This is a genomic window from Parahoeflea alexandrii (genome assembly GCF_027214025.1).
Taxonomy (GTDB): domain Bacteria; phylum Pseudomonadota; class Alphaproteobacteria; order Rhizobiales; family Rhizobiaceae; genus Hoeflea; species Hoeflea alexandrii_A.
Genome location: NZ_JAPWHB010000007.1, coordinates 56,614 through 239,632, shown reverse-complemented (window position 1 = coordinate 239,632; position 183,019 = coordinate 56,614). Strand labels below are relative to the sequence as shown.

The following is a 183,019-nucleotide window of genomic DNA, read 5'->3' as shown; positions in this document are numbered from 1 at the left end:
GAGGAAAGCGGCAATGCCGTGGACCGCGCCGTGAACGCCATGCGCACCATCGCAGAGAAGATTTCCATCGTTCAGGAGATCGCGCGCCAGACCGACCTGCTCGCGCTGAACGCAGCCGTCGAAGCGGCACGCGCCGGCGAGCATGGCAAGGGCTTTGCGGTCGTGGCTTCTGAAGTGCGCAAGCTTGCCGAGCGCAGCCAGGCGGCAGCGGCCGAAATCTCGGGCCTCTCGGGGGAAACCGTCACTGTCGCCACCCAGGCCGGCGAAATGCTGACCCGCCTCGTTCCCGATATCCGCAAGACCGCGGAACTGGTTGCCGAGATCTCGGCCGCCTGCCGCGAACAGGATATCGGCTCCTCGCAGATCAACGAGGCGATCCAGCAGCTCGACAAGGTGACCCAGCAGAACGCTGGCGCATCTGAGGAGATGTCGGCGACGTCCGAAGAGCTCGCGGCCCAGGCCGAAGAGCTTCAGGCATCCATCGCCTTCTTCAAGGTCGATACTGCCGCCGGCTCAACTGACAACAGCCAGGTCCAACAGCTCAAGAAAACCGCTGCCCGGATGGCTACGCCATCACCCGCCAAGAAGACAGCTCAGCCTAACAAGACCGCCCCAAAGAAGTCTTCTGGTTTCAGCATCGACATGGCGATGGGCGGACCTGACGGGGAAGATGCGAATTTCAAGGAGAGCGCATGATGGCCAATCCGGAGTCTGAAGCTCAATATGTAACGTTCAGCCTTGCAGACGAATGCTTTGCCGTTCCGGTTGAAGTCGTCCGGGAGATCCTCGATCACGAGGATCCCTTCCGGATCCCCAATGGCCCCGATTACCTGCTTGGCCTGAGGGACGTGCGCGGACAGGGAGTGCCGGTCATTGACCTTCGCCTGCGTCTTGGCATGACCGCAACCCAGAAAACGCCGCACACGCGTATTCTGGTGATCGATGTCCCGCTGGAAGGCCGGGCGTTAACGCTCGGCCTGCTGGCCGACCGCGTGTTCGAGGTGACCGCATTCCGGTGCGACGCCATCGAGGGCGCTCCGGATATAGGCGTCCGGTGGCCATCTGATTACATCGCAGGCGTCGTCCGGCGCACCTCCGGCTTCGTGGTCATTGTCAATCTCGCCACTCTGTTCACGACCGGAGATGTCCGTTCGCTCGGCTCCCTGTCACAAGTGCGGGTGGAACCAGCATGAGCGCCGCCGCATTGCAGGAACGGCCAGCCACCCGCAGCCATCGCTCCGCATCCGCGGGCGCGTCGGGCTCTGATGCTCTCAGTACTCGCAACTTCGATCTGCTGTCCCGCTACATTTATGACTACAGCGGAATCAAGATGCCGGTGACCAAGAAGACGATGCTGGAGGGGCGACTGCGGCGTCGATTGCGGGTAACCGACATGACCAGCCTCGATCAGTATTGCGACTATCTGTTCAAGCATGACGGTATCGAGACAGAAGCCATTCACCTCATCGACGCGGTGACGACCAACAAGACCGACTTCTTCCGCGAGCCGAAGCATTTTGACCATCTGAGTACGGATGCGCTTCCAGATCTGGTCTCGAAGGGGCATCGTCACCTTAGGTTCTGGAGCTCCGCCTGCTCTATTGGCGCAGAGCCCTATACGCTGGCGATGGTCTTGGAGGATTTCATTCAAGCCAAGTCCGGGCTGGACTACTCGATCCTTGCAACAGATCTATCGACCGATGTGCTGCAGACGGCTCGTCGCGGCGTGTTTCCCACCGCCATGCTGGACCCGGTCGATGGCGACCGGCGGCGACGCTATGTGATGGAGCCAGTCGATCGCCATCGCGGCGAGGTTCGCATCCACCCCGCGCTCCGCAGCAAGGTAGGATTTTCTCGTCTCAACCTCATGGATTCGGCCTATTCGATCGGTGAACCCATGCATGTGATCTTCTGCCGGAACGTACTCATCTATTTCGACAAGCCGACCCAACATAAGGTGCTGTCCCGTCTCTGCGCCAGGCTCGCCAAGGACGGCTACCTCTATGTTGGACACTCAGAGACCATTACCGGCTTCGATCTGCCCGTGAAGCAGGTGGCCAATACCGTTTTCCAGAAGATCTGAGCACGCAGATGGCGAAGAAGATACGCGTATTGATCGTGGATGACTCGGCAAGCGTCCGGCAGGCATTGACGCAGGTTCTGGAAGCGGACGGCGATATCGAGGTGATGGGCGTGGCGTCTGACCCCTTCGTCGCAGCACGCCGCATCCAGGAGGAAGTGCCCGATGTCGTGACCCTAGACGTGGAAATGCCGAAAATGGACGGCATCACGTTCCTGCGCAAGCTGATGTCCCAGCATCCCATCCCGGTGGTCATGTGTTCCTCGCTGACGGAGGAAGGCTCGCAAACATTGATGCAGGCGCTGGAGGCCGGCGCCGTCGACATCATTCTCAAGCCCAAGATTGGTGCAGCCGACCACCTGTCTGAATCCGGAGCGATGATCCGCGAAACGGTCAAGGGCGCTGCGGCGGCGCGGGTGAAGGGGGTAAGCCGACGACCACCGCTTGCAGGGGCAACCCAGGCCAAGCTTACCGCCGACGCGGTCTTGCCTCCGCCTACCGGCCGGGCCATGGCCAAGACCACGGAAATGGTGGTGTGCGTCGGCGCTTCCACCGGCGGCACAGAGGCCCTACGCGAACTCCTGGTAGCACTTCCGGCCAACGCGCCCGGGATCGTCATTGTCCAGCACATGCCCGAGAGATTTACCTCGGCCTTCGCATCACGGCTCAACACCTTGTGTCAGGTCGAGGTCAAGGAGGCCGCACACGGCGATCCTGTCTTGCGCGGCCATGTGCTGATTGCGCCTGGTGGCCACCACATGATGCTCGAACGCCAGGGTGCCCGCTACATCGTGGCAGTCAAGGACGGGCCGCTGGTCTCGCGCCATCGTCCTTCGGTCGATGTCCTGTTTCGGTCCGCCGCGCGATCGGCCGGCGCCAACGCCGCGGGCGTGATCATGACGGGAATGGGCGACGACGGGGCTCGCGGCATGGACGAGATGCACAAGGCCGGAGCCTTCACGCTTGCACAGGATGAGGCGACATCGGTGGTCTTTGGCATGCCAAAGGAAGCGATTGCCAGAGGCGGCGTGGACCGGGTTGTACCACTCGAACAGATCGCACGCGAAATTCTGGCGGCCAATCGCCGGCATCTCGGCTGAGCCCGCGCGGGTTTTCTCCGTCCAGACCAACTTTTAAAACATCAACGAGGCTCAGCATGAACACCAGCAGATTGCACAAGGCAGACGAGATTTCTGCGCCAATCAACGTAATCGGTGAAAAACTTGAAGACGCTCTCGCGCAGATCGAGCAACGCTTTCTGGACGGAGGAACCGTTCTGGTTTCCGTGCTTGACGTGTTCACTGGGCTTTTGAAATCTCTGGAAGACATTACCAATGCGCTTCGGGAAGATGAGGCAGAGCAAGCGACCAGGGAGTTGATGCGTACCGGCGAACTGATTGCCGCTCTCCCCGCTCAACAACTCGCCAGACGCGAGCGGTTTGAGAGCATCATGAGATACGGCAAATCGCTGGCTTCAGAGGTGCTGGTGATGGAAGACACACTGCGCTATCTGCGCGCCTTCGCCATGACAGCCAAGATAACCGGCGCCGGCATTGCCGATTTCGCGGGCTTTGCCGAGGAGATCGTCGAGCGCATCCAGTTTGCCACTCGCGAGGTACAGGCCTTTGCCGAGTGCATTCATTCCCTGCAGCACATGGTCCATAGCGCACACGCCGGGGGGGAGGTGCTTGCAGCCCACGAACACGCGATACCTGCCATCGCCCAGGATCTGGTGCGAAATGCAAATGCGATCCAGACACAACGCAAGACGCTTGCGGACATCGCTGATCAGGTAAAGGACCTTGCCCTCAAGGTGCAGGGGCGCCTGGCGAGCACACTCTCGTCGCTGCAGATCGGTGACGTCACACGGCAACGGATCGAACATTGCCAGGCCGCCTTCGTGATCTCCAACGACTACCTTTCGCGCGATGAGGCAGCAAACCTGTCGCCCGAGGACCGGGACCGCATTCGGATGCTGATCACAAGGCTGGTGCGCGACCAACTCGCCGCAATCGCAGCGGAGTTTCAGGTCCAATGCGGGACGATCGTGAAGAACATCGGGGCATTTTCGAACGATGCCACTCTTCTCATACAGTTGCAGCAATCCATGTTGCCTGCGCGGGCGGACACATCCGAACGGTCTTCCATGGGCCTTGTGCAAAACAGTCTGGAACTTGCCCGCGATGCCGTAGCGGGTATCGAACAATCCGCAGGCGAAGCGGCTCGGCTGAGTGGTAGCGCCGGCGATATGGTCAAGGGACTGGTGGAGAGTGTGAGAACCATACAGCTCGTTCGCACCGATATTCAGTACATGGCGCTCAACACCTATTTGCGCTGTACCCAGTTGGGCGAAGAAAGCCGCGCCATCAATGTCGTCACCAACGAACTGCGCTCGTTTTCAGCCAAGCTTGACGAGGTAACGGACCGTGCGCTTGACGATCTGAACCAGCTTAATCAACAGGCGATCGCACTGAGCCATGGCCAAACAGGCAATGACACAGATGGCGGCCCCGACCTTGTTGGCCGGATAGAGATCGCGCTTTCCCATGTTACCCAGGCAGACCAGACACTCGAAGCGCAAGTCGACAATCTGTGCAGCCGCGGCCAGGATGTGACCATCAAGGTGGCGGCGGCCACAGCTGGCCTCGACTTCCATCAGGACGTGTCCGCCATTCTCGGTGATTGCCGGTCGCTCGCCGCCGGGGCGCTGACCTATGAGCCGCATTGCGATGGACTGGAAGACGTGCTGGATGGGTTGTCGGCGGATATCTTTCGCACCTATACGATGAAGTCCGAGCGCGATGTTCACGCCGCGATTTTCGGCTGGCCGACCGCGAGCGAGGCCAAGACCGAGCCGACCTTGGCGCCAGAGGTTTCGGATGATGATCTGTTCGATGATGCGCTGTTCTGAACCAGGCCAAGGCCAGTCACGGAAAGACTGAAGTCTCGATCAGGCAACGAGCCGATGCGGCTCGCTTCTTTGTGGAGGCCTGGCGCAGGTCTGTTGCAGCCGAAGCAGGATTTCCTGGCCGAGAAGCTGCGCGTTCTCCTGCGCGCGCTCAAGGTTGCTGACCTTCCTTGGATCCATGGTGTAGAGCGTCTCGCCGCAACTGAAGACGTCGCGAAAGGCCGCACGCTCGATGATCGGCGTGGAAATCAAATGAACCCGCTTTTCCTGCAGCAAGGCTTTGACGCCCTGGAGCGCCCGCGTTGTGATGATCGGGTTGACGCGCGTGAGAACCACAGAATGGGGAATTCGGATCCCTGCCTTCTCGTCGAGATAGTGCAGTAGATCGATAACATTGGCGGCACCTTGCGCATCCATAGCTGAACCCTGCGCAGGGATCAGCACATAGCTGGAATAGCCCAGTGCCTGGGCGAGAAGCGGACTTCTGGCTCCGGGCAGGTCGAGAAGAACAAAATCCGCCGAATGGCGATGCGCGCGGATGTGACGCTCCAGATTGGCCGAAGACACATAAGGGACGACTTCGAGATTGTCAGGACAGTTGGCGCCGAGTTGCTCGTGCCAGCGCGAGATCCAGTGCTGTGGATCAACATCCAGCACCACGACACGCAATCCCAGGCGCGCGAGTTCCGTGGCCACCAGCAGAACCGCGGTGGTCTTGCCGGCGCCGCCTTTGGTGTTGGCGAAAGTCACGATTGCCATATCCGTTTCCGTTCGAGCTTGGGAGCACTTTTCAATCAATATGCGCCTGACAAATATTGACCAATCATGGTTAACCAATGGTGAATTTCGGGGGGCCATCAATTGTATTCCTCAAGTACCATGGCGGCGTAAATGTGTCCGGATTGCAGGCTTGCAAGCCGGCTGGACGGCACTGCAACGTTGACTGAGAAACGATGAAAATGTGGGATCTGGCGGCATGAGCAGATCTGCAGGTGATCCTCTCTATCGTCGCCATCGTTTTCCAGCGGAAGTGATTGCCCATGCATTATGGCTCTATTTCCGGTTTCCGCTCAGCCTGCGCATGGTCGAGGTTGTTTTGGCAGCTTGAGGGATCATCGTCTCTCACCAGATCGTGAGACTGTGGGCGGAGAAATTCGGCAGGCAGTTCGCCAATGATATTCGGAGGCGATCAGCCGGCAGGCTCGGTGACAAATGATACCTCGACGAGGTCGTCATCACCATTGGCGGGAAGAAACACTGGTTGTGGCGCGCCGTCGATCAGCATGGCTTCGTCCTCGACGTTCTGGTCCAAAACCGCCGGGATGAAGCCCTGGAGCGAGATCGCCATCTTCAGGTAGCCTGATCGCAGACCTCGTGCCCTACCTTGACCCGAGGCCGATAAGTGTACAGCGCCCAACAAGCTGACAAAGCCTGAAGCACTTGTCCAACAGTTGGCCCCCGCGGCCATACATGCCTCCCATATACTTACATTCTCATAGCCTTACCGTTGTCTTTCATGCCTTTGAAGCTCGACTACTGTCCAATCGAGCGCCCTCGCCGGCGAGTGTGCCCGGCAGCAGGAAAAACTGAGGGCGTCTCGAAAAATCGGGGCTAATCACCCGTCCATCCGTATTCAGGTTCAGGTGACATCTCCTCATTTAACTTTACGATGTCCGACCACGCGAACAGAACCATGCCGTTTATGGTCAATCAGCCCGCCAACCGCTGATCGCTTTTACTTCAAGATACTCCTCCAAGCCCCAATACCCCCCCTCGCGGCCATTGCCGGATTGTTTGAAACCTCCAAATGGACTGGCAGAGGCACGATTGGAACCATTGAGCTGAACCATTCCGGCGCGCAGTCGGCGGGCAACGCGTTCAGCGCGCTCCAGATCCAGCGACTGCACATAGGACGAAAGCCCGTAGGGCGTGTCGTTTGCGATTTCTATTGCATGTTCCTCATCATCAAATGGAATCATGACCAGTACAGGTCCAAATACCTCCTCGCGCGCTATTGTCATTTGATTGTCAACATCGGCAAACACTGTAGGACGAACATAGTAACCGCGATTGAACCCTTCCGGTCGTCCGGCCCCTCCAGCCACGACGCGTGCGCCTTCCCCGATCGCCGTTGCGATCAAATCCTGAACCTTGCCAAACTGCGTACCGGAGGCGAGTGGACCAATGTGACGCCCGGCTTCACTAGGATCCCCGACCTTTGTTGCGTCCGCAACTTCGGCGGCAATGGTGACTGCCCGCTCATACGCCGAACGCTCGACAAGCATCCGGGTCGGGGCATTGCAGGACTGGCCAGTGTTGAGAAAACAGGCACGCACTCCGCGCTTGACCGCATCACCCAGCGCTTCGTCATCAAACACGATATTGGGCGACTTGCCGCCGAGCTCCAGTGAAACTCGCTTGACAGTTTCAGCCGCGGCCTTTTGAACCGCGATGCCAGCGCGTGCCGAACCGGTGAACGAAATCATGTCGATATCCGGATGACGGGACATCGCCTCTCCGACCACCGGTCCAAGCCCGTTTACCAGATTGAAAACGCCTGCCGGGAAGCCCGCGTCATCAATCATTTCGGCCAGCAACATTGACGAGAACGGAGCAATTTCCGAAGGCTTGAGGACAATGGTGCAACCGGCGAGCAATGCCGGGATCACCTTCAACGCCACCTGGTTCATCGGCCAGTTCCACGGCGTAATGAGACCGCACACCCCGATCGGTTCATGGATGATGCGTTCCTGCGGATTGCGGTCGTCAAGAACATGTTCGAACTCGAACGTCTTGGCCACCCTGAGGAATGACTTGATGTGACCAAGTCCTGCCATCGCCTGCGCGTCCCGGGCAAGGGAAATCGGCGCGCCCATCTCCTTCGAAATGATCTCCGCCATTTCATCAATGCGCGCCTCGTAGATCTCGCGGAGTTTTTGCATTAGTTCCAGCCGGTATTCCAGCGCGGTGCGGCCCCAGTCTATAAAGGCACGGCGCGCTGATGCGACCGCCTTGTCGACATCCTCACCGGAGCCTAGGGAAATTGCTCCGAACGGCTGCTCGTCGGCCGGATTGATGACCTCGAACAGCTCTCCTTTTGCTGGAATGCACCATTGGCCGTTGATATAGAAATCCGGTTTCGTCAGCATTCATCCATTCCTTCACTCGGTGTTGAGGTTTACGTCGCGGCTCAGGCAATCAAACCTTCAAGGGCGTCATCCTCGTCGCCAAGCCAGAGCGACAGGGCCAGCAATCGCTTGAAATAGCCGCTGACCGGTGTCTCGTTCGCCATTCCTATGGCTCCGTGCATCTGGATGCTCTCCTGCGAGACAAACCACGCGGCCCGCACAATCACATAGCGCGCCCTGGCCAAAGCCCTGTCTCTTTGCTCCGGGCTTTCCTGGTCAACGGCTGTGGCCGCCAGAGCCGCCATGGTTTCCGCCTTGGCCTGTTGGATTGTCATGTCAACATAGCGGTGGCGAAGCGCCTGATGGGCTGAAAGCGGCTGGCCGAACTGACGCCGCACGCCGAGATACTCCGCCGTGGCATTGATCATATAGGCCATTGCGCCCACTGCTTCGGCGCATTGTGCAGCCGTGAGCCTGTCTACAATACCGCGGAGCAGGCTCTCGGCTTGCTCACCCACGGCCACTATCGCATCCTCGTCAATGACAAGGCCGCTAAAGGACGCGTCCGCAGCCGGCATGGAGTCTATCAGGGTGCAAGGTTGCAGGAGCGGGGAAAAACTTGCCCGATCCAGCATGATGATGACGAGATGTCCCGCCTCATTCCTGGCCGGCAGCACAAGCCAGTCGGCCTCCTGAGCGAAGGCGATCATCCGCTTGGCCCCGTCAAGCCGCCATTGCCCCTCGCCCGCGCCAGAGAGCACGGTCTGGAAGTCCCGCAGAACCGGCAATGCATCCACTTCATGCAATGCGATTGTCGCCACTTGACGGCCTTCGACCAGCGCTTCAAGCAGCGCCGTCACCCGCCCGGCGGGTTGATCGAGTTCTGCAAGAGACGGGGCGATTGCCGCAGAGGAAACGGCGTAAGGGCTTACCACGCCCGACCCGGCCAGCAACCGGCAGACAAGTGCGGCCGTGCGCGCGCCGCCATATCCGCCGTACCGCTCCGGCATCACCGCCGCAAACAACCCGAGTTCAGCAAGCATCGGCCACAGTTCTTCGCGCCAATGGCCACCGGATTGTCCGGCAAGCGCACGCGACAGCATGTCAGCCAGCATCTCCAGCGTGTCGTCCGGCTCGAACAGGAGCGGCAAGGCGGTCTTCGTCGGAACGGGAATGCTGTTCATCCGAATATGCCTTTCGCCGCTATATTGCGCTGGATTTCATTCGAACCGGCGTAAATGGTGGTCTTGCGCATGTTGCAATAATTCTCGGCCGCGAAATAATGTCCGGCGTTCGAGGCTATGCCCTGTGGATTGAAGGGCATAGCTTTCGAGCCCAGTGCGCGTACCTGGAGCTCCGAAATCGCCTGCTGAATCTCCGAACTGATGATTTTCAGCACCGGAGCCTGCAGCGGGTTTTCACGCCCCGCCTCAACTTCCCGCAGAAAGCGTAGGTTGGTCAGATCGATTGCGGCAAGCTCGGCCTCCAGGGCCGTCAACCGCTGCCGGAAGGACTGATGTTCCAGCAAAGGCCGGCCATGGCGCAGGCTTGTCGCCGCCATCTCCCGCAACCTTGTCAATTCCCGCTTGCAAAACCCCATGCCGCCAAAATTGAGACGCTCATGTTCAAGCAGGTACTTTGCATAGGTCCAGCCCATGCCTTCTTCGCCAACCCGGTTTTCAACCGGAACCTCGACGCCTTCGAACCAGACTTCATTGATTTCGTGCTTGCCATCAAGTGTGATGATCGGGCGTATCTCGATTCCCGGCGTGCTGAGATCAACCAACAGAAAGCTGATGCCGTTCTGGCGTTTGGTTTCGTTCGACGTGCGCACCAGACAAAAGATCCAGTCGGCATCGTGTGCCGACGTCGTCCATATCTTCTGACCGTCGACGACATAATGATCGCCCTTGAGCACTGCCCTGGTTTTGAGCGAGGCAAGATCCGAGCCCGAGCCGGGTTCTGAATATCCCTGACACCAGAAGTCATCGAGCCTGGCGATTCGCGGCAGGAAATGATCGCGCTGCCGCTGGTCACCATATTTCATCAGCACCGGCGCAACCATTTTCAGGCCGAAGGGTACAAGTTCCGGTGCGCCGGCAATCGCGCATTCTTCTTCGAAGATGTAGCGCTCGACGGAGGTGAACCCCGGCCCGCCGAATTCCTTCGGCCAGCAGTAGGCGCTCCAGCCGCGCTCGTGCAAAATCCGAGTCCATTGCTCGATTTCGCCGCGGTTGGCGTGGTGTCCACACTTGAGCCGTGCCGCAATTTCACCGGGCAGGTTCTCCGCAACGAAATCCCGCACCTGATTGCGGAATTTCATCTCGCGTGCGCTGAAAAGGCCGCTCTCCGGGTATCCCAATACATCCATCATGATCAGCGGCCTGTGAATTGTGGCGCGCGTTTTTCTATGAAGTGGGCAACACCTTCCTTGAAATCCTCACTCAGGACGCTTTGCGCCATTTCCTTGTTGGCCGAGATTGTAGCCTCGGCGAGCGTCTGGAACGGCACCTCATACAACTGGCGCTTGATGACAGCCATGGCACGAGGCGAAACCAGATTTGCCAGGTCGCGCGCATAAGTCATGGTGGCCTGTTCGAGCTCCTCTGGAAGGTGGATCTGATTAACCAACCCCATACGGAATGCCTCGGGAGCATAGAACTTCCTCGCGGAAAGCAGCAGCTCCAGCGCATTGGCGTGACCGACAATGTGCGGCAACATCCAGCTCAATCCATGTTCCGCGATAAGCCCGCGACGTGCAAAAGACGTGGAGAATACCGCATTATCTGCCGCAAACCTGATGTCGCAGTAAAGCGCATGTACCAATCCGATGCCCGCGGTTGCCCCGTTGAGCATGGCAATGACCGGCTTTTCAATTGCCGGATAGAATGAGTAGCGCGTCTGCCAATCCGGCCGTCGATTCATGTCGAACGGGCGCATCCATTCTTCGGCGCGAATATCCTCGGGATCGAGGTTGGCCAGTTCGTCAATGTCAGCGCCGGCGCAAAAAGCGCGACCTTCGCCAGTCAGCACGATGACGCGCACGTCGTCATTTATTTCCGCGGCTTCCATTGCCAACCGGACTTCGCGCTCCATCGTCGCGGTCCATGCGTTCATTCGCTCGGGTCTGTTCAGGATAATCCGGGCGATCCGGTCCTCGATTTCATATTTGATGTGCTCGTATGCCACGATTCAATCCTCAATGTTCTCCAGCAAGACACCATTCGCCCATTGGCCGCGCTCGCGGCCCAGATAGGCCTTGGTTGCAGGACGGTCCTGCAGCCAGCCGACCCAACGCCCGAAAACCTGCCGCATCCGTTCGCTTTCGACGCCGAGCTGGGTCATCGCCACGCCACCATTGACGGATTCACGGTACTCGGCGATCAGCCCGTCACGGAGGATGAAGCGCGACATGCCGTCGATCACGACCTTGTTGCCCTTGAATCTCTCCATACGGGAGGAAAAGCTCGACAGCGACCAGGCGTATCCCATGTTGCCGTCGATAACGCCGTCAAACATTTCCCATCGATAGTCATCTCCGGCATCACGATGAAACAGGTTCTGCATCATGTGGGCGATACTTTCTCGTCCGCGATGTTCGCCGTAGATGTAGTCATAATAGACCCCGTCCGGCGTGAAGCACTGCGCGAACCGCTCCCCGTCTCCGCTCTCCGCGGCGATGGTGAATCTGGCAAGTAGCTTGTTGAATTCATTACTGTTCATTGCAGTATTAATACTCCGAGTTCATGGCGCGCAGGCGCATGCGATCGACCTTGCCGGTGGCGTTTCGTGGAAGACTGTCGATAATGCGGACTTCGCGGGGGACCTTGTAGCGAGCCAGGTTGGCGGTCCATTCGGCGATCATGGTTTCCGGATTGACCTGCATTCCCGCTTCGGCAACGACATAGGCAACAATCCTCTCGCCGAGCTTCTCATGTGGTTCACCGATTGCCGCCACCTCCAGGACGCCGGCCATACGGTGTGCCAGTTCTTCGATTTCGCGCGGGTAGACATTGTAGCCGCCCGATATGATCATCTCTTTCTTGCGGTCGACCACGAAGAGGAACCCGTCTTCATCGATAATGCCGATATCGCCGGTGTGAAGCCACCCATCGCGAAAGGCTGCATCCGTCAGATCAGGCCGACGGAAATAGCCCTTCGCGAGGCCTGGGGAGGAAACCAATATTTCGCCCTTCTGACCGGGCGGCAGATCGCAAAAATGTTCATCCACGATCCGAAGCCTGACGCCCCAATAAGGTTGTCCGGAAGATCCGGACTTGCGCTTCGCTCCGAACAACCGGGCGCCACAAATGGATGGGCTGGCCTCCGTCATCCCGTAACCTTCAGAGATTGGGACCGAAAACCGCTCCTCGAAACGCGCATGAACCTCCTCGGGAAGAGCCTGACCGCCAGACACGCAGCCACGCCAGCATGACAAATCAAGCCCGTCGGGAAGGGGCGCCTTGGCGAGCATCCAGTACATTGTCGGGACGCCCATGAAGACCGTCACCCGGTCGCGGTCGATTGCCCTGAGCGTTTCCTCAGGATCAAACCGCGCCGACAATGAAATTGAAGCGCCGACCAGAAGAAACGCCGTGTGAAGGCATGTGTGGCCAAACACATGACTGAGCGGCAGCACTCCATAGCCGCGATCTTCCGGCGTCAGGCGCAGTAGATCAAGCGCGAAAGCCTGCGCATTCCAGAACAGGTTGTAGTGCGTCAGCTCAACGCCCTTCGGCAGTCCCGTGGATCCAGAAGAATACAGGATCACAGCAGTATCGTCCGGCCTGCAAGGTGGACAATCGACCGCGCCGGCAGTGGTCGAAACCAGCGGCTTGCCAGCTCCAGCTATGTCATAGATCAGACCGCATGCCGGATTCTGGTCGGCTCTTGACCCCCGGTCACAGCTGATCACTGCCACCGGTTCGCTGTCACGAAGTATGGCGTTGATCTCCGCATCTGCGAGCAGCGGATTGAGCGGCACCGGCACGGCGCCGGCTCTGAGAGCACCCTGATAGGCGATCACCCATTCGACGCTGTTTGGCAGGACAATGGCAACGCGGTCTCCGGCCCTCACGCCATCGCTCATCAGACGCAGCGCGCACCCGGAAACCAGCTGATCGAGCATTGCATAGGTAACATGCCTGTCACCTTCCACCAGGGCCACCGCATCGGGCCGAAGGATGGCGTGGTGGCGAACGGAATTGCCGATGCTGACCATTCAACGTCCCTCCGTCGGCTTGCCAGTACGCCCGCGAACAGCCCGCCGCACAAGATCCGACAGCCAAGGCACCAGCCCACGCGGGAGGAAGATGACTACTATGACCAGTCCGACCCCGTAGATGATCAAGCGGTATGAATCGGCGATGCGGAGGATTTCCGGAAGCGCCACGGTGAGACCCGCACCCACAAGCGGCCCAGCCAGCGTTCCACTACCGCCGAGAATAACCGCAAGTATGGCATTCAAGGAGTGGTCCACCGAAAATGGCGCGGGGCTCAGGAAGCTCATATAATGGGCGTAAAGGGAGCCGGCGAACCCGGCCAGCGAAGCACTGAAGACAAAAGAGAATAACTTGTAACGCCAGCAGGCGACGCCGGCCGCTTCGGCCATGGTTTCATTCTGGCGAATTGCCTGCAACACGAGGCCTACGCGCGAACGGAGAAGTGCGGCTATGATCAGCATCACCAGCCCAAGAGCTGCGAGCACCAGATAGTAGTAGTTCACCCGGCTTAGGAACGAAATCTCGATATCAGCAATCCGGATCGACTCCGGCGCCGGGATTCCAGCAATGCCGCCTTCGCCGCCGGTCACGGGGATCCAATTAACCAGCACGATGAAGATCACCATGTTCAGCGCCAGGGTAACGATGGCGAAATAGTGCCCCTTGACCCGAAGTGACGGATAGCCGGCAATCAGCGAAGCGGCGGCGGTGATCAGCGGGCTGACTATCATGCAGATCCAGACAGGCCAGCCGGCGTTCAAATTCAGCAACGCCGAGGAATAGGCGCCGATTCCCATGAATCCGGCCTGTGCGATGGAAACATATCCCGTGTAACCCTGGATGACATTGGCACCCTGGGCCACGATCATCCAGATAATCGCAAGAATGGCCAGGTGAATGAAGTAGTTCGATGTCAGCAAATAGGGGAAAGCAATTCCACCAAACGCGACCGCTGCAATAAGAACCAGCCGGATCATCGGTTCGACCTCCGTCGCATGAGACCTTCAGGCTTGATGAGCAAGACACCGATCATCAAAAGGAAAGCAATAACGTCCTTGTAGGCGGACGAGACGAACGCCGATGCGAAAGCTTCCGACACGCCAAGCACCAGGCCGCCAATGATCGCTCCGGGAATGGAACCAAGGCCGCCAAGAATGAGAACGGCGAAGCCTTTGACCACCAGTCCGCCGCTCACACCCGGGGCCACCGCGAACAGGGCTCCGACCAGCACGCCGGCCGCGACACCCAGGGCGGAACTCAGTCCGAAAACAAACATCGACACTGTATTGACATTGATGCCCATCAAAATCGCAGCCGGACGGTTCTGGGCGACCGCGCGCACCGCCATGCCCATCCAGGTCCTGTTGATCAGGATCGTCATTGCGACCACAAGAAACGCCGCGATGCCGAGAATATAGACACGCAATTCCGGCAAGGTGACTCCGCCGATGTTGAAGACGCGGTCAAAGCCGGTGGGGATGATCACCTGGTCGACGCCAAAGACGAGCAGATTGGCCTTCTCGATGATCAACGTGAGCCCAAGCGCAATTATGAAGGCGTTGATCGGCGGTGCGTTGCGCACCGGATGGTAGGCCACACGCTCCAGCACCACGCCGAGCAGCGCGCCGACCGCCATGGCCACAGCCATGGCTGGAAAGAGACCAATCCCAAACTGCTGTATGAAGAAGAACGTGAGATAACCCCCAAACATCGCCACGCTGCCATGAGCGAAATGCGCGATGCCGAGAATGCCGAAGATAATTGTCAGCCCAAGGGCGACCAGCGTATAGATACTGCCTATCACCAAGCCGTTGAAAAGCTGCTGGATCAGATCCACTAACATTGCGAACTCCGGAGTGTGGGTGTGCGAAATGGATCGCACACCCGTATTTAGCGCACGGCTAAAGCCGACCTGTTACTTGGTGATCGTTTGGAAGTAGGCCGAATAGGCGGCGGAGTCCGACGGAAGCTTGGTCACGAAGTCCCACTTGTCGTTGTGGAACTGAAACGCACCATTCGAAATGTAGGCCTGCCCCTTGGGGTCGAACATCTTGCCGTCGACCGGCAGGTATTCGAGAACGGTCTCTTCCGGCACAGCGAGATTGCGGAGCGCCTTCTTCACGTCATCGAGCTCGACCGTGCCGGCGGCTTCCAAGGCGTCACGCAGGACATAGACCTGGTCATAGGCAAACGCGCTGTTCGGGGTCGGGTAGGCATCCCACCGCTCCTCGTAGGCTTTCGCATATGCCTTGGCGGTATCACCCAGCGCATCAGCATTGAATTCGATGGCGATCAGATCCCAGACGCCTTCCAGGGCTTCGCTGCTTGCTACGCTGAGAAACTGTTCTGCGCTGCCGCCGGAAAAGCCATACCGCGGCGCTGTGATGCCGAGTTCATAAGCCTGGCGGTAGGCGAAGGCCACTTGCTCGACATAGCCTGAGATGAAATAGCCATCCGGCTCGAGCCCGCGCAGCTTGGTCAACTGGGCGCTCATGTCGCGATCCTGACCGCCGAAGGTCTCCAGCGCCACGACTTCACCACCTTCGGCTTCGAAGGCTTCGATTAATGCGTCACGATACTGGGTGAAAAGTGCGACATCGCGGGTCGCGAGAACACCGAGGCGCTTGACCCCCTTGCTGGCGATGAAGCGGCCGGCGGCAGCGCCGGAATAGTCACCCGGAGGACGGGTCCGGAATACGTTGTCATTGCCGGCAGCCGTGATGGCGCGCGCACCAGCGGTGCCCACGAGCATGATGACATCCTCGCGTCCAATGATCGATGCCACCGCACCTGTCGACGCCGAGCAGCAATAGCCCATCAGGAACTTGACGCCATCGCGGTCAATCAGCTTGCGAGCTACATTTGTCGCTTCGGTCGGATCAGCCTTGTCGTCATACTCGATGGTTTTGAGCTTGTAGGTATCCTCACCCACATGCACGCCACCGCCGGCGTTGATCTGCTCGATGGCGAGATTGATTGCGCGCCTTTGCGGTTCGCCATAAACAGCACCTCCACCCGACAGGGCATCACTGACTCCAACCGTCAGTGTTTTCTCTGCCGCGGTCGCCATCTGCGGCAACAGCGCCAGCGCGGTCGTTACGGCAAGCATGCATAATCTGTTCATTTGGGTCTCCTCCTCAAGTTGAACATTTCGTCTTCAGGCACCAAGATAGGCGCGCTGCACTCTGGGATCGCTTGACATCTCCGCGGATGTCCCGGCCGCAACCACTTCGCCTGCCTCAAGCACATATGCGCGATCGGCGACGCGAAGCGCCATGGAGACCGCCTGCTCGACAAGCAGCACGGTGACACCAAGCGCCTTGATTTTCACGAGCGTGTCTTCGATCTCGTCGACCACTTTCGGGGCGATGCCGAGCGAAGGCTCGTCAAAGATGCAAAGCTGCGGCTTGGCCATCAGTGCCCGGGAGATGGCCACCATTTCCTGTTCACCGCCGGAAAGGGTTCCCGCCATCTGGGATGCGCGTTCGCGCAAACGCGGAAACAGGGTCATCACCTCTTCGATTTCCGCGGAGATGTCTTCTTTCCGGCGGCGATAGGCACCGAGGCGAAGGTTCTCCATTACGGTCATTTCCGGAAACATCTGCCTGCCTTCCGGGCACATGGCAATGCCGCGGCGCGCAACCTCATGCCCGGCCATACCGGTGATGTCCGCGCCTTCGAAAACAATGTTGCCGGCGGTGGGCTTGATCAGGCCGCAAACAGCCTTGAGCAGACTGGATTTGCCCGCACCGTTCGGGCCGATCAAGGCGACGCATTCGCCCTCTCCGACTTCAAGGGAAACGCCATGAACGACTTCAGCGCCGCCATAGGCAATTCGCAGGTTAGTGACGGTCAGCATCGCGATGTCCCAAATAAGCTTCGATCACTGCAGGATCATTCCGGATTTCCGCCGGGGTCCCGTCGGCGATTTTCTGACCGAAATTCAGCACGACAATGCGGTCGCACACATCCATGATCAGCCCCATGTGGTGCTCAATCACCATGACGCTGATCCCCTTAGACGGCAGGATCCGGATAACGTCAGCCAATGCCTGCCGTTCGCTCGAAACCATACCGGCCGCCGGCTCGTCGAGCAGGATCACCTTGGGTGCCGCGGCGACCATCACCGCAATCATTAGCAACCGTTGATCGGCGGCGGACAGGGTCGAAGCAATCTGCTCCGGCCGCTGGTCAAGCCGCACCGCTTCAAGCGCCGACATCGCATTCGCAATCATGGTGTTGTTTTCGCTGCGCGCAGCAGGTGTGCGCAGCACCGCAGACAAGGGGGAAACGGTCCGGCGCGAATGGCAGCCGAGCAACACATTGTCGAGCACGGAGAATTCCGGAAAAATCTGTGTCGCCTGGTAAGTACGGACCATGCCGCGGGATACGATCGCGTCGACGGACATCTGTCCGGTATCAACGCCTTCCAGCAAGATCTGCCCCGAAGACGGGCGCACCGCCCCTGAAAGAACGTTGACACAGGTTGACTTGCCCGATCCGTTCGGCCCGATCAGACCAAGAATTTCACCCGACCTTATGTCAAACGTGACGCTCTTGAGGGCCTGAACACCGCCGTAATTCTTGTCGACCGCGAGCGCACTGACCAGAGGCTTATTGCCTTTGTCACCCGAGCCCAATGGCCTCTCTCTCAAACCTGAAGTGGCCACCCTCGCCCTCCTCCTCGTATGGCGTGAATTCACGTCAAAACGTCAACTCCCCGACGCATGATCGGCACATTCATACATATCAAACGTTATGTCAACTCTTGATTAGGTTTATCGACTTCAAAGTCGAAATTTTTATTTCAAAGTAGCATGCGTCGCGGCACGATGAATTTATTCGTTTATATTCAATGCGTTAGGTTTCCCGAAATTCCGATCCACCACGCCTTCAGGCACTACGCGGCAAACCCGATGCCGAAACATCAGGCCGGAGAAACCTTGCGCAATTAACGTGCGAGTAATGTCAGCGTGAGTTTTCGGATCGCCCGGCAAGACCGAACAAAGCCGTCAAACCTGGCGGCACCGGCTGAGCGGAAAGCCCGCTGCGGGTAAAATCACCGATTGCCGTGGCAATTTCGTCGACCTGCCAGGACCCGCCGGGCCGGTACCATTTGGTCACCCAGTTGGCCGTGCCAAAGACACAGAAAGCTGCGAACTTCGGTTCACAAGGCACAATCGTGCCTTCCTTCACGCCTTGACCGATCATATCGATTACTTCGGCCTGGAACCGGTCGCGACATTCGATGACATACGCAAGTTGCTGGGGTTTGAGGGACTTCTCTTCAAGGATAATGACGCTGTAGCTCTCTTCGGAGATCATCGAGCGGACATAATCCGACATCGTCCGGCAGACTCTCTCCAGCGCATTGAACGACATCTCACGGCAGACAGAATCCAGCGCCTGTTCCGATGCCGCCAGGTGGCATTGATAAAGCAAATCCTGCTTGTTCTTCACATAATAGTAGAGCGTCGGCTTGCTGATTCCCAATGCGTCGGCAATGTCGGTCAGGGAGGTCCCATGATAGCCATTCGTTCGGAATGCAAATGCGGCCTGCCTCAAGAGGGCGTCCTTCTTGAGTTCCCGCTGCTCGGCTGCCGTCGGCACCGCCTTTTTCCATGACGTCATGGCACCCTCCCCGATATGTCATTTGCGAGTAGTGTCATATCTGTTCGAACCTGGAGACGAAACGTCAAACATGCAAATCGCTGTCTCTGCATATACGCGAGCGCTTTTCGTTTGAGTACCCCCAAGCTGAGGTTTAGTATGAGGTGTCGATTTCTACACAGAAGTGAGCCAGGCATGGAGTTGACCCTTGGAGTTGGATCAACAGACGCCGATGAATTCATACGCTCTGCGGGCCTAATCAGAGAATGCTCGTGAAGTTCCAAGAACCTCATCGCATATGCAGGTAATTTGAAAATTTGGCTGCCGGCATTCTGCCGATTAAGTGCAGCGGTACCGTAAAGTTAAAGGGCTACGGTCAAAGCTGGCATGCACCGCTTCCTCTCACGCAGTTTGCGGGCGAGCGATCTCGTTTCATATTTGCATGGCTGCGGTTCTCAGCTCACGATGATGGTCGGACGCAACATAGTGGCGTGGACTGTGGAAGAGCTTGGAGACTGAATCATGGATGGAGACGAAACGCTGGAGATGTCGGGCATGATGGCGCGTTTGGCTGCGCCGTAGGATTGGAGCCTATCGATGATCATAACGCGTGGCGCATGACCCTGTCTTCTCGGAAGCTTTCGCATCAGACGTTTGGCGGCCCTGGTCTTGCGGCGGCCCTGCACCCGTACATCCGGAACGAAGCCATCCTGATCGGCGGCCCGCCACAGCCAATACTCCTCGCCGCCAGTGGAGATGACGACCTCATCAAGGTACCATTTCTCGGCAAGCTTTCCAGCTGAACGCCGCCGGATTTCATTGGCAAGTAGCAACCGAATTTCTCGGCCCAAAGGCCAACTGTCTGGTGCGGGACAGTCATCCCGTGCGCCGCCGGTAAGTCTTCGACCATCCGCAAGCTGAGCGGGAAACAAAGATAAAGCCAGACGGCAGACAATCACTTCAGCTGGGAGCCGGTGGTGGCGATAAAGGGGACCACGTACGGTTTGAGTCATGCCGCAAAATCGCACAGGCCAATCGCCGCGGGGTTAACGTTACGATGCCGCCCAGAGAAGGCTATGAGTTGAGAATATCATTCGCACAATTGGCAAGAGGACGCACCAACTGGCCGATTTCATCAGCTTTCTTGTTGCTTGCTGTGCCGTCGTCAACGCGTTTTCTGACCCCTTGTGCAATACATGCCAATCGGAACAGACCGAAAGCCAGGTAGAACGGCCAGTTGTCGATGCCGCTGATGCCGGTGCGTCTGCAATAGAGGTCGATGTAGGCCTGCTCTTCCGGAATGCCGAGGGTGGAGAGATCAGCCGTACCCAACCCTTTGAAGACAGTGTGGCCGGGCCAGCGCCAGAGCATGCACTGATAGGCCAGATCGGCAAAGGGGTGGCCCAGTGTGGAAAGCTCCCAATCCATAACGGCAATGGCGCGGGGCGCGTCAGGCGCGAACATCACATTGTCGATCCGGTAGTCCCCGTGCACAAGGGAGATGCGGCCGTCATCGGGTACCATGTTGGTGTGAAGCCAGCCGATCAGCTCCTCCATCTCGTCGATGGTTTCGGTTTCCGTAGCGCGATACTGTTTCGACCAGCGAGCGAATTGACGTTCGAAGTAATTTCCGGGACGGCCGAAATCGGAAAGCCCGACGGCTTCGGGATCGACGGTGTGAATCGCCGCCAGAAGCCGGTTCAGGTCATCATAGGCCGTGCTGCGGTCATCGACCGATAGCTCCGGAAGCGCAGGGTCCCAGAAGACGCGGCCGTGGAGGAACTCCATCACGTAGAAAATGCTGCCGAAAACCTCGGGGTCTTCACACAGATGCAGCACTTTGGGCACTGGCACCTCGGTCTGCCGCAGAGCAGCGAGCACCCGGTATTCGCGGTCCACCGCGTGGGCGGACTGGAGCAGCTTTCCCCTCGGCTTGCTGCGCAACACATAGCGCCCGCTTGCGGCGTCCACGCGATAGGTCGGGTTCGACTGGCCACCCGAAAATTTCCCGATATGTGTCATGCTCCGGAATCCCGGAACGGATTTTTCCAGATAGGAGGCAAGCTGCGCTGCTTCGGATTGCGAAAGGGTCATCCTTGCGCTCCGGAGGATGCATGCCAGGCTTTGACCAGCTGACTGCCAAGCGACATCATGTGCACCTGATCCGGCCCATCCGCCAGGCGGATCTGACGGGCATAGTTGAACAACTCGGCCAGCGGCAGATCCTCGGTCAAACCCTTGGCGCCATGTATCTGGATCGCCCGGTCGATCACGGTCTGCGCCATCGAGGGTGCCACGATCTTGATCGCTGCGATGAGGTCGCGCGCGCCCTTGTTGCCATGGCGATCCATCTTGGCGGCTGCTTTCAGAGTCAAAAGCCGGGCCTGTTCGATTTCACACCACGAGCGTGCGATATCCTCCCGGATCGACTGGTGCTGGCTCAATCGGCGGCCGAACGTCGTGCGGCTCTCGACCCGGTCCAGCATAAGCTCCAGCGCCCGCTGTGCACCGCCGATCAGCCGCATGCAATGGTGGATCCGTCCCGGCCCCAGGCGTCCCTGCGCAATTTCGAATCCACGACCTTCGCCGAGCAGGATATTGTCCGCCGGCACGCGGACATTTTCGAAGACAATTTCGGGTTCGCCAAGTGGGGCATCGTCATAGCCCAGCGTCATCACATGTCGGACTATGCGCACGCCGGGCGTGTTGCGCGGAACCAGGATCATGGATTGCTGGGCGTGGCGTTTCGGATTGTCCGGATCGGTCTTGCCCATCAGGATCAGGATTTCGCAATTGTCCCGCATCGCCCCGGTGGTAAACCATTTCCGCCCGTTGATCACATATTCGGAGCCCTCGCGCCGGATCTCGCATTCGATATTGGTCGCGTCGGAGGAGGCCACATCGGGTTCGGTCATCGCAAATCCCGAGCGGATTTCGCCGGCGAGCAGCGGTTTCAGCCAGCGCTCCTTTTGCGCAGCACTGCCGTAATCGTGCAGCACCTCCATATTACCCGTATCGGGTGCGTTGCAGTTAAAGACCTCGGCCGCCCACCAGACCCGGCCCATGATCTCGGCCAGCGGTGCGTATTCCAGATTGCTCAGACCTGCACCCATTTCGGGGTCGGGCAGAAACAGGTTCCACAGACCCGCCTCCCGCGCCTTCTGCTTGAGGGTCTCAAGGATCGGCGGTGTGGTCCATTTCGTCTCCTTCGACTGCACCTGCTGTGCAAAGGTATGTTCCTGCGGCAGGACATGGGTGTCCATGAATTCCCGCACTCTGGCGCTTAGGTCCTGCACCTTGGCGCTTGGTTCAAAGTCCATTTCAGTCTCCTGTCAGTGTCGCGGTCTTATGCGGCGGTCGGGGCGAGGCCCAGCTTTTGTTCAAGTTTGGCGCGTTCCGTGGCCTGTGCCGCGATAGAACGCAGCTTGACGGGGCCGAAGCCGCGGATCTTTTCGGGCAGGCACAGAAGTGCAAGCCAATCCGCAGCCGTTTCGGCAGTCAGCCCGGCCTCCAGCGCATCGAGCGCGGCCTCGTAATCGCGGATCAGCTTTCGCTCCAACTTGCGATCCTCGCTGCGCCCGAAGGGGTCGAGTGGTGTGCCGCGCAACCCCTTCAGACTGGCCAGCAGCCCGAAGCTGCGCAGCATCCAGGGCCCGTATTCGCGCTTGCGCGGCTCCCCCGTGACGGGATCGTGTTTGGCCAGGAGCGGTGGGGCCAGATGCACGGTCAGCTTCTTCGGGGTCGCGAAGGTCTCGCCCAGGCTCTTGCGAAACGCGGGGTCGGCATAGAGCCGCGCCACTTCATATTCGTCCTTGTAGGCCAGCAGCTTGGCATAATTCCAGGCCACCGCCCGTGCCAGATCCTCTTGCCCTGGCAGCAACTGCGCTTCCAGCTTGCGCACCCGCTCCACCCTGCTGGCATAGCGGCCGGCAAGCGCGGCGTTCTGATAAGAGGTCAGATGCTTGTGGCGATGCGCGACAAGCTGATCGAGCGTTTTCGGCAGGACCGGCACGGCCTCCGTCGCAGGACCTGTCAGTGCGGCAATGCGCTGGGGCTGCTCGGCGGCGACACGGCCCCAACCGAAGGCGTTCAGGTTCTTTTCGATCGCCACGCCGTTCAACCGGATCGCCTGCTCCAACGCGTTACGCTCAAGCGGGATCAGGCCCTTCTGCCAGGCAAAGCCCAAAAGGAAGGGGTTGGCATAGATCGCGTCGCCCAACAGCGCTTCGGCCAGCCGCGACGACGCAGTGGGCAGAACCATATCCGCTCCCAGCATCAGCGAAAGCGAGGTCAGCATCGGCTGGCTTTCCTGCTGCTGGTCGGGGTCGAGCGCGAAACTGGCCAGCGGAGTGAGGTGATCGTTCAGCACAGCATGGGTCCGGCCGTGACCATAGAGTTTCATGGCATCGGTACCGGCAGCCACCACCATGTCGCAGCCGATCACCAGATCGGTATGTCCGGCCGGGATGCGGGTACCATGCAGGGCGTCGGGGTCCGGGCCCAGCCGCACATGGCTGGACACCGCGCCGTTCTTCTGCGCCAGGCCGGTTTGGTCGAGCACTGAGGTGCCGAAGCCCGACAGATGCGCCGCCATCCCCAAGAGTGCTCCGATGGTCACCACGCCTGTTCCCCCGATACCGGTGACAAGGATGTTGTAGTCGCCTTGAAGCTCAGGCAGGTCCGGGGCCGGAAGTGAGGCAAGCACCTCAGCCAGCAGGCCGGCCGTATCGGATCTTGCCGTGTCGGGTTTCTTTGGCTCGGCGCCATGGACGGTGACGAAGCTGGGGCAGAAACCGTTGACGCAGGAGAAATCCTTGTTGCAGCTTGATTGGTCGATCTGGCGCTTGCGGCCAAATTCGGTTTCCAATGGGCGCACCGCGACGCAGTTGGATTTCACGCCGCAATCGCCGCAGCCCTCACAAACCGCCGGGTTGATGAAGATACGCTTGGCCGGATCGGGATAGGTGCCACGCTTGCGCCGCCGCCGTTTCTCGGCCGCGCAGGTCTGGTCATAAAGCAGGACCGAGGTTCCTTGGGCATCGCGCAACTCGCGCTGGACCGCGTCCATCTCGCTTCGGTGACGGATAGTCACGCCTTCGGCCCAGGGAGTACCATGCGGATAGGCGTCCGGGTTGTCTGTGACGACGACGATGGTCCTTACCCCCTCGGCCGCGACCTGCCGGGTGATGCCCCAGGGCGTCTGCGGTTTGTCCGAGGGCTGGCCACCGGTCATCGCGACAGCATCGTTGAACAGGATCTTGTAGGTGATGTTCACTTCCGCCGCGACGGCAGCACGGATCGCCAGAGAACCTGAGTGGCAATAGGTGCCGTCGCCAAGGTTCTGGAATACATGCTTGTCTTTGGAAAATGGCGCTTGACCGATCCATTGCGCCCCTTCGCCGCCCATCTGGGTAAAGCTCTCGGTGCGCCGGTTCGGCATCAGAAGCGCCATGGTATGGCATCCGATACCGGCAAAGGCGCGGCTGCCGTCGGGGACTTTGGTTGACGTATTGTGCGGACAACCCGCGCAGAACCACGGCATGCGTGGGCCGGTGGCGGTAGGTGGCAGCGGCGCGGATTGCAGCGCGCGTTCCAGGCGCGGGCGCAGCGCCTCGGTTGCCTGAGCACGCAGGAGACCGGCCAGAAGGCGGCCGACAAGCTGCACCGACAGCTCGCCCTCAGCCGGGAACAGAGGCTGACCGCTGTCATCCTGTTTGCCGAGAATACGGGGCCGGTTTTCTGCGTCATAGAGTATGCGGGCGATCTGATCCTCGATCAGCGGGCGTTTCTCTTCGATGACCAGCAGGGTATCGTGGCCCTTGGCAAAGTCCTTGACGCCTTCCGGTTCCAGCGGCCAAGTCACAGCGGGCTTGAAGATGCTGATTCCCAACGCGTCGAGCGCGGCAGCATCGAGATCCAGCTCATCCAGCGCGCCCATCAGATCAGCCCAGGATTTCCCCGCCGCAACGATCCCCAGCCGCCGCCGGGATGCCGCATGGGTCACCCGGTTCCAGCCATTGGCGCGGACATAGGCGAGCACGGCGGGCATTCGGATCTGCACCAGCCGTTTCTCCTGATCCAGCGCCCAGTCGGAGTGGCGGATATGCACGCCATCCTCCGCAAGAGTGAAGTCGGTCGGCTCGACAAAGCTCTGTGCAAGTGGATCGATGGCCACCGAGGCCGATCCCTCGACAATATCGGTGATGCATTTCATCCCGGTCCAGACCCCCGCATAGCGCGACAGCGCGAATGCCATCAGGCCGAAATCGAGATATTCCTGGATCGACGAGGGATCGAACACCGGGATGCCGGCGGCGATAAGCCCCGGCTCGCTCTGATGCGCGATTGTGGAGGATTTGGCGACCGGATCATCACCGAAGAGGACCAGAACCCCGCCATGGGGTGACGTGCCGGCCAGGTTGCCGTGCTTGAACACATCGCCCGAGCGGTCCACCCCCGGCCCCTTGCCGTACCAGATACCGAAAACGCCGTCATAGTCCGACCGGCCTCCCAGCCCTACTTGCTGGGTGCCCCAGATCGCGGTGGCGGCCAGATCCTCGTTGAGCCCCGGCTGGAACTTGATTTGGGCGGCGCGCAAGTGTTTTTCGGCCTTCCACAACGCCATGTCATAGGTGCCGAGCGGCGAGCCGCGGTAGCCCGAGACAAAGCCGGCGGTATTGAGACCGGCGGCCACGTCGCGGTCGCGCTGCAACATCGGCAGCCGGGCCAACGCCTGAGCCCCGGTCACGAAGACGCGGCCCCGGTCGAGCGTGTACTTGTCGTCGAGCGTTACGTCCTGCATCAGCATGAGGGGGAGTCCTTTTCATAAAGTGCACGCACGGAGAGCCCGGCGGCTTCGCGATCCCAGATCGGCGAGGTGGTGCCGGCGGCGCGCAGAACCGCCTTGCGGACCTTGTTGGTGTTCGAACGGGGCAGGCTGTCGCGGATATCCACGTAGCGCGGGATCATGTAATGCGGCAGCTGCCCGGCCAGATGGCGGAGAAGATCGGCGGGGTCGATGATCGTGTCCGGGTTGACAACCAGGCAGAGCTTGACGTCGTCATCCCCCTCGAACCGCGAAGCGACGCCAACCGCCGCAGCCTCTGCAACAGCAGCGTGGCTGAGCGCGGCGGCTTCGATCTCGAAGGACGAGATGTTCTCGGACCGCCGCCGGATGCGGTCCTTCACCCGGTCGGAGAAATAGAGATGCCCATCGGGTTCCAGCCGGCCCATGTCCCCGGTGTGGAACCAGAGGTTACGCCAGGCCGAAACGGTGGCCTCGGCCATGCCGTAGTAGCCCTGAAAGGTGATCCAGGGCAGGCGCGGCCGGACGAGGATCTCGCCGGTCCGGCCCGCTGGCAGCTCTTCGTCGGTGTCGGGATCGACGATGCATAGGTCGTAGAATTCGCTGACCTTGCCGCAACTTCCGCGTGGAGTGCCGGCCTCGGCCCAGGTGACGATGCCGATCTCGGTCATGCCCCAGCATTCCATGCCTTCAAGGCCGAAGCGGGTTTCGAAATCCTCGGCAATCCGGACCGGAAAGGGCGCGCCCAGTACACGGCGGACAGTATTCTGCTTGTCTTTGGGGACAGGCGGGCTGGCATGGATCATCTCGATCATCGGACCGTGACCATAGGCGAGTGTCGCCTTGTACTCGCACAGGCGCTCAGACCATTGGTCGGGGACGAACTGATGATCCAGCACGATGCTGGCCCCGGCGATCAGCGTTCCGTAGACCGCCATGAATTTCCCGGCCATGTGAAACAGCGGATGGAAGCAATAGGAGATGTCCGAGACGCCCATGCCAAACCGGCGGGCTGTTTCGGCGGCGGTCAGGTGGTTCTGGGCATGGGTCAGGATTACGGGTTTCGCCGGACCGGTTGTGCCGGAGGTAAAGAGGATCGAGGCAGCATCGCGCCCGCGAACCGGGTGGCGAGGCGTGGCGAGCGGCGGGGATGCGACCAGGCTCTGCCAGGAAACAGTTGCGGTGCCGGTGGCATGGTCCGGATCGCCGACCACGATCAGCCGGTCAATCCCGGCCGCGTCCGGATCGACCGCAAGAACGGCGGGGAGGTAATCGGCGGCGAGGATCATCACCCGCGCCTTGCAGATTGTGAGTGCATGGGCCAGGGGCTGGCCGCGATAGCCGGTATTGAGGCAGACCTCGACCGCCCCCAGATGCCCCAGACCAAGCCATGCAGAAATTGCGTCGCGCCCATTGGGCAGCATGGTGATCACCTGATCGCCATGCGCCACACCGAGGGCATCCAGCCCCCCCGCCACGCGCTGCGCCAGATCAAGGGCGGCGGCATAGGTCAGGCCGGGGCCATTGGTAAAGTCGATGAAGGTCTTGTCGGGGTCGGACTCGGCGCGCACGCCCAGCGCGCGCCCAAGGGTCCAGTTATCGAGCTGAAGGTCCATATCGGTCATCCGTGGCGAAACAAGGCTGGGTCCGTGGCAACCTGTGCCGCCACGGACCCGCAACCCGTCAGGGTTGCATGAATTTGCCGCCCTTGATAACGGCCGGAAGCATCGCCTCGGCTGTCCAGCCCTCGTGGTTATCGGCGCTATAACAGCCGAATCCAGCCGTGTAGACCTTGATATCGCAGGTCTGTTCCAGCGCATCGCGCAGGGCTGGGCCGCTGAAATCTCCGTCCAGCTTTTCGGCGGCGGCGACGATGGCATGATAGGCGTTGGCGCCGAGAATCTCGCCAAAGCCCTGTGGCGGGGTGCCTGCCGCAGTCAGCAGATCGGCGAACTCCTGCAAATCTGGCGTCGGGTCGGCCCAGTTGGCGATCATGATCAGGTTCACGCCTTCACCGGCCTCGCCAGAGGCGTCGATGAAGCTTTGCTGAGCCAGCGCACCCTGTGCCCAGATCTGTGCATCGAGACCCACCTGCTTGGCGGCGCGCACGAAGGAGGCACCGAGCGCCGGGGCCGATGCCTGGATGAGGACCACTTCGGGTTCGGCGTTGCGGATACGGGTCGCTTGCGGCGTCACATCGGTCGCCGACAGCGGGGCCGAGACCGAGGCAACAAGCTCGAACCCAAGCGTATCTGCATCATGCTCAAGCCGGTCGTGCATACCCTTGCCATAGGCATCTTCCTGATAGAACAGCGCGACCTTTTTCGCACCGCCCTCCAAGGCGCGGGCGAGGAAGGCTTCACCGATAAGGCTGTCGCTAGGCAGCGCCCGGAATACCCAGGGGAAGAATTTCTGATCCGGCGAAACCACCGCATCGGTGCCATTGGGTGCCAGAACCGGAACATTTGCCTGTGCCGCTATCGGGGCGGCGGCCAGCGTGCCGCTGCCGATGGTTGAACCGATCACGGCATGGACTTTGTCCTGGAGGGCAAGTTGGCGCATGCCACGTGCCGCCTCGGTCGGGTTGGTTGCGTCATCATAGACCACAAGCTCGACCGGATGGCCGTTGATGCCGCCTTCGGCGTTGGTCTGGGCGGCCAGTGTCTGGATCGCATCGCGCTCGGGAATGCCGAACGGTGCGGCGGGACCGCTGAGGCTGAGGAGCAGGCCGATCTTCAAAGGCTCCTTTTCCTGAGCGGCAAGCGGGGCTGTGGCGATCAATGCCGCCGCGGCGGTTGTGCCGAGATATTTCAGCGTTCTGGTGATGGTATTCTTCATGATTTCCTCCCTGGAAAGAATGGGTCACGCATCGCGTGACGAGGTATTCTCGATCAAATCAAGAATGTCGGCCCGGTCGGCATCGAGCGCGGGTGGTCCACGCCGGATCCGGGCCGGGGTATCGGAAAGTTTCAGAGGATTGCCGACCAGCCGGACGGCCTCGCCACCCGGTAGCTGGGTGTCGATCAACAATCCGTTCGCGGCGATCTGCGGATGCGCCAGGGCTTCGGCAAGGCTCTGCGCGGGCGCGCAAAGCAGATCCCGACCCGCGACGCGGGCATAGGCATCCGCGGTACTCAGCGCGCGGAAGGCATCGCCCAGCAGTGCCTGAATCTCCTGACGGTGAACGCGCTGGTCATCGGGCGTTGCCAGATGTGGCGCGGTACTGGCATCCGGAACCTCCAGCGCCTGGCAGAGGAGGCGCAGAGGATTTTCACGGAAAAAGCCCAGCACGGTCAGATAGCCGTCCTGAGTCTCGAACACGAAGTTGGGTGCAAGATCAAACCATTTGGTGGTGGCACCATGCATCAGCGTGGTCGCTGCCTCGAGGCTTTGGATCGCCACGGCCGTGTCCAGCAGATTGATCGCCACCCGTTGCCCCTTGCCGGTCTTTTCCCGGCTGAGCAGCGCCAGCAGGATACCCTGCACCAGCGTCTGGCCCGAGGCATAGTCGATCGCCGGCGGGTTGACAAAATGCGGCTGCCCGTCGGCACCGGCGGATTCGCGCGCCATACCCGAGAGCGACTGGATAATCAGATCCTGACCGCCCGCCTTGTGCAAAGGCCCCGTTTCGCCAAAGCCCGAGGCCCAGGCATAGATCAGTCGCGGGTTGAGCTTGTGCAGCGCTTCGTATCCGATGCCCAGCCGCTCGGCCACTCCGGGGCGGAAATTGTGGACCAGCACGTCGGCGCGGGCCAGCAGGCCTATCAGCATCTCCATGTCTTCCGCCGATTTCGCATCGATAGCGATTGAGCGCTTGTTGCGGTTGGCGGCGGCGAAATGGCTGCTCATGATGCCCTTCCGCGCTGAGACCGGGTCGGAGGTGCGCAGCACCTCGCCTTTGCCGGCGCGTTCCACCTTGATTACATCCGCACCGAAATCGCCCAGGATCTGCGCAGCAAGCGGGCCTTGATAAACCTCGCTCATGTCGACAACGAGAAGCCCGTTCAGAACATCCTTTTCCATGCTGCGCCTCCTCAGTCCGACAGGACTTGTTTGGCGATGATCAGTCGCTGGATTTCGTTGGTACCCTCGTAGATCTGGGTGATCTTGGCGTCGCGCATCATCCGCTCGACCGGATAATCGCGCAGGTAGCCGTAACCGCCATGAAGCTGTACCGCGTCCACCGCCACGGACATCGCCGCGTCCGAACACGCCGTCTTGGCCATCGAGGCGAGTTGCCGCGCTTCGGGCCGGTCGCGCAGCGAATACTCCACCGCGCGATAGAGCAGCGCCCGCGCGCCTTCTACCCGAATGGTCATATCGCCGATCTTTTCCTGGATGAGCTGGTAGCGCGCGAGTGGCTTGCCCATCGACTTGCGCTCTTTCACATAGGCCACTGCCTGATCGAGCGCGCCCTGGGCGACGCCGAGTGCCTGTCCCGCGATGACCGGCCGCGAATGGGTAAGCGAGCGGGTCATCCGCGCCATACCCCCGGTCGGTCCGCCAACGACCCGGCCCTGCGGGATGCGGCAATCGTCAAGGTTCACATCCGCGGTGGGTGAGCCTTTCAGCCCCATCTTCTGTTCGTTTTCGCCAAAGCTGATGCCGGGATCGTTCCGGTGCACCATGAAGATGCCGAATTCGTCCCCTTCGGTGCGGGCGACGACCAGATACCAATCGGCCCAACCGGCATTGGTGATGAAACGCTTGGTGCCGTTCAATACCCAGTCTTCGCCTGTGGCCACCGCGCGGGTGGTCATGCCCGCCATGTCGGTGCCGCCCTGCGGCTCGGTGATGCACCAGGCGGTCTTCAGCTCGCCCGAGGCCACCGGCGGAATGACCTCCTGCTTCAGCTCATCCGAGCCATACCGCACCAAGGGATCGAGCGTGCCCCAGCCCAGCGTCATCGTGAGCGCCGAGGAGGAGCAGACCCGCGCGATCTCTTCCACCGCGATTACCTGCGCCATCAGATCACCGCCGCCGCCGCCGTATTCCTCGGGCAGGCCGAGACCGACGAGGCCGGTTTCGCGAAAGATCTTGAATTGCTTTTCCGGCGGGCCGCCGGTGTAGTCAAGCTCAGCCGCCAGCGGTTCGATCTTGTCGCGCGCGATGCGCTGCACGGTGTCGCGAAACGCTTCGTAAGTGTCCCAGTTCTGTGCCTTCTCGTTCATGTCCTTACTCCTCGGTCAGACGCGGCCTTGGCGGTTCGGGCACGCTTGGGTGGCCATTCCAGGCTGCGGGTTTTTGCCTGTGCGTTCGCTTCGACCAGGTTCGCGATGTCGGTGGGTGAAAGGCCCGCCTGCGTCAGCACCTCATGTGTGCGATCCGCCATGTTGAGTGTCGGGAACGGCGCGCTGTCGCCATCGAACTTGGGGGCAAGCGGGACGGTGGTCGGGGCATTGCCCAGGCGGTGACGGGCCTGGGCGTCTGCGGCGATCTCATCCGGCCGAAGCACGGGCGTCACGCAGGCTTCGGCTCCGTCAAACACCGCCGCCCACTCGTCGCGCGTGCGGGTGGCGAATGCTTTGGTCAGACGCGCCTCGAGCTCGGGCCAGAGGTCGGGCTCCATGTGATAGGGCACGGGATCGTCGAAACCCAACACATGCCAAAGATTGGCAAAGAAGGCCGGCTCCAAAGCCCCGACGGCCATATGGCCACCCTCGGCGCAGGCATAGCAACGATAGAAAGGCGCGCCGCCGTCCAGCAGGCCCTGACCGCGCGCCGGCATGAAATCTGTGCCCCACATGTCCGCATGCATACCCATCATCGACAGGCAGCCATCCATCATTGCCGCGTCCACCTGACGGCCCCGCCCGGTGCTCTGGCGGGCCACCAGTGCGGCGAGGATTCCGGCCACGGCAAAGAGGCTTCCACCAGCGAAATCGGCTACCAGATTGAGCGGCACCTGCGGCGGCGCGCCTGCCGGGCCGACCGCACCGAGCACGCCCGACGCAGCAAGATAATTGATGTCGTGCCCCGCTTCCTGCGCGCGCGGGCCGTCCTGGCCGTATCCGGTTAGCGAGCAATAGACCAGCCGCGGGTTCAGCGCCGAAAGCTCGGCATACCCCGCGCCAATCCGCGCGGCGACGCCAGGCCGGAATCCCTCCATCAGGACATCGGCGGTCTCAACCAGCCGGTGCAGCGCACGGCGACCGGCCTCCTGCTTCAGGTCAAGACGGATCAGCGTCTTGCCGCGGGCGAAAACCGGGGCGACGCCGGCATCGCCGCCCGCACCAACGGTGATCACCTCCGCCCCCATATCGGCCAGAAGCATGGTGGCATAAGGGCCGGGCGCCAGACGGGACAGGTCGATGACGCGGATTCCCTTCAGCGGGCGTGGAGCATGCTCATTCATCTCAGGCAACCTGTTCTTCGCTATTGTCGGGGCCAAGATAGGCCTCCATCAGACGCGTGCGGTCCGACAAGATTTCAGGATCGGCGCGGAGCGAGACCTCGCCCTCGGCCAGCACCACAACGTGATCGGCCAGCCGCGCGGCGAAGGCGGCGTTCTGCTCGGCCAGCACCACGCCGATGCCATGCGCCGCGATGCGACGGATCGTGTCTTCGAGCGTGTCGTAGACGGCAGGCGCAAGGCCCTGGGTCGGTTCGTCGAGCAGCAGCACCTTGGGTTGCTGGCTCAACGCCATCGCCAGTGCCAGCATCTGCTGTTCGCCGCCGCTGAGCATGCGCGCTTCGCTGGACAGCCGTTCATGCAGCCGCGGGAACAGCTCGCGCAGCTCGTCCCGCAGTGCATGCAGTGCCGCGCCCGACAGCCGCCGCTGTGAAAGCTCGAGGTTTTCGAGAACACTGAGTGTGGGAAAGATATTGCCGCGAATTTCGGGCACGAAGCAGATGCCCTTCTCCGCCCGGCGATGGGCCGGTAGCGAATGGATCTCTTCATCCTCCATCCGGATCGAACCGCTGGATTTGACCAGACCGCTGATCGCACCCAGAAGGCTGCTCTTGCCCGCACCATTCGCGCCCAACAAGGCAACGACGCCCGAACGCGGCACATCCAGATCAATGTCGAAACAGACCTGAATTCGCCCATGACGTGCCGTCAGCCCGGAACAGCGCATCAGTGGCGCCTCGTCCGGGGCAGACTGCCGCGCGGCCGGACGGGGCGGCGTGTCGGCGCCAGACGAACCCAGGTAGATGCGGATGAAATCCGGCCTTTTACTGACTTCGTCCGGTGTGCCGTGATCCAGCATGCGGCCGTTTTCCAGCACTGTTATCTGGTCCGACAGATCGGAGACGAAGCGGAAATTGTGCTCGACCAGCAGAACCCCCACCGCATCTCCGGCCAGTCGGCGGATCTGTGCCTTGAGAACGTCCTGTTCGGCGTGCGACAGCCCGGCCGCCGGTTCGTCGAGCAGGATGAAGCTCGGTCCGCCCATGACGGCGCGTCCCACGTCGATCAGCCGGACTGTGCCCATCGGCAACTCGCCCATGGTTTGACTGGCCAGGTCACCGAGGTTCAGCTCCTCCAGCACCGAATAGGCGCGCTCTTCGATCTCGCGCGCCTCGTGCCGGCCCAGCGGTGTGCCGAGGCAGGCGTCCCAGAGATGCGAGGACATCGACACCACGCCACCGGATTTCACCGCCTCGAGTACAGTCGATTCCGGGTCGATCCGAGGTGTCTGAAAGGTGCGGCACAGGCCCGCTTGCACCCGCCGGTGCACCGGCAGGTTCGAGATGTTCTGACCGTTAAGCTTGACGCTGCCCTTCTCGATCGGAGCAAAGCCCATGATTGCGTTGAACAGGGTCGATTTCCCCGACCCGTTTGATCCGACTACGGCGGCGATCTGGCCCGGCGTCACTGTAACCGACACGCCGTCGAGCGCCTGAATACCGCCAAAGCGGACCGAGATATCGGTGGCTTCGAGTTTCATCGCTGGCCTCCCTTGGCTGCGCTGCGGGCGGGCAGCAGATCGCGCAGGCTCATCAGTCCTTTGGGCGCGATCAGCAACACCAGAAGAAGCGCACCGCCGTAGAACATGCCGGCGGATTCGGCACCCGGCAGGAGGGTGGAAAGCAGGGTGAGCGCGACAGCACCCAGAATGGGGCCGAGCACGGTAGTCACGCCGCCGACCATGGCCATCAGCAGGACCGAGATCGACATCGACGATCCCAGCGAATCGGGCCCGAGGTAGGAGATGTAATGGGCATAAAGCCACCCGGCGAGGCCTGCGATCCCGGCGGAAAGGCTGAGCGCCACACTGCGCGCATGGGCGACGTCGATGCCATCGGCAGCGGCCCGCAATGCGTCGTTGCGCACCGATTTCAGCCCCGCGCCATAGGGCGAGGCATAGAGCAGGGTCAGCATCAGTGTGACCAGCGCGACAATGCCCCAGACCAGTCCGTGCAACCATCCGGCGTCCATCGGGCCAGGCAGTGGCGGCAGGCCGGAGAGGCCAATATAGCCGCCGGTGAAATCTCCGCCCTCACGCAGCACGATGTCGAACATCGAACTGAACAGCAGCGTCGCCATGGCGAGCCCGAGATGGGACATGTTTGTGACCAGCCGGGCGAAGGGATAGGCGAATGCCGCCGGCAGCGCGACCGCAACCAGCAGCCCCACCATCGGTGGTGCACCGTAGTGAGTGCTGAGGATCGCAGTGCAGTAGGCTCCGAGCGCGGCGAAAGCCGCCTGAGCTACCGAAAGGATGCCGCACAGGCCGAAGGAAACCCCGACCGACAATGCCATGAGCGCATAGATTGCCATCAGCACCGAGGTATCGAGCCAGAACAGATTGCCCGCGATGAAGAAGCCCGCGACGGTCGCCAGCGCGACGACGATCAGTGTGGGACGGAATGTCAGCCAGCTCATACCCGTCCTCCCACCACATCGGTGCCGCGCAGCGATTTGGTCGCAAGAACAGCGAAGATGAACAGAAGCGGCAGCAGCGTCGCCAGGCTGGAGGAGGCGAAACCGGCGCTCAACGCCTCGATCACACCGATAATCAGTCCACCCCAGAAGGCGTGGAGCGGCTTCTCCAGACCAAAGAGGATCGCGGCCCCAAGCGAGGTGATCGTCAGCGGCACGGCCGAGGAAAACATCAATCCCGCGCCATGAAGCAGCATCAGCCCGGCCACTCCGGCAAGCGCGCCGCCGAGAATGAAGGTCAGAAGCTGCACCCGCCCCACGGCAATCCCGGCAATTGCCGCACCGCGCGCATTGTCTGCACCGGCGCGCATCACCCGGCCCAGTGCCGTGTGGTAAAGCACCAGATAAACAGCCCCGGCGAGCAACACGCCGATGGCGGCCGAAACCAGCGATTGGCGCGACAGCAGGATGCCGGCCAGATCCACCGGCGCGGCCGAGGTCATTTTGACGAAGGGCGATTTGCCATAGAAGGTAAGGACCAAGCTTTCCAGCAGGATAGCAAAGCCGAAGCTGGCGAGGATGACGATCAGCCGGTCTCCCGCGTAACGCCGCATCAGCAAGAGCGAGGCAAAGCCCACCACCGAGGCGCAGGCCATGGCGGCCAGAATGGCGAGCCCCCAGCCCAGCGGTCCGCCGATGGTAAAGCCGATGGCGGCGGCCAGAACCACATATGCGCCGATGGCGAGATCCACGGTGCCAGTAGTAACGAAGATCAGACTGATCGGAATGGCGATGACCCCATAGGTCACGCCGAGCAGCAGTCCGCGCAGGACGAATTCGAGAATTTCCATGGGATCAGACCTCTACCGCGCGGCCGCTCAGCTCATGGGCGGCCAGCAGGAAGAAGCCCTGGCCGAAGGGGGTCCAGCCGAATGGCACACCGGGCCCGCCGGGCGGCACCGCAACGCCGGGAACCATGCCAGCTTCAGTCACCGATCCCGCGACCACCTCAAACGCGCGCCAGGCGCTTTCCATATAGCTGTCTTCAAGCAGTCCGAGCCGCACTGCCTTGGCCACCGCATAGGCATAGATCAGCGTGGCCGAGGCCTCTTTCTTGCTCCCAGGTCCGTCGAGCACATGGCGGAAATAGCCCGAGCGATCCTGCAACTCAGCCATCTTGTGGATGGTGCGCAGCCCGGTTTCAGCGATGAAGTCTCGGCCCGCGTGCGGCCCCATCATTTCCAGAAGATCGACGGTGACGGCGATCAACCAGCCATTGCCGCGTGCCCAGAAGGTGGACTGCGGATAGTGGTTCGGCACTTCGCACCAGGCATGGCGGGACAGGCCGGTGAAGGGATCGACAAGTCGTTCGACCGCCACGCGATGCTGTCTTACTGCCTCGTCGATATAGGAGGGGTCGTCCTTGATCTGGCCGTAGAGCACCATGAAGGGGGTCATCAGATAGACCATGTCGATCCAGAGTTCCGGCCCCTCGCCCCGCGACCAGAATCCGCCAGAGGTGGTGCGCGGCGTATTCATCAGCGCCTGCATCTGCAGTTCGGCGGCTTCCAGATAGCGGGCATTTCCAGAGCGCTGGTAATAGCGCAGCAGCGGCAGCGCCAGGCTGCTGGTCAGCGGCGCGGTGGGCGTGAAGGTCTTGATGTGCCCCGGAGGCGCATCATAAGTGTCGGCATAGTTCAGGTTGCCGTCGTCGTTCTGGGTGGCAACGGCACGGTCCATCCAACCCTGGGCGCTCTCGACCGCTTCTGGATCGTTCCAGGCCAAGATGCCCGACAGCGCCACGGATTTCTCCCAAGGGTCGCGCTCTTCGTGGTTTTTGAGGGTGAACGTCGTCACACGGCGTACGAGTTCCACAATACGATCTGCGTTCATTCCGCTCCTCCTGCCGGCAAAATCCGGTCCTCCCGGGATATCACCTATTTACATACCTTGGCGTATGTATGTATTTGTGAGGCAGTGAGCCTGTCAAGTGGCAAAGTCGATTGCATGTCTGGTGCGCAAGGCTGACGAAGGTGCCTTACGGATGTAGAGTGCTGGACACCGCGACGTCAGAGCAGTCTAAAGAGCAGACTAAGAACAAAGGGTCCCGATCGAATGCAGCGCTCCAAGCCCCGGAACAAGAAAGAGATTTCGCGCGAGAAAAGTCTGGCGCTGATCAAGGAGACAGCGACGCGGCTTTTCGTCGAGCAGGGTTTCAACAACTGCCACGTCGAGGGGATCGCGCGCGCCAGCGGGTTCACCAAGGGCGCGGTCTATCACTATTTCTCCTCCAAGGACGCCATTCTGGAAGCCATTCTGGAAGAGATCGAAGTCAGCATCTTTGAGAGTACCGAGAAGGCGACAAGCCTTCCCGGCGATAACAGCACCGCGCGGCTTGTCGCCTTTCTGAACGGTCAGGCCAGCTATGCGATGCGCAACCCTGCGCAATTCAGCCTGCTGGTTTTCAGTTCACTGAATTTTGCGAACTCCGAAGGGGTGATCGGCGACAAGGTGCGCGCGATCTTCGAGCGCCTGCAGGGTGAGTTGGAGAACCTGATAGAAGAAGGGCAGGAGCGTGGCGAATTCACCAAGACACTTGGCACCGTAGATTTCGCCCGGGTGATTGTCGGCTGTTATGTCGGTAATGTCGTGGAATGGCAGCGGAGCGGTTTTGTCCCCGAGATCGGACGTTCCCTCGTCAGAGGCGTCCGGTACATGATCCTGAGCGCGTTGGTATCCGACTAGGCAAACATGTGTCGAAGCATGAAGCTCTCACCTTTTTCGCCGTCACCGGGTGATGTCAGCTTAACGGAGATGAGTGTGCATTCTACTGGCTCGAAGTGATCATGCGGTGATCCCGGCCATGCCTTTCCAATGTGCGAATGCCCTGAGGCGATGCAGGTGGACGTCAAGGGCTGTCAGGCGTGGCGGCTGCTAAAGAGGAATTCAACCGTGTCGCCAACACTGTCTATGGCACGGTAGAGATGCATCCACTGCCCGCGCACCTTGATAAAGGTTTCGTCAAGGTGCCAACGGCCAGTGACGGTGCGCTTGCACTGCTGAAAACGTTTCAGCAGCTGAGGTGACAAGTGAACGACCCAGCGGTGAAACATCGAATGATCGACGCTCAGGCCGCACTTGGTCATCATCTCTTCAGGATCACCCAGGCTGAGATCGCGGGCGAGGTACCAGCGTACGCACAGCAAGATCACTGATCGGCCGAAATGGCGGTGATTGAACGTCGAGAACTCCCGGAAATATCGAGAGACAATTATCGGCCGCCGATTGGCGAGAGTTTGCGAAACAACCGTTTAATACGTGTCTATCAAATATTCCGAGCGGCTGGCCGAGGCAGGCTTCGAACGTCCGCTGGAAGCTCGGCGACGGCGTTGCTGTGTCAATCAAGGTCTTTCATGAGGATATGGACCGCACAGGCCTGGGCATCATTCGCTTTGCTGCCGCCCATGATCTGCGCCAGTGCAACCGAAGGAGCCTTTACCTGCCGCGCATCTGCTGTGCCGCGCAATTGGGTGGTCAGCTCGAAAATCTGCGCAAGCCCCGAGGCTCCCGGCGGATGTCCCCGCGCAAGGAGACCCCCGCTTGGATTTATTGGGATCTGTCCATGAATGCCGGTCGCACCGCTTTCGGTGAATGCACCGCCATCGCCGCGCTTGCAGAAGCCGAGCGTTTCACAATGGACAATCTCGGAAATGGTGAAGGCGTCATGGACTTCGACCACATCGACATCGAGGGCGCTGATTCCGGCGGCCTTGTAGGCTTGCTGAGCGCAGAATGCCTCACTTTCCCAATAGGTCATGTCGCGCTTCGGATCGTAGTCCCCCGAGGCGAGCACAGATGCACCGATGCGCACCGCGCCGCCCATGGTCCGTTCGAGCCAGTCGCGCGAACAGACGACAGCTGCGGCGGCGCCGTCGCTGTTGGGGCAGCATGAAAACAGCGTTAGCGGTTCGGCGATCATCGGCGAGTTCAGCACGTCGTCGAGGGTCATTGGTTTGTTGAACTGGGCGTAGGGATTGAGCACACCATTGTCATGGTTCTTCACAGAGACGAGCGCCATCTGCTCGGCGGTCGTGCCGTATTGCGACATGTGGCGTTGGGCTATCAGGGCGAAGGTTCCGGGAAAGATGTCGCCTAGCTGCGCCTCGAACGTGGCTGTTCCGGCCGCCAGCACCGTGCCCTTTGGCATCACGGCCTTGTCGACACCAAAGGCAAGCACAACGTCATGGATGCCATAAGCCACATCGCGCCATGCGAGATGCAGCGCCGTGGCCCCTGTAGCGCAGGCGTTTTCAACATTGATGACGGGAACCCGGGTGATGCCAAGCTCCATGAGCACCGACTGGCCAACCCCTGAATCCCGTTGCAAGATGCCGGCAAGCGCACTGCCGCAGTAAGCAGCCTCGATATCGCTGGGCAGCACACCCGCATCGACAATGGCCTTGATCGATGCCTCACAGGCGAGATCGGTCAGTGTGCGGTTTTCGTGTTTACCAAAATCGGTCATGCCGACGCCGGAGACGAAGGCGGGCCTGGGAGGTTGCCAAGTCATTGTGCTACCTCTTCTTCAGGCGCAAAGCCATAGCCGAGAAGGTCGGGAAGCGCCTTGGCATCAATTTTGGCAAAGACCAGCTTGACCTTCTGACCGGGACGCCAAGCTTGACCTTCGAGGCCGAAAAGGGGCGCGAATATCCGAGCATCATCGGCCGGCAAATCGACATAGCCATAGGCATAGGGCGCAGCATGGCCGAGGCCCGAGGGAACATGCACCACGGTTGCGCTGTAGATCTCACCTTTGGTCGAGAGCACATGGCGATCGGGACCGGCATCCAGTGGACATTTTCCGCAGGCGGCTCGCTTGGGGAAGGTGATTTGACCGCAGCTCGGGCAACGTCCGCCAACAAGCGCAATGGGGCGGCCTTCGGTGTCAAATTCAAACAGACCGGGGCGCATCGGCTCCAGATCCCTCAGGTTGATCTTGCCGGGCATCTCAGATCGCTCGCTCTTCATGTTTCCAGAATGGTGCACGCAACTGGGCCTTGAGTACTTTCCCGGCGGTGTTCTTCGGAAGTGCCTGTTCGAACAGGACACGTTTGGGTTTCTTGTATCCCGCAAGATGCTCCGCACAGTAGGCAATAACCTCACCCTCGCTGAGCACGCGCCCTTCTTTGACCACCACCGCAGCACAGACGGCTTCGCCATAGACCGGATCAGGGATACCGAATACAGCCACTTCTGCCACATCAGGATGGGTCAGCAACGCAAGTTCGATCTCACGTGGATAGATGTTTTCGGCTCCCGAAATGATCATGTCTTTCTTGCGATCCACGAGCAGGAAGACCCCATTGTCGAGGTTGCGAGCCATATCGCCTGTGTAGATCCAGCCATCCCGGATGGTTTCGCGGGAGGCCTCCTCCTTGCCCAGATACCCGATCATGCCTGTGGGCGACTGGCGCCAAATGAGCTCACCGACCTCGCCGGGGCGCACGTCCTGATCCTCAATGTCGACAATGCGCATCGCGGTAATCGGCAGGGCACGGCCCGTTGCCTGTGGATGCGTATCGTGATCCTCGGGTGTCAGCACGGCTGTCATGCCGACCTCTGTCATGCCATAAAACTGATAGAGTGCAGCACCGAATGTGGCCTTCACGCGGGCATAAAGCTTGGGCGCGATGGGAGACGAGCCGTACCAGATTTTGCTCAGGCTGGCAGCATCATGCCGCTCCTGTGCATTAGCGCCAAGGATCATGGCGAGCATGGTCGGAACCCACATTGTAACAGTGATGCCATGTTCCTCGACGATTGAAAGCACCCTGTCGGGGTCGAAGCCGCGCGGCAGGATCACAGCGAGCGCACCGAGCGAAAGCGCAGGCAAGAGCTGTGCGATCAACCCCCCATTGTGAAACAGCGGCAGGGCGACAAGCATCTTGTCTTCGCTCACCAGATTTCCGGCGTTGGCGATAGCTCGAATATTCGCGAGATAGGCGGAATGGGACAACAAGGCACCTTTGGGAAAGCCTGTGGTGCCGCTGGTATACATTACCATAGCGGGCCCCGAGGGGTCGGGGCGGGCCGGAGTGAACGTGCGGTGTGGCACATCAAGCAACGTTTCCGCCCTGGGGACTTCGACAATTTGGGTTGCAGCGCCATCGTGAGTCACCGCATCCTTGGCCAGTTTGGCATAGCTCGGGGAGGTCAGCAGAAATCGCGGTCTGGCATCGCTCAGCACATAGGCGATTTCATCCGATGCGAAGCGGAAGTTCACCGGCACAAAGATAGCGCCGATTAACGTGACCGCGAAAACAACCAAGGGAAACTCAAGGCTGTTCTCATCGAGAAAAGCGATGTAATCGCCCTCCTGTGCGCCCTCCTCAACGAGTTTGGCCGCAAGCGCCACTGATGCGCGCAAGAGCGCGCTGAAGGTCAGGCTTCGATCTTCAAAAATTATGGCTGTCTGGTCAGGATGCGCATTCGCACTCCTGATCAGGATGTCATGCAGATGGGTCATCGGCCAAGCCCTTCAGGAAAGGAGAGCGCTTGCCGAGGCTTCTGCGCATATAACTATCGGTGCCCATTTCGAGCGTCGAAGCTCCATCAATGGGCATCGTCACGCCGTTGATACGGGCAGCGGCGGGGCTACACAGATACGCGACAAGTCCGGCTATATCGGCGGGGGGCACAAGACTCCCATCCGGGGTCGCGTCGAGCGCCGTCTGAATGAACCGGCTGCCCTGATCGGCGAGCGAACGGTTGATCTCGGTGCCCACCATGCCAGGCGCAATGGCGTTTGCTGTGATTCCGAAGGGGGCGAGTTCCTTGGCTGCGGTCATGGTCAGGCAAATCATCCCGGCCTTGGCCGCCCCGTATTCGCCGCTGCCCACGGTGCCGCGCAGCCCGGCAACCGAAGCAATTGACACGATGCGGCCAACATTGCGGGGGATCATGCGGCGAGCTACCGCGCGCACAAGGTAGAACGAGCCGGTGAGATGCACATTCAACGTCCGCGCCCAGACATCATCGTCCAGATCGACGAGAAGCGAGAAGGGGCCGGGTACACCCGCGTTGTTTACGAGGGCACCGAGCGGACCGAATTCCGCTTCGATATCGGCGACCATCGCATTGACAGCCGCGGCGTCGGAAATATCTGCCAGAAACGAGCGTGCCCGATGTCCGGCGGCGGTCAGCATGGCAACGCAGGCGTCGGCAGGCTCTGCCTTGATGTCGTTCACCGCAATGGCGAAGCCAGCGCCAGCCAGCGCTTTGGAAATTTCGGTGCCTATGCTTCCGCCGGCACCCGTTACAAGCGCAACCTGCTGTGTCATGCAGCTCCCCCACCCAGATAAAGTTTCCGCACCTTGTCTGACTCCTTCAATTCCTTGGCTGTGCCGCTCATGGTGACGCGGCCCAGTTCGAGCACATATGCCCGGTCAGCGATTTTAAGAGAGGCCGAGGCATTCTGCTCGGCCAGGAGTACCGTCAAGCCTTTCGCGCGCATCTGAACGATCGCGTCAAAGATCTGGCTGACCACTTTAGGAGCGAGACCGATAGAGGGTTCGTCCATGAGGACGATCTGCGGGCGGCTCATGAGCGCGCGCCCAATGGCCAGCATCTGCTGTTCGCCGCCGGACATGGTCATTGCTTTTTGGTTCTGCCGTTCCTCAAGGCGCGGGAAAAGCGCAAAGATCTCCGCCATATCCGATGCCATTTTGCTCCGGTGGGCGCGTTGCGAATAGGCCCCGAGTTGCAGATTATCGCGCACACTCATGTCATCGAACAACCGCCGGTTTTCGGGCACGACGGCGATACCGAGTGCCGCGCGGCGCGAAGGAGCCTGTTTCAGCAGGTTGGTCTCGTTGAGGAAGATCTCGCCTGCGCTGGGAGGAACCAATCCGGCGCAGGTCTTGATCAGCGTAGATTTGCCCGCACCATTGGAGCCGATCAGCGCGACGATCTCACCCGCCTCGACCTTGAGAGAGACGTTCTTCAGCGCTGAGATATTACCGTAGGAGACGGAAAGATCGCGTAGATCAAGCATCGTCGTCACTCCCGAGATAAGCCTCGATCACTATTTCCGAGTTCTGGATTTGCGAAGGCGTACCTTCTGCGAGCCATTGTCCGAAGTTGAGAACAAGCACCTCATCGGCCAGGCTCATGATAAAATCCATGTGGTGATCAATGATCAGAACGGTGGTGCCAGTGCCACGGATTGCACGCACCATCTCACCCAGTTCCTTGGTCTCGGTTTCGTCGAGACCCGCAGCAGGCTCGTCCATCAGGATGAGCTTGGCTCCAGTTGCCATGGCCCGCGCGATCTCGACGTAGCGTTGCTGCCCGAGCGGCAACTCGCTTGCATTGCGGTGCTTGATGGACTGGATACCTGCGAAATCGAGCCATTTTTCGGCCCGCGCGCGCAGCTTTTCCTCTTCACGCCGGGTATGACGCAGACCCAATCCACAAGCAAGGAATCCCCCCTTATGGAAGCGGTGCCCGCCGAGCATGGCGTTTTCGAGGATCGAGAGCGAGGCAAAGACACGCGGCTGCTGAAACGTTCGCGCAACACCTGCTGCCCCGATGGCGGCGGCGGGAAGCCCTGCAATGCTAACACCGTCAAGATGAATGTCGCCTGCCGACGGACTTAACGTTCCAGCGATGAGGTTGAACAGCGTCGTCTTTCCCGCACCATTCGGCCCAATCACAGACTTGATCTGCCCCGGCGCGACGGAGAAGCTGACATCGTTGAGTGCGGCGAGACCACCGAAGCGTTTTTCAAGTGCAGAAACCCTAAGCATCACGCAGTCCTGCCGTACTTGTTGCTACGGGCGAGATCGATCAGGCCGGGCAATAATCCACGCGGGAAGACGAGCATCACCGCGATCAGCGTCACGCCGAGGATGATCTTTTTGTAATCGGCAAAGCCCAGTGCGTATTCGTTTAGCAAGGTGATCAGCACCACCCCGACCAGTGCACCCCACAGCCGGTCAAAACCACCAAGTGCCAGCACCATGATGATTTCGATGGCGAACATGATCGAGCCAGTGGCAGGGGTCACAAATCCGACGAAATGCGCATAGAGCGCGCCGCCGACACCGGCAAAAACCGACGAGATGATATAAATTCCGATCTTGTATTCCGCCGCCTGGATGCCCAGCGAATCCACGATTGGCTCTCCTTCACGGATCGCTCGCAGGGCACGGCCGATGCGGGACGACGACAGGTTCAACGCAAACAGGAGCAACAGCGCTGTAATCGGCCAGTAGATGTAGTAATATTGAATGTCGCTGGTCGCCTCGCGCCCAAGAGCGCCCATCGCCGGGATGTTGAGCATGCCTTGCATGCCGCCGGTAAGCCCGCTCCATTCTTTGATTACAAGCTCCACGATGATCGCAAAACTCAGAGTCGCGATGGCGAGGTAATGCGAGCGCAGTCTCAGCACAACGGCACCGATCGCAGCCGCAACCAGCGCCACGATCATCTGCGCCAACAAAGTCGAGAGCACCGGGTTGATCCCGATGTTTGTCGATAGAATTGCCGAGGCATAGGCTCCAATGGCGAAGAAAGCCCCGTGCGAGATCGCAAGCTGGCCAGAAAGACCACTGAGCAGTGATAATCCCATAGCGGGCAATGAGAGAATAGCTATGAAGATCATCATGTTCAGGTAGTAGCCTATGCCGAAGACCACGGGGACGAGAAGTATTGCGGTCAGGAATAGGGCAACTCGCGCCGTGTTCAAATGGACCGCATCTTGCTTGATGAAGGTGAGAATGGACATCTTTCGACTTCCTGAGCGCGACATAGAGTGGATTACTGACGGGTCAGGTCTTCGTGCTGAAGACCGATCTCGTTGCGACCGCCGACCAGGCCACGGGGCAGGAATAGAAGCACGAGGATGATAATGGTGAAGGTCGGAAGCTCTTTGAATGCGCTGGATCCGACAGTGACCGTCACGGTTTCGACAAATGCGATCAGCAATGCGCCAAAGAGTGCGCCGGGGATGCTGCCCATGCCGCCGAGCATAGCGGCAGTGAACCCCTTTATGGCAAGCAGCATGCCACTATTGGCGTCGATGGTGGTGAGCGGCGTGGTCAGGATGCCGCCGACCGCGCCGAGCAGCCCAGATAGTGTAAAGGACAAGAGCACAGTGGCCTTGACCGGGATGCCGACCATGGTGGCGGCGGCCTGATCCAGGGAGCAGGCCCGCATGGCCTTGCCCGCCATGGTCGAGCGCATGAACCATATCAGTCCGGCAATGCAAATCGCGGTCACCCCGACAATCCAGAGTGCTTGCGGCGATATGGTGGCGTCCAGAATGCGGATCGGATCTTCACCCGAGAACGGCGCGAACCGGTGCGTGTCGCTATCCCAGATGCGCGCGGCAATGCCCTGTGTGGCTATGGACGCACCGATGGTGATGATGAGCACGCCTATGAGCGAAATCCGCGCGGCAAGTATTGAGGTCAGCAGGGTGAGCAGTGCCGCATAGAACAGCACCACCACGAGCGCTACGGCGATTGCGGTGGTGAGCGGCCAGCCCATACTCCCGTATAGGCTGGCAACTGTCATGCCGCTGAGCATGACGAACTCGCCCTGCGCAAAGTTGATGACCCCCGTGGCACTGTAGATCAGTGACACGCCGACAGCGATGAGTGCATACATACTGCCCACGGTCAGCGTGGTCATGACGATCTGGATGAGATCAGAGACGATCAAGGAGGTCATCATTAGCTCCTGTTACTTGACGATATGCCAAGCGCCCGATCGGACTTGGTAGACGATGACGCTATCGGTCCCAAGTCCTGCGTGATCACTTTCAGAATAGGTATAGATGCCACCGAGACCGACGTAGTTCGAAGTCGATTCAATAGCGTGGCACAACGCTTTGGTTTCAGTGCCCACTTGACCGATGGCTGCGGTCAGAATCTTGAACGCGTCATATGCGCCAGCCCCAAACTGGTTGGGCGCTTCGCCGAACGCCGCCTCGTAGGAAGCACGGTATTCCTGGATGACTGCTTTCTGCGGATCGTCGTCGGGAAGGCTGTCAGCGGCCTCAAATTTGGCACCTGCCGCGAGCATCCCCTCAGCATTTTCGCCGGCTCCCTTAAGCACTGCAGGCGAAAGCGCGGCGTGACTGTGAATGAGCGGGATTTCAAGTCCAATCTGACGCACGGTATTGGTCACGATCACTGGAGCACGCGACGATGACCAGTTGATCAGCGCCTGTGCATCGGAGCGTTTGACTTTGTTGAGCAGCGGAGCAAGATCTGTGTCCTCCATCGAAAACCGTTCGTCGAACACAATCTCGATCCCTGCAGCACTCGCTTGCTCCTCAAGCTCCCGATGCCCTCCGTCGCCAAACCCGTCTAGTGTCGAAATTACAGCGATCTTCGTCAGACCCGCACTGACGAGATATTCATAGAGCTTGGACACAACGATAGCGTCATCCGCCGGCAGCTTGAACATGCAGTCGGTCTGTGGATCGACAGAAGCCCGGGTGGCTGAAAGCATCAATGTTGGAACCCCAGCACGGTCGAGCGCTTGCTTTACCGCCACGGCCTCCCAGCTTGCTATGGGACCAAGCACCGCGTCGACCCGGTCGCTTTTCACCAGCCGATTGACCACTCTTACGGCAACATCCGGCTTGCCTTCCGTGTCGTAGTAGATCATCTCCACCGGGCGGCCATTGATGCCGCCAGCGGCGTTTACAGTATCTACCAGAACATCGAGGGTGCGTTTGCCAGCTTCGCCTGCGAAGGCTCCTGGTCCGCTAAGGATTAGTGGCGCGCCAAATCTGATCGGGGCGCCATCTTGCGCAAAAGCGCTGGTGTAAGTCAGAATGCTCGCGCCAAGCGCCAGCGCGGTGAGACTGAGTTTTTTGATATTCATTGCATTTCCTCCCTGAAATTGTGGTGCCGTCCGTCGCGGCATTTAGGTTCGAAGCAAGCCAGACAATGCAAAATCGACGGTCTGGTCGGCTATTTCGTCCAAAGACATCGGCCCGTTCGGGCGATACCATTTGAAGACAAAATTGATGATTCCAAGAATGTTGAAGGTACAGACCGACGGGTCCCGGTTCTTGATCTTGCGATCAACGACAAGCCCTTCGATGCAGTCCCTGTACAAGTCGAAAATCTGCCGCTCACGCTGACGCACTTCTTCAGCGTGGACTGGACCAAGCTGTTGCTTGTCCTCCGTCACGAGTTTGAACTCGCGAAAATCGGAGCGGCCCAGCAGGATATGCGCACGGATCGCGCTACGCAGCCCCTCAACCTTGTCGCCCTCGCTGTCTAGCTTGGATTCGAGCAATGCCGAGAGGCGTTCGTTGAAATCCTCGATCAGCGCAAACAGGATCTCTTCCTTGTTGACGAAATGGTAGTAGAGCGCCGCTTGCGTCACACCCATCTCGTTCGCGATGTCACGCATTGACGCGGTTGCATAGCCGCGGTCGTAGAAGTGCTCACAGGCTGTCTTGAGTAATTCGGAGCGCCGTCTTCCGCCTTTCTGACGGTTCGATTCGACATTTTTGGCCTGGGCGGACAAGCTTCTCTCCCTAAAACTTAACGGTCGTTTAGTAAGTAATATCGAGTGTTCGGCTTCCGGTCAACTCCTTCTTGTGCTTCCGCAGGCTGTGGGAAGGGGCTGGAGGTTCTGTTGCAAACTCCAGCAGGGTCGAGGGCCCTCAATCCGGCGTATCTTCCAAGCCTATGATTGGCCTGCCAGTCCGCTTGGAATTGATGCAGGGATAAATTTGCGACATTTTGCGAGCGTTGATGCTGGCATCAGCCGCTGTATGGTGCGTACAAGCTCGATAAGGTGATAGGGTGATGTCAGATTAAGTGCAGCTGAAGCTTAACCGTTATCTGGTCATCATGAACCTGAACCCTGTCAGCTCCAAACCCCACCGTTTGCCAGCCGCCGTGATCGCTCAGACAGCTTGGCTGGGTGTTGTCACATCAACCTGAATGCGATTGCCTACGTCTCGGGTTGGGCTTGGATTTCGGCGATGCAGGCACCAGATGTCAGGTTCAAGCGTCGCCGTTTTCCGCCGCAAATCGTTGCTCACGCAGTTTGGCTTTACCCGCGGTTCAATCCGAGCCTGGGTGAGGTTGAGGAAATGCTGCTTGAGCGTGGGATCGACGTTTCCTATGTGACGGTCCGTCGTTGGATCGCCAATTCCGGCCCCCAGATTGCACGCAACCTGCGACGACGGCAGGCTTGACCCGGCGATGTTTGGTATCTGGACGAAGTTGTCGTGAAGTGCGCTGGAGAAAAGTTCTGGCTCTGGCGCGCGGTCGGTCAGCATGGCACCGTTCTCGGACAAAATTCTCAGAAGCGCCGCGACAAAAGGGCAGCCAAGCGCCTGTTAGGCGCACGGATGAAACGCTGTGCTCGGTTAAGGCGATGCCACCCGCTGACACATTTTCGCTGGCGTCGGATGGCTCCGTCTGGCTGCAACAGGCTTTAGGACTTCAAGGCCAAAGCCCCGGCTGCGGCGATCATCGCACCACCCGCAACCCGTTGCGCTGCGCGCCGGTAGGGCCATCGCTGCGAAGCCTTAGCTATGGTGGTCGCGGTCAACGCATAGGTGATCTTGACGCCCGCAACTGCAATCACCGTGATGGCCGCAATCAAGGCAATATCGGCAATCGTCACAGTGGTCAGGTCGACAAAGACGGGGAACAGCGCCGCATAAAACAGGATCGCCTTCACATCACCGAGTGTCAGCCCGATCCCGGCAGCGAAACTGATCCACAGGCCGCCCGGCCGACCGCCCGCGCCGGAGCCATTTATCGCGGCAGGCTCGCTCCGGATCAGGCTGATCCCGAACCAGACAAGATAGGCTGCGGCGGCGTAGCGCAGCACGGCGAACAATGTCCCCATCGCCTCAGCCATTGCGGCCAGCCCCGCAACTGCAAGGGCAACAAAAACAAGATCACCCATGGCAATCCCCAGTGAGGTAGCAATGCCATGGCGCACGCCATGGGTTGCCGAGCGGACGACAACCAGTGCTACACTTGAACTGGGCAACGCTGCCAGCGCGATCATGGCCAGGAAAAGTGACAGCGATCCCGTGAACGTCATAAGCATATCCTCCAGCCGTAGATCGGCGAACAAGGCGGCAGGTTAAGATCAGAGTGCCGCGGCTGCAAGTTGCAGGGTTGAAGATGCAGTGTGGATCGCGGCAATATCGTCTTTCTTGCCCGTGGGCGGCATATCCGCACCGAAAGCAGGCGGCTAACGGATAACCGGGGGAGTGGATCGAGATGACCAAAGCTACGGCAGCCCGGATCATCGCGGCAGCGGAGACCCTGTTCTACGAACACGGGCTGCGCAGCGTTGGCGTCGACGCGATTGCCGAGCGCGCTGGCGTGACGAAACGCACCCTCTATAACCACTTTCAGAGCAAGGATGCCCTGATCGCCGCTTATCTCGAGGCACGCGACAGCGCGACGGTGGAACGGTATCGCAACTGGCTGGGCGATCCCGTCCGACCGCTGCCAGAGCGCGTTGCAGGCATGTTCGCCGCCCTTGCCGATCACGCCCGAAACCCCAAATGGCGTGGCTGCGGCTTTACCCGCGCAGCCGTCGAATTGGCCGGTCAACCGGGACACCCGGCGGTGCTGATGGCCGCACGGCACAAGAATCGCTTCGCCGCCTGGCTGGAACAGGAACTTCGTGACGGTGGAGCGCGCGACCCGCGGCCGCTGGCGCTGCATCTCGCCATGATGATAGAAGGCGCGATCGCCTATATGCTCATCAACAGGGATACTTCCTACGCCCTTTCGGCCGGGGACGCTGCCGCCCGACTTGTCGCGCACGATCTGTATGGCGAGCGCCAGTGCACCACGAAAACCGTCTCGCAGCCTGAAGCCGCCGTTGAGGCCAGCGGGCATCAGTTTACCCACAAGTGAATGTCTTCTTGCCCGCAGATCCCTAAGCTCGGCATTTTCGGCGGGGGGACATCAGATGGCAGAACGAACCAGCGGTACTTGGACACCCGCTCTTTTGATCTCATTGGTGGCGGCAGGGACGATCTTATCGCTATCGATGGGACTTCGACAAAGCCTTGGCCTCCTGATGGAACCGATGGTGCGCGGCGGTGCGGTCACTGTTGCGACCTTCGGCTTCGCGATGGCGTTACAGAACCTGGCTTGGGGGATAGGCCAACCCTTCATGGGCGCGCTCTGCGACCGGTATGGCGGGCGGCTCGTCGTGGCCGGCGCCGCCGTCCTCTACTGCGCCGGTCTGGCAATGATGCTCTCGGGCAGCCTAATCGGCCTTTACATCGGCAGCGGACTTTTCATCGGACTTGCGGTGGCGGCAACATCACACGGCGTGCTTGTCGGCATCATCTCGCGGCTCGCCTCCCCTGCGATCCGGGCCACGGCTGTATCGATACTCGCCGCGGTCGGATCGCTCGGAACCTTTATCGTCGCGCCGGCAACTCAAGCCACAATAGAGCGGTGGAATTGGCAGGCCGCACTGGGCGGACTCGCGCTGCTGGCGGCCTCAATGACGGCGATGGCCCTGCTGTTTCGCCGCGGTGCGCCACCGTCCGAAGGCGAGCCGCCCCGCCCCGATGCCCGCCGCGCAATTGTCGAAGCCCTGTCGAACCGCAGCTTTGTCATCACGACCCTGGCCTTCTTTGCCTGCGGATTCCAGCTGATCTTCATTGCTACCCATCTGCCAAACTTTATCGCTATCTGCGGTCTGCCTCCGTCCGTCGGTGCCAATGCGCTAGCCTTGATCGGCATATGCAATGCCTTCGGTACGCTGCTTGCGGGATACCTTTGCCAACGCTTGGGAAACGGGCTTGTGCTGGCAATGATCTATCTGCTGCGCACCCTGTCGATCGCGCTGTTCTTCGCCCTGCCTGTCACCGTCGAGAGCACGCTCGTCTTCGCCGCCGCGATGGGCTTTCTGTGGCTTAGCGTCGTGCCTCCAGTCAGCGGAATCATCAACGGCCTGTTCGGTCCTGCAAATTTCGGCACGCTGTTCGGAGTGATGTTCCTCAGCCATCAGGTCGGTGCCTTTCTGGGCGCCTGGCTTGGCGGGCTGAGCTACCAATTCAGCGGCGACTATTCGATCAGTTGGCTCGCAATGATTGTCGTTGGAATGATCGCAGTGGCACTACAGCTTTCGGCTGGTGAGCGAGGAATGGGCGGGCACGAAAACGCGGCCCGATGACGCCCTTCTATCGACACATTGCGGTTTCAGCCAAAGCTCGTTTGGCGCAGCCGGTAGCTGCCTGCCATACAAGCCGGTCGTCTATCTGCCTGCTGGCCTCCTCTCGTCTTGCGTCGCGGGGCAGCCCATCCCGCTTCAGCCGCCGCAGGCATGCCGAGCTGCTGCATCAAATGCTCGCCAGGACGGTCACCGGCGCTATGGCAGAGCAGGCCGACGATCTCTTCGACCCTTCCCGTCCGGCGCACATATGAATCAGGCGCCGCCGGCAGACGGTCGGCGAACGTTCGTCGAGCGGTATGACTTTCCATTAAACCGGGCCGTTCCACATATGAGGAAGAACCCTGTCCGGCGGACGCGGTTCGTTCTTCGCCGTGTTTGCAGGCGCCCTGATGGTCCAGACGCTCATGAGCGCAACGACCTTCCTCAATCTCAGCAATGCCTGGCAGTACTGGCTGGTGGGCGGAGCGACTCTCATCGCCGCCAGTCTGTACAGTCTTCGGGGCGTGTCTTTCTGGCGAGGCATGAATGGAGACCGCCGTTCCCGCAAGGCATTGCTTCGAGCAAATTGAACCTGCGTTCGAACGCTGTCTTGCATCAAGCCTTTGACGGGGGCGGATCTGATTGGGTTCTGTTGCAGATTTTTGATATGGCAGAGAGAGCCGTTTCGGATATGCGCTCAGAAGGCATCGGCCAGAGCGTGGAGTTGATCAGCAAGCGATAGGCTGGAGTTGCTGCTCTGATCCCAGAAAACTGGATCGTTTTTGAGTGGAGTTTTCCGCCGCAAATTCCAGGCTGGAAGCGATGAAAGCATCGAAGTTTTCGGACGCCCGGAAGGGTTCATTCTGAAGCAGGGTGAAGACGGTCGAGTCGTGACATTTCCGATCGTGCTGGCTGGCCTGATCGACCTCAAACTTGCGTAGACTCCTGTCGCAGGCGGCGTTGCATTGCCTTGCTTTCCTCCAGGGACAGGCCGAAGTCATCGGTCCGCGCTCTCTCTAAAATGCGTTCGGTGACTGCGATTTCCCGACGCTGTCTTTGCCGACCGACTCGACTATGACATTCATCTTCTATTGCGCCATCCAGACATGACAATTCCCTCATGCGGTCTCGTCTACTTCTGCCAATGCGGGACCCAGTCGCCGTCCATCCGCAATGCCAGTCCGGCGGCATCTTCCTCGAGCTTGACGACATGGAGTTCACCCTTGTCGCCGCCATAGGTCTCGTGAGCCTTTCGGAACCGGTCGTGCACCAGCCGTGTGACGCTGGCTTCGGTTTGCGCCGCATCGCAGGCGCCGACAATCAGGCCCAGGTCCTTCATGCAAAGATCCAGCGTGAAGGAGGGGTCGTAGTGACCCTGGAACACGGATGGCGCGTCATGATGCATGCACCAGCTGTTTGAAGCGCCTATCTTCAGCGCTTCCCATGCCCTTGCCAGGTCGACGCCCGATTTCACCGCCATGACAAGAGCCTCACCCATCGCGGTGGCATGAATGGCCCACAATTGATTGCTGGCCAGTTTGGTGATGCAGCCGGTCCCGTTCGGCCCCATGTAGTGGACCGGACCCATGAGTTCCATCATCGGGCGCAGCCGCTCGACGGTGGCCTCGTCCCCACCGGCGAATTGCGTCATGTCGCCATTACGGGCGCCGTCCACGGCGCCGGTCACCGGCGCATCGATGGCCCGGCCGCCTTTGGCTTCGACATCACGCGCCAGCGCCCTGGCGAGTTCGGGATCGTTGGTGGTCATGTCGATCCAGACCTGGCCCGGTCCGATCGCGGACAGGATTCCGTTCTCGCCCCGAACGACCGCTTCAATTTGCCTGGGGCCGAACACCATCGTGTAGACGACATCCGCGCCCTTGACGGCCTCGGCCGGGGTATCGGCCCATTTAGCGCCGAGCACGATGTGCTCCACGGCGCGCTCGCGATCAAGATCGCAGACGGTCAACTCATGCCCGCCCTTGATAAGGTTCAGGGATGCCGCCCCTCCCATGGTTCCAAGTCCGATAAATCCGATACGCATGTCGTCCGTTTCCCTGTTGCGAATGAAGGGCGTCCGGGAGTGTTTCCGGAGCCGAGATCGAGGGCAAGATATGTGAATTGCACAACTGTGCAAGAAAAAGTTTGCATGAACGTGCAAGAATTGCTTATCCTGTCCTCAAGGATGGGCTCGTGGCCCGCCGCAACGTGATGCTCGGGGGAAACGGCAATGAGCGGAATGGCTGTTCAGAAACTGTATATCGATGGACGGTATGCGGACGCCACTTCAGGAGAAACCTTCGAGACGATCAACCCCGCGACCGGCAAGGTGATCTGTTCAGTCCAGTCGGCGTCTCAGGCCGATGTTGACCATGCCGTGGCGTCCGCCATTCGCGGCCAGAAGATCTGGGCAGCGATGGCGGCCGAGGAGCGTGCGCGCATCATGATGCGCGCCGCGGCCATTTTGCGCCAGCGCAACCGGGAACTGGCGGAACTCGAGGTTCTGGACACCGGAAAACCCATTCGGGAAGCAGAAACCGTCGACATCGTTACCGGTGTTGAGTGCATCGAGTATTTTGCAGGAGTCTCCCCCTCGATCAGCGGCGAGTACCTGAACTACGGAGAAAACTTCGCCTACACACGACGCGAGCCGATCGGGGTTTGCGCCGGCATAGGCGCCTGGAACTATCCGATCCAGATCGCGATGTGGAAGTCGGCGCCGGCGCTCGCCTGCGGCAATGCCATGGTGTTCAAACCCTCGGAAGTGACACCGTTGAGCACCCCCAAACTGGCCGAGATCTACACCGAGGCAGGTGTCCCGGATGGCGTCTTCAACGTGGTTCAGGGCGATGGCCGCGTCGGGGCGATGCTGACTGCGCATCCGGATATTGGCAAGGTGTCGCTCACCGGCGAGGCTTCGACCGGCAAGAAGGTCATGGCGGGCGCGGCGTCATCGCTCAAGGAGGTTACGCTCGAACTTGGTGGAAAGTCGCCACTGATCATTTTCGACGATACCGATGTGGAAATCGCCGTCCGCGCGGCGATGCTGGCCAATTTCCTCACCCAGGGGGAAATCTGTGCGAACGGGACGCGCGTCTTTGTCCAACGGGGCCTCTACGAGCCCTTCCTGGAGCAACTGGCTGTTCGAACGCGCGGCTTGCGGATCGGCGCGCCCATGGATCCCGAAACCCGGGTCGGCGCTCTGATTTCCTCCGAGCATTTTGAAAAGGTCATGGCTTACATCCAGGCCGCGAAGGCCTCCGGCGCCCGGCTGGTCTGTGGCGGCGGCAGGCCTGCCGATCCCGCATTGGCGGATGGCTATTTTGTCGAACCGACGGTCTTTGCAGACTCGGAAGATCAAATGGCGCATGTCAGGGAAGAAATTTTCGGCCCGGTCATGTCTGTGCTGCCGTTCGACACCGAAGACGAGGTGATCGCTCGCGCCAATGCGACACCCTACGGTCTTGCCGCAGGTGTCTTCACGCGTGACATCTCGCGCGCGCATCGTGTGGTGGCAAGACTTCAGGCGGGAACCTGCTGGATCAATTCCTATCATGATCTGCCGATTTCGATGCCGTTCGGGGGCTACAAGGCATCCGGTCTCGGCCGGGAAAACGGCAAGGCCGTCATTGACCACTACACGCAGCTGAAAAGCGTGTTCGTGCGCACCGGGGACATAGCCGATGCCTTTGCATGAGCCTGCGGCGTGGATGAAACGGGGAACGGAACCGGATGCAGTTTGACTACATCATTGTCGGCGCCGGTTCCGCCGGATGCGTACTCGCAAATCGCCTGAGTGAAGACGGCAAGTTTACCGTTCTGCTGCTGGAAGCAGGCGGCAAGGACCGCTCCATTTTCCTTTCCATGCCGGCAGCGCTCGCCTACCCGCTTTCAGGCACGCGCTTCAACTGGGCCTATTGGAGCGAGCCTGAGCCTTATCTCGACGGCCGGCGGATGTATTGCCCGCGCGGCCGTGTTCTGGGTGGCAGCTCATCCATCAACGGCATGGCCTATGTGCGCGGCCATGCAAATGACTACGACCGCTGGGCCTCATATGGGCTGAGCGGCTGGGACTATGCCAGCGTGCTTCCCTATTTCAAGCGCTCCGAGCACCGTGAGTTGGGTGCGGATGCCTATCATGCCGAAGGTGGGTCACTCGCCGTTCACCGCGAAGCAATGGCCAATCCGCTACACAAGGCCTGGCTCGCAGCCGGCCGGCAGGCGGGGCTTGGTTTTACCGATGACCAGAACGGGTTCCGGCAGGAAGGCGCCGGCCCGATGGACATGACCATTCGCGATGGTGTGCGCGAGAGTACGGCGCGCGCTTTTCTGCGCCCGGCCATGAAACGCCAGAATCTTGAGGTGGTCACCCGCGCACATGCGACCGGTCTGCGGTTTGAGGAGGGGCGAGCCGCTGGCGTCGATTTCCTAGTCGGACGCAACGCCCGTCGGGCAACCGCGCGGCGCGAGATCATCCTGTGCGGCGGCACAATCAACTCGCCTCAACTGCTGATGCTGTCCGGAATCGGACCCGCGGATCATCTGCTTGAAAACGGGATTGCCGTGCGCGTCGATTCCCCCGATGTCGGGCGAAATCTGCAGGACCACCTTGAGGTCTATGTGCAGCATGAATGCACGCAGCCGGTATCGATCTATCCGTTGACGCGGCCCCTGGGCAAGCTCAGGGTCGGGATCGAGTGGCTGCTCCGGCGGAGCGGACCGGGGGCGTCCTGCCAATTCGAGACCGGCGGATTTGCGAGACTGTCGGATCGGTCCCAACATCCGGACCTGCAATTTCATTTCCTGCCGGTCGCCGTGGATTATGACGGCAAGAACCCGGTCAGGTCACACGGTTTCCAGGCGCATGTCGGACCGATGCGGCCAAAGAGCCGAGGGCGTGTGTCGCTCAAGAGCCGGGACCCTCTGGCCGTGCCCGGGATCCTCTTCAACTATCTGGAGGCGGAGGAAGACCGCATGGAATTCCGCGCGGGTATCCGCCTGACGCGCGACATCATTGGCCAACCGGCCTTCGATCCCTATCGCGGGCGGGAATTGCAACCGGGAGCGGACATCGTCGGCGACGAGGAGATCGATGCCTTCATCCGGCGCCGCGTGGAAAGCGCCTATCATCCGGTGGGATCCTGCCGGATGGGAATGGATCCGAGGTCGGTGGTGGACGAACAAGCCCGGGTGCGCGGAGTTGAAGGGCTCCGCGTGGTCGATGCTTCGATCATGCCCGATATTGTCAGCGGCAACACCAATGCGCCGACCATCATGATCGCCGAAAAGATCGCCGATGCCATACGAGGCAGAAGCCCGCTTCCGCCTGAACATGTGGCCGTATTCTCCCCCGAAACTCAAACGGGGCTGCGATACAACTGAAACTGCAAGAAAGTGGATAACCATCGGAACTGATACGGAAATAGGAGAAATTTGATGAAACACCGAATTCTTGGACTTGCAACGGCGCTGACGATGGCGCTGGCGACGACGCCATCCCTGGCGGCGCCCGCCGTGCCGGAAAGCACGAGCCCTATCAAGCTGGCCATGCTGGAATGGACCGGGCAGCAGGCTGTGACAAAAATCGCAGCCAAGCTTCTGGAGAAGATGGGCTACACCGTCGAATTTGTGACCTCCGGCACCTACACGCAGTTCCTTGCCATTCCAGACGGAACGATAACCGCTTCACTTGAAGTCTGGAGTTCAAACACCGGCGAGCATTATCCCAAGGCCATGGCGTCCGGGAATGTGGAGAAGATCGGCGCGCTCGGTCTCGATCCTGTCGAGACCTGGTACTACAACAAGGCTGCGGGCGAGGCCTGCCCCGGGTTGCCGGACTGGACGGCGTTGAAGGATTGCGCCCAGGCATTGGCAGTTCCCGAAACTTTCCCGACCGGGCGGCTGCTCGACTATCCCGCCGATTGGGGCACGACCAATGCGGATCGCATCAAGGCGCTGGATTTGCCGCTGGTTTCCATTCCCGCGGGCAGTGAAGGCGCATTGGTTGCCGAGATCACCAGCGCCGAGAAGAGCGGCCGTCCGTTGCTCGTCATGTTCTGGTCGCCGCACTGGGTGCACGCGGTCGCCGAACTCACCCCTGTCGCTTTGCCGCCCTATCAGGAAGGCTGCTATGACGATCCGAAAGTGGGCATCAATCCGGATGCGGTTTATGACTGCGACTGGCAGCGCGGTGAAATCATGAAACTTGCCTGGGTTGGAATGAAGAAGGAGTGGCCGGCGGCCTATCGTCTGCTCGAGCAGATGACGATCACCAACACCGACGAGATTGCCTGGATGCGTGACATCGATTCCGAAGGCAAGGACATCGACACCGTCCTTGCGGCCTGGATGGATGTCAACCAGGCACGCTGGCAGGGTTGGATCGACGCGGCCATGAAACAGTAACGCGGGAATTGACGACTGGCCGCGGCTGCGGCCAGTCGTCGTCTTATGCGGGGAGTGTCAGGTAAATCATGAACACCAGCGTCAAACTGTCATGCCGCAATCTTTGGAAGACCTACGGTCCGCACGATGCTCTTGAGGCGACCCGGTCCGGAGCCGGTTCCGGCAACACAATTGCCGTGATGGAGCGTGTCCGGCAGTTGCATGGCCTGGCGGCCTGCGCCAATGTCAGCTTTGACGTGATGCGGGGCGAGATCTTTATCCTCATGGGATTGTCGGGCTCCGGAAAGTCCACGGCGCTGCGCTGCCTGTCCCGCCTTGTGGAGCCGACCATGGGCGAGATCCTGATCGACGGCGAAGACTTCACGGCCAAATCGCCCCGCGAACTGATTGAATTCCGCCGCCACAAGATGGGGATGGTGTTTCAAAATTTCGGTCTGATGCCGCACCTCACCGTTCTTGAAAACATCGCCTTTCCGCTCAGGGTGCAGGGCATCGAGCTGACTGAACGCAATGAGCGCGCGCGTGACATGATGCGTCTGGTGGAACTGGACGGGCGAGAAAATTCCTATCCGCGCCAGCTCTCCGGTGGACAGCAGCAGCGGGTCGGCATTGCGCGCTCATTGGCGGGCAATCCTGATATCTGGTTTCTCGATGAGCCTTTTTCCGCACTCGACCCACTGATCCGGCGGCAAATGCAGAACCAGTTTCTTCATCTGCAATCGTCGCTGCACAAGACAATCATCTTCGTGACCCATGATATTTCCGAGGCAGTGCGCCTGGCCGACCGCATCGCGATCATGAAAGGCGGGGAGATCGTTCAAATCGGCGCGCCCCGCGAAATCCTTGAAAACCCGGCCAATGAGTATGTCGAGGAGTTCACCCGCGATGCACGCGAGGGCCTGATGATCCGCGGCGCTGCCGGGGCGGACCTCAAGTGAGAGCGTCCACAGGCGATTGGCGCGGGCTCCGGTCGGGGGCTTTCTGGGTGATCTGCGTTGCGATCTGCGTGATCTGTTTTCGGCAGGCCAATACCAGTGAGTGGATCGGCAGCTTTCCCAAGGAGTGGACGTTCGGGATCGCCGACCAGGTCAACACCGCAATGAACTGGCTCGTGCCAAAGCTATCCGGACCGCTGCACGTCGTCAGCACCATCCTGGGATTCCTGCTGAACGTGACGCGCGGCGTTCTGGCCTGGACGCCGTGGCCGGTTGCATTTTGCTTGTTTGTTATTGTCGCTCACCGGGCCGGCGGCCTGCCACTGGCGGTCTTCACGGTGGTGTCGCTCGCCTATGTGGCGGTGACCGGATACTGGGAGCGTTCCATGAATACGCTCGCCCTTGTCGGCGTGGCAGTGCCGCTGTCGGTTGTTCTTGGCGTCCAGGCCGGCATTCTGTGCTATCGATACAAATGGTTGAATTCGGTGATGCAGCCACTGCTTGACGTGATGCAGACGCTTCCGGCCTTCGCCTATCTCATTCCCATCCTGCTGCTGTTCGGGTTCGGTCCCGTTGTCGGCCTTATCGCCAGCATGATCTTTTCGATACCGCCGATGGTTCGCAACACGATACTCGGCCTTCAAAGGGTCCCGCCCGAGATTTCTGAGGCAGGATTGATCTGCGGCTGCAATCGCCGCCAGCTGCTTTGGTGGGTTCAAATCCCGGCCGCGTTGCCGCAGATGAAGATCGGCATGAACCAGACGACGATGGCGGCACTGTCCATGGTTATCATCGCGGCGATTATCGGTGGATCGGATGATGTCGGCTGGGCGGTGCTGAACACGATGCGCAAGGCACAATTCGGACCGAGCCTGATCGCCGGTCTGGTGATTGCGCTGATGGCTATGCTGATAGACCGGATCAGTCTGAACTTTGCCAAAACGGAAACCGCGGCGCCGGCGGATGCGCGCCCCGGTAGATGGCGGCATCCCCATGGACTGGCGGCTCTTGCTGTGATCGTGATCATCTTGCCGCCCTCGTTGTTCATCGAGCAGCTGCATTATTATCCGCGGGAATGGGTCTGGGACTTCACCGGGCAGATTACCACCGCCCTCGATACATTTATCGCCAGCACATCAGGCGCGCTCGAAAGCCTCAAACGGGCGGGGCTGTTCTTCTTCCTTCTGCCTTTGCGGATCGGGCTGGATCAGGCTGTCAGCCCCTACAGTTGGGGTATCGAGTTCACGCCGGCATTGCGTATCGCCTACGCGGGCTTGATAGCCGCCGGGTCTGCGCTGGCGCTCGGCTCCGGCTCCCGTACCGGCGCCATCTTCATTGCCATTTGGGGAGTGCTTTTCTACTATGGTACGATTGGCATTCCCTGGCCGGTGTTCGTCTGCACGATCGCGATGCTCGCCTACGCCGCGGGCGGGGCCGGAACCGCGGCGCTCGCCTTGGCAACAATGATCTTCATCCTCTTGAATGGACTGTGGGAACCAGCCATGTTCTCGGCTGCATTGTGCGGTGCGGCGATCCTGCTCGCCTTCCCTCTCGGCATGGCGATCGGCACCGTCGCAGCGGAGGTGGAATGGGTTTCGAAAGCGATCCGCCCGGTCAACGACACGCTTCAGACCATGCCGCAATTCGTTTATCTGATCCCGTTCCTGATGCTGTTCCAGGTTGGCGAGTTTACCGCGCTGATTGTCGTGATCGCCTATGCGCTGGTTCCGGCGATCCGTTACACGGAACATGGCTTGCGGTCGGTGCCGGTCGCCAGTGTCGAAGCGGGCCGTGCGGCGGGCTGCACCGAGGGTCAACTTTTGTGGTGGGTGAAAATGCCCCAGGCTGTGCCGGAAATCATGCTAGGTTTGAACCAGACGGTGATCTGCGCGCTGTCCATGCTCGTCATCGCCGCCTTGGTGGGTACGCGGGGGCTTGGCCAGCAGGTCTATGTCGCTCTGGGCAAGGCTGACAGCGGGCTTGGACTGATCGCAGGCCTCTCCATTGCGCTGGTGGCGATCACCACGGATCGCATACTCCAGGGCATGAGCCGGAGCAGCAAGCAGGCACTTGGCCTTTAGGTCCTGTGGCCATAATTGTCTACAGGACCTGGTGTTTGCAAAGCCATTATCGGACAACGGCAGAAGCGGATTGAATACGAGATGGGCAGAAAGCCAATAGACGCCGACCGAAGGCAGAAAATAGTGGAAGCCACACTCAACTGCATTCACAAATACGGCTATCAAGACACCACGGTTGCCCGGATTTGCGCCGATGCCGGGCTGTCCACCGGCAATATCCATTATTATTTCGGCGGAAAGCAGAACCTTCTTGAGGAAGCCATGCGCAGCCTCCTGCGCGATATCCGCCGGAAGATGGTCGCCAGCCTCAATGAGGCGGATTCACCCGCCGAAAGGCTGGCAGCGATCCTGCGGAGCAATTTCCACCCCGATATTTTCAGAACCGATATTTGCATAACCTGGCTGCATTTCTGGGCTCAGGCGCCGCATTCGAGCGAGTTGGCGCGTCTCGAACATGTCAACAGACGGCGGTTCGAGCAGAATCTGACTCGTGAGTTCGTCAAACTCAAAGGCCGGGATGAAGCTCGGTCTCTCGTTCAACAGACGGTTGCCATGGTCGATGGCTTCTGGGTTAAGAAGGCGCAGAGAAATGCAACTCTGACCGATGAAGATGCATACAACATGGTTCTGGCTTTTGTGAAAAGCACCTGCAGCGACGAGCCAAGCGGGCTCGATGCTCGCTGATCTACGAAAGTGTCTCGCGTCCTGCTTATCTCACGGGACCGGAATTTCTCTGGGGCCGGATACGGGTTGTCAGGCTCGATCAGTCCATCACAATCGTTTTGATCGGGGACAAAGCGATGGCGGTGGAACGGACGATCATGATTGAGGGCAGGAACGAACCTGGCGACACGTGCCGAAAGGACGCCCGCAGCGACAAGAGCTCAAAGAACCTTTTCTACGGCGACATCGGATTGTCCATCGACGATGGCAAGAAGATCGTGTCGGCGCTGCAGAGCGCCGTCGTCATATTGGGGTGAATAAGTGGGATGGTTGCCACCCTCTCCCAATGGCAACGCAATGTGTCAAGATCGTGCTGCCGAAAGCAACGAATTGGAGAGGACGGCACCATCCCATTATTCAAATACCGTTGTATCTGACGCCGCCAATGACGTGCTCGGTGGCAAGGATTTCGAGTTCGGCCACGCAAAGATGCGCCGGTTTGGAAAGGGCCCAGATGATGCCTTCGGCGATTTCATCCGGCGTAAGGCAATGGACTGGATCATATAGTCGGCGCTTTGCTTCTTCGTAGCCACCTTCGAACATTTCGGCATGCATGCCTGACGAGACGCGCCCAGGGCGAATTTCCGTAACGCGGACGCGATGGGGGAAGAGTTCCATGCGCAGGTTCCTCGCCATCGAGTGGACAGCGGCCTTGGTGGCCGAATAGATCGGCTGGCCGACGCTCGGATACAGGGCGACCGAACCGATCATCACGACATGTCCGTCATTGCGCGCGATCATCGCGGGAACGACGGCTTCAAGACAGTTTTGCACACCCAGGATATTTACATCGACCAGACGCCGGGCGCTCTCTGCTGGCTGGTCGAAGAGGGTCCCGGTGCGTCCAAGCGCGCCATGGGCGAGCACGAGGTAATCTGGAGCCAGCGGTCGGAGCATCGAGACAACCGCCTCGCGGTCCCGCACGTCGAGATAGGCGCAGATGGCACCCGTCTCCGCTTCAAGGGCGGATCGCTTTTCCTCCGCATCCACCGAGGCGGAGATGACCTTGCAGCCTGCCGCGGCAAGCCGCCGCGTAACCGCGCTGCCGATCCCGCCCGTGCCGCCAAGTATAACAGCGGTCTTGCCCTCCATATGGCTCATACTGTCTCTCCTCTTGTGTTAGGTCAGGCGCAATGCATCGCGCAATTGATAGGCTGGGAATGCAAAGCCGCCGAGGAAAGCCTTGATCGGCTGCATTGAAATGGGAAGAACTGGCCCGACGCGAACCGGCATCTCCGTTTCGGTCTTGTTTTCGCACAGGAACTGCGCGAACTCCCGGCCCAGTGTCTGCGCAAGGGCGACGCCGCGGGTGGAAAAGCCGATGACCGAATAGACGTTCGGCTCCAATCGCTGAATGGCCGGCAGATAGGCATCGGTAAGGGCGCACCAGCCTTCCCAGAAACTTTCCACGTGGATGCCACCGAGATGCGGGAACAACTCGGCGAGCCGGCGCGCACTATGCCACTCGCTGTAAGCCCGATGGTTGGACGGCCTGAAAATCGCGCCACCGATGATTACCCGGTCGTCAGAGCTCAATCTCGAGAAACCGCCGGACTTCCTCAAATCGGTGAAACAAACGCGCGTGGGCAGGACCGTGCGTTTCTCCGCATCGTCGAGCGGCCGCGTGAAGCCGTGAAAAAGGAGAACCGGGATTACCGATTGGGCGAGGCCTGGATAGAGCGATGGCGTGTGGGCGTTCGTCGCAATCACCACCTTTCTGGCCCGAAACTCCCCTACAGAAGTGCTCAGAACCTGCGCCGCGCCGTCCTTTAGGATACTTCCGACAACAACGTGTTGGCGAATATCGGCACCGCGCTCCCGCGCCACGCGGGCAAGCCCTTGGGCGAGTGCGTAGGGATTGACAGTGCCACCGCTCTTTCGATGCCAGCCACCCAGATAACCGCTGGCTCCGGTCATCTCGGCCACACCTTGTGCATCGATCCACTCGGCATCAACGCCCCGCGCGACCCAGGATTCATGCACCCGCCTGACCTTTGCGAGGGACTTCTCGGAATGGGCCGGCTGGAGCCAGCCGTTCTGCTCCCCATCGCAAGCAATACCCAATTCCCGGATCTGATCGAAGACGAAGCCCGGCCCGTCGGCCACAAGTTTGGCCAGACGTTCCCCGCGCTCCCGGCCCAAAACCTGAACAACATCGTCGGCAGTCATCGCGCCGGGAAAATGCGGCACCACGATGCCGCCGTTTCGGCCCGAGGCGCCGCAGCCGATGGTCCCAGCTTCGAGCAGCACGACAGACCGGCCCGCACTGGCGGCGTGCAGCGCGATGGAAAGACCGCAGAACCCACCGCCAACTACGGCGATGTCGTACTCGGCCTTCTGGTTCGAACTGTCCTCGGTGAATGGCGCTTCCTTACTTATCGCGGCCCAATGCACGCCCCGCATGGTCGCATCGATGTTCACCATTCCGTGGTCTTTCCTGTGGCAGGGCGCGGCGCGCCCTTTCTGTTGCATGATATATCAAAATTTCAAACAACGCATCGGCGTCGCATTGCTGCACCGGATGGTCTAACCGTCCTGCTCGGGTTTGGCTGTTTGCTTGATCGAACTGATGAGCGCGTCCGAGACGAGATTGATATCCGTCGTGATGGCGGCGGCGACACGGTCGCCGTCGCGTCTCTCAAGCGCCCGAACGATTTGCTGGTGGTTTGTGATACCTTCGCTGACCTCGGCGAACTGGGGATAGATCACATTGAGATACGAGCCAGTCATCAGCCAACAGCTTTCGATCATCCGCACCAGCGTTTCCATTCGGCTGGCCCGGTACAGCGTGAAATGGAACTGCCAGTTGAGCGAGATAAGCGCCGAGTAGTCCTGCTGCTCGTGCCGCTGGATCAGGTTTTCATTAAGGGCGACGATATTGGCGATCTCGTCATTGCTGGCGCGCGTCACGGCCTCGCGGGCCGCCAGGCTCTCCAATACAATACGTATCTTTGTCAGTTCGGCGATCCGGTCCATGGTCAATTCCGGCACATAGACGGAACCGTTGGGTCTGAGTTCCAAAACACCCTCCGAAGCGAGGTTGTAGAGCGCCTCGCGCGCCGGCGTGAGGCTGACTTCCAACGCACCGGCGATGCTGCGGATCGTGAGTTTCTCGCCCGGAGCGAAACGGCCAGCCATGACCGCCTCCTTCAATTGGGTACGCACTTTCTGGGCCAGCGTGTCGGAGCGCCCAATCGGGGTCAGACTTTCAAGTGCATCGGTCATAGTTGCCATGCGTAACCTTCCAGGGCGGGTGTGATGTTCTTTTGTAATAACGGATTTTGCCGGCATGACGAAATCTCTTGCCGATTTATGACGAGGAATCGAGATTGGAGAAATACATGACCTCAACCTGCCGCAATACGTCGACCGGTTCTGAGGGATAGGCTTCCGAGAAGAATTGGCCCGGCGCTTCGACCGAGATCGCCCATTCTCCTGGATGCGGATTGAAGACGCAACTCGGGAAATGCATGTGATGATGCCAGGGGATACGGCGTTCCTGCAGCCCCCTGAGCTGATCGAGCAGCGCTGATGCGGGCGGATCAGGCGTTAACTTGCTCGCGTCGATGATGTCGTCGCCATGCAGCATCCTGACAAGATCCTTGTCGACCTCGGGAAACTGGTCGTCACCCTTCGCCATGTAGGCGATGCCCGCGTCGTCGTCCTCGATCACGACGGCGTAGACATCGGGTTGCGGGTTCTGGCGGCAACCTGGCGAAAGCACATGCGAGTGCCAGGGCTTGCCATCTGCCTGCAGCTTGCGGGCAAGTCCAAGACATTCATCCAGCGCGATCGTGCGAAACCGGACGGATTTGGACTGGCGGTGATGGTCTTCCATGCTCCCAGCCTCCTTCAGTTGGCGAAAGTGTATCCGTTGGCGGCCCATCCGCCATCGACCCTGAGAATATCGCCCGTGATCATGCGCGACCTGTCCGAAAGCAGAAAGGCGCATGCCTCGGCGATCTCGTCCGCTTCCGCGAGACGGCCAAGCGGCGTGCGACCCCTGACACCGGCGAGATTGTATTGTCCGTTGTTGATGAGATTCTGCACCATGGGGGTGCGGACCCCCGTCGGCGCCACAGCGTTGACTCGGATCCCGAGCGGACCCCACTCGACGGCAAGAGCCTGGACCAGATTGTGGACCGCGCCCTTGGAAGCGCAATAGGCTGCGCGATCCGGCGCGCCGCCAATGCCGTAGACCGAGCCGATCATCACAATGCTTCCTGTCTTTTGCGCTGCCATCTGGCGGCCGACCGCCTGGGCATAGAACCACGAACCCGTGACATTGACTTCCAGGTGGTCGCGGAATTCCTGCGCAGATACCTCGAACGATGGACGAACGCGAACGATGCCAGAGGACGTCACGAGACCATCAATCTGGTCGAAATCGGCGATCACTGCCTCGACCGTCTCGGAAACCTGTGCGGCGTCGGTGACATCCCCCCGATAGATCCGGACCTCAGCAGCGCCCTTGAGGCCCGCGGCGACGGCCTCAAGCTTGTCGCCGTCGCGATCGACCAACGCCAGCCCGCATCCTTCTGCGGCTAGTTTTTGCGCCACGGCAAGTCCGATGCCGCTGGCCGCTCCGGTGATTAGAGTAACGGTCATGTAGGTCTCCCTGGTTTCAATGGGACAGAATCTGGTTGAGGAATTGCCGGGTGCGCTCGTTACGGGGTGCGCCGAAGAAATCGGCCGGGGCTCCCTCCTCAACGATCTCGCCCTTGTCCATGAAGATGACCCTGTCGGCCACCTGGCGCGCAAAACCCATTTCGTGGGTGACGCAGATCATGGTCATCCCATCCTTGGCAAGCGAGACCATCACGTCCAGCACCTCGCTGATCATCTCCGGATCGAGCGCCGAGGTCGGTTCGTCAAACAGCAGGATCTTCGGCGCCATGCACAGCGCCCGCGCGATGGCGACGCGCTGCTGCTGTCCGCCCGACAACTCGCCGGGAAACTTCGCGGCCTGTTCAGGGATGCGAACCCTTTCGAGATACCTCATAGCCGCCGCCTCGGCGTCGCCGCGTGGAGTTTTTCGAGCCAGCATTGGAGCAAGAGTGCAGTTTTCCAGAACGGTCAGGTGCGGAAACAGGTTGAAATGCTGGAAGACCATGCCGACCTCACGCCGGATCTGATCGATATGGGAGACATTGTCATCAAGCTCCGTCCCCAGCACGTTGATCGAACCGTCCTGGTGCTCCTCAAGCCGGTTGATGCAGCGGATGAGCGTCGACTTGCCGGATCCTGACGGACCGCAGATGACGATCCGCTCGCTGGCGGCGACCTCAAGGTTGATGTTCTTGAGCACATGAAAGGTTCCGAAGAACTTGTTCATGTTGCGGATCTGGATGGCGGTTTCGCTCATGATTGTCCCCGGTACGGTGGTCAGTGTTGGCCCACGCGCAAACGCCGCTCGAGATAAGCGCCATAGCGGGAAAGGCTGAAGACGAAGATGAAATAGATCAGGGCGACGAAGACATAGACCTCAACCCAGGCGAACGACCATTCGCCCGAGCCATAGGCCGCCTTGCCGGATGCCATGACGTCGAAGAAGCCGATGATAACGATCAGCGAAGTTTCCTTGAAGCTGATGACGAACTGGTTGATCGTCGGCGGCAAGGCGTTGCGCAGCGCCTGCGGCAGGATAATACGGCTGGTGCGTTGCCAGTAGGTCAGCCCGAGCGCGCGCGCTGCTTCCTCCTGCCCGGACGGAAGGGCTTGGATGCCCGAGCGGATGTTTTCCGCCTCATAGGCCGCGAAGAACAGGGCGAAGCCCAGGATCACGCGCCAGATCTTGTCACCCAGCAGCCATTCCGGCAGGACGAAGGGAAGGACCAGCGCGGCCGTGAACAAGATGGTGATGAGCGGCAGTGACCGGACACTGTCGATGATTATGCCCGTGGTCCTGGCGATGACGGGAAGCGTGGCGCGCCGCATCAGCGCAAGCGCGATGGCCATCGGCATGCCGATGAGCATTCCCGCCGCATAGATGAACACGGTTAACGTCAGGCCGCCCCATTTGTCCGGAGCGATCGGCGTGAGGCCGAGGACGCCGCCCGCCATCAGAGCATAAAAGATCGAAAATCCCACGATCCAGAGCGCGGAAAGGCGAATTGCGGTCCAGAACATCGGCACGCATGACAGGATGGCGACGATGACCATCACGATGCAGGCAAGACTGGAGCGCCATTGTTCCTCATAGGGAAAGAGGCCGAAGACGATCAGCCGCCAGCGCACATCGATCACCGCCCAGCAGGCGCCCGACACGCCCCGGCAAACTTCCGACGTCGCGTCCGGGCTGGTCCAGACCGCGTCAATAATCGCCCATTTGGACAGTTGCCAGAGCACGCTTGCGGCAAACAGCAGGACAGTGACCGAAATGACGACATCGAGAGGGCGCGAAAACAACCGCGAAAGCAGGCTTTGCTTACGGCCAGGGAGGGGGGAAAGAGTGTCAACGGACATGTTGGTTCCTCACGACCGGAGCTGGCTGCCCTTAAGGGCGATAGCGTCGTTCACACGATTGAGGAGGAACGCGATGGTGTTGTTCATGATCAGGAAGCCGAGCATGAGGATGCCGATCAATTCGAGCGTCTGTCCAGCTTGGTTGATCGAAACCGAGATGACAGCGAAGAAGTCGGTGTAGCCGACCACGATGCCGAGCGTCGTCGCCTTGAACAGCCAGACATATTGGTTGATCAGCGTCGGCAGCACAGCTCTGATGGCGAGCGGCAGGCGTACGCGACTAAAGACCTGCCACGGAGTCAGGCCCAGCGACTGGGCCGCTTCCGCCTGGCCCTTGCCGACCGAAAGAAAGCCCGCCCGGATAATTTCGGCGATATAGGCGCCGCCATAGATCGCCATGCCGATCAGCAGCGAAAGGAATTCCGGAGGTATGCGTATGCCGTCACGGATATTGAGGCCGCGCAGTTCGGGCATCGACATCAGCGGCGTGCCATCTTCATGTCCGAGGGCGAGCGTGAGAGCAACCGCGCACACCGCGAAAAGAGCGATGGCCCAGCGAATGAGGCGAGCGGAGTTGAGCCGCGATAGCTTCCGCGACATTGAGACGGTGACAATTCCCATAACCGCAGCCAGCGCGATGGCGCAGGAGATCGCAGCAAACTCCGCAGATACATTAAGGCCTGGGATGTAGGTGCCGCGCGACGAGATGAAGCTTCCCAGCCCTTGCAGCGCTTCCTTGGGCGGCGGCAAATGCGTTAGCAGCGCGTACCAGAAAACGACCTGCAGGATCATCGGAATGTTACGAAAGATCTCAATATAGATCGTACCAAGCAAGTTCAGGATTGGATTGCGTGCAGTGCGCAGCATGGCGACGACCAGCCCGACGATGTTCGCCGCGACAATTCCGAGGAGACCCAGGAAAAGCGTATTCAAAAGCCCCACAAGGATCAGCCGCGCGAAACTGTCATAGCCGCTGTAGTCAATCAGCTTGAATCCCACATTGAAGCCGGTGGTGCGCGTCAAAAACTCGAAACCCGACGTTATACCTCTCGCCGCGATGTTTCGGCTGCCCTGGACGTAGGCACCAGCGAGCACGCCGACTATGGCGATCAGGAATACCGCCTGCAGTAAGAAGGCACGAGCTTTTCGGCTGGCGAGCAATGACTTCATGGCGCGATCCGTTCGACGCGGTTGGGCTCGACCCGGCCGACCGGATTTCCGGTCGGCCGGAGGTTTGAACCATGGATCAGTCCATGGTCAGCGAATACATGATGCCGCCATTCCTGATAAGGCCGTTAACGCCGCGCGCCAACTTGTAGGCCGACCCCTCGCCAAGATTGCGCTCCCAGATCTCGTTATAGTTCCCGACGTTCTTGATGACGTTGTAGGCCCAGTCATCCGACAGGTCGAGGCGCTTGCCGACGCCAGGCGTGACGCCGAGCATGGTGGCGATGGCTGGAGTCGGGGGATTGGCTTTCATCTCATCGACATTAGCGGAGGTGACGCCGGCCTCGTCGGCCTGAATGAGGATCGACCCGACCCAGTTGGCGACGTCAATCCACTGGTCATCGCCCTGACGCATGACGATTGCCACCGGCTCGGCCGACAGCACGTCCGGCAGGATGGCGATGCTCTCCGGGTTTTCAACCTCGGTGGCGCGCATGACCGCGATCTGCAAGTCCCATTCCACATAAGCGTCGCAACGTCCGGAAAGGAAAGCGGCCTTTGCCGCTTCGGTGGAGTCAAACGGCACGACCTCCAGCTCGTAGCCATTGGATGCCGCGTGATCGGTCGCATAGCGCTCCAGCGTGGTGCCCGACTGGACACACAACGTGCCGCCGTCAATGTCCTTGATCGACTGCGCGTTGTTCTCGGCGTGCGTGGCGTAGCTGATCGCAGCCATGATATAGGGCCGCGAGAACTGCAGCGCCGTGTCAGTGTCGCGGCTCATTGTCCAGCCCGACGACTTGATAACCAAGTCCAGTTCACCCGACTGAAGCGACGGCCACCGCTGTTCCCAGCTGGTCGACTGAATCTTCAAATGACCTTCAGGCGTCCCGAAGATCGCCGAGGCCACAGCACGGCACATGTCGATGTCGAAGCCCTTCCAGTTGCCCTTGTCATCGACCTCGGCCATGCCGAGGTAGGTGCCGTTGTGGCCGGAGCACGAGAGCGCGCCCCTTTCCTTCACGGTCTTGAGTGTGTCCCCGAAACCCGCTTGCGCTGCGGTCGCCGACAGCAATACCGTGGCGCCGAGTGCGATTGTACCTATCGCTTTCATTCCAACTCTCCCTTGCTAAGAAGCCGTTCCCATCATGGCGATGCCGTGATATCTGATATAACACACAAAGAGAGCGCGGAGTCCAGAAAAAATACACCGGCAAGTACGCACAGACATCACAAAATATCTATATTACTGTTTTTATTATTTTTTCTTCCAGAACGCCAAAACGTATCGATCCAAACGCGGATTCAAGGCGAGATATTTTCGCTTGCGTAGGTCGCAAATTTCGATACATGTAATATCAAATATCGCGCTGGAGCCTTGAAATGAAGAACTCGCCATCCGTCGAAGAACAAAGGGAAATTCACCGAAGGATGATCCTGACGCGGCGCCTCGAGGAGATTCTTGGCGTTATGGCGAAGGAGGGCAAGACGCGCGGCCCCCTGCACCGGTGCGATGGTCAGGAAGCAGTCGGCGTCGCCTCCTGCATGGCGCTGAATACAAGCGACTATGTCTGCACCACCCACCGCGGACACCATGTCTATGTTGGCAAGGGAATGGAGCCGCGCCGTATCGTGGCCGAGATCATGGGGCGCGAGACAGGGTATTGCGGCGGCCGCGGCGGTCATATGCTGCTCGGCGACGCCTCGATCGGGATGATCGGCGGCAACGCCATCGTCGGCGCCGGCATTCCGGCCGCCGCCGGAATGGCCTTGTCGATCCAGGTTCTCAAGCAGGACCGGGTTGCCATGGCGGTGTTTGGCGACGGCGCGGCGCAGACCGGGATTGCGCATGAAGCGATGAACATGGCCGGACTGTGGAAGCTTCCGGTGATCTTTCTTCTGGAAAACAACCAGTACGGCCTGACGGTGAGGCAGGAGGTGCAGTCGCCCGTCGAGGACCTTTTCATCCGCGCCGCCGGCTATGGCATGCCCGGGCTAAAGATCGACGGCAATGACGCGGTCGCTGTCTATCGGGCGGTTGCCGAGGCTTCCGAACGGGCGCGGCGCGGCGAAGGGGCAACCCTTATCGAGGCCAAGACCTACCGCATGCAGGGATTTTCCACTTCAGACATGGGCGGCTACCAGTCCGACGAAGAGATGGCGCCCTGGCGCGAACGCGATCCGATCCTCGTGTCGGCCAAGGCCCTGGGCGCGCTGATCGGTGACAAGGCTGTTTCTGACATCGCCTCCGAGGCCGAGACCGATATCCAGGCGGCCTTCGACCTCGCCCTGTCGGATCCGTTTCCGACCTTTGAGTTCCACCGCCCCAGCGGCGCCTACGCGGAGATCTGATCATGGCGATGATGCGATATGCCGAGGCGCTCAATGCGGCGCTGCGCGAAGAAATGAGCCGCGACCCGAGTGTTTTCATGTTCGGCGAGGATATCGGCCGTTATGGCGGCGTGTTCAAGGTGTCACGCGGTCTGATGGAGGAATTCGGAGAAAGCCGCGTGCGCGATACGCCGATTTCCGAACAGGCGTTGACCGCCATGGCGGTCAGCGCTGCGATGACCGGCACGCGGCCAATCCTTGAGATCATGTATGCCGACTTTATTCCGCTTTGCATGGATGCGCTGGTCAACCAGGCGTCGGTCTTTGGGTATCTGTGGGAAGGGCAAGTCGAAATGCCGTTCGTGCTGCGCACCCAGGGCGGTGGCGGTGTGGGCACCGGCGCGCAACACGCCAAGAGCCTTGATTCCTTCCTCACCCACATTCCCGGCATCAAGGTCGTCGCCCCGGTGACTCCGGCCGACGCCAAGGGCATGCTCAAGTCTGCGATCCGGGATGCGCAGCCGGTGATCTTCCTGGAGCACAAGCTGCTCTACAATATGCGCGGCGAAGTGCCCGACGGCGAGGACGAACTGGTCCCGCTCGGCAAGGCTCGCCTGGTCCGTCCGGGCCGAGACGTATCGATCTTCGCAACCTCGAAAATGGTGATCGAGGCGGAAGCCGCCGCTGTCCAGCTCGCCAAAGACGGCATAGACGCCGAGGTGATCGACCTCAGGACCCTGCGGCCGCTCGATCTCGCGTCGATCAAGGCCTCGATCGCCAGGACCCATCACGCGGTGGTGGTTAATGAAGGCTGGACCTTCTGCGGCTACGCGGCCGAGCTGTCGGCCACGATCATGGATCATTGTTTCGACGATCTCGATGCGCCGGTCGCCCGCGTGGCGATGCCGGACATGCCGATCCCGTATTCCGAACCGCTGGAAGCCGCGGTGATCCCGAATGCCGCCCGGATCGCCGAAGCAGCCAGGCGCGTTCTGGCCTGAGAGGGATAGAGAGATGGCGACACCAGTTAGGGTCGAAGCTGCCGGCGGCGAGTACATGGAGAACGTGGTCGTTCTCGAATGGTCGGTCGAGCCGGGTGCGACAGTCACCGCCGGCGACACGCTGGTGACTGTCGAGACCGCCAAGGCGGCAACTGAAATTCCGGCGCCTGTGGATGGATTCCTGACCGCAATCTTCGCCGAACCGGGTATGGAAGTGCCATTGTCCGCCGTGCTCGGCCTGATCGGCACGACCGCCGAAGACACCGCCTTCGAGGCCAAGGCTGAGGCGAAGGGCGCGACCGAAGGCGCCCTGGCGAAACCGGAGCCCATCGTACGCGAACAGATCAGTTCCGCCGGCGCCGCGTCGGCTCGGCGGATCGTAGCGAGCCCGGCGGCGCGTGTTCGCGCGCGGTCGATGGGCATTGATCTACGCGCTGTCCGCGCGAGCAGCCCGTCCGGGCGGATCAAGCTGCGCGATCTCGCCTCCACACAGGTCTTGGACGGTGGCCCGAACATGTCGCGGACTCCCGCAACCGCCCTGCCCGCCGACGAAGCCGGCCGGCTTAACGTCATACGCAGCGGGGCACCCGGGAACATTCCCGTCGTAATGATTCACGGATTCGGCGCGGATGGCCCATCCTGGTCGCCAATCGAGCGCGATTTGGCGCGGCAACGGCCCGTACTCCGGCTCGAACTCCCTAATCACGGCAAGTCGCCGCGGCGGCGCATGACTTCTTTTTCCGAGCTTGCCCGCGAGATTGCAATCGCATTCGACGATCTGCAGTTGCCCACCGTCCACCTCGTCGGCCATTCGCTGGGCGGCGCCTGCGCGCTTGCCCTTGCCGACATTCGCCCCAAGCGGATCGCTTCGCTGGCTCTCATCGCGCCGGCCGGTCTCGGTCCGCGGATCGACGGCGATTTCATTGAAGGTTTCGCGGGCGCCTCCTCGCCAGTAAGCCTTGGGCCGTGGCTGCGCCACATGGTCGCCGATCCGAAGATTATCGGCGACGACTTCGTTCGCGCGGCGATGGCTTCGAGAGCTGATCCGGATCAGCGCGCCGCCCAGCGGCAGATGGCGCGAGACCTGTTTCCGGATTCGACCCAGAGCTTCGACCTGCGCGCCGCGCTCGAGCGCCTGACCTGCCCGACGCGCACGATTTGGGGAAAGGCGGATGCGATCCTGCCCTGGCAGCAGGCGCTGTCGGTACCGGGCGAGATCGCGCTGCATCTGCTCGCAACGACCGGACACGTTCCGCATCTGGAAAAGCCCGAAGTGGTTGCCAAGATCCTGCGTGATCATTTTGCCAGCACGGAGACAAGGCCATGAGCCCGACCATCCTTCTCTTCGGTGCGGGAAACATGGGCTTTGCCATGCTCAGAGGCTGGCTGACCCAGGGCTCCGAAATAGACGTTCATGTTGTCGAACCATTCGCAGACTTCCGAGAGCGCGCGCAATCGGCCGGCGCGCATGCTGTTTCGTCGGCCGCCGAGTTGGCTGAGACATTGCGGCCCGATCTGGTCGTGCTGGCGGTCAAGCCGCAGATGGTGGCGTCGGTTCTGACCGAATGTAGCGGCTTGGCCGAGCGTCAAGCGGCGTTCCTGTCGCTGGCCGCCGGGGTCCGGCTCGCGACGATGCAGGCTGCGCTCGGCCAGCCGGCGCCTTTTATCCGCTGCATGCCCAACACGCCGGCTGCGATCGGCGAGGGAATGCTGGTGCTATGCGCGGCGGCCGAGGTGCCGCAATCCGTTCGCCATCTGGCCGAAACGCTGATGGCGGTCTCGGGCGCCGTGGCCTGGATCGACGATGAGGCGCTGATGGATGCGGTTACGGCGATTTCCGGTTCCGGTCCGGCCTATGTCTTCCATTTCATCGAAGCATTGGCCGAAGCCGGCCGCCGTCTCGGATTGCCCGACGAGACGGCGGAACTTCTGGCCAAGCAGACCGTCGCTGGCGCGGGCCGCATGGCGCAGGATACGATGACCACGCCGACACTGCTGCGCGAGCAAGTGACCAGCCCCAACGGCACCACGCAAGCTGCATTGTCGGTGCTGATGCACGATGGCGCGCTGACCGAACTGATGTTTCGCGCGGCAACCGCGGCGCGGGATCGCGGCGTGGAACTTGGGAGGGAAGGATGAACCAATGCGCACACTGATTTTTGCCTGCGAAGGACAGGAGCATGAAATCGAACTCGTCGACCGTCCCGGTTCACCCACGCTCGATCAGCTGACGGCCTGGCTCCCGGCCAGCGTGACGATCCATTGCGCCAAGATCGCCGGTTGCCACATCTACTGGCCGAGCCCGATCCTCGCCGGCCTCGAGGAAGGCACCAATATTCACCAACTGCCGCCGGGATCGTTCCTCTATTATCCGGACCGGCAGTATCTCGAGATCATCTACGACGAATTGCAGGCGGAGACAGCTGCAGTCACCTATCTCGGCCGTCTGAACGGCGGCATCGGCTGGTTGCGCACCTATGCCGAACGACAGCGCCGCGAGGCCGGTTCGAAACTGTTTGCGGCCGATCTGCGCCTTAAGGACGCCCCGCCGTCTATCACGCCGCCCCTGCCGGGCGCCGATACACCATGGGACCGCATAAGACGGGCCCGACAGCTGGCATGGCAGGAGGAGCCGGCAGAAATCGACCGGATGCTCGCCAATACAGGCCACAATATACCTTTCGGCCCAATGGCGACCGCCGACGGCTATTTCCGTTTCGTGCAGGAAAGCCTCTGGCAGATCTGGTCGCAGCCAGGCTTGTACGATGATGCCGCGCGCCGCGCGATTGCGCTCAACACACTGCATCTGGGCATTTCCCGCATCGGTCATTATTGCCATCTGAGCCAGAGCGAGGCGGTGCTGCAGGACGCCATCGCCCTGATCGAGACGGGCGATGTTCCGCTTCAGGAGCTTCTCGCCGAACTCATTCTGTACTGCAGCCGCATGTCGAACTGGGTGGATATCCACATTCCGTGGTTTGCCGCCAATGAACTCACCAAACGCGCATTAGGGCGCAGCGACCTTCTCCAGCCATCGAGGACACAATGACCAAACGCGAGAACTTCTCTTCCGGCTCCACTTTCGAAAAAGCGTTCGGCTACAGCCGCGCAGTCAAGGTGGGCGACACAGTCTACGTCTCCGGCACGGTCGGCATCGACTATGCCACGGGCGTGTGTGATCCCGATCCTGTCGTGCAGCTTCGGCAGGTGATCAGCAACATCGAGCCCGCGCTCGCCCGGGCCGGCGCCAGCTTGAAGGAGGTTGTGCAGATCACGACCTATGTCACCTCAGCCGAGATATTCCAGACCATCGGTCCGGTTCTCGGCGAGATTTTCGGCGACATTCTCCCCACCAATGCGGCGCTGGTGGTGCAATTTCCGGTTCCTGACGTCAAGGTTGAGATTGCCGCGGTCGCCGTCATCGGCTGCGCCGATTGACAGCGTCGTCCTCGGGTCGTGATAGGAGATGAACGGTGCGTCTGTGTTGGATCCATCCGACCACAAGGATCGAGAGACTGGAACGGTTGTGGGGCAGGATCGAGGCATCGATCCTGCCGGTCCTGCGGCCAGATTGCCAGCTCGAATTCCGCTTCCTGCCGGCAAGCGGCAACTTCACCCGTTCGCTTTATGCCGAGCATCTGAACTCGGTCCACATGATCGAGGCGGCGATCCGGGCTGAAGCGGATGGTATCGACGGGATCTTCCTGGGTTGCTGGAACGACGCGCTCTGGGAAACCCGCGAAATACTCTCGGTCCCGGTTGCCTCCGTCGGCGAACAATCAATGCTGTGGGCGCTGACCATGGGACGCCGCTTTGCGGTGGTGACTGTATCGCCGAAAACAGCCGATTCCATCGAGAACGATCTTATCTCCTACGGTCTGTCGCAGCGGGCAATCCACTGGCCGGTGCGCAGCATTTCCCCGGTGTCGGATACCGAACTGTTGTGCCGTTCGGCGGAAGACCCGCGAGCCGAATTCATCCCGCGTTTCGAGCTTACCGCACGCGAGTGCATCGCCGACGGCGCCGAAGTCATCATTGTCGGATGCGGTTATTATGGGCCGCTGTTGCGTTCTTCCGGCTATCTCGAAGTGCCCGGGACAGGTGTACCGGTCCTGGATTCCTCGGCGATCGGTCTCAAATCCCTCGAAGCCATGGTCGATACCGCCGGCCGCTGCGGGTATGTGAAAAGCCGCGCAAACGCCCTGCGTCCGCCGGAGCCGGAGGCTCTTGCGAATGCGCGCGCGAGCCTGGGACTGTTCCCGGCCGCGGGTGAAGACATGATCTGATCGCGTTTTGACTCCACTCATCGGCAAGTATGAGGCGGATTGGGAATAAAGTTGGGATGCAACATATGAAGGCACAACTGGACACCCGCACGCATTATCCCGATCGTTGTCATACCCGGACGGTGCCCGCTCGGGAGCGCGGCGGCATAGAGAATGCCAACCGACGGATAATGCGCGAGCCGCCCCGATGCACAAGATGAACCGAATAATACGGAGAGGACATCGTCCCCATGATTGACTCTGCCCCGCGAGAATCCCCTTGCTTTCGGACACTAACCGAGACCTTCGCTCAACAAATCGGATCGCAATTGAAATTTGTGAATCCAGATCCAGAAAAACCGGTCAATAACACATAACTGAATACCAGTTTCAATTATCCGTGAAATACACCCATACAATTTCTTCAACCATATCAAAAGTTATAAACAACAAAACTGTCAGTATATCACGCAGTGGTGGTTCAGTTTTCTCCTATCTCTCTAATATTTTATAATGAATTAGTTAGCTACGAAAATTGTATGTACGATTTAATAGTATAAAAAAGCCCTCTATGAAGCCTCCAATTTGTGCGGAATGGGTTGAATGGCTCAAGCAGGTTGTGGGATTTCGGTTGTGCCACGTTTTGCAATTTCGCTTCAGGCGACGCTATCCCCTGCCTTCATGAGGCTTCGATCGCACCCCTGAGTATGCCAGTCCGGAGCAGCTCCCTTACACGGTTGCGGAGATAGCGGCGCACGATCCCGATCGCCGGATCCGGAGCGTCCCATCCAGCAGAGATGATGGTGAGGTCTCGCTCGAATTCGGGGTTCGACAAAGGTCGGGCAAACATTCGAGCACGGGCGACCCCTTCGAAGAAGGTCTGCCAGATCGAGATCGTGTAACCGAGCCCTTCCTCAAGGTAGGAGGCCAGCAGAGGTCCCGAGTTCAGCTCATGGCGTATGTTCAGCCGCAGTCCACGTTTACGCGCCGCCTCTTCGAGGACGCGCCGGATCAGGAAGTTTGGCCCCGGCAACACCAGAGGCATCTCGCAGGCCTCGGCGAAATCCATTGGGGCATGGCCGTGAAACCTCTCATCAATACGGCCGCCAAAATAGACACGATCGCGCGCGCAGGTTTCGGCATGACATCCCTTGAATGCATGGCCATTGGTCACAAGCGCCAGATCGGCACCGTTGCTCTCCATCATCTGACGGGCATTGTCCCAATGAGTTTCGTGGCAGCGCACCCGGATGTTGGGGTAATCTGTCGCCACCGCTTTAACCAGCGGTGCAGCGACAAACAGGCTCAACGTCGGCGGAACAACGAAATTCACCTCAACGGAGGCATCGGTACGTTCGAGTTCCATCTCGCGCTCGGCCCTGTCCACCTGCTGCAGGATCAGCCGGGCGTGGCGCAGAAACCGTTCGCCCGCCGCGGTCAGGGTGACACCCTGTGAACTCCGCTCGAACAGGCGCTGTTCGACAAGCTTTTCCAACTCGGCGATTTTCCGGGAGAGCGCGGGCTGTGCTACGCCCAACTCCTTTGATGCGGCAAGGAAGCTTCCTGAATCAGCCACGGTTTGAAGGCATTTCAGCTGGTGAAGTTTGAAGTTCATGGCGCCTCCCCTCTTACGCTATGCTTATTAGGTATAGTACGCGCAAAAAATGGTATTTCAACAGGGCTCGGCCTATCGGATATGTTTGAAAACGGCATAGCGCGCGTGGAGGCGTGCGGGCGCAGCAGGGGAGGACATCGGTGAGGATGGACAGGACAAGCACCATCATCGGGGGAGTGCTGGCGATCATTGCAGCATGGGGGCTGTTCTTCATTGTTCCCGCACAGATCCCAGCGGGTTTTGCCGGCATGCTTTCCCCGCGCCTCGTGCCGCAGATCGCGCTCGTTGGAATCGGGCTTCTTGGCCTCCTGATCGCTGCGCAGGGGCTGTGGCGGGGAGCTGGGGAGCCATTTCACCTCTCGAAGCACGAAGCGGCGGCCTTCATCACTGTTCCTGGGATCATCCTGATCTCTCTCTGGCTTCTTCCGGTGATTGGCCCGCTGGGTGGCGGAGCGATGTTGGTGATCGGCGCGGCCCTGATCATGGGCGAGCGCAAGCCCTTGATGCTTGCTGCCCAAGCTGCAGGGATTCTTCTGCTGGGCTACCTGCTAATCTATGTCGTGCTGGGCACGACGGTGGGTTGAGGGCGCTGGGCATGGAACAGCTTTTCCTCGGCTTCGCCGATATCTTCTCGCTCACCATTGCCGGCTGGATCCTGGCCGGGGTGGCCATCGGCTATCTCGTGGGCGCGCTGCCAGGGCTTGGAAAGGCCACGGCAGTTGCCATCGCTATTCCGCTGACCTTCAGCTTGCAGCCGCTGGCGGCCATCGCTTTTCTGATCGGAATTGCAAAGGGCAGCGCCGCTGGCAGCGCCGTTTCGGCGATATTGCTCAACGTGCCGGGTGAGCCGTCATCGGCCCCCACCGCACTGGACGGCTATCCGCTGGCGCGGCAGGGCAAGGCCGGCAAGGCGTTGAAGATGGCACTTTTTGCATCGGTGATAGGAGACTTCGCCTCCACTCTCGCGCTTGTCGTCCTCGCCGAGCCGATCGCATCCTTTGCACTGCTGATCGGGCCGGTGGACATCTTAGCAATCCTGCTTTTTTCACTCACTTTTGTAGGCGGGCTCTCGGCCAAATCCCTGCCCAAGGGAATCATCGCGGCGTTGCTGGGCATTCTTTTGGCGACGGTGGGATTGGAAATAGAATCCGGGCTGCCACGCATGACCTTCGGACTCTACCAGCTATATGACGGCATCCCCCTGGTCCCGATGGCAATCGGGATGCTCGCGGTGGCCGAAATGATCCTACAGGCGGGGCGACGCCACGAAATAGATCGTGAGACCCGTGAGATCACAATGGGCAAGGACCGCGACGACAACCGCGTGACAGGCGCGGATTGGCGCCGCGCCGGTCCCTCGATTTTGTGGGGCACAGGCATCGGCGTGATCGTGGGTATCCTGCCCGGTCTGGGTGCCAGCGTGGGCTCTTTTTTGTCCTACGGCGCAGCACGCAGCCGCTCGAAGACGCCCGAGCGCTTTGGCAAAGGCGCGATCGAGGGCGTGGCCGCGGCCGAAAGCGCTGACAACGCGGTGGTGCCGGCGAGCCTGATCCCGCTGTTTGCGCTGGGAATTCCCGGTAGCGTGATCGCAGCGATCCTGATCGGCGCCTTCATGCTGCACGGCTTAACCCCGGGTCCACTGATGTTTTCGCAGCAACCGCGCCTCGTTGGGGGCATATATGCGGCGATGATCGCGGCCAGTATGGGCCTACTGGTCATCGGACTGGTATTCCAGGGTTTCTTCGCCATGGTCACGCGAGTGCCGATCCGCGTGATCGTTCCCACCGTGCTGTTTCTCTGCGTCATCGGCGCATGGATCGAGGGCGGCGGCGCCTTCGGCATCTACGTGATGCTGGCATTCGCCATGCTAGCCGTACTGATGGTGCGCTTCGGCTTCTCGGTGGTGAATTTCCTGATCGGCTTCGTCGTCGGCCCGGCGGTGGAGCTGAGTCTGCGGCAATCCATCCAGATCTTGCAAGGCGATCCAGCCAACCTGGTGGCGCATCCGCTGGCCATCGTCTTTTTCGTGCTGACCGCACTGGCGGTCTGGCGCTTTGGCCAAGGCGCGGCGCGCCGTCCGGCCTCAACCCGATAAACGGAGGAACAAACCCATGAAACACAGTCTCGATAGAACACTGAAACGCCTTGCCGCAACCACGACACTGGCGCTCGGCCTAGCCGTGGGAGCCGTCGCCACGCCGGCATTGGCCGAATGGCCGGAAAAACCCATTTCGATGCTGATCGGATTCAACCCCGGGGGACAGAGTGATCTTCTGGGCCGTGCCGTGGCGCAGGCCATCGCGGAAGAACTCGGCCAACCGGTGAACGTGATCAACAAGGCCGGCGCTGCCGGAGGTGTAGCACTGGCACAACTCAAGGCCATGCCCGCGGATGGTTACACGATCATGTTCAACCCCAGCCAGACGATCACGCTCTCGCCCGCATTGATGAAGCAGGTGCCTTTCAGTATCGACGATTTTGACTATGCCGGGATGTTGACCCGCTTCGACATCGCGCTGGTCGCGTCCGCATCCGCCCCGTTTGACGATTACGCGGGCATGGTGACGTACGCCAGGGAACATCCAGGCATGCTTTATGCCGCACTGTCGGCCACGACCCGCGTTTTCGCCGACGAGATTGCGCGTGCAAACGGGATCGACATCGAGATCATGCCGGTGAATGGCGGGCCGGGGATGGTGAACGCCATGCTGGGGGAACAGGCGATGCTAGCCTATTCCGGCGGGGTACATCACCGCTATCCCGACAAGATGAAAGTGATCGCTGCGCTGACGACCGAACGCAACGTTGGCAGCCCCGACGTACCCACGATCGGCGAACTTGGCCTGCCGATCGGAATGGATATGCAGACTGTGCTGATCACCCCCAAGGGCGTTCCGGTCGAGGTGCTGGAGAAGCTCTCTCTGACCTTGGCCAAGGTCGCCGAAAACGAAGGTTTCGCCAAGGTCGCCGCCAGCATGAATGCCCCGATCGACTATGTCGATGCCGCCGGCGCGACGACCGAGATGTACAAGCAGCTCAAGAACAACCTCGCGGTGATGAAGGCCGCAGGCGTCGAGCCACAGTAATCTGCACTCTGTGCCGCGGCAGTGCCGACCCGCAGCGCCGCGTTCCACCGACATATCTGAACATCGAGCCAAGGCCCGAACGGCATCGCCGTGCCCAAACACGGACACCGGAACCGAAGAAGGACAGACCGAAATGAACGAGATACAACGCCTTCGCGGCGGCGCGATCCTGGCGCGCGCGCTCAAGGAAAAGGGGATCGAGCACATCTTTACGCTGGCGGGAGGCTTCTGCAACCCCGCGCTCGAAGGGATGATGGAATGCCAGATCCCGGTGGTGAACACACCGCATGAACAGGTGGCCGGACACCTGGCGGATGGTCATACGCGGCTTACCCGCAAGCCTGCCGTCTGCTTCGTCGGACCCGAAGGTTTCGCCAATACCGTCCCTGCCATGATGGAAGCACTGGGCGAGCGCAGCCCGATCCTCTTCATCACCTCCTCCTCGACGCTAAAGCGAGAAAATGCGGGCGGCTTCAAGGAGATTGACGACGTGGCCATCGCCGCGCCGCTTGTCAAATACTCGGTGCGGGTGCGCGATGGCGCTCGGATCCGTGAGTATGTCGACCGGGCCTGGACGATGGCAACCTCGGGTTATCCCGGGGCTGTGCACCTGAGCATTCCGGTCGATATCATGTTCTCCTCTTTCGCCGAGGATGCGGGGCTGGAAGAGCGCCCGTTCAATCGTGGCACGCGCGCCACGGCTCGCGCCTGGCCCGCGCCCGACGCACTTGAGCCTGTACTCGGGGCGCTGCGCGCCGCCGAGCGGCCGGTTATCATTGCCGGCCATTCCGTATGGTGGGCGGGAGCCGAGGCGCAACTGGAGAGCGTGGCGCGCAATCTGCGCCTGCCTGTTTTCGGCCAGCCGGGCCATCGCAAACTGATGGGCGAGGACGCCGAACCCTGGATGGGTTTGGCCGATTTTCACCAGTATCCGCCCTCCAAACCGGCGATCATGGAAAGCGACCTGGTGCTGATGATCGGCGCGCGGCTCGACAACACGATGAATTTTGGCAACCCGCCCTTCCTGCCGGCCTCGACGCGGGTGATCTGCGTGAACGGCAGTCATGAAGAACTGGAATTCAACCGCTCGGCCGACATGCTGCTGCTGAGCGATCCCGGTGCCTTCTGCGAGTCACTGGCAGGGCTCGGGCGCAGCTGGGGGGCGTGGTTCGACCAGCAGCGTGCACGCCGGGGCGAGTGGGTTGCCCGGTGGGAGGCCGATCTGGCCGCCGAAGCCGAGAAAGATGCTGCCGAGGGTCGCAAGGTGCATCCCCTTCATCTTTCACTTGAGGTGCAGAAAGCCATGGGGGCGGATGACTGGCTCGTCTTCGACGGAGGCAACACCCATTTCTGGACGGAGATAGCCGTGAACATGCATGGCTGGCACGGTGGGCGGCTCAAAGGGATGCTCAACCCCGGAATCAACTCGATGCTGGGCTGCGGCGTGCCCTTTGCCATGTCGGCCAAGCGGCTTGATCCGGTCACGAATGTGGTGCTGATCTCGGGCGACGGTGCATTCCTGGCGGGCGGGCTTTCGATCGAAGCCTGTTTTCAGGAGGGGCTGCCGATCACGGTGGTGATTGACAACAACGAGGGGCTCGACGCGATCAGCCAGCAGCAGGAGCGGCTGTTTGCCAATGGCGTCCATGTTGCTACCGACTTCCGCGACATCCCCTTTCACAAGATGGTGGAGGGGCTGGGCGGCTATGGTGAGCTGGTCACGCGGCGTGAGGACATCGCCGGTGCAGTGCGCCGCGGCATGGCAAGTGGCAAACCCGCCTGCATCAACGTGAAAACCCGAGGCGTGATCAGCCCGATCATCGCCGCCACATCCGACAAACGCGACAAGGCTTCGATCGAATGACGCTCAAATTCACCACCCATGTCCTGAATGGCACCGACGGCACACATGCCGCCGGTGTCGGGCTTTCCCTCTGCAATCGTTGTGATGGCACATTGCTGTTCTCGGGCGTGACCGACGCGGGAGGGCGACTTCAGGCCGAGATCCCGACAGAGGCCATAGCCGACGATGGCGCGCTTGAACTTGTCATCCGTAGTCGCGCATTCTGGGAGGGTAGAAACATCCCTCGCAGCGGCCCGCAAATTGTTGACGAGGTTGCCGTGCGGATTACCCTCCCCGAGCGATCAGGACACTACCACCTGCCGGTAATGCTCTCCCCCAACAGCTTTTCTGGCTGGTGGTCTTCGTGACACACGGCCCGGGCCAAGAATTTTCACGAAGACCTCGTCCAGAGACCAAACATCGTCGGGTCAAGCCTGCCGTCGTCGCAGGTTGCGTGCAATCTGGGGGCCGAAATTGGCGATCCAGCGACGGACCGTCACATGGGAAACGTCGATCCCACGCTCAAGCAGCATTTCCTCAACCTCACGCAGGCTCGGATTGAACCGCGGGTAAAGCCAAACTGCGTGAGCAACGATTTGCGGCGGAAAACGGCGGCGATTGAACCTGACATCTGGTGTCTGCATCGCCGAAATCCGCCTCCAGCGCCGACCGCATGCCCCGCACATCGAAGGTTCGATTCAGCGACCGCTTCAGCAGTCGCAGCGCGAAGGGCGGCGCGGCCGCCGCCTCAGCCAGGGTCGCGGCTCCGAGTTCACGGCGTCCCACAACAAGATTGACCATGCCGATCGCCTCGCGATACATCATCGTCCCATTGCCCGGCAGTCGTTTGCAATGCAAACGATGAGAGGGGGAAGCCATGCACCAGCGTAAAAGTGGACGACTTCACTGACACCCTCGACCTGGCACTGGCCGCCTCGGGCTGTGACGGGGTCAAGGTCGAACATTGCCCACGCCGTGTGGCTCTGTTTCCGGTTCACTCTCAGCCTGCGAATGGTCGAGGGCTTGCTGCCCGCGGGATCATTGTCTCGCACCAAACCGTCCGGATGTGGGCGGAGAAATTCGGCTGCACCTTTGCCAACGACATCCGGCGTCGATCATCCGGCCGGCTTGGGGACAAGTGACATCTGGATAAAGCCGTTGTTTCAATCCGTGGCAAGAAGCATTGGCCGTGGCGCGCAGGTGATCAGGACGGTTTAGTCTTGGAGGTTCTCGTTCAAAGCCGCCGAAATGCCAGGGACGATCGCCGTGAGTGAGGATCATGAAACGCTGCAAGTCACAGCGACATCTACAGCGTTTTGTCTCCATCCATGACCCAATGCCAACCTGTTCCACATCCCGCGCCACAACATCCCTCCAAGCATTATTGCGAATTGCGTTCAGCGGCGATGAACCCGTGGGCGAAAACCGTCCGAGCATGACCGGCGAAATAGGCCGGCGGCATTGTCTGCCCTCGTTGCCGTCAAGTTTACGATGCCCGTGTGCCTATTCCTCTTCGCAGAAATCATCTTCCTCGAAATGGCCCAACCGAATGATCGCGCGCTGCAGGTGCGGGGATAGCCGAAGCGGCCCTCGGAAGTATCGCAGCCACGGTTGATCATGATGTGGATTAGGATTACGCCGAAGATACATGACAAGGACTCATGCTCAATGATCGATATCCAACCTTTGGCCATCCTGCGCGAGATTGACCGGACCGGCAGCCTGACCCAGGCCGCCGACAAGCTCTGCCTGACACAATCGGCGGTCAGTCATGCGATCCGGCGGTTCGAGGCGCGTCATGACGTCAAGCTCTGGGAGCGCGAGGGGCACAAGCTGCGCCTGACGCTTACGGGAGAGTATCTCTTGGGGCTGGCGCATCGGGTGCTGCCACAGCTTGAGCATGGCGCGACGGTGCTGGAGGATTATGCGCGCGGCCGGCGCGGCGCCATCCGGGTGGGGATGGAGTGTCATCCCTGCCAGGACTGGCTCATGCGGGTGGTCGACCCGTTTCTGGCGGAATGGCCCGATGTCGAGCTGGATGTGACCACGGCCTTCCAGTTCGGCGGCCTGACTGCGCTCCTGGGCCATGAAATCGACATTCTCGTCACTCCCGATCCGATCGAACGTCCGGGGCTCACATACAAGCCTGTCTTTGATTACGAACTGGTTCTGGCTGTGGCCGAAACCCACCCCTTGGCGCAAAAGTCGCGGGTCGTGCCCGAGGATCTGGCAAGCGAGATCCTGATCACCTATCCCGTCGCCCGCGAAAGGCTGGATATCTACACCCGATTCCTTGTCCCTGCGAATGCCTTGCCGCGCCGTCACCGCACCGTGGAGACGACCGATCTGATGTTGCGGCTGGTGGCGTCGGGCCGCGCCGTCAGTGCGACCCCCGACTGGCTGTTACGCGGGGCCAAGGGGGTGAAGAGCGTACGGATTGGCGAGGGGATCGCCAAGTCCATTCATCTGGGCCATCGCGAAGGCATGGCTGCCAGCTATCTGGAAGGCTTCATACGGCTGGCCGAGACCGTTCAGATCTGAAGGGCTACCTTCGGCCGGATCCACCCTTTCAGTGTTTGACTACAGCGCCCTTCGCATGACTCAGTGTCATGCCTTTCTGAGGAGAAGTCATTTTTATTCATGCTCTGGCTCGGGCATACAGCAAGCATTGCCCCTCAGCCAGGACACGACCTCAAATGACCCCGGACTTCACCTTTTCGATCAAAAGCATTCGGTTCGACGAAGATTACAGGCCCGCCGACGGCACCCGGCTCACCACCAATTTCGCCAACCTTGCGCGCGGGGAGAATCGAAAGCAGAATCTGCGCAATGCGCTGCGGATGATCGACAACCGTTTCAACAGCCTTGCGCTGTGGGACAATCCCGATGGCGATCGTTACGGTGTTGAACTGGACATCGTTTCCGTCGATCTGGATATCGATGGTTCGGGCAACGCCTTTCCGGCCATCGAGGTGTTGAAGACGACGATCCTCGACCGCAAGGCCGATGCGCGCATCGAAGGGCTCGTCGGGAACAACTTCTCTTCCTATGTGCGGGACTACGACTTCAGCGTGCGGCTGCCGGAATACAACAGGGGTCAGACCGGCTTCGGCATTCCCGACGACTTCGGCGATCTGCACGGCAAGCTGTTCAAGAGCTTCGTGTCCTCCGACGCCTACACCGCGCGGTTCGGCAAGCTGCCGGTGATCTGCCTGAGCGTCTCCCACAACAAGATCTATCGGCAAACAGCCAATCGCCACCCGGTTCTGGGCTTCGAATACCAGCCGAACGAAAGCTCCCTGACCGAGCAGTATTTCCGGAAAATGGGGCTGCGGGTCCGCTACTTCATGCCCCCGGAGAGCGCGGCGCCGCTGGCCTTTTACTTCTTCGGGGATCTGCTCAATGACTACTCGAATCTGGAGCTGATCGGGACCATCGCCACGATGGAGACATTCCAGAAAATCTACCGGCCCGAGATCTACAACGCCAATTCCGCCGCGGGCGAATGCTATCGGCCGAGCCTGGAACATCAGGATCATTCGCTGACCCGGATCGTCTACGATCGGCAAGAGCGCAGCCAACTGGCCGTTGAACAAGGCAAATTTGCCGAAGACCACTTCATCAAGCCGCATCGGGCCGTTCTGGACGCATGGTCCGCCCGGTTCGCCGCCTGATCTGCCTCAAGAAATACAAGGTAAACTCAATGACCAGATTACTTCCCACATCGACTGCCGGCAGCCTTCCCAAACCTTCCTGGCTCGCCGAGCCCGAAAAGCTCTGGTCGCCCTGGAAGCTTGAGGGTGAAGCGTTGGTCGAGGGCAAGCAGGACGCGTTGCGCGTCACCCTTTCCGAGCAGCAGCGCGCCGGGATCGACATCGTCTCTGACGGTGAACAGACCCGCCAGCATTTCGTCACCACCTTTATCGAGTATCTGACCGGCGTCGATTTTGAAAAGCGCGAAACCGTAAAGATCCGTGACCGCTACGATGCAAGTGTCCCTACCGTTGTGGGACCAGTCTCCCGCGACAAGCCGGTCTTCGTGGAGGATGCAAAATTCTTGCGCGCGCAGACCGACAGCCCGATCAAATGGGCGCTGCCGGGGCCGATGACCATGATCGATACGCTCTATGACGCCCACTATCGCAGTCGCGAGAAACTCGCCTGGGAGTTCGCCACCATCCTCAATCAGGAGGCCCGCGAGCTCGAAGCCGCCGGCGTGGACATCATCCAGTTCGACGAACCTGCCTTCAACGTGTTCTTCGACGAGGTGAATGATTGGGGCGTTGCCACCCTGGAAAGGGCGATCGAAGGGCTCAATTGCGAGACGGCCGTTCATATCTGCTATGGCTACGGCATCAAGGCCAATACCGACTGGAAAAAGACCCTGGGATCGGAATGGCGTCAGTACGAACGAACCTTCCCCAGACTTCAGGCCTCCAATATCGATCTGGTTTCGCTGGAATGCCACAACTCGCATGTCCCGATCGACCTGATCGAACTCCTGCGCGGCAAGAAGGTGATGGTCGGCGCCATCGACGTGGCAAGCAACACCATCGAAACGCCGGAGGAGGTCGCCGACACCTTGCGCAAGGCGCTTCGGTTCGTGGATGCGGACAAGCTCTATCCCTGCACCAACTGCGGCATGGCGCCGCTTTCACGCGCGGTCGCCAGAGGCAAGCTCAACGCCCTGAGCGCAGGTGCCGAGATCATCCGCAGAGAACTCTCGACCCCGCTCGCTGCGGAGTAGGGTCTGGCGCATAGTGCAGCGAGCGCATTCTGCGCCTCGCCAATACTGCCAAGGGACCCCTGACCGTGGACCGGCCCTGGTCTGCACCAGAATCACCATTTGACGGAAGACGACCCCATGCCCGACACAGCAGTTCTCGAGCATATCGACCCGCGCGCCCTGCGCGACTGCTGCGGCCGGTTCGCCACCGGCGTCACGGTCATCACCACCCGCACAAGCGAAGGCGATCACGGCATGACGGTCAGTGCATTCATGTCGGTGTCGCTCGATCCGCCCTTGATCTCCATCTCGCTGGACCGCCGATCCAGGATGCTGGGCAAGATCCGGAAATCATGCCGTTTTGCGGTGAATATACTCACTCAGGATATGCGCCCCCATGCCATGCATTTCGCCGGACGGCCTGACGATACACTGACGAACCTGTTCCAGGACCGCCATGGTTTGCCCACCCTGCGCAGCGCTGCAGCCCTTCTGGTGGCCGATGTCGCCCGCGAGGTCGAGGCGGGGGATCATGTCCTTTTCCTGGGACAGGTCAGGCATCTGGACTACGCCCCGGACGCAAGGCCACTTCTGTATCATCGGGGACAGTTTGGCAGCCTTGCCGCGCATCTCTGAAGCGACACCGAAGCGTTGTAGAGCCGGGAATCTTCTGGTGCCCTCTCTTCTGTCGCTTCGCGTTCGGATCCAGAAACAACACGATTGTGCAGGGTTGGTCTCCCGCTCGCAAGGCGTCCGCATCCTCGTCGTTGTCACAAAGCGACTTGCAGGCCTCCGATGTCGGAATGGGAACCGCCCATGACGCATTTTCCGGCTGTGCCGCCCGGGAAATCGGCTAGCTTGAAATCAAGCCGAAGGTGCCCGCCCACAAGGCGGGAGAATTGGGAAGCCGGTGAAAAACCGGCGCTGCCCCCGCAACGGTAAGGGAATAGAGCGCGGCAATTGCCATTGGACACCAGCGTCCGAGAAGGCGTCGCGCTCCGTGAATCCCGAGCCCGGAAACCAGCCTTCAGGCGACGTCAAACCGCGGGTGGCGGTGGGGGCGAGTCGTGGACAGGCGCTGGCGGCCGGTCCGCGAACGGTCCCGTTTGTCATCCGTAAGATCCGGTCCCGCCGCGCGCGGATTTTGGAGTGTCTTGCGATGCCGAGCAATGCCGATGCACTGGCCATGTTGTATGGAAGACGGGAAGGCTACAGCCTGCCGCGCCCCTTCTACACCGATCCCGACATCTACGAGATGGATCTCGAGAACCTGTTCTATCGCGAATGGCTGTTCGCCATCCCGGCCTGCGAGGTCCCGAAGACCGGAAGCTATGTCACGATGAAGATCGGCGCCTATCCGGTGCTGATCGTCCGCGGCGGCGATGGCGCGATCCGCGCCTTCCACAATGTGTGCCGTCATCGCGGCCAGCGCATCTGTTCGGCGGTCAAAGGCTCGGCGCCGAAACTCGTCTGCCCCTATCACCAATGGACCTTCGAGCTCGACGGGAGGTTGCTCTATGCCCGCGACATGGGTGCCGACTTCGACGCGGCGGCGCACGGGCTGAAGCCGGTGCATTGCCGCGAGGCGGGCGGCTTGGTGTTCGTCTGCGTCGCCGCCGAGGCGCCCGACTTCGAGCCGCTTGGCGACGAACTCGGCCGCTATCTCGCTCCTCATGATCTCAATGGCGGCAAGGTCGCCTTCGAGAGCACCATCATTGAAAACGGCAACTGGAAGCTGGTGATCGAGAACAATCGCGAGTGCTATCATTGCGGCGGCAATCATCCGAGCCTGTGCCGGACATTCTCTGACAAACCGACGATCACGGCTCCGCGCGATGGGGTAGTCGACGACGAAGTCGAACGGCATTGGCAGCGCTGCGAGGCGGCCGGCCTTCCGTCACGCTTCCTCATCCATCCGACGTCGCAATGGCGGTTGGCGCGCGTGCCGCTGCTGAACAACGCCGAAAGCTACACGATGGACTCGAAGCGGGGCTGTGCGAAGCCGCTCGGCCGGATGCCGTTCTTCGACGCCGGCTCCCTTCTCTTCTTCCACTATCCGAACAGCTGGAACCATTTCCTCGGCGACCACGCTGTCGTTTTCCGGGTGCTGCCGCTGAGCCCGACCACCACCGAGGTCACGACCAAATGGATCGTGCGCAAAGACGCGGTCGAGGGTGTCGATTACGACCTCAAGCGGTTGACCGAGGTCTGGCTCGCCACCAATGACGAGGACAGGCAGGTGGTCGAGGACAACCAGGCAGGCATCAACTCGCCCGCCTACGAGCCGGGGCCCTACTCGCAACTGCACGAGGACGGCGTCATCCAGTTCGTCGACTGGTATTGCGACAGGACCTTGCTGCGGCTGCAGCCGGCCGAAGCCGTGGCGGCGGAGTAGCGCGGTGACGATCCATCACACACCCGGCCCACAAGGCCACGCGCCCTGGCGGGACGACGAGTTGTTGGAATGCGTCATGGTCATTCCGGAAACTCCGAACACGGCCACTTTCTGCTTCCGGGCTCCTTCGGGTGCGTGGTTCGACTACGCGCCGGGACAGTTCCTGACGCTCGAGCTGCCGCTGCCGGACGGCCCGCTGCACCGCACCTACACGATCTCCTCGTCGCCATCGCGACCGGTATCGATCTCGATCACGATCAAGGCGCAGCCGGGCAGCATCGGCTCGCGCTGGATGCTCGACAATCTGCGCCCTGGCATGAAGCTCAAGGCGTTCGGTCCCGCCGGCGTGTTCAGCTTCCAGAACCATCCATCGGACAAATACCTGTTCATCTCGGCCGGTTCGGGCGTCACGCCGATGATGTCGATGACGACCTGGTTCTTCGATCTCGGCGCCGCCTCCGACATCGTCTTCATAAATTGCGCGCGCCGTCCGTCGGAAATCATCTTCCGCGAACGGCTTGATCACATGGCGAGCCGGGTGCCGGGCATAAAGCTCAAATTCGTCGTCGAGCAACCGGATGAATTCAAGGCATGGACCGGCTACGAGGGCATGTTCAACCAACTCATGCTCGGTCTGATGGCGCCCGATTATCTGGACCGTGAGGTCTTCTGCTGCGGCCCGGAGCCTTTCATGCGCGCGGTCAGCGAGTATCTCGCCAATCTTGGCTTCGACATGGACCGCTATCACCAGGAAAGTTTCCAGGCACCGGCAATGACAGAGGCCGAGGCCCGCCCGCCGGAGATCGAAATGCCAGACGCGGGCGCAGTCGCCCGGATCAGGTTCTCCGCTTCGGACGTCGAGATCGAATGCGCCGAAACCGACACCGTGCTGGCCGCCGCCAAGGCAGCAGGCCTTAACATCCCGTCGGGATGCACCTTCGGGCTGTGCGGGACCTGCAAGGTGAAGAAGCAGGCCGGTGAAGTGCTGATGGTGCACAATGGCGGCATCTCGGAAGAGGACATCGAGGAGGGCTATATCCTCGCCTGCTGCTCCAACCCGGTCGGCACGGTGGAAATCGATATCTGATGACGTTTCTTTTAGACACCGGTTGTCCCACTGCACAGGGTTTCCTGTTCAACCTGGTGCTCGCCAGTGCGACGCGCTTGGCGGCACTGGCCGGGGCACCCTGACGGGTCTTTCGGCGTTTGCCGCCGCCTGGTCGGCGTCCCCATTGGGCGCGCCGTCCAGGCGGTTCGACATCATGGCGTTGAGCGCGGCCACCCCTTTATTGCGGCATTCACAATCTAACAGGGCATCTTGTGCGCCGCCGCCATCGCGCTACTTGCTGTGCTCCAGCTTTGGGGAGCCCGGCTCGGTGCGACGACGGACCTGCACAGGGCGGCCAGTGCGCCCGGCCTGAACCGCGCGGCTGTTAAAGCGACATTCGCCGTTCCCGGGCTCCGCCGCGCCGCCTCGGCTTCGGCAAGGCGAGATCAAGCGGCGCCAGCGGCTTTTCCAGGGAAACGATCAGAAGCCGGCAGAATTCCGCCACGGCCGGGTCGGTCCGCATGATCGGCTTGGCCGTCGCATAGGCGCGCACTGCCGCCATGCGGTAGCACCCATCCGCCGGCAGGCTGCCGAGCCACTGCATGTAGCCGAGCTGGCCATATTCCTTCGCCCGTTCCGGCGAGCTAGCCCGGGATTGCAACTGATGAAGTGTGAGATCGATACCAAAATTCATGGCGCCCTCCGCGCAACATGCGGGGCCGCGGAACAGGTAGCGATGTCAGGCGTTCAAGCCGGTCTGCCATGCTCACGTCCTTTCCGGGGCACCCCGCCCGGTTCGAGTTGATGTTCGATGGCAGGTCTCCTGACTTGCGGGTCGCCGCTCGCCCGGTCCTTCCCGGCCTCTCGGCCAGTGGATCGTCCGGGTTCGCTCGCCGCTTACAGTTGCGGGGGCAGTCACGGAATTGGGCAAGCCCGCACCGTGTTCCCTTTTCATCCGGTCCGCGTCGCCGCGATCCGGAAACCATCGTGGTGGATAGTCCAGGGTTTTTATCGGCGGGTCAATCCCAGCTCAAGGCGCCTCCGTTCTGATATTCGATGACGCGGGTCTCGAAGAAGTTCTTCTCCTTTTTCAGATCCATCGTCTCGCTCATCCATGGGAACGGGTTCTCCGTCGGTTCATAAACAGGCGCAAGGCCAAGTTGGGCGCAGCGCCGGTTGGCGATGAAGCGCATGTATTGCTCGCATAGCTCCGCCGTCAGGCCGAGCATGCCGCGCGGAATCGTCTCGCGCCCGTAGGCTGCCTCCAGTTCGGCGGCGTCACGCAGCATGGTACGCACCTCCTCCTGGAAGGCCTTAGACCAGAGATGCGGGTTTTCGGCTTTGATCTGGTTGATGACGTCGATGCCGAAATTCAGGTGGATCGATTCATCGCGCAAGATGTACTGGTATTGCTCGGCGATACCGACCATCTTGTTGCGCCGGCCGAGCGACAGGATTTGCGCGAAGCCGGTGTAGAACCACATCCCCTCGAAGACGACGTAGAAGGCGACGAGGTCGCGTAGGAACTCGCGGTCGGTTTCCGGTGTGCCGGTGCGGAAATCTGCGTTTTCCAGCATCTGCGTATGATTCAGCGCCCAGGCCGCCTTGTCGGTGATAGACGGCACTTCGCGATACATGTTGAACAATTCGCCCTCATCGAGGCCGAGACTTTCGACGATGTACTGGAAGGTGTGCGTGTGCACCGCCTCCTCGAAGGCCTGTCGCAGCAGATACTGACGGCATTCGGGATTGGTGATGTGGCGATAGATCGCCAGCACGATGTTATTCGCAACGAGGCTCTCGGAAGCTGCGAAGAAGCCAAGATTGCGCATGACCATGCGCCGCTCGTCTGGGGTCAGCCCATCCGGCGATTTCCACAGAGCGATGTCGGCCTGCATGGAGACTTCCGTCGGCATCCAGTGATTGTTGCAGGCGGCGAGATATTTCTCCCATGCCCACTTGTATTTCAGCGGCAACAGCTGGTTGACGTCGGCTCGGGCGTTGATCATCCGCTTCTCGTCCACGGTGACGCGGGCACCGCCACGCTCGATCTCTCCGAGACCCGTCGTGTCGGCTGGCGGTTCGGCGGTTGCAGTGTTCTTTTCGAGGTTTGGCATTGTTGTTTCCTTACTGGCAGGCTTCGCAATCCGGATCGTCAATCGAACAGGCGGAAGGTCCCGCGCTGACCGCATTGAGCTTGCCGTCGGTGGTTTTCAGCGTGGATTTCTCGACATGGGTGGCCGAGGAGGAGCGCAGGTAATAGGTCGTTTTCAGACCGCTTGCCCATGCCGCGCGGTAGAGCGCGTCGAGCGTCCGCCCAGAGGGGTGTGCCACGTAAAGATTGAGCGATTGCGCCTGGTCGATCCATTTCTGCCGGCGAGCGGCAGCTGAGATCAGCCACGACCAGTCGATCTCGAAGGCGGTGGCGTAAAGCGCCTTCAGATCGGACGGAATCCGGTCGATCGGGCCGAGCGAACCATCGAAGTATTTCAGGTCGGAGATCATCACCTGGTCCCACAGACCGCGTGCCTTGAGGTCATGCACGAGGCGGGCATTCACCACCGTGAAATCGCCCGACATGTTCGATTTGACATAGAGGTTCTGGTAGGCCGGCTCGATCGACTGACTGACACCGCAGATGTTCGAGATAGTCGCGGTCGGTGCGATCGCCATCGTGTTGGAATTGCGCATCCCTTGGCGTTTCACAGTTTCACGCAGACCGACCCAGTCGAACCGCGACGACGTATCGAACTCGACACCGCGGGCGTCGCCCAGCAGCTTGACGGAATCGATCGGCAGGGTGCCCTGGCTCCACAGCGATCCCTCGAAGCTCCCGTAGCGGCCGCGTTCGGCGGCGAGGTCGGAACTGGCCGCGATGGCGTGATAGCTGATCGCTTCCATGCTCTCGTCGGCAAAGGCGATCGCCTCTTTTGAGGTATAAGGCAGGCGCAAGGTCTGCAACGCGTCCTGGAAGCCCATCAGGCCGAGCCCGACCGGACGGTGCCGCAGATTGGCGTTACGCGCTTCCGGAATAGTGTAGAAATTGATGTCGATGACATTGTCGAGCATGCGCATCGCTGTCTTCACTGTACCAGCAAGCTTGTCATGATCGAGGCCGGTTTCGGTGACGTGCGCAGCCAGATTGACGGATCCGAGATTGCACACGGCAACCTCGTCTTTCGATGTGTTGAGTGTGATTTCAGTGCATAGGTTGGACGAATGCACGACACCGGCGTGGCGCTGCGGCGAGCGAATATTGCACGGATCCTTGAAGGTGATCCACGGATGGCCAGTCTCGAACAGCATGGTCAGCATGCGCCGCCACAGATCCACCGCGCGTACTCGCTTTGAAACCCTGAGCAGTCCGGCGCGCGCCTTCTCCTCATAGGCTTCGTAGGCCGTCTTGAATTCCGTCCCGTAGAGATCGTGCAAATCCGGCGTCTCGTCCGGCGAAAAGAGCGTCCATTCAGCGTCAGCCTCAACACGTTGCATGAACAGATCAGGCACCCAGTTGGCGGTGTTCATGTCATGGGTGCGGCGGCGGTCGTCGCCGGTGTTCTTTCTCAGCTCGAGAAACTCCTCGATGTCGACATGCCAAGTCTCGAGATAGGCACAGACCGCGCCCTTGCGCTTGCCGCCCTGGTTGACGGCGATCGCCGTATCGTTCGCAACCTTGAGGAACGGCACGATGCCCTGGCTCTTGCCGTTGGTGCCCTTGATATGCGCCCCAAGTCCGCGCACAGGCGTCCAGTCGTTGCCGAGCCCGCCGGAGTATTTTGCCAGCAACGCATTGTCCTTCACGCCCTTGAAGATGCCGTCGAGGTCGTCGGAAATCGTCGTCAGGAAGCAGGATGAAAGCTGCGGCCGGTTAGTGCCGGCGTTAAACAAAGTTGGAGTCGAGCACATGAAGTCAAACGAGGAGATTAGGCTGTAGAACTCGATGGCGCGTGCCTCGCGATCATCTTCGCGGATCGCCAATCCCATTGCCACGCGCATGAAGAAGGCCTGCGGCAATTCGAAGCGAACGCCACCTTCATGCAGGAAGTAGCGGTCATAAAGTGTCTGCAGGCCTAGATACTGGAAGGCGAGATCGCGTTCGGGCTTCAACGCGGCGGCGATGCGCTCCAGATCGAACTCGGCGAGTTCAGAGCTGATGCGGTCGGTCGCAATGCCTGTCTTAAGGTAGGCCCGGAAATAGGCCGGATAGGTTTCAGTCATTTCACTCTGAGTGCACTGGCGCGGCTCGCCGAAGACGTGGCTCAGCGCCTCGCGACGCAGCTTGTCGAGCAGCAGCCGCGCGGTCGCACGTGAGTAATCAGGCTCCTGTTCGACGAGGGAGCGCGCTGCCAGAACCGCTGCAAGCTCCAACTCGCCTTCGGTTATGCCATCATAAAGGCTGCGGTGGATTTCCATCAGGATTTTTCCGCCGTCCAGGTCGGTCAGGCCGTCAACGGCTTCGGCGACCACCGCGGCAAGGCGGCCTTCATCAAGCGGTTGCCTCTTGCCGTCAGGCATGGTGACGTTGATGGCAAGCTTTGCAGCTTTCGCCGATTGTGCCTCCAGTGCCGCTGCACGCTCCTGGCTGTGCTGCTCGCGATACAGAACATAGGCACGGGCAACCTTGTGATGGCCGCCACGCATCAGGGCCAATTCCACCTGATCCTGGATATCCTCGATGTGGAACGCGACCCCCTCGGTGGCACGTCGGGTCAATGCGCCGACGACCTCAATCGTCAGGTCCTCGGTAATCTCGTGGATGCGGGTCGATGTTTTTGCATCCTGTCCTTCAACGGCTAGAAAGGCCTTGCCCATGGCAACGTTGATCTTGCCGGGATCGAACGGCGTGACATTCCCTTCCCGCCGGATAACGCGATACGCCGCACCAGCCTCAGTCGAAGCCGGGAGTGGGCGGTTATGCTGTAAATTTGCCGGCATATCCGGCGAAATGGTCTGCGACATGTAGTCTCCCCTTTGTTGAAAAGGGGCAAAGGCCAGGCGGTCGCATGCTGTCAGCCGCGCACGCACGGCTCAGCGGAGCGATCCCCCGGGGCACCCCGCCCGTGGTCGTCTTCAGTGCGTGGCAGGTCTCCTGGCTCGCGGGTCATCGCCCTGTCCAGCCTTCCCGGGATTGCTCCCAGTGGCGTCATTGGACACGGGCTCTTCGCTTACAGTTGCGGGGGCAGCTCCGGCTTTGCTTAGCGCTCACCGAATTCCCGTCTTAGCCGACGACGCGAATCGCCGGAACCACACACAAGATATGGCTGGAAGAGGTGGCCCGGTGTCAACAGCTTGTGGAACGTTCTTGAACTTTGCATACCACTCCAGTTGAGGATCGCGCCCGGCAGGGAGAGCGTAGAGCGCCGCTGATACAACGTTTGAATGGCTCTTCGGCCGCGGACACAGCGATGAATGTTTTCCTGGGGAGATCGGTTCCGTGCTGTCCCGAAGGCGGAGCTTTCGGGCTGGAAATGCCAAAGACCGAAAGAGAAGAGAGTTGGACGGATCTGTCGCAAACTCTTGCTAACCGGCGACCGATAATGATCTCTCGATATTTCCGGGAGCTCTCAATGTTCAAAGGCCGCCATTTCGACCAGTCGGTCATCTTGCTGTGCGTACGCTGGTATCTTGCCTCCGATCTCAGCCTGCGTGATCTCGAAGAGATGATGGCCGAACGCGGTCTGAGCGTTGATCATTCGACTGTGCACCGCTGGATTATACACTTTTCGCCGCAGTTGCTGGATTGTTTCCACCAACGCAAACGTGTCGTTGCTGGCAAGTGGAATCTCGACGAGACTTACATCAAGGTGCGCGGCCAATGGATGTATCTCTACCGTGCCATCGACAGTGTTGGCGATACGGTCGAGTTCTTCTTCAGCGAACATCGTGATCTGTCGGCTGCAAAGCGTTTTCTTCGAAAGGCGTTTGCACGCCATGGCCGCTCGGATCGCATCACCGTCGACGGCAGCCAGACAAATCACGAGGCAATTGTTTCCTGCGATCTTGAAGACCGTCTCCGCGACATGACGCGACGTTCAGCGAAACCAATTCGCATCTTCAAGAGCAAGTATCTCAATAACCGGATAGAGCAGGATCATCGGCGCACCAAACGCCGGGTCCGCTCTATGCTCGGCTTCAAGTCGATGGCAAGTGCCCGGATCATTCTCGACGGCATCGAATTGGTCCACATGATGCGAAAGCGACAGGCGAGGTTTGTCTATAATCCTCGTCTTTCAATCGCTAACCAATTCGAAATTCTGGCCGCTTGACAGCCAGCAATGACGCCTCCCTTCGTGACCAAAAATTACGGTTTGCGACAGAGCCTTTCGCTGGGAACGGCTCTTGCTCCGCCCCCAGGATGGCTTCATTCTCGACCTGCTGACCCAGAGCCGCCGCAAGACCAAGGCTCCAAGCGTCAGCTATTGTTGTTGCCGATACTTTCGCAGACCACCACCACGCAGAACTGAGCCAGGCAAGGCGTGGCCCACAATGGACTCTGCCAGCACAGCACAATCAATGAGAGCGTCCAGGTCGACGCCGGTCTCGATTCCCATTTCTTCGCACATGAAAACAAGGTCCTCGGTACACACATTCCCCGCGGCCCCGGAATGCCCAGCAAACGGGCAGCCGCCGAGGCCCGCGACGGCCGTGTCAAACATCCGCACACCCATTTCCAAACCGGCATAGGCGTTCGCGATTCCCAAGCCGCGCGTATCATGCAAATGCAACAAGAGCTCCAGATCGGGATGCGCTTCGCGAATGCCGCCGACAACACGCTTGATACTTTCCGGGGTGGCCCAGGCCATCGTGTCACCCAACCCCATGTGATCGATCGTTTCGCCGTGCTCATCGGCGATTGCCAGCAAGTCACCAACATGCTGAACGACCCGCCTGACGGGAATGTCACCCTCGAAGTTGCAGCCAAAGGCAGCCGTAATGAAGCCGCGTTTCACTTTGACGCCAGCTTGCTGATACATGGCGATAAGCTCATGCTGCGCTGCACGCTGCTGCTCTGGAACGCGGTTTTGATTCCGCATCAGGAACGCGTCCGAGGCGTACAGGTTCAGCGATCCATTTAGTGTCAAACGGTCAGCATGCGCAAGCGCGCGCTGAAAGCCCCTCTCGTTCAGCCAAAGCGCGGTGAAATGCACATCCGGGACCGGTTGAAATCCCTGCACGACGGCATCGGCATCGGCCATGCCCGGCACCGCACGCGGGTTCACGAACGAGGCCACTTGAATGTGGCGCAACCCGGTCTGCGCGAGGCGGTTGACCAGCTCGATCTTACGAGCGGTCGGGATCGTCGCCGCTTCGATCTGAAATCCCTCGCGCGGGCCTTCTTCGTTCAGGTAAACGGACTTCGGCAAGTCGGACACGGGTGTCTCCTCAATGCGGGCTCAGATCGCGACCGTGTCGGACTGATACTGATAGAGCCAGTGATAGCGCTCCTGAATCGGGGCACGCCCCCACTCACGTTCCAAATAGACCTGTGCTCCTTCTTCGGTGCCCAACTCGCTGGAGTGGAACCGGTCGGTGTTGTCGCGCGCACCAAGCACCATGCGGCGGGTGCGATCGATTCGTGCCGCCTCGTAGCGCTTGAACGCGGCGGGAAGATCGCCGTTTTCGGCTTCGACGCAGCGAGCCATGACAACCCCATCCTCGATCGACATGACCGCACCCTGGGCGAGAAAGGGCAGTGTCGGGTGGCAGGCGTCGCCCAGAAGCGTGACACGTTCCTTTGTCCAGGCGGGCATGGGATCGCGTCCCATCAAGGCCCATTTCAGCAGGCTCGGAGCACAGCTGATGATCTCGTGGATATCCGCGTGCCACCCGGCAAAATCTCTGGCACACTCTTCGGGCGTTCCTGGGATGTTCCAGCCCTCTTCGCGCCAGTCCTGTCGTTCAATCGTGGCCACGAAATTGAGCAGTCTCGCCCCGCGCAGCGGATAGGTGACCACATGGCCGCCCGGTCCGATCCAAGTATTTCCGACCATCGCCCGCAGTCTTTCGGGAAGACGCTCCATAGGGATGACGGCGCGCCACGTGATCATGCCCGAAAATGCGGGTTTCGCCCCACCCCACATTTGCTCGCGGATACGGGAGCGCACGCCGTCCGCTCCGATAAGCGCGGCCCCGCGCGCCGTCGAGCCGTCTTCAAGCGTGAGCGTCACTCCATCGGCATCTTGCGAAAAGCCGGTCGCGCGTTTTCCCAGATGCACGGCATCGGGTTTGAGCGCACGCACACCATCGACCAAAACGTTCAAGAGGTCGGGGCGGTACACGGTCAAATAGGGGTAACCGTAGCTCGTCATCGCGGCGTCGCCGAGATCAAACATTGGCCACGAGCGGCCGGTGTTCCACAGTCGGAACTGCTTTTTCTCCGGCTTGCACGAAAGGGCATTGAGCTCCTGAAACACGCCGAGTGCGTCCAGAGAGCGGGCGCCATTGGGGCTGATTTGCACACCGGCGCCGACTTCGGTCAATTCGAGGGCTTGTTCATAGACCTCGACATCGAAGCCTTTTTTCAACAGCGCCAAAGCGGCCGAGGCTCCGCCAATGCCGCTACCGGCGATCAGAATGGGAGGAGAATGAGACATGGCTGAACCTTTGTCTGTGAGACAGGTGGGCAGGAAGGCAGTCAGGCGATTTCTTCGCGCAACCAGCCCAGTTTCTCGAACACGGGTTTGTCGGTCACACGCAACAAGACAGAGTCTGTCTCGGCCTCGTGTCGATAAGCGCGCCACGCAGGCAGCGCGATCACATCGCCGCGCGCCCAGGGCAGAACAGTGTCGCCGATCACGGTTTGCCCGTGACCTTCGACGACAGCAAAGATGCTGTTGGCCGTCGTTCGCATCGTGCGGGTGGCCCCCGGCACAAGGCGTTGCATGTACAGGCGCACCGTTTCGAGCGCTGGGTCACCAAGCTCGATTTGTGCTGCGCAAAGGCCGCCAGCGTCATCTTGGCTGCGTTCGAGACCAGCCAGGCTGTCTTCCCAACGGAAGGCAACAGGCGAGCTGTCGACATCCTCAACGTGACTTTCCAGGCCGTCAGGGTGCCGCTCGAAGAACATGGGTTCCAACAGATGAACCATCGGGACATCGAGAAAATCGAGCCAATAGCAGTCTTCGCTCCCGGCGTTCTCATGCGCGTGCCACGCCCAGTTCGGCGTCAACAAGACATCGCCGGGACGCATCTCGACCCGATTCCCATTCACCGTGGTGCTGGTGCCGCGGCCATCAAGGATGAGCCGCAGCGCATTCGGCGTATGTCGGTGTGATTTCGCGATCTCGCCGGGCTTGACCATCTGATAGGCCGCAACCAGCGTGCGGACCGTTGCGTAGCGGTTTCCCTGGGCCGGGTTGCGCATGGTCAGGTTGCGGCGCTCCGCGAACTCGGTGCTGACCAGGGAACCCGCCGCGTCGAGGACAGGGTGGACCTCGGCATAATGCCAGGCGTGGGGGAGGAAGTTCTCCTCGGGTTCGGGCCACAAGGCGGGGAACTTGCGGTGCCACCCCCCTTCCATGTGCATTCCATCAAACCGGGCGTAGAGATCATCCAACGATTGCGGGCTGTTCACTGAGTTGCTCATGTCTTTTTCACCAGTTGATATGGATCCTTGAAAATCTCGGTTGATCCCCCCTGCCCCTGAATCACCGGCACATTCATTTCACCGCAGTGATCAATGGTGATGCGAATGGTCTGGCCGGGCTTGACGGGACCGACGCCCTCAGGCGTTCCTGTCGCAATGATGTCGCCGGGATAGAGGGTCATGACCGCCGAAGCCATTGCGATCATGCCGGGGATGTTCAGGACAAGATCACGGGTATTGGCGTCCTGGCGCAATTCGCCATCGACCCAGAGCTGCATGCGCAAATTCGACGGGTCCGGCACCTCGTCTGCCGTGGTGATCCACGGGCCGACGGGACAGAATGTGTCATATGCCTTGCGCGCCACACGCTCTTCACGACCACGAACGACCATATCGAGCAGGCAGGAATACCCAAAGACATAGTCTTGCCAATCTTCGGCGGCGACGTTGCGGCAGGTCTTGCCGATAACAATCGCAAGTTCGCTTTCGTGGTGAACTTCTCGACCTGGCGTCTCAGGAAGCACAACAGGCTCGCCGGCACCCGATAGCGAAGAGTTGGGCTTCAGGAAAAATCCCTGGTTGGTCGCGCGGTATCCCGCACCCATCTCCGCACCGTGGGCATGATAATTGACCGGGAAGGCGACAACCTTGTTCGGCCAAGGCACAGGCGTGCGCAAGATGACCTGGGAAAGCGGGATCGGCGCAGCTTCCGCAGCCGCGCGTTCAAGCGCAGGCCGCATTTTTTCAAAGTCTGCGATCAAACGCGTGGCGCCAACCGGCGGCCATTCCATTGGATCGACACCAGCAGCGTCCGTCACATCGAAAATATTCGAATCGACGACCACACCGATGCGGTCTTTATCAAAACGGGCGAGTTTCACGCGCTTCCCTCATTCTGTTAGATAGAACCTTGTTCTTCTCAACGGAATATGACAAAACACGGCTATTGTCAACGCCCCGGCACATTCCGTGATCGCAATCATCGATAGGAGCCATCATGCCTGCCCCCCGACACCTGGCGAATAAGTCCATTTCTCCAGCCGCCAAGGTCGCGCAACTAGCCGGTCTCGACCCGCATCAAATGCCCAGGACCGCTTATCTCTTGGCCGAAAATGTCGCGGCTTTCTGCCCCGATCCGGAGCAGCCTCTGCGCACCTTGGGAGCGTGGTTGCGCGGAGGAGAAGATCCCGGAGAAATCCCGTTCCAGCCAACCCGGATACTGATGCAGGACACCGCCGGTGTGGCCGCGCTGGCAGATCTCGCGGGGTTGCGTAGCCTGCTCGACCGGCGCGGATTGTCCCCGGAGCGGGTTGACTCGGCGTTGCCAATTGATCTCGTGATCGACCACTCGGTGCATGTCGAGCACAGCGGAACATCGGACGCGATGATCCGAAACATGGAATCCGAGATGGATCGCAACGTCGAACGCTACGGGTTCTTCAAGTGGGCAGAAGGGGCTTTTGCCAATCTGCGGGTGGTCCCCCCCGGACAGGGAATTTGCCACCAGATCAACCTCGAACAACTGGCGAGAATCGCGGTCCCCGTCTCCGGACATAAGACATGGCATGTCTGCGGCTCGGTCGTTGGCACGGACAGCCATACGACGATGATCAACGCGCTGGGTGTTCTGGGATGGGGCGTGGGGGGGATGGAGGCCGAGGTGGCCGCACTGGGGCAACCATTGGGATTGGCAGCTCAGCGCATGACGCGGGTTGTGTTGACCGGGAAACGCCAGTCCGGGGTTACCGCGGCCGATCTTGCTCTGGCGATCACCAAGATGCTTCGAGAAGAGGGCGTGGTGTCCGAGTTCATTGAATTCGGCGGACCCTTCCTGGATGCGCTTAGCCTGCCGGACCGCGCGGCCATCGCAAACATGGCACCGGAATACGGCGCAATCTGCGGACTTTTCCCGGTCGATCATGTGACCCTGGCGTATTTGGCGCAAATGGGCCGAAGCACTCAGGAGCTGAAGCTTTACACATCTTACGCACAAGAAAGCGGGTTGTGGCGTGACGACACCGAGAGACGGCTTTGGCAACGCGAAATCGAGATCGATCTGTCCTCGATTGGCCTGTCGATGGCGGGGCCCAGCCGACCCGATCAAACCCATCCCTTGTCCGGAATTCCGGATGTCCTGGCTGCAACAGGGCGGGGTCCCTTCCCGGTGGCGGTTGCGGCCATTACCAGTTGCACCAATACGGCCAACCCTGAATCCATGATCGCGGCGGGGCTTGTTGCCCGTGCTGCGCGATCGCTTGGGGTGCGCATCCCGGACCATGTCAAAACCTCGCTCGCACCGGGGTCGCGGCGGATCGCTGCGCTGCTTGTGGCGAGCGGTCTGCAGAATGACCTTGATGCGCTTGGTTTTCAGATCGTTGGGTTCGGTTGCACAACCTGTGTCGGGAATTCGGGCGAGTTGCTGACCGCAGCAGAGGATCTTCGCGCCAGCGGGGCTGAGCTATGTGCGGTCCTTTCCGGCAACCGGAACTTCGAGGGCCGCATTCATCCGCTAATCAAAAGCAACTGGCTGGCCTCACCGCCCCTGGTGGTCATAGCCGCTCTTGCCGGCTCGCTTGCGGCGGACATGTCGCAAGGGGCGATTGCCAAGGGGTCCGGCGGTCAGGACGTCTGCCTGGCCGACCTGTGGCCCACCGATGAACTAATAGCGGAAACGTTGCGCAAGGCCGAAATGGCGCTAGGGGACTATTCCGCGCCGGAAGCAGGAACAAGCTGGGACGCTCTCGCCGCCCCCTCTGGAGCGCTGTACCCGTGGAAAGCCGACAGCCTTTTCATTCAACCGCCGCCCTTCTTTGACGACCATCGCAATCTGCTGGAGGATCTGCACGATGCCCGCGTTCTGGTGGCGCTCGGAGAGGCGGTGACAACCGACCACATCTCGCCGGTAGGACGCATTGCACCGAACTCGCCTGCCGCACGGCTTGTCCAAAGCGCGACGGGCTCCGGCAGTCTTGGCTCTTACGGTGCCTATCGCGCAAATCATGAGGTTATGATGCGTGGGACGTTCGCTCACCCCCAGCTGTTTAACCGCCTTGCGCCGGATAGGGGTCCCAAAACGGCGGTTACCGGCCTGGGAATTGTCGATATCTTTGAAGCCAGCACACACTATCGAGGCAAAGGCATCGCGACAGTGGTTTTGGCGGGTGGCCGCTACGGTATGGGGTCTGCACGAGACTGGGCAGCCAAAGGCACGCAAATGCTGGGCGTACGTGCAGTTCTAGCCACCGGGTTCGAGCGCATCCACCGCACCAACTTGATCGGAACCGGCGTGGTGCCCATCGAAGTTCCCTCATGCCTTTCGGTCGAGGCTGCCTTGCTGCCGGACACGCGCATCACGGTTATTGGACTGGCGTCGATGGACAAGTTGCAGTGTCGCGTGCGTGTGGTGTTGCAGACGCCGGGGGAGCCGAAAGTTGAAGTTGAAGGCGTCTGCCGCATCGATACCGCGACGGAACTCGCATGGATCCGCGCCGGCGGCGTCTTTGCGCTGGTCCGAGACAAGATCTGCGCGGCTTATTGACAGGCTACCTGATAATCAATAATGTAGAATTATATTCTATTCAATAGAATTTTGAGAGTCTCACATGACGAATGGTGCTGCCCCGACCCTACCTCCCGCATCGCTTCTGAACGGCGTGCGCGTCCTGGATCTGACCAATGTTTTGTCCGGCCCTTTCTGCACCTATCAGATGGCACTTCTGGGTGCCGAAGTGATCAAGATCGAGAACCCCGACGGCGGCGACCTTGCACGCAGCCTGGGCGCATCGGCTGAGCTGAATGCGCGTTTGATGGGGGCCTCGTTCCAAGCACAAAATGCCGGGAAAAAATCTTTGGCGATGGACCTCAAAAGCGATGAGGGGCGCACGGTTTTCCTCAAACTGGTCCGCAGCGCCGATGTTCTGGTGGAAAATTTCCGTCCCGGCGTCATGAACCGACTGGGGCTGGGTTACGAAACGTTGCGCAAAGAGAACCCGAGATTGATCTACACGGCAATCTCGGGTTTCGGGCAGGACGGACCGCTGAAATCCAACCAGGCCTATGACCAGATTATTCAGGGCATGTCAGGGATCATGTCAGTAACCGGGACACCCGAAACCGCGCCGATCCGCGTCGGCTATCCTGTGGCCGACACCCTCGGCGGATTGACCGGGGCTTTTGCCACGCTTGCCGCCTTGTTCGCGCGTGGTCAGAGTGGGCAGGGGCAGTTCATCGACGTGTCGATGCTCGATTCGTCGATCGTCTCGATGGGTTGGATCGTGTCCAATTACCTGTCCGCCGGGGTACACCCCGCCCCTCTCGGCAACGAGAATATGACCGCTGCCCCCTCGGGGACCTTTATGGCGGCCGACGGACCCTTGAACATCGCCGCCAACAAAGCCGAGCAATTCGTCAAGTTATCCGACCTTCTGAACCGGCCCGACTTGCCGCGGGACCCGCGCTTTGCCGAACGCGAGACCCGCAAACGGAATCGCGAGGCCCTCAATGCCGAGATCAACGCGGCACTTGCGAGCAACACTGTCGCGCACTGGGTGACGGAGTTGACCCGCGCTGGTGTGCCCGCTGGCCCGGTATTGAGTATCCCGCAGGTCTTGGCCCATCCGCAAATTGTCAGTCGGCGGCTTGTGCAAGACGTCGGTGAACCCGACGCCAGCGGCCAGCGCACACGCGTGGCACGTGCTGGCTATCGACTGGGTGACAGCGAACCATCTGCGCAAATGCCGCCGCCTGAACTTGGTCAACACACAACCGAGATATTGCTTTCGCTTGGACTCGCACCAACCACAATCGAATGGTTTCATCGCCAGAGCATCGTTGCCGGTCAATAGACCGCCAAGCTGAACGCTGTTATACGCTGGGCGACCAAAAGGAAACTGGGCGATCAGTATATGAGCGAGAGACCCAAATCTGCGATGGGCGTTATCGCCGTTGATCGCGCGTTGTCCATTCTGGACGCGTTTCGCGGCAGTGCGCGGCCGCTGTCACTCAAGGACATTTCTGAACGGACGGGCCTCTACAAAAGCACGGTTCTCAGGTTGCTGGGATCGCTTGAAACATTTGGATATGTGCGTCGGCTTGACATTGGCGGCTACAATCTCGGGCCCAAATTGGCGGAACTGGCGGCGGACTATCGCGCCTCGTTCAACCTCGAACCCTATGTCCAACCGGTCCTCGACAGCATTGTCATCGCAACAAATGAGAACGCCTCGTTCTATGTCCCTGAAGGCGACAAGCGCATCTGTCTGTTTCGCAGTGAAGCAGCACAAATGATCCGTGATTATGTTCGAGTTGGTGACGCTCTCGAAGCAACGCAAGGCGCCAGCGGCAAAGCCATCACAGCATTTTTGAACGGCCTCCCGGACACTGTTGATCCTGAATCGCTGGTGTTTAATTCCGTGGGCGAACGACACCCAGACATGGCCGCGGTGGCGTCGCCGGTCTTTGGCCTTGGCGGCGCCCTGGTCGGCGCGCTGACCATCAGCGGCCCCAAGAGCCGGTTCAACGCCAAGGAACGCAAGAACTACGCTCGCACCGTCCTGCGCGAGGCAATTGCGTTATCGGAACGCCTCGGCGTGGAGCCCAACAGTTTGCCCCGAGTGTGAGCACGTCCCTTGTTCCGCCCGGCTTTCAACAGGGCGTGAGGGTCACGGACGTGCATGCATGATCGCGCAAGAACCAGCAGCAAAAGGCCCCGGCGATCTTTCGCCGGGATCTTTTCGTTTTCCGGTGCTTCGTGCTTACGTTTTCGTTTGTAACGAATGATAGCCGAATTCGGCGCGGGCAACTCGCAACGCCTTGCCCCCCCGTACAGCCTCACGGATTTTCTCTTCAGTCGCTTCAATCGATTCCGCGGCGGCGAGAATATCTTCCTCTCGCTCTTGTGGAAGCACTACCACTCCGTCGGAGTCTCCGCGCATCAGATCACCGGGGCAAACGCGCGCGTCGCCGATATTCACCGGAACCTGGGTCGCATCCACCTGAACCCGGTCTTTGCCCGTTTTCATCGAGTAGCTGCGCGAATAAACGGGATACCCCAGTTTCAGGCAAAGATGCACGTCACGACATGGTCCGTCGATCACGGTTCCGCCAAGATGCTTTGCATTGGCTACCTCAGTCAGGATATCACCCCAAACTGTGCAATCCTCTCGTCCGCCATTATCCAGGACAACGACGGTACCGGGCGGCAGATCATCAATGTAATCCCCCACGGAACCCGGTTTCACCGGGTCAATCGGCCCATAGAGCACGGTAAACGCCCTTCCTGCCAACCCGATGTTTTGATCCCGCGGTTTGATCCCGCGGCAAACCCCCTCGATCCCAAGCTTGTCCATGGCATCCGAGAGCGTGGCCGTATCGAGTTTCCGGATGCGTTCGATATTCTTGTCGGTCATAGTGTCTCCCTTTCGCCCTCAGGCGACCTGCCACCAATACATGCCCTGCGCGGTTCCGGTTCCGGCGGGTGTGCGATAGCAAGGGATGTAGTCAATCTCGTGCATCTCCACCTCTTCGGCCTCCAGCGCTCCAGCCAGCGAAATCCACGTCTTGAATTCCGATGTCCCGGCCTGGAGATCGCCAAGCGGAATTGACGTGAGGAATTCAGAGTCCTTTTCGCGCAGCGCGCGGACGAAACGCCGATCGAAATCCTCGTCAATGGCAAAATGCGTCATCCCGCCCGAAGCGAACAGCGCCACTTTCAAGTCGCTGTCCCAGTTCCGGATCGCGTCACCGACTGCTTGCCCGAAGCGATAGGCCCGGTGCGCCGTTGGCTGGTTCGGCGGATAGAACGTGTTCTGGTAGATCGGCACATTGGGGATAACCTTGTCGCGCATCACCTGCCGGTAGATGTGCCCGAACGCATGACTGACGCCCGTGCTCTTGGGGTTGTGCGTGGGCAATTGCGGTGAACCCGCGACATCGAATTCACGCGCGACAAGCGATCCGATGATGTGTTTCGCCAGATCCGGCTGGCCGCCGTGCTCGATCGGGTGATCCGGCGCGTGTCCGGGTTCGGCCTCGACGATACCGGGCGGCAGCATTGCGCGCCCGGCCTCGGATGACGGGTGGTGCGGAATCTTTTCGCCGTAATAGACCATGAACACCGGGTTCAGGTCGTCGCCATAAATTTCCTGCTGATCATTGCCGAAAATAACCGCGACATCCGCGTCCAGGCCCTCCCAGATGTCTGCCATTTTCCCCATGGCGACCTGACAACGGGCATGCGCGCGGGCCATGCTTTCGGGCGAAGACTTCTCGGCCAGGCCCTCATCCTTGCGCAACTCAAGCAGTTCCTCATAGGAATAGACCCCGCCGCGAAAGGGGTGCTTGGCGCGCCGGTCGAATTCAGTGCGAAGCAACCACTGGTCGGGCGTCGTGTGCAATTGAGGTCCATGAGCTGTTGCCATGGCTGCGATGATCTTTGCCATACTGGTTCACCTTTCAGGAAAGTTGTGGAATCTGCCCGCCAGCGGCGCGCCATTTTGCCGGATCAGCCCATGCGTGACAGGCGACTTGCTGACCGTCCGCTTCAACCAATGCCGGCAACTCGACACGGCAGCGATCGACGGCATAACGGCAGCGGGGGTTGAAGTGGCACCCCGCGGGTGGGTTGGTCGGATCTGGCCCGCCACCGTCCCAGACAAGAGTAGGCAGGCGATGAGTGGGGTCCGGCGGCAGGATCGAGCGGATCAGAAGTTGCGTGTAGGGATGACGCGGAGAGTTAAAAACCTGCTCGGATTCGCCCAATTCCACCACGCGGCCCAGATACATCACGGCAATACGCTGGGTTAAGTGCCGCACAACCGACAAATCATGGCTGATGAAGATCGACGTCAGATTGAGGCGGCGGCTGAGATCACGCAGGAGATTGAGGATTTGCGCCTGCACCGAGACATCCAGGGCGGAAGTCGGTTCGTCACAAATCAGGATCTTGGGTTTGGTAATCAAGGCGCGGGCGATGGCGACGCGCTGCCGCTGCCCCCCAGACATTTGCGAGGGGTAGGTGTGCTCAAACCGTTGCGGCAGGGATACCATCTGCATGATTTCCCGCACGCGGTCGCGAACCTCGGACGCCGGCGGGTTCTCAGACAAGATCAACGGCAAGGCGATATTGGAGGCCACCGACTTGCGCGGATTCAACGAGGAATAGGGATCCTGGAAAATCGGCTGCACCTGATGCGCCAGGTCCTTGCGCGAATAGGCCGCCAGATCCTTGCCGTTGATGCTGATCGTTCCGGCGGTGGCTGGTTGCAGTCCCAGCAAGGTTTTCGCAAGCGTGGATTTGCCGCAGCCGGACTCGCCGACGATCGAGATAAATTCTCCGCGCTGGACGTCCAGCGAGATCCTGTTCACGGCATGCAACGCGCCGGGCTTGGAAAAAAGGCCCCTGCGCAGCGGAAAGGTGACTTCGACATCCCGCAAGCTGAGGATGGTGTCAGCGTGTGTATCGAGCATCAGGCGGACTCTCCCTGAAGGAGTCGCCAATTGGCGACAAGCGCATCATGAGGTTGCAGGCAGCGATAAGCATGTCCTTCACCCAGTTCGCGAAGGGCGATCTCGTCCCCCTCGCCACAGGCATCGACGGCCAAAGAGCAGCGATTGCGAAAAGCGCAACCGCGCTGCTTGCCGATCAGCGAGGGCACCATCCCGGGGATCGTGTGAAGTTCCGCATCCGGGTTGGGAGGCTCGTAGGATGGAATGCACTGGATCAGGCCCTGGGTGTACGGATGCGTCGGATCCGCGAACAACTGCCTGGTCGGAGCCGTTTCGACGATTTGGCCCGCGTACATAACTGCGACCCGGTCCGACAGGGAGGCGACGACACCAAGGTCGTGGGTGATCAGGATGATGGCCAGCCCAAACTCTCTTTGCAGCTCGGCCAGCAGCGCAAGGGTGCGCATCTGCACCGTAACGTCCAGCGCCGTGGTGGGCTCGTCGGCGATGATAAGCTTGGGCCTGCACATCATCGCCATGGCGATCACCACCCTCTGCCGCAAGCCGCCCGACAACTGGTGCGGATAGGCGCCCAGACGCTCGGCCGCGTTCTTGATGCCCACGCGCTCAAGCAAGAAAACCGCCCTTTCGCGCGCCTGCTTTCGGTTGCCTTTGCCGTGGCGCAGGAAAACCTCGGTCAGTTGGTCACCGATCGTGTAGACCGGATTGAGCGAGGTCATTGGGTCTTGAAAGATCATGCTCAGGGTATTGCCCCGGATATTCGACAGCTTGCGCCGCGACAGATTCAGGATCTCCTGCCCGTCAAACACGCATCGATCGGCGCGCGCCGTGGCGATGCGCGGCAGCAGCCCCATAAGTGCCATCGACGAGATCGACTTGCCGCACCCGCTTTCCCCCACAATGGCAAAGGTTTCGCCGGGACAGATGTCAAAAGAGATACCGCGCGTTGCCTTGAGCTCGCCGACCGAGGTTTTCAGCGACACCTCGAGATTGCGCACGCTCAGGATGGGTTCACCGCAGGCTTCGTAAGCATAGGCCAAGGTTCAGTTCCTTCCCTGCGGCTCGGTGATGTCGCGAATGCCGTCACCCAGGAGGTTGATGCCAATGACAAGAATGCAGATGGCCAGACCGGGAATGACTATAAGGTGAGGTTTGAAAAACATCGTGTCGCGGGCCTCGGAGACGAGAATTCCCCAAGATGGCGTCGGAGGCTGAATTCCCAGCCCCAGAAAGCTGAGCGCCGCCTCGATCAAGATCGCAATGCCCATTTCCAGCGAGCCGATAACGATTATCTGGTTCGAGATATTCGGCAGAATTTCGCGAAACAGGATCCAGGCTTTCGAGGCACCCGAACACTCTGCAGCGGCGATGTACTCGCGCGTACGGACCTGTTGGGTCGCGGTTCGCGTAACCACCGCGAAACGGTCCCAGAACAGAAGTGACAGAATAATGGTTATCGAAAGAAGCGATCCGCCGAAGATCGACACCAGCGACAGGGCTATCAACACACCGGGCATCGCAAGTTTGACATTGATGAGAAAGATCACCGCCGCGTCGATTTTGCCGCCCAGATATCCGCCAAGCATGCCCAGCGTGGTGCCGACGACACCAGAGATGAAGGCTGCTCCGAAGCCCACGATCATGGTGACCTGGGTGCCCCAAATGAGCCGCGACAGCAAATCGCGGCCAAAGCCATCGGTCCCCAGTATGTGGTCCCAGCTTCCGCCATCCTGCCAGATCATCGGCGCCAGCCGATTGGCGAGGTTCTGAACGTAGGGATCCGCTGGCGCGAGAAAAGGCGCGAACACCGCCCAGATCGTAAACACCAAAACAATGAGTGCACCGATTTGCAGGCCGACATGGTGCTTGGCCATCATCCAGCTTTGCTGACGGGGCGAGGGCATCGGCAGATCCATGTTGTCCAACGGCGCGGGCGCGTTTGACATGGGGAGACTCCTTCAGTGCAAACGGATGCGCGGATCAATCCGCGCGTTGATGAGGTCGGACAACAAAGTGAGCACGACATAGACAAACGACAGGACGAAGAGGATTGATTGCACGACCGGAAAGTCGGCGCGCTTGATCGACTCGTATGCGAGCGACCCGATCCCGTTGACCGAAAAAACAGATTCGACAATTACCGAGCCTCCAAGCAGGAACCCCAGTGAAACCGCGGCGAGGGAGACCACGGGCAACAAGGCGTTGCGCAACGCATGCTTGAAGAAGACCGCCATGGGGTTGAGACCCTTCGCCCATGCCATCTTGACGTAATCGGCATCAAGCGCGTCAATCATTCCACCCCGGGTCAGTCGCATGATTTGCGGCATAACCATCGTCGACAATGTGACGGTTGGCATGATGAAATGCGCCCAAGTCGTGCTGCCCGAGATTGGCAACAGTCTGAATTGAACGCCGAAAACGTAGATCAGAACGAGCGCGAACCAGAAGCTCGGAACGGCGCTGCCGAAGACCGCCAGACCCAGTGCCGCCCGGTCGATCCAGCTGTTCCGATAAACCGCCGCAAAGACGCCCAAAGGCAGCGCTACACAGATTGCCAGAAGCAAGCTTGAGACCGCCAATGTGAACGTGACCGGCAATCGGTGCGTGATCAATTCAAAAACCGGATCGTTCGAAAACAGCGAACGGCCCAGGTCACCCTTCAACGCGCTGCCCGCCCAATCGAAATACTGGGCAATCATCGAGCGATCGAGTCCATAAAGGACCCGAATTTCGTCAACTTGCGCAGGGGTCGCGCCCTCACCTGCAAGGTTCTGTGCCAGGTCGCCGGACAGCCTGAGCAGGCCGAAGCTGATCACCGACACCGTCAACACCACAAGCAGCGCGATTCCCAGCCTTTTCACGAAATACTGCAGCATAGCCGCGTTCTCCTCACCGGTGGATCTGAAGCGAGCGTTGCATGGTCGGCATCAAGCTTCGATCTTGAAAAGATTCTGCGCATTCCCGCCAAGGATCGCGTCTTTTTCGTCATTCGAGATGAAGGCGCATTCGCGGATGTAGGGTACGATGGTGTCGAACGTCAGGTTCGTTTCAGGATTGACCGCTGACCCTACGCCCGGCATTTCAGCGCCAAACAAGCAGCGCTCTGGCCCGACGACCTTGATCAGAAGCTCGACAGCGTCCCGCGAGTAGAGGACGGTGTCATAGTAGAGCTTGCGCATGCGATCGGCAAAGCGGGGCGGTCGACGGACAGAAGCACTGTCGAAGCGCCCGAATTGATAGGGGATCGCGCCACCGCCATGGCTGACAAGAATCTTGAGGTCGGGAAAATCGTCCAGAACCGTAGATTTGCAAAGACCATAAACAGCGGTCGTTTCTTCGTTGATGAAATGCAGGGAATACGGCTCCCGGTCCACAAGCCGCGAACTGGCTGAATGGATATGCCCGACCACATCGAGCTCGCACAGTTTTTCGTACAAGGGATACCAGTACCGATCGCCCATCGGCGGAGCTTTTTCGCCGGAATTCTCAAACGGGTCTGGATTAACCAGACAGCCGCGAAACCCCATCTCGGTCACGCACCGCTCCAGCTCAGGCAGAGCATTCTCGATCGGGTCGCCCGCCGTCTGAGGCAAGCCCGCCATGGGCACAAACCGGTCCGGATACATTGCGCATTGGCGAGCGATCAGGTCATTCACCTCTTCGACATACCAATGCACCAATTTGGCTGGCTTCTCCGAATGCATCAGCTGATAGGGGCGCGGCGAAAGCACCTGCATGTCCACACCTGCATCGTCCAAGCAGGCCAAATGCCCCTTGGGGGCCATTTCGACCCGGTCGAACGCAGCTTGAATATCGGCATCGGTGGCGCCGACTTTACCGCGCCCATGCGCGCCGCGGTGCGAGAGCAACCCGGCCTTGTAGGCGGGCAATTGGGTGGGAACCGCCATGTGGGCGTGGCAGTCGATAATCTTTCCCATGTGTCGTTACCTTCTTGGTAGCGTCGCGTGAAACTGTGCGACCACGGCGTCTTCACGCCCGATTTCAATTGGTTCAGTTGCGCTCATCACGTGTACGGCGGCGCTGGTCGAAAAATTCCGAAGTGCGGGATTTGAAATCTCCGGCCTGCGCCGTCATCGACGCCAGCACGGACTCCGCAAAAAATCCTTCGCTGGTCCCCATGTCCGCAATCCGGGAAACACCGTTGATGATCGCAAAATTCGAGACTGCAGAGTTGCTTGCGACCGAGGCGGCAAGTTCTTCGGCCTTCGCCATGCCCTGCCCGTCTGGAACAAGATAGTGGCCCAACCCCATCGCGCAGCCTTCCTCCGCATCAAGACGGCGGCCGGTCAGCATCATCTCGGTGACCCGACCCGCGCCAATGATCCGCGGCACCCGCACCGAGGCCCCTCCGCCCACAAAAATACCGCGCTGACCTTCCGGCAGCTGGAAATAAGTCGAAGCCTCGCAAATGCGAATATGCGTCGATGATGCCAATTCCAGCCCGCCGCCGATCACGCCGCCCTTGAGGACACTGATGACGGGCACGTTTCCATGTTCGATTTGGTCGAACACGCGGTGCCAGGTGCGCGACCGCTTGATGCCGCTCAACGGATCTGTTGAACGGTTTTGCATACGCTCGACCAGATCAAGCCCGGCACAAAAATGCTCGCCCTCGGCATGCACCACAACCGCGCGCGTCTCGGGGGCCAGGTTGTCGAAGAATTGCCCAAGCTCTTCGATCATCAGATCATTGATGGCATTCCGTTTGTCTTTGCGGTCCAACTTCAGGAATGCGAGGCCGGAGCGATACTCGCCGGCTATGAACTGAAACTCTGTCGTCATTGGATCGCCCTCATTGGCACTGTTTCTGAATTGGGTGTGATAACCGCGCCGGACGGGGGATCTTGATAGAGTTCTTCGACACAATCGCTTCGGCTGGTCAGCGTCTTGCGCTGGCTTACATAGCCTTTGTCGGTGATCTCGCCGGCATCCATTGAAAGCGGCTTGGCCATCAGCAGGGCCCGCTCAATCCGCATGCTGCTTGCCGGGTTGCCGGCATTGTAGGCGGCCAAACGTTCCGCGAAGGCCGCGCGCAAGCGAGGGTCGGCAAGCAACTCCTCGACCGTGCCGGTCGCCATGCCGGTCAGCTGACGGCACGCCGGAATATTTGGCCAGACCAGAAGGCCGACATAGGACTTGTCCTGCCCCGTAACGACCGCATCCATGGCAAGTGGCGCCAACGCATCCACCACCTTGACGCGCAAGGCACCCGTGCGCACAAATGTTCCCGATTGCAGCTTGAACTCCTCGCTGACCCGCCCGGCGAAGCGGAAACCTTCTTCCGGCCGGGACCGATCCACGAAAACAGCGGCGTCGCCCATCTTGAAGTAGCCCTCTTCATCAAAGGCGGCGGCAGTCAGATCGGGGCGCTTCAGGTACCCGGGTGTGATCCCGGGGCTGCGGACGCGGACCTCATAACGCTCTTCGTCCAGCGGCAACAACTTGACGTCACACCCAGGCAGCGGCAGGCCAATCAACCCTGTCTCATCGGTTGTCCAATAGACATACATCGCTGATGGACCGGTCTCGGTTGCGCCAAAACCCGACAGAAAGGAAATCTTGCGGCCCTTGAACTTGACCGCCAGGGCCTGAAAGCGGTTGTAGGTGTCATCGGCCAGCCGTGCTCCGCCGTAGCCGACAAAGATAAGATCCCGAAAGAATGTCCTCGCCAGATGCTCATCCTGCTCCATTGCTTCGGCCAGCATCTGAAACCCGCTTGGCACATTGGCAAAGCGCGACGTGGAGATCTCGCGAAGGTTTTGAAGGGACTCCGAAATACCGTGAGGTGTGGGGCTGCCGCCATCGATGTAGAGCGTGCCGCCCTTGACCAACGTCATGCCAAAGACAGAGTTGCCGCCCATGACGTGGTGCCATGGCAACCAGTCAACCGTGCAATGCGGCGGCTGGTCGAGCGGCAGGTCGATGGCTTGATTGCCCATCTCTATATTCGCACAGAGCATCCTCTGTGTGGTGATCACAGCCTTGGAGTCATTGGTGGACCCGGACGTGAACATGTATTTCGCCACGGTGTCGTGGTTGATTTGCGCGATGGAGTCCTCGACGGCTTGCGTTGGCTGGCGCGCGGCGATGGCGTCGAAGCGCAGCGCCTTGATCCCCTCGACCTCGCCCTCGGCGCAAATCACGGTCACCTTGTTCAGGTCGAAAACACCCAGCGCCTTCTGGAATTGCTCGATATTCTGGACGAAAACCGCGGCGGGTTCGACCAGATCGATGATGCCGCGCAGCTTTGCAAAATCGGCGCTGCGAAGCGAATATGGCGGCGCGATCGGCGCGACGGGCATGCGGGCCTGCATGGCCGCGATGCTGATGAGCCCATGCTCGATCGAGTTGCCGCTCAGGATCATCAAGGGCTTGCCCGAAACGCCCAGCTCCAGCAGAGCCTCGGTCGCGCCGTCAATCGCACGGCGCGCCTGGGCGTAGGTCACGCGTGTCCAGTCCGCCCCCGGAGCCGGCCTCTTTGCCAGCCATGTCCGCTGCGGATTGCGCTCGGCGGCGCGGCGAAACAGAGCGGGAAGATGCGCCTCGAGCGATCGCAACGGAGTCCTGTTCCTCACGATCAGAACACCGTCTTGGCGTGTCTCGATGTCGATGTCACGCTCGATGAACGGAACCGGCATGAAGGGGACGTCAGCGGAAGTCATGATTATCCTATCCTTTCGGGTCGGAGGGCCCGAGTCGCGGGCGCCAAATCAAGGCGCCCGCAGCGGTTGCTCTGATCAGTCTGCCCAGCCAAGAATAGCTGGCGTGGTTCCGAAGCTCTCGAACAGGCTGAACTGCGCGAACAGGACATCCCCGCGTGGCGACGCGTCGACACTGACAGCATCGGTGTGCAGGATCACGGCCGGATCCCTGGAAATCGGCAGGATGAACGCTTCGTCCTGCACCAGGTCCAGGGTCTCGCGGAACAGCGCGGCTCGGCGATCTTCATCGAGGATGCTGTTTGCTTCGGCGGTCAGCGCAGGCAGGCGCGGGTCGCCGTAGTAGTCACGGTCCGGCGAGGCGAAGAAGAAATCAACCACAACACCGGTATCGGGCAACCCGCCATAGGGATAGCTCGAGACCAGTGCCTGAAGGCCACCCTCCACCTGTTTCTGGCGATAGGCCCCCAGCGTCAGCGCATCGACACTGGCGCGGATGCCGACGGCGCGCAAGTAGCCGACCACGGCCTCGGCGATGGGACGCGACGGTCCCCAGGTCGAAACCTGCAGGTCAAACCCGTCGGGATAGCCGGCTTCGGCCAGCAGGCTTCGGGCCAAATCGGGATCGTAGGACAGCGGCGAACCGCCGTCGGGACATCCGACCTGATACGGCAGGCAAAGCCGTGTCAGTTCGCCAACCGCGGTGCCACCCGAAATAATGTTGTTTCGGATCGCATCGCGGTCAATTGCATGAAACACAGCCTGCCGCACCCGCACATCGCTGAAGAACTCGATTCCCGACCGCCCCGCTGCGTCAAGGTACATGTACTGCACAAGCATGTCGGGGATAATGGTTGCTTCGAAGCCCGGCATCGACGTCAAGGCCGCGACCTGATCAGGTGACGACGCGACAATGACATCCAGGCGTCCGGCCATCATCTCGGCAATCTGGGTCTGGCGGTCGGGAAGCGGGCGGAACGTGATGCTCTTGAACTCAGGCAGCGGTCCCAGCTGATAGCCGTCCCAGCGCTCCATCACGATACCGGTTGATTCATCAAAACCCACCACGCGATACGGCCCGGATCCGATCGGTGCACGGCCCCAATTGGCGTAATCCGCACCCAGCGCGGAATGGCTGTCGGAGGGATAAATGGGAATGCCGATCATTCGCGCCATCAGCATCGGGAACGGCCCGCGGGTGGCAACCCGAACGGTCAGCGGGTCCACGGCCTCGGCCCCGACCAGCGAAGAATACCGCGACTTCAGCCGAAAGCGCGTCTCCGGATTGGCAATGAAGTTGATTGTATAGGCCACATCTTCTGAATCCAGCGCGGAGCCGTCCTGAAACACCAGATCCGGGCGCAGTTTGAATTCAATCGTCTCATCGTCGATACGCGTCCAGCTCTCGGCGATCACGCCCCGATAGGACTGGCTGCCGGTGTCATAGGCGACCAGCGGATTGAACACCGCGTTGGCCGTCATCGCCACTTCCGGACCAGGCCCCATGTAAATGTCGACCGCCTCGACCGGCGTTGCCAGGGCAACCGTCAGCGTGCCATCCTCGGGCCCGGCCAATGCGGGAGATGCCACAAGCATCAGCGCACCGGCGGCACTCATTATTCTTGACCAGTAATTCATCTCACTCCCCTTTTTAAGCCGCGCTCATCACACATGACCGCGCACAAACCTTGCGGAAACCGCCTCAAGGTCGACCAATCTGACTTTCTTTCCGGAACCACGCCTCGCCACCAGAAAGCAAGGCGGGGCAAATGACCAATATGAAAACGGGCTGCGGCCCCGGACTCGGGCGCTTGTAATCCTCCCAGAAACGCATCCCTGCGATCAGATTCGATTCTGGATCGCCGTTCCCACAGGCAGAATTATAGTAAGGTTACCTTATTGTCAAGCGAATCGAGTCCGCCGCCTCGCACCCGCAATGGGGGTTCGCGCGGGATACGGTTCACGTCCGGCCAATCAGCGGATAAGAGGCGCCCAGTGTGTTCACGGAAAGGATTTCTTGCTAGATAAGATTGCGTCAAAAGCAATCTCGTGACATGTCGCCTTTGAAAGACGACGCCATAATTCTTGGCCGCGCCTATGGACTTTGGTTTGTTGCGGCTTGGTTGATTTGTGATCGATGGACACGAACCACAGAGCAGAGGTCGCCACGTGAACACAGCTTACCCGACTACCGAAAAGACGGCAGCACCCAGGGTCTTTTTCTATTTCTTCCGCCATTATCAGAAAATTGACGCGATCATGGAGGATGCCCTCAAGGACGAGGATCTGACCACGGGCCAATACACTGTTCTGAGTGCCTTGAAGCGGTTCGAGCCGTGCACCGGTGCGGAATTGGCGCGCAAGCAGAACATGACGGCGCAATCGATGGGCGAATATCTATCCGCGCTTGAATCCAAGGGATTGATCGAGCGCAACTATGCCAATGGCAACCGGCGCAACCTTATAGTGAAGCGTACCTCGGCAGGGCTGGCGGTGCAAGAGCGGTGCGATCATGCAGTGCTGCGCGCCGAACACGCCTACCTCGCGCGCCTCAGTCCGGAGGACCGCGACCGCTTCGTCGCCAACTTGACGGCGCTTTTTCAGCGATAGGCCGCGCCGGTGCGTTTGCCGACCGGTCCGGGCCAGGGTTCTGTCAGATCAACTCGGAATCCAGGTCCATCAGGGCGCCCACGCCGTTAAGCGCCCTCGAGGCCAGTCCCGTCACCTGCGGCATCTCGCGCTCCATCCAGAGCCGGGCCAGCGCCAGTTTGCGTTTGCCGCCGGCCTCGGTCAAATGCGCCGCGCCGTTTTTCAGGACAACCGAGGCAATTTCCGCCCAGGCCCAGCCAATGGCAGTGATGCCAAACATGGTCAAGATGTCATAGGCGGCAACGCCTGAAGCCTCCGGGTTGCCCTGTTCGGCGTCTTCCGTGCGATCGAGCACAGCCGTCAGCACCGCAAGGGCTGTTTCCAGGGGCGCGATAAACTCCCGCATCAACGGATCGCCGGCATGTTGATCGATCAAATCCGAAACGGCGGCAAAGAACGCAGTCCGCGCCCGCCCCTCATTTGCACGCAGCTTCCTGCGAACGAGATCGATCGCCTGAATCCCGTTCGCGCCTTCATATATCTGCCCAACCCGTGCATTGCGGACGAAGTGCTCCAATCCGTGATCTGCAATATACCCATGTCCCCCGAGGACCTGCTGGCAATCGTTAACGCTCTGATACCCTTTGTCGGTGAAATAGGCTTTCATGACGGGTGTCAGCACATCCATGATGTCGTTGAGGCGTTTGCGCTCGTCTTTGTCGGCAGCGTGTTTGGCCTGCGACTGCATCAGCGCCATTTTCACGGCAAGAGCGCGTCCGCCCTCGGTAAAGGAACGCGCACCCAGCAGCAAGCGACGGATATCGGCGTGCGCGATGATGGGGTCGGCGGGTCCGTCCGGATTGACGATGCCTGACAATGCGCGCCCCGACAGGCGCTCACGCGCATAGTTGGCGGCGTTTTGCTGCGCGATCTCGGTGTATCCCACCCCTGACAGGGCGACCCCGATGCGGGCATAGGTCATCAGAAAAAACATTGCGGCCATGTTCGCCGCCGTCCCCTGCCCCGGCGCCGCGATCCGGTGCGCGACGCAATCGTCGAAATTCAGGACGCAGGTCGCATTGCCGCCAAGTCCCATCTTGTGCTCGATTGACCCGACCGTGACGCCGTTGGGCCCTGTCAAAGCGCCGGTTTCCTGGTCCAGGCGATTGGCCGATACGAGGAAGACATTCACCGTCGAAAGATCATTCGCCAGCTTACCCTCGGCGTTTGGCACCTTGGCGAGAACGATGTGGACCACGTTATCGGCGAGATCATTGTCGCCGCCCGAAATGAACATTTTCGAGCCGCTCAAACGCCAGGTGCCGTCCGACAGCTCTACCGCCCGGGTACGAATCTGACGCAGGTCGGTGCCGCAGTGGGATTCTGTCATCGCCATGGTGGCAGTCCAGTTGCCCCGCACCAGGTTCGGCACGACATGGGCCTTCATCCAATCTGCGCCAAACGCGGTCAGCATCTCGGCCGCGGGGGCGCAGAACGAAAAGTACATGCGCAAGGATTGCGCCGTGGCAACGCCGAATTCGCTGACCGCGACGGTCATCACCGGCGGCAGCCCTGCCCCGCCAATGCTCTCGGAGATGCCTGCCGACAGCCAGCCAGAGTCGCGATAAGCTTGCGCCAGTGCCTTGTAGGGCCCCGGCGTGTGCACGCGTCCCTCGACCAGTCGCGCACCCTCCGCGTCGGCGGCCAGGTTGACGGGATGCAACACTTCTTCGTGGAACTCTGCCAGACTGCGCAGCATCGCCGCGGTGAATTCCGGATCCAGATCCGCAAAACCTGGCAAGTCGCCAAATTCGTGCACGCGGGCAACGTCGTGCAGCAAAAAGAGGTAATCCTCAACCGGGGCGCAATATGTGGGCATCAGACATCCTCGAAATCGGTAAGGCGGCCGCCCGTTGCCATCATTTCGGTCAACAAAGCAGCGGGGGCGAACCGCGCGCCATGCGACGCGGCCAGATCAGATAGCCGGGAATGAACCTCGGCCAGCCCCAATTGATCGGCGTGATACATTGGGCCACCCTTCCAATCCGGCCAGCCGAAACCTGTCTGCCAGACAACGTCGATGTCGCTGGCACGCGCCGCCACTCCTTCAGCGAGCAGACGCACGCCTTCATTGACCATTGGCAGGATCAGCCGGTTCTCGATTTCAGCATCTGCGATTGGCTGACGGGTGATCCCTTCTGCCCGCGAGGCCTCTTCGAAAATCGCAACGGCCTCCGGATCGGGCAGCGGGCGACGATTGCCCGGCGCATATCGATAGTATCCTTTGCCGGTTTTTTGGCCGAGGCGGCCTGCATCGAAAAGACGATCAATGATCGGGCTCTTCTCGCCGCGGGCCTGACGGGCCCTATAGCTCAGCTCGATTCCACCCGCCATGTCCTGCATCTCGAACGTACCCATCGGCATGCCGAACCGGGTCAAAACCGCGTCAATCTGTTCGGGCAGCGCACCCTCCAGCAGCATGCGACCAGCCTCGTGCTCGCGCGCGATCATCAGCCGATTGCCGACAAACCCATGCGCGTTCCCCACAACAACCGGGACCTTGCCCAATTGCATCCCGACCTGCGTCGCCATGGCCAATGTTGCATCCGAGGTCTGGGCCCCGCGCACCACCTCCAGCAATTTCATCACATGGGCAGGGTTGAAAAAGTGCAGTCCGACAACGCGATCGGGCCGCTTTGTGCTTGAGGCGATGGCATCAATATCCAACGTCGACGTGTTGGTGCACAGACAGACGCCGGGACGGGCATGCTGATCGAGCAAGGAGAAGACCTCCTGCTTCAGCGCCATATCTTCCCAAACGGCCTCGACGACCAGATCCGCGCGCGCCACCTGTGTCATGTCGGTCTCGACTTGCAGCGCCGCCAGTTTTGCGGACGCTTGCGAAGGCTCCAGCCGGCCTCGCTGTACGTCCCGTTCAAAGGTTTCGGCAATGCGGGCACGGGCACGATCAAAGGCCTCGGCGTTCTGATCCAGCATCAGCACCGTGAACCCGGCATTGAGAAATGCGGTCGCAATGCCAATGCCCATGTTTCCGGCGCCAACGACGGCAACTGTCTTGACCTCCTCGGGCGCTCCTCCAGCCGCAAACCTCTCCCGATCGGCATCCACCATTGCAAATGCCTGCGCGGAATATGCGCGCGCATTCTCTGCCGCCGACGTCGTGAACGCCAACCGCAACACGTCCTGCGCATCAGGCTGGAATCGCACCTGCACCGTATCACCGATCGCCAACTGATATGTGTCGGCGTCCAGCACCACTGAATTGACACGCAGCCCCTCGTCCAGATCGACGATTGCCGGTGCCGCCGCGCGGCGCCCGGCCATGCGGGTGAAGGAATAAAGCGTCCCCTGCCCGCTGGCTTTGCGCCATCCCAGATTTCGGCTGCCGCAGAGTGGACAATGTGCGCGCGGGTAGACGTGGAGTTCGTTGCAGTCACGGCATTCGCGCAGGATCAAGTCCCCATGCGCGGCTGATGCTGCGAAAGCCTCTGCCTCGGCGGAGATCAGGATTTCGGGTTTGTTGCGCTCGGTCATGCAGCCTCCAAAATCACGGTTGCGGCCATGTGCTGGCTGGACATCAGTCCGCCCGTTCCATGGGCCAAGACGAGGGAATGATCGGGTACCTGCACTGCGGGATGAGCCTCGCCGCGGCATTGCCGCACGGCTTCAATCATCTTTGTCATGCCGCCCTTGTTGCCCGGATGATTGGAACACAATCCGCCGCCATCGGTGTTGAACGGCAACTTGCCGATGCCCGAGATAAGGTTGCCATCGGCGGCAAAGCGCCCGCCATGCCCCTTTTCGCAGAAGCCCAGATCTTCGAGCTGCATGATAACGGTGATCGTGAAGCTATCGTAAAGCGATGCATACTTGATGTCGCTGGGGCGAACCCCGGCCTCCTCGAACGCCTTGGCGCCACTAAAGACGCCCGCCGAAGACATCGGATTCATTCGCCCTGCCGCATTGTGTTTCATTGCTTCGCCGCATCCAGCGATCCGCACTGAAGGGCGCCCTAGGCTCCGGGCGATCTCGGGCCGAGTCACCACCAACGCGCCGCCGCCATCGGTCACCACGCAGCAGTCCGCGCGGCGCAGCGGATCAGCAATGAGCGGCGAGGCCATGACCTCTTCGAGGCTCAGCACCTCGCGCAGCTTTGCGTGCGGATTGTATTGCGCATGGTGCGAAGCGGCGACCTTGACCCACGCAAGTTGCTCGGGCGTTGTGCCGAATTCATGCATGTGACGCCGTGCGATCATCGCATAGCCGAAAACGGGCGGCAGCGGCACCGGAGCGGCGAATTCGCGCTCGGGCACCAATGACATGTCGACACCGGCCAACACCGGTCCGGCATTGGCAGCCAAGGGGCGATCCGCCATGGTAATCAGCGCGACATTGCACTGCCCCGAGGCAATGGCACGGACGGCGTGCGAGACATGCAGAAGATACGACGAACCACCCGTTTCGGTCGTATCCATGTAGCGAAGGTTTGTCAGGCCAAGGTACTCGGCCATCGAGAAGCCGCCCAGCCCCGGCGCATCGGCACCGCAGAAATAGCCATCGACATCGCTCAGCGAAAGACCGGCATCGGCCAGCGCTCCCAGGGCCACATCGGCGTGCAGTCGCGCAGTGGAAATCCCGTCTGCCCGTCGCGTGGGATGTTCATAGATCCCGGCGATATGCGCTTGCCCCCGAATGCTCATCGCGACTTGCCTCCTCTTGAGTTCCGTCAGCTATATAAGGTTACCTTACTATATGAGTGTGTTTAGTGCCGCCGGGGGATTGCGTCAATCCCCTTCCGATGTCCGATCAGGGACGATTGTCGGCGTCGAAATAAAATCCAAACGCCCGCATTACCGGGGCATCTGAAACCTCAAAAATCCGGGCATCGGATTGGGCGAGGATAGTGTGAGCGGCCCAACCGGGTGCGGCGAACACGTCGCCTGGCCCCCAGTTGTGAACGCCCGCCGCCGTCGTAAACTGGCCATGCCCCCTGGTTGCCGCGTAAATGCGGCTCTCGGTGCTGCGCAGCTCCCCGGTACTCGCGCCCGCCTCCAATGCCAGCCAGCTCAGTTCCATCGTAGGTATGGCCCCTTGCGATTCCAGCCGGTGACGCCGCATCCCGAACTTGTCAGGCGTCGCCAGGGCCAACGCCGCTTCAGTCTCGGCCCTGGAAAACCAGTACGGGTGCGCCTGCGGCGCCTCAATCACGGCCTGGGTTCCGCCGGCAAGCTCCTCAAAGAACATCGGCTCCAGCCGGTGCACCAGGGGAACGTCAAGAATGTCGATCCAATAGGCGTTGTCGTCGCCTTCGTTGAAGTGGCTGTGCCACGCGCGACCGGGGGTCAACAGCACATCCCCCTCGACCATCGGCAGCTTGACCCCGTCAACGACAGTAAACAGCCCGGCGCCGGCCTCCAGGATCAAACGCAACGCATTTGGCGTATGGCGATGCGCGCGTGCATGCTCTCCCGGTTTGATCATCTGATAGGCCGCAACCAGGGTGTTGACGGTATCGTATTCATTCCCCTCAACCGGGTTGAACATCAGCAGATTGCGCCGCTCTGCCAAATCCGTCCCAATCCAGCGCCCGGCTTGCTCCAAGGCGGCCCGTGCTTCGGAATAACTCCAATGTTGCGGAGTCAGCGCCGTGGCTGGCTCGGGCCACAGGGAACGGCTTTTCTTGTTCCAGCCCGCCGTATACCGATTGCGGCTCAGAACAGGATACAAATCATCCAACCCGTTGGCCGCGCGAATTTCATCCTCGGTAGTCATGGTCTCTCCTCCCACGGTCAGCGATTAGCGATGGAAACCGAAAATCGACATGGTGGTTTCGCCGGCTTCGAGCCGCTTGATTTGACCCTGTTCGGCCGCTTCCCGTGCGATTGAGGCGTCGATAACCTCTGTGGCAGTGCCGCGCGGCAGGCTGACCACCCCATCCGCGTCGCCAACGATCAAGTCGCCCGCATTCACAACCACCTGGCCCATCAGGAGCGGAGCGCCGATCCATCCCACGGCGCCGAAATCCTTTCCGGTCCCCCGCATGGACAGACCGCGCGCAAAAACCGGCACGCCGACATCTTCCAGAAGATCGCCATCGCGCACGCAGCCGTCTATCACCAGCCCCGCAAGACCCCGCGCCTTGGCCGCTGTCGACATGACCTCGCCCCAGTATCCAAAATCATACGCGCCAGAGACGTGAACGATCATCACGTCGCCCGGCCGTGCGATTTCCAGCGCCCGGTGTAGCCACAGGTTGTCAGCGCCCGGCGAATGCACCGTCAGCGCCGGACCGACGACCCCCAATCCCGAAATCATCGAGCGGATCGCTGAAGGCAAAGCGCCAATTTTTCCGCCCGCTTCGTGCAGAGTGGCCGTCGGAAGAGGGCGGGCACGATCAACAATATCAGCGGCGATGCGTGGAAAGTCGGCATTCGTTGTCCTTGATGCATCGAACATCATTTGCCCGCTCCCCCGTCCAGCATGTTTTCGTAGTCACCGCTCATGACTGCGCTGATCGGCGTTCCGCTCAACAAGGCTTTGGCCATCACGGCTTCTTTGAAGGCAATGGCTTCAGCCGCATCGAGAACGGCCTCGACCTGCGGCGCCTGAATGAAAATAACTGCGCTTGCATCGGCGATCACATAGTCATTCGCCGCAACAGGCACTCCCCAGGGAGTGATTGGTTCATTGGTCGCCGCCTCAACAACCCGGCCTCGCGCGGTGCGGGCCGTTAGAGCGGTTGAAAACACCGGGAAGTCATAATCGCGCGCTTCGTCGATGTCGCGCACAGGCCCATCAGCCACCACGCCTGCGGCGCCGCGGAGCTTTGCCCCTAAAGTCAACAATCCGCCCCAGCACCCGGCATCCTTGCCTGTGCGCTGCTCGACAACGATAACGTTCTCCGGCCCGGACAGCTCCACCGCCGATGTCCCCAAGTGACGCAATGGCCCTTCCGCTCGGGGACCGTCATGCAATTTCAGTGTAATAACGCGCCCCGCGATCCGTGACGCCTGTCCCGAGCGCTTTGGCACGCCCGTCACTTGTCCCTGCAGCCCCAATTGGTCGAGAGCATCTGACACAGCGCAGCAATCGAGCCGGCGCAGCCGTTGAACGGCCTCATCGGCCATTTGATTCGAATCGGTCTCTGTCATCTGAACCTCAGCATGTTCTATTCTACGGAACTGCATATTGCACAAAAGAACGCAACAGGCAATCTGGAAACTGGCGATGCGCTCGGTTGGCATTGCCGTCGGCCCGAAAGTCAGGGCATGTCACCTGCTTTGGATTCGACGATCGTGGTGGCGCCATGGACCAAGACGCGCTTCACCGGAGCGACGCGGGTCCGTGTTTAAGCAGCTTGGCGGTGGGGGTATTTCGCGACAGAGCAACCAAATCCGATCAGGTTTCGGGCGCTGCACCCTGTGCGTCGTGGCAAGATGCCCCAAGGCTTCGACGCTGACCATTGCAGTTGGGGAAACTACGTTTCAAAGCCGGCCATTATCCGGAACCTGGCCCAATTGCTTTGGCTTCGTCAGCGCGTCGCCGTATCAGTCCTGCGCGTCTCCGACCGCTTTTTGCAACAGGGCCATGAACGTTGCATGCTCTTCGTCATCCAGGCATTGAAGGATTTCGCGCTGCAGACGTTGAACCACCGGCTGCAAGGTGGAAAAGACCTGGTCGCCCATCGGGGTCAGCGATATCTCCCGGGCGCGGCGATCGTGGGCGCTGACCGCGCGCACGATATAGCCCTTCTTTTCCAGCCGGTCGATAACGCCGCCAATCGTCGTCCGGTCATAGGCGATCGCCGCCGCGACGCCGGCCTGGTCAATGCCGGGGACGGCCCTAACCGCACCCATCGCGGCGAACTGGACTGAAGTCAGGTCATATCCCGCAGCCAATACACGCGTTGTGAACATGTGTGACGATATCTGGTGAAGGCGGCGAATGAGATGCCCAGCTACGCCATTGATTTTCATCATGTATCTCCGTTTGATCTATCGTCGCCAACCCACAGGACCGTCAAATTCACTCTACGTCCGAACCAATGATCAGTATACCCATTACTTTTTGTTGACTCAAAATCATAAGTATGCTGTTTACTTTCGGCATCTGGCAGAGTGTGGAAAATTTACCGGAACAAGGGACAGCGCGCATGCAGTACTATCTTAACGGATTCAAGCCGGGCGACCCAAGAATTGTCGCCGCCGCCCCGAAACAGATCAAGGGCGTTGGAGCGGACGGCATCAGGGAAGTTGATGTCCTCATCGTCGGTTGCGGTCCTGCCGGCCTGACATTGGCAGCACAGCTTTCAGCGTTCCCCGAGATCGACACGATGATCGTGGAGCGCGGGCCCGGGCCGATTGAAAAAGGCCGGGCGGATGGAATCAACGTTCGTTCGATGGAAATGTTTCAGGCCTTCGGTTTTGCGGGAAAGGCAAAGGAAGAGGCCTATTGGGCCAACGAAACCGCCTTTTGGGTTCCGGATCCGGACAAGCCCGGCAATATCATTCGCAATGGCAGTGCGGAGGACGTCGAGGACGACCTGTCGGAAATGCCGCACACACTCATGAGCCAGGCGCGCGTGCACGAACTTTATCTCGAGGTGATGCGAAATTCCGCCTCACGACTTGAGCCGGACTACTCGCTCCAGGTGCGGGATCTGACCGTTGATACCACTGCCGACACCCATCCGGTTACGGTCGTTCTGGAAAGGACCGATCCGGAAAACGAGGGCCAGGAGGTGACGGTTCGGGCCAATTACGTGGTTGGATGCGACGGTGCGCGCAGCGCCGTGCGCGAGGCAATCGGTGGCGAACTGCGTGGCATTTCAGCCAATCAGGCTTGGGGTGTCATGGACCTGCTTGCCACCACCGACTTTCCCGACATTCGGATGAAATGCATGATCCAGTCGACGAGCCATGGCAATATCGCCGTCCTGCCTCGCGAGGGAGGCTATATGTTTCGCCTGTATGTCGAAATGGACAAGCTGAAGCCGGGCGAGCGCGCCGCTGACCGCGACGTGACGCTGGATCAGATTGTCGCGAAGGCCAACAAGATTTTGCACCCCTATTCGATCGATGTGAAAGAGGCGGTCTGGTGGTCGATCTACGAGGTCGGCCATCGCATGACCAACAAGTTCGACGATGTGCCGGAGCAGGAAACCGCCACGCGCAATCCCCGCGTCTTTGTTGCGGGAGACGCTTGCCACACCCATAGTCCAAGAGGTGGCCAGGGCATGAACGTTTCCATGGGGGACACCTTCAATCTGGGCTGGAAACTGGTTCAGGTCCTTAAAGGCCGCTCCGACCCTTCACTTCTTCGCACCTATTCCGCGGAACGCTGGAATGAGGCCAAGCGCCTTGTTGACACCAACCGGGACTGGACCCGCATCACCAGCGAAGCCGAGAAGAATCCCGAGCTCAAGACGAAAAAAGTGCCGGTCTTTCAGGAGCAGTTCCACGCGAACCGGACCTTCACCGCCGGGTTGGCCGTCTGCTATGAGCCTTCGCAATTGATTGGCGATGCGACATATCAAGGCCTTGCCACCGGACAGCCGATCGGCAAGCGGTTCCATTCGGCCCCTGTTGTCCGGTTGGCGGACGCCAAGCCTATGCAATTGGGCCATGTAGCCCAGGCCGACGCCTGCTGGCGTATCTACGCCTTCGCCGCAATGGGCGATGCCGGCCAACCCGGTTCCGGCATTCACAATCTGAGCGAATTTCTCGAAAACGATCCCAACTCCCCGGTTGTCAAATACACACGGCCGGATGAGGACATTGATGCGGTCATCGATTTCCGGGCCGTGTTCCAACAGGGCTATCGCGACTTGTCGCACGACAAAATGCCTTCGCTTCTGAAGCCTGCAAAGGGCGCCTATGGGCTTTGCGACTATGAGAAAGTGTTTTGTGCGGATCTTAAAAGCGGCAATGACATTTTTGAAATGCGAGGCATCGACAGGGAAAAAGGCTGCGCCGTGATTGTTCGGCCGGATCAATATGTGGCCAATGTGCTGCCGCTTGATGCGCATGACGAGTTGCGTGCCTTCTTCGACGGGTTTTTGCTGCCGGCCTCATGAAGCAGGTCCATGGTGGGCATCCTGTGCAAAACCCAAGTTTAGGCGACGCTACCCTTCCACAGGATCAACGGCCTGGCCGTCGAAAACGGCCGGGCGCACATTAACGACGAAGCAGTCGAGAACTGGGAGCCGGAGTTCGATGCCGAGGCGGCGTTCACATGATTGAGAACACGCCGCCTCAACCGCTGCCGGTGCTCTTGTCGCGCCATTCAGGCGAACTCCTGTCATCCTGGATCAGTCGGCATGCCGCCTTCTACGCGGTCCCGCCGCTGGTCATCCTTCGGCATTGCTTGCCGGAGGCTTCCTCATTGCGAGCGGCAGATATGCAACTGAACGGTGATCAGGAAATCCGCCTGGCCAACATGTTTGCCACCGAGCCGGCCATGATGCGTCGAATGACTTTCGCAAATGTCGCGCAAGCATCGGGTCGTCTCATTGCCACACGGTCAACGCAGATCTGCACCAACTGCAACCGGGGAGATACGGAACCGCTAGAGCAATTCCAGCGAAAGTGGGAACCGGCTTCGCGTCAATAATTGCGTGAAAACAATAAGATAGAGCATTTTCGGTGACTCCGCTTTCACCGGAAGTGCTCTAATCCTGCGAAGCCAGCTGCTCCGGTGACACATTACGCGCCCTTTGTGCGCAGACCAACTCCGGGATCCTGATAAGCGGGAAATCCCCTCCCCTTTCCGGCAATATCGGAGTGCCGCTCTTCGTGGCGAAAAGCTGCTCGACAATGAAGCCGAACGTGGCATCGGCACCTGGACATCGCCAACCGAGATTGCCCGGCTTCTTCTGATGCGACGCATTCCAAGACCTTTCCCGCGCGAGCATGACCTTTGGCGCTTCCGTGTGCTTGGCGCAAGCATCCCTGATCTTGACCATGTCGTTGCCGAGCAGGGGGAGAAACTGCCCACGCCTGCAAAGCCGATCCTGCCTCTTCACATGCGACCGGCTTTGCAGGCAGGGGTAGCCATCGTCGAGCGTGCTGGACCAGAGATGCTCCAGATGCTGAGTGCTCACATGATGGGCGGCAATCGCGTCCGATTCAGTGACGCCGCCGAGAGAATGATAACTCGAACCCGTGCGTGGAAAGCTTCATCCCAGATGCACTTAATCTGAGAATCCGACCGCCAGGATTCTCACAATTAAATGCCAATCTTGGATCAATTCGGCGCATTCTTACGTTTTAATGCCGAGCGACAGCCCCTCAGTTGACTGCCTGGACTTGCAATACTGAACGCCGGGGAATCAGACCCGTTCCAGAATCATGGCGATACCCTGACCTCCGCCGATGCACATCGTGGCCAGCCCATGACCGGAAGATGATCTTTGCAGTTCATGAACGAGCTTGGTGATGATGATTGCACCTGTTGCACCGACCGGGTGGCCAAGAGAAATACCGCTGCCATTTGGATTGGTACGCTCAGGATCGAAACCCAGCTGGGCTGCCACGGCATAGGCCTGTGCGGCGAATGCCTCATTGGATTCGACAATATCCAGGTCACCGACGGAAAGCCCTGCCCGGGCCAGCGCCTTCTGTGAGGCCGGCACCGGACCGATGCCCATATAGGCAGGCTCGACCCCGGCATGGGCGTAAGAGACGAGCCGGGCGAGCGGCGTAAGGCCATGAGCCTTCACGGCCTCTGCTGTGGCAAGAACGACCGCCGAAGCCCCGTCATTGATGCCGGAAGCATTGCCGGCTGTAACCGTGCCCCCGTCCTTCTTGAACAATGTCCTCAGCTTTGCCATGTCGTCCAACGTGGCGTCCTGGCGGACATGTTCATCCGTGTCAAAAGTGACAGTTTTTCGGCGATTCGTGACCTCGACCGGAACAATTTGCGACGTGAAACGGCCTTCAGCCAAGGCCCGGCTCGCCCTGCGGTGGCTTTCCACCGCTAGTGCATCCTGCATCTTGCGGCTGACACCGTAGCGTTCCGCCACATTCTCGGCCGTTACACCCATCAGGATTCCCCCGAATGGATCTGTCAACGCCCCGTTCAGCCCGTCAACAAGAATGGCATCTCCCATGCGCTGGCCCCAGCGCACTTGTGGGGCAAAGAAGGGGGCCCGGCTCATGATTTCGACCCCACCGCCGATGGCGATCTCCGCGTCGCCAAGCGCCAAGGCATTCGCTGCAGAAATGATTGCCTGCATTCCGGAGCCGCAAAGGCGGTTCACGGTCAGCGCAGGGGTCTCTTTTGGTATGCCGGCCTCGATCGAAACCACGCGCGCCAGATAGGCGTCACGTGGCGAGGTTGGGATCACCTGGCCAAACACCACATGATCGACGCGTTCAGGACTGACTTCGGCAGCGGCCATGGCCGCCCGGGTCACCATTGCCCCAAGTGCACCCGGTTCAAAGTCTTTCAGACTGCCCCCAAATGCGCCGATCGCAGTGCGTTTGGCCGCGACAATATAAATTTCTTTACTCACATCAGTCTCCCTTTGTCCGAGAACTTTGAATTCAGCCGCAGGGGCTATTGCCCTGTTGTCCGGACGATCCTCGTTTCAAAAAATTGCTGTCCGCGCTGTCGTCACCGCGTTGCCTTTTGACAGGATCGGGGCCAACCACGCTGCAACATTCGGCAGCTCGGTTTCGAAGAAATACTGAAATGTCATCAGTTTTCCGTCGATAAAATCAGCATCTGCACCACCCGCCTCGGCCAGTTTCCGCGCAGCAAGCGCCTGATCCAACCACAACCAGGCGACCACCGTATGTCCAAAAGCCCGCAGGAACAGTGTGGCATGCGCAAAGGCGCTTGACCCCTCGCAGCCACGCAAACAGTCGATCGCGGCGTTTATCTGACCCCACGCGTCGAGCAACTCATCTGCAAATCGCCCGAGGGAAGCGTCGTGAACCGCCGCTTCGCTGCAACGCCGAATAGCCTGTTCAAGCACCGCCAGTGCCTGCCCATCCCGCAAAATCTTGCGCCCGAGAAGATCAATACCTTGGATTCCTGTCGTGCCCTCGTGAATGGGATTGAGACGGTTGTCGCGCCACAATTGCTCCACCTGGAAGTCGCGTGTGTAGCCGTAACCTCCGTGTATCTGGATCGCGATGTCATTGGCTGCCAGACCGTATTCAGACGACCATGTCTTCGTCACAGGTGTCAGCAAGCCGAGCAAGGCGGCGCTATCGGCATCTGTCGTTTCCAGATCGACAAGCCGGGCGCAATAGAGACAAAGCGCCAATGCGCCTTCTGCATAGGATTTCTGCGCAAGCAACATACGCTTGACGTCAGCGTGTTCAATAATTGCGACAGGCGCTCCACCGCGTTCGCCAATGGGCCGCCCCTGGCTGCGCTCGCGGGCATATTGTACCGAAAGGCGATGGCTCCGGTAGCCGAGCGCCGCAGCGCCCAGACCGACGCTGATCCGGGCCTCGTTCATCATCAGGAACATTTGCCGCAACCCCTGGCCCGGCTCGCCCACAATCCACCCTACCGCACCGTCGCCCTCGCCAAAATTGAGCACGCAGTTCGCAGTGCCACGATAACCCATCTTGTGGTTCAGACCGGCAACGGAAAGGTCATTGCGGGTTCCATCGGGAAGAATCTTGGGAACGATGAAAAGCGAGATTCCAGGCGTGCCTTCGGGCAGGCGACCCTGGGCATCGGGCACTTTTGCCAGCACCAGATGAACGATGTTTTCGCTGATGTCCTGATCGCCACCGGAAATCCACATCTTGTTGCCGGTAAGACGGAACCGGCTTCCCAGTTCATCCGTGCCGTCGGGGACGGCCCGTGTCTGCAAATCGGCCAAACTGGATCCGGCCTGTGTTTCGGAAAGGCACATGGTGCCGAACCAGCGCCCTTCGATCTGTGGAAGCGCGAAAGTCTCGATCTGACTTGCACTTCCGAAGGTCGTGATCAGCCGTGCATTGGCAACCGTCAGCATGGGATAGGCAGCTGTGGCAATATTGGCAGCAGCGAAATAGGCAAATGATGCCGCGCAGGCGATGAAGGGTAGCCCAGATCCGCCATGTAGCTCTTCGAACCCAGCCGAAAAGAAACCCAGATCGGCATATTGTTTAAGCGCCGGACCAATCGGCGCGCAGACGTGAACTCCATCCGCCGTGAGTTCCGGCTCGTCGATGTCAGACTGTCTGTAATGCGGAAGGAACTGGTCTGCCGCCAGCTTTTCCGACAAATCCAAAAAGGCGGCCAGCAGATCACGATCCGCCAGATCATCGATTTTCAGCCAGTCGTGGAGAAGGAAATCAAGATCATTGCGCGAGATTAGGGAATTGGACATGTGTTCACTCAAATGATTGTGGCGCCGCCATCGACAACGATGGTTTGTCCGGTGATGTGGCCACCGGCGTCGGAGACCAGAAGCAGCGCCGGCCCCATAAGGTCAGTCTCGCCGCCAAGTTTGCCGAGAGGTGTCTGTGAAATCATCTCATCTCCGTGGGTATCCACGGTCGACGCTGTCATCTTGGATGGGAAAAAACCAGGCGCCAAGGCATTGACCCGGATCTTGCGGGGACCCCATTCAGCGGCCAGGGCCCGGGTCATGTTGATAAGCGCCCCCTTCGAGGTGTTATAGGCAATAGTCCCGGTGCGGCTGGGGTGATGGCCAAGAAAGCCTTCGATTGATGCCAGGTTCAATACCGCACCGCCCCCTTGCGGAAGAAAGGCCTGGCGCGCGACCTGCTGGGTGAGGTGGAAAACCCCCGAAACGTTCAAGTTGATTACCTTGTCCCAACCGGATTGTGGATAATCCTCGGCCGGAGCCCCCCAGGTCGCTCCTGCATTGTTAACAAGGATATCGATGCGGCCGAACTCGTCCATGACCCGCTCGACAAGCTGTTCTGTGACAAGAGTATCCGAGAGGTCTGCGGCAAAGGCCTTTACCGCAATGCCTTCGGCAGTCAATTCTTGAGCGGCGGCCTCCAAATCCGGCAGCTTGCGGGCGACAAGCACAATCGACGCGCCATACTGGCCGAGTGCGCGCGCAATTTGCAGGCCCAGCCCCCGCGAACCGCCCGTCACAATGGCAACCCTGCCGGCCAGGTCAAAGAGATTGGCGAGTTTCTTCATGATTTGTTCATCTCCGAAAAGGACCGGTTTTCCGCGACCAGCGTTTCTAGCAGGGGCGCAGGCTCGTACGCCCAGCCGTGGCGGCCGGCGGCAAAAGCGCGAATTTGTTTCAGGACATTTTCCAGGCCCCGCTGATCGGCGAAGAACATTGGCCCGCCCCGTTGGGTCGGGAAGCCATAGCCGTCGACATAGACAATATCGACATCCACGGGACGGTAGGCGATGCCTTCGCCCACGATCCGTGCGCCTTCATTTATCATCGCCAAGATGCATCGATCGACAATCTCTTTGTCATCGATGATGCGGCGTTGCAGCCCGATACGTCCGGATTCCGCCTCAATCAGATTTTCGATTTCCGGGTCGATTTCGGGCGTGCGACCATCCGGGTACTTGTAGAATCCCGCTCCGGTTTTCTGACCAAAACGGCCAAGTTCACAGATGAGGTCGGGCACTCTGGAATAAGGGCGGGCCGGCTGCTCCACGGCGCGGCGCTTTCGGATATTCCACCCGATATCCTGACCGGCCAAATCCATCACCCGGCACGGGCCCATTGCCATCCCGAAGGCCTCAAGCGCCAGATCCACCTGTTGCGGCAGCGCCCCTTCCTCAAGCAGGAACCAGGCCTGCCGAAGGTATTCTTCAAAAATACGGTTGCCGATGAACCCGTCGCAGACACCCGCCACGACACCGGTCTTGCGGATTTTCTTTGCGAATGCCATGGCGCTGATGAGAGTCTCGTTCGAGGTTTTTGCCCCGCGAACGATCTCCAGGAGGCGCATAATATTGGCTGGGCTGAAAAAGTGCATCCCAACGACCTGTTGGGGTCGCTTGGTGAAGGCCGCGATCGCATCAAGATCAAGCGTCGAAGTGTTGCTTGCCAGAAGCGCATGCGCTGGCGCGTATTGGTCGAGAATCTCGAACACCTGCCGCTTGACGCCGATATCTTCAAATACCGCTTCAATGAACAGATCCGCAGCTGCGGCGTCTTGTACTCTGGCGACCATCGAGAGCGCAGCCAGACGCTCATCGGCGACCTCTTGTGTGATCTTGCCCTTTTGAACGTCTCGATGAATGGTCTTGGAAATGGCAGCCTGCGCCTTGTCGCGCCGACCGGCATCGGGCTCGACCACATTGACCCTCAGATTGGCGGTCAAAAGCGCAGTTGCAATCCCCGTTCCCATCAGGCCGCCACCTATGACGGTCACCGTGCCAATCGGGAGTGGCTCCGATTTCGAAATGCATGGAATCCGCGAAACAAGGCTGCGGCCGAGGAAGACATGGCGCAGGGCTTTTGCCGTCTCTGACTGCATTAATTCACCAAACAGGCGCGCCTCAAACTTCTGTCCTTCGCGGAAGCCGAGCCTTCCAACGGCCTCGACGCAAGCGACGATGTTTTCTTCCGCAACAGAAAGGAGACGGCCTTGCCGAACCTGAACAATCGTTGACGCGATATCGTCGGGGACAGGAAGCTCACCGGTCGGCCGGACTACGGATAAAATGCCGGACTTCATCATCTCCAGCGCTGCAGTGACCGCGTCACCTTCGACCACTCGGTCAATCAAACCGATCTCAGCCGCTTGTTGCGCGGAAATCGGCCGCCCGCCCAGCATCAGCTCCAGCGCTCTTGCAGCCCCTACCAGACGGACTGTCCGCTGCGTGCCGCCTCCTCCGGGCAGCAGCCCCAATGTAACCTCGGGAAACCCGATTTGCGCGTCGGAAGATGCCACCCGGTAATGCGCGGACACTGCCAACTCCAGTCCACCACCCAGGCAGAGGCCGTTGATCGCCGCAATGACAGGCTTTGACGCCGCCTCAATCATATCCTGCAACCCGCGGATTGCATCGAGCCGTTCGGGGCTTTCTTCAAAATCCTTGATATCCGTGCCGCCGCTGAACCGAGCTCCGCCATGTATGACGATGGCATCGACCTCGGGCGCAGCAATCGCATCGCTGACAGCGTTTCGCAGCCCTTCAACAAGCCCCGACGAAACAGACAGGGCATTCACCGGCGGGTCTGAAAATTTGATGATTTGTACCGCGCCATCAAGGCTAGTTTCAATGAGCAATTTCTTCTCCACCTGATACGACGAAAAGCCAACGGATAGTCATTGTTCTCTTATATTATTGATAATAATAAGATTATTCTCAACATTCCTGCACCAGACAACTCCCACCGTGACTCATCATATCGGCAAGGCCAGACCCGATCAACGATTTGTTTGAAAAAATGTACTGCATTGAATGTCGCGGCTTTCCACCGTCCGCTTGTTCCTCGGCAGCGTGGTACGCGCGCCCCACCAGTCGACAATGACTTGACCCCATGGAAATCTTCGATGAACGCTCTCCCTGGAAACCAACGCCTCACCGAGCAGTGGCCCGATGGCACGCATGATGGCGGAGCCGGCCATCGCAAGCGGACCCCTCAGTCGGATCATCGACGGCGCTCGCCGCATCGCGCTTGAAGGCGACAGCACAAGACGGCAAAAGACACCGCCTACTTGACGGGCGCTGAAAAGGCAGAAATCAATCTGCTGATGACATCAACAAGATAAGCGACCATCGATCGCACTCCGCTGTCACGGAAGCAGTGAACCGACTGCCCGCGACCTACCGAAATGACCGTTCCGTTTTGCCGAAATGCGCATTCCCGATGACCAATGAAAATGACAAACCAAGTTCGACCAGCCATTCTGCGCCGGTGCGGCAGATCATTGGAAATGCGGTTATTGCCGTTTTATCCGAGGCGGGCATCGGAAAATTGACGCATCGCGCCGTCGCCAAAGCGGCGGGAATATCGCTTTCAGTGACAACATATTATTATGCAACCAAGGCCGATATGCTTGCGGACGCGTCGCAGCGACTGATGGATGGCTATCTTTCGCGGTTCCGCAGCATTGCTCGCGACCACCGGCACGGCAAGCGCCCTGTCTTGGCACTTGAAGTCTTTTCAACATTGCTCGTGATGAATGCGGCCGGAGCCCATCGCACTTCGACCACAGCCTGGTATGAGATCATCCTGAATTCCCCTCGCAGCCGTGAGGGAACAAAGAGGGCTTCCAAATGGTTCTCGGAGCTTCTGGATATCTGGAGCGATCTGGCGGCCGCGATGGGTGAGGAGAGCGATCCAGCCCGCATTCAGAATGCGATCGACCGGGTGGTTGGCCTTCAATTGATGGTAATTGCCCTTAGGCTGACTAAGGAACAGGTCAGCGCGGTGGCCGCAGGTTCTGATCCCGTCGCTGCCTGGCAGTTGCCCGCCGAACTGAAACCAGCGGACGCAGAGCCGCCGCAAAAGTTGGACAATTCGAAAACGCGCATCTTGCAAGCAGCCATCGATCTTTTGATCGAAGAGGGACCGGGCTCGGTTTCCTATCGGAAAATTGCAGAGCGCACAGGGGCGGCTCAGTCGGCTCCAGCCTATTACTTCGGGTCCATTTCGGATTTGCTAAATGCTGCACAGATTGAATTGTTTCGTTCGTCAAAGACCCGATATCGAAAACACACTTCGGAAAATCCAAACCGAAACCAGTCAATCAGTGACATTGCGGACCTCACGACCGCAATTATCATACGTGAGGCCACTGAATTCGGCTTGAATTCAGTGGCACATTACTCCCTTTGGCTTGAAGCCGGACGCAATGACAGACTTCGCCCAGATGTACAATTGGCCATACGCGACCAGATATTCGCATGGAAGCGCCGACTATCTCTGGTGATGCCAACTTCGAATAATACGGCCCTGTATTTCCAGGCACAGTTCTTGGGGCAATTGATCCGTCTCATCGCAACGGGGGCCGAGATATCCGCCTTGTCAGACATAAGGCATCTGCATTTTCAGTCTCTGGAGACGCAGCTTAAATCTATGCGGTCTGGCGAAACATCCTGATTCCGGCACTCCAGTTCGCGGCAACCCAGAAATTGCTGAGGGTTTCCGAAGCGCGTGACCACAAGAAGTCACGAAAGACGCCAAATCAGTGACGTCCACACACACACCTCACTCACCGGTATAAAAACGCTCGGCGCTCCGCTTGATGACCGGACCATCGAGCGCGAGCGCAAAGCAGGCCCCATAATGGGGCGGCATGGGATCATCCTGTTTCAGCGGTTGTCCGCTTTGCCTCCTCTGTTGTTCCAAATAGGCGGGAATTGTCTGATATGCTGCTGTCGCCATATTGAACAGCAACTCGCGAATATGCGAGCATCCACAGATGCCGCCGATAGCGGCGCTTACTCCACGCCGCCACCCGGCGGACATTTTGAGTCCGACAACGCGGTCGAGAAACTGTAATGCGTCCGGACACTCGGGATAGGGCGTAGCCAACATGCCCGCTTCAATGCTTCTGACGATATATTCGCTATCGATGCAAGCCCGCACAACCATGTGATGAATTGGTTCACCTGCGGCACGGGAAACACCACTTTCATTCGAGAAATCGAACGGTTTTATGTCAGTGAGGTGCCCCTCGATATCCCACAGGCCGTCGTCGCGCAAAAAGCTGCGATAGTTTACTTCGCGCGTGTGCATGGGGCGGCGCGACACCGCAACGGATATTCCGTTCTGAAGACTGGTTTCGCTCATATCCATGCACTCCTCTGCATCCGCGCTGTGATTTGACGGACGGAAATCCTAGAGCCCGAACCCGCCGTCCACACGCAGTGTTTGTCCACTAATGTACTTTGCCCGTTCGGAGGCAAGGAATTCGACTGCATCAGCAATCTCATCCGCTTTTCCGAACCGCCGCAAGGGCACTTCATGGCGCTGCCGATCCCAAACGGATGGCGTATAAAGCTCTTCCATGAATTTTTGCCCCAGGCCTGCATCTATGAATCCTGGCGCAACTGCGTTCGCCCTGATTCCAAATCTGCCTTCCTCTTTGGCAATGGCGCGGCACAGCATTTCGACCGCCGCCTTCGGGATTGCGCCAAGCCCGTCCCGCGGAGGAAAACTATGCACGGCTATCGAGCTCAGGGCCACAAATGCGCCGCCACTGTTCTGACGCATCAAGGGAAGCGTGGCCTTTGCCAATTCAAAAAATCCAATGACGTCCACATCCAGTGCCGCAGACAAGTCCGTACGCGACAGCTCCGATACATAGCCTTGCGAAATATGGGCTCCCGAAGCAAAAATGACCGCGCCCAAGGGGCCCAGCCATTCCTGAGCCCCTGATGCTGTCGCCCGGATCGTTTCCGGCTCCGTCAGATCGCAGAATTCAGACCGGGCACGCCCCCCGCTGCGCGAGATGTCGTCAACAACTCTCAAAGCGGCGTCCTCGTCGGTACGGTAGGTGAGACATACCGACCACCCTGCTTGCGCCATCTTCCGACAAATTGCCCGCCCCAATCCGCCCGATCCGCCGATCACCAGTGCAGTGTTTCCCATCTCGGCCCCTTAGACACGCCAGCGATTATCAAACGGACACGGTTCTGCATTCACCGAGTCACCAAAACCAGCTCACTTTTAACAAACGTACGTTATTTTATCGTGGTCCACAAGGCCGCTGCGGGTCGCACCACTTGGTCAATTTGAACAACCCGCACATGCATTGTTTCAAAGCGCAACAGTGCATGAATCCAACTGGATAGGTGGCGCTGTAGCCGTTGCGGAGAGGAAAACCCAATACAGCTATTGACAGTCCGCACTCAATTGTTTCAAACAATCGTTAGTTTTTTTATTGCTCGAAATCCGCCTGTTTTGGCAGCGCGTTTTCAGCAATCTCTTGCGACACACAGTGCTAAAGAAAGATAGATGCAATGTCTGGACCTTTGAGTGGCATCCGCGTTCTGGAGATTGCCGGACTGGGGGCCGCACCGTTTTGCGGCATGATCCTCGCGGATTTGGGCGCAGAGGTTATCCGCGTCGACCGGACGCACGGCGGCCGAGTGACCGATCCGGGTGCGGACAGAGACAGTTTCGTCGACCGTGGCAGACGCTCGATCGCGCTAAACCTGAAGTCGCCCGAGGGCGTTGCGATACTTCTGCGCCTTGTTGAGACATCAGATGCACTTATCGAGGCCTTTCGCCCGGGTGTGGCAGAAAGGCTGGGATTTGGACCAGAGGCCTGCCTGATGCGTAACGAAAAACTGATCTATGGCAGGATGACCGGATGGGGCCAGACCGGGCCCCTTTCACAAGCGGCCGGACACGATCTGAACTACATTGCAACGTCCGGCGCCCTTCACGCGATCGGTTCAAGGGATGCCGCCCCTACACCCCCACTGAACCTCGTCGGAGATTACGGCGGCGGCGGCATGTTGTTGGCCATCGGAATCCTCTCGGCGATCCTCGAGTCTGTTCGAACCGGCAAAGGTCAGGTTGTTGATGCCGCAATGAATGATGGTGCGGCGATGCTGATGACAGAGATCTATAGCCAGTACGCACGCGGTAACTGGACCAATGCTCGTCAAGACAACTTCCTTGATGGAGGAGCTCCATTTTATCGAACTTATGAAACTCGGGACGGGAAGTTTGTTTCGATTGCGGCGATTGAGGCCCGGTTCTACGCAATCCTCATTGAGAAGTGCGGCATCGAAGGCGTTCCCGCCTCCAACCAATGGGACAAAGGCTCGTGGCACGAGACTTGCGCGAAATTCGAGGCAAGGTTCAAAGAAAAGACGCAAAAGGAATGGTGTTTGTTGCTGGAAGGAACTGATGCGTGTTTTTCGCCAGTACTGGACTTTGAAGAAGCTGCTCTGCACCCTCACAACAAAGAACGCCGCACGTTCAGGCAACTTGAAGGCCAGATCGTCCCGGCTCCCGCGCCGCGCTTCAGCAAGCATGGTGACATTGCACTTCCACCTCTGGGTGGGGTTGGATCAGAAACGGCAGAACTCCTGGGCAAGTTGGGATACACGCAGGAGGCGGTTTCCGATTTGATCACTCGGGGAATTTGCTCTCAAAGCTGACCGATAGAAAACCGGCGATTGCTGCCCCCGATACCTGAGATTTTTGACCTGTTTGGGGGCATGTTCGAGTCCCTGTCCGGGTTGCGAAAGACCTCACTCAACTATCGAAGCGCTGTCTTCAAGGGCAGCTCGGGGCACGCGAAACTGATTGGCGATATGAGCCTCCTCTTCATACCCAAATGAAACGCCACAAACAAATGCTCGATCATCCGGCCATGCAAAACGCGATCTGAAAAATTCCGCCGCAGTGGCAAGTGACGCCTGGGGAACCGAGGCAACGCCCAGGCTTTGCGCGGCAAGAATGAAGTTTGCGACATAGGCACCACAATCCATCACACCATAGGTGCCGAGTTGGCGGTCTGTCGTGATCAATGCGACATGCGGCGCCCCGAACATGCGGTAGTTTTCCAAGCGTTGGCGATCTGCTCCGGCACGGTCCTCTCTGCTAATTCCAACAGTTCCGTAGAGTCGAAGGCCGCAGTCCTTGCGCCGCTCGGCGTATATTCCAGTATATTTTTCAGGGAAGGCAATATCTGGAGATGGTTCCGAATTTCGGACATGATCAACAAGATCCGCGCGAAGCGTCCTCATTGCCTGTCCGGATATGACCGTCACGTTCCAAGGCTGCGTATTGCACCACGAGGCCGTCAACTGCGCCAGTTTCAGAATTCGCCAAATCGTAGCATTGGCAACGGGTTCGGACTTGAAACCACGGCAGCTGTGCCGCAAAGCGAGAAGCGCCTCCAGTGTTTCATCAGGAGTGGATGACTGTGGTGCGTCCAAATTCATTGAGCCTCATCTCTCCATTACGGTTCTGGCTCGAAGTTAACCTCCGGCTCAAAGCTTGTGTGATTGAAAATCAGCCTTACCGATCAGAATTCCAGGCAAACACCCCGGCGCTCGGGTCAAGGAGCGAATACCATGAGGCTCCTCCGGGCGGCATTTTCTTTCGTCAATCATTCGGCTCATCAAATCCAGGTCGCGGCACAGACTGCAAGAGCGTCGTACCCCAGCCGCCATCGCACAGAATCTCCTGTCCGCTGATGTACCCAGACCGGCTGCTGGTAAGAAAGACAACGGCATTTGCGATGTCTTCCGGGAGACCAATCCGGCGCACCGGTACGATCTCCTCGCGCTTTTTCCGCACAACCGCGTCCCGATAAATCACCTCGGACAAGGGTGTGATGACCATAGCGGGACTGACCACGTTGCTGCGGATGCCGCGCGGTCCCAGTTCTTGCGCCAAGTTCTTGGACAGCATGGCTACGCCTGCTTTGCTGACACTGTAGGCGCCGCTGGTCGGTTGCACATGGCTGCCCGCGATAGATGAGATGTGAACGATACTGCCACCACCCTTCGTGATCATCTGGGCGGCAAATACCTGTGAGCAGATAAAGTAACCGGTAAGGTTTACATTGAGAACTGCCGTCCAATCGGCGATGGACAGACTGGAAAGCGGACCAAAGCGAAGCAATGCCGCATTATTGATCAAGAAATCACAATTTCCAAGCTCTGCGGCAACCTTGCGGGCCGCCGATGCTACACTTTCAGGATCCGTGACATCGGCGCGGCAGGCGATTGCCGATCCCTTTGCGCTCCGGATTTGGCGCACGGTCTCTTCAGCATTGTCCAGATCGAGGTCGATCACGGCAACCTGACAGCCCTGCCTTGCAAGCGACTGCGCTATGGCACGACCAATCCCGCCGCCACCGCCTGTAACGACGGCAATCCTGCCATCCAACTCCAGCCAGTCACCTTGCATCCGACCTGTCCACTTTCGTTTGATCAAAATATTCTGCGGGCAGTGGTTCGAACTGCCGGCAATGGGATTACTTCACCTGCGCATCGGTTCCGAACATTTCTCTCAAAACCCGCTTCAGAACTTTGCCCGACGGGTTTCGGGGCAATTCTTCAAGCACTTCGATCCGTTTCGGAACCTGATATCCGCCGAGATTCTGTTTGGCGAAATCACGCATTTCCTCATGATTGATCGTCTTTCCCGGGCGCGCCACAATTGCAACTGTAAGAGCCTCGCCCCAGTAAACGTCGGGAACTCCGAATGCGGCCACCTCTGCGATATCCGGGTGGCCGGCGAAAACCTCTTCGACATCTCCCGGATAGATGTTTGCACCGCCGCTTATCACGAGATCCTTCTTGCGGTCTGCAATGTACATATAGCCACGCTCATCGATGCGCGCGAGGTCGCCAGAATGCAGCCAGCCATCTATAATGGCTTCGGCGGTTTTATCGTCTTCCTTCCAGTACCCTTTCATGACCGTCGGCCCGCGAACCAAAATTTCTCCGATTACGCCAGGCGGACAGTCTTTGCCTGCCTCGTCCACGACCCTCAGTTCGACGCCCGGGATCCCTTTTCCGATTGACCCCTCCGCTTCAAGATGCTCCTCACGCCCCAGGGCGGCGCAGTGCGATGTTGCCTCAGTCAGCCCATAGGCTTGAACCAGGATCTGCCCGAAAACGCCGACAGCCTCCTTCAGCCGCGGGCCGGTGATGGGGGCTGCGCCGTAGACGACTGATCTGAGAGAGGAAAAGTCGAAGCGGTCCCTTCCGGGCAAATCCAGCAGTTCATAAAGCATGGTAGGCGCTAAAAAGATGTACGTAATTTTCTGCTCGGAAATGGCGCGTGCGATCTTTTCGGGATTGAAGCGCTTGATCAATTGAACAGTAGCACCCTGTGAGAAATGAATCAGGGTGTGGACAATTGTCTGGTGATAAAGCGGCGAGACCTGAAGCACCTTGTCGGTCTGCACTGCACCAGCATAAGCGGCAGTAACATTGGCAATATCAACGGTGACATTTCGATGTGTGAGGCACGCCCCTTTCGGCAGTGACGTCGTGCCGCTGGTGTAAACAATCGCGGCGATATCGTCGCGCTGAATGGCAGGGCGTGCGGGTGGGGGCGCATCTTGCGGCAGCCAGTCGCCGAACAGGGTCACACCGGCTCCCGAATGATCGATTGACACGACCTTTTTCAACATTGGCATTTTCGACTGTGCCAGTGCGATCGTATCTGCAAAGCTACTGCTGGTCACAATAATCTTTACACCGGAATTCGTCATCAGATTGACGTGTTCGCTGGTATTTAGCCGCCAGTTCAGCGGCACATAGATGCCGCCGATCGACATGATAGCGAAGTAGGTGACGAGGTACTGCGGCTCATTTCCCATGAGAATAGCCACGCGGTCACCCTCGCTGATCCCATCACGTTTCAGCGCAGCGGCGGTGCGGGCGACCAGATTTACGAACTCTCGGTACGAATATTCGCCATCGTCCCATTTGAGTGCGGTGCGCTCTGGGTCGATGTTTGGGTTGTTGAAAACAATATCTCCGACGAAATCCATTGGTCTCCCCTTTATCGCGATAGGCCTTGATGCGCCCATCGCCCGGATGACGGCAGGGCGCATGACTTGACAGTGTTACGCCAAGTCATATTGCTTCATGGTTTCCTTGTGGATGATCAGCTTCATGATCTCGCTCGTTCCTGCACCAATCTCATGGTGCTTTGCATCGCGGTAAAGACGCGCGACCTGATATTCCTCCATCAAGCCGTAGCCACCGAGGATTTGGACCGCCTCCCTCGAGGCCATCACGGCTACTTCGGACGAATAGAGCTTCAGCATCGATGCTTCATTCGACATTCTTTCGCCGCGTTCGGCCGCTCTGACCAGATGATAGAACATCGTTCGGGAAATCTCGATTCCCGCCGCCATACGCGCAATCTTGTCCTGGATCATCTGGTAATCTGCGATTTTCTTGCCGAATACCTTTCGTTCATTTGCATAAGGGGCCGCGATGTCGAGACAGGCCTGTGCGATCCCGGTATTACATGCGCCTTCGAAAACCCGCTCGACGTCAAGGCCATCCAGCATGATGTAAAAGCCCATTTCAGCCTCGCCGAGAATTTGGCTTTCAGGGACGCGCACGTCGTCAAAGAAGATTTCCGAGGTCGGCGAACTGCGCAGACAAAGCTTGTCAAAGGGTTGACCGACTGACACGCCCGGCGTGTTGGCGTCGACGATAAAACACGTCCCGCCATGGGCCCGCCTGTTTTCACCGCTTGTCCGGGTGAACACCAGAAAGAATTGTGCGATCGGCGCGTTGGTGATGAAGGTTTTGTGGCCTTTGATGACCCAATCACCACCGACTTTTTTTGCCGTGGTTCGGGGGCTGAGCGCGTCCGATCCGCCGGTCGGCTCGGTCAGACAGATCGAAGCGCAGGCCTCACCGGTAATCAGCGGGCGAAGGTACTTTTCCTTCTGCGCCTCGGTGCCGTACTTAGCCAGATGCTTTGCCACCAGACCGATATTCACAAAGATTGTCGCATCAAGCCCCGCATTGACCCGCGCCGTTTCTTCGGCAACGATCGCACGTGTCATGAGCGACCCTCCGGACCCGCCATATTCGACCGGCAAGTAGGTGCCGAGAAGATCAAGATCCCCCATACGCTTGAACAATGACATCGGCGGACGACCGTCCTTTTCCATCTGAGGGACGAGGGGTTGAAGTTCGTCCTTCATGAAGCGACGGACCATCGTCCGAAACTCGAGCTCTTCCGCCGTGAGGAATGTCTTAACTGCAAGTGATTTCATAATTTTTCTCCGTCTGAATTGTTGGCGGATCAGGCCTTGAAAAGGGCGTGCACGCGCGCGGCATCCTGGGGCTCGAAGAATTCGGTCAGGCCGACACGGCTGGTTACCGGCAACCCGGTTCGTTGGGTCATGGCAACGCGCAATTCAAGCGTCTTGAGCCCGATTGAAAGCGAGTCAAAGATGGGAACGCCCAGATCCTTGATCTGATTGAGGCCGGCAACCGATGCGATGCAGCTGAGACCAGCGCTGGCGATGACAATCGAGTTTGCACCGTTTTCGACCAGTCTTCTGGACTGGCGCACGATCTCTTCGGCAACGAACTCCGGCTCGACAAAGCCTCTGGTGAAAGCTTCCATTGAGGAAATGTTGATGCCCGCGACACCGGCGCATCGGCTTTGCAGGCCATTGGAGGCAACCAGACCCTCCGTATATTCCAGCCAAGGCCGGTCTATCACCGTTACCACACCGAATTTTGCACCATACTCACAGGCCATATGCATGGTTGCGGCGAAGGGCCCGACGACCGGGATCTTGGACAACGACCGCCCCTGGATGATCCCGGGGTCGCCGCAACATGCCACCATTGTCCCGTCAAAACCTTCATTGCTGGCTTCGGCGAAACGGTGCACGACATCAAGCGAGTTGATATAGTAAGGATAGGAGAAGATCGTATCCGACGCGCGCTTGAGCCGCGCAAACCGGTGGGTCAATTCGGTTCCCGGCTCTTTGATCTTGCTGAAAACTCCGTCTATCAGTTTGGTGTAGGGCTCAGACCCTTTTTCGGCGTTGATATGAATGATGCACAGTTTCATGCCTTATCTCCTGCTTTGACGGACGCTCGTGTTTATTTTCCAGCGAATTTCGCCGGTCGCTTTTCCAGGAAGGCGTGCACACCTTCCCTATGGTCTTCGGAATCAAAGAGGGCAGCAAAAAGCTGAACCTCGCGGCGATGCCCTTCGTCAAGCGAGTGATCATCGCCAAATATCATTGAGCTTTTGGCCGCCGCCACCGCGAGTGGCCCCATGCTGTTGATCGTTTCGGCAAGCGCCATGGCCTCATCAAACGACTTGCCTTCGGCCACAACCTGGCTGACCAAACCAATCTCGGCCGCATGGGATGCGGTGATTTTCTCGCCGGTGAACAACAGGCGCTTGGCCGTGCCGGGTGCGACCAGTCGGCCCAGCATCCGGGTACCACCAGCCCCCGGAATAAGCCCTAGCCGAACCTCGGTCAGGCCAATCCTGGCCTGTTCTTCTGCGATAACGATGTCGCAGGCCATCATCAGCTCTAGCCCGCCTCCAAGTGCGTGACCATTGAGCGCGACGATCACCGGCACACGAAGACGATACAGCGCCTCTTGCATAGCCTGAACCTGAAGCGCCATCTTGGCTGCCGTGTGCCGGTTCAACGTGGTGAAAAATTTAATATCGCCGCCAGCGACAAAGCAGCTCCCCGTCCCGGTCAACACCATGGAACGCACGCTGTAGTCATCTTCAATCTCACGAGCGACAGCGTGAATTTCATCCGAAACGTCTGGATGAAGGGCATTCACCGGCGGATTGTCGATGCGTACGACAATTGTGTCGCCTACTCGCTCCCTATGAATGTGCTGGTACATACCTTGCCCTAGATGCGGTTCCCAAATGCTCGGGAGCATCTATATACGAATTAATAAAACAAACAACCGTTATTTAGTTTGCGCATTTTTAGCCAACACGGTAAGACGTGGGGCAAGGCTGGATTTCCGCCATACGCCCCCCTCGGGGAGCCCTGATCGAAGAGTTTGGCGCGGCAAGAGAATCAAAAGAGGAGCCAGAAATGAACGACCAAGTGGCAGTTGTGACCGGTGGAGGCGGAGGCTTGGGCCTCGCTGTTTGCAGAAGCCTCGCCCAGACCGGGATCACGGTAGTCTGCCTCGATATCGGCAATGCAGCCGAACGGGCGGCAAAAGCCCTTGGCGAGGAGGGGCTCGCGATCGAGCATCAACAATGCGACGTGACCAATTCGGCTGCAACCATCGAACTGAGCGACAACATCCTCGCGCATCACGGTCAGATTGATATTCTGATCAACCTTGCCGGTGTTGCGCGCAATGCCAAGCTCGTTGACGTGACAGACGAGGATTTCGATCTTACGCTTTCCAGCAATGTGCGCGGGACGATGAACATGATGCGAACCTTTGCGCCCCACATGAAGGAACGCGGCTACGGCCGGATCATCAACACCAGTTCGGTGGCCGCGCTGGGGTCTATCGCAGGAACAAGCTATACAGCCGCCAAGGGCGCCATCGAGGCGATGACAAGAACCGCCGCCATGGAACTCGCCCGCTACGGCATCACCGTCAACTGTGTGGCTCCTGGCATCATCAACACAGGCATGTTTCAGAAGCAGCCGGAACGGGCGCGTAATCACATGCTGGATCGCACACCTATGCGCCGCAGTGGCGAGCCGATGGAAATTGCCGCTGGCTACCGGTTTCTGAGCTCTCCTGACGCGAGCTACGTCACCGGTCAGACACTGTATGTCTGTGGCGGCGTATCTGTTGGAGATTTTCGATAAATCATCGTTACATTATAGGGGATTATCCATGATCGACTACGGGCTGACAGGTTCCACGATCATTGTCGCCGGCGGCGCCTCCGGCATCGGGCGCGCAATTGTGAACCTGGCTGTGAGCCAAGGCTGCAAAGTCGGGCTGCTGGACGCCAATGAATCGCTTTTGAAAACTGTATTGGCGGATCTCGCCACCTCGGGGACCAAAGTTGCTGGCCGCAGCCTCGACATTCGCGACGAACCGGCAATTCATGCGGCTGTGGAAGACATCGAGACGGTGCTGGGCCCTGTATCCGGCCTGGTAAATTCTGCGGGCATAAGCCGGCCTGGACTGGCCACCGATATTGCCGCGAACACCTGGTCAGATGTGATTGACGTAAACCTCAAGGGATCGTTCTTGCTGTCCCGGGAAGTCGGGCGCCGCATGGTTTCACGCGGCAAAGGGTCGATTGTGTTGGTCTCATCGGTTGATGGCAGTGGTGGTCATGCCGCCCGCACCCATTATAGCGCGTCGAAGCACGGTGTGTTAGGCCTTGTCAAATCACTTGCGATCGAATGGGGACGCCATGGCGTACGCGTCAATGCGCTTTGCCCAGGCATCGTGGATACACCCCTGTTGCGCGGCAACATCTCGGCAGATCACATTTCCGGCGTCATGGAAGACCGCATACCTATGGCCCGACTGTCCACCGGCGAAGATCAGGCGAAGGCAGCTCTGTTCTTGCTTTCCGACGCCGCATCTTATGTGTCCGGAACCAGCCTGACTGTGGACGGGGGCCTGACTTCGGGCTATTTCACGCATCTGAACGGAGAAGACTGGGGCAGCCACTGAACAGCCCGCGGTTTGCATCGGTGACACCGTACGTCGGCCATCCAGGGCCATAGGCTTCGTATTTCCGGCAACGGCCGGCGCAATCGAAGCCAGATCCGTCATATCCATCTTGATCGTGACAACTGTCGCGTCGTTGTTGCCCAGATGAGCCTTCAATTTCTCAAGCGCCTGGACGCCTCGCGGCGATCACCACCCGTGCTTTGTGACGGACGAATCCCGCGCCAAACCTGGTTGACGTCCCGGTTAAAAGGACGGTCTTACCCGCGAGATCCCCAAACATCCCAATGCTCCGTTGCAACCTGCTGGAGGCATTTCTTCAGGCTTCTCAGGTCGTGACCGCCACTCTTGTCACTCGATCGGATGGCGCACTGTCGCGCTGGTAGGACAGCACATGCGCATGACCTCTACTCCCGGCGTGCAAGGCTCAAAGCCGCTCGAAGATAGTCACGTTGGCAAGACCGCCACCCTCGCACATCGTTTGCAGACCGTAGCGCTTGCCGCGTTTGCCGAGCGCATTCAACAAGGTGGCTGCGATCCGCGTTCCGGACGCTCCAAGCGGATGCCCCAGTGCAATGGCACCACCATTCACATTCAGGCAATCGGGGCTTGCGCCGGTCTCTTTGAGCCAGGCCAGCGGCACCGACGCAAAGGCTTCGTTGACTTCGAACAAGTCGATGTCATCGATTTTCATCCCGGCCTTCTTCAGCGCATTCAGCGTGGCCGGAATCGGCGTCTCCAGCACAATGACGGGGTCGGAACCCTGCACATGCATGCTGTGTACCCGCGCGATTGGCTCGACACCCAAACGCTTGAGGCCGCGCTCGTTCACGACAAGCATGGATGAAGCCCCGTCGCAAATCTGGCTGGCATTGGCCGCTGTGATCACGCCCCCGTCCACAAGCAGCTTGACCTGTTGAATTCCTTCGATCGTCGCTCCGGCCCGAACCCCTTCATCGGTCCCATGCATAGCTTCGGTTCCGTCGGGCAGAACAATCGGAACCGGCACGATCTCACCGTGAAACGCCTCTTCGGCATCGGCAGCCTTGCGATGACTTTCAAGCGCGAAGTGATCCAACTGCTCCCTGGAAAGCTGGTATTTGGTCGCCATCATCTCGGCACCCGTAAACTGGGATGGTTCTACCGAGCCGTAACGCTGCTCAAACCGCGCGCCGCGGTAATGACCCATACCATTTTTCTCGGCCAGCGTTGAGGCAGTGAACATCGGCACACGCGACATGCTTTCAACGCCACCGGCAATAACGACATCCATCGCACCCGAGATGACTGCCTGAGCCGCAAAGTGAATGGCTTGCTGGGACGATCCACATTGGCGGTCAATTGTCACGCCTGGTACTGCCTCGGGCAGACAAGACGACAAAACCGCAGTGCGCGCAACATTCTGGGATTGCTGGCCTACCTGTTGAACGCAGCCAAAGATGACATCCTCGATCAGCGCCGGATCAGTGCCGGTTTTCGCCAACAAGGCGTCAATGATGAATCCGCCAAGATCAGCCGGATGCCAACCGCTCAGGCGTCCATTCCGCTTTGCTCCGGGCGTACGCATTGCCGCGACAATATAGGCTTCCGACACAGCACCATCCTCCAGTTTCGCTCGCTGAGAGAAAGCGTATATCGATTCTGGATTACATACAAACGTTTGTTTGTTTAAGTTGCGAACACCGAAGCGGCTTCGCAAGGCGATCCATTTTAAGGATCGTAGAGACTGCCGATTGGCGCTTTAGGACGAATTTCCGAGAACCCTTCGAGCCGCGCTTTGGTATTCGACAATCATTGTTGCGACAGAGAGGCGCCCGCCCGCCTTGTACCAATACGAAATGCTGGTCAGCATATTGATCAGCATGTTCGCCGAAAGCTTCGGATCCCCAACGGAAAAGACTCCAGTCTCCACGCCATCGAGTATGATATCTAGCAGAATCACCTCAAACTTCTTCCGGATATCAACGATTTCACGGAATCCGGCCTTTGTCAGACTGCGCAACTCAGACTGCGAAATCATCGCCTCTTTTCGACGTTTGGCGTGCCAACCAACCATGACCTCGACAAATTTGTCCAGCCGTTCTTCCGGGCTTTTGGCGTGCTCCTCTGCCTCGGAAATCTTGTCGAGCAGCTCCTGCATGATCTCACGCATGATGATCACAAGCAGTTCATCCTTGTTCTTGAAATAGTTATATAAAGAACCCGCCTGCAACCCCGAATCCGAAGCAAGGTTTCGCAGGTTCATGCCATGAAAACCATGCTTGGACAGTTGCCCAAGTGCAGAACGGCGGATGATGGGCCATGTTTTGTCTCGACTGGAACCTTCAGTTCGCATCTTTTTCCTTTCAGCGAAAACACGTGGAACGATGTTTTACACACTTTCCACACCGCACAATTTCACATAGCCTTGCTTTTTGGTGCCTGAGCGTCTCCAGAGACACTAGAATCCGGCACCGCAGATTGGCACCTGCGTTGATTTGCCAGATTCCTCGGTACCTCACACAACTTCAATCGACAACATAAAACTATTGTTTGTTATTTTTCGATGGCTTGCGAGAGACCATATCCGTTGGCCTATCTGCCGAAAATGAAACCCTGAAGGCGCGGCTTGACCCGTCCGCACACATGACGAGGTCCGCCCTCACGTCAAACCTCGATACGTCGTATGGGGACGACATAGCTAGCAAACCAAAACGTCGCCCAAAGCGGGCGACGTTCCAATATTCATTTCGACGCGATGATGGACAACTACTTCCCCAGTTCCTTTTCAAGGTCGGAAATCATCGACTTATAGTCTTTCAAAACTTCCTCTGCGTTCGTCAGACCCAGTGTTTTATATTTCTCCAGCGCCACCGCGACCTGTGGCTCAAGATTTACTCTGATCTGCTCCGTCAAGGCATCATCAGCACGAGTAACCGTTTTGCCCTTGGCTTTCATCTCTTCGATACCGTCAGTTTCTGCGACCAGAAGCGACTTGCCAAGATTCGTTGCAAAGTAAGCTCCAGAAATTTCGGTGATGGCCGCCTGGTCTGCAGCGCTGATACCGTCCCATGCGGCTTGATTGACAACCAGCAGCAAAGCCGAGTTGAACAAGGCCCCGGGAACGATCGTGAGATTTTCAGTTACGTCGGCCAAGTGGAAGCTCTTGGCCTGCTCGATGCCAGCTAGCGAGCCATCCAAGGCCCCAGCGGAGAGCATTTCATAAGTCTCCGATACACTTTTCTGAACCGGAACGGCTCCAAGCGCCTCAATTGTCGCGATGGTTCCAACAAGTGGGCTGCGCAACTTCAGACCCTTGAAATCCTCGACCGTTTTGATCGGGTTTTTCGTAAAGACGTGCCCGGGTGAAGTTACGAATGCAGAGGCCACATGCACGCCTTCGAACATATTGAGTGGTGCGAGCCATTTTTCATAAAGCTTCGCGAAGGCTGGCGCGGCGACGTCGGACCTGTCCGTCAGAAAAGGCCCCTCCCCGATGGAAATCAGATCAAAGCGACCGGGCGTGTAGCCAGGAACGATCAAGCCGACTTCGGCCAGCCCGTCTCGGATGACATCATATTGCGCCGGCACGGTTCCGACGACCTTAGGTGCAGCAACGATCTTCACCCGGCCTTCCGTAACCTTTTCGACATCCGCCGCCCAAGCCAGCACGCCGTCATCATTAAGGCGATGCCCGGAAGGCAGCCAGCTTGAGTAGGTCCATGTTGTATCCGCAGATGCAGCTGCACCCGCAAACATCGCGCTGAACGCAACCGCAGCAACGAGCCCCTTTATTTTCAACTGGATCATATCCTTCTCCCTCTCCCTCGATTGGAACACGCAACACGCGCCACGTCAGAAATACTAACGTACGTTTGTATATTGCCCTTTGCCCGCCACGTCAACAATTTGCTTTCGCAAGAGGTCACGAGCCGAAAGCAAGCGAGTCAACAAGTTCACGGAGAGCCTACTTGCCGGTCGCTTGAATACATCTGCGCGGCAAGCCGGCACACGCTTCGGTATCGCCGTCTACGGCATTGCGCTGGCCAACCCGCAGAGTGCGCGGCTGGCGTCGATAGGGACTACCGGCGCCGCCTGACGAGAAATCACCAAAGCGCGCCGAATGCCATCATGGCTCGGGCCAGGGACGCGGAGTTGCCTGGTAACCAAGCGCTTGCAACGGGTCCCGCGCAGGAATCCAGCCAATGAACAATCTCAGGTCGAATCCCGGCACGGACAGCTTCCCGGCAGTGGCAATAAATTAATTTATCTTACGGTTGTTAGTTTGTATAATTTATGCTAGCGCTGTCGTCGCCTCTCAGGTTTTCAAGATAGCCTCGTGGCGGCGAACTTAAAAGACGGGGATGCGGATTGGCCTCATAGTCTTGAGATGTTCGAGCGAGAAGGGGCGAGACAAGTGTATTTTTGACGGCTTGGGAGGGCCGGACGCAATGCCGATTGTTATCAAAGGGCACCATCACTCATCGTCAATCACCCAAGCGGTTGCGCTGCCCCGCGGCTCTCGCCACTCGACACATGACGCACATGAAGAGCCCGCCAGTTCGGCGGCTTTTTCTTATGATGGTTTGGGAGCTCAGTGATGAAGAAAAGGTTGGCCGATATCGCAAATCTTCTTTCCAGCGCATTGTTGCTGGTCCTTATGGCGGTGATGTTCGCTGACGCGGTCCTGCGTAATTTCTGGAACAGTCCGATCGCCGGCGGCGGCGAAATCGTGGGCATCGCGCAGGTCGGCCTAGTCTTTGTCGCTCTGGCTGTCGTTGCAGCAAACAATGATCATATTGCTGTCGACATATTTGATTCCTTCGTCGGTCCGAAAGTAAGATGGATCCAGCACATTTTCAGCACGACCCTTGGCATCGGATTTTTCGGCTTGCTTGGTTTTCAATCTTTCAAGCTGGGCCAGCGGTCGCTGTCATACAATGAATACACTGGCGCCATCGACTTTCCGGTCGGCTACCTGTTCTGGTTTATCTCGGGCATGTCAGTTCTGACGGCGTTGATCCTTGTAATCAGCCTGTTCGAAACGCCACGGTCGCGCGACAACAGCATCACGGACGAGGTGTAGCCATGCTCCTGGCTTCTATTGGTTTTCTGGCTGCCTTCGCGCTAATCTTCTTTCGCGTTCCAATCGCAATCGCCTTGGCCGTGGTCGGCGCCGTCGGTTTCGCCTATGTGACCTCACCGACCGCGATGCTGACCATATTGGCTTTGACTGCAAAGGATACGACCTTCAGTGAAAGCCTTGCGGTCATTCCTCTATTTCTCCTGATGGGCAATTTCCTTGCCGAATCCGGCATTGCAAAGGACGCTTACGAAGCCGCGCAGCGGCGATTCCACAAGACCCGGGGCGGCTTGGCTATGGCAACCATCCTGGCCAGCGCCGGCTTTGCTGCCGTCTGCGGTTCCAGCGTTGCGACAGTGGTCACCATCGGTCAGATTTCAATCCCGTCAATGCGCCGGTTCGGCTATCCTGACGACTTGAGCGCAGCATCTGTGGCCGCCGGCGGGACCCTGGGCATCTTGATCCCGCCTTCCATCGTCATGGTGATCTACGGCATTTCGACAGAGACCAATATCGGTATGCTATTTGCTGCAGGTCTTATACCTGGGGTAATCGGCACCATTGGCTACCTGCTTGCGGTCCGCTGGAAAGTCCTTAGTGCCGGAGGCATGGAAGCAGACCCCGACACCATGCCAGATCACAGCGCCACGTCCACCGTAAGTGTCTGGTTTGTGGCATTGCTTTTCTTCATCGTCCTGGGCGGCATCTACAGCGGCCTGTTCACGCCGACAGAAGCGGCAGCCGTCGGCGCGGTTGGAGCACTAGCCTTCGCGCTCGCCAGCCGCCGTGTCGGGATCAAGTCGATGCTGGCTGTGCTGAACAAGACTGTGTCGACAACCGCCGTCTTATTCGCTCTGCTGATTGGTGCATCGATCTTCGCTGAATTTATCAACCGGACTGGCGCTCATGTTGCCTTGCTGGATTTCATCAACCAAGGCGGAATGCCAGGGTGGCTGGTGCTCCTGGTCATCATCATCACCTATCTCGTCCTGGGCTGCGTCCTGGAAAGCATCTCCATGATGTTGCTGACCATACCGTTGTTTTTCCCGATCATAACAGGGCTGGGATATGATCCTGTTTGGTTCGGTATACTGGTTGTTATTCTGGTCGAAGTCGGCCTTATCACACCCCCGCTCGGCATCAACCTATTCGTTGTCAGGTCTATCGCTCCGGACATCCCGGTAAGCGCGATCCTGCGAGGCATCGTTCCTTTTGTCGTGGCCGATGTAGTGCGCGTAACAATCATCGTTGTGTTTCCCGGCTTGGTGCTTTGGCTACCGCATTTGTTGTTTTAGGCTCGGGACTTCGGCAACGGAACGGTTCCAGTCAAGCAAGAATCGACGGCCACGACAGCGGATGGCATTGCCAAGTTGTTCAGCCATACTGACTTGGCTACAGAGGGGTGCATGAGAATACCGTCTGCAATGCCGCGTCTGAAGGGCTATCGTCATCCTCGTGAAATCATCGCCTACGCGGTCTGGGCTTACCAACGGTTCGCGCTGAGCACGGCTGATGTCGATGATCTGCTTGCCGAACGTGGCGTGATTATCAGCCGGGAAACAATCCGGCTGCGGGTCAAATCGTTTCGGTGCCCATTTTGCCGCCTGCATCCGACGTGACCGGCCGCGACCGAACGACAAGTGGCATCTTGATGAGGCTGTGATTCCGATCAACGGCGTGAAGCACTGGCTGTGGCGCGCAGTGGATGCCAACGGCGACGGGCTCTGCAAGCGATGGGCCGGGGTTGCAGGAATATCTGCCTTGTCGCTTGCGCATCATTTGAACCATCTCGATACCGGCAAGCGTTATTGTCGCGCTCGAGAATGACTTGAAGCCGGGCATGGGCCCGACACGCCGTTTGATCCGACGGTGGTCTTGCTCGATGAGGGCATTCAGGCACTGGCTTTGCCGGATACGGATCGGCTTCGTATGAATATGCCGCCCTTCCCTGAGCCGGCTGATCATATCACAGGAAATGATGGCTTCCCTGTTTGTCTGGCTGCCGTCAATCACAATGCGCTGCGGACGACCATGCCGTTCAATAGCCATTGTGAAGAACCGCATGGCTGCAGCCATGTCCCGATGCTGGCCAAACCAGAAATCAACGGTGTCTCCGACGCTGTCGATGGCCCGATAAAGATACATCCATTGACCCCGGACCTTTATGTAAGTTTCGTCCGCATGCCATTTACCGGTCACAGAACGTTTCCTGCGATTGAAGCGATCCAGAATCAAAGGCGAGAAGTGTACAACCCAGCGATGGACCGTCGAATGATCCAAGCTGATGCCTCGTTCTGACATCATTGCCTTCAATTCGCGAAGGCTCAGGCCGTAAGCCAGATAGCAGCGAACGCAAAGCAAGATGCGACTGGATCGTGTCCCGCGGCGCGGTGTAGCTCCGGCGCTCGCCATGCCTTCGGGACCGAGCCGGGAATGGATCAGCTTGCGGCTGGCAGGCGGCGTTGAGCCCCTTGGAGACGGCGGCCTTGATGCCCTCATGCGCATCAGAGACGACAAGCTTCACACCGCGCAGGCCTCGCCTGGTCAGCTTTCGAAGAAACTCAGTCCGGATCGGCTCGGCCTCGGATGTGCCGATCTCCATTCCGAGCACCTCGCGTCGGCCGTCGGTGTTAACGCCGACGGCGATGATGACCGCGACAGAGACGATGCGCCCGCCACGCCGAACCTTCAGATAGGTGGCATCGATCCACAGATAGGGCCATTCCCCTTCGATGGGCCTGTCGAGGAAGGCCTTCTCCACCATGCGGCGCGGCTCAAGGAAGCTCGGGAAATAGGTGCCAGTTCGCAGCTTTGGAATGCGCAGCCCAACTGTTCGGCTCTGGTCTCCCAATCTCGGTCGCGATAGCCGTTGCGCCGGGCAAGCCGCAATGCAGTCTTCTCACCATAGGCCGCACCCGTCTTCGCGCCGACCTCCAGCGCCAGCAATTTCTCGGCGGCAAAGCTAATCATCTCGCGTGAGCCAAATCGGCATCGGCGCTCGTCTCAACAAGTGAGCGCAGGTTCATCATGTCACCGGTCATCGGCGGAGCCCTTCAGGCTGGTCTTCGACACCCCGACCCTACCGGAAAACACCGATGGCCACCCCGCCAGCTACACCATTCGGTGGGACACGATCCCCTCGCCTTTTCCGCCACTAAGACATGCCTCCATTTTGGTCCGCATCAGGCATCCCGTTCGGCGGTTTGCGGTTGTGCCGCATCTTTACGCAAAAGCTTCCGTGTCGGGTTGACAAGGTCGCCATCGAATTATACTCACTCGTATAAACCAATCAGTCAATTTTTAGATTGAGCGGTTCGGATCCGAAATTGAGGAGTTTCGGGCCCGGGAAACCGAAGCATCGCTCGGAGGAGGCGTGATGAATATCGGCGAATTCCAGACAGATCGAAGCCCATCGGGGCAAAAGGCCGCGATGGAAACGCCGCTTCTCGATGTGCGTGATCTGTCGCTCAGGATCGCTGGCAACGAGACGCCGCTGATCCGGGATGTGAGTTTTTCCGTCAGGCCCGGCGAACGCGTTGGCATCGTCGGTGAGAGCGGCTGCGGCAAGACCATGACCGGCCTTTCGATCCTGCGCCTCTTGCCGCCAATCGGTATCGCCGCGAGCGGTCAGGTCCTGTTCGAGGGCGAGGATCTCTTTGCCTTGTCGCCGGGCGGCCTGCGTGCGGTTCGCGGCCGTGACATCGCGATGATTTTCCAGGAGCCGATGAGCGCTCTCGATCCGGTCTTTACGGTCGGGGAGCAGATTGCCGAGGCTTACCGGGCTCATTTTGCTGCCAGCGCAACCGAAGCCAGGGCGCGGGCAATGGATGCGCTTGCCCGGGTTGGCATTCCGGCACCCGACAAACGCTATTTTGATTATCCCCACCAGCTTTCCGGCGGGATGCGCCAGCGCGTGATGATCGCCATGGCCTTGATCTGTTCGCCGAAGCTCCTGATTGCCGACGAGCCGACGACGGCACTCGACGTGACGGTGCAGTCGCAGATCACCGACCTCCTGCGCGATATCAGCGAACGAACCGGGACCGCGCTTCTCTTCATCACCCACGATCTCGGCGTCGTTGCGGAGACCTGCACGCGCGTTATCACCATGTATGCCGGTGAGGTGGTGGAGGATGCGCCGGTCGATGACATCCTGCTGGCGCCTCGCCATCCCTATACGTCGGGGCTCCTGCGGTCGCTGCCCGGTCTCAGCCCGCGGCGGGGCAAGCTGCCCTTCATTCCCGGCCGGGTCCCGTCTCTCGCGGCGATGCCGGTCGGCTGCCGCTTTCGAGAGCGATGCTCCCATGCTGTTCCGGCCTGTGAGGTCTATCAGCGGATGGAACCCGTCGGCCCCATGCATTCCACCCGCTGCGGCCGGGCCGGCGAGCTCTCTTTGATGGGGGCGGTCCATTGAATGCGATCATCTCGCAACGGTACGAGCCGTCGATGAAAGCTGAGGCCGTCATGTCGGTGCAGGATTTGCGCATCGAGTTTCCCACCCGTGACCGCAGCCAGACGGTGAAAGCCGTCGATGGCGTCGATTTCGAGGTCCTCAGGGGAGAAACCCTCGGCATCATCGGCGAATCCGGATCGGGCAAGACCACGCTCGGCCGGGCGCTCGTCTCGCTGGTGAAGCCGGTCTCGGGCCGGGTCCTGCATGGCGGCACCGATCTGGCGATCTTGCGGGGCAGGGAATTGCGTCGCGTGCGCGCCGATTACCAGATCGTCTTCCAGGATCCGAATGCCGCGCTCAATCCGCGCATGACGATCCTCGACAGCATCATCGAGCCGGCGGAAATCCTCGGTCACGGCAACGACGCCAGCCGCCGCCGCGACGGGCTCGATATGCTGGCCCAGGTCGGACTGGCGCTGGAGGTTGCGGGCCGTTATCCGCACGAACTGTCGGGAGGGCAGAAGCAGCGCGTCAATATCGCCCGCGTGCTCACCGTTCGCCCCAAGGTCATCGTTTGCGACGAGGTGGTCGCCGCGCTCGATGTCTCCATTCGCGGCAGCATCCTCAATCTCTTTGCCGATCTGCAACGGTCCTTCGACCTGACCTATGTCTTCATCACCCACGATATCTCGGTCGTGTCGCATATTTCGGACCGGATCGGCGTCACCTATCTCGGCAAGCTGATGGAGCTTGGCCCGGCGGAAGATGTGATCGACCGGCCGCTGCACCCATATAGCCAGGCCCTGCTGTCGGCCGAACCGCTGCCATTGCCTTCGAACCTGCGTCCGACGCGACGGATCATCCTTCAGGGAGAGATCCCCAGTCCGCTGGCGCCGCCATCCGGCTGCCGTTTCCGCACCCGTTGTCCGATTGCGGAAGCGAAATGCGCTGAAGAGGTGCCGCAATGGCGGCAGGTTCGCAACGGCCATTGGGCAGCCTGTCATTTTGCCCGGGAGGATGGCCATTCGGCCACGGGCGCCAACTGCAACGATCAAAAGGGAGGATCGAATGAAGACGCAGAATGAACACAGCCGGACCGTACTCAGCCGCCGGCAAATCCTGGCGCTCTCCGGCGGCGGGGCCATCGTCGGCCTGCTGGGCCTGCCAACCTTCGCGGAAGAGGCCGTTGCCGCCGGGGGCATTCTCAAGGTTGCCGCCCCCTCAAACCCTTCGTCGCTCGACCCGGCGACCGGAGGCTCCGGCAATGATCATTCCATTCTCTGGACCATGTACGACACGCTCGTGGAATGGGACTACGAAGCGCTGATGCCGGCGCCGGGCCTTGCCGAATGGAGCTTTACCGGTCCGACCACGCTGGTGCTCGACATCCGCAAGGATGTGACGTTCCACGACGGCACCAGCCTCGATGCCGAGGCCGTCAAGTTCAACCTCGATCGCAACCGCGGTGACGCGCGCTCGAACATCAAGTCCGATCTCGCCAGTATCGATACGGTCGAGGTGACCGGGCCCCTGCAGGTGACTATCAAGCTCAAGAGCGCCGATACGGCACTGCCGGCCATTCTTTCCGACCGCGCGGGCATGATGGTTTCGCCGGCCAATATCAAGGCGCTGGGCGAAGATACCAACCGCAAGCCGGTCGGTGCCGGGCCGTGGAAGTTCGTCAGCTGGGCCGACAATGAAAATGTGATCGTCACCCGCAATGAAACCTATTGGCGGGCAGGCATGCCCAAGCTGGACGGCATCGAATTCCGAATCATTCCGGAAGCGGCGACAGCACTCCGCTCGGTGGCAGCCGGGGAACAGGATATGGCCTTCACCCTGCCGTCGCGTCTCAAACCGGTGATCGCCCGGACGCCGGACCTTCAGGAAATCGTCGCGCCGACGCTGGCCTGCCTGCAGATCTATTTCAACTACGGGCGGGCGCCGCTCGACAATCCCAAGGTTCGTCAGGCCATCAATTTCGCCATCGACCGCAGTGCCTTTGTCGCCGTCGGCATGGGAGGCCTCGGTGAGGCAGCGGCAACGGTGTTGCCGAAAGCCCATTGGGCCTATGACGAATCCGTGGCGGACCTCTACCCCCATGATCCGGACAAGGCGCGCGCGCTTCTGGCCGAAGCCGGCTTCAAGGATGGTGTCGAGCTCAGTCTGGGCAGCTACAGCGACCAGGACTGGGTTCTGCGCAGCGAAATCATCCAGTCGCAGCTCGAAGCGGTCGGTTTCAGGGTCAAGTTCACACGTGGCACCGTAGCCGATATCAGCGGTCAGTACTTTGGCAACGAGAAGAAGTTCGATGGGCTTTTGTCGCTCTGGACCGGCCGTCCGGATCCCAGCATGACCTTCTCCAGCCTGTTCGCTGAGGGGGCATTCTACAATGCCGGCCGCGGTGCGGAAGCGGAACTGTCCTCGTTGCTGCAGCAGAGCCGCAGCAACGAGGACATGCAGAGCCGTGCGGTCATTTTCGGCGGTATCCAGCGTTTCGTGATGGAAAATGCGCTCTTTGCACCGCTGGCCTTCCAGTTCGAACTCGATGCTTTGGCCGCTCGTGCCAAGGGCTACCGACCGAACCTGCTCGGCAAGCCGAAGTTCAACGACATGCATATCGCTGCCTGAGACCATTCGGCCAACCGGAAGAGACCCATGATCGGTTCCACGAAACAAAATGCGATCCTGCGCCGGCTGGCGCAGGCCATCCCGGTGGTGGTGATTGCGACATTCCTCGTGTTTTCATTGTTGAAGCTGGTGCCCGGCGATATTGCCGTGACCCTTGCCGGAGACAATGCATCCGATGCGCGTATTGCCGAGATCCGCCAGATCTACGGTCTCGACCAGCCCTTTCTGGGGCAATATTTCAGCTGGCTCGGCAATGTCGTGCAGGGAGATCTCTCCCGGTCGCTCTTGTCCGGCGAATCTGTGGGCGCTTCCATCGCCCGCAGCTTTCCCAACACCCTGCTCATCGTCGTGCTCGCGATCCTGATCGCGCTTGTCCTCGGCATCCCGCTGGGTGTCGTTTCGGCGAGCCGACCGGGTGGCGTCATCGACACTATCCTGCTTGCCATCGGTTCGCTCGGCATTGCGGTTCCCAATTTCTGGCTTGCCATGCTGCTGGTGTCGTTCTTTGCACTCAACATGAACTGGTTGCCGGCTACCGGTGCCGTGCCGCTAACGACCAGTATCTCGGGAGCGCTGGCGCATGCCATCCTGCCCGCGGTTGCGCTTGCGGCCGGCGGCGTGGCGGAAGTCATGCGGCAGCTACGCTCATCATTGGTGGAGATCCTGGGATCGCAGCATGTACGGACCCTGCATGCCAAGGGCCTGTCGCCATCCGCCATTCTCTGGCGCCACTCGTTGAAGAATGTTAGCGTCAATCTCCTCACCGTCACCAGCCTGCTCTTCAATCGGCTGTTTGCGGCCACCGTGGTGATCGAAGCCGTCTTCGCCATTCCCGGAATGGGAAGCCTCGTGGTCAAGGCGGCAATGAACCGCGATTTTCCGGTCGTCCAGGGCGTTGTTTTTGTCATGGTTCTGGTCGTCGTCGGCGTCAACCTTCTGACCGACATCCTCTACCGGGTCTTTGATCCGAGGGTGGCGCGATGACCGACATGACGTTCGCAATCCCCCGCCCGACGGGCCTCGGCCGCTTTGCCAGATGGTTGCGGCGGGATCTGCGCGGTGCCGCCAGCCTGGCCTTCCTGCTGCTTCTGCTGACGCTCTCGGCACTGGCGCCGGTAATTGCCCCCTATTCTCCGACCCAGCAGGACTTCTCCGCCATCTTCGCGCCAATCTCGGCCGACCACTGGCTGGGCACCGACGATCTGGGGCGAGATGTTCTGAGCCGCCTCATTCACGGCGGCACGGCATCTCTCTATGCGAGTTTTCTCGCGGTTGCCATTGCCATCCTGCTCGGCGTTCCGGTCGGTCTTCTGGCCGGCTATCTCGGCGGCTGGATTGATGATGCGATCAGCCGCATCATCGACAGTTTTCTCTCCTTCCCGGCGATTGTTCTGGCAATCGCGGTGACCGGCGCGCTCGGTATCGGCCTGACAAATGGCATGATCGCGGTCGGTATCGTCTTTGCGCCGCAGCTTGCCCGGCTGGTGCGGGCACGGACACTCGTGGTTCGCAACGAACTCTATGTCGACAGTGCCCGCTGCTTTGGCGCCACGACAGCGCATATTCTCTGGCGGCATATCACGCCGAACACAATCCAGCCGGTCATCGTGCATGTCACCCTGCTGCTCGCCGCAGCACTTCTGGCGGAAGCGAGCCTGAGTTTCCTCGGGCTCGGTATCCAGCCGCCTGAAGCGAGCTGGGGTTCGATGCTGGCGCGTGCCTACCAGAATATGGAGATCGCACCCGAGCAGATGTATCCGCCGGGCATCGCCATTCTGCTGACGGCACTGACGTTCAACATGCTGGGAGAGTCGCTGCGCGACGTCCTCGATCCGACCCTCAAACGCAACTGAACCCGCAAGGAGCCGTTCCGGACAAGACCCATGAGATGCTCACCTGACCCTATTGGCGAAACCGACAGACCAGATTGCCACCCAGCCGGCATTTGCGAAGGCCTTGGCACCGTCCCGGCAGAATCGGACCGGTTGGCGGCGTCGGCCGATGGTTATAAAGCCAATCGGAAACCATCGGTCTTGAAGGAGAAGATGATGAACAAGGGTCAAAGAGGTCTTCGTGGCGGCGTAATCCGCAATCCCGAACAGCGGCAGGAGCAGCGTCGCCAGATTCTCGCCGCGGCGGGCAAGGTTTTTGCGCGCAAGGGTTATGCGGCCACCACGATGGAGGATATCGCCGCCGAAATGGGCGTGAGCAAGGGCATTCTCTACTACCAGTTCGAGAGCAAGCAGGATCTGATCGTGGAAACCCGCCAGGAGACATCCGGCAATGCCGCCACGCGTCTGGCGGAAATTTCAGGCCGGCCCTTGCCGGTCAGGGATCGCATTGAGTTGGCAATCCGCGATCTCATCGCGACCAACTTCGATGAATTTTCCCGTCACGTCATCCTAACGCCGGTGACCAGCGGTCTCGACCAGGCCCATATCGAGATGGTGCGCGAGATCGAGCAACGCTACGAGCGGCTGCTGATGCAGCTGCTCGACGAGGGCATGACGCAAGGTGTCTTCTCGCGGGCCGATCTCAAGGTGACGGCCTACACCGTCATTCGAACCAGCATGTCGCCGGCTTGGTGGTTCCGCGAAGACGGCAGCGTCAGCCGTCAGGAAGTGGCCGATACGGTGGCGAACTTCCTGATGCGGGGGCTGGCCGCATGAACAGGCGAGTTTTCTGATCAGGATATAGCATGACATGCAGAAGCGGCCGCCGCCTACGCGGCGCCGTCAAAGGAGGATTTCTTGAAGGCAGTATTGATCGCGAACAGGGGCGAAATCGCCATCCGGATTGCGCGAGCCGTCCGTGAACTCGGATTGAGGACGGTCGGCATTCATGCCCGTGACGATGATGCGTCGCTGCATGTGCAATATATGGATGAATGCCTCGCTTTGCCGGCCGAAGGTGCGCAGGCCTATCTCGATCAGGACGCGATCCTGATGATTGCCCGGCAGACGGGATGCGGATTCGTGCATCCCGGTTACGGTTTCCTGAGCGAGAATGCCGGCTTTGCACGCCGTTGCGCCGCTGAAAACCTGGTCTTCATCGGTCCTTCGGCTGAAATCCTCGAACTGTTCGGCGACAAGATCAGTGCCCGCAAGCTGGCGGAGGACCTGGCCGTTCCTGTTCTTCCCGGTATAAACCGGTCGGTCACTCTCGAGGAAGTCCGTGATTTTTCCGAGCGGCATGGCGCCATCATGTTGAAAGCCATGGCCGGCGGCGGCGGGCGCGGCATGCGAGCCGTCCTCAAGTCTGCCGACATCGATTCCGCCTTTGAGCGCTGCCGTTCGGAAGCCCTGCAGGCCTTCGGCATCGGCGATCTCTATGTCGAGAAACTGCTGCCGAAAGCCCGCCATATCGAGGTGCAGGTGATCGGAGATGGAACCGGTGCCGTCTGCCATCTCTGGGAGCGCGATTGCACGATACAGCGCCGGCACCAGAAGCTCGTCGAAATCGCGCCGGCTCCGTCATTTCCGCCGGACCTTCGCGCCCGCGTCATCGAGGCGGCCGTCGGGCTCGCCCGCCATGTCGGCTATGCCAGCCTCGGGACCTTCGAATTCCTGTGCAGCAATGACGAATTCTGGTTCATGGAGGCCAATCCGCGCCTTCAGGTCGAACATACGATCACCGAGGAAATTACCGGCATCGACCTGGTGCAGTCGCAGTTGAAGATCGCGCTTGGCGCAACGCTCGCCGAACTCGATCTCATGACGCCGCCACCGGTCTCCGGCTTCGCCCTGCAGGCCCGCGTCAATCTCGAGGCGCTGCTTGCAGATGGGAGCCCCATCCCGAAGGCCGGTACGCTCGGCAGCTATTCGGCGCCATCGGGACCGAATATCCGTGTCGATGGATATGGCTATGCCGGCTATCGGACCAGCCTGCGTTACGACTCGCTGCTGGCGAAGGTGATTGCGCGGGGTCACACCTTCCACAATGCCCTGGCGAGAACACAGAACGCCCTTCGCGAATTCGATATCGGCGGCGTGCCGACCAATATCAGGCTTCTGCTCGCCATCCTCGATCATCCGGAGGTCAAGTCCGGCCGAGCCGATACATCGTTTCTCGCCACGCACCTGACGGACCTGCTTGCCGCAGCCGAAGGTCAGGCACTGCTGATGCGACCGCTATCGGAAAAGCCGGATCCTGCGGCAGCTGCCGCGGCGGCAGAGGAGCTTGCCCCGGAACTGGCGGAGGGCCTGTCCGGCACCACAGCGCCGATGCAGGGAACGGTCATCGAGATTCTGGTGGCGCCCGGCGATCACGTCCATGCCGGCGATGGCCTGCTGGTGCTGGAAGCGATGAAGATGGAGCATGTGGTCCAGGCATCATCCAGTGGGACGGTCGAGGCCGTCACCGTCGGGCTTGGCGCTTCTGTTGGCGAAAACGCCATGCTCTGCCATATCCGTCCGGATGGCGAGGCGTTTTCTGTTGGCGAACGCAAAAGTCGGCCGTTGGCGGTGGAAAGTGACTGGCGCGAGGAGGTCACGGAAATCGGTCGCCGCCGAGAGCTTGCTTCCGCCATGGGCGGCAAGGGCAAGGTCGCGCGACAGAAGGAGCAGGGCAAGCTGACGGCCTGGGAACGGATCGAGACATTGGTCGATCCGGGCAGCTTCAAGGAAATTGGCGCCCTGACCGCCTTTGTCGATTATGACGAGGCCGGCAAGGTCAAATCGCTGCTGCCGGCCAATTTCGTCGGCGGCACCGCCCGGCTCGATGGCCGCAAGGTGATGATCGGCGTCGATGATTTCACCGTTCGCGCCGGCTCCGGCGATGCTGCAATTCATGACAAGCAGATCTTCATCGAAAACCATGCCCGCGAGATGCGGTTGCCGGTGGTTCGGCTTCTCGACGGTGCGAGCGGCGGCGGCAGTGTCAAGATCGCCCGCGAGATGGGGTTCCATTATCTGCCGGTCAACCCGGCCTGGGATGCGGTGGTCGACAATCTCTCCATCGTGCCTGTGGTGGCAGCCTGCCTTGGTCCGACTGTCGGGCTTGGTGCCGCCCGTCTGGTGATGTCGCATCTTGCCATCATGGTCGAGGAAATCGGCCAGATTTTCACGGCCGGCCCGCCGATCGTCCTGTCTTCCACCCGCGAGAACCTGACGAAGGAGCAACTCGGCGGTGCCGATGTTCATCGCCGGAACGCCATGGTCGAACGGTTTGTCGCTTCCGAAGGCGAAGCCAACGATCTCATTCGGCAGTTTCTCGGTTACCTGCCGACCAGCGTCTATGAGATGCCGCCGGTGATCGCCAATCACGACGATCCCTGTGATCGGAAGGAGGAGGCGTTGCTCGGGGTCATTCCTCGCAACCAGCGCAAGCCCTACGATCTCCGGTCGATCCTCGACGCGGTGTTCGATGCCGGCTCCGTGCTTCCCTATGCCGAATATGGTGGTTCGACCGTCACGGCGCTCGCCCGGCTCGATGGTCATCCGGTCGGGGTCATCACCACCGATCCGTCCAAAGGCGCGACCATGACTGCGGAAGGCGCGATGGCCGTAACCCGGCTGGTCGATCTCTGCGAGACGTTTCACCTACCGATCGTCAGCCTGACCGATCAGGCCGGCATGTCGATCGGGCTGGCCGCCGAGCGTCAGGGAACCATCCGCTACGGAGCCCGGGCGATTACCGCCATCTACCAGGCCCGTGTTCCGCAGGCCGAAGTGATCCTGCGGCGGGTGTTCGGCGTCGGCGGCGCCGGCGCCGTCAATCGCCACCGGGCGCAGCGCAGCTGGTCCTGGCCGTCGGGAACATGGGGTTCCCTGCCGCAACAGGGTGGCATCGAAGCCGCCTTCCGGGCCGAACTCGAGAAGTCTGCGGATCGGGAGGCGGAAATCAGACGCATCGCCACGGAACTCGAGCGGATCGGTTCCCCATTCCGCACCGCCGAACGTTTCGGGGTCCAGGACCTGATCGACCCGCGCGAGACGCGCCCGCTTCTGTGCGACTGGGTACGCGATGCCTATCGGTTGCTGCCCGAACTGTCCGGCCGGCCGGCCTTCGGAACACGGCCCTGATCCATTGGCCGGTCGTAGAGGCGACCGGCTGCAATTGTCATATTGGGAGGAATTGACATGACGGATGAACGCGAACTGACGAAATTGCTGAGTGAAAACGGCGAACTGGTGACCGAAAGGCTCGATCATTGGGCGGCCGTTTCCGGTGAGCAGGTCTTCTTTCACTACGGAGAAAACGACCTGACGCTGTCCTATGCCGAATTCGCGCGACAAACGGATGCCATCGCCGGCAATCTGATACGGATCGGCATCCGCAAGGGCGATCGCGTTTCGGTCTTCTGCCGCAACATGCTGACCAGCACGCTGGCGATGTTCGGAATCTGGAAGGCCGGCGCCCTCTATTGCCCCGTCAATTTCGCCTATTCGGGACGGCTGCTCGCCTATCAGTTGAACGACACGGCGCCCCATCTCATCATCGCCGATCAGCAGATGGTGCCGGCCCTGAATGGTGTCGCTGCCGAAGTCCCCGGCGAACCGAAGGTGGTGATCTATCGGCCGCAGTCTGGCGATCATGATTTTGCCGAACAGATCGAAGGGCTCGATTCGCGGCTTACGGGTCTCAACTGGACCGAACTGCTTGCGGATGCGCCCGCGCCCGGCATCAGGTTGTCCTTCGACGATCCGGCCAATCTCATCTACACCTCCGGTACGACCGGTCCCGCCAAGGGCGTGGTGCAGCCGCATCGGTGGATGGCGCAATATACATTCGGGCCGCGCATGCTGCTCACCCAGGACGACGTGATCTATAACGACCTGCCGATGCATCATGTCGGCGGCGCCATCGCCAATGTCTGCCGGGCGGCTTGGGTCGGGTGCGAAGTCGCGGTCTGGGACCGGTTCAGCCCCGATGGTTTCTGGTCGCGTATAGCCGCACGCAAGGCTACCTCGGCGATCCTTCTCGACGTCATGATACCCTGGCTCAGCAAGGCGCCGGCGCGCGGAGATGATCGCCACAACACGCTCAACAAGGTGCATATGCAGCCGCTCGCCTTGCAGCATCATGACTTCGCGACCCGGTTCGGGATCGATATCGTCACGGCCGGCTTCGGCCAGACCGAAAGCGGCCTCGGACTCTGGGCGGTGATCGAAGAGACCGACGAAAGCGGCGGCACGCCGGCGACGCTCTATCGCGGCCATTCCCGCGCCGAACTGCGGGACATTGCGGCGCGTTTCGGTATGCCTGTTCTGCCCGGCGCTTCGGTAACCCGCAAGGGCCTGATGGGTACGCCGACCTCGTTCGTGGAGGTGACAGTGCGCGACGAACATGACGCGGAATGCCCGCCGGAGACGGTCGGTCATCTGACCTTGCGACCGCGCCTGCCAGGCACATTCCTGCAAGCCTATCTCGGCAAACCCGAGGCGACGGCGACGGCCTTCCGGAATCTCTGGTTTCACACCGGCGATGCGGTGCTGAAGGGAGCGGATGGCATGTTCTATTATGTCGACCGTCTGGGCGACCGCATCCGGGTGCGTGGCGAGAATCTCTCCTCCTTCCAGGTCGAAGACATGATCAACCAGCATCCGCAGGTGCAGATGAGCGCAGCCGTGGCCATTCCAGGGCGCGAGGGTGACGAGGATGATGTTGTCGTCTTCATCGTCGCGGTCGAAAATGCCGACCTGTCCGAGGACGCGGTGCATGATTTCGCCCGCCGGACCATGCCGAAATATATGCGGCCGGCGCATATCCGGATTGTCGCCGACCTGCCGCGGACCCCGACCAACAAGGTGGAGAAATACAAGCTGCGACAGCTGGTACTGGAAGAAGACGGCTGATCACCCTTCCCTCCTGCGAGGGGTCTGTCGCAAACATTCTACAGAATTCGGAGATCGTGTCCCACGGCGTGGTGTAGCTTCTGCGCTCGCCGTGGGACACGATCCGCTTGCCGGCATCGAGATGGTTCAAATGATGCGCAAGCGACGAGGCAGATATTCCTACAACCCCAGCCCATCGCTTGCAGAGCAGTTCGACGCTCTGGCAGTTTCCTTCTGACCACGAATCCGCAACGGCTCTTTCTCGGCCACACCAAAAGCTTGCAACAGAGCCCTCCTGCTGGCCCAGAGTCGGGGGGCACCTCACAACCTGAACAGGGCTAACTTGTGAACGCGGACAATTAAGGGAGCACGTCACAGTCTCCCGGCGAGATGGAATAACAGAGACGAATTTCAATTGGTCAGGCTTCAGGTTTCAATCGGTCGGCAATTGACTTTCAATTGGTCGAGAATGTATTTTCAATTGGCCGCATGGAAAGAGGCTGCTGAATGTACGACCGTTTCGCGAAAATCAGGATTGAGGAATCATTGGCGGACACTCGTGTCGTATTGATATCGGGTCCCAGACAGTCCGGGAAAACAACACTTGCGACAGATATAGCAGCCGATAAAATACCTTTTTTCACGCTGGATGATACGACCGTACTCGCGGCTGCGACTAATGATCCGGTTGGATTTCTGCGGGGACTTGATCGCGCTGTCATAGATGAAATTCAGCGTGCACCCGACCTGTTGCTGGCTATCAAGAACGAGGTCGATCGCGACAGGACCGCGGGCCGTTTCCTGCTTACGGGCTCCGCCAATCTCATGACACTCCCCAAAGTTGCCGATTCACTCGCCGGCAGGATGGAAGTCGTGAAGCTGCTGCCTCTGTCTCAAGCGGAAATAGTGGGTGCCAGGTCGAAGCTGCTGAACAACGCGTTCAAGGGGCTACAGCCGACCGTAGAGAGTGTTGTGCTGGGCAACGACCTGATCGAAATGGTCCTGGCGGGCGGATATCCAGAGGCGATCTCCCGCGAGAAATGGGGCCGAAAGCAGGATTGGTACCACGGCTATGTGGACGCAATCGTCCAACGCGACGTTCGTGATGTTGCACAAATCGAACAGCTTGCCATCATGCCCAGGCTCTTAGGCGCCCTGGCAGAGCAATCGGGCCAGCTTGTCAACTACTCGTCCACAGGCGCAGCGGTGGGGCTCAACCACGTCACCACTCAAAAGTATCTCGGTATATTCGAAAGCCTGTTCATCGTTCACACGCTACAACCCTGGTTCACCAACAAACTCAAACGTCTGACCAAGTCGCCAAAGCTCCATTTTCTCGATGCGGGTCTCCTCGCAGCGCTGAGAGGCATCTCTCCGGATGTCGTGCGGAAGGACAAGACTTCTTTCGGAGCGATCCTCGAGACGTTCGTCTTTAGCGAACTGCAAAAGATTTCAACATGGAGCGAACAGCGGTGCTCGTTCTCCCACTACCGGGACAAGGACAAGAACGAGGTCGACATCGTTCTTGAAAACCGGCGTGGGGAGGTCGTGGGGATTGAAGTCAAATCTTCCGCGACGGTTTCGTCATCGGATTTTTCAGGCATGCGGAAGCTTGCGGCAGCATGCGGCGACAAATTCATCCAGGGAATTGTCCTCTACGACCATGATAAGATCGTCCCCTTCGCAAAAAACATGTTCGCCGCACCGCTTTCCAGCCTGTGGTCCTCCAAGTGAAGACCGGCAAATAACAGCGCTGTTGCAAAATCAACCGGATGCGCTGTGCTGCACGGGGCACCGTTGATGACCGAAGACATGACGATCGGGACTCGCTTGGTGAATACAACGTTGGTACTGGTTTGCCGTATTGAATCACCGGGGTGAATGCCATGACCATTCTTGTTTTTACAGGCGGCTTGATGGGCGCAGCAGGCGTTGCATTGTCAGCCTATGGAGCCCATGCAGGCGGCGGCAATGTGACCACGGCTGCCCAGTTCCTGCTGTTTCACGCACCCCTTTTCGTGGCGCTGGGCCTTGCTGGAAAGTCCGGCCGGGTCCGGGGCGCAGGCGTTGGCCTTCTATGCCTTGGGCTGGTGCTGTTTTGCGGCGATCTGCTGATGCGTCATTTTGCCGGCACGCGATTGTTTTCAATGGCTGCACCGTCCGGAGGTATGGCAATGATCGGCGGTTGGCTGGTGATTGCGATCTCCGGGCTGATGACCAAATCCAGGTAGGCTGATTTGTTGCCAGGCAATGTCCCCGGCCTCGGGCTGAGCACCTTCGCGAGTCACGGCGCCAAACAGGTTCCATCCACCTTCGCTCTGAGCCCGCTGGTGCAGCGACCACCGCATCCTTATTCTTCCTCGCTCTCCGCCCCGGCCGAAAGCGGTTCATTGTGAACATCCTGGCGGCTGAGCAACCCGGCGTCCTCCAACGCTTCCATATCGGGCAGGTCCCGCAACGTCTCCATGCCGAATGCGGAAAGAAAGTGTTTCGTCGTCACGTAGGTATAGGGCGCACCCGGCGTCGGGCTGCGCGGGCCGGAGGAAATAAACCCCGCGCCACGCAGCGAGCCGATCACGTCACGGCTGACTTCCTTGCCAAATATCTTCGACAGCTCTCCCCGGGTCACAGGCTGGGAATACGCAATCGACATCAGCACCATCGCCTCGAACTCGGACAGTGCTGCGGCCCCTCCCCGCGTTGGTGCCTGCGAAGCCCGGATCGCGTCCGCGAAAGCCGAACGGCTCCGGTGCTGCCAGCCACCGGCCACCGAGACCAGTTCATAGGGCCTATTGCGCAACTCTTCATGCAGATCGTCAATCAGCAGGTCGATGCTGCAATCCCTGCCGACCACCCGCGCCAGAACCTCCCGCGTGACAGGCTCGCTCGACGCAAAAATCACGGCCTCGACGCGCAGCATCCATTCGCGCCAGCGCAGCTCCGGCGGCAGGGCCTTGAGCTCCCGATCAAGGAGACGTTCGCCTCCGTCGCTTGATCGCCCCCGTAGTCCGGGCCTGGTTGTGCTGGTTTCGGCCATCGTCACAACCCGAACATCCGGAATGATGTGCGGCCGGACATCTCCCGGACGGCACCGAAACTTTCCAGCCGCTCAAACAGCCGGGTGGCGGCCCAGCGGGAGAGATTGCTGCCGGGTGCGGATGCCGGCACCGCGTCCTCTTCAAGCAGTGTTTGAAGCACGCCACCGGCCCCTTTGGTGCGCAGTCTTGGCGCAACCTCCCTCAGGGTTTCGGCGCGACGGGCAATCTCGCCGGCCGAACGCATGCCGCCATTGGTGCCCTCGACCAAAGCCAGGCAGACGGCGCGGGGAAATCCCGCCTCACCCGGACCCACGCGCCCCCTGCCACCGATGGTCCGGAACGCAGGCCCATAACGCTCGGCCATCAGCATGGGCACCGGCCGATCCCATTTCAGCATCGTGGCAATCAGCATGTCGGCCAGCGCCCAGGCCAGCGGCTCGGCATCCGGGCGCACGGTTACAATGGCCGTCACCAGATCGGCCGCGGCAAAGGGAGGCGACCGTCCGGACTGGATGGCTGCATCAACATGATCAACTGCCGCCCCCAGCCCGTCATCCCAGGCGAGGCCCATCAGATCGGCCAGGTCGGCAACAGCCTTGGACGAAACGGTGGATTTTCGGCTGGCGAGCCTTTTGAAGGCCAGAAACAGCTTTCCGTCCGGGCCGGGATCGTCACCGGCAGCGGTCAGCAGGACCGCATCGCGCAGGCCCGCTTCATCCTCGCTGCGGCCCATCAGCCGCACGGCGCCGGAGGCGCATCTGAGCGCCTGGCGAGAGCGCCAGCAACCCGCCCAGACGGGCTCGGTGCGAACGAGATCATCCAGTGATTTCAGTGCAATGCCCGCGACAAAGGCAGCGTCCGCTTCGGCAAGATCGCGTCCGCGTGGCAATGCCCAACCGGGTATTTGCGGCAGCGATGCAGCGGCTGCAACAGAGCAAGACAGGTGTGATTCCATGATCCGGACCATATATCCGGCGTGCGGTTAATGCCACAATTATCGGCGTAAAACGCACAGCTTGTCGCGTACATTATATGAGTGATAATGTTGCATTATCGTTCATAATGCTCTTTATAGAGGAAATGGCCTCTAACATCGAGCAAAACACCGAAATTGACGCCCGGCAGCACTCAGCGCCGTCCCACAGCACGGCGGTTTCCGGTGATGTTTCCGCACAGGACGTCTGTGAACCAGACCCCTCCCCCTTGCCGGCCCATCTGCGGGATCTGACCGATCGCGCCCGCGGCTATGTCGAGGCGGCCAGTTCGGCAAACACCCGCCGCGCCTACGCCTCTGACTGGAAGCACTTTACCGCCTGGTGCCGGCGCCAGAACCTGTCCCCGCTTCCGCCCGATCCGCACGTCGTCGGCCTCTACATTACCGCCTGCGCCACAGGCGCGGCCACCGCTTCCGCATCTGGCCCGGGAACCAAAGACAAAAGACCAAACACCGTCTCGACCATCGAGCGTCGGCTCTCCTCGCTCTCTTGGAACTACATCCAGCGCGGTCAGCCGCTTGATCGCAAGGACCGGGCCATTGCAACGGTACTGGCCGGCATCCGAAACACCCATGCAGCACCTCCCCGCCAGAAGGAAGCAATCCTGCCCGAAGATCTGATCGCCATGCTTGAAACGCTGGACAGGGGACATCTGCGCGGCTTGCGTGACCGGGCGATGTTGCTGGTCGGTTTTGCGGGTGGCTTGCGCCGCTCGGAGATCACCGGGCTCGATCTTGGCCGCGACCAGAGCGAGGATGGCCGGGGATGGATCGAATTTCTCGACAAGGGCGTTCTGGTCACCCTGCGCGGCAAGACCGGCTGGCGCGAGGTGGAGATCGGTCGCGGTTCGGCCGAAAACACATGTCCGGTCGCCGCCCTCGAGACCTGGATCAGGTTGGGAAGGCTTGCCAGGGGCCCGCTCTTCCGTCGCGTGACCGGCAAGGGCAAGACTGTCGGACCGGATCGGCTCAACGACCAGGAAGTGGCGCGGCTTGTCAAAAAGACGGCGTTGGCGGCCGGCGTTCGCGGGGATTTGTCGGAAATGGCCCGGGAGCAGCTGTTTGCCGGCCACTCGCTGCGCGCCGGCCTCGCCTCCTCCGCCGAGGTTGACGAGCGCCATGTCCAGAGGCAACTCGGCCACGCAAGTGCTGAAATGACGCGCAAATACCAAAGACGGCGCGATCGTTTCCGCATCAATCTGACAAAGGCTGCGGGCCTTTAGACGAGAGCTTTCCCCAGGGTGCCCACCCCCAAACATGCCCCGCTTGCCTCAAGGAAAAATGGCACCGGCTGTTTCGGGCGGTGGACTGACAAAGCCGCAAACTCTGAGCGAACCGAAAAGCACTCTATCGGTAGATCATTGAACGCAAAACGCCGCTGAAAACAGCTCCTGTCGGGCTTCCCCTACACTCCCGCCATCAGGACATCGACAGCGCGTGTTATCCGATCGCCCTGGTCCGCCACATTTCCCATCCGCTGCAGACTGGGTCTACGCACCGCCGCAATCAGCCGCGTGGCAAGGACAAGATGCATGCCGTCAAAATGGATTTCAGGGTTTAGCTGCTTGACTGCAGGGTAGTCCGCCAGAAGAGGAATGACGACCACGGCCGGATCAGATGGCAGCAGATCGCTTTCAACCACCACCATCAAGACACCGTTGTAGCGCGCAACATCAAACCGGCTCAGTTGTTCCACGAAGATCCACCCGGCGCCGCAATGATATCGGCCAGAGGGTGCCCATTGTGCTCGTGCCATTGTGCTTGCGCTGCAAACGCCTCGGCGTTTTCAGCTACCCATTTCTTCTGCCGCGCTTCAGCAATGGCCTTGAGAAGGGCAGCTTCAGCCACCGCCGACACATTGATCTCAAGTTCCTTTGCACGATCGAGCGCATCTGCATCAAGCGTCAAGGATGTCTTCCGCTTGGGTATGCCAGCCATGATAACGTGTTCCATTTTTATACCGGTAAAATATACCGCTCTGGAGTACGGCGCAACCCCGAGACCCCTCACCCGGCCCGCCTTTCGCCTGGTCCGTTGGCCCGGATCTGCGCCATCAGCATCGGTCCGAGCGAGAATTCACCGCGTTCGGCACGGCTGGTCAGATCGCGCAGGTAGCCGCCGGCGGAGTTGATGTGGCCGGCGCGCTCGAGAATACAGGCGATGATGGTGGCGGCATTTTCAGGCCCGAAAACCGCGCAAGCCTCCTCATAGGCCGAGGGCGACACACCCAGCATCGAGCGGACAACCACCGCGGCCCCCATCAGATCGCGCCAGCTGCCGATTGCCCCGCCAGGCCCGTAATCACAGATCTCGCGGCAGGCCGACAGAACCATGCCAAGCGGAAATGGCTTTTGGCCAAACGCGGCCTCGCTCCCGCCTTGCGGCCGCGTTTTCTCCGCATGACCGCCCTGCCCCATCCCCGGTGCAGCAGATTTTATCTCCCTTGCAGCAGGTCCCACTTCATTTTGCTCAAGGGTATCCGGATTTCCGCCTCGCCTTTTTTCCAAGGCTAGTTCAGATTCAGATGGAGAGTCTGGTTTTGAATTCTGTTTATGACGCTCATTTTCATAGGCATTGCCGCTTGATTTGGTTGTTTTAACCAGGCTTTCCAACTGGTTGAGGATATTTTCACGCAGGAACTCGATCTCATCGAGCGCAGCAGTCACCGCTTCCAGCGAGGGCTTGCGCGGATAATCGGCAAAAATGGCGCGATACTGCTCCTGAACACCGAGCCAATCGCCCGCGGCACCTTCCTCAAGCGCGGTTTCGATCAGCTTGATCACATCACGCCGGCCGATCGTCAGCCGCTCCTTCATGCGCCGCATGTGCAGGCGCTCGGCTTCCACTTCCGCGGCCAGCTGCGCGATCTCCTCGGCACGGGCCAGCAGCGGCTTGAGCGAGAATCCAAAAGCCTCGTCGATCTCCCCTGCCCGGCCGCGCCTGGCAAACCGCTTGCCATTGGCGCTGTCCTTGCGCGTGAGAAGCCCGGCCGAGACCAGCACGGCAAGATGGCGGCGGATGGTCTGCTCGGCCATGCCGTTGGCGCGGCGCGACAATTGCGCGTTCGAGGGAAACACGATCAGGCTGTCGCCGGCGGCAAGCTCGGCTTTGGGATAGAAGCTGATCAGCGCCGAAAGCACCGCCAGGGCCCGGTCGGTGATGCCCAGGCGCGGCCTTGCTTCACACAGCGCCTGGTAGATCTTCCACTTGTCGACGCTCGCGTCTTCATCGATCTCGGCGGCCGTCATCTGGTCTGCCAACATGGCATAGGTCATCGACCGCCGCCCGAAGGGCGTCGTGATCTGATCCAGCTGCATTTTTCTCACCTTTCAAAAAGGCAATAGAAATTCATTCGCCAAATTGGCGCCAAAGACTCTTGACTGTGATTCGGGGAAGTGCGATTCTCTAGCTGCTAGACACGAGAAGGGCTTCCACGACGGCGACGTTTGGGGGCCTTTTTCTATTGCGTTGCACTAACTCCGTTTGTCGTTGGTTTTCGCCTTGATCTGCTTGAGATAGGCGTCGTGAATGGTTTCCATTTGTCCGGCCAGATAGGCGACAAATTCGGGCGGAACCGATTTGGCAAAGCTCATCCGCGCACCCGCATTGCCGTAGCTCACCTCGGCCAGCTTCATGCCCTTGGACATGATGGTTTCGCGCGGCTGCGGCGCCTTCGGGTCGGGGGCGGTCGCCTTTTCGAACATCGCCGACAGCGCCAGGGCAAAGCGGTCTTCGCTCGACATCTGCGCACCGGTGCCGGCCAGCAGCTCCTCGACCATAGTGTGCGCCTTGGGAAAGGCCGTCCATTTGTCCACCAGCTCGAGCCAACGGCGGCGGCCGATCTCGGGCGCCGGACCGATGGCGTGCAGCAGGCTTTGCGGCAGCGTCGCGGCAATCCGGATCATCTCGGAAACATGCGACTTGCCGGTCGACAGCGAGGCACAGATGGTGGCCCGGTCATAACCGGCCTTTTCCTGCGCAAAGGCAAAATTGCATTTCTCGATGAAGGTGAGATCGTTGCGGGCCGAGTTCTCCTCGCCCTGAAAGACTATGGCTTCGGCATCATCAAGCGGACGGATGATCGCCTTGAATTTCAGCCCCAGCTTTTGCGCAGCGGCCATCCGGCGGCGGCCATAGACGATTTGGTAGCGCTGCGGATCATCCCTGAGCGGGCGCACCAGGCCCGGCACGATCTGACCGCGCTCGCGCATCGAATCGACGAGTTCCGAAATCGCGGCCTCGTCATAGGCTCCGGCAAACCGGTCCGGAATGCTCGACGGCAGGATTTCGGCAGGATCCAGTTCGCTGACATAGCCGCCGTCTTTGAGCACCCGTTCGGCCAGTTCGCCGCGCTCCTGGATCTGGCGGACGCCGGCGGCGACCTTCTTCAGATGCGGCGACGACATCACCCGTTCGCGCGGCGCCATGGCCTGCCCTGACCCGGATGGTGCAGCGGATTTGGCCTCGTCCTGATCATCGTTGAGCTTGCCCAGCACATTGGCGAACATGCCTTTGGAATCTTTCCGGCTCATGTGCGTCCCCATGCATTTGTCAGCAGATCCTCGATCTCTGCATTGACACCATTGATCGATTCCATCGCCCTGTCATAGGTCTTGGGCGCCGAGAATCGCGAGCGCTGCACCTCATACAGGCTCTGCTTCCAGGTTAGCGCATCTGCCACGGCTGTGGATTTTATCACCGTGTTGAGCAGCAGATCATTGCCGAAAACCTGCCGCATCAGGGCCATCATATTGGCCTGCGGATGGTCGTTTGGCTCGAATTTGGTGATCAGGAATTTGGCAAAATCCCACTCGGCCCTTGTGCCCATTTCATTGAGGATCTGCATATAGGATCCGGCCAGCTCGAGAAATTTCGCCGTTGAGTCGACATCGAGCATGTGGGCGGGAACCGGAATGAGAACGCCGGTCGCAGCCGTCAGCGACGACAATGTCAAGAAGTTCAGTGATGGGGCCGAATCCATCAGGACGACGTCGTAATTGTCCTCGACTTGGGCAATCGCCTGTGCCGCACGCAACAGGAATTCGGTGCCACCGGTCTTACGCATTTCAAGCGCCACCGCGGTTTCGAACTCGGTGAGTTCGAGACCTGCGCAGATCACGTCAAAGCCTTCGATATGGGTCTTGTGGATCAGCGACTGGGTCGGCACCGGGTCATCAAAGCGGATGGCGGAATAGAACGTGTCGCCCTCGCGCGGATCGAAATCGGCCAGCGATCCGTGCAAGGCAGTCAGCGAGGCCTGCGGATCGAGATCGATGGTCAGCACCCGGTAGCCTCTCAGCGCCAGATAATGGGCGAGATGAATGGTGGTCGAGGTCTTGGACGAGCCGCCCTTGAAATTGGTGACCGCGATCACCTGGCAGCTCTCGCCTTCGATACGGCGCGGATTGATCCATTTCTTGCGGCCGTTTTCGGCCAGCAACATGCGCAGTTCGAGAATCTGTTCGACGGTATAAAGCCGGCGGCCATTGGCGGTAACTTCCGGTTCAGGTCCCCTGCCCTTCAGTGATATCTGCCGGATATAGGCTTCCGTCACCCCCAGCAGGTTTGCCACTTCCGAAGAGGCAAAGGTCCGCATGATGCGGTGCGCATTGGGCGGAAACTGCGCCAATGACAAATTGCGCAAGGCGTAATCCAACTTGTTGGAAAACGTTTGCATGAAGTCCAGACTGTTTAGATGCCGAGTCAACGTGCTGCTCCGTGTGTGCTACGCCTCTGTATTGCCCGGTATGGTTAACAGAAGGTTAAACACTTTATGACTACGCAAAAAACCGAAAATTTCGCAATTTGTCGTAGCTACACATATCCCGATTCGGAAGTTTCGGGAAAGAGCCCGTGATTGCACCTGAAATCCGAAGAAGCTTGGGTTCCCCGCGGGGAACTTTCCGGGTTGCTCGCTTCATTGACAGGCATTTTGCAAATGACGGGAGGCCATTCGATATCCAGTTCGCCAACCGAGACTTGAGTGCCTGGCAACCGAAATAGCACCATTTGACGGGGCCGTGGGGCGGTGAGTTCCCCACGGGGAACTTTCAGGCGACTGTGCATTCGGCGTAATAGTGATCCAATATGATTGTCCCAGATTAGCGCCCCCTGTGAAAGAACGGGCCTGATTGAGCAGAGAGAATTGTCGGCTCTTCGCAACTCATACAAAGTGACCACGGATGATCCAAAAAGTCGGGCCACAGGCATCAACGGCCCAGAAGACTATCAAGGGCATACCCAGGGCGAGGCGCATGTGTTGTTTGGTAGATGACGAAATCCGCATCGTACTGGAAGGCCTTCGCACAGAAGACCGCATTCCCGCAAACCCTTCGGCAGCTCTGACGCCAGTCAAGCCAGATCGTCGCGCGCAACAACTGGACAGGATCTGACCAGTCCGATCAACTCCACTGCAGGTTCTTCCGCCAGTTCGCCGATGGTCTTGCTGATTGGGTCAAGCCAAACGCCGGATTGTCCAAACCGCGCGACCTGCAATGCCGACCCATCCGGGGCGACAAACACCGATCGTGATCCACCGCCATAGCCAGGGCTCCATCTCAAGTTGAGGGGATTATCTCGTCGGACCAGACTAGCCGAGCATCGCGGGCGGCTTCGGCGAGAGCGCGTCCGGTATTGCAGATCTCAGCCGGGAGAGATGTGTCGAGCTGATCCGCAGCACGCAGTACAGAAGGAAGATCGTAGGACGCATAGCTTGATTGGCCGGTAAGACGGCGCGAGCGCGCCAGGCGGCTTAAATGATCAAAACCCACCGGTCGGAAGAAGCCGGGCAGGGCCTTCACTCCGCGCAGTTGATAGATCACATCATAACGCCGGATTGCCTTGTTCAACCCGGTGCCTTGGGCGTTCATTCTTCCCTTGCAGATATCGATTCGCAATTCACCTTCGGTATAGTCGGTGATGTAAAGCAGCCTGTCATTGATCGTTTCGAAGTTGTCGTCGGGGCGCTCGTTGGTGTCAGAGTCTGCATCTTGCGGCTTGGCGTCGGGACTGTCCTGAACCTGGCGCAGCCAATGGTGAACTGCAGCCGGTACTGCCGCCGTCGCGGCAAGGATCCGCACGGGAATGACGCTACCCTGCGAACTCCCAACCGGCCGAGGAAAACCTGCGGCCGGCCGGAACGTGGTATCGTCATGTCGGGCGAAAGCGCCTGCTCGGCAGGCCCGGAAATACTTGTTTCCAAAGCGTGGATTCAAACCCTGCTTTGTTTGCGAACAAGCGGCTCTCAAGCGGGGGGTTACAAGGGATACCGAAGAGCCAGGCGTACTCGTAGAAAATACCTAACTCAGAATGCAGGGCATATCCCTCCGCGAAACGATGGGGGACTGGGTCGTCAGCCAGATAGGAATAACGCGCACGCGTACAATTCAGTTGCAGAGGCCCACTTGCCCCATTGGCAGCCACTCAGGACGCTTCTTGACGAGTGGATAAACGGCCGTACTGCAACAGGGCTCCAGCACGCCCAAACTCCCCTTCGAGCGCCGCCCTTAGACCGGGCATCTCCAAAAGTGCTTCATTATAAGGGTGGCCTCAACCACCGAAGATTTAGCACCTGATAAAACAGACATAGTCTCTCCTTTGCAGTTCTGCACATCGTTTCGTTCATCAGTCATTGGAAACGATGGCAGGACCGTGAGAGCCGGCATGTCCGCCGCTGGCCTCTTTGATGACGTGCCGAAGTTCCACTTGCACTCTCACATGCGCCGGGACAGCAGTGTCGCGAGACAATAGATAGCCACAGAATTATATTTGGCTTCTCGTTAATTTTGTTTCTAATTAGACACCTTTTTATTTTATAGTTAACAAATCCATAATATACGATCATTCTCCATACTTTTCTGAATATTATAGTAAATATCTTCAATTATATTTTACTTGCAAAGATATTTGTTTGGATTCGATCGAATGAATCGGTCTCGCATCTTTCTCTGTTCTTCTGGGTCCTGCAGTCTCACGGCGCTGGACCTTAGATCGCATATGTTATTTGATGCACACTTCAAGTTGGGTCGGGGGAGATGGTGCAATCAATGGACACCGCCGATTTCTGAACGGCTTGCGGCTTGAAACTCGTCGTCAAGCCGGCGTTCTGCAAGCGCAGGAGCTGGACAATCGATAGGATCGCGCCTGGCGACAGTCTGAGTATTTCTGATCGGGCTATCGAGCTTGATCCAGACTTTCCTGGAGGCCTCAATGAAGCCGAACGCGGGCAGGTGAGCTTTCGCCTGTTTTCAGCCGATCAGCCGATCAGCCGATGGCCTTGCATCAACGCTCGGTAGGGGGCAGTGATGAAACCGGGGCAGGGGACGAGGTTGCCCCTTTGCCGCCGCCACCATTGCCCGATTTCTTCTCAATGCCCGCCGACAGCGCGGTAGAAAAGCCGACCACCACAGCCGGCCGCATTGACCGCTGGCAGCGTAAGCTGCTTGATCTTTCGCTGAGAAACCGGCTGTTGAACTTCAAGGACAGCAAGCAGGTAATCCCGTTTGTCTGTCCCGGCATTTCCTTTCTCGAAGACCGGCTAGCCAATCAGGCGCGCGTTCGCATCATCTCGCTGCCGGAGCAGAACCCGATTGGCGACCGGGATGAAAAGCTGCATCTCCAGGCAACAGGGAAAGACCTCAACACCGAATTTGCGCTGGCCGCTACCGCAGTTCGAGGCCCCTCTTCCGACAGATGATAGCGGGGCCGATGTTCCGCTGGTTCTTGAAATGGTGCGCCGCGCGGTGCGCGAGATTCCCGGGTAAGCGAGGCCAAACATTGGCTTCACGCGCCGGTGGCTTGTGGTTCGGATCGATGCCGAATTTGAGGCCTTTCCTGATGACTGCAAGGCCGTCGACATGGCGCAGGACGATGTCGAGTAGCTCTTTCAGAGCTCTGCCATCATTGCCGGGCATCATCATGTAAAACGTTGCAAGTGCGCTTGATGAGCCGAGCACTGGAACCCTGCTTGTATCCCGAGCTTGCTGCAGCGTCTTGTCGACAGCTGCGCTGGCAAGAGCCTCAAGATCCGGTTTGATGGTGTCGAGATCGAGGGTAGGGCGGTTGGCCGCTGTGGGTGTGTCATTCTGGGTTGTCTTTGTCATTGGGAAAATCCCCTGGTCTTGGGCAACCCGCGCACAGCTTTCCCGCGTCCCGCTCCGAACGCCGCCGAAACTGGGAAGCGTCATGGTTCAAGGACCGGTGCGCTCCGCTCACGTTCCGGGATTGCGACTGACAGGCTCACGCATCTTCAACGCGTCGACACGTCACAGCCAGCCCGAGACAGTTGCCTGATTCAACGGATGAATGTGGAATGATTTCCGCGATTAGGCACGGGGCGAGGGGCGAGGGGCCAGCAAGCATGCCTCATCCGGCATTGCGGCCAGACATGACAGGTCACGGTCACATCACCGCTAACGACGCCTTCGCGGAAATTCGGGATGTTCCCCAATGCGGGCTCCTGCAAAGCGTGAAGAACACTTCCAGACAAAATGAACCGATTACGTTTAACAAACAATTTTATTCATTTGCACTTATCGGTTTTACAGACCGAAACCCTCTCGAGAGACGAGATTTCGCGTCTTTTGCTTCAGTACGAAACGTTCAGTGATGAAAATGATCCCGTAGTCGGCATGCCGGATATCATGCGTGCGCGCGATTACCATCAACAGCATGAATCTATTCCGACCAAATGATTCACCAATATCATTGGACGCCGGAGCTTGAAGTTCCGAAACTGTCGTCATGATCGCACAGCACTATCACATCTATATCGAACGCACTGAACCGGACAAAAACATGGCCCGCTTTTATGCCATGGAGATTTCGGACACGCTCTTCGGGGAAGCATGTCTGACCCGGACCTGGGGCAGGATTGGCAGGCGAGGGCAGAGCAAGATGCACCTGTTCGAAAACGAACAAAAAGCCGTCGAACTGTTCCTGGATCTCATGCGCCAGAAACGAAACCGTGGTTACAAGCCGATGCCGCCGCAGTATAAACCCGCATGAAACGATGGAAACCATCAAGAAGGCGGCAGGTTGAGTGAGCCGCCCTATTGCAGCGCCTAATTCTGTGAAAGTCTGCGCGTTGGCAGGCAATTCGTCCACTTGGGCGCCCCAGGAAACTCTACCCGGAACAGTGCTGTCCCGCCGAAGAATGTATCCTCTTGCTTTTGTTGTTCTTGCAAATCAGTTAGATCGCCAAGGCTACTTGCGCCGAATGAACATGGTTTTGCCGCTCTTTTGGCGGAAACTGTTTCTGCTTTGCGCCCCCTGGTCGATCGTACAGAATGCCGCCGCCCACGCTTGAAAGCGGACACCGCCTGCCATGACCAGTTTTCCGGATGTCGGGACGAAAGATCTGGCGTTGTAGGGAAGCCATCCGCCTCAGTCATAACTTCGACAGTGCCTTCCGTGCGGCCAGCGCGTGGTCGAGGAAGGTTTCCAGCCTGTCGGAGCTATCCGCATCGGTGCGGAGCCTTATACGCAGCCTGTCTTGTCCTGCGATCAGGATCGGGAATTCCTTTTCGTCGCGATGCGTCCTGAGCCAGCTTGCGAGCAAAGGCGCGTAGGCGGCGCCGATTCGGTCAACTTGCGCATCCGGCGTGGCGAAGACAGTCGCACCGGGAATTCCGGCATTCTCGATCAGTTGCAGGTCGCCGGCGATTTCGGCAGCATCGCCGAGCATGGTGGACAAAAGCATCCGGCCGAGCTTGCCTTCAAACTGGCCGAACATCATCGCTGCTGCCTTCGCTTCCTTTTCCGGGATGGCCGGGCCGATGACCACCATGCCGTCGAACGGACTTGCGCCCGGATCGACAAATTCGGTCTTGCGGACAAACCCACCCCTGCCGATGTTCTGATAGCGCGTCACCTCGCAAAACCAGCCGGAACCGTCGGTCGGCCGGACCTCGATGCGATAGCCTCG

The 183,019-nt window shown here is 59.6% G+C and carries 158 protein-coding genes, 9 pseudogenes and 3 riboswitches (1 of these 170 cut by a window edge); of the genes and pseudogenes, 64 read left to right on the top strand and 103 right to left on the bottom strand.

Features of this window, described 5'->3' with window-relative positions:
• The 5 genes from O4H62_RS22685 to O4H62_RS22665 all read left to right on the top strand — a co-directional run.
• Nucleotides 1-696 (top strand): methyl-accepting chemotaxis protein (locus O4H62_RS22685; RefSeq protein WP_269391145.1); only part of this gene is annotated, 696 nt, incomplete at its 5' end.
• A complete protein-coding gene (locus tag O4H62_RS22680; protein WP_269391151.1) occupies nucleotides 696-1,193 on the top strand; it encodes a chemotaxis protein CheW in 498 nt (165 codons plus the stop codon). The genes O4H62_RS22685 and O4H62_RS22680, both read left to right, overlap by 1 nt.
• Nucleotides 1,190-2,083, top strand: a complete 894-nt coding sequence (locus tag O4H62_RS22675) for a CheR family methyltransferase (protein WP_269391143.1) — start codon at nucleotides 1,190-1,192, stop codon at nucleotides 2,081-2,083. Before O4H62_RS22680 ends, O4H62_RS22675 begins: the two co-directional genes overlap by 4 nt.
• Nucleotides 2,084-2,091: 8 nt before the next feature.
• Nucleotides 2,092-3,180 (top strand): protein-glutamate methylesterase/protein-glutamine glutaminase, encoded by a 1,089-nt coding sequence (locus O4H62_RS22670; RefSeq protein WP_269391141.1) that lies wholly within the window; start codon nucleotides 2,092-2,094, stop codon nucleotides 3,178-3,180.
• Nucleotides 3,181-3,236: 56 nt separating this feature from the next.
• Nucleotides 3,237-4,991 carry a hypothetical protein gene (locus O4H62_RS22665; protein WP_269391139.1) on the top strand — a complete coding sequence of 585 codons (1,755 nt, stop codon included), beginning with the start codon at nucleotides 3,237-3,239 and terminating at the stop codon, nucleotides 4,989-4,991.
• A gap of 39 nt (nucleotides 4,992-5,030) precedes the next feature.
• On the opposite strand, the gene O4H62_RS22660 is transcribed toward O4H62_RS22665, so the two are convergent.
• On the bottom strand, nucleotides 5,031-5,747 hold the full coding sequence (locus tag O4H62_RS22660) for a ParA family protein (RefSeq protein WP_269391150.1): 717 nt from the start codon (nucleotides 5,745-5,747) through the stop codon (nucleotides 5,031-5,033).
• A 217-nt stretch (nucleotides 5,748-5,964) separates the two neighbouring features.
• Between O4H62_RS22660 and O4H62_RS22655 the strand changes: the two are divergent.
• Nucleotides 5,965-6,312 (top strand): annotated as a pseudogene (locus O4H62_RS22655) (IS6 family transposase); the annotation flags it as partial.
• A gap of 382 nt (nucleotides 6,313-6,694) precedes the next feature.
• Here the strand turns inward: O4H62_RS22655 and O4H62_RS22650 are convergent.
• The 25 genes and pseudogenes from O4H62_RS22650 to O4H62_RS22530 all read right to left on the bottom strand — a co-directional run bounded on the left by O4H62_RS22650 (nucleotide 6,695) and on the right by O4H62_RS22530 (nucleotide 36,473).
• A complete protein-coding gene (locus O4H62_RS22650; protein WP_269391137.1) occupies nucleotides 6,695-8,137 on the bottom strand; it encodes an aldehyde dehydrogenase family protein in 1,443 nt (480 codons plus the stop codon).
• A 41-nt stretch (nucleotides 8,138-8,178) separates the two neighbouring features.
• Nucleotides 8,179-9,300, bottom strand: coding sequence for an acyl-CoA dehydrogenase family protein (locus O4H62_RS22645; RefSeq protein WP_269391136.1), 1,122 nt, complete (start codon nucleotides 9,298-9,300; stop codon nucleotides 8,179-8,181).
• Entirely contained in the window at nucleotides 9,297-10,439 is a 1,143-nt protein-coding gene (locus O4H62_RS22640; RefSeq protein ID WP_331284482.1) for an acyl-CoA dehydrogenase family protein, read from the bottom strand. The genes O4H62_RS22645 and O4H62_RS22640 overlap by 4 nt, the downstream gene beginning before the upstream one ends.
• A 53-nt stretch (nucleotides 10,440-10,492) precedes the next feature.
• Nucleotides 10,493-11,305, bottom strand: coding sequence for an enoyl-CoA hydratase (locus O4H62_RS22635; RefSeq protein ID WP_269391135.1), 813 nt, complete (start codon nucleotides 11,303-11,305; stop codon nucleotides 10,493-10,495).
• 3 nt (nucleotides 11,306-11,308) lie between these two features.
• A complete protein-coding gene (locus O4H62_RS22630) occupies nucleotides 11,309-11,839 on the bottom strand; it encodes a nuclear transport factor 2 family protein (RefSeq protein WP_269391134.1) in 531 nt (176 codons plus the stop codon).
• Between the two features lie 7 nt (nucleotides 11,840-11,846).
• Entirely contained in the window at nucleotides 11,847-13,337 is a 1,491-nt protein-coding gene (locus O4H62_RS22625; protein ID WP_269391133.1) for a class I adenylate-forming enzyme family protein, read from the bottom strand.
• Nucleotides 13,338-14,315: a branched-chain amino acid ABC transporter permease gene (locus O4H62_RS22620; RefSeq protein ID WP_269391131.1), complete on the bottom strand. Its 978-nt coding sequence runs from the start codon at nucleotides 14,313-14,315 to the stop codon at nucleotides 13,338-13,340. It abuts the gene before it with no gap.
• The gene (locus tag O4H62_RS22615) at nucleotides 14,312-15,181 is read right to left on the bottom strand and encodes a branched-chain amino acid ABC transporter permease (protein WP_269391130.1); all 870 of its coding nucleotides are present in this window, start codon (nucleotides 15,179-15,181) and stop codon (nucleotides 14,312-14,314) included. Before O4H62_RS22615 ends, O4H62_RS22620 begins: the two co-directional genes overlap by 4 nt.
• Before the next feature lie 72 nt (nucleotides 15,182-15,253).
• A complete protein-coding gene (locus O4H62_RS22610) occupies nucleotides 15,254-16,462 on the bottom strand; it encodes an ABC transporter substrate-binding protein (protein ID WP_269391128.1) in 1,209 nt (402 codons plus the stop codon).
• Nucleotides 16,463-16,495: 33 nt separating this feature from the next.
• A complete protein-coding gene (locus O4H62_RS22605) occupies nucleotides 16,496-17,197 on the bottom strand; it encodes an ABC transporter ATP-binding protein (RefSeq protein ID WP_269391127.1) in 702 nt (233 codons plus the stop codon).
• Nucleotides 17,181-18,008 (bottom strand): ABC transporter ATP-binding protein, encoded by an 828-nt coding sequence (locus tag O4H62_RS22600; RefSeq protein ID WP_269391126.1) that lies wholly within the window; start codon nucleotides 18,006-18,008, stop codon nucleotides 17,181-17,183. The genes O4H62_RS22605 and O4H62_RS22600 overlap by 17 nt, the downstream gene beginning before the upstream one ends.
• Nucleotides 18,009-18,306: 298 nt before the next feature.
• Entirely contained in the window at nucleotides 18,307-18,969 is a 663-nt protein-coding gene (locus O4H62_RS22595; RefSeq protein WP_269391125.1) for a TetR/AcrR family transcriptional regulator, read from the bottom strand.
• Between the two features lie 411 nt (nucleotides 18,970-19,380).
• Nucleotides 19,381-19,961: pseudogene (locus tag O4H62_RS22590) on the bottom strand (IS6 family transposase).
• A 61-nt stretch (nucleotides 19,962-20,022) separates the two neighbouring features.
• Complete coding sequence (locus O4H62_RS22585) at nucleotides 20,023-21,042, bottom strand: phosphotransferase family protein (RefSeq protein ID WP_269391124.1); 1,020 nt, start codon at nucleotides 21,040-21,042, stop codon at nucleotides 20,023-20,025.
• Nucleotides 21,039-22,268 carry an acyl-CoA dehydrogenase family protein gene (locus O4H62_RS22580; protein ID WP_269391123.1) on the bottom strand — a complete coding sequence of 410 codons (1,230 nt, stop codon included), beginning with the start codon at nucleotides 22,266-22,268 and terminating at the stop codon, nucleotides 21,039-21,041. Before O4H62_RS22580 ends, O4H62_RS22585 begins: the two co-directional genes overlap by 4 nt.
• 26 nt (nucleotides 22,269-22,294) lie before the next feature.
• A complete protein-coding gene (locus tag O4H62_RS22575) occupies nucleotides 22,295-25,756 on the bottom strand; it encodes an indolepyruvate ferredoxin oxidoreductase family protein (protein ID WP_269391121.1) in 3,462 nt (1,153 codons plus the stop codon).
• Nucleotides 25,750-27,369 (bottom strand): AMP-binding protein, encoded by a 1,620-nt coding sequence (locus O4H62_RS22570; protein WP_269391120.1) that lies wholly within the window; start codon nucleotides 27,367-27,369, stop codon nucleotides 25,750-25,752. Before O4H62_RS22570 ends, O4H62_RS22575 begins: the two co-directional genes overlap by 7 nt.
• Nucleotides 27,370-27,436: 67 nt before the next feature.
• Nucleotides 27,437-28,591, bottom strand: coding sequence for an ABC transporter substrate-binding protein (locus O4H62_RS22565; RefSeq protein WP_269391118.1), 1,155 nt, complete (start codon nucleotides 28,589-28,591; stop codon nucleotides 27,437-27,439).
• Between the two features lie 24 nt (nucleotides 28,592-28,615).
• Nucleotides 28,616-29,776 carry a CaiB/BaiF CoA transferase family protein gene (locus O4H62_RS22560; protein WP_269391117.1) on the bottom strand — a complete coding sequence of 387 codons (1,161 nt, stop codon included), beginning with the start codon at nucleotides 29,774-29,776 and terminating at the stop codon, nucleotides 28,616-28,618.
• Between the two features lie 11 nt (nucleotides 29,777-29,787).
• Nucleotides 29,788-30,924, bottom strand: coding sequence for an acyl-CoA dehydrogenase family protein (locus O4H62_RS22555; RefSeq protein ID WP_269391115.1), 1,137 nt, complete (start codon nucleotides 30,922-30,924; stop codon nucleotides 29,788-29,790).
• Nucleotides 30,921-32,108: a CaiB/BaiF CoA transferase family protein gene (locus tag O4H62_RS22550; protein WP_269391114.1), complete on the bottom strand. Its 1,188-nt coding sequence runs from the start codon at nucleotides 32,106-32,108 to the stop codon at nucleotides 30,921-30,923. The genes O4H62_RS22555 and O4H62_RS22550 overlap by 4 nt, the downstream gene beginning before the upstream one ends.
• Nucleotide 32,109: 1 nt before the next feature.
• The gene (locus O4H62_RS22545) at nucleotides 32,110-33,645 is read right to left on the bottom strand and encodes an ATP-binding cassette domain-containing protein (protein WP_269391112.1); all 1,536 of its coding nucleotides are present in this window, start codon (nucleotides 33,643-33,645) and stop codon (nucleotides 32,110-32,112) included.
• Nucleotides 33,642-34,583, bottom strand: a complete 942-nt coding sequence (locus tag O4H62_RS22540; RefSeq protein WP_269391110.1) for a branched-chain amino acid ABC transporter permease — start codon at nucleotides 34,581-34,583, stop codon at nucleotides 33,642-33,644. The genes O4H62_RS22545 and O4H62_RS22540 overlap by 4 nt, the downstream gene beginning before the upstream one ends.
• On the bottom strand, nucleotides 34,580-35,431 hold the full coding sequence (locus tag O4H62_RS22535; protein WP_269391108.1) for a branched-chain amino acid ABC transporter permease: 852 nt from the start codon (nucleotides 35,429-35,431) through the stop codon (nucleotides 34,580-34,582). Before O4H62_RS22535 ends, O4H62_RS22540 begins: the two co-directional genes overlap by 4 nt.
• 4 nt (nucleotides 35,432-35,435) lie before the next feature.
• On the bottom strand, nucleotides 35,436-36,473 hold the full coding sequence (locus tag O4H62_RS22530; RefSeq protein ID WP_269391106.1) for a glycoside hydrolase family 88 protein: 1,038 nt from the start codon (nucleotides 36,471-36,473) through the stop codon (nucleotides 35,436-35,438).
• Nucleotides 36,474-36,695: 222 nt separating this feature from the next.
• Between O4H62_RS22530 and O4H62_RS22525 the strand changes: the two genes are divergently transcribed.
• Nucleotides 36,696-37,325: a TetR/AcrR family transcriptional regulator gene (locus O4H62_RS22525; RefSeq protein ID WP_269391105.1), complete on the top strand. Its 630-nt coding sequence runs from the start codon at nucleotides 36,696-36,698 to the stop codon at nucleotides 37,323-37,325.
• A gap of 188 nt (nucleotides 37,326-37,513) precedes the next feature.
• On the opposite strand, the pseudogene O4H62_RS22520 reads toward O4H62_RS22525, so the two are convergent.
• The 11 genes and pseudogenes from O4H62_RS22520 to O4H62_RS22470 form a co-directional block, all read right to left on the bottom strand.
• Nucleotides 37,514-37,852, bottom strand: a pseudogene (locus O4H62_RS22520) (DDE-type integrase/transposase/recombinase); the annotation flags it as partial.
• A gap of 125 nt (nucleotides 37,853-37,977) precedes the next feature.
• The gene (locus O4H62_RS22515) at nucleotides 37,978-39,150 is read right to left on the bottom strand and encodes a thiolase family protein (protein WP_269391104.1); all 1,173 of its coding nucleotides are present in this window, start codon (nucleotides 39,148-39,150) and stop codon (nucleotides 37,978-37,980) included.
• Complete coding sequence (locus O4H62_RS22510) at nucleotides 39,147-39,587, bottom strand: Zn-ribbon domain-containing OB-fold protein (RefSeq protein ID WP_269391103.1); 441 nt, start codon at nucleotides 39,585-39,587, stop codon at nucleotides 39,147-39,149. The genes O4H62_RS22515 and O4H62_RS22510 overlap by 4 nt, the downstream gene beginning before the upstream one ends.
• A 1-nt stretch (nucleotide 39,588) precedes the next feature.
• Nucleotides 39,589-41,106, bottom strand: a complete 1,518-nt coding sequence (locus O4H62_RS22505; protein ID WP_269391102.1) for a class I adenylate-forming enzyme family protein — start codon at nucleotides 41,104-41,106, stop codon at nucleotides 39,589-39,591.
• Nucleotides 41,090-41,920, bottom strand: coding sequence for an SDR family NAD(P)-dependent oxidoreductase (locus O4H62_RS22500; RefSeq protein ID WP_269391101.1), 831 nt, complete (start codon nucleotides 41,918-41,920; stop codon nucleotides 41,090-41,092). The genes O4H62_RS22505 and O4H62_RS22500 overlap by 17 nt, the downstream gene beginning before the upstream one ends.
• The gene (locus O4H62_RS22495) at nucleotides 41,917-42,633 is read right to left on the bottom strand and encodes an ABC transporter ATP-binding protein (protein ID WP_269391100.1); all 717 of its coding nucleotides are present in this window, start codon (nucleotides 42,631-42,633) and stop codon (nucleotides 41,917-41,919) included. Before O4H62_RS22495 ends, O4H62_RS22500 begins: the two co-directional genes overlap by 4 nt.
• Nucleotides 42,626-43,387 (bottom strand): ABC transporter ATP-binding protein, encoded by a 762-nt coding sequence (locus O4H62_RS22490; RefSeq protein ID WP_269391099.1) that lies wholly within the window; start codon nucleotides 43,385-43,387, stop codon nucleotides 42,626-42,628. Before O4H62_RS22490 ends, O4H62_RS22495 begins: the two co-directional genes overlap by 8 nt.
• Complete coding sequence (locus O4H62_RS22485) at nucleotides 43,387-44,367, bottom strand: branched-chain amino acid ABC transporter permease (RefSeq protein ID WP_269391098.1); 981 nt, start codon at nucleotides 44,365-44,367, stop codon at nucleotides 43,387-43,389. The genes O4H62_RS22490 and O4H62_RS22485 overlap by 1 nt, the downstream gene beginning before the upstream one ends.
• A 32-nt stretch (nucleotides 44,368-44,399) precedes the next feature.
• Nucleotides 44,400-45,314, bottom strand: coding sequence for a branched-chain amino acid ABC transporter permease (locus O4H62_RS22480; RefSeq protein ID WP_269391097.1), 915 nt, complete (start codon nucleotides 45,312-45,314; stop codon nucleotides 44,400-44,402).
• Nucleotides 45,315-45,326: 12 nt separating this feature from the next.
• Nucleotides 45,327-46,478: an ABC transporter substrate-binding protein gene (locus O4H62_RS22475; protein WP_269391096.1), complete on the bottom strand. Its 1,152-nt coding sequence runs from the start codon at nucleotides 46,476-46,478 to the stop codon at nucleotides 45,327-45,329.
• 42 nt (nucleotides 46,479-46,520) lie between these two features.
• On the bottom strand, nucleotides 46,521-47,132 hold the full coding sequence (locus O4H62_RS22470; protein WP_269391095.1) for a TetR/AcrR family transcriptional regulator: 612 nt from the start codon (nucleotides 47,130-47,132) through the stop codon (nucleotides 46,521-46,523).
• A gap of 463 nt (nucleotides 47,133-47,595) precedes the next feature.
• On the opposite strand from O4H62_RS22470, the pseudogene O4H62_RS26555 reads away from it, so the two are divergent.
• Nucleotides 47,596-47,976 (top strand): annotated as a pseudogene (locus O4H62_RS26555) (IS6 family transposase); the annotation flags it as partial.
• A gap of 77 nt (nucleotides 47,977-48,053) precedes the next feature.
• Here the strand turns inward: O4H62_RS26555 and O4H62_RS22455 are convergent.
• Nucleotides 48,054-48,674: a LysE family translocator gene (locus O4H62_RS22455; protein ID WP_269391093.1), complete on the bottom strand. Its 621-nt coding sequence runs from the start codon at nucleotides 48,672-48,674 to the stop codon at nucleotides 48,054-48,056.
• Between the two features lie 182 nt (nucleotides 48,675-48,856).
• Between O4H62_RS22455 and O4H62_RS22450 the strand changes: the two genes are divergently transcribed.
• On the top strand, nucleotides 48,857-49,504 hold the full coding sequence (locus O4H62_RS22450; RefSeq protein WP_269391092.1) for a TetR/AcrR family transcriptional regulator: 648 nt from the start codon (nucleotides 48,857-48,859) through the stop codon (nucleotides 49,502-49,504).
• 55 nt (nucleotides 49,505-49,559) lie between these two features.
• Complete coding sequence (locus tag O4H62_RS22445) at nucleotides 49,560-50,780, top strand: MFS transporter (RefSeq protein WP_269391091.1); 1,221 nt, start codon at nucleotides 49,560-49,562, stop codon at nucleotides 50,778-50,780.
• 1,111 nt (nucleotides 50,781-51,891) lie between these two features.
• Here O4H62_RS22445 and O4H62_RS22430 read toward each other — a convergent pair.
• Complete coding sequence (locus tag O4H62_RS22430) at nucleotides 51,892-52,803, bottom strand: NAD(P)-dependent oxidoreductase (RefSeq protein ID WP_269391090.1); 912 nt, start codon at nucleotides 52,801-52,803, stop codon at nucleotides 51,892-51,894.
• Nucleotides 52,804-52,989: 186 nt separating this feature from the next.
• On the opposite strand from O4H62_RS22430, the gene betB reads away from it, so the two are divergent.
• From betB to O4H62_RS22395, 7 genes are all read left to right on the top strand, one after another.
• A complete protein-coding gene (gene betB, locus O4H62_RS22425) occupies nucleotides 52,990-54,456 on the top strand; it encodes a betaine-aldehyde dehydrogenase (protein ID WP_269391089.1) in 1,467 nt (488 codons plus the stop codon).
• A gap of 35 nt (nucleotides 54,457-54,491) precedes the next feature.
• Entirely contained in the window at nucleotides 54,492-56,141 is a 1,650-nt protein-coding gene (gene betA / locus O4H62_RS22420) for a choline dehydrogenase (protein ID WP_269391088.1), read from the top strand.
• Between the two features lie 54 nt (nucleotides 56,142-56,195).
• On the top strand, nucleotides 56,196-57,164 hold the full coding sequence (locus O4H62_RS22415; protein ID WP_269391087.1) for an ABC transporter substrate-binding protein: 969 nt from the start codon (nucleotides 56,196-56,198) through the stop codon (nucleotides 57,162-57,164).
• Between the two features lie 68 nt (nucleotides 57,165-57,232).
• On the top strand, nucleotides 57,233-58,102 hold the full coding sequence (locus tag O4H62_RS22410) for a quaternary amine ABC transporter ATP-binding protein (protein ID WP_269391086.1): 870 nt from the start codon (nucleotides 57,233-57,235) through the stop codon (nucleotides 58,100-58,102).
• On the top strand, nucleotides 58,099-60,180 hold the full coding sequence (locus tag O4H62_RS22405; RefSeq protein WP_269391085.1) for an ABC transporter permease: 2,082 nt from the start codon (nucleotides 58,099-58,101) through the stop codon (nucleotides 60,178-60,180). The genes O4H62_RS22410 and O4H62_RS22405 overlap by 4 nt, the downstream gene beginning before the upstream one ends.
• A gap of 81 nt (nucleotides 60,181-60,261) precedes the next feature.
• Nucleotides 60,262-60,864, top strand: a complete 603-nt coding sequence (gene betI, locus O4H62_RS22400; RefSeq protein WP_269391084.1) for a transcriptional regulator BetI — start codon at nucleotides 60,262-60,264, stop codon at nucleotides 60,862-60,864.
• Between the two features lie 116 nt (nucleotides 60,865-60,980).
• Nucleotides 60,981-61,160: a hypothetical protein gene (locus O4H62_RS22395; RefSeq protein ID WP_269391083.1), complete on the top strand. Its 180-nt coding sequence runs from the start codon at nucleotides 60,981-60,983 to the stop codon at nucleotides 61,158-61,160.
• Nucleotides 61,161-61,260: 100 nt separating this feature from the next.
• Here O4H62_RS22395 and O4H62_RS22390 read toward each other — a convergent pair whose 3' ends face one another.
• The 9 genes from O4H62_RS22390 to O4H62_RS22350 all read right to left on the bottom strand — a co-directional run bounded on the left by O4H62_RS22390 (nucleotide 61,261) and on the right by O4H62_RS22350 (nucleotide 69,649).
• Nucleotides 61,261-62,004, bottom strand: coding sequence for an SDR family oxidoreductase (locus O4H62_RS22390; RefSeq protein WP_269391082.1), 744 nt, complete (start codon nucleotides 62,002-62,004; stop codon nucleotides 61,261-61,263).
• A gap of 18 nt (nucleotides 62,005-62,022) precedes the next feature.
• Nucleotides 62,023-63,327, bottom strand: a complete 1,305-nt coding sequence (locus O4H62_RS22385; protein WP_269391081.1) for an NAD(P)/FAD-dependent oxidoreductase — start codon at nucleotides 63,325-63,327, stop codon at nucleotides 62,023-62,025.
• Between the two features lie 102 nt (nucleotides 63,328-63,429).
• A complete protein-coding gene (locus O4H62_RS22380; protein WP_269391080.1) occupies nucleotides 63,430-64,137 on the bottom strand; it encodes a GntR family transcriptional regulator in 708 nt (235 codons plus the stop codon).
• Nucleotides 64,138-64,213: 76 nt separating this feature from the next.
• Entirely contained in the window at nucleotides 64,214-64,741 is a 528-nt protein-coding gene (locus O4H62_RS22375; protein ID WP_269391079.1) for a hypothetical protein, read from the bottom strand.
• A gap of 14 nt (nucleotides 64,742-64,755) precedes the next feature.
• On the bottom strand, nucleotides 64,756-65,511 hold the full coding sequence (locus tag O4H62_RS22370; RefSeq protein ID WP_269391078.1) for an SDR family NAD(P)-dependent oxidoreductase: 756 nt from the start codon (nucleotides 65,509-65,511) through the stop codon (nucleotides 64,756-64,758).
• Nucleotides 65,512-65,527: 16 nt separating this feature from the next.
• The gene (locus O4H62_RS22365; protein WP_269391077.1) at nucleotides 65,528-66,268 is read right to left on the bottom strand and encodes an amino acid ABC transporter ATP-binding protein; all 741 of its coding nucleotides are present in this window, start codon (nucleotides 66,266-66,268) and stop codon (nucleotides 65,528-65,530) included.
• 20 nt (nucleotides 66,269-66,288) lie between these two features.
• Nucleotides 66,289-67,368, bottom strand: coding sequence for an amino acid ABC transporter permease (locus O4H62_RS22360; RefSeq protein WP_269391076.1), 1,080 nt, complete (start codon nucleotides 67,366-67,368; stop codon nucleotides 66,289-66,291).
• Nucleotides 67,369-67,377: 9 nt separating this feature from the next.
• Nucleotides 67,378-68,538, bottom strand: coding sequence for an ABC transporter permease subunit (locus O4H62_RS22355; RefSeq protein WP_269391075.1), 1,161 nt, complete (start codon nucleotides 68,536-68,538; stop codon nucleotides 67,378-67,380).
• Between the two features lie 76 nt (nucleotides 68,539-68,614).
• On the bottom strand, nucleotides 68,615-69,649 hold the full coding sequence (locus O4H62_RS22350) for a transporter substrate-binding domain-containing protein (RefSeq protein WP_269391074.1): 1,035 nt from the start codon (nucleotides 69,647-69,649) through the stop codon (nucleotides 68,615-68,617).
• Nucleotides 69,650-69,918: 269 nt separating this feature from the next.
• Between O4H62_RS22350 and O4H62_RS22345 the strand changes: the two genes are divergently transcribed.
• Genes O4H62_RS22345 through O4H62_RS22315 form a run of 7 tightly spaced genes read left to right on the top strand, consistent with a single transcriptional unit; the run spans nucleotide 69,919 to nucleotide 76,153 of the window.
• Nucleotides 69,919-70,887 carry a thiamine pyrophosphate-dependent dehydrogenase E1 component subunit alpha gene (locus tag O4H62_RS22345; RefSeq protein WP_269391073.1) on the top strand — a complete coding sequence of 323 codons (969 nt, stop codon included), beginning with the start codon at nucleotides 69,919-69,921 and terminating at the stop codon, nucleotides 70,885-70,887.
• A gap of 2 nt (nucleotides 70,888-70,889) precedes the next feature.
• Nucleotides 70,890-71,867 (top strand): alpha-ketoacid dehydrogenase subunit beta, encoded by a 978-nt coding sequence (locus tag O4H62_RS22340; protein ID WP_269391072.1) that lies wholly within the window; start codon nucleotides 70,890-70,892, stop codon nucleotides 71,865-71,867.
• A 13-nt stretch (nucleotides 71,868-71,880) separates the two neighbouring features.
• On the top strand, nucleotides 71,881-73,194 hold the full coding sequence (locus O4H62_RS22335) for an acetoin dehydrogenase dihydrolipoyllysine-residue acetyltransferase subunit (protein WP_269391071.1): 1,314 nt from the start codon (nucleotides 71,881-71,883) through the stop codon (nucleotides 73,192-73,194).
• Nucleotides 73,191-74,006 (top strand): pyrroline-5-carboxylate reductase, encoded by an 816-nt coding sequence (gene proC / locus O4H62_RS22330; RefSeq protein WP_269391070.1) that lies wholly within the window; start codon nucleotides 73,191-73,193, stop codon nucleotides 74,004-74,006. The genes O4H62_RS22335 and proC overlap by 4 nt, the downstream gene beginning before the upstream one ends.
• 4 nt (nucleotides 74,007-74,010) lie before the next feature.
• Nucleotides 74,011-74,916, top strand: coding sequence for a hypothetical protein (locus O4H62_RS22325; RefSeq protein WP_269391069.1), 906 nt, complete (start codon nucleotides 74,011-74,013; stop codon nucleotides 74,914-74,916).
• Nucleotides 74,913-75,305: a Rid family hydrolase gene (locus O4H62_RS22320; RefSeq protein ID WP_269391068.1), complete on the top strand. Its 393-nt coding sequence runs from the start codon at nucleotides 74,913-74,915 to the stop codon at nucleotides 75,303-75,305. The genes O4H62_RS22325 and O4H62_RS22320 overlap by 4 nt, the downstream gene beginning before the upstream one ends.
• Before the next feature lie 35 nt (nucleotides 75,306-75,340).
• The gene (locus O4H62_RS22315; protein ID WP_269391067.1) at nucleotides 75,341-76,153 is read left to right on the top strand and encodes an aspartate/glutamate racemase family protein; all 813 of its coding nucleotides are present in this window, start codon (nucleotides 75,341-75,343) and stop codon (nucleotides 76,151-76,153) included.
• Nucleotides 76,154-76,811: 658 nt separating this feature from the next.
• Here the strand turns inward: O4H62_RS22315 and O4H62_RS22310 are convergent.
• Nucleotides 76,812-77,747 carry a LysR family transcriptional regulator gene (locus O4H62_RS22310; RefSeq protein ID WP_269391066.1) on the bottom strand — a complete coding sequence of 312 codons (936 nt, stop codon included), beginning with the start codon at nucleotides 77,745-77,747 and terminating at the stop codon, nucleotides 76,812-76,814.
• A 146-nt stretch (nucleotides 77,748-77,893) separates the two neighbouring features.
• On the opposite strand from O4H62_RS22310, the gene O4H62_RS22305 reads away from it, so the two are divergent.
• The 5 genes from O4H62_RS22305 (at nucleotide 77,894) to O4H62_RS22285 (ending at nucleotide 83,044) form a co-directional block, all read left to right on the top strand.
• A complete protein-coding gene (locus O4H62_RS22305; RefSeq protein WP_269391065.1) occupies nucleotides 77,894-78,331 on the top strand; it encodes a hypothetical protein in 438 nt (145 codons plus the stop codon).
• Between the two features lie 11 nt (nucleotides 78,332-78,342).
• Complete coding sequence (locus O4H62_RS22300; protein WP_269391064.1) at nucleotides 78,343-79,842, top strand: tripartite tricarboxylate transporter permease; 1,500 nt, start codon at nucleotides 78,343-78,345, stop codon at nucleotides 79,840-79,842.
• A gap of 16 nt (nucleotides 79,843-79,858) precedes the next feature.
• Complete coding sequence (locus tag O4H62_RS22295; protein WP_269391063.1) at nucleotides 79,859-80,833, top strand: tripartite tricarboxylate transporter substrate binding protein; 975 nt, start codon at nucleotides 79,859-79,861, stop codon at nucleotides 80,831-80,833.
• Between the two features lie 133 nt (nucleotides 80,834-80,966).
• Nucleotides 80,967-82,697, top strand: a complete 1,731-nt coding sequence (locus O4H62_RS22290; protein WP_269391062.1) for a thiamine pyrophosphate-binding protein — start codon at nucleotides 80,967-80,969, stop codon at nucleotides 82,695-82,697.
• Nucleotides 82,694-83,044 carry a hydroxyisourate hydrolase gene (locus tag O4H62_RS22285; RefSeq protein ID WP_269391061.1) on the top strand — a complete coding sequence of 117 codons (351 nt, stop codon included), beginning with the start codon at nucleotides 82,694-82,696 and terminating at the stop codon, nucleotides 83,042-83,044. Before O4H62_RS22290 ends, O4H62_RS22285 begins: the two co-directional genes overlap by 4 nt.
• A 63-nt stretch (nucleotides 83,045-83,107) precedes the next feature.
• Here O4H62_RS22285 and O4H62_RS22280 read toward each other — a convergent pair.
• Both O4H62_RS22280 and O4H62_RS22275 read right to left on the bottom strand, forming a co-directional pair.
• Nucleotides 83,108-83,320, bottom strand: a pseudogene (locus O4H62_RS22280) (IS6 family transposase); the annotation flags it as partial.
• The gene (locus tag O4H62_RS22275) at nucleotides 83,220-83,501 is read right to left on the bottom strand and encodes a hypothetical protein (protein ID WP_269391152.1); all 282 of its coding nucleotides are present in this window, start codon (nucleotides 83,499-83,501) and stop codon (nucleotides 83,220-83,222) included. The gene O4H62_RS22275 and the pseudogene O4H62_RS22280, both read right to left, overlap by 101 nt.
• A gap of 117 nt (nucleotides 83,502-83,618) precedes the next feature.
• Between O4H62_RS22275 and O4H62_RS22270 the strand changes: the two are divergent.
• From O4H62_RS22270 to O4H62_RS22240, 7 genes and pseudogenes are all read left to right on the top strand, one after another.
• Nucleotides 83,619-84,115, top strand: a pseudogene (locus O4H62_RS22270) (DDE-type integrase/transposase/recombinase).
• A 229-nt stretch (nucleotides 84,116-84,344) separates the two neighbouring features.
• Nucleotides 84,345-85,217 (top strand): LysR family transcriptional regulator, encoded by an 873-nt coding sequence (locus tag O4H62_RS22265; RefSeq protein ID WP_269391060.1) that lies wholly within the window; start codon nucleotides 84,345-84,347, stop codon nucleotides 85,215-85,217.
• Between the two features lie 155 nt (nucleotides 85,218-85,372).
• Nucleotides 85,373-86,350, top strand: coding sequence for a DUF1852 domain-containing protein (locus O4H62_RS22260; RefSeq protein ID WP_269391059.1), 978 nt, complete (start codon nucleotides 85,373-85,375; stop codon nucleotides 86,348-86,350).
• A gap of 29 nt (nucleotides 86,351-86,379) precedes the next feature.
• On the top strand, nucleotides 86,380-87,423 hold the full coding sequence (locus tag O4H62_RS22255) for a methionine synthase (RefSeq protein ID WP_269391058.1): 1,044 nt from the start codon (nucleotides 86,380-86,382) through the stop codon (nucleotides 87,421-87,423).
• 117 nt (nucleotides 87,424-87,540) lie between these two features.
• Complete coding sequence (locus O4H62_RS22250; RefSeq protein ID WP_269391057.1) at nucleotides 87,541-88,038, top strand: flavin reductase family protein; 498 nt, start codon at nucleotides 87,541-87,543, stop codon at nucleotides 88,036-88,038.
• A gap of 220 nt (nucleotides 88,039-88,258) precedes the next feature.
• Nucleotides 88,259-88,445: riboswitch (cobalamin riboswitch) on the top strand.
• A 116-nt stretch (nucleotides 88,446-88,561) separates the two neighbouring features.
• On the top strand, nucleotides 88,562-89,797 hold the full coding sequence (locus tag O4H62_RS22245; RefSeq protein WP_269391056.1) for an aromatic ring-hydroxylating oxygenase subunit alpha: 1,236 nt from the start codon (nucleotides 88,562-88,564) through the stop codon (nucleotides 89,795-89,797).
• Nucleotides 89,798-89,873: 76 nt separating this feature from the next.
• On the top strand, nucleotides 89,874-90,884 hold the full coding sequence (locus tag O4H62_RS22240; protein WP_269391055.1) for a hybrid-cluster NAD(P)-dependent oxidoreductase: 1,011 nt from the start codon (nucleotides 89,874-89,876) through the stop codon (nucleotides 90,882-90,884).
• A 346-nt stretch (nucleotides 90,885-91,230) separates the two neighbouring features.
• Here O4H62_RS22240 and O4H62_RS22235 read toward each other — a convergent pair whose 3' ends face one another.
• The 3 genes from O4H62_RS22235 to O4H62_RS22225 form a co-directional block, all read right to left on the bottom strand.
• A complete protein-coding gene (locus O4H62_RS22235; protein WP_269391054.1) occupies nucleotides 91,231-91,539 on the bottom strand; it encodes a hypothetical protein in 309 nt (102 codons plus the stop codon).
• A 102-nt stretch (nucleotides 91,540-91,641) separates the two neighbouring features.
• A riboswitch (cobalamin riboswitch) is annotated at nucleotides 91,642-91,847 on the bottom strand.
• A gap of 17 nt (nucleotides 91,848-91,864) precedes the next feature.
• Nucleotides 91,865-92,962, bottom strand: coding sequence for a ribonucleotide-diphosphate reductase subunit beta (locus O4H62_RS22230; RefSeq protein ID WP_269391053.1), 1,098 nt, complete (start codon nucleotides 92,960-92,962; stop codon nucleotides 91,865-91,867).
• Nucleotides 92,963-92,972: 10 nt separating this feature from the next.
• On the bottom strand, nucleotides 92,973-95,780 hold the full coding sequence (locus O4H62_RS22225; RefSeq protein ID WP_269391148.1) for a ribonucleoside-diphosphate reductase subunit alpha: 2,808 nt from the start codon (nucleotides 95,778-95,780) through the stop codon (nucleotides 92,973-92,975).
• Nucleotides 95,781-95,907: 127 nt separating this feature from the next.
• Nucleotides 95,908-96,109: riboswitch (cobalamin riboswitch) on the bottom strand.
• A 303-nt stretch (nucleotides 96,110-96,412) separates the two neighbouring features.
• Between O4H62_RS22225 and O4H62_RS22220 the strand changes: the two genes are divergently transcribed.
• Nucleotides 96,413-97,111: an IS6 family transposase gene (locus tag O4H62_RS22220; protein WP_269391052.1), complete on the top strand. Its 699-nt coding sequence runs from the start codon at nucleotides 96,413-96,415 to the stop codon at nucleotides 97,109-97,111.
• A 150-nt stretch (nucleotides 97,112-97,261) separates the two neighbouring features.
• On the opposite strand, the gene O4H62_RS22215 is transcribed toward O4H62_RS22220, so the two are convergent.
• From O4H62_RS22215 to O4H62_RS22200, 4 genes are read right to left on the bottom strand one after another with little or no spacing between them, the layout of a single operon-like run.
• Complete coding sequence (locus tag O4H62_RS22215) at nucleotides 97,262-98,218, bottom strand: hydroxymethylglutaryl-CoA lyase (RefSeq protein ID WP_269391051.1); 957 nt, start codon at nucleotides 98,216-98,218, stop codon at nucleotides 97,262-97,264.
• A 21-nt stretch (nucleotides 98,219-98,239) separates the two neighbouring features.
• Nucleotides 98,240-99,439 carry an FAD-dependent monooxygenase gene (locus tag O4H62_RS22210; protein WP_269391050.1) on the bottom strand — a complete coding sequence of 400 codons (1,200 nt, stop codon included), beginning with the start codon at nucleotides 99,437-99,439 and terminating at the stop codon, nucleotides 98,240-98,242.
• Nucleotides 99,440-99,480: 41 nt separating this feature from the next.
• A complete protein-coding gene (locus O4H62_RS22205; RefSeq protein ID WP_269391049.1) occupies nucleotides 99,481-100,431 on the bottom strand; it encodes a cupin domain-containing protein in 951 nt (316 codons plus the stop codon).
• A complete protein-coding gene (locus O4H62_RS22200; RefSeq protein ID WP_269391048.1) occupies nucleotides 100,428-101,312 on the bottom strand; it encodes a fumarylacetoacetate hydrolase family protein in 885 nt (294 codons plus the stop codon). Before O4H62_RS22200 ends, O4H62_RS22205 begins: the two co-directional genes overlap by 4 nt.
• A 116-nt stretch (nucleotides 101,313-101,428) precedes the next feature.
• Between O4H62_RS22200 and acnA the strand changes: the two genes are divergently transcribed.
• The 3 genes from acnA to O4H62_RS22185 all read left to right on the top strand — a co-directional run bounded on the left by acnA (nucleotide 101,429) and on the right by O4H62_RS22185 (nucleotide 106,049).
• Nucleotides 101,429-103,969: an aconitate hydratase AcnA gene (acnA, locus tag O4H62_RS22195; RefSeq protein WP_269391047.1), complete on the top strand. Its 2,541-nt coding sequence runs from the start codon at nucleotides 101,429-101,431 to the stop codon at nucleotides 103,967-103,969.
• A gap of 64 nt (nucleotides 103,970-104,033) precedes the next feature.
• Nucleotides 104,034-105,275, top strand: coding sequence for a CaiB/BaiF CoA transferase family protein (locus O4H62_RS22190; protein ID WP_269391046.1), 1,242 nt, complete (start codon nucleotides 104,034-104,036; stop codon nucleotides 105,273-105,275).
• Nucleotides 105,276-105,335: 60 nt separating this feature from the next.
• The gene (locus O4H62_RS22185; RefSeq protein ID WP_269391045.1) at nucleotides 105,336-106,049 is read left to right on the top strand and encodes an IclR family transcriptional regulator; all 714 of its coding nucleotides are present in this window, start codon (nucleotides 105,336-105,338) and stop codon (nucleotides 106,047-106,049) included.
• 135 nt (nucleotides 106,050-106,184) lie between these two features.
• Here the strand turns inward: O4H62_RS22185 and O4H62_RS22180 are convergent, their stop codons facing one another.
• From O4H62_RS22180 to O4H62_RS22135, 10 genes are all read right to left on the bottom strand, one after another.
• The gene (locus O4H62_RS22180; RefSeq protein ID WP_269391044.1) at nucleotides 106,185-106,838 is read right to left on the bottom strand and encodes an RraA family protein; all 654 of its coding nucleotides are present in this window, start codon (nucleotides 106,836-106,838) and stop codon (nucleotides 106,185-106,187) included.
• Nucleotides 106,839-106,856: 18 nt separating this feature from the next.
• Nucleotides 106,857-107,870, bottom strand: coding sequence for a hypothetical protein (locus O4H62_RS22175; protein WP_269391043.1), 1,014 nt, complete (start codon nucleotides 107,868-107,870; stop codon nucleotides 106,857-106,859).
• Between the two features lie 13 nt (nucleotides 107,871-107,883).
• Entirely contained in the window at nucleotides 107,884-108,897 is a 1,014-nt protein-coding gene (locus tag O4H62_RS22170; protein WP_269391042.1) for an ABC transporter ATP-binding protein, read from the bottom strand.
• The gene (locus O4H62_RS22165) at nucleotides 108,897-109,937 is read right to left on the bottom strand and encodes an ABC transporter ATP-binding protein (protein ID WP_269391041.1); all 1,041 of its coding nucleotides are present in this window, start codon (nucleotides 109,935-109,937) and stop codon (nucleotides 108,897-108,899) included. The genes O4H62_RS22170 and O4H62_RS22165 overlap by 1 nt, the downstream gene beginning before the upstream one ends.
• Before the next feature lie 3 nt (nucleotides 109,938-109,940).
• Complete coding sequence (locus O4H62_RS22160; protein ID WP_269391040.1) at nucleotides 109,941-110,813, bottom strand: ABC transporter permease; 873 nt, start codon at nucleotides 110,811-110,813, stop codon at nucleotides 109,941-109,943.
• Between the two features lie 42 nt (nucleotides 110,814-110,855).
• Nucleotides 110,856-111,773 (bottom strand): ABC transporter permease, encoded by a 918-nt coding sequence (locus O4H62_RS22155; protein WP_269391039.1) that lies wholly within the window; start codon nucleotides 111,771-111,773, stop codon nucleotides 110,856-110,858.
• 51 nt (nucleotides 111,774-111,824) lie between these two features.
• The gene (locus tag O4H62_RS22150; RefSeq protein ID WP_269391038.1) at nucleotides 111,825-112,835 is read right to left on the bottom strand and encodes an amidohydrolase family protein; all 1,011 of its coding nucleotides are present in this window, start codon (nucleotides 112,833-112,835) and stop codon (nucleotides 111,825-111,827) included.
• 73 nt (nucleotides 112,836-112,908) lie between these two features.
• Complete coding sequence (locus O4H62_RS22145; protein WP_269391037.1) at nucleotides 112,909-113,700, bottom strand: crotonase/enoyl-CoA hydratase family protein; 792 nt, start codon at nucleotides 113,698-113,700, stop codon at nucleotides 112,909-112,911.
• Nucleotides 113,697-115,580 carry an AMP-binding protein gene (locus tag O4H62_RS22140; RefSeq protein ID WP_269391036.1) on the bottom strand — a complete coding sequence of 628 codons (1,884 nt, stop codon included), beginning with the start codon at nucleotides 115,578-115,580 and terminating at the stop codon, nucleotides 113,697-113,699. The genes O4H62_RS22145 and O4H62_RS22140 overlap by 4 nt, the downstream gene beginning before the upstream one ends.
• Before the next feature lie 75 nt (nucleotides 115,581-115,655).
• A complete protein-coding gene (locus O4H62_RS22135) occupies nucleotides 115,656-117,215 on the bottom strand; it encodes an ABC transporter substrate-binding protein (protein WP_269391035.1) in 1,560 nt (519 codons plus the stop codon).
• Nucleotides 117,216-117,836: 621 nt separating this feature from the next.
• On the opposite strand from O4H62_RS22135, the gene O4H62_RS22130 reads away from it, so the two are divergent.
• The gene (locus tag O4H62_RS22130) at nucleotides 117,837-118,187 is read left to right on the top strand and encodes a MarR family winged helix-turn-helix transcriptional regulator (protein WP_269391034.1); all 351 of its coding nucleotides are present in this window, start codon (nucleotides 117,837-117,839) and stop codon (nucleotides 118,185-118,187) included.
• A 43-nt stretch (nucleotides 118,188-118,230) separates the two neighbouring features.
• Here the strand turns inward: O4H62_RS22130 and O4H62_RS22125 are convergent, their stop codons facing one another.
• From O4H62_RS22125 to O4H62_RS22100, 6 genes are all read right to left on the bottom strand, one after another.
• A complete protein-coding gene (locus O4H62_RS22125; RefSeq protein ID WP_269391033.1) occupies nucleotides 118,231-120,045 on the bottom strand; it encodes an acyl-CoA dehydrogenase in 1,815 nt (604 codons plus the stop codon).
• Nucleotides 120,045-121,721, bottom strand: coding sequence for a 3-hydroxyacyl-CoA dehydrogenase NAD-binding domain-containing protein (locus O4H62_RS22120; RefSeq protein ID WP_269391032.1), 1,677 nt, complete (start codon nucleotides 121,719-121,721; stop codon nucleotides 120,045-120,047). Before O4H62_RS22120 ends, O4H62_RS22125 begins: the two co-directional genes overlap by 1 nt.
• Nucleotides 121,718-122,887 (bottom strand): thiolase domain-containing protein, encoded by a 1,170-nt coding sequence (locus tag O4H62_RS22115; RefSeq protein ID WP_269391031.1) that lies wholly within the window; start codon nucleotides 122,885-122,887, stop codon nucleotides 121,718-121,720. The genes O4H62_RS22120 and O4H62_RS22115 overlap by 4 nt, the downstream gene beginning before the upstream one ends.
• Before the next feature lie 106 nt (nucleotides 122,888-122,993).
• A complete protein-coding gene (locus O4H62_RS22110) occupies nucleotides 122,994-123,959 on the bottom strand; it encodes a cupin domain-containing protein (protein WP_269391030.1) in 966 nt (321 codons plus the stop codon).
• 24 nt (nucleotides 123,960-123,983) lie between these two features.
• Nucleotides 123,984-124,643: an RraA family protein gene (locus O4H62_RS22105; protein WP_269391147.1), complete on the bottom strand. Its 660-nt coding sequence runs from the start codon at nucleotides 124,641-124,643 to the stop codon at nucleotides 123,984-123,986.
• Nucleotides 124,643-125,338, bottom strand: coding sequence for an RraA family protein (locus O4H62_RS22100; RefSeq protein WP_269391029.1), 696 nt, complete (start codon nucleotides 125,336-125,338; stop codon nucleotides 124,643-124,645). The genes O4H62_RS22105 and O4H62_RS22100 overlap by 1 nt, the downstream gene beginning before the upstream one ends.
• 12 nt (nucleotides 125,339-125,350) lie before the next feature.
• On the opposite strand from O4H62_RS22100, the gene O4H62_RS22095 reads away from it, so the two are divergent.
• A complete protein-coding gene (locus O4H62_RS22095; RefSeq protein WP_269391028.1) occupies nucleotides 125,351-125,539 on the top strand; it encodes a hypothetical protein in 189 nt (62 codons plus the stop codon).
• A 195-nt stretch (nucleotides 125,540-125,734) separates the two neighbouring features.
• Here the strand turns inward: O4H62_RS22095 and O4H62_RS22090 are convergent, their stop codons facing one another.
• On the bottom strand, nucleotides 125,735-126,103 hold the full coding sequence (locus tag O4H62_RS22090; RefSeq protein WP_269391027.1) for a MarR family winged helix-turn-helix transcriptional regulator: 369 nt from the start codon (nucleotides 126,101-126,103) through the stop codon (nucleotides 125,735-125,737).
• Between the two features lie 236 nt (nucleotides 126,104-126,339).
• Between O4H62_RS22090 and O4H62_RS22085 the strand changes: the two genes are divergently transcribed.
• Together O4H62_RS22085 and O4H62_RS22080 are read left to right on the top strand one after the other, a co-directional pair.
• Nucleotides 126,340-128,262 carry an FAD-dependent monooxygenase gene (locus tag O4H62_RS22085; protein WP_269391026.1) on the top strand — a complete coding sequence of 641 codons (1,923 nt, stop codon included), beginning with the start codon at nucleotides 126,340-126,342 and terminating at the stop codon, nucleotides 128,260-128,262.
• A gap of 158 nt (nucleotides 128,263-128,420) precedes the next feature.
• Nucleotides 128,421-128,798 carry a TniQ family protein gene (locus O4H62_RS22080; RefSeq protein ID WP_269391025.1) on the top strand — a complete coding sequence of 126 codons (378 nt, stop codon included), beginning with the start codon at nucleotides 128,421-128,423 and terminating at the stop codon, nucleotides 128,796-128,798.
• A 58-nt stretch (nucleotides 128,799-128,856) separates the two neighbouring features.
• On the opposite strand, the gene O4H62_RS22075 is transcribed toward O4H62_RS22080, so the two are convergent.
• From O4H62_RS22075 to O4H62_RS22055, 5 genes are all read right to left on the bottom strand, one after another.
• Nucleotides 128,857-129,150, bottom strand: a complete 294-nt coding sequence (locus O4H62_RS22075; RefSeq protein WP_269391024.1) for a hypothetical protein — start codon at nucleotides 129,148-129,150, stop codon at nucleotides 128,857-128,859.
• 366 nt (nucleotides 129,151-129,516) lie between these two features.
• On the bottom strand, nucleotides 129,517-130,701 hold the full coding sequence (gene bktB / locus O4H62_RS22070) for a beta-ketothiolase BktB (protein ID WP_269391023.1): 1,185 nt from the start codon (nucleotides 130,699-130,701) through the stop codon (nucleotides 129,517-129,519).
• A 75-nt stretch (nucleotides 130,702-130,776) separates the two neighbouring features.
• On the bottom strand, nucleotides 130,777-132,522 hold the full coding sequence (locus O4H62_RS22065; RefSeq protein ID WP_269391022.1) for an acyl-CoA dehydrogenase: 1,746 nt from the start codon (nucleotides 132,520-132,522) through the stop codon (nucleotides 130,777-130,779).
• An 8-nt stretch (nucleotides 132,523-132,530) separates the two neighbouring features.
• Entirely contained in the window at nucleotides 132,531-133,310 is a 780-nt protein-coding gene (locus tag O4H62_RS22060) for an SDR family oxidoreductase (RefSeq protein ID WP_269391021.1), read from the bottom strand.
• Nucleotides 133,307-135,376, bottom strand: coding sequence for a 3-hydroxyacyl-CoA dehydrogenase NAD-binding domain-containing protein (locus tag O4H62_RS22055; protein ID WP_269391020.1), 2,070 nt, complete (start codon nucleotides 135,374-135,376; stop codon nucleotides 133,307-133,309). The genes O4H62_RS22060 and O4H62_RS22055 overlap by 4 nt, the downstream gene beginning before the upstream one ends.
• Before the next feature lie 584 nt (nucleotides 135,377-135,960).
• Between O4H62_RS22055 and O4H62_RS22050 the strand changes: the two genes are divergently transcribed.
• Entirely contained in the window at nucleotides 135,961-137,196 is a 1,236-nt protein-coding gene (locus O4H62_RS22050; RefSeq protein ID WP_269391019.1) for a TetR/AcrR family transcriptional regulator, read from the top strand.
• Between the two features lie 108 nt (nucleotides 137,197-137,304).
• Here O4H62_RS22050 and O4H62_RS22045 read toward each other — a convergent pair whose 3' ends face one another.
• Nucleotides 137,305-137,889 carry a DUF2889 domain-containing protein gene (locus tag O4H62_RS22045; protein WP_269391018.1) on the bottom strand — a complete coding sequence of 195 codons (585 nt, stop codon included), beginning with the start codon at nucleotides 137,887-137,889 and terminating at the stop codon, nucleotides 137,305-137,307.
• Between the two features lie 48 nt (nucleotides 137,890-137,937).
• Complete coding sequence (locus O4H62_RS22040; RefSeq protein WP_269391017.1) at nucleotides 137,938-138,690, bottom strand: SDR family NAD(P)-dependent oxidoreductase; 753 nt, start codon at nucleotides 138,688-138,690, stop codon at nucleotides 137,938-137,940.
• A gap of 371 nt (nucleotides 138,691-139,061) precedes the next feature.
• Here O4H62_RS22040 and O4H62_RS22035 point away from each other — a divergent pair, with 371 nt between their 5' ends.
• The gene (locus O4H62_RS22035) at nucleotides 139,062-140,213 is read left to right on the top strand and encodes a CaiB/BaiF CoA transferase family protein (RefSeq protein ID WP_269391016.1); all 1,152 of its coding nucleotides are present in this window, start codon (nucleotides 139,062-139,064) and stop codon (nucleotides 140,211-140,213) included.
• 93 nt (nucleotides 140,214-140,306) lie between these two features.
• On the opposite strand, the gene O4H62_RS22030 is transcribed toward O4H62_RS22035, so the two are convergent.
• From O4H62_RS22030 to O4H62_RS22005, 6 genes are all read right to left on the bottom strand, one after another.
• Entirely contained in the window at nucleotides 140,307-141,002 is a 696-nt protein-coding gene (locus O4H62_RS22030; protein WP_269391015.1) for a nitroreductase, read from the bottom strand.
• A 163-nt stretch (nucleotides 141,003-141,165) separates the two neighbouring features.
• A complete protein-coding gene (locus tag O4H62_RS22025) occupies nucleotides 141,166-141,975 on the bottom strand; it encodes an SDR family NAD(P)-dependent oxidoreductase (RefSeq protein ID WP_269391014.1) in 810 nt (269 codons plus the stop codon).
• Nucleotides 141,976-142,042: 67 nt separating this feature from the next.
• Nucleotides 142,043-143,572: a class I adenylate-forming enzyme family protein gene (locus O4H62_RS22020; protein ID WP_269391013.1), complete on the bottom strand. Its 1,530-nt coding sequence runs from the start codon at nucleotides 143,570-143,572 to the stop codon at nucleotides 142,043-142,045.
• Between the two features lie 75 nt (nucleotides 143,573-143,647).
• On the bottom strand, nucleotides 143,648-144,820 hold the full coding sequence (locus tag O4H62_RS22015; RefSeq protein ID WP_269391012.1) for an acyl-CoA dehydrogenase family protein: 1,173 nt from the start codon (nucleotides 144,818-144,820) through the stop codon (nucleotides 143,648-143,650).
• A gap of 29 nt (nucleotides 144,821-144,849) precedes the next feature.
• Nucleotides 144,850-145,632 carry an aspartate/glutamate racemase family protein gene (locus tag O4H62_RS22010; protein WP_269391011.1) on the bottom strand — a complete coding sequence of 261 codons (783 nt, stop codon included), beginning with the start codon at nucleotides 145,630-145,632 and terminating at the stop codon, nucleotides 144,850-144,852.
• A gap of 32 nt (nucleotides 145,633-145,664) precedes the next feature.
• Entirely contained in the window at nucleotides 145,665-146,438 is a 774-nt protein-coding gene (locus O4H62_RS22005; RefSeq protein WP_269391010.1) for an enoyl-CoA hydratase/isomerase family protein, read from the bottom strand.
• A gap of 200 nt (nucleotides 146,439-146,638) precedes the next feature.
• Between O4H62_RS22005 and O4H62_RS22000 the strand changes: the two genes are divergently transcribed.
• Both O4H62_RS22000 and O4H62_RS21995 read left to right on the top strand, forming a co-directional pair.
• On the top strand, nucleotides 146,639-147,379 hold the full coding sequence (locus O4H62_RS22000) for an SDR family NAD(P)-dependent oxidoreductase (RefSeq protein WP_269391009.1): 741 nt from the start codon (nucleotides 146,639-146,641) through the stop codon (nucleotides 147,377-147,379).
• A 28-nt stretch (nucleotides 147,380-147,407) separates the two neighbouring features.
• Nucleotides 147,408-148,205 (top strand): SDR family NAD(P)-dependent oxidoreductase, encoded by a 798-nt coding sequence (locus O4H62_RS21995; RefSeq protein WP_269391008.1) that lies wholly within the window; start codon nucleotides 147,408-147,410, stop codon nucleotides 148,203-148,205.
• A gap of 424 nt (nucleotides 148,206-148,629) precedes the next feature.
• On the opposite strand, the gene O4H62_RS21990 is transcribed toward O4H62_RS21995, so the two are convergent.
• The 3 genes from O4H62_RS21990 to dctP form a co-directional block, all read right to left on the bottom strand.
• Nucleotides 148,630-149,796 carry an acetyl-CoA C-acetyltransferase gene (locus O4H62_RS21990; protein WP_269391007.1) on the bottom strand — a complete coding sequence of 389 codons (1,167 nt, stop codon included), beginning with the start codon at nucleotides 149,794-149,796 and terminating at the stop codon, nucleotides 148,630-148,632.
• Between the two features lie 147 nt (nucleotides 149,797-149,943).
• Nucleotides 149,944-150,537, bottom strand: a complete 594-nt coding sequence (locus tag O4H62_RS21985) for a TetR/AcrR family transcriptional regulator (RefSeq protein WP_269391006.1) — start codon at nucleotides 150,535-150,537, stop codon at nucleotides 149,944-149,946.
• 413 nt (nucleotides 150,538-150,950) lie between these two features.
• Complete coding sequence (gene dctP / locus O4H62_RS21980) at nucleotides 150,951-151,991, bottom strand: TRAP transporter substrate-binding protein DctP (protein WP_269391005.1); 1,041 nt, start codon at nucleotides 151,989-151,991, stop codon at nucleotides 150,951-150,953.
• Nucleotides 151,992-152,781: 790 nt separating this feature from the next.
• Between dctP and O4H62_RS21975 the strand changes: the two genes are divergently transcribed.
• From O4H62_RS21975 to O4H62_RS21965, 3 genes and pseudogenes are all read left to right on the top strand, one after another.
• Nucleotides 152,782-153,267 (top strand): TRAP transporter small permease, encoded by a 486-nt coding sequence (locus O4H62_RS21975; RefSeq protein WP_269391004.1) that lies wholly within the window; start codon nucleotides 152,782-152,784, stop codon nucleotides 153,265-153,267.
• A gap of 2 nt (nucleotides 153,268-153,269) precedes the next feature.
• A complete protein-coding gene (locus tag O4H62_RS21970; RefSeq protein WP_269391003.1) occupies nucleotides 153,270-154,559 on the top strand; it encodes a TRAP transporter large permease in 1,290 nt (429 codons plus the stop codon).
• Between the two features lie 111 nt (nucleotides 154,560-154,670).
• Nucleotides 154,671-154,989, top strand: a pseudogene (locus tag O4H62_RS21965) (IS6 family transposase); the annotation flags it as partial.
• Here the strand turns inward: O4H62_RS21965 and O4H62_RS21960 are convergent.
• Nucleotides 154,987-155,676, bottom strand: a pseudogene (locus O4H62_RS21960) (IS6 family transposase); the annotation flags it as partial. The pseudogenes O4H62_RS21965 and O4H62_RS21960 overlap by 3 nt on opposite strands.
• Nucleotides 155,677-155,713: 37 nt before the next feature.
• Nucleotides 155,714-156,305 (bottom strand): annotated as a pseudogene (locus tag O4H62_RS21955) (transposase); the annotation flags it as partial.
• A 389-nt stretch (nucleotides 156,306-156,694) separates the two neighbouring features.
• Here O4H62_RS21955 and O4H62_RS21950 point away from each other — a divergent pair.
• From O4H62_RS21950 to O4H62_RS21900, 10 genes are all read left to right on the top strand, one after another.
• Complete coding sequence (locus tag O4H62_RS21950; protein ID WP_269391146.1) at nucleotides 156,695-157,678, top strand: ABC transporter ATP-binding protein; 984 nt, start codon at nucleotides 156,695-156,697, stop codon at nucleotides 157,676-157,678.
• Between the two features lie 32 nt (nucleotides 157,679-157,710).
• Complete coding sequence (locus tag O4H62_RS21945) at nucleotides 157,711-158,742, top strand: ABC transporter ATP-binding protein (protein ID WP_269391002.1); 1,032 nt, start codon at nucleotides 157,711-157,713, stop codon at nucleotides 158,740-158,742.
• Entirely contained in the window at nucleotides 158,726-160,288 is a 1,563-nt protein-coding gene (locus O4H62_RS21940; protein ID WP_269391001.1) for an ABC transporter substrate-binding protein, read from the top strand. The genes O4H62_RS21945 and O4H62_RS21940 overlap by 17 nt, the downstream gene beginning before the upstream one ends.
• A 27-nt stretch (nucleotides 160,289-160,315) precedes the next feature.
• On the top strand, nucleotides 160,316-161,272 hold the full coding sequence (locus O4H62_RS21935) for an ABC transporter permease (protein WP_269391000.1): 957 nt from the start codon (nucleotides 160,316-160,318) through the stop codon (nucleotides 161,270-161,272).
• On the top strand, nucleotides 161,269-162,141 hold the full coding sequence (locus O4H62_RS21930; RefSeq protein ID WP_269390999.1) for an ABC transporter permease: 873 nt from the start codon (nucleotides 161,269-161,271) through the stop codon (nucleotides 162,139-162,141). The genes O4H62_RS21935 and O4H62_RS21930 overlap by 4 nt, the downstream gene beginning before the upstream one ends.
• Nucleotides 162,142-162,336: 195 nt before the next feature.
• A complete protein-coding gene (locus O4H62_RS21925; protein WP_269390998.1) occupies nucleotides 162,337-162,957 on the top strand; it encodes a TetR/AcrR family transcriptional regulator in 621 nt (206 codons plus the stop codon).
• 81 nt (nucleotides 162,958-163,038) lie between these two features.
• Complete coding sequence (locus O4H62_RS21920) at nucleotides 163,039-166,311, top strand: carboxyl transferase domain-containing protein (protein ID WP_269390997.1); 3,273 nt, start codon at nucleotides 163,039-163,041, stop codon at nucleotides 166,309-166,311.
• A gap of 57 nt (nucleotides 166,312-166,368) precedes the next feature.
• The gene (locus O4H62_RS21915; protein ID WP_269390996.1) at nucleotides 166,369-168,084 is read left to right on the top strand and encodes an AMP-binding protein; all 1,716 of its coding nucleotides are present in this window, start codon (nucleotides 166,369-166,371) and stop codon (nucleotides 168,082-168,084) included.
• Between the two features lie 486 nt (nucleotides 168,085-168,570).
• Nucleotides 168,571-169,797 carry an ATP-binding protein gene (locus O4H62_RS21905; RefSeq protein WP_269390995.1) on the top strand — a complete coding sequence of 409 codons (1,227 nt, stop codon included), beginning with the start codon at nucleotides 168,571-168,573 and terminating at the stop codon, nucleotides 169,795-169,797.
• A 152-nt stretch (nucleotides 169,798-169,949) separates the two neighbouring features.
• Nucleotides 169,950-170,294, top strand: a complete 345-nt coding sequence (locus O4H62_RS21900; RefSeq protein WP_269390994.1) for a DUF423 domain-containing protein — start codon at nucleotides 169,950-169,952, stop codon at nucleotides 170,292-170,294.
• A 119-nt stretch (nucleotides 170,295-170,413) separates the two neighbouring features.
• On the opposite strand, the gene scpB is transcribed toward O4H62_RS21900, so the two are convergent.
• Nucleotides 170,414-171,100 carry an SMC-Scp complex subunit ScpB gene (gene scpB, locus O4H62_RS21895; protein WP_269390993.1) on the bottom strand — a complete coding sequence of 229 codons (687 nt, stop codon included), beginning with the start codon at nucleotides 171,098-171,100 and terminating at the stop codon, nucleotides 170,414-170,416.
• 2 nt (nucleotides 171,101-171,102) lie between these two features.
• Nucleotides 171,103-172,056, bottom strand: coding sequence for a DUF1403 family protein (locus O4H62_RS21890; protein WP_269390992.1), 954 nt, complete (start codon nucleotides 172,054-172,056; stop codon nucleotides 171,103-171,105).
• 125 nt (nucleotides 172,057-172,181) lie between these two features.
• Between O4H62_RS21890 and O4H62_RS21885 the strand changes: the two genes are divergently transcribed.
• Nucleotides 172,182-173,318 carry a site-specific integrase gene (locus O4H62_RS21885; RefSeq protein WP_269390991.1) on the top strand — a complete coding sequence of 379 codons (1,137 nt, stop codon included), beginning with the start codon at nucleotides 172,182-172,184 and terminating at the stop codon, nucleotides 173,316-173,318.
• A 182-nt stretch (nucleotides 173,319-173,500) separates the two neighbouring features.
• On the opposite strand, the gene O4H62_RS21880 is transcribed toward O4H62_RS21885, so the two are convergent.
• From O4H62_RS21880 to O4H62_RS21855, 6 genes are all read right to left on the bottom strand, one after another.
• Complete coding sequence (locus O4H62_RS21880) at nucleotides 173,501-173,791, bottom strand: CcdB family protein (protein WP_269390990.1); 291 nt, start codon at nucleotides 173,789-173,791, stop codon at nucleotides 173,501-173,503.
• Nucleotides 173,779-174,033: a type II toxin-antitoxin system CcdA family antitoxin gene (locus O4H62_RS21875; protein WP_269390989.1), complete on the bottom strand. Its 255-nt coding sequence runs from the start codon at nucleotides 174,031-174,033 to the stop codon at nucleotides 173,779-173,781. Before O4H62_RS21875 ends, O4H62_RS21880 begins: the two co-directional genes overlap by 13 nt.
• A gap of 68 nt (nucleotides 174,034-174,101) precedes the next feature.
• Nucleotides 174,102-175,412, bottom strand: coding sequence for a plasmid replication protein RepC (gene repC / locus O4H62_RS21870; protein ID WP_269390988.1), 1,311 nt, complete (start codon nucleotides 175,410-175,412; stop codon nucleotides 174,102-174,104).
• Nucleotides 175,413-175,568: 156 nt separating this feature from the next.
• A complete protein-coding gene (gene repB / locus O4H62_RS21865; protein ID WP_269390987.1) occupies nucleotides 175,569-176,627 on the bottom strand; it encodes a plasmid partitioning protein RepB in 1,059 nt (352 codons plus the stop codon).
• The gene (gene repA / locus O4H62_RS21860; RefSeq protein ID WP_269390986.1) at nucleotides 176,624-177,802 is read right to left on the bottom strand and encodes a plasmid partitioning protein RepA; all 1,179 of its coding nucleotides are present in this window, start codon (nucleotides 177,800-177,802) and stop codon (nucleotides 176,624-176,626) included. The genes repB and repA overlap by 4 nt, the downstream gene beginning before the upstream one ends.
• Nucleotides 177,803-178,652: 850 nt before the next feature.
• The gene (locus O4H62_RS21855; RefSeq protein ID WP_269390985.1) at nucleotides 178,653-179,174 is read right to left on the bottom strand and encodes a hypothetical protein; all 522 of its coding nucleotides are present in this window, start codon (nucleotides 179,172-179,174) and stop codon (nucleotides 178,653-178,655) included.
• 1,196 nt (nucleotides 179,175-180,370) lie between these two features.
• Here O4H62_RS21855 and O4H62_RS21850 point away from each other — a divergent pair.
• Complete coding sequence (locus tag O4H62_RS21850) at nucleotides 180,371-180,790, top strand: DUF4011 domain-containing protein (RefSeq protein WP_331284480.1); 420 nt, start codon at nucleotides 180,371-180,373, stop codon at nucleotides 180,788-180,790.
• Here the strand turns inward: O4H62_RS21850 and O4H62_RS21845 are convergent.
• Nucleotides 180,756-181,196 carry a hypothetical protein gene (locus O4H62_RS21845; RefSeq protein ID WP_269390984.1) on the bottom strand — a complete coding sequence of 147 codons (441 nt, stop codon included), beginning with the start codon at nucleotides 181,194-181,196 and terminating at the stop codon, nucleotides 180,756-180,758. The genes O4H62_RS21850 and O4H62_RS21845 overlap by 35 nt on opposite strands.
• Before the next feature lie 640 nt (nucleotides 181,197-181,836).
• Here O4H62_RS21845 and O4H62_RS21840 point away from each other — a divergent pair.
• Nucleotides 181,837-182,100, top strand: a complete 264-nt coding sequence (locus O4H62_RS21840; RefSeq protein WP_269390983.1) for a WGR domain-containing protein — start codon at nucleotides 181,837-181,839, stop codon at nucleotides 182,098-182,100.
• Nucleotides 182,101-182,482: 382 nt separating this feature from the next.
• Here O4H62_RS21840 and O4H62_RS21835 read toward each other — a convergent pair whose 3' ends face one another.
• Nucleotides 182,483-183,019, bottom strand: partial view of a hypothetical protein gene (locus O4H62_RS21835; protein WP_269390982.1) — the 3' portion only. 234 nt of this gene lie beyond the right edge of the window; 537 of the gene's 771 nt are visible here — the last part of the coding sequence; its start codon lies beyond the right edge, outside the window; it ends in the stop codon at nucleotides 182,483-182,485.

What these genes read in the sequence shown, in the direction of transcription:
- O4H62_RS22680 (WP_269391151.1), top strand. Translation starts at nt 696, where the DNA reads ATGGCCAATCCGGAGTCTGAAGCTCAATATGTAACGTTCAGCCTTGCA.
- O4H62_RS22675 (WP_269391143.1), top strand. Translation starts at nt 1,190, where the DNA reads ATGAGCGCCGCCGCATTGCAGGAACGGCCAGCCACCCGCAGCCATCGC.
- O4H62_RS22670 (WP_269391141.1), top strand. Translation starts at nt 2,092, where the DNA reads ATGGCGAAGAAGATACGCGTATTGATCGTGGATGACTCGGCAAGCGTC.
- O4H62_RS22665 (WP_269391139.1), top strand. Translation starts at nt 3,237, where the DNA reads ATGAACACCAGCAGATTGCACAAGGCAGACGAGATTTCTGCGCCAATC.
- O4H62_RS22660 (WP_269391150.1), bottom strand. Translation starts at nt 5,747, where the DNA reads ATGGCAATCGTGACTTTCGCCAACACCAAAGGCGGCGCCGGCAAGACC.
- O4H62_RS22650 (WP_269391137.1), bottom strand. Translation starts at nt 8,137, where the DNA reads ATGCTGACGAAACCGGATTTCTATATCAACGGCCAATGGTGCATTCCA.
- O4H62_RS22645 (WP_269391136.1), bottom strand. Translation starts at nt 9,300, where the DNA reads ATGAACAGCATTCCCGTTCCGACGAAGACCGCCTTGCCGCTCCTGTTC.
- O4H62_RS22640 (WP_331284482.1), bottom strand. Translation starts at nt 10,439, where the DNA reads ATGAAATTCCGCAATCAGGTGCGGGATTTCGTTGCGGAGAACCTGCCC.
- O4H62_RS22630 (WP_269391134.1), bottom strand. Translation starts at nt 11,839, where the DNA reads ATGAACAGTAATGAATTCAACAAGCTACTTGCCAGATTCACCATCGCC.
- O4H62_RS22625 (WP_269391133.1), bottom strand. Translation starts at nt 13,337, where the DNA reads ATGGTCAGCATCGGCAATTCCGTTCGCCACCACGCCATCCTTCGGCCC.
- O4H62_RS22620 (WP_269391131.1), bottom strand. Translation starts at nt 14,315, where the DNA reads ATGATCCGGCTGGTTCTTATTGCAGCGGTCGCGTTTGGTGGAATTGCT.
- O4H62_RS22615 (WP_269391130.1), bottom strand. Translation starts at nt 15,181, where the DNA reads ATGTTAGTGGATCTGATCCAGCAGCTTTTCAACGGCTTGGTGATAGGC.
- O4H62_RS22610 (WP_269391128.1), bottom strand. Translation starts at nt 16,462, where the DNA reads ATGAACAGATTATGCATGCTTGCCGTAACGACCGCGCTGGCGCTGTTG.
- O4H62_RS22605 (WP_269391127.1), bottom strand. Translation starts at nt 17,197, where the DNA reads ATGCTGACCGTCACTAACCTGCGAATTGCCTATGGCGGCGCTGAAGTC.
- O4H62_RS22595 (WP_269391125.1), bottom strand. Translation starts at nt 18,969, where the DNA reads ATGACGTCATGGAAAAAGGCGGTGCCGACGGCAGCCGAGCAGCGGGAA.
- O4H62_RS22585 (WP_269391124.1), bottom strand. Translation starts at nt 21,042, where the DNA reads ATGACCCTTTCGCAATCCGAAGCAGCGCAGCTTGCCTCCTATCTGGAA.
- O4H62_RS22580 (WP_269391123.1), bottom strand. Translation starts at nt 22,268, where the DNA reads ATGGACTTTGAACCAAGCGCCAAGGTGCAGGACCTAAGCGCCAGAGTG.
- O4H62_RS22575 (WP_269391121.1), bottom strand. Translation starts at nt 25,756, where the DNA reads ATGCTGATGCAGGACGTAACGCTCGACGACAAGTACACGCTCGACCGG.
- O4H62_RS22570 (WP_269391120.1), bottom strand. Translation starts at nt 27,369, where the DNA reads ATGGACCTTCAGCTCGATAACTGGACCCTTGGGCGCGCGCTGGGCGTG.
- O4H62_RS22565 (WP_269391118.1), bottom strand. Translation starts at nt 28,591, where the DNA reads ATGAAGAATACCATCACCAGAACGCTGAAATATCTCGGCACAACCGCC.
- O4H62_RS22560 (WP_269391117.1), bottom strand. Translation starts at nt 29,776, where the DNA reads ATGGAAAAGGATGTTCTGAACGGGCTTCTCGTTGTCGACATGAGCGAG.
- O4H62_RS22555 (WP_269391115.1), bottom strand. Translation starts at nt 30,924, where the DNA reads ATGAACGAGAAGGCACAGAACTGGGACACTTACGAAGCGTTTCGCGAC.
- O4H62_RS22550 (WP_269391114.1), bottom strand. Translation starts at nt 32,108, where the DNA reads ATGAATGAGCATGCTCCACGCCCGCTGAAGGGAATCCGCGTCATCGAC.
- O4H62_RS22545 (WP_269391112.1), bottom strand. Translation starts at nt 33,645, where the DNA reads ATGAAACTCGAAGCCACCGATATCTCGGTCCGCTTTGGCGGTATTCAG.
- O4H62_RS22540 (WP_269391110.1), bottom strand. Translation starts at nt 34,583, where the DNA reads ATGAGCTGGCTGACATTCCGTCCCACACTGATCGTCGTCGCGCTGGCG.
- O4H62_RS22535 (WP_269391108.1), bottom strand. Translation starts at nt 35,431, where the DNA reads ATGGAAATTCTCGAATTCGTCCTGCGCGGACTGCTGCTCGGCGTGACC.
- O4H62_RS22530 (WP_269391106.1), bottom strand. Translation starts at nt 36,473, where the DNA reads ATGAACGCAGATCGTATTGTGGAACTCGTACGCCGTGTGACGACGTTC.
- O4H62_RS22525 (WP_269391105.1), top strand. Translation starts at nt 36,696, where the DNA reads ATGCAGCGCTCCAAGCCCCGGAACAAGAAAGAGATTTCGCGCGAGAAA.
- O4H62_RS22515 (WP_269391104.1), bottom strand. Translation starts at nt 39,150, where the DNA reads ATGACTTGGCAACCTCCCAGGCCCGCCTTCGTCTCCGGCGTCGGCATG.
- O4H62_RS22510 (WP_269391103.1), bottom strand. Translation starts at nt 39,587, where the DNA reads ATGCCCGGCAAGATCAACCTGAGGGATCTGGAGCCGATGCGCCCCGGT.
- O4H62_RS22505 (WP_269391102.1), bottom strand. Translation starts at nt 41,106, where the DNA reads ATGACCCATCTGCATGACATCCTGATCAGGAGTGCGAATGCGCATCCT.
- O4H62_RS22500 (WP_269391101.1), bottom strand. Translation starts at nt 41,920, where the DNA reads ATGACACAGCAGGTTGCGCTTGTAACGGGTGCCGGCGGAAGCATAGGC.
- O4H62_RS22495 (WP_269391100.1), bottom strand. Translation starts at nt 42,633, where the DNA reads ATGCTTGATCTACGCGATCTTTCCGTCTCCTACGGTAATATCTCAGCG.
- O4H62_RS22490 (WP_269391099.1), bottom strand. Translation starts at nt 43,387, where the DNA reads ATGCTTAGGGTTTCTGCACTTGAAAAACGCTTCGGTGGTCTCGCCGCA.
- O4H62_RS22485 (WP_269391098.1), bottom strand. Translation starts at nt 44,367, where the DNA reads ATGTCCATTCTCACCTTCATCAAGCAAGATGCGGTCCATTTGAACACG.
- O4H62_RS22480 (WP_269391097.1), bottom strand. Translation starts at nt 45,314, where the DNA reads ATGACCTCCTTGATCGTCTCTGATCTCATCCAGATCGTCATGACCACG.
- O4H62_RS22475 (WP_269391096.1), bottom strand. Translation starts at nt 46,478, where the DNA reads ATGAATATCAAAAAACTCAGTCTCACCGCGCTGGCGCTTGGCGCGAGC.
- O4H62_RS22455 (WP_269391093.1), bottom strand. Translation starts at nt 48,674, where the DNA reads ATGACGTTCACGGGATCGCTGTCACTTTTCCTGGCCATGATCGCGCTG.
- O4H62_RS22450 (WP_269391092.1), top strand. Translation starts at nt 48,857, where the DNA reads ATGACCAAAGCTACGGCAGCCCGGATCATCGCGGCAGCGGAGACCCTG.
- O4H62_RS22445 (WP_269391091.1), top strand. Translation starts at nt 49,560, where the DNA reads ATGGCAGAACGAACCAGCGGTACTTGGACACCCGCTCTTTTGATCTCA.
- O4H62_RS22430 (WP_269391090.1), bottom strand. Translation starts at nt 52,803, where the DNA reads ATGCGTATCGGATTTATCGGACTTGGAACCATGGGAGGGGCGGCATCC.
- betB (WP_269391089.1), top strand. Translation starts at nt 52,990, where the DNA reads ATGAGCGGAATGGCTGTTCAGAAACTGTATATCGATGGACGGTATGCG.
- betA (WP_269391088.1), top strand. Translation starts at nt 54,492, where the DNA reads ATGCAGTTTGACTACATCATTGTCGGCGCCGGTTCCGCCGGATGCGTA.
- O4H62_RS22415 (WP_269391087.1), top strand. Translation starts at nt 56,196, where the DNA reads ATGAAACACCGAATTCTTGGACTTGCAACGGCGCTGACGATGGCGCTG.
- O4H62_RS22410 (WP_269391086.1), top strand. Translation starts at nt 57,233, where the DNA reads ATGAACACCAGCGTCAAACTGTCATGCCGCAATCTTTGGAAGACCTAC.
- betI (WP_269391084.1), top strand. Translation starts at nt 60,262, where the DNA reads ATGGGCAGAAAGCCAATAGACGCCGACCGAAGGCAGAAAATAGTGGAA.
- O4H62_RS22395 (WP_269391083.1), top strand. Translation starts at nt 60,981, where the DNA reads ATGGCGGTGGAACGGACGATCATGATTGAGGGCAGGAACGAACCTGGC.
- O4H62_RS22390 (WP_269391082.1), bottom strand. Translation starts at nt 62,004, where the DNA reads ATGAGCCATATGGAGGGCAAGACCGCTGTTATACTTGGCGGCACGGGC.
- O4H62_RS22385 (WP_269391081.1), bottom strand. Translation starts at nt 63,327, where the DNA reads ATGGTGAACATCGATGCGACCATGCGGGGCGTGCATTGGGCCGCGATA.
- O4H62_RS22380 (WP_269391080.1), bottom strand. Translation starts at nt 64,137, where the DNA reads ATGGCAACTATGACCGATGCACTTGAAAGTCTGACCCCGATTGGGCGC.
- O4H62_RS22375 (WP_269391079.1), bottom strand. Translation starts at nt 64,741, where the DNA reads ATGGAAGACCATCACCGCCAGTCCAAATCCGTCCGGTTTCGCACGATC.
- O4H62_RS22370 (WP_269391078.1), bottom strand. Translation starts at nt 65,511, where the DNA reads ATGACCGTTACTCTAATCACCGGAGCGGCCAGCGGCATCGGACTTGCC.
- O4H62_RS22365 (WP_269391077.1), bottom strand. Translation starts at nt 66,268, where the DNA reads ATGAGCGAAACCGCCATCCAGATCCGCAACATGAACAAGTTCTTCGGA.
- O4H62_RS22360 (WP_269391076.1), bottom strand. Translation starts at nt 67,368, where the DNA reads ATGTCCGTTGACACTCTTTCCCCCCTCCCTGGCCGTAAGCAAAGCCTG.
- O4H62_RS22355 (WP_269391075.1), bottom strand. Translation starts at nt 68,538, where the DNA reads ATGAAGTCATTGCTCGCCAGCCGAAAAGCTCGTGCCTTCTTACTGCAG.
- O4H62_RS22350 (WP_269391074.1), bottom strand. Translation starts at nt 69,649, where the DNA reads ATGAAAGCGATAGGTACAATCGCACTCGGCGCCACGGTATTGCTGTCG.
- O4H62_RS22345 (WP_269391073.1), top strand. Translation starts at nt 69,919, where the DNA reads ATGAAGAACTCGCCATCCGTCGAAGAACAAAGGGAAATTCACCGAAGG.
- O4H62_RS22340 (WP_269391072.1), top strand. Translation starts at nt 70,890, where the DNA reads ATGGCGATGATGCGATATGCCGAGGCGCTCAATGCGGCGCTGCGCGAA.
- O4H62_RS22335 (WP_269391071.1), top strand. Translation starts at nt 71,881, where the DNA reads ATGGCGACACCAGTTAGGGTCGAAGCTGCCGGCGGCGAGTACATGGAG.
- proC (WP_269391070.1), top strand. Translation starts at nt 73,191, where the DNA reads ATGAGCCCGACCATCCTTCTCTTCGGTGCGGGAAACATGGGCTTTGCC.
- O4H62_RS22325 (WP_269391069.1), top strand. Translation starts at nt 74,011, where the DNA reads ATGCGCACACTGATTTTTGCCTGCGAAGGACAGGAGCATGAAATCGAA.
- O4H62_RS22320 (WP_269391068.1), top strand. Translation starts at nt 74,913, where the DNA reads ATGACCAAACGCGAGAACTTCTCTTCCGGCTCCACTTTCGAAAAAGCG.
- O4H62_RS22310 (WP_269391066.1), bottom strand. Translation starts at nt 77,747, where the DNA reads ATGAACTTCAAACTTCACCAGCTGAAATGCCTTCAAACCGTGGCTGAT.
- O4H62_RS22305 (WP_269391065.1), top strand. Translation starts at nt 77,894, where the DNA reads ATGGACAGGACAAGCACCATCATCGGGGGAGTGCTGGCGATCATTGCA.
- O4H62_RS22300 (WP_269391064.1), top strand. Translation starts at nt 78,343, where the DNA reads ATGGAACAGCTTTTCCTCGGCTTCGCCGATATCTTCTCGCTCACCATT.
- O4H62_RS22295 (WP_269391063.1), top strand. Translation starts at nt 79,859, where the DNA reads ATGAAACACAGTCTCGATAGAACACTGAAACGCCTTGCCGCAACCACG.
- O4H62_RS22290 (WP_269391062.1), top strand. Translation starts at nt 80,967, where the DNA reads ATGAACGAGATACAACGCCTTCGCGGCGGCGCGATCCTGGCGCGCGCG.
- O4H62_RS22285 (WP_269391061.1), top strand. Translation starts at nt 82,694, where the DNA reads ATGACGCTCAAATTCACCACCCATGTCCTGAATGGCACCGACGGCACA.
- O4H62_RS22275 (WP_269391152.1), bottom strand. Translation starts at nt 83,501, where the DNA reads ATGATGTATCGCGAGGCGATCGGCATGGTCAATCTTGTTGTGGGACGC.
- O4H62_RS22265 (WP_269391060.1), top strand. Translation starts at nt 84,345, where the DNA reads ATGATCGATATCCAACCTTTGGCCATCCTGCGCGAGATTGACCGGACC.
- O4H62_RS22260 (WP_269391059.1), top strand. Translation starts at nt 85,373, where the DNA reads ATGACCCCGGACTTCACCTTTTCGATCAAAAGCATTCGGTTCGACGAA.
- O4H62_RS22255 (WP_269391058.1), top strand. Translation starts at nt 86,380, where the DNA reads ATGACCAGATTACTTCCCACATCGACTGCCGGCAGCCTTCCCAAACCT.
- O4H62_RS22250 (WP_269391057.1), top strand. Translation starts at nt 87,541, where the DNA reads ATGCCCGACACAGCAGTTCTCGAGCATATCGACCCGCGCGCCCTGCGC.
- O4H62_RS22245 (WP_269391056.1), top strand. Translation starts at nt 88,562, where the DNA reads ATGCCGAGCAATGCCGATGCACTGGCCATGTTGTATGGAAGACGGGAA.
- O4H62_RS22240 (WP_269391055.1), top strand. Translation starts at nt 89,874, where the DNA reads ATGGTCATTCCGGAAACTCCGAACACGGCCACTTTCTGCTTCCGGGCT.
- O4H62_RS22235 (WP_269391054.1), bottom strand. Translation starts at nt 91,539, where the DNA reads ATGAATTTTGGTATCGATCTCACACTTCATCAGTTGCAATCCCGGGCT.
- O4H62_RS22230 (WP_269391053.1), bottom strand. Translation starts at nt 92,962, where the DNA reads ATGCCAAACCTCGAAAAGAACACTGCAACCGCCGAACCGCCAGCCGAC.
- O4H62_RS22225 (WP_269391148.1), bottom strand. Translation starts at nt 95,780, where the DNA reads ATGCCGGCAAATTTACAGCATAACCGCCCACTCCCGGCTTCGACTGAG.
- O4H62_RS22220 (WP_269391052.1), top strand. Translation starts at nt 96,413, where the DNA reads ATGTTCAAAGGCCGCCATTTCGACCAGTCGGTCATCTTGCTGTGCGTA.
- O4H62_RS22210 (WP_269391050.1), bottom strand. Translation starts at nt 99,439, where the DNA reads ATGTCTCATTCTCCTCCCATTCTGATCGCCGGTAGCGGCATTGGCGGA.
- O4H62_RS22205 (WP_269391049.1), bottom strand. Translation starts at nt 100,431, where the DNA reads ATGAGCAACTCAGTGAACAGCCCGCAATCGTTGGATGATCTCTACGCC.
- acnA (WP_269391047.1), top strand. Translation starts at nt 101,429, where the DNA reads ATGCCTGCCCCCCGACACCTGGCGAATAAGTCCATTTCTCCAGCCGCC.
- O4H62_RS22190 (WP_269391046.1), top strand. Translation starts at nt 104,034, where the DNA reads ATGACGAATGGTGCTGCCCCGACCCTACCTCCCGCATCGCTTCTGAAC.
- O4H62_RS22185 (WP_269391045.1), top strand. Translation starts at nt 105,336, where the DNA reads ATGAGCGAGAGACCCAAATCTGCGATGGGCGTTATCGCCGTTGATCGC.
- O4H62_RS22180 (WP_269391044.1), bottom strand. Translation starts at nt 106,838, where the DNA reads ATGACCGACAAGAATATCGAACGCATCCGGAAACTCGATACGGCCACG.
- O4H62_RS22175 (WP_269391043.1), bottom strand. Translation starts at nt 107,870, where the DNA reads ATGGCAAAGATCATCGCAGCCATGGCAACAGCTCATGGACCTCAATTG.
- O4H62_RS22170 (WP_269391042.1), bottom strand. Translation starts at nt 108,897, where the DNA reads ATGCTCGATACACACGCTGACACCATCCTCAGCTTGCGGGATGTCGAA.
- O4H62_RS22160 (WP_269391040.1), bottom strand. Translation starts at nt 110,813, where the DNA reads ATGGATCTGCCGATGCCCTCGCCCCGTCAGCAAAGCTGGATGATGGCC.
- O4H62_RS22155 (WP_269391039.1), bottom strand. Translation starts at nt 111,773, where the DNA reads ATGCTGCAGTATTTCGTGAAAAGGCTGGGAATCGCGCTGCTTGTGGTG.
- O4H62_RS22150 (WP_269391038.1), bottom strand. Translation starts at nt 112,835, where the DNA reads ATGGGAAAGATTATCGACTGCCACGCCCACATGGCGGTTCCCACCCAA.
- O4H62_RS22145 (WP_269391037.1), bottom strand. Translation starts at nt 113,700, where the DNA reads ATGACGACAGAGTTTCAGTTCATAGCCGGCGAGTATCGCTCCGGCCTC.
- O4H62_RS22140 (WP_269391036.1), bottom strand. Translation starts at nt 115,580, where the DNA reads ATGACTTCCGCTGACGTCCCCTTCATGCCGGTTCCGTTCATCGAGCGT.
- O4H62_RS22135 (WP_269391035.1), bottom strand. Translation starts at nt 117,215, where the DNA reads ATGAATTACTGGTCAAGAATAATGAGTGCCGCCGGTGCGCTGATGCTT.
- O4H62_RS22130 (WP_269391034.1), top strand. Translation starts at nt 117,837, where the DNA reads ATGGAGGATGCCCTCAAGGACGAGGATCTGACCACGGGCCAATACACT.
- O4H62_RS22125 (WP_269391033.1), bottom strand. Translation starts at nt 120,045, where the DNA reads ATGCCCACATATTGCGCCCCGGTTGAGGATTACCTCTTTTTGCTGCAC.
- O4H62_RS22120 (WP_269391032.1), bottom strand. Translation starts at nt 121,721, where the DNA reads ATGACCGAGCGCAACAAACCCGAAATCCTGATCTCCGCCGAGGCAGAG.
- O4H62_RS22115 (WP_269391031.1), bottom strand. Translation starts at nt 122,887, where the DNA reads ATGAGCATTCGGGGGCAAGCGCATATCGCCGGGATCTATGAACATCCC.
- O4H62_RS22110 (WP_269391030.1), bottom strand. Translation starts at nt 123,959, where the DNA reads ATGACTACCGAGGATGAAATTCGCGCGGCCAACGGGTTGGATGATTTG.
- O4H62_RS22105 (WP_269391147.1), bottom strand. Translation starts at nt 124,643, where the DNA reads ATGTTCGATGCATCAAGGACAACGAATGCCGACTTTCCACGCATCGCC.
- O4H62_RS22100 (WP_269391029.1), bottom strand. Translation starts at nt 125,338, where the DNA reads ATGACAGAGACCGATTCGAATCAAATGGCCGATGAGGCCGTTCAACGG.
- O4H62_RS22095 (WP_269391028.1), top strand. Translation starts at nt 125,351, where the DNA reads ATGTTCTATTCTACGGAACTGCATATTGCACAAAAGAACGCAACAGGC.
- O4H62_RS22090 (WP_269391027.1), bottom strand. Translation starts at nt 126,103, where the DNA reads ATGTTCACAACGCGTGTATTGGCTGCGGGATATGACCTGACTTCAGTC.
- O4H62_RS22085 (WP_269391026.1), top strand. Translation starts at nt 126,340, where the DNA reads ATGCAGTACTATCTTAACGGATTCAAGCCGGGCGACCCAAGAATTGTC.
- O4H62_RS22080 (WP_269391025.1), top strand. Translation starts at nt 128,421, where the DNA reads ATGATTGAGAACACGCCGCCTCAACCGCTGCCGGTGCTCTTGTCGCGC.
- O4H62_RS22075 (WP_269391024.1), bottom strand. Translation starts at nt 129,150, where the DNA reads ATGGTCAAGATCAGGGATGCTTGCGCCAAGCACACGGAAGCGCCAAAG.
- O4H62_RS22065 (WP_269391022.1), bottom strand. Translation starts at nt 132,522, where the DNA reads ATGTCCAATTCCCTAATCTCGCGCAATGATCTTGATTTCCTTCTCCAC.
- O4H62_RS22060 (WP_269391021.1), bottom strand. Translation starts at nt 133,310, where the DNA reads ATGAAGAAACTCGCCAATCTCTTTGACCTGGCCGGCAGGGTTGCCATT.
- O4H62_RS22050 (WP_269391019.1), top strand. Translation starts at nt 135,961, where the DNA reads ATGACCAATGAAAATGACAAACCAAGTTCGACCAGCCATTCTGCGCCG.
- O4H62_RS22045 (WP_269391018.1), bottom strand. Translation starts at nt 137,889, where the DNA reads ATGAGCGAAACCAGTCTTCAGAACGGAATATCCGTTGCGGTGTCGCGC.
- O4H62_RS22040 (WP_269391017.1), bottom strand. Translation starts at nt 138,690, where the DNA reads ATGGGAAACACTGCACTGGTGATCGGCGGATCGGGCGGATTGGGGCGG.
- O4H62_RS22035 (WP_269391016.1), top strand. Translation starts at nt 139,062, where the DNA reads ATGTCTGGACCTTTGAGTGGCATCCGCGTTCTGGAGATTGCCGGACTG.
- O4H62_RS22030 (WP_269391015.1), bottom strand. Translation starts at nt 141,002, where the DNA reads ATGAATTTGGACGCACCACAGTCATCCACTCCTGATGAAACACTGGAG.
- O4H62_RS22025 (WP_269391014.1), bottom strand. Translation starts at nt 141,975, where the DNA reads ATGCAAGGTGACTGGCTGGAGTTGGATGGCAGGATTGCCGTCGTTACA.
- O4H62_RS22020 (WP_269391013.1), bottom strand. Translation starts at nt 143,572, where the DNA reads ATGGATTTCGTCGGAGATATTGTTTTCAACAACCCAAACATCGACCCA.
- O4H62_RS22015 (WP_269391012.1), bottom strand. Translation starts at nt 144,820, where the DNA reads ATGAAATCACTTGCAGTTAAGACATTCCTCACGGCGGAAGAGCTCGAG.
- O4H62_RS22010 (WP_269391011.1), bottom strand. Translation starts at nt 145,632, where the DNA reads ATGAAACTGTGCATCATTCATATCAACGCCGAAAAAGGGTCTGAGCCC.
- O4H62_RS22005 (WP_269391010.1), bottom strand. Translation starts at nt 146,438, where the DNA reads ATGTACCAGCACATTCATAGGGAGCGAGTAGGCGACACAATTGTCGTA.
- O4H62_RS22000 (WP_269391009.1), top strand. Translation starts at nt 146,639, where the DNA reads ATGAACGACCAAGTGGCAGTTGTGACCGGTGGAGGCGGAGGCTTGGGC.
- O4H62_RS21995 (WP_269391008.1), top strand. Translation starts at nt 147,408, where the DNA reads ATGATCGACTACGGGCTGACAGGTTCCACGATCATTGTCGCCGGCGGC.
- O4H62_RS21985 (WP_269391006.1), bottom strand. Translation starts at nt 150,537, where the DNA reads ATGCGAACTGAAGGTTCCAGTCGAGACAAAACATGGCCCATCATCCGC.
- dctP (WP_269391005.1), bottom strand. Translation starts at nt 151,991, where the DNA reads ATGATCCAGTTGAAAATAAAGGGGCTCGTTGCTGCGGTTGCGTTCAGC.
- O4H62_RS21975 (WP_269391004.1), top strand. Translation starts at nt 152,782, where the DNA reads ATGAAGAAAAGGTTGGCCGATATCGCAAATCTTCTTTCCAGCGCATTG.
- O4H62_RS21970 (WP_269391003.1), top strand. Translation starts at nt 153,270, where the DNA reads ATGCTCCTGGCTTCTATTGGTTTTCTGGCTGCCTTCGCGCTAATCTTC.
- O4H62_RS21950 (WP_269391146.1), top strand. Translation starts at nt 156,695, where the DNA reads ATGGAAACGCCGCTTCTCGATGTGCGTGATCTGTCGCTCAGGATCGCT.
- O4H62_RS21945 (WP_269391002.1), top strand. Translation starts at nt 157,711, where the DNA reads ATGAAAGCTGAGGCCGTCATGTCGGTGCAGGATTTGCGCATCGAGTTT.
- O4H62_RS21940 (WP_269391001.1), top strand. Translation starts at nt 158,726, where the DNA reads ATGAAGACGCAGAATGAACACAGCCGGACCGTACTCAGCCGCCGGCAA.
- O4H62_RS21935 (WP_269391000.1), top strand. Translation starts at nt 160,316, where the DNA reads ATGATCGGTTCCACGAAACAAAATGCGATCCTGCGCCGGCTGGCGCAG.
- O4H62_RS21930 (WP_269390999.1), top strand. Translation starts at nt 161,269, where the DNA reads ATGACCGACATGACGTTCGCAATCCCCCGCCCGACGGGCCTCGGCCGC.
- O4H62_RS21925 (WP_269390998.1), top strand. Translation starts at nt 162,337, where the DNA reads ATGAACAAGGGTCAAAGAGGTCTTCGTGGCGGCGTAATCCGCAATCCC.
- O4H62_RS21915 (WP_269390996.1), top strand. Translation starts at nt 166,369, where the DNA reads ATGACGGATGAACGCGAACTGACGAAATTGCTGAGTGAAAACGGCGAA.
- O4H62_RS21905 (WP_269390995.1), top strand. Translation starts at nt 168,571, where the DNA reads ATGTACGACCGTTTCGCGAAAATCAGGATTGAGGAATCATTGGCGGAC.
- O4H62_RS21900 (WP_269390994.1), top strand. Translation starts at nt 169,950, where the DNA reads ATGACCATTCTTGTTTTTACAGGCGGCTTGATGGGCGCAGCAGGCGTT.
- scpB (WP_269390993.1), bottom strand. Translation starts at nt 171,100, where the DNA reads ATGGCCGAAACCAGCACAACCAGGCCCGGACTACGGGGGCGATCAAGC.
- O4H62_RS21890 (WP_269390992.1), bottom strand. Translation starts at nt 172,056, where the DNA reads ATGGAATCACACCTGTCTTGCTCTGTTGCAGCCGCTGCATCGCTGCCG.
- O4H62_RS21885 (WP_269390991.1), top strand. Translation starts at nt 172,182, where the DNA reads ATGGCCTCTAACATCGAGCAAAACACCGAAATTGACGCCCGGCAGCAC.
- O4H62_RS21875 (WP_269390989.1), bottom strand. Translation starts at nt 174,033, where the DNA reads ATGGCTGGCATACCCAAGCGGAAGACATCCTTGACGCTTGATGCAGAT.
- repC (WP_269390988.1), bottom strand. Translation starts at nt 175,412, where the DNA reads ATGCAGCTGGATCAGATCACGACGCCCTTCGGGCGGCGGTCGATGACC.
- repB (WP_269390987.1), bottom strand. Translation starts at nt 176,627, where the DNA reads ATGAGCCGGAAAGATTCCAAAGGCATGTTCGCCAATGTGCTGGGCAAG.
- O4H62_RS21845 (WP_269390984.1), bottom strand. Translation starts at nt 181,196, where the DNA reads ATGACAAAGACAACCCAGAATGACACACCCACAGCGGCCAACCGCCCT.
- O4H62_RS21840 (WP_269390983.1), top strand. Translation starts at nt 181,837, where the DNA reads ATGATCGCACAGCACTATCACATCTATATCGAACGCACTGAACCGGAC.